Origin of the sequence: Bacillus sp. HSf4 (assembly GCF_029537375.1) — a bacterium.
GTDB lineage: Bacteria > Bacillota > Bacilli > Bacillales > Bacillaceae > Bacillus > Bacillus sonorensis_A.
Genome location: NZ_CP120679.1, coordinates 282,844 through 513,529, shown reverse-complemented (window position 1 = coordinate 513,529; position 230,686 = coordinate 282,844). Strand labels below are relative to the sequence as shown.

193 protein-coding genes, 6 pseudogenes, 1 riboswitch and 1 other annotated feature (2 of these 201 running past the window's edge) are annotated in these 230,686 nt (G+C 46.5%); of the genes and pseudogenes, 67 read left to right on the top strand and 132 right to left on the bottom strand.

The window, feature by feature from the left end:
- Both P3X63_RS02550 and P3X63_RS02545 read left to right on the top strand, forming a co-directional pair.
- A protein-coding gene (locus P3X63_RS02550; protein ID WP_026585893.1) for a phytase crosses the window boundary here: on the top strand, positions 1–417 show its final stretch. It extends 729 nt beyond the left edge of the window; 417 of the gene's 1,146 nt are visible here — the last part of the coding sequence; its start codon lies off the left edge, out of view; the stop codon is at positions 415–417.
- Between the two features lie 87 nt (positions 418–504).
- Positions 505–672, top strand: coding sequence for a hypothetical protein (locus P3X63_RS02545; protein ID WP_179115664.1), 168 nt, complete (start codon positions 505–507; stop codon positions 670–672).
- A 17-nt stretch (positions 673–689) separates the two neighbouring features.
- Here P3X63_RS02545 and P3X63_RS02540 read toward each other — a convergent pair whose 3' ends face one another.
- The gene (locus P3X63_RS02540) at positions 690–2,762 is read right to left on the bottom strand and encodes a beta-galactosidase (RefSeq protein ID WP_277692880.1); all 2,073 of its coding nucleotides are present in this window, start codon (positions 2,760–2,762) and stop codon (positions 690–692) included.
- 288 nt (positions 2,763–3,050) lie between these two features.
- On the opposite strand from P3X63_RS02540, the gene P3X63_RS02535 reads away from it, so the two are divergent.
- Both P3X63_RS02535 and P3X63_RS02530 read left to right on the top strand, forming a co-directional pair.
- Entirely contained in the window at positions 3,051–3,968 is a 918-nt protein-coding gene (locus tag P3X63_RS02535; protein ID WP_277692425.1) for a bifunctional helix-turn-helix transcriptional regulator/GNAT family N-acetyltransferase, read from the top strand.
- A gap of 15 nt (positions 3,969–3,983) precedes the next feature.
- On the top strand, positions 3,984–5,255 hold the full coding sequence (locus P3X63_RS02530) for an MFS transporter (RefSeq protein ID WP_026585890.1): 1,272 nt from the start codon (positions 3,984–3,986) through the stop codon (positions 5,253–5,255).
- A gap of 42 nt (positions 5,256–5,297) precedes the next feature.
- On the opposite strand, the gene P3X63_RS02525 is transcribed toward P3X63_RS02530, so the two are convergent.
- The 7 genes from P3X63_RS02525 to P3X63_RS02495 form a co-directional block, all read right to left on the bottom strand.
- A complete protein-coding gene (locus P3X63_RS02525; RefSeq protein WP_277692424.1) occupies positions 5,298–5,726 on the bottom strand; it encodes a YwqH-like family protein in 429 nt (142 codons plus the stop codon).
- 168 nt (positions 5,727–5,894) lie between these two features.
- On the bottom strand, positions 5,895–7,106 hold the full coding sequence (gene mmsB, locus P3X63_RS02520; protein WP_277692423.1) for a multiple monosaccharide ABC transporter permease: 1,212 nt from the start codon (positions 7,104–7,106) through the stop codon (positions 5,895–5,897).
- Entirely contained in the window at positions 7,081–8,649 is a 1,569-nt protein-coding gene (mmsA, locus tag P3X63_RS02515; protein WP_077735724.1) for a multiple monosaccharide ABC transporter ATP-binding protein, read from the bottom strand. The genes mmsB and mmsA overlap by 26 nt, the downstream gene beginning before the upstream one ends.
- A gap of 4 nt (positions 8,650–8,653) precedes the next feature.
- Positions 8,654–9,730, bottom strand: coding sequence for a multiple monosaccharide ABC transporter substrate-binding protein (chvE, locus tag P3X63_RS02510; protein WP_026585887.1), 1,077 nt, complete (start codon positions 9,728–9,730; stop codon positions 8,654–8,656).
- Positions 9,731–9,857: 127 nt separating this feature from the next.
- On the bottom strand, positions 9,858–11,054 hold the full coding sequence (locus P3X63_RS02505; RefSeq protein ID WP_277692422.1) for a response regulator: 1,197 nt from the start codon (positions 11,052–11,054) through the stop codon (positions 9,858–9,860).
- Positions 11,047–12,810 (bottom strand): cache domain-containing sensor histidine kinase, encoded by a 1,764-nt coding sequence (locus P3X63_RS02500; RefSeq protein WP_347176595.1) that lies wholly within the window; start codon positions 12,808–12,810, stop codon positions 11,047–11,049. The genes P3X63_RS02505 and P3X63_RS02500 overlap by 8 nt, the downstream gene beginning before the upstream one ends.
- Complete coding sequence (locus P3X63_RS02495) at positions 12,803–13,792, bottom strand: substrate-binding domain-containing protein (RefSeq protein WP_277692420.1); 990 nt, start codon at positions 13,790–13,792, stop codon at positions 12,803–12,805. Before P3X63_RS02495 ends, P3X63_RS02500 begins: the two co-directional genes overlap by 8 nt.
- A gap of 501 nt (positions 13,793–14,293) precedes the next feature.
- Between P3X63_RS02495 and P3X63_RS02490 the strand changes: the two genes are divergently transcribed.
- From P3X63_RS02490 to P3X63_RS02440, 11 genes are all read left to right on the top strand, one after another.
- Positions 14,294–14,680 (top strand): YwqH-like family protein, encoded by a 387-nt coding sequence (locus P3X63_RS02490; protein ID WP_277692419.1) that lies wholly within the window; start codon positions 14,294–14,296, stop codon positions 14,678–14,680.
- Positions 14,681–14,694: 14 nt separating this feature from the next.
- On the top strand, positions 14,695–14,973 hold the full coding sequence (locus tag P3X63_RS02485; protein WP_277692418.1) for a YwqI/YxiC family protein: 279 nt from the start codon (positions 14,695–14,697) through the stop codon (positions 14,971–14,973).
- Positions 14,974–14,989: 16 nt separating this feature from the next.
- Positions 14,990–16,417 carry a ribonuclease YeeF family protein gene (locus P3X63_RS02480; protein WP_236251167.1) on the top strand — a complete coding sequence of 476 codons (1,428 nt, stop codon included), beginning with the start codon at positions 14,990–14,992 and terminating at the stop codon, positions 16,415–16,417.
- Between the two features lie 22 nt (positions 16,418–16,439).
- Positions 16,440–17,144 carry a hypothetical protein gene (locus tag P3X63_RS02475; RefSeq protein WP_026585882.1) on the top strand — a complete coding sequence of 235 codons (705 nt, stop codon included), beginning with the start codon at positions 16,440–16,442 and terminating at the stop codon, positions 17,142–17,144.
- Positions 17,131–17,403, top strand: coding sequence for a DUF4176 domain-containing protein (locus P3X63_RS02470; protein WP_026585881.1), 273 nt, complete (start codon positions 17,131–17,133; stop codon positions 17,401–17,403). Before P3X63_RS02475 ends, P3X63_RS02470 begins: the two co-directional genes overlap by 14 nt.
- A 149-nt stretch (positions 17,404–17,552) precedes the next feature.
- Positions 17,553–18,317: a hypothetical protein gene (locus P3X63_RS02465; RefSeq protein ID WP_277692417.1), complete on the top strand. Its 765-nt coding sequence runs from the start codon at positions 17,553–17,555 to the stop codon at positions 18,315–18,317.
- Between the two features lie 66 nt (positions 18,318–18,383).
- Entirely contained in the window at positions 18,384–18,635 is a 252-nt protein-coding gene (locus P3X63_RS02460; protein WP_026585879.1) for a hypothetical protein, read from the top strand.
- Between the two features lie 4 nt (positions 18,636–18,639).
- Complete coding sequence (locus tag P3X63_RS02455) at positions 18,640–19,389, top strand: hypothetical protein (protein ID WP_277692416.1); 750 nt, start codon at positions 18,640–18,642, stop codon at positions 19,387–19,389.
- Positions 19,373–19,810 (top strand): hypothetical protein, encoded by a 438-nt coding sequence (locus P3X63_RS02450; RefSeq protein WP_277692415.1) that lies wholly within the window; start codon positions 19,373–19,375, stop codon positions 19,808–19,810. Before P3X63_RS02455 ends, P3X63_RS02450 begins: the two co-directional genes overlap by 17 nt.
- Before the next feature lie 17 nt (positions 19,811–19,827).
- Positions 19,828–20,031, top strand: a complete 204-nt coding sequence (locus P3X63_RS02445) for a hypothetical protein (protein WP_277692414.1) — start codon at positions 19,828–19,830, stop codon at positions 20,029–20,031.
- 396 nt (positions 20,032–20,427) lie between these two features.
- On the top strand, positions 20,428–20,874 hold the full coding sequence (locus tag P3X63_RS02440; protein ID WP_077735725.1) for a hypothetical protein: 447 nt from the start codon (positions 20,428–20,430) through the stop codon (positions 20,872–20,874).
- A gap of 34 nt (positions 20,875–20,908) precedes the next feature.
- Here P3X63_RS02440 and P3X63_RS02435 read toward each other — a convergent pair whose 3' ends face one another.
- The 4 genes from P3X63_RS02435 to P3X63_RS02420 are packed head-to-tail and all read right to left on the bottom strand — an operon-like array spanning position 20,909 to position 23,635.
- The gene (locus P3X63_RS02435; RefSeq protein WP_026585876.1) at positions 20,909–21,364 is read right to left on the bottom strand and encodes a pyridoxamine 5'-phosphate oxidase family protein; all 456 of its coding nucleotides are present in this window, start codon (positions 21,362–21,364) and stop codon (positions 20,909–20,911) included.
- A 17-nt stretch (positions 21,365–21,381) separates the two neighbouring features.
- Positions 21,382–21,609, bottom strand: coding sequence for a non-oxidative hydroxyarylic acid decarboxylases subunit D (locus P3X63_RS02430; protein WP_026585875.1), 228 nt, complete (start codon positions 21,607–21,609; stop codon positions 21,382–21,384).
- 19 nt (positions 21,610–21,628) lie between these two features.
- Positions 21,629–23,050, bottom strand: a complete 1,422-nt coding sequence (locus tag P3X63_RS02425; protein ID WP_026585874.1) for a non-oxidative hydroxyarylic acid decarboxylases subunit C — start codon at positions 23,048–23,050, stop codon at positions 21,629–21,631.
- A gap of 15 nt (positions 23,051–23,065) precedes the next feature.
- Positions 23,066–23,635: a non-oxidative hydroxyarylic acid decarboxylases subunit B gene (locus P3X63_RS02420; RefSeq protein WP_026585873.1), complete on the bottom strand. Its 570-nt coding sequence runs from the start codon at positions 23,633–23,635 to the stop codon at positions 23,066–23,068.
- Positions 23,636–23,759: 124 nt separating this feature from the next.
- Here P3X63_RS02420 and P3X63_RS02415 point away from each other — a divergent pair, with 124 nt between their 5' ends.
- Positions 23,760–24,632 carry a LysR family transcriptional regulator gene (locus P3X63_RS02415; RefSeq protein ID WP_026585872.1) on the top strand — a complete coding sequence of 291 codons (873 nt, stop codon included), beginning with the start codon at positions 23,760–23,762 and terminating at the stop codon, positions 24,630–24,632.
- Positions 24,633–24,701: 69 nt separating this feature from the next.
- Here P3X63_RS02415 and rocF read toward each other — a convergent pair whose 3' ends face one another.
- The 3 genes from rocF to P3X63_RS02400 form a co-directional block, all read right to left on the bottom strand.
- Entirely contained in the window at positions 24,702–25,595 is an 894-nt protein-coding gene (gene rocF / locus P3X63_RS02410) for an arginase (RefSeq protein WP_026585871.1), read from the bottom strand.
- On the bottom strand, positions 25,588–26,994 hold the full coding sequence (locus tag P3X63_RS02405; protein ID WP_236251294.1) for an amino acid permease: 1,407 nt from the start codon (positions 26,992–26,994) through the stop codon (positions 25,588–25,590). The genes rocF and P3X63_RS02405 overlap by 8 nt, the downstream gene beginning before the upstream one ends.
- Positions 26,995–27,210: 216 nt before the next feature.
- Positions 27,211–28,413 (bottom strand): ornithine--oxo-acid transaminase, encoded by a 1,203-nt coding sequence (locus P3X63_RS02400; protein ID WP_026585869.1) that lies wholly within the window; start codon positions 28,411–28,413, stop codon positions 27,211–27,213.
- Positions 28,414–28,656: 243 nt separating this feature from the next.
- On the opposite strand from P3X63_RS02400, the gene P3X63_RS02395 reads away from it, so the two are divergent.
- The 4 genes from P3X63_RS02395 (at position 28,657) to P3X63_RS02380 (ending at position 32,438) form a co-directional block, all read left to right on the top strand.
- A complete protein-coding gene (locus P3X63_RS02395) occupies positions 28,657–30,066 on the top strand; it encodes a sigma-54 interaction domain-containing protein (protein WP_026585868.1) in 1,410 nt (469 codons plus the stop codon).
- Between the two features lie 113 nt (positions 30,067–30,179).
- A complete protein-coding gene (gene tcyA, locus P3X63_RS02390; RefSeq protein ID WP_026585867.1) occupies positions 30,180–30,989 on the top strand; it encodes a cystine ABC transporter substrate-binding lipoprotein TcyA in 810 nt (269 codons plus the stop codon).
- Positions 30,976–31,680 (top strand): amino acid ABC transporter permease, encoded by a 705-nt coding sequence (locus tag P3X63_RS02385; RefSeq protein WP_026585866.1) that lies wholly within the window; start codon positions 30,976–30,978, stop codon positions 31,678–31,680. Before tcyA ends, P3X63_RS02385 begins: the two co-directional genes overlap by 14 nt.
- A 14-nt stretch (positions 31,681–31,694) precedes the next feature.
- Positions 31,695–32,438, top strand: coding sequence for an amino acid ABC transporter ATP-binding protein (locus tag P3X63_RS02380; RefSeq protein WP_026585865.1), 744 nt, complete (start codon positions 31,695–31,697; stop codon positions 32,436–32,438).
- A gap of 79 nt (positions 32,439–32,517) precedes the next feature.
- Here the strand turns inward: P3X63_RS02380 and P3X63_RS02375 are convergent, their stop codons facing one another.
- The 9 genes from P3X63_RS02375 to P3X63_RS02335 all read right to left on the bottom strand — a co-directional run bounded on the left by P3X63_RS02375 (position 32,518) and on the right by P3X63_RS02335 (position 41,895).
- The gene (locus tag P3X63_RS02375) at positions 32,518–32,871 is read right to left on the bottom strand and encodes a hypothetical protein (RefSeq protein ID WP_152520949.1); all 354 of its coding nucleotides are present in this window, start codon (positions 32,869–32,871) and stop codon (positions 32,518–32,520) included.
- 215 nt (positions 32,872–33,086) lie between these two features.
- On the bottom strand, positions 33,087–33,728 hold the full coding sequence (locus tag P3X63_RS02370) for a TetR/AcrR family transcriptional regulator (RefSeq protein ID WP_026585863.1): 642 nt from the start codon (positions 33,726–33,728) through the stop codon (positions 33,087–33,089).
- Positions 33,729–33,992: 264 nt separating this feature from the next.
- On the bottom strand, positions 33,993–34,388 hold the full coding sequence (locus P3X63_RS02365; protein ID WP_026585862.1) for a hypothetical protein: 396 nt from the start codon (positions 34,386–34,388) through the stop codon (positions 33,993–33,995).
- Between the two features lie 16 nt (positions 34,389–34,404).
- Positions 34,405–35,931 carry a T7SS effector LXG polymorphic toxin gene (locus tag P3X63_RS02360; RefSeq protein ID WP_277692413.1) on the bottom strand — a complete coding sequence of 509 codons (1,527 nt, stop codon included), beginning with the start codon at positions 35,929–35,931 and terminating at the stop codon, positions 34,405–34,407.
- A 215-nt stretch (positions 35,932–36,146) separates the two neighbouring features.
- On the bottom strand, positions 36,147–36,956 hold the full coding sequence (locus P3X63_RS02355; RefSeq protein ID WP_277692412.1) for a hypothetical protein: 810 nt from the start codon (positions 36,954–36,956) through the stop codon (positions 36,147–36,149).
- A 257-nt stretch (positions 36,957–37,213) separates the two neighbouring features.
- Positions 37,214–38,923 carry a methyl-accepting chemotaxis protein gene (locus P3X63_RS02350; protein WP_277692411.1) on the bottom strand — a complete coding sequence of 570 codons (1,710 nt, stop codon included), beginning with the start codon at positions 38,921–38,923 and terminating at the stop codon, positions 37,214–37,216.
- A gap of 17 nt (positions 38,924–38,940) precedes the next feature.
- Positions 38,941–40,602 carry a pyridoxal phosphate-dependent decarboxylase family protein gene (locus P3X63_RS02345; protein WP_277692410.1) on the bottom strand — a complete coding sequence of 554 codons (1,662 nt, stop codon included), beginning with the start codon at positions 40,600–40,602 and terminating at the stop codon, positions 38,941–38,943.
- A 209-nt stretch (positions 40,603–40,811) separates the two neighbouring features.
- Positions 40,812–41,000, bottom strand: coding sequence for a hypothetical protein (locus tag P3X63_RS02340; RefSeq protein WP_026585859.1), 189 nt, complete (start codon positions 40,998–41,000; stop codon positions 40,812–40,814).
- A 55-nt stretch (positions 41,001–41,055) separates the two neighbouring features.
- Positions 41,056–41,895 (bottom strand): LysR family transcriptional regulator, encoded by an 840-nt coding sequence (locus P3X63_RS02335; protein WP_347176587.1) that lies wholly within the window; start codon positions 41,893–41,895, stop codon positions 41,056–41,058.
- Positions 41,896–42,038: 143 nt separating this feature from the next.
- On the opposite strand from P3X63_RS02335, the gene P3X63_RS02330 reads away from it, so the two are divergent.
- The 5 genes from P3X63_RS02330 to P3X63_RS02310 all read left to right on the top strand — a co-directional run bounded on the left by P3X63_RS02330 (position 42,039) and on the right by P3X63_RS02310 (position 47,055).
- Positions 42,039–43,139: a Gfo/Idh/MocA family protein gene (locus P3X63_RS02330; protein WP_277692409.1), complete on the top strand. Its 1,101-nt coding sequence runs from the start codon at positions 42,039–42,041 to the stop codon at positions 43,137–43,139.
- 192 nt (positions 43,140–43,331) lie between these two features.
- Positions 43,332–43,994, top strand: a complete 663-nt coding sequence (locus tag P3X63_RS02325; RefSeq protein ID WP_026585856.1) for a YczE/YyaS/YitT family protein — start codon at positions 43,332–43,334, stop codon at positions 43,992–43,994.
- A gap of 412 nt (positions 43,995–44,406) precedes the next feature.
- Positions 44,407–45,345 (top strand): hypothetical protein, encoded by a 939-nt coding sequence (locus P3X63_RS02320; RefSeq protein ID WP_277692408.1) that lies wholly within the window; start codon positions 44,407–44,409, stop codon positions 45,343–45,345.
- Positions 45,346–45,447: 102 nt separating this feature from the next.
- A complete protein-coding gene (locus P3X63_RS02315; protein ID WP_277692407.1) occupies positions 45,448–46,638 on the top strand; it encodes an MFS transporter in 1,191 nt (396 codons plus the stop codon).
- A 15-nt stretch (positions 46,639–46,653) separates the two neighbouring features.
- Entirely contained in the window at positions 46,654–47,055 is a 402-nt protein-coding gene (locus tag P3X63_RS02310; RefSeq protein WP_277692406.1) for a hypothetical protein, read from the top strand.
- Positions 47,056–47,131: 76 nt separating this feature from the next.
- Here the strand turns inward: P3X63_RS02310 and P3X63_RS02305 are convergent, their stop codons facing one another.
- Entirely contained in the window at positions 47,132–47,995 is an 864-nt protein-coding gene (locus tag P3X63_RS02305) for an AraC family transcriptional regulator (protein WP_277692405.1), read from the bottom strand.
- Positions 47,970–48,821: an alpha/beta hydrolase gene (locus P3X63_RS02300; RefSeq protein WP_077735733.1), complete on the bottom strand. Its 852-nt coding sequence runs from the start codon at positions 48,819–48,821 to the stop codon at positions 47,970–47,972. Before P3X63_RS02300 ends, P3X63_RS02305 begins: the two co-directional genes overlap by 26 nt.
- Before the next feature lie 90 nt (positions 48,822–48,911).
- On the opposite strand from P3X63_RS02300, the gene P3X63_RS02295 reads away from it, so the two are divergent.
- Positions 48,912–49,592, top strand: a complete 681-nt coding sequence (locus tag P3X63_RS02295) for a 4'-phosphopantetheinyl transferase family protein (protein WP_026585854.1) — start codon at positions 48,912–48,914, stop codon at positions 49,590–49,592.
- A gap of 18 nt (positions 49,593–49,610) precedes the next feature.
- Here P3X63_RS02295 and P3X63_RS02290 read toward each other — a convergent pair whose 3' ends face one another.
- On the bottom strand, positions 49,611–50,960 hold the full coding sequence (locus tag P3X63_RS02290) for an aminotransferase-like domain-containing protein (protein WP_026585853.1): 1,350 nt from the start codon (positions 50,958–50,960) through the stop codon (positions 49,611–49,613).
- A 135-nt stretch (positions 50,961–51,095) separates the two neighbouring features.
- Between P3X63_RS02290 and P3X63_RS02285 the strand changes: the two genes are divergently transcribed.
- The gene (locus P3X63_RS02285; RefSeq protein WP_026585852.1) at positions 51,096–52,007 is read left to right on the top strand and encodes a DMT family transporter; all 912 of its coding nucleotides are present in this window, start codon (positions 51,096–51,098) and stop codon (positions 52,005–52,007) included.
- 54 nt (positions 52,008–52,061) lie between these two features.
- On the opposite strand, the gene P3X63_RS02280 is transcribed toward P3X63_RS02285, so the two are convergent.
- The 12 genes from P3X63_RS02280 to P3X63_RS02225 all read right to left on the bottom strand — a co-directional run bounded on the left by P3X63_RS02280 (position 52,062) and on the right by P3X63_RS02225 (position 88,900).
- A complete protein-coding gene (locus tag P3X63_RS02280; RefSeq protein WP_277692404.1) occupies positions 52,062–52,793 on the bottom strand; it encodes a thioesterase II family protein in 732 nt (243 codons plus the stop codon).
- Positions 52,794–56,645: a non-ribosomal peptide synthetase gene (locus P3X63_RS02275; RefSeq protein ID WP_277692403.1), complete on the bottom strand. Its 3,852-nt coding sequence runs from the start codon at positions 56,643–56,645 to the stop codon at positions 52,794–52,796.
- A gap of 58 nt (positions 56,646–56,703) precedes the next feature.
- Positions 56,704–67,455, bottom strand: a complete 10,752-nt coding sequence (locus P3X63_RS02270) for a non-ribosomal peptide synthetase (protein WP_277692402.1) — start codon at positions 67,453–67,455, stop codon at positions 56,704–56,706.
- A gap of 20 nt (positions 67,456–67,475) precedes the next feature.
- Positions 67,476–78,218, bottom strand: coding sequence for a non-ribosomal peptide synthetase (locus tag P3X63_RS02265; protein WP_277692401.1), 10,743 nt, complete (start codon positions 78,216–78,218; stop codon positions 67,476–67,478).
- Positions 78,219–78,404: 186 nt separating this feature from the next.
- Positions 78,405–78,491: riboswitch (cyclic di-GMP riboswitch) on the bottom strand.
- Between the two features lie 353 nt (positions 78,492–78,844).
- A complete protein-coding gene (locus P3X63_RS02260) occupies positions 78,845–80,032 on the bottom strand; it encodes an MFS transporter (RefSeq protein ID WP_026585847.1) in 1,188 nt (395 codons plus the stop codon).
- Positions 80,033–80,050: 18 nt separating this feature from the next.
- Positions 80,051–80,851, bottom strand: a complete 801-nt coding sequence (locus P3X63_RS02255; protein WP_026585846.1) for a TrmB family transcriptional regulator — start codon at positions 80,849–80,851, stop codon at positions 80,051–80,053.
- Between the two features lie 124 nt (positions 80,852–80,975).
- Positions 80,976–81,788: an ABC transporter permease gene (locus tag P3X63_RS02250; RefSeq protein WP_277692400.1), complete on the bottom strand. Its 813-nt coding sequence runs from the start codon at positions 81,786–81,788 to the stop codon at positions 80,976–80,978.
- Positions 81,781–82,647 carry an ABC transporter permease gene (locus tag P3X63_RS02245; RefSeq protein ID WP_077735741.1) on the bottom strand — a complete coding sequence of 289 codons (867 nt, stop codon included), beginning with the start codon at positions 82,645–82,647 and terminating at the stop codon, positions 81,781–81,783. The genes P3X63_RS02250 and P3X63_RS02245 overlap by 8 nt, the downstream gene beginning before the upstream one ends.
- Positions 82,634–83,758, bottom strand: a complete 1,125-nt coding sequence (locus P3X63_RS02240) for an ABC transporter ATP-binding protein (protein WP_026585843.1) — start codon at positions 83,756–83,758, stop codon at positions 82,634–82,636. The genes P3X63_RS02245 and P3X63_RS02240 overlap by 14 nt, the downstream gene beginning before the upstream one ends.
- A 9-nt stretch (positions 83,759–83,767) precedes the next feature.
- Positions 83,768–84,850: an ABC transporter substrate-binding protein gene (locus tag P3X63_RS02235; protein WP_277692878.1), complete on the bottom strand. Its 1,083-nt coding sequence runs from the start codon at positions 84,848–84,850 to the stop codon at positions 83,768–83,770.
- A 22-nt stretch (positions 84,851–84,872) separates the two neighbouring features.
- A complete protein-coding gene (locus P3X63_RS02230) occupies positions 84,873–86,843 on the bottom strand; it encodes a hydantoinase B/oxoprolinase family protein (protein ID WP_277692399.1) in 1,971 nt (656 codons plus the stop codon).
- Entirely contained in the window at positions 86,840–88,900 is a 2,061-nt protein-coding gene (locus tag P3X63_RS02225; RefSeq protein ID WP_026585840.1) for a hydantoinase/oxoprolinase family protein, read from the bottom strand. The genes P3X63_RS02230 and P3X63_RS02225 overlap by 4 nt, the downstream gene beginning before the upstream one ends.
- Positions 88,901–89,256: 356 nt before the next feature.
- On the opposite strand from P3X63_RS02225, the gene P3X63_RS02220 reads away from it, so the two are divergent.
- The 3 genes and pseudogenes from P3X63_RS02220 to P3X63_RS02210 all read left to right on the top strand — a co-directional run bounded on the left by P3X63_RS02220 (position 89,257) and on the right by P3X63_RS02210 (position 92,361).
- Positions 89,257–90,081 (top strand): ribonuclease YeeF family protein, encoded by an 825-nt coding sequence (locus P3X63_RS02220; RefSeq protein ID WP_236251171.1) that lies wholly within the window; start codon positions 89,257–89,259, stop codon positions 90,079–90,081.
- An 84-nt stretch (positions 90,082–90,165) separates the two neighbouring features.
- Positions 90,166–90,580 (top strand): annotated as a pseudogene (locus P3X63_RS02215) (endonuclease V); the annotation flags it as partial.
- A gap of 92 nt (positions 90,581–90,672) precedes the next feature.
- A complete protein-coding gene (locus P3X63_RS02210; protein WP_026585838.1) occupies positions 90,673–92,361 on the top strand; it encodes a methyl-accepting chemotaxis protein in 1,689 nt (562 codons plus the stop codon).
- Positions 92,362–92,405: 44 nt separating this feature from the next.
- On the opposite strand, the gene P3X63_RS02205 is transcribed toward P3X63_RS02210, so the two are convergent.
- From P3X63_RS02205 to P3X63_RS02180, 6 genes are all read right to left on the bottom strand, one after another.
- Entirely contained in the window at positions 92,406–93,914 is a 1,509-nt protein-coding gene (locus tag P3X63_RS02205) for an FAD-dependent monooxygenase (RefSeq protein ID WP_277692398.1), read from the bottom strand.
- 28 nt (positions 93,915–93,942) lie between these two features.
- A complete protein-coding gene (locus P3X63_RS02200; protein ID WP_236251172.1) occupies positions 93,943–94,737 on the bottom strand; it encodes a serine/threonine protein kinase in 795 nt (264 codons plus the stop codon).
- Between the two features lie 14 nt (positions 94,738–94,751).
- On the bottom strand, positions 94,752–94,922 hold the full coding sequence (locus P3X63_RS02195; RefSeq protein WP_201278482.1) for a hypothetical protein: 171 nt from the start codon (positions 94,920–94,922) through the stop codon (positions 94,752–94,754).
- A gap of 382 nt (positions 94,923–95,304) precedes the next feature.
- Positions 95,305–96,741 (bottom strand): glycoside hydrolase family 1 protein, encoded by a 1,437-nt coding sequence (locus P3X63_RS02190; RefSeq protein ID WP_026585835.1) that lies wholly within the window; start codon positions 96,739–96,741, stop codon positions 95,305–95,307.
- A gap of 71 nt (positions 96,742–96,812) precedes the next feature.
- Positions 96,813–97,538, bottom strand: coding sequence for an AAA family ATPase (locus P3X63_RS02185; RefSeq protein WP_026585834.1), 726 nt, complete (start codon positions 97,536–97,538; stop codon positions 96,813–96,815).
- Between the two features lie 145 nt (positions 97,539–97,683).
- Positions 97,684–98,235 carry an NAD(P)H-dependent oxidoreductase gene (locus P3X63_RS02180; RefSeq protein WP_026585833.1) on the bottom strand — a complete coding sequence of 184 codons (552 nt, stop codon included), beginning with the start codon at positions 98,233–98,235 and terminating at the stop codon, positions 97,684–97,686.
- A 248-nt stretch (positions 98,236–98,483) separates the two neighbouring features.
- Here P3X63_RS02180 and P3X63_RS02175 point away from each other — a divergent pair, with 248 nt between their 5' ends.
- Both P3X63_RS02175 and P3X63_RS02170 read left to right on the top strand, forming a co-directional pair.
- Positions 98,484–99,311 carry a transporter substrate-binding domain-containing protein gene (locus P3X63_RS02175; protein WP_277692877.1) on the top strand — a complete coding sequence of 276 codons (828 nt, stop codon included), beginning with the start codon at positions 98,484–98,486 and terminating at the stop codon, positions 99,309–99,311.
- Positions 99,312–99,322: 11 nt separating this feature from the next.
- On the top strand, positions 99,323–100,006 hold the full coding sequence (locus P3X63_RS02170) for an amino acid ABC transporter permease (RefSeq protein ID WP_026585831.1): 684 nt from the start codon (positions 99,323–99,325) through the stop codon (positions 100,004–100,006).
- A 243-nt stretch (positions 100,007–100,249) separates the two neighbouring features.
- Here P3X63_RS02170 and P3X63_RS02165 read toward each other — a convergent pair whose 3' ends face one another.
- The 3 genes from P3X63_RS02165 to P3X63_RS02155 form a co-directional block, all read right to left on the bottom strand.
- Complete coding sequence (locus tag P3X63_RS02165; protein WP_026585830.1) at positions 100,250–100,591, bottom strand: DUF3147 family protein; 342 nt, start codon at positions 100,589–100,591, stop codon at positions 100,250–100,252.
- The gene (locus P3X63_RS02160) at positions 100,582–101,004 is read right to left on the bottom strand and encodes a MarR family winged helix-turn-helix transcriptional regulator (RefSeq protein WP_026585829.1); all 423 of its coding nucleotides are present in this window, start codon (positions 101,002–101,004) and stop codon (positions 100,582–100,584) included. The genes P3X63_RS02165 and P3X63_RS02160 overlap by 10 nt, the downstream gene beginning before the upstream one ends.
- A gap of 98 nt (positions 101,005–101,102) precedes the next feature.
- Positions 101,103–102,059, bottom strand: coding sequence for an acetylxylan esterase (locus P3X63_RS02155; RefSeq protein ID WP_026585828.1), 957 nt, complete (start codon positions 102,057–102,059; stop codon positions 101,103–101,105).
- Positions 102,060–102,248: 189 nt separating this feature from the next.
- Between P3X63_RS02155 and P3X63_RS02150 the strand changes: the two genes are divergently transcribed.
- A complete protein-coding gene (locus P3X63_RS02150) occupies positions 102,249–103,136 on the top strand; it encodes a permease (protein WP_026585827.1) in 888 nt (295 codons plus the stop codon).
- A gap of 4 nt (positions 103,137–103,140) precedes the next feature.
- Positions 103,141–103,983: a TIGR03943 family putative permease subunit gene (locus P3X63_RS02145; protein ID WP_077735748.1), complete on the top strand. Its 843-nt coding sequence runs from the start codon at positions 103,141–103,143 to the stop codon at positions 103,981–103,983.
- Between the two features lie 43 nt (positions 103,984–104,026).
- Here the strand turns inward: P3X63_RS02145 and P3X63_RS02140 are convergent, their stop codons facing one another.
- From P3X63_RS02140 to nadE, 8 genes are all read right to left on the bottom strand, one after another.
- The gene (locus tag P3X63_RS02140) at positions 104,027–105,271 is read right to left on the bottom strand and encodes a PucR family transcriptional regulator (protein WP_026585825.1); all 1,245 of its coding nucleotides are present in this window, start codon (positions 105,269–105,271) and stop codon (positions 104,027–104,029) included.
- A 166-nt stretch (positions 105,272–105,437) separates the two neighbouring features.
- Positions 105,438–106,886, bottom strand: a complete 1,449-nt coding sequence (gene putP, locus P3X63_RS02135; RefSeq protein ID WP_277692876.1) for a sodium/proline symporter PutP — start codon at positions 106,884–106,886, stop codon at positions 105,438–105,440.
- A gap of 114 nt (positions 106,887–107,000) precedes the next feature.
- Complete coding sequence (pruA, locus tag P3X63_RS02130; RefSeq protein ID WP_026585823.1) at positions 107,001–108,551, bottom strand: L-glutamate gamma-semialdehyde dehydrogenase; 1,551 nt, start codon at positions 108,549–108,551, stop codon at positions 107,001–107,003.
- 23 nt (positions 108,552–108,574) lie between these two features.
- Positions 108,575–109,486 (bottom strand): proline dehydrogenase family protein, encoded by a 912-nt coding sequence (locus tag P3X63_RS02125; protein ID WP_179115672.1) that lies wholly within the window; start codon positions 109,484–109,486, stop codon positions 108,575–108,577.
- Positions 109,487–109,867: 381 nt separating this feature from the next.
- Positions 109,868–110,638, bottom strand: a complete 771-nt coding sequence (locus tag P3X63_RS02120) for a nucleotidyltransferase domain-containing protein (protein WP_277692875.1) — start codon at positions 110,636–110,638, stop codon at positions 109,868–109,870.
- A 250-nt stretch (positions 110,639–110,888) separates the two neighbouring features.
- Entirely contained in the window at positions 110,889–111,518 is a 630-nt protein-coding gene (locus P3X63_RS02115) for a Vat family streptogramin A O-acetyltransferase (protein WP_026585820.1), read from the bottom strand.
- A 34-nt stretch (positions 111,519–111,552) separates the two neighbouring features.
- Positions 111,553–112,110, bottom strand: a complete 558-nt coding sequence (locus tag P3X63_RS02110) for a shikimate kinase (protein WP_026585819.1) — start codon at positions 112,108–112,110, stop codon at positions 111,553–111,555.
- 270 nt (positions 112,111–112,380) lie between these two features.
- The gene (nadE, locus tag P3X63_RS02105) at positions 112,381–113,199 is read right to left on the bottom strand and encodes an ammonia-dependent NAD(+) synthetase (protein ID WP_026585818.1); all 819 of its coding nucleotides are present in this window, start codon (positions 113,197–113,199) and stop codon (positions 112,381–112,383) included.
- 163 nt (positions 113,200–113,362) lie between these two features.
- Between nadE and P3X63_RS02100 the strand changes: the two genes are divergently transcribed.
- The gene (locus P3X63_RS02100; RefSeq protein ID WP_026585817.1) at positions 113,363–114,694 is read left to right on the top strand and encodes an amino acid permease; all 1,332 of its coding nucleotides are present in this window, start codon (positions 113,363–113,365) and stop codon (positions 114,692–114,694) included.
- Between the two features lie 6 nt (positions 114,695–114,700).
- Here the strand turns inward: P3X63_RS02100 and P3X63_RS02095 are convergent, their stop codons facing one another.
- The 3 genes from P3X63_RS02095 to P3X63_RS02085 all read right to left on the bottom strand — a co-directional run bounded on the left by P3X63_RS02095 (position 114,701) and on the right by P3X63_RS02085 (position 118,066).
- Entirely contained in the window at positions 114,701–115,339 is a 639-nt protein-coding gene (locus tag P3X63_RS02095) for a LysE family translocator (RefSeq protein WP_277692874.1), read from the bottom strand.
- Between the two features lie 111 nt (positions 115,340–115,450).
- Positions 115,451–117,073, bottom strand: a complete 1,623-nt coding sequence (locus P3X63_RS02090; RefSeq protein WP_277692397.1) for an L-lactate permease — start codon at positions 117,071–117,073, stop codon at positions 115,451–115,453.
- A 30-nt stretch (positions 117,074–117,103) separates the two neighbouring features.
- Positions 117,104–118,066 carry an L-lactate dehydrogenase gene (locus tag P3X63_RS02085; protein WP_026585814.1) on the bottom strand — a complete coding sequence of 321 codons (963 nt, stop codon included), beginning with the start codon at positions 118,064–118,066 and terminating at the stop codon, positions 117,104–117,106.
- Positions 118,067–118,319: 253 nt separating this feature from the next.
- Here P3X63_RS02085 and P3X63_RS02080 point away from each other — a divergent pair, with 253 nt between their 5' ends.
- Both P3X63_RS02080 and P3X63_RS02075 read left to right on the top strand, forming a co-directional pair.
- Positions 118,320–119,567: an MFS transporter gene (locus P3X63_RS02080; RefSeq protein WP_277692396.1), complete on the top strand. Its 1,248-nt coding sequence runs from the start codon at positions 118,320–118,322 to the stop codon at positions 119,565–119,567.
- Between the two features lie 119 nt (positions 119,568–119,686).
- Positions 119,687–120,892: a nitrate/nitrite transporter gene (locus P3X63_RS02075; protein ID WP_026585813.1), complete on the top strand. Its 1,206-nt coding sequence runs from the start codon at positions 119,687–119,689 to the stop codon at positions 120,890–120,892.
- Between the two features lie 238 nt (positions 120,893–121,130).
- Here P3X63_RS02075 and P3X63_RS02070 read toward each other — a convergent pair whose 3' ends face one another.
- From P3X63_RS02070 to P3X63_RS02015, 12 genes are all read right to left on the bottom strand, one after another.
- Positions 121,131–121,832, bottom strand: a complete 702-nt coding sequence (locus P3X63_RS02070; RefSeq protein WP_077735752.1) for a cytochrome c biogenesis CcdA family protein — start codon at positions 121,830–121,832, stop codon at positions 121,131–121,133.
- Positions 121,833–121,975: 143 nt separating this feature from the next.
- The gene (locus tag P3X63_RS02065) at positions 121,976–123,064 is read right to left on the bottom strand and encodes a toxic anion resistance protein (RefSeq protein ID WP_077735753.1); all 1,089 of its coding nucleotides are present in this window, start codon (positions 123,062–123,064) and stop codon (positions 121,976–121,978) included.
- Positions 123,065–123,080: 16 nt separating this feature from the next.
- A complete protein-coding gene (locus tag P3X63_RS02060; RefSeq protein WP_077735754.1) occupies positions 123,081–124,685 on the bottom strand; it encodes a YceG family protein in 1,605 nt (534 codons plus the stop codon).
- Positions 124,675–124,911, bottom strand: coding sequence for a helix-turn-helix domain-containing protein (locus tag P3X63_RS02055; RefSeq protein WP_026585809.1), 237 nt, complete (start codon positions 124,909–124,911; stop codon positions 124,675–124,677). Before P3X63_RS02055 ends, P3X63_RS02060 begins: the two co-directional genes overlap by 11 nt.
- Before the next feature lie 11 nt (positions 124,912–124,922).
- Positions 124,923–125,732: an HAD family hydrolase gene (locus tag P3X63_RS02050; RefSeq protein WP_277692395.1), complete on the bottom strand. Its 810-nt coding sequence runs from the start codon at positions 125,730–125,732 to the stop codon at positions 124,923–124,925.
- Positions 125,729–126,838 (bottom strand): cysteine protease StiP family protein, encoded by a 1,110-nt coding sequence (locus P3X63_RS02045; protein ID WP_277692394.1) that lies wholly within the window; start codon positions 126,836–126,838, stop codon positions 125,729–125,731. Before P3X63_RS02045 ends, P3X63_RS02050 begins: the two co-directional genes overlap by 4 nt.
- The gene (locus P3X63_RS02040; protein WP_277692873.1) at positions 126,828–128,150 is read right to left on the bottom strand and encodes a phosphoribosyltransferase family protein; all 1,323 of its coding nucleotides are present in this window, start codon (positions 128,148–128,150) and stop codon (positions 126,828–126,830) included. Before P3X63_RS02040 ends, P3X63_RS02045 begins: the two co-directional genes overlap by 11 nt.
- The gene (locus tag P3X63_RS02035) at positions 128,140–129,333 is read right to left on the bottom strand and encodes an HpcH/HpaI aldolase/citrate lyase family protein (RefSeq protein ID WP_026585806.1); all 1,194 of its coding nucleotides are present in this window, start codon (positions 129,331–129,333) and stop codon (positions 128,140–128,142) included. The genes P3X63_RS02040 and P3X63_RS02035 overlap by 11 nt, the downstream gene beginning before the upstream one ends.
- 85 nt (positions 129,334–129,418) lie before the next feature.
- Positions 129,419–130,192 (bottom strand): TerC family protein, encoded by a 774-nt coding sequence (locus P3X63_RS02030; RefSeq protein ID WP_026585805.1) that lies wholly within the window; start codon positions 130,190–130,192, stop codon positions 129,419–129,421.
- A 70-nt stretch (positions 130,193–130,262) separates the two neighbouring features.
- Complete coding sequence (locus P3X63_RS02025) at positions 130,263–130,841, bottom strand: TerD family protein (protein WP_026585804.1); 579 nt, start codon at positions 130,839–130,841, stop codon at positions 130,263–130,265.
- A gap of 57 nt (positions 130,842–130,898) precedes the next feature.
- Positions 130,899–131,480: a TerD family protein gene (locus tag P3X63_RS02020; protein WP_026585803.1), complete on the bottom strand. Its 582-nt coding sequence runs from the start codon at positions 131,478–131,480 to the stop codon at positions 130,899–130,901.
- Positions 131,481–131,507: 27 nt separating this feature from the next.
- Positions 131,508–132,110: a TerD family protein gene (locus tag P3X63_RS02015; RefSeq protein WP_026585802.1), complete on the bottom strand. Its 603-nt coding sequence runs from the start codon at positions 132,108–132,110 to the stop codon at positions 131,508–131,510.
- 299 nt (positions 132,111–132,409) lie between these two features.
- Here P3X63_RS02015 and P3X63_RS02010 point away from each other — a divergent pair, with 299 nt between their 5' ends.
- Both P3X63_RS02010 and P3X63_RS02005 read left to right on the top strand, forming a co-directional pair.
- Positions 132,410–132,976 carry a PadR family transcriptional regulator gene (locus tag P3X63_RS02010; RefSeq protein WP_077735756.1) on the top strand — a complete coding sequence of 189 codons (567 nt, stop codon included), beginning with the start codon at positions 132,410–132,412 and terminating at the stop codon, positions 132,974–132,976.
- The gene (locus P3X63_RS02005) at positions 132,969–133,439 is read left to right on the top strand and encodes a DUF4188 domain-containing protein (RefSeq protein WP_077735757.1); all 471 of its coding nucleotides are present in this window, start codon (positions 132,969–132,971) and stop codon (positions 133,437–133,439) included. The genes P3X63_RS02010 and P3X63_RS02005 overlap by 8 nt, the downstream gene beginning before the upstream one ends.
- 37 nt (positions 133,440–133,476) lie before the next feature.
- Here P3X63_RS02005 and P3X63_RS02000 read toward each other — a convergent pair whose 3' ends face one another.
- Together P3X63_RS02000 and P3X63_RS01995 are read right to left on the bottom strand one after the other, a co-directional pair.
- Positions 133,477–135,369 (bottom strand): DUF2207 domain-containing protein, encoded by a 1,893-nt coding sequence (locus P3X63_RS02000; RefSeq protein ID WP_277692393.1) that lies wholly within the window; start codon positions 135,367–135,369, stop codon positions 133,477–133,479.
- Between the two features lie 131 nt (positions 135,370–135,500).
- Positions 135,501–136,088, bottom strand: coding sequence for a TetR/AcrR family transcriptional regulator (locus P3X63_RS01995; protein WP_026585798.1), 588 nt, complete (start codon positions 136,086–136,088; stop codon positions 135,501–135,503).
- A gap of 151 nt (positions 136,089–136,239) precedes the next feature.
- Between P3X63_RS01995 and P3X63_RS01990 the strand changes: the two genes are divergently transcribed.
- Both P3X63_RS01990 and P3X63_RS01985 read left to right on the top strand, forming a co-directional pair.
- Positions 136,240–137,127: an ABC transporter ATP-binding protein gene (locus P3X63_RS01990; protein WP_077735758.1), complete on the top strand. Its 888-nt coding sequence runs from the start codon at positions 136,240–136,242 to the stop codon at positions 137,125–137,127.
- Positions 137,124–137,936, top strand: coding sequence for an ABC transporter permease subunit (locus P3X63_RS01985; protein WP_077735759.1), 813 nt, complete (start codon positions 137,124–137,126; stop codon positions 137,934–137,936). The genes P3X63_RS01990 and P3X63_RS01985 overlap by 4 nt, the downstream gene beginning before the upstream one ends.
- A gap of 256 nt (positions 137,937–138,192) precedes the next feature.
- On the opposite strand, the gene P3X63_RS01980 is transcribed toward P3X63_RS01985, so the two are convergent.
- Positions 138,193–139,521 carry a C40 family peptidase gene (locus P3X63_RS01980; protein ID WP_026585795.1) on the bottom strand — a complete coding sequence of 443 codons (1,329 nt, stop codon included), beginning with the start codon at positions 139,519–139,521 and terminating at the stop codon, positions 138,193–138,195.
- A gap of 320 nt (positions 139,522–139,841) precedes the next feature.
- Between P3X63_RS01980 and P3X63_RS01975 the strand changes: the two genes are divergently transcribed.
- Positions 139,842–140,834: an LLM class flavin-dependent oxidoreductase gene (locus tag P3X63_RS01975; RefSeq protein WP_077735760.1), complete on the top strand. Its 993-nt coding sequence runs from the start codon at positions 139,842–139,844 to the stop codon at positions 140,832–140,834.
- A gap of 69 nt (positions 140,835–140,903) precedes the next feature.
- On the opposite strand, the gene P3X63_RS01970 is transcribed toward P3X63_RS01975, so the two are convergent.
- Complete coding sequence (locus P3X63_RS01970) at positions 140,904–141,332, bottom strand: cell wall hydrolase (protein ID WP_026585793.1); 429 nt, start codon at positions 141,330–141,332, stop codon at positions 140,904–140,906.
- Positions 141,333–141,491: 159 nt separating this feature from the next.
- On the opposite strand from P3X63_RS01970, the gene P3X63_RS01965 reads away from it, so the two are divergent.
- The gene (locus P3X63_RS01965) at positions 141,492–142,334 is read left to right on the top strand and encodes a sulfurtransferase (RefSeq protein WP_256860230.1); all 843 of its coding nucleotides are present in this window, start codon (positions 141,492–141,494) and stop codon (positions 142,332–142,334) included.
- A 67-nt stretch (positions 142,335–142,401) separates the two neighbouring features.
- Here the strand turns inward: P3X63_RS01965 and P3X63_RS01960 are convergent, their stop codons facing one another.
- Positions 142,402–143,766, bottom strand: coding sequence for a YcdB/YcdC domain-containing protein (locus P3X63_RS01960; RefSeq protein WP_481748568.1), 1,365 nt, complete (start codon positions 143,764–143,766; stop codon positions 142,402–142,404).
- A gap of 369 nt (positions 143,767–144,135) precedes the next feature.
- Here P3X63_RS01960 and P3X63_RS01955 point away from each other — a divergent pair, with 369 nt between their 5' ends.
- Entirely contained in the window at positions 144,136–145,089 is a 954-nt protein-coding gene (locus P3X63_RS01955; RefSeq protein ID WP_051290328.1) for a trypsin-like serine peptidase, read from the top strand.
- 49 nt (positions 145,090–145,138) lie between these two features.
- Here P3X63_RS01955 and P3X63_RS01950 read toward each other — a convergent pair whose 3' ends face one another.
- The 4 genes from P3X63_RS01950 to P3X63_RS01935 form a co-directional block, all read right to left on the bottom strand.
- Positions 145,139–147,223: a glycosyl hydrolase family 18 protein gene (locus P3X63_RS01950; RefSeq protein ID WP_347176594.1), complete on the bottom strand. Its 2,085-nt coding sequence runs from the start codon at positions 147,221–147,223 to the stop codon at positions 145,139–145,141.
- 64 nt (positions 147,224–147,287) lie between these two features.
- Positions 147,288–149,024 carry a glycosyl hydrolase family 18 protein gene (locus tag P3X63_RS01945; protein ID WP_051290342.1) on the bottom strand — a complete coding sequence of 579 codons (1,737 nt, stop codon included), beginning with the start codon at positions 149,022–149,024 and terminating at the stop codon, positions 147,288–147,290.
- 469 nt (positions 149,025–149,493) lie between these two features.
- Complete coding sequence (gene chbG / locus P3X63_RS01940) at positions 149,494–150,228, bottom strand: chitin disaccharide deacetylase (RefSeq protein WP_026585787.1); 735 nt, start codon at positions 150,226–150,228, stop codon at positions 149,494–149,496.
- A 14-nt stretch (positions 150,229–150,242) separates the two neighbouring features.
- A complete protein-coding gene (locus P3X63_RS01935) occupies positions 150,243–150,959 on the bottom strand; it encodes a GntR family transcriptional regulator (RefSeq protein WP_026585786.1) in 717 nt (238 codons plus the stop codon).
- A gap of 163 nt (positions 150,960–151,122) precedes the next feature.
- On the opposite strand from P3X63_RS01935, the gene P3X63_RS01930 reads away from it, so the two are divergent.
- The 6 genes and pseudogenes from P3X63_RS01930 (at position 151,123) to P3X63_RS01905 (ending at position 157,253) form a co-directional block, all read left to right on the top strand.
- Complete coding sequence (locus tag P3X63_RS01930) at positions 151,123–152,448, top strand: 6-phospho-beta-glucosidase (RefSeq protein ID WP_077735763.1); 1,326 nt, start codon at positions 151,123–151,125, stop codon at positions 152,446–152,448.
- Positions 152,445–153,728 (top strand): PTS cellobiose transporter subunit IIC, encoded by a 1,284-nt coding sequence (celB, locus tag P3X63_RS01925; protein WP_026585784.1) that lies wholly within the window; start codon positions 152,445–152,447, stop codon positions 153,726–153,728. Before P3X63_RS01930 ends, celB begins: the two co-directional genes overlap by 4 nt.
- A 30-nt stretch (positions 153,729–153,758) precedes the next feature.
- Positions 153,759–154,080: pseudogene (locus P3X63_RS01920) on the top strand (PTS sugar transporter subunit IIA).
- Positions 154,077–154,379, top strand: coding sequence for a PTS sugar transporter subunit IIB (locus P3X63_RS01915; protein WP_026585782.1), 303 nt, complete (start codon positions 154,077–154,079; stop codon positions 154,377–154,379). Before P3X63_RS01920 ends, P3X63_RS01915 begins: the two are co-directional and overlap by 4 nt.
- 133 nt (positions 154,380–154,512) lie before the next feature.
- Positions 154,513–155,925: a glycolate oxidase subunit GlcD gene (gene glcD, locus P3X63_RS01910; RefSeq protein WP_026585781.1), complete on the top strand. Its 1,413-nt coding sequence runs from the start codon at positions 154,513–154,515 to the stop codon at positions 155,923–155,925.
- Entirely contained in the window at positions 155,922–157,253 is a 1,332-nt protein-coding gene (locus tag P3X63_RS01905; protein WP_277692391.1) for a (Fe-S)-binding protein, read from the top strand. The genes glcD and P3X63_RS01905 overlap by 4 nt, the downstream gene beginning before the upstream one ends.
- 60 nt (positions 157,254–157,313) lie before the next feature.
- On the opposite strand, the gene P3X63_RS01900 is transcribed toward P3X63_RS01905, so the two are convergent.
- Positions 157,314–159,032: a serine hydrolase gene (locus P3X63_RS01900; protein ID WP_277692390.1), complete on the bottom strand. Its 1,719-nt coding sequence runs from the start codon at positions 159,030–159,032 to the stop codon at positions 157,314–157,316.
- A 166-nt stretch (positions 159,033–159,198) separates the two neighbouring features.
- Here P3X63_RS01900 and P3X63_RS01895 point away from each other — a divergent pair, with 166 nt between their 5' ends.
- Positions 159,199–159,456: a GlsB/YeaQ/YmgE family stress response membrane protein gene (locus P3X63_RS01895; protein ID WP_026585778.1), complete on the top strand. Its 258-nt coding sequence runs from the start codon at positions 159,199–159,201 to the stop codon at positions 159,454–159,456.
- A 114-nt stretch (positions 159,457–159,570) separates the two neighbouring features.
- Entirely contained in the window at positions 159,571–161,385 is a 1,815-nt protein-coding gene (pepF, locus tag P3X63_RS01890) for an oligoendopeptidase F (protein ID WP_277692389.1), read from the top strand.
- Between the two features lie 56 nt (positions 161,386–161,441).
- Here the strand turns inward: pepF and P3X63_RS01885 are convergent, their stop codons facing one another.
- A complete protein-coding gene (locus P3X63_RS01885; protein ID WP_277692388.1) occupies positions 161,442–162,932 on the bottom strand; it encodes an amidase in 1,491 nt (496 codons plus the stop codon).
- An 87-nt stretch (positions 162,933–163,019) separates the two neighbouring features.
- Here P3X63_RS01885 and P3X63_RS01880 point away from each other — a divergent pair, with 87 nt between their 5' ends.
- On the top strand, positions 163,020–163,472 hold the full coding sequence (locus P3X63_RS01880; protein ID WP_077735768.1) for a GNAT family N-acetyltransferase: 453 nt from the start codon (positions 163,020–163,022) through the stop codon (positions 163,470–163,472).
- A 25-nt stretch (positions 163,473–163,497) separates the two neighbouring features.
- Here P3X63_RS01880 and P3X63_RS01875 read toward each other — a convergent pair whose 3' ends face one another.
- Positions 163,498–164,625, bottom strand: coding sequence for a type II asparaginase (locus P3X63_RS01875; protein WP_077735865.1), 1,128 nt, complete (start codon positions 164,623–164,625; stop codon positions 163,498–163,500).
- A gap of 178 nt (positions 164,626–164,803) precedes the next feature.
- Positions 164,804–165,970, bottom strand: a complete 1,167-nt coding sequence (locus P3X63_RS01870; RefSeq protein ID WP_277692387.1) for a M20 family metallopeptidase — start codon at positions 165,968–165,970, stop codon at positions 164,804–164,806.
- 120 nt (positions 165,971–166,090) lie between these two features.
- On the opposite strand from P3X63_RS01870, the gene P3X63_RS01865 reads away from it, so the two are divergent.
- Together P3X63_RS01865 and P3X63_RS01860 are read left to right on the top strand one after the other, a co-directional pair.
- Positions 166,091–167,491: a YfcC family protein gene (locus P3X63_RS01865; protein WP_026585770.1), complete on the top strand. Its 1,401-nt coding sequence runs from the start codon at positions 166,091–166,093 to the stop codon at positions 167,489–167,491.
- A gap of 602 nt (positions 167,492–168,093) precedes the next feature.
- Complete coding sequence (locus P3X63_RS01860; RefSeq protein WP_026585769.1) at positions 168,094–169,161, top strand: DUF4352 domain-containing protein; 1,068 nt, start codon at positions 168,094–168,096, stop codon at positions 169,159–169,161.
- Positions 169,162–169,199: 38 nt separating this feature from the next.
- On the opposite strand, the gene P3X63_RS01855 is transcribed toward P3X63_RS01860, so the two are convergent.
- The 5 genes and pseudogenes from P3X63_RS01855 to P3X63_RS01835 all read right to left on the bottom strand — a co-directional run bounded on the left by P3X63_RS01855 (position 169,200) and on the right by P3X63_RS01835 (position 173,215).
- Positions 169,200–171,278 (bottom strand): class I SAM-dependent methyltransferase, encoded by a 2,079-nt coding sequence (locus P3X63_RS01855; RefSeq protein ID WP_026585768.1) that lies wholly within the window; start codon positions 171,276–171,278, stop codon positions 169,200–169,202.
- A 35-nt stretch (positions 171,279–171,313) separates the two neighbouring features.
- Positions 171,314–171,642 (bottom strand): annotated as a pseudogene (locus P3X63_RS01850) (SDR family NAD(P)-dependent oxidoreductase); the annotation flags it as partial.
- A 40-nt stretch (positions 171,643–171,682) separates the two neighbouring features.
- A complete protein-coding gene (locus tag P3X63_RS01845; protein WP_026585766.1) occupies positions 171,683–172,411 on the bottom strand; it encodes an SDR family NAD(P)-dependent oxidoreductase in 729 nt (242 codons plus the stop codon).
- 76 nt (positions 172,412–172,487) lie between these two features.
- On the bottom strand, positions 172,488–172,802 hold the full coding sequence (locus tag P3X63_RS01840; protein ID WP_026585765.1) for a carboxymuconolactone decarboxylase family protein: 315 nt from the start codon (positions 172,800–172,802) through the stop codon (positions 172,488–172,490).
- Positions 172,802–173,215 carry a tautomerase family protein gene (locus P3X63_RS01835; protein ID WP_277692386.1) on the bottom strand — a complete coding sequence of 138 codons (414 nt, stop codon included), beginning with the start codon at positions 173,213–173,215 and terminating at the stop codon, positions 172,802–172,804. The genes P3X63_RS01840 and P3X63_RS01835 overlap by 1 nt, the downstream gene beginning before the upstream one ends.
- 108 nt (positions 173,216–173,323) lie before the next feature.
- Between P3X63_RS01835 and P3X63_RS01830 the strand changes: the two are divergent.
- Positions 173,324–174,209: pseudogene (locus P3X63_RS01830) on the top strand (LysR family transcriptional regulator).
- 59 nt (positions 174,210–174,268) lie between these two features.
- Here the strand turns inward: P3X63_RS01830 and P3X63_RS01825 are convergent.
- From P3X63_RS01825 to P3X63_RS01805, 5 genes are read right to left on the bottom strand one after another with little or no spacing between them, the layout of a single operon-like run.
- Positions 174,269–175,648, bottom strand: coding sequence for a sensor histidine kinase (locus P3X63_RS01825; RefSeq protein WP_277692385.1), 1,380 nt, complete (start codon positions 175,646–175,648; stop codon positions 174,269–174,271).
- On the bottom strand, positions 175,639–176,301 hold the full coding sequence (locus P3X63_RS01820; protein ID WP_277692384.1) for a response regulator transcription factor: 663 nt from the start codon (positions 176,299–176,301) through the stop codon (positions 175,639–175,641). Before P3X63_RS01820 ends, P3X63_RS01825 begins: the two co-directional genes overlap by 10 nt.
- 21 nt (positions 176,302–176,322) lie before the next feature.
- Positions 176,323–177,093 (bottom strand): lantibiotic immunity ABC transporter MutG family permease subunit, encoded by a 771-nt coding sequence (locus P3X63_RS01815; protein ID WP_277692383.1) that lies wholly within the window; start codon positions 177,091–177,093, stop codon positions 176,323–176,325.
- A 1-nt stretch (position 177,094) separates the two neighbouring features.
- On the bottom strand, positions 177,095–177,853 hold the full coding sequence (locus P3X63_RS01810) for a lantibiotic immunity ABC transporter MutE/EpiE family permease subunit (protein ID WP_035427835.1): 759 nt from the start codon (positions 177,851–177,853) through the stop codon (positions 177,095–177,097).
- Positions 177,850–178,566: a lantibiotic protection ABC transporter ATP-binding protein gene (locus P3X63_RS01805; protein WP_026585758.1), complete on the bottom strand. Its 717-nt coding sequence runs from the start codon at positions 178,564–178,566 to the stop codon at positions 177,850–177,852. The genes P3X63_RS01810 and P3X63_RS01805 overlap by 4 nt, the downstream gene beginning before the upstream one ends.
- Positions 178,567–179,489: 923 nt before the next feature.
- Here P3X63_RS01805 and P3X63_RS01800 point away from each other — a divergent pair.
- A complete protein-coding gene (locus tag P3X63_RS01800) occupies positions 179,490–180,629 on the top strand; it encodes a flagellin N-terminal helical domain-containing protein (RefSeq protein WP_277692382.1) in 1,140 nt (379 codons plus the stop codon).
- Positions 180,630–180,731: 102 nt separating this feature from the next.
- Here P3X63_RS01800 and P3X63_RS01795 read toward each other — a convergent pair whose 3' ends face one another.
- Positions 180,732–181,796 carry a YecA family protein gene (locus tag P3X63_RS01795; RefSeq protein ID WP_277692381.1) on the bottom strand — a complete coding sequence of 355 codons (1,065 nt, stop codon included), beginning with the start codon at positions 181,794–181,796 and terminating at the stop codon, positions 180,732–180,734.
- 211 nt (positions 181,797–182,007) lie between these two features.
- On the opposite strand from P3X63_RS01795, the gene P3X63_RS01790 reads away from it, so the two are divergent.
- Complete coding sequence (locus tag P3X63_RS01790) at positions 182,008–182,385, top strand: RDD family protein (RefSeq protein ID WP_277692380.1); 378 nt, start codon at positions 182,008–182,010, stop codon at positions 182,383–182,385.
- 1 nt (position 182,386) lies between these two features.
- On the opposite strand, the gene P3X63_RS01785 is transcribed toward P3X63_RS01790, so the two are convergent.
- From P3X63_RS01785 to P3X63_RS01745, 9 genes are all read right to left on the bottom strand, one after another.
- Entirely contained in the window at positions 182,387–183,340 is a 954-nt protein-coding gene (locus tag P3X63_RS01785) for a DMT family transporter (protein WP_026585753.1), read from the bottom strand.
- A gap of 16 nt (positions 183,341–183,356) precedes the next feature.
- Positions 183,357–183,518 (bottom strand): tryptophan RNA-binding attenuator protein inhibitory protein, encoded by a 162-nt coding sequence (locus P3X63_RS01780; protein ID WP_026585752.1) that lies wholly within the window; start codon positions 183,516–183,518, stop codon positions 183,357–183,359.
- 97 nt (positions 183,519–183,615) lie between these two features.
- Positions 183,616–183,868: a binding site (T-box leader), on the bottom strand.
- 470 nt (positions 183,869–184,338) lie between these two features.
- Positions 184,339–184,416 carry a putative holin-like toxin gene (locus P3X63_RS01775; RefSeq protein WP_003180750.1) on the bottom strand — a complete coding sequence of 26 codons (78 nt, stop codon included), beginning with the start codon at positions 184,414–184,416 and terminating at the stop codon, positions 184,339–184,341.
- A 228-nt stretch (positions 184,417–184,644) separates the two neighbouring features.
- Positions 184,645–185,397, bottom strand: a complete 753-nt coding sequence (locus P3X63_RS01770) for a MerR family transcriptional regulator (RefSeq protein WP_277692379.1) — start codon at positions 185,395–185,397, stop codon at positions 184,645–184,647.
- Positions 185,398–185,503: 106 nt separating this feature from the next.
- Positions 185,504–185,830 carry a hypothetical protein gene (locus P3X63_RS01765; protein ID WP_026585750.1) on the bottom strand — a complete coding sequence of 109 codons (327 nt, stop codon included), beginning with the start codon at positions 185,828–185,830 and terminating at the stop codon, positions 185,504–185,506.
- Complete coding sequence (locus P3X63_RS01760; protein WP_277692378.1) at positions 185,823–186,644, bottom strand: DUF4885 domain-containing protein; 822 nt, start codon at positions 186,642–186,644, stop codon at positions 185,823–185,825. The genes P3X63_RS01765 and P3X63_RS01760 overlap by 8 nt, the downstream gene beginning before the upstream one ends.
- 22 nt (positions 186,645–186,666) lie before the next feature.
- Positions 186,667–187,494 (bottom strand): PPC domain-containing protein, encoded by an 828-nt coding sequence (locus tag P3X63_RS01755; protein WP_277692377.1) that lies wholly within the window; start codon positions 187,492–187,494, stop codon positions 186,667–186,669.
- A gap of 111 nt (positions 187,495–187,605) precedes the next feature.
- Positions 187,606–188,835 (bottom strand): serpin family protein, encoded by a 1,230-nt coding sequence (locus P3X63_RS01750; RefSeq protein WP_277692376.1) that lies wholly within the window; start codon positions 188,833–188,835, stop codon positions 187,606–187,608.
- 91 nt (positions 188,836–188,926) lie between these two features.
- The gene (locus P3X63_RS01745; RefSeq protein ID WP_277692871.1) at positions 188,927–190,438 is read right to left on the bottom strand and encodes a class I adenylate-forming enzyme family protein; all 1,512 of its coding nucleotides are present in this window, start codon (positions 190,436–190,438) and stop codon (positions 188,927–188,929) included.
- Positions 190,439–190,696: 258 nt separating this feature from the next.
- Here P3X63_RS01745 and P3X63_RS01740 point away from each other — a divergent pair, with 258 nt between their 5' ends.
- Positions 190,697–191,116, top strand: a complete 420-nt coding sequence (locus P3X63_RS01740) for a MarR family winged helix-turn-helix transcriptional regulator (protein ID WP_026585745.1) — start codon at positions 190,697–190,699, stop codon at positions 191,114–191,116.
- A gap of 228 nt (positions 191,117–191,344) precedes the next feature.
- Here the strand turns inward: P3X63_RS01740 and P3X63_RS01735 are convergent, their stop codons facing one another.
- From P3X63_RS01735 to P3X63_RS01725, 3 genes are all read right to left on the bottom strand, one after another.
- Entirely contained in the window at positions 191,345–192,253 is a 909-nt protein-coding gene (locus tag P3X63_RS01735) for a macrolide 2'-phosphotransferase (RefSeq protein ID WP_077735780.1), read from the bottom strand.
- A gap of 548 nt (positions 192,254–192,801) precedes the next feature.
- A complete protein-coding gene (locus P3X63_RS01730) occupies positions 192,802–193,128 on the bottom strand; it encodes an Imm8 family immunity protein (protein ID WP_026585743.1) in 327 nt (108 codons plus the stop codon).
- 12 nt (positions 193,129–193,140) lie between these two features.
- Positions 193,141–194,448, bottom strand: a complete 1,308-nt coding sequence (locus P3X63_RS01725) for a T7SS effector LXG polymorphic toxin (RefSeq protein WP_277692375.1) — start codon at positions 194,446–194,448, stop codon at positions 193,141–193,143.
- A gap of 6 nt (positions 194,449–194,454) precedes the next feature.
- Here P3X63_RS01725 and P3X63_RS01720 point away from each other — a divergent pair.
- Positions 194,455–195,382 (top strand): annotated as a pseudogene (locus P3X63_RS01720) (restriction endonuclease subunit S); the annotation flags it as partial.
- 59 nt (positions 195,383–195,441) lie between these two features.
- On the opposite strand, the gene P3X63_RS01715 reads toward P3X63_RS01720, so the two are convergent.
- From P3X63_RS01715 to bla, 18 genes are all read right to left on the bottom strand, one after another.
- Positions 195,442–196,518 carry a DUF3900 domain-containing protein gene (locus P3X63_RS01715; RefSeq protein ID WP_277692374.1) on the bottom strand — a complete coding sequence of 359 codons (1,077 nt, stop codon included), beginning with the start codon at positions 196,516–196,518 and terminating at the stop codon, positions 195,442–195,444.
- Between the two features lie 140 nt (positions 196,519–196,658).
- Positions 196,659–197,009, bottom strand: coding sequence for a hypothetical protein (locus tag P3X63_RS01710; RefSeq protein WP_077735782.1), 351 nt, complete (start codon positions 197,007–197,009; stop codon positions 196,659–196,661).
- 15 nt (positions 197,010–197,024) lie between these two features.
- Positions 197,025–198,953: a DUF6792 domain-containing protein gene (locus P3X63_RS01705; protein ID WP_277692373.1), complete on the bottom strand. Its 1,929-nt coding sequence runs from the start codon at positions 198,951–198,953 to the stop codon at positions 197,025–197,027.
- Between the two features lies 1 nt (position 198,954).
- The gene (locus P3X63_RS01700) at positions 198,955–199,671 is read right to left on the bottom strand and encodes a lipoprotein YvcA (RefSeq protein WP_277692372.1); all 717 of its coding nucleotides are present in this window, start codon (positions 199,669–199,671) and stop codon (positions 198,955–198,957) included.
- Between the two features lie 970 nt (positions 199,672–200,641).
- Complete coding sequence (locus P3X63_RS01695) at positions 200,642–201,340, bottom strand: ABC transporter permease (protein ID WP_026585734.1); 699 nt, start codon at positions 201,338–201,340, stop codon at positions 200,642–200,644.
- Positions 201,341–201,354: 14 nt separating this feature from the next.
- The gene (locus tag P3X63_RS01690) at positions 201,355–202,278 is read right to left on the bottom strand and encodes an ABC transporter ATP-binding protein (protein ID WP_026585733.1); all 924 of its coding nucleotides are present in this window, start codon (positions 202,276–202,278) and stop codon (positions 201,355–201,357) included.
- 95 nt (positions 202,279–202,373) lie between these two features.
- Positions 202,374–203,309 (bottom strand): HAMP domain-containing histidine kinase, encoded by a 936-nt coding sequence (locus P3X63_RS01685; RefSeq protein ID WP_277692371.1) that lies wholly within the window; start codon positions 203,307–203,309, stop codon positions 202,374–202,376.
- A gap of 1 nt (position 203,310) precedes the next feature.
- Positions 203,311–203,991 (bottom strand): response regulator transcription factor, encoded by a 681-nt coding sequence (locus P3X63_RS01680; RefSeq protein ID WP_152520952.1) that lies wholly within the window; start codon positions 203,989–203,991, stop codon positions 203,311–203,313.
- A 172-nt stretch (positions 203,992–204,163) separates the two neighbouring features.
- A complete protein-coding gene (gene garD, locus P3X63_RS01675) occupies positions 204,164–205,696 on the bottom strand; it encodes a galactarate dehydratase (protein WP_277692370.1) in 1,533 nt (510 codons plus the stop codon).
- A gap of 104 nt (positions 205,697–205,800) precedes the next feature.
- Positions 205,801–206,502: a FadR/GntR family transcriptional regulator gene (locus P3X63_RS01670; RefSeq protein ID WP_372708732.1), complete on the bottom strand. Its 702-nt coding sequence runs from the start codon at positions 206,500–206,502 to the stop codon at positions 205,801–205,803.
- Positions 206,503–206,610: 108 nt separating this feature from the next.
- Positions 206,611–207,978 carry a glucarate dehydratase gene (gene gudD / locus P3X63_RS01665; protein ID WP_077735790.1) on the bottom strand — a complete coding sequence of 456 codons (1,368 nt, stop codon included), beginning with the start codon at positions 207,976–207,978 and terminating at the stop codon, positions 206,611–206,613.
- A 37-nt stretch (positions 207,979–208,015) separates the two neighbouring features.
- Positions 208,016–209,392, bottom strand: coding sequence for an MFS transporter (locus P3X63_RS01660; RefSeq protein WP_077735791.1), 1,377 nt, complete (start codon positions 209,390–209,392; stop codon positions 208,016–208,018).
- A gap of 84 nt (positions 209,393–209,476) precedes the next feature.
- Entirely contained in the window at positions 209,477–210,949 is a 1,473-nt protein-coding gene (gucD, locus tag P3X63_RS01655; RefSeq protein WP_026585726.1) for an alpha-ketoglutaric semialdehyde dehydrogenase GucD, read from the bottom strand.
- Positions 210,950–210,951: 2 nt separating this feature from the next.
- Positions 210,952–211,893: a 5-dehydro-4-deoxyglucarate dehydratase gene (kdgD, locus tag P3X63_RS01650; RefSeq protein WP_026585725.1), complete on the bottom strand. Its 942-nt coding sequence runs from the start codon at positions 211,891–211,893 to the stop codon at positions 210,952–210,954.
- Between the two features lie 191 nt (positions 211,894–212,084).
- Entirely contained in the window at positions 212,085–212,819 is a 735-nt protein-coding gene (tatC, locus tag P3X63_RS01645) for a twin-arginine translocase subunit TatC (protein WP_026585724.1), read from the bottom strand.
- A gap of 72 nt (positions 212,820–212,891) precedes the next feature.
- The gene (locus tag P3X63_RS01640; RefSeq protein ID WP_026585723.1) at positions 212,892–213,104 is read right to left on the bottom strand and encodes a twin-arginine translocase TatA/TatE family subunit; all 213 of its coding nucleotides are present in this window, start codon (positions 213,102–213,104) and stop codon (positions 212,892–212,894) included.
- A gap of 21 nt (positions 213,105–213,125) precedes the next feature.
- The gene (locus P3X63_RS01635; RefSeq protein WP_026585722.1) at positions 213,126–214,877 is read right to left on the bottom strand and encodes an alkaline phosphatase D family protein; all 1,752 of its coding nucleotides are present in this window, start codon (positions 214,875–214,877) and stop codon (positions 213,126–213,128) included.
- A 369-nt stretch (positions 214,878–215,246) separates the two neighbouring features.
- Complete coding sequence (bla, locus tag P3X63_RS01630; protein ID WP_026585721.1) at positions 215,247–216,179, bottom strand: class A beta-lactamase; 933 nt, start codon at positions 216,177–216,179, stop codon at positions 215,247–215,249.
- 434 nt (positions 216,180–216,613) lie between these two features.
- On the opposite strand from bla, the gene P3X63_RS01625 reads away from it, so the two are divergent.
- Genes P3X63_RS01625 through P3X63_RS01615 form a run of 3 tightly spaced genes read left to right on the top strand, consistent with a single transcriptional unit; the run spans position 216,614 to position 219,373 of the window.
- Positions 216,614–217,000, top strand: coding sequence for a BlaI/MecI/CopY family transcriptional regulator (locus P3X63_RS01625; protein WP_026585720.1), 387 nt, complete (start codon positions 216,614–216,616; stop codon positions 216,998–217,000).
- A 1-nt stretch (position 217,001) separates the two neighbouring features.
- On the top strand, positions 217,002–218,801 hold the full coding sequence (locus P3X63_RS01620; protein WP_026585719.1) for a BlaR1 family beta-lactam sensor/signal transducer: 1,800 nt from the start codon (positions 217,002–217,004) through the stop codon (positions 218,799–218,801).
- A gap of 35 nt (positions 218,802–218,836) precedes the next feature.
- The gene (locus tag P3X63_RS01615) at positions 218,837–219,373 is read left to right on the top strand and encodes a GNAT family N-acetyltransferase (protein ID WP_026585718.1); all 537 of its coding nucleotides are present in this window, start codon (positions 218,837–218,839) and stop codon (positions 219,371–219,373) included.
- A gap of 44 nt (positions 219,374–219,417) precedes the next feature.
- On the opposite strand, the gene P3X63_RS01610 is transcribed toward P3X63_RS01615, so the two are convergent.
- Positions 219,418–220,353, bottom strand: coding sequence for a response regulator (locus tag P3X63_RS01610; protein ID WP_026585717.1), 936 nt, complete (start codon positions 220,351–220,353; stop codon positions 219,418–219,420).
- 8 nt (positions 220,354–220,361) lie between these two features.
- On the bottom strand, positions 220,362–221,690 hold the full coding sequence (locus P3X63_RS01605; protein ID WP_077735795.1) for a sensor histidine kinase: 1,329 nt from the start codon (positions 221,688–221,690) through the stop codon (positions 220,362–220,364).
- A gap of 383 nt (positions 221,691–222,073) precedes the next feature.
- On the opposite strand from P3X63_RS01605, the gene P3X63_RS01600 reads away from it, so the two are divergent.
- The gene (locus P3X63_RS01600; RefSeq protein ID WP_026585715.1) at positions 222,074–223,057 is read left to right on the top strand and encodes a glutaminase; all 984 of its coding nucleotides are present in this window, start codon (positions 222,074–222,076) and stop codon (positions 223,055–223,057) included.
- A 26-nt stretch (positions 223,058–223,083) separates the two neighbouring features.
- Positions 223,084–224,514 carry an alanine/glycine:cation symporter family protein gene (locus P3X63_RS01595; protein ID WP_026585714.1) on the top strand — a complete coding sequence of 477 codons (1,431 nt, stop codon included), beginning with the start codon at positions 223,084–223,086 and terminating at the stop codon, positions 224,512–224,514.
- Positions 224,515–224,538: 24 nt separating this feature from the next.
- Here P3X63_RS01595 and P3X63_RS01590 read toward each other — a convergent pair whose 3' ends face one another.
- Complete coding sequence (locus P3X63_RS01590) at positions 224,539–225,264, bottom strand: vWA domain-containing protein (RefSeq protein WP_277692369.1); 726 nt, start codon at positions 225,262–225,264, stop codon at positions 224,539–224,541.
- A gap of 128 nt (positions 225,265–225,392) precedes the next feature.
- Between P3X63_RS01590 and P3X63_RS01585 the strand changes: the two genes are divergently transcribed.
- The gene (locus P3X63_RS01585) at positions 225,393–225,785 is read left to right on the top strand and encodes a ribosomal maturation YjgA family protein (RefSeq protein WP_026585712.1); all 393 of its coding nucleotides are present in this window, start codon (positions 225,393–225,395) and stop codon (positions 225,783–225,785) included.
- 21 nt (positions 225,786–225,806) lie between these two features.
- Here the strand turns inward: P3X63_RS01585 and P3X63_RS01580 are convergent, their stop codons facing one another.
- Positions 225,807–227,948 carry a SpaA isopeptide-forming pilin-related protein gene (locus tag P3X63_RS01580; RefSeq protein ID WP_277692368.1) on the bottom strand — a complete coding sequence of 714 codons (2,142 nt, stop codon included), beginning with the start codon at positions 227,946–227,948 and terminating at the stop codon, positions 225,807–225,809.
- 324 nt (positions 227,949–228,272) lie between these two features.
- Between P3X63_RS01580 and P3X63_RS01575 the strand changes: the two genes are divergently transcribed.
- Positions 228,273–228,995 (top strand): DUF421 domain-containing protein, encoded by a 723-nt coding sequence (locus P3X63_RS01575; protein ID WP_077735799.1) that lies wholly within the window; start codon positions 228,273–228,275, stop codon positions 228,993–228,995.
- 30 nt (positions 228,996–229,025) lie between these two features.
- Here the strand turns inward: P3X63_RS01575 and P3X63_RS01570 are convergent, their stop codons facing one another.
- The 3 genes and pseudogenes from P3X63_RS01570 to P3X63_RS01560 all read right to left on the bottom strand — a co-directional run.
- A complete protein-coding gene (locus tag P3X63_RS01570) occupies positions 229,026–229,178 on the bottom strand; it encodes a hypothetical protein (RefSeq protein ID WP_277692367.1) in 153 nt (50 codons plus the stop codon).
- Positions 229,179–229,222: 44 nt separating this feature from the next.
- Positions 229,223–229,345 (bottom strand): annotated as a pseudogene (locus tag P3X63_RS01565) (MerR family DNA-binding transcriptional regulator); the annotation flags it as partial.
- Between the two features lie 406 nt (positions 229,346–229,751).
- Positions 229,752–230,686 carry the 3' portion of a PTS transporter subunit EIIC gene (locus P3X63_RS01560; RefSeq protein WP_277692366.1) on the bottom strand. It continues 445 nt past the right edge of the window, so only the last 935 of its 1,380 coding nucleotides appear in the window; its start codon lies beyond the right edge, outside the window — the gene reads right to left on this strand; its stop codon occupies positions 229,752–229,754.

Genomic DNA, 230,686 nt, shown 5'->3' with positions numbered 1-230,686 from the left:
AAAGTGGTCGATCGCGCCGACGGAAACCATTTAACCGCAGATATTGAAGGGCTGACCATTTATTACGGCGCGGACGGAAAAGGCTATTTGATCGCTTCAAGCCAGGGTGATAACCGGTACGCCATCTATGACCGTGCGGGGCATAACAAGTATGTCGGGGCCTTTTCGATTGGCGACGGCAAAAAAATTGACGGGACAAGCGATACAGATGGAATCGATGTCCTCGGCTTCGGCCTCGGCAAAAAATACCCTTATGGCATCTTTATCGCACAGGACGGAGAAAATATCGAAAATGGAGAAGCTGTCAATCAAAACTTCAAAATCGTCTCTTGGGAAAAAATCGCTGCACCATTAGACGCGGTCCCCCACAAAGAAAATCAGGTCGATCCGCGCAACCTGAAAAACCGCGCCAAATAAAGACTAAGTCCCGCGTGTGGGAGGTTCCTGCTTAGAACCCTTCCCCCCATTTCCCCTCACATGTTAACATGAGGGGGAAATGGGGGGATGACTTTGCGTTTACCTTTCTGCGCTGTTCTTTTTATTCTATTGGCCGTGTTATCAAATTTGCTGTTCTTGTATGTCTTTCATCAAGGCGTGCCGGCTTTCGCGCTGGCCATCGTCTTCTTGCTGCTTGCCGCATACTGCACAACGCGGAGCCGGGTGCAGAAATGAGCATGAAGAAGCCGGCGTCAATCCTGCCGGCTTCGTTTTAAAATAGCGGTGCCGTATGAAGGCAGTTTGAGGACTCCTTTCTTTCTCGTTCCTTTCAATACATCTGTAAATGTTTCTTCCGGGAGAGCGACACTTTGCTGCTGTGCCGTGAAATTCAGAAGGAAAATGTAGTCATGCCCGCCGTCTGTGCGCAGCTGGGCTGTCACGCCTTTTGGCAGCTCTGTATCGAGCACTTTGGCAACTTTTGTATCTTCGATCAGCTTTGACAAAAAAGCCTCTTGGAAAGCTGTTTCATTCCGTGAAGCGATATAATAAGCTTTTCCCGCTCCGAACAAGTTGACGGTCAGCGCCGGACGGTCCGCATAAAAATCCTCTGCATAATGAGCGAGCGCTTCAGCTCCTTCCAAATGGATCAAATCGCAAAGCTCAGCGGCTTCATAACACCCGCTAAGACCGAGCCGGTTGTCTTCCGCCATAACCATTTGATTCGTCTGTCCATCGTAAAGCGCATCGATTTCTTCAGACCTGATGCCGAGCGTTTTTCTCAAGCCCCCCGGAAAACCCCCGAGAAACGCGAGATCATGCTCATCTACAATGCCTGACCAATATGTCACGACAATCGTACCGCCGTTTTCCACAAACCGTTCGATTTTTTCAGCCACGCCTTCTTTCAGCATGTAAAGCATCGGCGCGATCACCAGCTTATAGCGGGATAAGTCCGCCTCCATATGAATCACATCGACCGGAACACCCTTCTGCCAAAACGGTTCATAAAATGCTTTAACCGTCCGTTCATAATGAAGACCGATATTGCGCGGCCCTTGTGCATCCTCCAATGCCCAGCGGTTTTCCCAATCGAAAATGATTGCGGTCTCCGGTTCCACTGTCGTTCCTGAGATTTCATCGAGTTTGGCGAGCTTGTCGCCGAGTTTTTTCACATCCTGAAAAACGCGCGTATGCTCAGTTCCTTCATGATCGACGACGGCGCCATGGAGCTTTTCGCTTGATCCGCGGCTTTTCCTCCATTGAAAGTATTGAACGGTGTCCGATCCGTGCGCGACCGCCTGCAATGACGACAACTCATGCATTCCGGGACGCTTCAATTTGCTGACATCCTGCCAGTTCGTCATACTCGGCGTGCTTTCCATCAGCATGAACGGCCGACCGCCCTTTAAAGACCTGTTGATATCATGCACAAAGCCGATATCGGCGCCAAGCTTCGCGTCTTCCTGCCAATTGTTGTGCCACGCCGGATAGGAATCCCATGAGATGACATCGAGCAAGTCGGCGAATTTCCAATAATTCAAGCCTGCATACGTCCCCATAAAATTCGTCGTGACAGGCAGCTCAGGGTTAAAGGAGCGGACATGGGCGATTTCATGCCGGCAAAAATCAACCGTCCGGTCTGTCACAAAGCGCTTCCAATCCAGGTTCAGGCCATGTACGGCATCCTCGCCGTGCGGAGCCGGTGATTCAATCTGCCCCCAGTCTGTGTAAGTATGGCTCCAAAACGCCGTCCACCATGCGTGATTCAGCTGATCAAGCGTTTTGTATTTCGCCAAAAGCCATTCTCTGAAACTTTCCTGACATAACTCGCAATGGCACTCTCCTCCGTACTCATTGGAGATGTGCCAGCCGATCACAGCAGGATGATTTGCGTACCGTTCGGCAAGCTTGCCATTGATGATCGCCGTTTTTCGCCGGTAGACAGGAGACGTATAGCAATGATTGTGCCGTTTTCCGTGAAGGTTGCGGACTCTGTTTTTCTCCGTTCTCAGCACTTCCGGATACTTCTTTGACATCCAGGCCGGCCTGGCGCCTGTCGGCGTAGCCAAAAATGCATAAATGCCATTGTCTTTGAAAACATCCAGCACTTGATCCAGCCAGTCAAATGTAAACCGGCCTTCTTCAGGCTCAAGGGAAACCCAGGAAAAAATGCCGACTGACATCACATTGCAGCGGGCCAGCTTCATTAAGCGGATATCCTCTTTTAAAACGTCCGGATATCGGAGCCACTGATCGGGATTGTAATCGGCTCCGTGCAATAATCGGGGAACTTTCGGGCTGATCGGGGGAAATGATTGAACCATCTCATGTTTCATCCTTTCTTCCTCGTTTTTAAATGACGCGGAAACAGACAAGGGCGCACGAAGTGAAACACTTTGAAGAGATTGCTATTTTTAGATTATATACTCCCCCTTCATTCGCCTTTCCTGCTTACTGGATGAATTTTCCGGGATGATTGAATTTGTTTTTCTTTATTTGTAAAATATAATCAATCATTAACATTTTTCACTTTCTTTTCATACACTTGACTTAAGCAACTATTTTATTATAAATTGATTAAAGCAACGATTTACAGGGAGAGAGGTTCTTAGATGACGGAAATCAATCATTCTATCACTTTAAAATTCAGAAAGTTCAATCGATTTTACACGAACGTGCTCGGTTTTCTTGATGAGCACATTTATGACAGTCCGTTTTCCTTAACGGAAACCCGGATCCTGTTTGAAATCAAAAACACCACTCATTGCACGGCAAAGCTGCTTCAGGATACGCTCAGCCTGGACCGCGGCTATGTGAGCAGAATCCTCAAACGCTTCGAAAAAGAAAATATGGTGTACAAACAGAAAAGCGAGGAAGACAGCCGCAACCATTATATTTATTTAACAGAGTTCGGCGAGACGATTTACAAAAAGCTGGAGGCGAAAGCGAATCAGCAGATTGAATATATGCTGAAACATGTGGACGGCCATTATCAAAACAAGCTGGCCGATGCGATGCAGACGGTCGAATCCATATTGTCGGATCACCTGTCTCCGGAAAAAGCGGCGATTTCGATCAGAGACTACTATCTGTCGGACGACATCGAGCTGATGATTGAAAAGCAGCGGGCGTTTTATGCCGAGACACACGGCTGGGACGAGACATTTTTAGACTACCTTCATGAAACATTTGACGCTGAGATTGAAAAGATTTGGATTGCAGAAAGCGCCGGAAGATTCGCAGGATCTGTCGGGCTTGTCAAGCATCCCGGCAACACGGTGCAGCTCAGATGGTTTCTTGTCGACTCCGCGTTTCGCCAGCAAGGCGTCGGCACGCGTCTGCTGCAGGAGCTGACCGATTATTGCGAGCGAAAAAAATTTGCGCGGATCTATCTTTGGACGGTCAGCACAATGGCCGAAGCCAGACCTTTATATGAGAAATTCGGCTTCAGACTGACGGAAATCAAAGATGAAGCTGTATTATGGGGGCAAAAGCTCCAGGAAGAACGCTGGGATCGAGAGCTGGCCTAATAAATGGGAGGATTTATGAAACGGAAACTACACTACGCTTGGATTATCGTTTTTGTGACATTTTTGACGCTTTTGGCCGTCCAAGGGGTTCGTCTTTCTTTCGGCGCCTTTATTGAACCGTGGGAAAGAGATTTTTCTCTGGACAGAGGAACGACTTCACTGATTTCCACATTAAGCTTTATTGTCTACGGGATTTCCCAGCCGGTGATCGGCAAGCTAGTCGACCGGTTCGGCCCCAGAATCATTCTGTCTTTGAGCACGCTCCTTGTCGGCTTAAGCATCTTCTTTACATACCTTGTGACTTCGCCGTGGCAGCTGTTTATTCTGTACGGGGTCATCGCTTCCCTCGGAGTCGGCGGGGCGTCGAATGTCGCCTCAACCGTCATCGTCACCAATTGGTTTAATGAAAGGCGCGGACTCGCTTTCGGCATCATGGAGGCCGGGTTCGGCGCGGGCCAGATGCTGCTGGTGCCGGGATCGCTCATGCTGATTCACTGGTTCAATTGGAAAATCACCGTTATTGTCCTAGGGATATTTTTAATTTTAATCGTGTTTCCGATCGTCTTATTGTTTTTAAGAAACCATCCTACAGAAAAAAACGCGGAGCCGATCGGCGGATTTCCTGCGGAAGAAAAAAAGGATGATGCACCTGATCAGCCCGGCAAAATTCCGTACCGAGCCGTATTTCTCAGCAGAAAATTTTGGTTTCTCATCTTGCCGTTTCTGATCTGCGGGTTTACGACGACCGGTTTAATGGATACCCACCTGATTCCTTATTCACATGACCACGGATTTTCAACCCATGTCACCAGCGCCGCCGTAAGCCTGCTCGCCGGATTTAACATCATCGGCATTTTGATCTCGGGGGTTGTCGCCGACCGCTGGAGCAGCAGAAAAATTTTATGTTTTTTATATGCCGTGCGCGCATTGTCCCTTGTCATCCTATTGTCAAGCCATCAGCCGCTGCTTCTGCTCGGCTTCGCGATCTTGTTCGGTTTGGTTGACTTTGCGACCGTCGCGCCGACACAAATGCTCGCAACCCAGTATTTTAAGCAGTATTCGGTCGGATTCATTCTCGGCTGGCTGTTTCTCAGCCACCAGATCGGTTCTGCGCTTGGATCTTATTTGCCCGGTGTTTGGTACAGCCAGACAGGCAGCTACAACGTGGCTTTCTACCTTTCGATTATCATTTTGGCGGGCGCCAGCATATTGAACATCCTGCTGCCTGAACCGAAAAAAAGCAATCATCCGCTGGATGCCGATGCTCATTCCGTCCAGCAAAGCTGAAAAAAAGCCTGTTTTTGTTCAGTCAAAAACAGGCTTTCATTATTAAAATATCCACTTTTTAAATTGCTCCACTTTATGTTCGATCAGGTGGACGGTTGCCCCTCCTTTTTCGAACAGCTCCTGTGTGCCTACGACATCCGCTTGTTCGACCAGCAACCCCGCTTTTTCCGCCTTTAACCGACTAATCTGCAATTGAATCGAATCAATATAATTCTCATAATCGTCATGGACGACATGGTACATCGCGGTGTGGGCGCTGTCCCGCTCATCAAAAAATGCTTCTGCACGACGGCCTGTCCAATGTGCGCCAAGCTCCGGCTTCAGGATTTGTTTGATGTCCGAAGCGCTGATCCGTTGTTCTTTCTCAATGTTCTGCCGCGCTCGTTCCAGCTTGGAGATTTTCTCTTCAACGTTTTGCAGTTGCTGGGAAATGCCGCTGTGGGCCTGCTTGATCATTTGGCCAACATCCAATGAATAGTCACCTCTTCACACTTTCAGCCAAGGTTTGCCGAAAAGATTTTTTGCCATGATTGATATTATAAAGCGGAAAGTATGACTAAAAAATAGTTCTAAACGATCTTTTTCCAAAAAGAAAAGCTTTTTCCCGAATGGAAAAAGCTTCGAAACGATCCGTTAAGATTATGATGCTTTGTTTTTATTATAAATGTCGAACGCGACGGCAATCAGCAGGACAAGCCCTTTAATGGCCTGCTGCCAGTCAATGCCGAGGCCGAGAAGGGACATGCCGTTGTTCATGACTCCCATGACGAGGCCGCCGATAATCGCCCCGCCGATCGTGCCGATTCCGCCGTAGGCCGATGCGCCGCCAATGAAGCACGCCGCGATCGCGTCAAGCTCAAACAGGTTGCCCGCTTTCGGCGTGGCAGCGTTCAATCGGGCGGCAAATATCAGCCCGGAAAGCGCGGCGAGGACACCCATATTGACGAACACCATGAAGGTCAGCCGCTTTGTTTTGATCCCTGAAAGCTCAGCCGCTTTTTCGTTTCCGCCGATCGCATAGATTCTGCGGCCGATGACGGTTCTTTTCATCAAAAACGTGTAGGCGGCAATTAAGATAAACATGGTGATCAAAATGATCGGTATCCCTTCATAAGTGGCGAGAATATAGGTAAAAAGGTTAATAATTGCGATGATAAAAAATATTTTGACCGCAAACATTCCTTTTCCCTGCACATCAAATTGGAATTTCTTCTGCATGTTTCTTTGCTGCACCTGATAGATTAGATAAAGAATCGAAATACCGGCTCCGGCGACTATCGTCGTCATGTGGAGCATGCCTCCGTTCAGCCAGTCTGGGATAAATCCTGAAGCCATTCTTTGAAAGGGTACAGGAAACGGGGCGATCGACTTTCCTTCAAGCACGATCATCGTCAATCCTCTGAAAAGCAGCATTCCCGCCAATGTAACGATGAAAGCCGGAATCTTTACATACGCGACCCAAAACCCCTGCCAGGCGCCGATCGCCGCTCCCAACAAGAGCGACAGCACAACCGCTGCAAACATCGGCATATCGTTTTCGACGATCATCATCGCCGATACCGCTCCGACAAAGGCGGCCACCGATCCGACGGATAAATCAATATGTCCTGTTACGATGACGAGCATCATGCCAATCGCCAAAATGAGGATATAGCTGTTTTGCAAGATCAGATTTGTAATGTTTAACGGCCTGAGCAAAATCCCGTCCGTCAGGATTTGAAAAAGCAGCATGATAAACACGAGCGCAATGACCATGCTGTATTTGCGGATGTTTTGCTTGTACATGTCGCGAAAGATCTGCGCATACCCTTTCTCCGTCTGGCCTTTATCCGTTTGCACCGGTGTCTGCATACGCTTCTCCCCCTTTCTTGATCCGGTTTGTCATATATTTCATCAGCGTCTCCTGACTGGCGTCTTCCTTTGAAAACTCGGCGGTCAGTTCGCCTTCGCACATCGTATAAATTCTGTCACACATTCCCAGCAGTTCAGGAAGCTCCGATGATATGATGATCACCGCTTTTCCTTCCTCAGCGAGCTGATTGATGATCCCGTAGATTTCGTATTTGGCGCCGACATCAATGCCGCGCGTCGGTTCATCAAGGATTAAAATATCGGGCTCTGCAAAAATCCACTTGCTCAGCATCACCTTTTGCTGGTTCCCCCCGCTTAAATTGCCGGTTGTCTGATAAATGTCCGGCGTCTTGATGTTTAATTTCCGGCGGAAGCGTTCTGCTTCATGTTTCTCGCGCCGTTCATCCATCACCAATCCGCTCGCCACCTTGTTCAACTTGGACAGCGTGATGTTTCCTTTAATGTTGTCCATCAAAATCAAGCCGTTGCCTTTCCGGTCCTCTGTGACATAGACGATGCCGTTTTGAATCGCATCCCCGGCATGGCGGATGTTTAGTTGTCGTCCATCTTTAATAAGTGTGCCGGATATGTTTTTTCCGTACGACTTGCCGAAAATGCTCATCGCAAGCTCTGTTCTGCCTGACCCCATCAATCCCGCGATTCCTGCGATCTCCCCTTTTCTGACAGACAGATTGGCATCGCTGACCACTTTCCGGTCAGGCCTCAGGGGATGGTGAACATTCCATTCTTTTACTTCAAATATGACTTCGCCGATCTCAGCGTGTCTTTCAGGATAGCGGTTCTGCAGCTCGCGGCCGACCATGCCTTTGATGATTCTGTTTTCGGTCAGTTCTCCGCCTTGGACATCAAGCGTTTCGATCGTCTGCCCGTCGCGCAGCACAGTGATTGAATCCGCGATCTTTGTAATTTCATTTAACTTATGAGAAATCATAATTGAAGTAATCCCTTGTTTTTTCAGCTCCAATAAAAGGTTGAGCAGATTTTCGCTGTCATCCTCATTTAACGCGGCCGTCGGCTCATCCAATATGAGCAGCCGCACCTTTTTCGCCAGCGCTTTGGCAATTTCGACGAGCTGCTGTTTTCCGACCCCTATTTGTGAAACGAGTGTATCGGCCGGCTCTGCCAAACCGACCTTTTTCATCAGTTCAAGTGTTTCAAGCTTTGTCTTTCGCCAATCGATGACGCCTTTTTGCGCCTGTTCATTTCCCAAAAAGAGATTCTCGGCAATGGAAAGCTGGGGGACGAGCGCCAGCTCCTGATGGATAATGACGATCCCCGCTTCCTCGCTTTGTTTAATATTTTTAAACCGACAGACGTTCCCTTGGTACAAAATATCCCCCGCATACGTGCCATGCGGGTAGACGCCGCTCAACACCTTCATCAGCGTCGATTTGCCCGCACCGTTCTCTCCGCAAAGCGCATGGATTTCCCCCGCTTTGACACGGAGATGGACGTTGTTCAGCGCTTTGACGCCGGGAAATTCCTTTGTGATCCCTCTCATCTCCAATATGCAATCGGACATGACATCACTTCCCTAATTCCGATTCTTTATAGTAACCGCTTTCAACCAGCACCTCTTTGTAGTTCTCTTTATCGACGACGACAGGGTCAAGCAAGTAAGATGGGACGACTTTTTCTCCGTTGTCATAAGTCTTGGTGTCATTGACTTCCGCTTTTTCACCTTTTAAGACCGATGTCGCCATCTCAACGGCTTTTTTCGCCAGCTCTCTCGTATCCTTAAAGATGGTCGATGTCTGCTGTCCTTTGATAATCGATTTGACGGAAGCAAGCTCGGCATCCTGTCCAGTGATGATCGGCAGCGGTTTTTCATCGGTTCCGTAGCCGGCTCCTTTTAATGAAGAAATGATTCCGATGCTGATCCCGTCATAAGGTGAAAGCACCGCATCCAGCTTCGCTTTTGTGTAATGGGCGCTCAGCAGATTGTCCATGCGCGCTTGCGCGGTCGCTCCGTCCCAGCGCAGTGTTGCTCCTTGCTCAAATGAGGTTTGGCCGCTCAATACCTTCAGCTTCCCTGAATCGATATAAGGCTTCAAGACGGACATCGCGCCTTCAAAGAAGAAATGCGCGTTGTTGTCGTCCGGCGAGCCGGCGAACAGTTCAATGTTAAACGGCCCTTTTCCGTCCTTTAAGCCGAGCTTTTCTTCAATATATTTCCCTTGAAGCTCGCCGACCTTGCGATTATCGAATGTCGCATAGTAGTCGACATGCTTGCTGTTCATCAGAAGCCTGTCATAAGAAATGACTTTGATATCCTGTTTATTCGCTTTTTCAAGGACGTCTGTCAGCGCTTCGCCGTCAATTGAAGCGATCACAAGGACATTGACGCCTTTTGTAATCATGTTTTCAATTTGCGATACCTGGTTCTCAACAACGTCTTCAGCGTATTGCAGATCTGTTTTATACCCGAGCTTTTCAAATTCCTTCACCATGTACTTCCCATCATAAACCCAGCGTTCCGATGACTTTGTCGGCATCGAAATTCCGACAAAGCCCTTCTCTCCTCCTCCGCTTGCCTGATTGCCGGAGCAGGCCGACAACATAAAACAAAAGATCACCGCCATGATCACAAGCCACTTTTTCATGTCTGAAATCCCCCTTTTTGATTTCTCCCATCATGAATCAAGCCAACTGTATCATGACTTTCTGCCCTTCGTCTTTTGAATTAATTAACTATTTTTATAAAAAACAGACTTTTTTAAAGCGCTTACATTACAAATTTCCCCTTGTTTGTTCCATTCCCGACATCCGCCGGTACTGATTCGGCGACTGTCCCATTGTTTTTTTAAACACGGTGCTGAAATAGTGCTGTGTATCATAGCCTGTCTGTTCGGCAATGTCATGGATCGCCAGAGAGGTTGTCCGCAAAAGGTAAGCCGCTTTTTGCATGCGCATCTCCGTCAAAAGCTGGACAAATGTCATGCCCAGCTCCCGCTTCATCGTCCGGCTCAGGTAAACGGAGGAAACTTGCAAGGCTTTAGCTGTCTCCATTAAAGAAAACTCCCTTTCCGCGAAGTGCTTCTGCATATATTCTTTCGCCCGCGCCACGACCGGGGAGAGATTGAAAGATTGGGAAACCTTTTGTCTGCAAGCCTTGTAGGCTTGCGGCAGCGAATGCCAGGCTTGTGCAAGACTGATAAAACAGGCGGCTGCACTGACCTCAAGCTCAGATTGAATGAACGCTTCAAGCGTCCGCCGTTCTTCTTCTGTGATCAGGCGCCAAACACAAATGGCGACAAGGCGGTCATCACTGGAAAAAACGGCCTTCACCGCTTCTTCTTTAAAAAATTGCTCGACTTTTTCTTTCACAAGAGCTGCTGGAGTGATCTGTAAATGTCCGGTGCCGACAACACCGAGCATCTCCGGTAAACGGGCTGGAAGCTTGAGACATTCGAGCTGCCGGGATATCTCTTCTTCTTCAACTTGATCCTGAACCCAGTCGTTGAAAAAATGCTCCTTAAGCAGATCAAGGTTTTTTTGAATATGCTCCTCAGCGAGCTTTTGCTCATGCCGTCTCTTTTTTTCTGCTGCAAGCGAGCTCATGATCGTTTCCAACACCTTTTCCAAATGCCCGGGATGGACAGGCTTCAACAGATAATCATCGACATTCAGCCTGATCGCTTCCTGGGCATATGCGAATTGGTCATAGCCCGTTACAATGACAAACCGGCACAGCGGCAGCTCCCGGCGCAGCTTTTTCATCAGCGTCAATCCGTTTATGATCGGCATGTTCAAATCGACAATCAATAGATCAATTTTGTACTGCAGGGCAAGCTCAAACGCCTCCTCCCCGTTTTCCGCTTCGGCCGACACATTCATATCATATCGCTCCCATTGCACAGCATCCCGTATACCCTCCCGAATCCACGGTTCATCATCGGCAATCAGCACCCGCCATTGTTCACTCAAGTCCTTTCCCTCCTTTAATCAAAATCGGCAGCCGAATCAAAACAGAGGTGCCCGCCCCTTTCCGGCTTTCAACCGTTAAACCGAAAGGCTCTCCAAAGGTGAGGGCGATCCGTTCATGGACATTGATCATGCCGTAGCCGGTCGCATTTTCCCGCTTTTTAAATTGTTCATTGATTTTGTTTAATGTGTGTTCATCCATTCCGGCTCCGTCATCTTCGACCTTTATCGTCAGACAGCCGTCTTCTTCCTTTCCAATGATCCGGATATGCCCAGGTCCGCGCTTTTCTTTGATCCCATGGTAAATCGCGTTTTCAACGATGGGCTGAAGCACCAGCTTCAAAATCAGCCGATCGCCTGCAAACTCAAGTCTTTCAATCGAATAATTCAGTTTATCGCGGTATCTCGCTTTTTGAATTTTTAAATAGTTTTCGACGTGTTCGAATTCATCCGCTAAAGGAATGATGTCCCGGCCCTTGCTCAGCGATATCCGAAACAGCTTTGATAGGGCCTGCACCAAATCGGTAACCTCCTCCGCCCCTTTTTTCCTCGCCATCCAATTGATCGTATCCAACGTATTGTACAGAAAATGCGGATTGATTTGCGCCTGCAAAACCCTGAGCTCCGCTTCCCTTTTTTGCCGCTCCTGCTTTTCCGTCACAAACATCAGCTCTTTGATCCTGAGCATCAAACGGTTGAAGCTCTTACCTAAAAGGCCGATTTCATCCTGCCGGTTCTCTTGATAAAGCGTCGAAAAGTCTCCGCCTTCGGCTTTCTGCATAAAAGAAGTCAGCTTTAAAATCGGCCGGGACATCGAATAGGATAAATAATAGGAAGCCGTCAGTCCCAAAAATCCGGCAGCCAACAAGAACAAGAGCACATACAAGTGGATTTCTTTCACTTCAAATACCGGTTCGCTCTTTTTGAAGACCCCGACTGTCGTCCAATTGGTAAAAGCGGATGTTTCATAAATAAGCTGGTAATCCTCCCCTTTAATCCGCTTTGAAAAATGGCCTGAGCTTTGGTGCTGAAACCATTGTTTCGGCAAAAACAGCTTTGAAGCCTCAGGCGAATAAATGTTACCGCCGTTTTCATCCATGATCAGCAAATAGCCCGTTTTCCCCAAACGGATGTTTTTCGTCGCTTCCGCCAGAACGCGCAGCTTCAAGTCGATTAACACGACGCCTTTGACATGCTGCGTCTCAGGATCAATTACAGCTCTGACGGCTGAGACGACTTCATCTTCTCTGTAGTTGACATGGCTTCTGACATTCCGGTTCACAGGCTTTCCAATCATCTTAAAAATGCCTTCATTTTTCACAGCCGCCTGATACCAGGACTCCTTTGTCAAATCCGTCTCTGTCCGTTTATACATCTCATTTGTGATCATCTCACCCTCGTCATTGACGACGAGAATTCCCGCGGCTTCAGAATATAAGGAGGTCAGCCCCTGCAAAAACTTTCGCCGTTTATAATCCGCTTCCCCGTCGCCTTTTTGATGGTCAAAAAACGCTTCCATTTCTTCGTTCGTCGAAATTAAATATGTAAGATTCTGCATGTGGCTGACATACACTTCAGTCGTTTTATTCACTTCACCGATCAGCTGCAATGTATGATCGATCATCTGCTTTTCAAAAATACTTTCCACCGCCCAGGCCGACAAAATGCCGAGGCCGATCGTCGGCAGCATGCTGATTAACAAGAGAAGACTGATCAGTTTATAGCGGATCGGCATATTGTTGATCGCGTTTTTAATCATTCGCATAGTAATCTTCCACATTTTTTTTCGTAATGATGGTGATCCCGGTGTCGATCGATGCCGGGAGTGAATCCGCCCTTTTTAAATGGCGGCTTAAGAAAAACAGCATATGAAGCGACCAGTAGCCCATCTGCCATGTATCCTGCCCGAGGGTGGCGGCAATCGTTCCGTCTTTAATGCCGTCCAGCGTTTTTTTATCTTTATCAAAGCCTATGACCTGGACTTTTCCTTCGAGGCCCGCCGCTTTTACGGCCTGCGCCACCCCGCTCGCTCCATTCGCTTCGGTCGTGAAAATCCCTTTGATGTTCGGATTTTTTTGCAAAATCTTTTCCGCCTCTTTTTTCGATGTCAATTCATCCCCTTTTCCGTCCAAAACAGCGGACACTTTCATGTGCGGATATCGTTGTTCGATCGTTTTGTTAAAACCTTTCGTCCGCTCCTGCTGATTATATTGGCGCGGCTGGGTGATGACGGCGGTTTCGCCTTTTTCGTTCAAGAGCCCGGCCATTTGTTCAGCCGCGGCAGCGCCCGCTTCCCTGTTATTCGTGCCGATATATGTCGGCGCTTTGCTGAAAGGAGCGTCCGAATCAAACAAAACGATCGGAATGCCCTGCTCACAGGCTTTATTAATAACGGGGTTCAAAGCCTCGGGATCGATCGCGGAAACGGCGATCCCCGCCGGCTTCTTCGCGATCACCTGTTCGAGCACAGTTGTCTGCTCATGAACATCGTAACGGGCCGCCCCCCGGTATTCGACAGAGACGTTGAAAAGCTGTGCAGCATCCTCAAAGCCTTTCAAACCGCTTTTCCAATATTCAATGCCTGACTGAAACGTCACCATCACATACTTTTCCGAGAGACTTCCTGTTAAAGGACCGCTTTCCCGCGCGGTGGAACCGGCTTGGTCGCTCTTGGAATAATCGTATACGTAAAGAAAAAACAAACAAAGCATGACCGCATAAACAACCAGCAGCTTTTTCATCTTCATCCCCCTGTTGTCCGGAGAACTAGACAGTTTCAAATCCGTTGAGCATGTATATGACAGCGAATTGGTTAGGAATCCAACTGAGACTTTTGACAGAATCCCGCCTGTCCCCTTTTTTCATCACAAACAGACAAATATCCCCCCTTGTTCATACGAAATATCTAATCTATTTGACATTTTCCGCGAAAAACCTTGTTGAGCCTCTTGAAAGATCACCTTTTTCTTAAAATAACCTTAAAATTTGCGAAACGGAAAATAAATATGATAAAAAACAAGGTCTCAGGAACTAAGTCTTTTAACCTTATTCAAAAATGGGAAAAAGTCCAAAATCGCAGTCAGGATAAGGAATAGACCCATATTTCCAGCGGGTTTCATCCCTTGTTCACGGTACATTTTTCCTATTCAACTCATTTATACCATGTTGTAACATTAATAAGGTCCTTTATCGGACGATTTCCAACAGGCCATTTGAATCAAATCGCCGGGAGGTGGCAGACCATGATCATCTGGGAAAAAACGGTCCTGTATGGTATGCAGGGTACACTTGTCATCAAAAAAGAACAGCTGAAAGAGCTGAAACATTGCAAATCTGAATTAACAAATATAAAAGAAGAATTCTCCGATTCGAAAAGCAGCATCAAAAAGCCCGGTCTGTCTTCGACGACATGGCAGGGCAGCCTTGCCGATTCTTTTAAAAGCGTCAGAAGCGATATGAAAACAGCCTACAATGATATTTACGGCAAACAATTGAATGAGGTGTTTAAAAAATTAAACGAGCGCATCAACTCTTTAAACGATGAAATACATTCACTCGGTCAAGATATCAGCTCATTAAAAAAGAAAATTGAGAAGCTGGAAAAAGAAGAAAAACAATCGCGACATTAAAAGGAGTTGGAAGCATGAGCCAAGAAATCAAAGTCAATTCCGGTGAAGTCAAGCACACACTCTCACAGCTGAAGCATTCCGCACAGGGAATCAAGTCGAGCGTACCGACAGACATCAGCGGCAAAAACCATCTCGATGTCGTCAAAAAAATCGAAGGCATGAACAAAGATTTACAAAAGCTGACAAAAGCCTACGCTTCGGCTCTCTCCAAACAAATCATCCAAACCGAATCAGCGGTAGAGACGATGAAAGATACAGACAAAAAGCTGGCATCATCCATTAAAACGAAGTAGAAGGAAGGGATACGGATTGAAAACACTAGATGTTCAGGCATTTCAAAACGGCCTTGACAAGACGCTGACTGAATTAAAAAACCAGGAAAGCGACATTGCCAAAGTCAAACAAAGCGTCAAAGGCATCACATCCCTTGACGACGCCTTAAAAGGCGCGGGAGGCGAAGCGATCCGTTCCTTCTATGAAGAGTGCCACACCACTTTTCTTCTTTTTTATGAATCTTTTATCTCCGACTATAAAGGAATTTTAGAAAAGACGAAAAGCGCCCTCCAATCCTTGGAGCCAACCGAAAACGGCTTTATCTCGCAAAGCTTTCTCGAACACGAACTCCATGACGGTGTCAGCCAAGCCGAATCGCTGACAGCCAGACTCACGGCAAAAGCCAATATGACAATGCTAACCGTCAAAAACATCGTCGACCTGCCCGATCTCGACGACTCCGCCGTCAACGAAAACGCCAAAAAAGCCCAACGACAAATCAGCGAGACGATCGAAAAGCTCCACACCTTCGACCGCGAACAGACAAACGCGCTGAAAAACGCGCGAGAAGACCTGGACACGATGAAGCAGTACATCGAGCAACTGGAGAAGATGTATACGGGGCCGAAGATTGAAATCTCTCAATATAAAAGCGGATCGATCCTCGAAGCGCCAAACGACTCAACAATCAATCAGGCTTCCGGCGGCTTGCAAGGCGGAGTGCAAGACACCGGCGAAACACCGATGGAAAAGATGCTTGGGCGCTTTAGAGAAAAAGACGAAGAAGGCAAAATTGATGACGCGGCAAAAGAAGAATTTCCGTTTGAAGTCGATTTGACGTATCCTGTAGCTAGTGCAGGAAGTTTGTATGGGACGACTACTGCTGCGACGGATTTTGGGAAGAGTGTGAAGCATGTTAAGAAAGATGGAGTAAAGATTGAGAGAAAAGTAAAATTCAAAAAAGATGGAACAGAATTAAGACGTTATAAAGTGAAAAACGGAGAAGCCATAGGACTAAAAGGGAAAAGTTATGATGAATCATGGATAAAATCCCAGGTGAAGGCTGGTAACAACCCTGAAATTGCAAAATTAACTCGTCCCTCATCTGCTTTCAAAAGCGCTATGAAAAGCAAGCTCGGCTGGGCAGGCGTTGCCATTACAACTGGCGAAGACCTTATTCATAATATCAATGATGATGCTCCTATTGAAAAAACGGTTGGCGATGCTACTGTTGACGTGGGAATAGGTGCCGCGACACTAGGGGTAGGTGCTGTAGCCAGTGCGTTATTAATTGCGGGTGGAGCCCCTGTTATAGCGGCTGCTGGTGTATCACTTATGGCTACAATCGGTATATCTGAACTTCTAGGCGGAGTTAAATGGGGTAAGGACAAAAAAAGCATAACCGATATGGCAAAAGATTCTGTAGAATCTGGTTTAAAAACAGTAGCAGGGTGGTTTAAATAAGAAAAAGGCTGGTGAAGAAACCTTGCTCAAATTAAAGGAGAATACTAAATACGGTAAATTACCTTCTGACATTCAAACCCATCTTACGGCTTCCAGCTCAAAAGACGATAAACTGACGATGCTTGGATTCGTTATTTTGTTTTTAGATATCATATGCGGTGGACCATTAATAGCAAATGGTGAAAAAATGTTCATGATGATAGCACTGCCTTTTATGCTAGGTATTAACATATGGACAGTCATTGTCATGTTTTTGAAGCCAAGTTATCGTAATAATTTGCACTTCACTCTGTATAAAGGTGGAACTGGTGCCGTACTATCATTTTGTTATTTTGTACTTTCACAGAAATATGCCTTTTCAGCATTAGGCTTTAACCTTTTATTTTTCATGATTTCTTTATTAGCCTGTATCATGATCATTCTAGGATTTATTCGATACTACCTTATTGTTTTTCCAAATTTCCAAAAAAAACGGACAGGCAGTCCAGCTTGGGGAACCTACTTGCTAACCATAGGACCAGGATTAGGTTATATTATCGCCCAGTTCATCTTTCGCTTTTCTGATTCTATCGTTACCCTGTTTATGAGTTATATTTACTTGTTCCTTGCTTGTTTTTTTATTTATTTTGGAGTCAAATTCTTTCATCAATACTTTTTTATTAGAGCCAACCAAGACATCATCGACAAACATTTAAGAAAGGGGAAATACAGCCATGGCCGAAAATAACTTACTGCCCTCCGGCTCAATCGTCTTACTTCAAGGTGGATCAAAAAAATTAATGATCTACGGAAGAAAACAGATCGTTGTCAGCGAGGATCCAAAAATGTTTGACTATATCGGCGTTTTCTACCCTGAAGGCTACATTAATCCCGACTACACCTTTGCTTTTAACCATTCAGACATTGAGAAAGTAATTTTCGAAGGCTACCAAGACGAAGAAGAAATCGAGTTTCAGCAAGTTCTGGCTGAAGCGATTAATGATTGAATACACGAAGCATCTCACTCGGGATGCTTTCTCTTATGCTAATTTTCAAATTCAGAGCAGAAATTACCTGACGTTATTTTATAGCTTTCATCAGCCGAAATGGTATTCTCTGTTCTTTCACATCAATTGATAAAAGGCAGGTGAACACCTTGCTGAAATTAAAGGGAAATCCGAAATACAGGAATTTACCTTCCCGCATCATAACCCATTTAGCATCTGAAAGCTGTGATAAAGATGCTAAGTTAAACATGCTGTGGATGATTTTATTTACTGATTTAATGTGCGGCGTGCTGATCATAGCGATTGGGGAAACATTTTTCACGGCTATATCATTACCTTTTATGATCGGTATTAACATATGGACAGTCATTGTCCTGTTTTTAAAACAGAGCGATCGGAATGATTTGCATTTCACCATATATATAGGGGCAGCTGGCGCTGTATGTTCTTTTTGTTATTTTGTATTATCACAAGAACTCGTTTACGTTTTGCTCGGTTATGACCTGATATTTATCATCACGTCTTCATTCGTTTATATGATTGTGATTTTAAGTATGGTTCTACATTACCTTATCGTTTTCCCAAACGATAAAAAAAAGACAGACAGTACGACTTTGGTAAACTGCTTGTGTTTATTTGGAATAGTCGCTTACATTGCGGCGTTTTTCTTCCTGCATTTTTTTGAAGGCGGAGCTACCTATTTTATGAGTTATACCTTTTTGGCATTTACTTTCTTTTTTTCTTTTATGGGAGTTAAATTCATTCATAAATTCTTTTTTATCAAAGCCAACCAAGACTTGATCGATAGACGTTTCAAAAAGGGAACATACAGCCCTCGACCGAAAGTCTTGAAACGGAGCAATCGCCGGAACACAAACATGATTGATTTACGAAAAAAAACAGATCGAAGCTAGCCACAATTGTTTTCCTTTGCTTTTTCAGAGATAAGTATCGTTTGACCAAGAAAAAGGAGCTTTTTGATGAAACACGAAAAAAATGTTCTGTACAAAAAAATAAATGAAGCGATGATCATCTTCATGATTTTATTCCCTGTAGTTGGTATCTTTTTTGTCATCATGACAATATGGGCGTTAGGAGAACAAGCTCCTTCAGAAATTCCCTTGGTTATTACCGTTGTCAGCATATTTTTTTTCGCTCTTCCACTCCTACTATATATTTACAGAAAAAAAGTCTGGCTGAAAAAATGCACGCGGAATCGTTCAGAGGGATAAAACGATGAAACATAACAGCGGAGGAACAACAGTTTTACCTAGATTAAAAGAAACGCCTACATACAAAGATTTACCTTATCATATTCAATCTCATTTGACGGCTTCCATCAGCCTGGAAACAAAATGGGGAATGGCCTGTTTTATCGTGTTGATGCTGGATGTGTTATGCATATTCCCTTTACTGGCGGACGAAGTCCAGTTTTTCACTCTCGCCGCCATACCTGTCGTCATCCTGATCAATATATGGCTGATCATCATGAATGCCAAAAGCATGACCGGATATCATCATCACCTTCGGTATGTTCTCTTTATGGGCGTTTCTTTCAGCGGCATATCATATTGCCAGTTAATCGTCTCGCAAAAGATGATGTTTGCTGCCATCGGTTTTCATTTGCCGCTGGTCATTTTGTCTCTGTTCATATATGCCGCCGTCATCTTCCTTGTCATCCGCTACTACTTGGTTGTATTCTCTGATCGTAAACGATGCAACAGACAGGCGGCAGCTTGGACGGGGATGTTCCTGGCGTCCGTTCCGGCATCCGGTTTTATGATCAGTCATGCCGTTTGGCGTGTTTCCGAGTCTGCCGTCTATTTGTTGATGAGTACCGTCTATCTGCTTATGGCTTGTTTATTTTCGATGATGGGGGTCAAATTCATCCACAAATACTTCTTTATCAAAGCGAATCAAGACATCAGACGGCACATCAGGCTTTTGACGAAAAAAGGAGCGGTCATTTTTGCAAGGCAGAAATAAAATCATTCTCTCAATCTATTCTCTTCATGCAACAATCATTCTTTTGACCGGCCTTGTCAGACCTTCAATGAACTGGAAAGAAAAGATTGCTGTCACCGGCTTTATGTTCGTTTCAGTATCTTTTGTCGCATTTATCCTTTATGTGTTGTTACATAAGAAAAATCAACGCGAGCCTAGATGCAACATCGTCGCGAAAATCTTTTGGAAGAAATACAGAAAGCCGTTCACGCTCTCTTACTATTTCGCCGTCCTGATTGCGGGAACATCCGTATTTTCCATGACCGGACTCTCTTTTGCATGGAAATCCGGCGTGTTCGCGATTTTGGTTGCGGTAATATCGGCCGGCTTTTTTGCGGCTTATCAAGCGGCGAATCAAATGCTGGACGAGTCTTGTGTGGACAGAATTCCTGCGGAAGAATGAACAGGAGGGTTTTTTAGATGGTAAAAGAAGTTGCAAATAAAAGTATGTTAGTGGCTATTATACTCTTTCCGTCTTTCGGGATCTTCTTAACAATCATGACGTTATGGCTTTTAATAACGAAAGAAGCATTTTCGGAAATACCCGCTGCCATTGCAGCAATTTCTGTTGTTTTTTTCATTCCGCCATTCATTCTTTATTTTATCAGAAAAAAATTTTGTTAAAAAAATCCGGAGTCCGCAATTCATAAAGGAGTTATGATGTCACCTGAAACTTTTGTTGAATATACCGAATATTTCATCGCCGGTATGTTGACCGCTCATTTCGCTTATAGTTTGTGTTTTTTAATCATAGCGAGTCACATGATCATTGAATATGAAAAAATGATCTTTTTAAAACCTGATTCCCATAAAATCACAATTCATTCGTCATCCTTCTTGTCGGCACCGGTTACTTTGTTTACAAACGCCTATTAAGATACAACTGGTTCCTGAGAAAACTGGATTTCGCCCTTTATCTTGCGGGCAGAGGCATTTTAAGCATCATCATCTTTTGAATGTTTTCTTTTCTGCTGCATGTCATTTTCAGCGTTTAAATCATTCACGATTGGAGAAATCTAAATGTCCAAGTTTTTACAAAAACCAAGAAACAAAGCCATCTTGATCGTCTACTTGTTTTTCGTATGCGGCTCCGTCCTCAGCATGGCTGTGAATCCGGAGATGGGCTTGGGGGAAAAGCTGTTTATGCTCTGCTTTAATATTTTCTCGGCCACTTTACTCGCATTTCTCATTTATGTGCTGCTAAATAAGCTGATGAAAGATGAGGATCGCAAACATCCGGCAGATCCCGAAAGAAATGGGATCAACCAAGTCATTTGGAAAAAGTACAAAAAGCCGCTGATCCTGTTTATTTATTTCGGCAGCCTGTTTGCCGTCTGTGCGGCTGTCCTTCCCATGCCGTTGTACACCGTTACTGAAAAGCTCGTGATCGTTTTGATCGCAATCGCATTCATCACCATTTCCTGTATCTTGGCTTACAAAGTGACGAATAAAATGCTGCAAAAATAATTGAAAGGACCATGGCGAACCATGGTCCTTTTCTTCATTTCCTTAATTCCTCTATTGTCTCTTCCCATCGCCGTAAAACCGCCTCTTCATCCTTAAGCTTTATCTGGACGCCGGAGATGATATCAGCATATTTAGCAATGTCTTCCCGGGCCGCTTCGACGGTGCCGGCAAAGCGTGTTCTCGGGTGCTTGGCGTCTTTTAATTCGGGCAGTTTTGTTAAAGACAGCCGCATATAATGGGCTTTTCCTTGCCAGCATGCGACGAAGAGCGCCCGGCCCGTGCGGATGATGTTGGCCGTTGTGGTTGTCCCTTGCCAGAGGGCAAGGCGGATTTCGGTATCGTTCAGGGCGAGGATTTCCCCGGCGCTGATCATTGCCGTATGCGGCCAGCCGTCTTCTGTGACAGTCTGAAGCATCATCGCCTCGTGCCGCTTTCCGGCGAGTTTCTCTCCGTTTAAGAGCTGAAAGAGTTCCTGTGATATTTGAGCCATGCCGCGGGTGTCCCCCTTTAGATTTTCCGGTCTGGAATCGCCGGCACGTGTACGGCTGTTTCGACTTCAGAAGGGTCGATTTTAAAGGCCGGATTGTATTTTTCAGGATTGGTGATCGTTTCGGGTTCTGACGATCTCCATGTGAAAAAACAATGCTGGCATTGATAAACTTCCCATGCTCCTTCGACGGGAGACTTGCTGACGGTTTCCGCTTTTTTTAAATTGCAGCGCGGACATGTATGCATATAGAAACACTCTCCTATCTTATCGATTTAATAAATCCATTAATTTCTTTTCCCATTCCTGCGTGTTAACAGGGGAATCGAGCGGCTGCGAATAATGCCCTCTTGTTTCCGGTGCAACAGGTGTTGTGGCGTCCAAGATCATTTTGTGGGTGATACCCGCTGGTTCAGAACCTGGATCAAGCGCCAGAACAGATAAATCCGGGATGATGACTGCATCGTGTTTTGGATGCATTTTCGTTGATATTGCCCACATCACTTGCGGGAGGTTAAACGGATCGACGTCTTCGTCAACAACGATCACCATTTTGCAGTAGCCAAGGCCGTGGGGGGTCGTCAGCGCGCGCATGCCGACCGCTTTAGCGAAACCGCCGTAGCGGCTTTTCGTTGATACAATGGCGATCAAGCCGTGCGTATACATCGCGTTTACCGCGACAATTTCATTCGGATATGCCTCTTTTAGCTGCTGGTAAAGCGGCACACATGTATTAATGCCGACCATGTAGTCGACTTCTGTCCAAGGCATGCCTAAATAAAGGTGTTCAAAAATCGGGTTGTTGCGATGGCAGACGCGTTTGATTTTGATGATCGGCATGCTGCGGCCGCCGGAATAGTGTCCCGTAAATTCGCCGAACGGACCTTCATACTCGCGTTCACCCGCCAGGATTTCACCTTCGAGAACCACTTCCGCTCCCCATGGAATATCGAGGTCGGACAGTTTTGATTGAACGATTTTATAAGGTTCACCTTGCAAGGCTCCTGCCATTTCGTATTCTGATTGATCGTATAAGAGCGGTGTGGACGCCGCCGTCGCAATGACTGGTTCACAGCCGAGCGCGATCGTGACCGGCAGGTTTTCGCCGCGTTCTTCCGCCTGACGCAGGTGGATCGCAATGTCATGCTGCGGGACGGGCTGAATGCCGAGACGGTCTTTTCCTTTTACTTGCAGTCTGTACATGCCGACATTTTGCTTGCCGAAGTGTTCCGGATCCTCGACATCTCTGGAAATGACGCAAGCTTTGTCCAAATAAAAACCGCCGTCGCCCTGATTGATGCGGAAAAGCGGCAGGATCTCAAACAGGTTGATATCCTCCGTGATTTCATTCTCATGAAACGGCGCCGTTTCTTCGCGTTGAACCTTCACAGGAAACTGGTCATAGCGGCGGGCAAATTCGAAAAATTGTTCTTTGACAGGTGTGTCTTTCGGAAGGCCGAGCATTAACGCGTGGTTCGGCCAGGAGCCGATGACATTCAGCGCGATTTGCGCGTTGTTATAGCCGTAAATGTTGTTGAATAAAAGAGCGGGTGATTTGTCTCCGAGGTTGTTGGCGGCGCGTGCAGCGGCTCCCAAATCGGGTTCCGGCTTCACCTCTTCCTGAACTTCAAGAAGCTGCCCTTCTTTTTTCAATGTGTTTAAAAAGTCCCTAAAGTCTTGAAATGCCATTTTGATGTCCTCCTTTTATTTTGCCTGTTTCATCCCTTCCCAGCGCTTCGCATCGGACAGATGGATGCCAAATTGGTCCAGCGTCCGGAATACGATATGGTCGACCATTTCGGTCAAGTTTTGGGGATGGTTATAAAAAGCCGGCATGGGCGGAAGAATGACCGCGCCGATTCGCGATAGTTCAAGCATGTTTTCAAGGTGAATTTGATTCAGCGGGGTTTCCCTCGTTAAAAGGATGAGCTTTTTCCGTTCCTTCAGCATCACGTCCGCCGAACGGGTCAGAAGATTATCCGCCAGACCGGTGCGGATCGCCGCCAATGTTTTCATGCTGCACGGCGCTACTATCATACCGTCTGTTTGAAAGGAACCGCTTGAAATACGGGCTGCCTGGTCTTTATGCGAGTATGTAAAAGACGCAAGCATTTCCAAATCTTTTATGGTGTATCCTGTTTCATGCTGGATTGTGGCCCCTGCCCATGGTGAGATGACAAGATGTGTCTCGATGTCGGCTTTTTTCAGCCACTCCAGCATCCGCACGCCAAAAATGGCGCCGGTCGCGCCCGTGATACCGACGATGATCTTCATATGCATCCTCCTTTCTTCCTCTGTGGTGCCTTCATTTAAAATGATACGCCTCTATTTTCCATATTGAAAATATCTATAAAATCTACATATAATACTTTTAAGGTATATAAAGGGGAGGACCGTCATGGATATCCGTCAATTAAAATACTTTGTCACGATTGCCAAGGAAGGAAAAATCACAACGGCTGCAAAGAAGCTTCATATTGCACAGCCGCCTTTAAGCAGACAGCTCAAGCAAATGGAAGAGGAGTTGGGGGTTGTGTTGTTTGACCGCAACAAAAAGAAGAGCTTGACGCTGACGTATGAAGGAGAGGTGTTTCTAAAGCGGGCGAAGGAGATTTTGCATAAACTTGAGGATTCCATCCTGGAGGTGCGGGAGTTGCACGAAGAAGTCAATGGAACGCTTTCCGTCGGCTCAACAATTTACTGTGCGGCACTCCTTTTGTCCAAAGTCTCAGAGATCAGAGAGATGTATCCGCATTTAATGTTTAACATTTGGGAGGGCGAACCGATGCGCCTGAGAGAACTGCTGGAAAGCCGGCAGATTGATGCGGCGATTACGACAACGCCTTTTCACAGCAAAAATATCGAAACAAAAAGCCTCCCCGATATTCCCTGCAAGCTGGTTCTCCCCGTCAATCAATCGTACGGACTAACGAGGGAAGCCGAGCTGAACGACATTTCCGGCCTGCCGCTCATTTTACTCAGACCGACGCACGGCAAAGGGATTTATGATGAGGTCGTACAAACCTTTCAAAGATCCGGTGTAGAGCCGACTGTCGTCTGCGAATGCCATGATTCAACGACACTGCTCAGCCTTGTCACGTCGGGATTCGGAGCGACGATTTTGCCTTTATCCATGCTTCCCGAGCATTTTGCCAAACACGTTCAGACGCTGGAGATTAAAGACAACCCGTTTATTTTGACGCCGTCCGTTGTCTGGCGGGCCGACAGCTTTCTGCCGAAGCCTGTAAAGGAATTTTTGGCTTTGTTTTGATATTACGGGGCGGGTTAAGCAGTTAAAAAAAGAAGCGCATCCGAATAGATGCCCTCCCTTTTGCATTTTTTACAACAGCTTTTTTCCCAGCAGCGATTCGATCAATTCGACGGCCGCTTCACCGGTTTGATTTTTATAATCCAAGATCGGATTGACTTCGACAAACTCAGCCGACGTGATGATGTCCGCATCATGAAGCATTTCCATCGCCAAATGGCTTTCCCTGTAGCTGATGCCTCCGACAACAGGTGTGCCCACTCCCGGAGCATCGCTTGGGTCAAGGCCGTCCAAGTCAAGGCTTAAATGGATGCCGTCACAGTTTGCCGTCAGGTACTCGATCGTTTCTTCAATGACCTTCGTCATCCCCATGCGGTCAATTTCATGCATCGTGTAGACTTTCATCCCCGTTTCCCGGATATATTTCCGCTCTCCTTCATCAAGTGAGCGTGCGCCGATGATGACGACATGTTCCGGCTTGATTTTCGGCGCATACCCGTGCAGATTGACAAGCTTTTCATCTCCCACACCAAGGCTCACCGCCAGCGGCATCCCGTGGATATTGCCTGACGGCGACGTTTCCAGCGTGTTTAAATCTCCGTGTGCGTCATACCAGATCACACCGAGCTGTTTATAATGCTTGGCGACGCCGGCGAGCGTTCCGATGGCGATGCTGTGGTCTCCGCCGAGAACGAGGGGAAAGCGGCCCTGTTCGACGACATTGTCGACGATGCCGGCCAATTGCTGATTGCCTTCCAACACAGAAATTAAATTTTTCAGCCCTTTGTCACCCTTAGGCTGATCGCGGTTGATCGGCACATCGCCGAGATCCTTGATATCATACCCTAAATCAGACACGCGCTCAACGAGATGGGCGTAGCGGATCGCGCTCGGCCCCATATCGACGCCGCGCCTTGCCTGTCCCAAATCCATCGGCATTCCAATCAGAGAAACATGTTTATTCATCAACAACCACCTCATCATTCATTCGATTTTGCTGCGCCGTTCTTTCTAACGGCTGTTGTTTTGTCTGTCGTTTTTTCACAAAGAAATGATACACAACATAGCAGGCCGCCATAAACAATGCACCGCAATACAAGGCCATTCGCTGCTCTGAATCAAAGGCCAGGCTCACAAGTACCGCGCTGTTTAAAATAAAGCCGGCCAACGGCAAAAAGGGATAGAAAGGCGTTTTAAATTTCAAATCCTCCACCCTTCCGCCTTCTTTTATATATTGTCTTCGAAACAGCAGCTGTGAAATGGTAATCGTGATCCAGCCGACTTGCGCGCTTAATCCGGCGAGCGACAGCAGCCAAATATACAGCGTTTCAGCGGCGACGACACTTGAAATAAGCGACAGCCCGGCGAAGCCGAGGGTGATCAACAGCGCGTTCATCGGAATGCCCCGTTTATTGACCTTCCTTAAAGCTGAAGCCGCCATTCCTTCGTTCGCCAAGGAGTACAGCATCCGTGTCGAAGCGTACAAACCCGAATTCGCCACTGATAATAAAGCGATCAAAATGACAAAGTTCATCAAATCGGCTGCATACGGAATGCCAATCTGTTCAAACACAACGACAAAAGGACTTTCAACAACACCGGCTTTTTCCCACGGTATCAAACCCGCAAGCACAAAGACAGACAAACCGAAAAAGACCAGTGTCCGCCATACCGTCTGTTTGATCGAGCGGGGCACCGTCTTTTCCGGGTCTTCGCTTTCACCCGCCGCGATTCCGATCAGCTCTGTACCCTGGAAAGCAAAGTTGACCGTAATCATCGTGATAAATAGGGCGCCGAAACCGTTCGGAAATATGCCATCCCCAATCAAATTGGAGAAAAACGGCGCAGGCTGTCCGCCTTCCATGTCGATCAGGCCAAACATGGCGCCGCCGCCGAGAATGATGAAAAGAAGGATAACGATGATCTTGATCCCGGACAGCCAAAATTCGGATTCTCCAAAAGCCTTTGCAGAGAGCGCATTGAGCGAAAAAAGCAGCGCTCCGAAAATCAAACACCAGACCCAGACGTCGACATCAGGAAACCACCTTTTCATGAGCTGTCCCGCCGAAAGAAACTCCAATGCGCAGGTGACCGACCAGCCGAGCCAGTAGATCCAGCCAACGGCAAATCCTGTGGCGGGTCCGATAAACTTCGTCGCATATGTTTGAAACGAGCCTGAGACCGGCATGGCCACTGCCAGTTCACCAAGGCAGAGCATTGTGAAATACATGATCATTCCGCCGGCCAGGTAGGAAAGGATTGCTCCGATCGGCCCCGCTTCATTGATGGTATAGCCCGTTCCCAGGAAAAACCCCGTCCCGATCACGCCTCCAAGCGAGATCATAAACAGGTGCCGTGACTTCATCGTCCTTTTCAGTGTATATTGTTCTCTGTTTTCATGATTCAAACCGCCTACACCCCTTCCGTGTGATTTTCCCCCTGTTATCCTACAATCCCCTTGTGATGAAATGACTATTTTTTAAATCTTCTGAATAATTTCCTTATATTTCAATTTACGACAAACTTCGCACCCCATGGCTAAAAACAGGCTGAACAATCCCTTATTGTTCAGCCGTTTTGATTATTTCGACAAAACACGGGTAATCTTTTCAATGGCCCAATCGAGGTCCTCTTTGGAGATGACCAAAGGAGGCGCAAACCGAATGACGGTCTCATGCGTTTCTTTGCACAGCAGCCCTTCTTCTTTTAAGTGTTCGCAATATGGGCGCGCAGCTTCCGTCAGCTCCACTCCGATGAAAAGTCCTCTGCCGCGCACTTCTTTAATGCTTGGATTATCGATTTGCAGCAGCTTTTCTTTAAAATATTCGCCAAGCTCTAAAGAGCGTTCAGCAAGACATTCATCTTCCAGGACGTCAAGCGCGGCGATGGAGACGGCGCATGCCAGCGGGTTTCCGCCGAAGGTCGAGCCGTGGGAGCCAGGGTTAAAGACGCCGAGTACATCGCGGTTCGCCGCGATACATGAGATCGGAAACACTCCGCCGCCGAGCGCTTTTCCTAAAATGTACATGTCCGGAACAATGCCTTCCCAATCGCAGGCGAACATCTTACCTGTGCGCCCAAGTCCGGACTGGATTTCATCAGCGATAAACAGCACATTGTTTTCTTTACAGATCTCCGCCGCCTGTTGTAAAAAGCCTTCCGGCGGAATGACGATGCCCGCCTCGCCTTGAATCGGCTCGAATAAGAAAGCGGCTGTATTCGCTGTAATCGCGTTTTTCAACGCTTCTGCATCTCCGTAAGGAATCAGCTTAATACCGGGAAGCATCGGGCCGAAGCCGCGCTTATATTCCGCTTCAGATGAAAGGGATACAGCCAGCATCGTACGGCCGTGAAAATTGCCTGCACACGCGATGATTTCCGCTTGATTGTCGGCCACGCCTTTTACATCATAAGCCCAGCGCCGCGCCGCTTTGACCGCTGACTCAACCGCTTCTGCGCCTGTATTCATCGGCAGAACCATGTCTTTTTTCGTCAATGATGCCACTTTTTCATAGAAAGGACCGAGTTGATCATTGTGAAAAGCCCTTGATGTCAACGTAATCTTATCGGCTTGATTTTTCAGCGCCTGAATAATTTTCGGATGCCTGTGCCCCTGGTTGACAGCGGAATAGGCGCTAAGCATATCCATGTACCGGTTTCCTTCAGGATCTTTCACCCATGCACCTTCCGCTTCGGAAATCACGATCGGCAGCGGATGATAGTTGTTTGCGCCGTAATGTGCCGTTTTCTTCATAATTTCTTCGGACTTTGATAAAACCGCCATTCTGATTCCTCCTTCTTGTTTGTTAGGACATACATGCCAGATGTCGTTTTTTTCTTACACCCTTTCTAACATGCAAATTTCATGCCAACATAAAAAACCGCAGTCCGCACGAATTTTCTGTTTTTCATCCGCAAATTTTTATGCACCTTTTCTCCCAAAGTGCAAAAGATGATGCAAAACCATTTTGCACCTCTCTAGTTTTCGCTTACAATTAATAAGAGACAGACAAAGGGGGAAATTGACTTGCTGACAGACAGCCAATTCATGGAGCACATTTTCAAAAAAATTAGTGATGAAATTGATATCGGCCTGCATGTTGTCGATGAAAACGGCACTTCGGTCGTGTACAACACTAAAATGACGCAAATCGAAGGCATGGATGCTCAAGATGTGCTCGGCAAAAACCTGCTGGATGTATTTACGTTTGCCAGCCATCATGACAGCACACTCGTACAGGCGCTTCAATACGGAAAAACGATCAAAAACGTCAAGCAGACATACTTCAATAACAAAGGACAGGAGATTACAACCGTCAATCATACGTTTCCGGTTATGGAAAACGGTCATATCATAGGAGCCGTCGAGATTGCTAAAGATGTGACAAAGCTTGAACGCTTGATCAGGGAAAACATGAATAAAACCGAAAATACAAAATATACGTTTGACAGCCTGATCGGCGTCAGCCCGGAGATCCTGGAAGTTGCCGAACACGCGAAACGGGCGACACGAACCTCCTCTTCCATTCTCATTGTAGGGGATACCGGAACCGGAAAAGAGCTGTTTGCTCAAAGCATCCATAACGGCAGCCAGCGTTCGACAGGTCCGTTTATCTCGCAAAACTGCGCGGCCCTTCCTGAAAGTCTTGTCGAAGGTCTTTTATTTGGAACGGCAAAAGGCGCGTTTACGGGAGCTGTCGACCGCCCCGGCCTATTTGAACAAGCCGATGGCGGGACACTCCTTCTTGATGAAATCAATTCATTGGACTTGAATTTGCAGGCGAAGCTTTTGCGGGCCATCCAGGAGAAAACCATCAGACGAATCGGTGCTGCAAAAGACACGCCGATCGATGTCAGAATTATCGCGACGATGAACGAAGATCCGATCGACGCCGTCAGCGAAAAGCGCCTGAGAAAAGACCTTTACTACAGGCTGAGCGTCGTCACGCTGTTCATCCCTCCGCTCAAAGATCGGAAGGACGATATCCTGCCGCTTGCAAAGCATTTTATTGATAAATACAATGCCTTATTTCAAATGGAAGTCAAAGGGCTTGAAGATGAAGTGCGCCAGTTTTTACTTTCCTACGATTGGCCGGGGAACGTCAGGGAGCTTGAACATTTGATAGAAGGTGCGATGAACTTGATGGCTTATGAGGAAAACATCGACCTCACGCATCTTCCCTTGCAATACAGGACAAAAACGGCGGCAAAAGAGCAGCTCCCCCACACATCTGGATTCGACGTTTTCCCGCAGCCGCCTTCCGCCTCGTCAGCTCCTTTAAAGGAACAAATCGAGAACACCGAAAAATATTATATTCAGAAAACGCTCAAAAAATGCAACTACAATGTGTCACAGGCGGCACGGACATTGGGGATCAGCAGACAAAGCCTTCAATACCGCTTAAAAAAATGGAATATCAGCCATTCCCAAGCTTGATCACTAAAAACGAATCGCTTGACTCATAATAAAAAAGCTTTATGCTTTACTTTTGGAAGGTCCTTAAGTAAAATCAAATCAATTAAATCCAATCAGAAAAGTGGGGATTAACAATGAAAAAAGCAATATTCGCTGCACTCATGACGCTGTTGATCGCCGTGGCAGCCGCTTGCGGGCAGTCGGGCGACAAGTCCGAGGATCAGAAGACAGGCGAAAATCAAAACCTTTGGTCCTCGATCAAAGATAAAGGTGTATTGACCGTTGGTACAGAAGGAACATATGAGCCTTTTACCTTCCATGATAAAAAAACGGACAAATTAACGGGTTATGACGTCGAGGTTATAAAAGAAGTCGCCAAGCGTCTCAATCTGAAAGTCGATTTTAAAGAAACGCAATGGGACAGCATGTTCGCCGGCCTCAATTCAAAGCGGTTTGACGTGGTGGCCAACCAGGTCGGCAAAAAAGGGCGTGAAGACCAATACGATTTTTCCGATTCATATACAACATCCCAAGCGGTTGTTGTCACGAAAGCGGACAATAACGAAATCAAATCTGAACAAGATGTAAAAGGAAAAACGGCGGCACAGTCGTTAACAAGCAACTACAACGATCTGGCGAAAAAGGCCGGGGCGAATATCGAAGGTGTTGAAGGAATGGCGCAATCCTTCCAGCTTATCCAGCAGGGCCGCGTCGACCTGACTTACAATGATAAACTTGCCGTACTGAACTACTTGAAGTCGTCAGGAAACAAAAACTTGAAAATCGCTTTTGAAACCGGTGATCCGCAAAAGACGTATTTCGCTTTCCGCAAAGGAAGCGGCGAACTGGCGGAGAAAGTCAACTCCGCGCTGAACGATATGAAAGAGGATGGCACACTGGGTAAAATCGCGAAGAAATGGTTTGGCGAAGATGTTTCTCAATAATATACAGGCTTTGGCCATCGGCGCAGCCATCCCGTGGGATCTTGTGCGCGAGTCATTTTGGCCGATTTTTCTAAGGGGAATCTATTATTCGATTCCCCTTGCCATTCTCTCTTTTCTTTTCGGCATGATCATCGCGCTGATCACGGCTCTGGCGAGAATGTCAAAATCGCGTATCTTAAAGGCGGTTTTCGGCATATACGTCTCAGCGATCCGGGGAACACCGCTGCTCGTTCAGCTGTTTATCATCTTTTACTTATTTCCGGCTTTCAATGTGACGATTGCTCCGTTTCCGAGCGCTGTTATCGCCTTTTCATTGAATGTCGGCGCCTATGCGTCGGAAATTATCCGCGCTTCCATCCTTTCCGTCCCAAAAGGGCAATGGGAAGCCGCCTACTCGATCGGAATGACGCAAAAAACGGCGCTTTCCAGAATCATTCTGCCGCAGGCCGTGCGGGTGTCGATTCCGCCATTATCCAATACATTTATCAGCTTAATTAAGGACACATCTCTCGCGTCGCAGATTTTGGTCGCCGAATTATTCCGCAAAGCCCAGGAAATCGGAGCGACACACCTTGACCAGATTTTAATCATTTATATCGAAGCCGCATTCATTTATTGGATTATCTGTTTTGTTCTTGCGATTGCTCAGCAGCAGATTGAACGGCGTTTAGACCGGTATGTGGCGAAATAAGGAGGGAATAGACAATGCTTGCGATTAAAGGGCTGAATAAATCCTTCGGCGAAAATGAAGTGTTAAAAAGGATCGACTTGAATATCGAAAAAGGAAAAGTGATCGCCATTTTAGGGCCTTCCGGGTCCGGAAAAACAACGCTGCTTCGCTGCCTGAATGCGCTTGAAATTCCAAACCGCGGCATCCTTTCCTTTGAAGACTTTACCATCGACTTTTCAAAGAAGCATAAGCCTGGCGATTTGCTTCGCCTCCGCAGAAAATCGGGAATGGTGTTTCAGGCCTATCACCTGTTTCCGCACCGCACCGTGCTTGAAAATGTGATGGAAGGCCCCGTAAAGGTGCAAAAACGCGCTAAAGAGGAAGTCAAAAAAGAAGCGGTACAGCTTTTGAAAAAAGTCGGCCTAGAGGACAAAATGGATCTCTATCCGTTTCAGCTGTCAGGCGGACAGCAGCAGCGCGTCGGTATCGCCCGGGCGCTGGCCATCAAGCCTGAGCTGATGCTTTTTGATGAGCCCACATCGGCCCTTGACCCGGAGCTGGTCGGCGAAGTGCTGAAGGTCATGAAAGACCTGGCGAATGAAGGCTGGACAATGGTCGTTGTCACTCACGAAATCAAATTCGCCCAGGATGTCGCAGATGAAGTCGTCTTTATCGACGGCGGCGTCATCGTCGAGCAGGGACCGCCGGAACAAATCTTTTCGGCACCGAAAGAAGAACGGACCAAACAATTTTTAAATCGAATTTTAAATCCGGTATAAACATGGCAGCCTGATCTGATCAGATCAGGCTGTCTGTTATTTTGTACGTTCAATCAAATCCGGTTCCATTTGATTCGAATTATTTTGCCAAAATAACAAAGTCCTGTGGATGGGACCGGATGAAATCACCAATTTTTATCAGACTGTCGGCAACGATCTCTTGAAATCGTTCGTATAATCGATTGATGATATGTAACAGTTCCTGATCTCTCTGTCGTTCTTTGAAGGCGTCACCTTCTGCGTGGGCATTATGCCCATTAATCTCAATGGTCTGCTTTGTATCTTCGAGCAGTTTCAGCAGATTTTGATCATTGAAATAGTTCAGGGCCCCAGTCACACCTGTCCAGTATCCCGGTGTCTGCAACAAATAAGACACCCAAGAGTAAAACTCGTTCGCGGAGTCCTTTGCATGATCATAAAAAACCCTAAACATGCACAGTGCCTGCTGACTCCTATTCAAACTAGTAATCGCTGCTGATTTTGCCGCAGCATCCTTCCCACGAATACTTAAAAGAGTAGACTCAACACATACCCACCCGAGCCTCTCGTCACTTAATGCATCAAACTCCGCTTGTGTCATCGTTACGAATGTAATAATCCACACCTCTTTTTTGATTTGCATGAATGTCAATATAAAATCAAAAAAATTTATTCCGGCTTCACGATCGCTAGAGCTGTTTCTGTAACTTCCTCTACCACAGTCATTAACCGATCCTTTACGGGTTGCTCGGTTGTTCCTTCTTTCTGAAGTTGTCCCAAGTAGTTCATACCTTGTGATATAGCCCCCCAGAATTGCATAGCCATAAGGCTCGGATTCCCTTGACGAACCGTCCCCTGTTGAATACCTTGTTTGATTACAGAAATAATGGGTTCAATAAAAGCCCTTACCCATTCAAAAGAAGAAAGCTGTTCTTCAGTATAAAATAAATGGATGTCCAGACTAATCCTCATATAAAATTGCGAAACGGCTGGTTCATTCAAAACCTGCCTGCATACTAATCGTGCATACTCACTTAACAATTCCAACGGTGGCCGATCCTGCTGAAAGTGTGACACCGTTGTCTGCTGGGTCTTGGCCATTATATCCTCATACAATTCACGGAACAAGGCTTGCTTGTTCTTAAAATAGTGATACACCAATCCACGCGCCAGGCCAGCCTGTGCCGCAATATCACCCATTTCGGTAGCTGAGTATCCTTTTTCGGCGTAAACCAAGATGGCTGCCCGTAAAATGTCCTGTTTCCGCTGTCTTCGAATTTCTTCATTCTGTTCCTTTGTACGTGGTGACAAAAAAAAACCTCTTTTCATTGACATTCATGTTAATCAAAATTATAAAAGAAAATCAACTACCTGTAAACAAAGGAAAAAGTTGTTGCAACTATCGCGGGCTCCGAAGCACAAATTTGAAATTAAAGGATCATATCCCATTGATATCCCCCTCATTTATGATTTTAAAAGTTCTGAAGGTACTATATGAGCTCCGTTTTTGCTGGGTTGCCGTGGTGTCGGAGTAAAAAAGAAAGACGCCTGTTTAGCGTCTTTTAACTTAATTAATTAGCAAAAATCTTCGTCTATTTCTTTTTTTCGTTCTAAAAATACTTTTAACGCATCGTTTTCTCGCTCCATTAAACCATCGAAATGGCTTTCATCCATCACCAACTCTTTATAACCCCACACTGCGGAAATATCATTATCCCTATCGAAATTAAAATACCATTCTAGTGGCAACTGTTTCTCCGTAACTTCAAATAATTCCGAGGGATACCAAGATGGAAAGTTGTCTTCTTCACCTTTGATTAAAAAGTGTAAAGAAGAATTCCATTCACAAATACCATAAACGCTATATTGTTCGTCTTTTTTTAAATCGAAGATGGTTTCAGGGCTGTAACCAATTTCGTAAGTTTTTTCTGATAATTCTAAGCCTGTATTCATCTTGCATTTAACTTTCATTTATTGTCACCTTCATTTATTTGAATTTAAAATCATCGAACTGGCCTGTTTTAGTGTTTTTTAAATAATGAACTTCGACGCCATTCACATTCTTAGACATTTTAACCCAGCCTTCATCTTTAGGCCAACGAGAGTCTGTCATCCCTTTTCTTAACGGTATAGGTTTGCCGGTATTAGGGTTTGAGAGCACTTCCTTCATAGCTAATTGTTCATTTAAATTATTTGGTTTTGTTCTGCCTGTAGTTCCTTTTCCTAAAGACACACTCTTATAAAGTTTATCAAGGTCTCCAGTCCCTTTAAACTTGCTCTCGATAGGGTTTTTAAGAACATCATTCGTAGTTTTAGAAGTTTTCTTCTCAACTTTTCCAACATCCTTAGCTGCTTTCGCACCTTTCTCAACCTTTGCAATTTTCTTTGCTGATTCCTCACCTTTGAATAATTTGTAACCGCGTTTTCCGTATTTAAATGCTTTTCCAAAAGGTGTGACATAAAATCCAGCTAAAAAACGATCTTTGACTGAAACGATTTCACCTGTTGCAAGGTCGTACCCAAATCCGGCTCTTACTGCATCATAAACTCCTGCAAATTCCAAACCAGTCTCTAGATATTTTTCCCATTCGCTTTTTTCAACATTTTCAGGAAGGGTGTATGCAGGTTCTAACTTGACGATTATATTACCATCTATATAAGCTCGGTACACTGTGTCATTATAAACAGTATATTTCTTTTCTAGCTTTTCTAACTCCTCTTCACTATACACTTTCTTAGAAACTTTTTGTGCCGCCAATTTCTTTGTTCGATCAGGGTCGGCGAGAGTATTCATTTCAGTGTCTTCTTTGTCTCCGACTTTTTTCAACATAACACCCATCGCTGTTTCTTGATTTCCACTCAGGGTATCCATCTCATCCGGTTTTAAAATCGATCCTTTTTGATAGCCGGTGATTTCAATTTTAGGCCCGGTATACATTTTCTCGAGCCTTGAGATGTATTTTTGCATCGTTTCAAGGTCGTTTTCAGCGGTTTTGAGGGCGTTTGTCTGCTCCCTGTCAAAGGTGTGCAGCTTTTCAATCGTCTGATTGATTTCTTTCATTGCTTTTCGATTTTGTTCATGAAAATCGTTGTCGTTCAAATCCGGCAGATCGACAATATGGCTGACTTTTGCCATCGTGGCATTTGCTTTGGATACCAAGTGTTTCGTTGTTCGATCGGCCGCGTTCAAGCCTTGTTCCAGTTCGTGTTCGAGAAAGGCTTGCGAAATAAATCCGTTGTGGTTCGGTTCCAGGGAATTCAGCGCATTTTTCATTTTCTTTAGCGTGGAACTGTATTCCTCTATGAAAGTGTCATAGAACTGCAAAAAAGGGGTGTGGCATTCCTCGTAAAAGGCACGGATCGCGTCGCCGCCTTTTCCCTTTAAAGCATCATCAAGTGATGTGATGTCCTTAACGGCTTTTTTGACTTTGGCGATTTCGTCTGATTGTTGTTTTAATTGTTCCAGCGTTTTGTCAATTGCATGGTGCAACGCCTGAACATCCAGAGTCTTCATGGCATTCTCCTCTAATACTAATGGTTACAATCAGTATAGAGTTTACCACTTTACGGAAATGATTAGTGAATAAATCCTGTCCATCCATGAAAATGAATCTTATTGATTAGGCCTATAAACCTAAATGTTTTTGTTTTTAAGGATAAAACGATCTTGATTTTTTATAAGTTAATAGCTTAAAAGATCTAACCTATCCTTTCGAATGGGGTCATAATTTAATTTAAGAGTTGAGAATAATTTCTTTCACTGGTCACCATTTTTTCACCAGATCTTTTATAAGAGAATTTGGCTAAAGTTTCGTCTTCATCTATATAGGGTGCTTTCCAAAATACAGAAAGTTCACTAATACTTCTGTCTTCCTCAGCAAGGCGAGCAGCCAAATCTTCACTATACAGTTCAATCATCTTTTTTTTTGTTGTTGATGAATTTTTAAGATCAAATGATAAGTGAACTAATGCAATGTATTGATCTTTTTTATCATTTCCCAAGTCTTGATTGACTTCAACGTCTTCAATAGAAACGTTCTTTAAATGTTCATTGACCAAACCTTCAATTTTATTTCTGATATCGCTTGTCTCATTCTCAGAAGATGAGGCATTTAATTCTGATTGATCACTTTTAGTAATTAACCCATATTCACTTTTGACACTTAATTTATCAGCAACAAAATGAAGGAATACAGCTGCATGACTTTCTAAGCCATCCTCTCCGTCGAAATCATAATCTGTTGATGAGTCACCAATTTTTTCTTCAGATTTTGCTTTGCCCCCAACAATTTTTTTGACTTCATCATAAGTCATGCCTTCTTTTATTTTTTTATATTCTTCTGGAGTAATGGTGGCAACTGGTTCATTTTCGTACTTTAGAAAAAATTTATTAATTAGTGCTATTGAAAGTAAAGTAATAATACAAAAAAGAGCCAGTCGAAGTCCAGCTTTTCTTGTTTTACTTGGGATTAGCATTAATACACCTATTAGTGTTCCTATAATCATAAAAGCAGCAAATAATGAAATAAATAAAGCCATAATAACCCCCCATTTGTTTTAAAACGAACATTTACATTTTAAAACAAATAAGGGGGATTTTCTATTAAACTAAGGAATGTCGGTGATACCAAATTTGATACCAAAAAATCGATTTAATTCTAAAAACCCTTCGAAAACCCCTTGCATAATACAGTGAAATCACTGATATCTTGCGGTTTTGTGTTTTCCTTTCGTCTTTATATAGTCGAATACCAAGGTTAGAACAGCCTGACCTCCGTTGATCAGGCTGTCTTTTTTTATTCCTCTAATTTAAACTTGGACGCCTCTTGACGCAATTCTTCGGACAAAGATGACAGCTGCTGAATCGCCGAGGCGATTTCCTGCATGCCGGCGCTCTGTTGTTCAGCTGCGGCCGCCACTTCTTCCGAGCCTGCCGCCTGCTCTTCCGTTACGGCTGATATCTGCTCCATGGCGGAAGAAATGCTTTGATAAGATTCTTCCACTTTTAATAAGGATTTCAGCAATTGATCCGTTCGTTCAGCAAATTGCGATATCCCTTTAAAAATGCCGGAAAAATTCTCATATGTGCCATTCATTAAAATCTGCCCTCTATCGACCGCTTCACCGCCCTCTTGAATGCGTTCCATTACAAGACGGCTGCTTTCCTGGGTGCCCGCAACAAGCTGGGAAACGGATAAAGCGGCTTCCGCCGAGCGTTCGGACAGCTTTCTGACTTCCCCGGCGACAACGGCAAAACCTTGACCTTCCTCACCGACGCGGGCAGCTTCGATTGAAGCGTTCAGCGCCAGCAAATTCGTCTGTTCGGCAATTGAAGAAATCATTCCGATCACTTTTTCGATTTCCTCTGTATGACTCTGCATATCCTTCGCCGCATTTTTGGACTCTTCCATCACGTTTTTAATCGTTTGGGTCTGATGCAATGTTTCTTCCACAAGCTCCTGCCCCGTCTTGGAATCCTTGCTGACGCCTTCTGCAACCTCCTTCATCTCGTTGACCTTTTCCGTGACGTTTGCGATCTGCCGGTCGATTTCAGCGGCCGATGTATGGCAATCTGTCACAGATGAGACGACCTCGTTGATCCCTTCGCTCATGCTGTTCATCGACTCAGCCACCTGCTGGGCGCTTTCGCTTGATTCGGACGATACGTTTTTCAGCTGAAGGCTGGTGTTGGACACTTCTTGCGATGAGGCGGAAATCTGGCCGATCAATTGTTTCAGATTTTCATTCATCCGCTGAAATGATTCGGCCAATTTGCCTGCTTCATCACGGCTTTTGACAGAGATTTGCGCTGATAGATCACCGTCGGCGATCTTTTCTGAAGCCTTCATCAGCTGCCTGATCGGTTTTGCGATATAAGTGCCGAGGAAATAAGCCATGAGCATGCCGATCAGCATGACAAATGCCGCGATTCCGAGCGTGTACCATTTAGCTTTTGCTGCTGTAGCCGGAATGACCGAGGCGTCCAAATCAATGCCCAAAATCCCCGTCTGTTCCCCTGAGCTGTCTGTCAGCGGCAGAAAAATCGACTGATGAATGCCGTATTGATCCTCATAAACATCGCTGATCATCTCTTTATTGTTTGCCAAAGCGTCCTTCATTTCATCTGAAAAGGCGTATGAGGTCCCGAAATCATCTGCTGTATCTGATAAAACGACAATCCGCTCCTTGCCTCCTTGATTGGAGAGGATATAAAGATTTTCCAGCTTGTTTTTCTTTTTCAGCTGATTCACCGCATGTTTCGTCTCCTTGTAAAGCGGGCTGTCAGTTGAATCGATATCAAGCACATTTCCATCGATACGGCTGATTTGGTTTTCGGCAAGGTGAATATCGGTATACAGACGGTTTTGAAACTGCTCTTTTAGCTGTTCTGACAAATCGTTGCTAATGACCGTAAAAACTGCGGAAAAACTTGCAATCGTAATAATCAGCACCAGCGCGACGCCGATCATGATTTTGGCTGAAATGTGTTCCATTAGTTTTTTCATCGTTATATCCCCTTTTGTTAATACGCCGCGAGGGAGCCATACTCCCGGCAGACTTCCGCAACATTTTCTTTTAAGTAATCAATAATTTCCGGAACATGCTCAAGTTTTGTATAAGGAGAAATGACGAAAAACTTGCTGACTGAAAGGGGAACCTCAAGCCCTTCCCGGGTTCCCACCAGCAAATGTTTTTTCGTGTCGCCAAAAAACATTTTCTCCCGCTTTGCTCCGAGCTTTTCAAATAGTTTTTCATTCAGTGCATTGTTTCTTTTCAGCTCTTCTACGGTGCACTCTCCAGCAATCTCTTCGGCACGTCTCGGGGCGCCTTCCGGATAAATCCGGAACAGCGTCGACATGCCGCAGTTGTCCGGATTCATGATCTCCGCCTCCGGAATGCGGCGTGCGAGCTGTTCGCGAAAATGGAGGTTGACCTCAAGAAACTGGCCGATCAGTTTTTGATAGCCTTCAATTCCAAACGCCATCAGCGCGCTGTACATGCTGATCGAGCTCGCCATCCGCGAACATTCCAGCGTATATCCCGTATGATAGTCACCGTAGCCGCGGTGGCCGACATACGGCGTCTCATCCGGGTCAAGATCGACCCGCTTCAAATCAGCGGCGTCCTTCACGAGAAACAGACTGGTCACATAAGGCGTCTGTCCGAGCTTCTGAAAGTCAAAGCACAGTGAGTCGGCTGCATGCAAATGCCGCATTTTCCTTTGAATCGCTTTGATCATCCTGATGACGCCGGGGCTGAAAGATAAAGCGTTCTCACCAAGATCGTACTCGTTAAAAAACGCAAAAAATCCGCCCAAAGCTGAATCTGCGTGAATATGGGGAACCTGCATTCCGAATTCCCCGGCCGTTTCCTCAGCGGCAAGCCGGACCGCGCTGACATCATCAATCCCGATCGCATCCGTCGTCCCCGTTGTGGCCACGATATAAACAGGAACACCTCCGTTTTCATAAACCTGCCTCAGTTTTTGCCGCAAATCTTCCGTATCTATCGAATGATCGGGATGGGTTTTGACTTTGATGAGATGATCGCTGCCAAGCCCGGCTGCTTCCATTGATTTGTACAAGCTGTAATGGGCCGCTTCAGAACAGAAAGCATAGAAGTTTGCGGGCACGCCCTCTTTAAGGGAAGAAGGTGCCATTTTGGCAATCGCGATCCGCAGGCCGCTGTAGACAGCCCCCTGTCCTCCCCAGGTTGTGTAGCCCCCGCTTTTTTCGGCATCATAACCGGCAAGCTTTGACATCATCGCGGTGACCTTCACTTCCGCCTCGGCTCCGGCAGGGCCGTACACATCCCACAGATTGTTGCCGTTGACCATAAAGGCCGCAAGCATGCCTAAAATCCCCGGAATGCTCGCCATCGGCAAAATGTTTGTAAAAAAGTATTTTGAGTGGTAAGGATGTCCATGCAAAAGCTTTAACAGGTCTTCGTTGACTTCTTTCATCGGCATGCCCGAATCCGGAATCCGACTTTCAGAAACAAGTGTTTCATAAAACAGGCCATCGCGGTTCTTTTCACCTTTAAGGTTGACTTGTTCGGGGTTTTTCAGCTTGTCCACCCCATGAATGAGCTGTTCGATCAAATTGAGGAATTCATGTCTTTTCGCTTCATTTCCGTCTTCGCTCGGAAACCATTTCTGTATATCCGCTGTACTCGGTTGCTGCATGTTTCTCTCTCTCCTGCCTTGTCTTTTTATATTTCAAAAAAACATCACACACGCGATATCGGTCAATATATCCCAATTCTTTAGAAATTTACGCCAATGTTCATGAAATTGTTTTATCTTTTACTTTTCTTTTCAATAAAAAAACTTCTTAACATCATTTTGTTAAGAAGTTTACAACGAGATACAGGACCATTGATCCATCATTAAATTCAATTCTTTTTCGTTCCCTTTTTTAAGGCTTTTATTTCAATTTTCAGGACAAGATACAGACAAACAACAAGAGCGATGATGAAAGCGATCCAAAGAGGGACAAGCAGAAAAGGCGCATATGCTGACACCACCATCAACAGGATGGCGGCTAATAAAAACAGACTGATGAACCTTAATATGATCAGCAACTGAATCATCCTTTTTTTACTCATTATATCACAACATTTTACATTTATGGTGTTCTCATTCCTCTGCAAGGGTATGACTCAGCTCTGTGAACTGTTTTTCTATCGGTGTCAGCTTATGATTTAATCGGGTGATCATATACATATCGATATACCGGTGCATCGGGGGCACCTCTAAAAACCGTGTGATCTTGAAGCGTTTGGCGACTCGTTTGGAGACGAGGGAAATCCCCATGCCGATAGAGGCAAGCTGTACAAGCGTCTGCATATCGCCGAGCTCGATCAATTCTCCATGCCTGATATTTCTTTCTGCAAAAAGGCTTTCCAGGATGGAGAGATATAGACACTTATCTGAAAGCACAAGCAGGTTTTTCCCCTCTAAATAGTCTTCCAAGCATGTGCTGTCATCGATGCCTCCTCCGATCACAATCATTTCTTCAACACCGGATTTTTGATAGTGGATATTCTTGTTTTCCATCGATCCGATGGTGTAAGCCACATCAATATGTCCAAGCAGAAGCTGCTCCTCAATATATTCTGTATTGCCCGTTTTTAATGTCACCGATAAGTTCGGATACATGTGATAAAGACGGCTTAAAGAGCTTGCCAGCCGCGTTCCGCCGACAGACATCATCGTGCCGATTCGGAGTTTTTGTTCCTGCGTTTTCATCTTGCTTTCGGTTTCTTCCCACAGGAGGAGCATTTTTTTAAACTGATCGTAGAGCACTTTTCCCTCTTTTGTCAGCTGAACCCCTTTTGAGCTTCTGATAAACAATTCCTGCTGGTAATGGGCTTCTATTTTTTTAATTTTTGCCGTCATATTTGATTGGAGATGATTCAGCTTTGCGGCGGCGGCCGAAATGCTTTGCAGCTCAGCGGCCGACACGAATGCCTTCATATTTTCAATGTCCAGCGGTTTACGCCTCCTTATCAGAAAAAATGATAGCAGCATCATTTATTAACATTTTTCATGATGACCATCTCTCATTATACTTGAATTAGCTCAAAACTTGCCACATATCGGCGTAGGAGGGATCATTCATGAAACATCGCACAATCAACACGGGCATCATCGGAGGCTCGATGAATAACCAATGGGCCAGCCGCACCCACATTCCGGTTCTAAAGGACAGCCCGCATTTTCGCATCACCGCAATCGGAACGTCCAACATCGACACCGCAAACAAGAGCGCGGCCGCCATCAACGCACCACTTGCCTTTACAGTTCACCGGGCATTGGCGGCTGCAAAAGAGGTCGATCTAGTCGTCGTCAGTGTCAAGGTTCCTTTTCATTATGAAGCTGCAATCGCAGCCATCGCGGCGCATAAACACATCTACTGCGAATGGCCGCTCGGTGTCAGCACCCAACAAGCCAAAGAATTGGCGGATTCGGCTGAACAAGCAAACATCCATCATGCCGTCGGATTGCAGGCGAGACAATCTCCGGAAATCAAGTACATGAAGCAGGCGATCAATAAGGGCGAAATCGGCAGGGTGCTGTCCTGCACAATGCATGTCGCCACACAAGGAAAAGGCGGAACAGCCGACCTGAAAAACAGCTACCTTCTAGAAAAAGAAAATGGCGCAGACCTTTTAGCGATCAACGGCGGACATTCACTTGATGCGCTTTGCTACATCCTGGGTGACTTTAAGGAACTGTCATCCATCATGAATATGAATTATGCAGAAGCCGTTCTCCAGGAAACCGGTGAAAAAACCCGAAAAAACACCGCTGACCAAATCGTGATAAACGGGACACTCACAAATGGCGCATCAGCTTCCATTCATATTGAAGGCGGGGTTTTACCGGCATTTCGTTTAGAAATCCAAGGAGAAAAAGGCGCTTTTCGCCTGACACAGGAGCGTTCCTTAGGACACGTCCAGTTCGGCCGTCTCAAACTTGAAAAAGCGGAGCACATCGGCGGCGCTGAGGATATCCATTGGAAAGAAATCAGCCGCTCATCGGACAAAGACATGAATCCCGCAGGCTATGTTGACAGGGCGTATCATGTTTTGGCAAAAGATATTTTGGCCAATACATGGGACATTCCCGACTTTCACGATGCTGTGAAGCTGCATGAGCTGTTGGATGCAGTACGCAAGTCGGCCGAGACGGGCAAAAAGGTGATACTCCACCATTAGGGACAGACCGCAGGGCTGTTCCTCCCCTTCTGAAAGGAAATGATTGGATCCATCCCAAATCCGCTCTCATCAATGTGTTCAAGCATCTAAGAATGCTTGCCTGCCGGCAGCGAGGGCATAATTCCTATTCTGCTGACGAGCGGTTTGTGTTACAATGACATTCGATTGTTTTTTTGGAAAGAGGGGAATCCATTGAAGCGGGAACTTGTTCTGCGCTGGCTTTTTTATTTTGTCGGATTGCTTGTTTTGTCTTTTGGGGTTTCTCTTACGATTGAAGGAAAGGTGCTCGGCATCGGTCCGTGGGATGCATTCCATTACGGCCTGTTCATGCTGCTCGGGCTTTCTGTCGGCCAGTGGGCGATCATTGTCGGAGCCGTCATCGTAGGCTTAACATCATTGTTTACGAAGGCATGGCCGAAAATCGGCGCCGTATTAAACATGTTGTTAATCGGTATTTTTATAGATTTTTTTAATTATATTCTGCCCGATCCGGAGACGCTCTTGTCTGCCACTGTCGTATTCTTTCTGGGCGTCATTTTTATCGGGTACGGGGTTGGCATTTATGTATCGGCAGATCTCGGGGCCGGCCCCCGCGACTCCCTGATGCTTTTGATCTCGGAGAAAACGGGCTGGAATGTTCAATGGGTCCGCAACGGAATGGAACTGACGATTTTGTTCATCGGCTGGCTGCTCGGCGGACCGATCGGAATCGGAACCGTCCTGACCGCCATCATGACAGGCTTGATTTTGCGCTTTTCCCTGCCGCAGTCCAAACAGCTGCTTTCCTTTACAATGGCTGGACGGCGGCCGAAAACAGCCCGGCCTGTACATGTGTCATTGAAGAAAAACGGATGATAGGCTTCATCCGTTTTTTTTATACCATTTTATAATTTTCCAAAAAGTCAAAAAATATTATTGACTCATTTATTGGAATTATTGTATTATTTATACATCATTTGACTAGGACTAGTTCTTTTTATAGCGATACATACCAAGCCAATCGAAATGTATCTTTCCATATCCATTGTTCTCTATATGCATTAAGTCATCCCTTAATGTATTGAGAAATAAAAGTTTTGTTGGAGAGGAGGATGGAAGTGAGTGTAAAAAACAAAGTGAAAAAGCTTACACAGCGTCTGGATCACATGGTTCCTGATAATGCACCAGTTAAAAAACCTTCTAAATAGGGCTGCTGCAACTATCACAGGGAGAATCCGGGACTTTATGTTAAGGGTTCTCTCTACAATTAAGAAAGGAGAAGTTAGCGGTGTCTATATCTGGTTTAATTCATGATAGTATTCCTAAAAACTCGTTCTTCGATGAACAAAGTTATAAGTTTGAGAAAGATAAAAAACACCTTTCCCATTTATACTTAATGGCTGAACTGACCGGAATCCCCGATATTCACCAGCATGCAAAAGCCATTGATGGAAATCAGCTTGCAGTTGGAAATGATTCCTTTTTTATGATCACAAAACTGCCTGAGACCATATGGTCCAAGCTTCCTATTCCATCTCATGAGATACTTCAAGCAAATCATCAGCAAAAAGAATTGCTCTCTAAGGCGCTACATCATTTAAGCAAACAGCACCCTTCCGCTTATGAGCTTATCAAGGAATTTGTAAGATCCATAGTATGGGTTACCATCCAAAGGGATTTCATTGAAAAGGATACTCAAATTACTTCAGCTTCATTTCCGATTATGCCTCTTTGTATATTCATCTCTGATAAAGCTGCGTTCCATATACCGCCTAATAGTCTGTGTACTAAAAACTCCTACCGGTTTTTAGCAGAAAACCTGTATCATGAAGCTGTCCATCAAGTGATTAATATGAACCTGCTGCTTTCTGATATTTTCAATGAAAGTTATGATAGCGCAACATCGGCTAAAATAGAAATTCCTTGGAGACATACTCAATCGATACGCAATCAGTATTGGGAGCTGGACCGTGTTTTTCATGCAGCCATCGTTTATAGTAAAATGATGGAATTTCGACTCTCTGAATTAAAAGACGGCAGCCTTTATCCGGAAGAGCGCAAAATATTTGAAGAAGCTGCTGCTTCGGGAATAAGGTCGGCACAGCATTTGAGCCAGGCGCTGTTGAATCATAAAAATTCTTTTACATCTGATGGCGTAAGGCTGATCGAAGAGTTGGCGAATTTTATTCACGATACGGCCAAAGCGTTAGAAACACATTCAGTTTGATAATTCTTTTTAGGAGGGAGAGTCAAAATTAAAACAAATTCAGGGCTCGATACCCAGCCGCCTGTCAGCAGAAAAGAACATTCATTAAACCGCTACTTTTATTTGTTATGGTCAAGCCAAACGATAGAATCTTTCGGAAGGCAGATTACGATTATTGCCCTGCCTTTAATCGCAATAAATCAGCTAAATGCAAGCAACTTTGCCGTTAGCCTGATCAGCTTTCTATCTTTTCTTCCAAATCTGCTGCTTGGATTTCATGCGGGTGCATTAGTCGATCGAATGAATAGGAAACGGGTGATGCTGTTTTGCCAATTGATCAATGCCTGTCTTCTATTTGTTGTCCCGCTAAGCTTTCTAGGCGGTTTTTTATCTCTTGAAGTGATTCTGGGCGTTGCTTTTTTAACTGGTTGCGGATCTATTTTTTATCAAATTTCTTATTCATCTTATCTGCCGGAGATCATTCCATCCAAATCTTTGCTGAATGGAAATGCAAAACTGGAGGTTAGCAATGGAGCGGCGCAAGTCGCCGGACCTGGAATAGGCGGTTTTATGATTCAATTGTTAACAGCTCCCATCGCTGTTCTTTTAGATGCTTTCAGCTTTGTGACTTCCTTTATATTAACGCTTTTTTTACCAGACAGCAGAATAAAAGACAGAAGCGCGGAAAAGGAGCAAAGTGTGTGGAAAGACATCGGAGAAGGCATAACCTTTACATTTAAACATAGAATACTGCGGCCTATATTAATTAGCTATAGTTTAAGCGTTCTATTTATCGGATTATATCAATCAATTTCCGTTATTTATATGACCCGTTCATTAAACTTTTCCGCAAGCGATATCGGCATTATATTAGGTCTTGGCAATGCCGGATTTCTTGTAGGCGCACTGGTCAGCAGAAAATTGTCTGACAAGATCGGTATCGGCCGAGTGATTGTAGGTTCATTAGGTTTGTTGGCCATAGGTTTTTTGATCATCGGCAGCGCGCCAGATCATCAATACTCGCTATATTCGCTTTTGTTTGGACAGTTTGTCTTGAGTATGGGTGTTCCCATTTATAATGTGAATCTCGTAAGTCTGCGCCAAGCCATTACACCCAGACATCTGTTGGGGCGCGTCAATTCAGTTTCGAAAGTATTCGGCAGAGGCATGGTGCCCGTCGGAGCGGTTTTAGGAGGGCTCCTTGCTTCCGCATTCGAGGTTCGCTTTGCGGTGATCACGGCAGGTATAGGGGGTTTGCTTTCCATTCTGCCTGCACTATGTTCTGAAGTCGTCCAAATGAAGACAATCGATTAGAAAAGGAGAATGTCTATGGAAAAAGAATACATGGTCAAAACATTCAGCAAAGAAGATTACATTCCCCACTTTGATGAGGATTTTGAAGAAGTTTGCCGTCATTTAAAGGCCCATAGTCAAAGGCTTTTTGATTTGCTGCCAGATGTTTCCCTTTCACCGGACGAAAGGCTTGAAAGACTGGCCCGTGTCGTTCCAACCAGTATTTTAAAAAGCGCCAATCATAAAACTGCCCGAGAAAAGCTTAACGGCTTGCGACGCAGACTTGATGAACTGGTTCCTGATCAACATATGAGCTACTACGACAAAATAGAATATCTTGTGAACATAGCTGACAAAATGGTTCCCGGAAATTTGAAAATGTATCAAAAACTAGAAAAAATAGGCGATCACCGCTGGTCAGATATTGGCAGATCATAATGATGAATCAAAAAGGAGAAGACTGTCACATTTGAAAAAACGGATGACTTGGATGCATCCGTTTTTTTAAATGCTGCTATTTTTTCACAACCGGTATCCAAATCTCAGTCACATGATCAGCCGATGTGACATCGCCGTCTTCAGGATATGATTCAAACTGCGGAGCATGGGCCAGCTCATAGCCTGTCGCCGGGAACCATTCCGAGAAAATCCGCTCCCACGTTTGGTTTACGGCTTCATCGACGGGGCCTGCGGCCTCAAACACAGCCCAGGTCGCGGCGGGAATGTCTTTGACGATACAGCCTTTGGGAAGGTCATCGGTTGTTTTTTCGACCCCTATAACATAGTTGAACGTTTCAGCTTGGTCGTTGAAATCCATGCAGACGCCGAGAAAGCCGAGTGGTCCGGCGTATGGCTGTAAAGAATCGGTGAACCCGTTTTGATTTAATTCATCCCAAAAAGCCGGAATCAGCGTTTGGTTTTGACCATCCTTCACCGTGACTTCCAACACTTTGCCGATCACTTGAAACGATTCTTTATCAACAATTTTGTAATTCATGTCCTCTGCTCCTTTGATTTGGATTTGAAAGGAAAGACGGGGAAACGCCCGAAGCGTCCGGCCTTCTTCACGCGCCTGGGACGGGCTCATTCCGTGCAGCCTGCTGAATGCTTTTGAAAATGATTCCGGTGTATTGTAGCCATACTTGAGGGCCGCATCAATGACTTTTACATCTGAGGCGGCCAGTTCCTGGGCGGCGACCGTCAGTCTGCGGTTGCGAATGTATTCGGCAAGGGTGACGCCTGTCAGCATGTAAAACATGCGTTGAAAATGAAATTTTGAGCAGTAGGCGATCTTGGCGATATCCTCATGCCGCAGCTCTTGATCGAGGTGCTCCTCAATATAGTCAATGCTTTCAGCCAAACGATTCAGGATTTCCATTGTTTTTCTCCTTCCGTTTTTTCATCATAACAGCCCTGTTTGAGAGGCTCCTGTCATTCTGTGCGTTGTTCTGACAGGAGCCAAACAGCCATTTGACCGCTTCCGGGAACCGATCAGCAAACCTTTCAAGCCGGTGAGCCCCGCCTTCATCGAGAACAAATGTAAGGTCTTTCCGAAAAGCCGCGCTTTCTTGCAAAATGCGGTAAGCCTCCTTAGTTCTCGGTATCATTTCTTTCTGGAGATTGCTGCGGTCTGTCCCTTCCGTGCTCCCGACATCCATATAGATGCGCAGATTCGCATTTTTGAAGTATTGACTCCTCATCCATTCAATCATTCCCGGAAACCAGAAGGAACCTGACAAAGAACCGATCTTCCCGAAGGTTTCCGATGCGCGGTATCCGGTGTAGATCGAGATCAGTCCGCCGAATGACTTTCCGATGATCCCCGTGCTTTCACGGCTTGGGTCTGTCTGATAGTGCCGATCGATATACGGCTTTAACTCATTTGCCAAAAAATCGGCATACAAAGCGCCCTGTCCGCCGTACATGTGGTCAGGCTTGATCAAATGCGGTGCGGAAAACGGCGTGTATTCGCTTTCTCTGTCTTCTGAAGCAACACCGATCAGCAGCAATTCCGGAATGTCGCGATTTGAAAACAGCTTTTCGATGGCTGACAGGCTGCTCGTGTATGCCGGATCGAAAACATCTCCCCGGTCCTGCACATATAGGGCGGGATACCGTTTGGTTCCATTTCGGTATGAAGGAGGCAGATAGATGAAAAGATCCCTGCCGGAAAAGGTATCTTTTATCAAAGTTCCGTTGATCATATGTATTTCGCTCCATTCTTTTCTGTCTTTCCAGCCGCCTGTTTGCTAAAATCAAAGATAAGAAAAAATCACGTGAAGAGGTTCAATTTGATGAAGATTTACGCTGTTTATATCGATCAGCTGCCCGGGCCCGACCAATTTGAACGGATGATGGCTATGGTGTCTGACGATAAAAGAAAAAAAGTCAACAGATACAGATTTCCTGAGGATGCAAATCGGACGCTGATCGGAGAAGTCGTGATCAGGCATATCATCAAAAAAACATTCGATTTGCCGAATGAGCAGATCACATTCACCGAGGGACGTTACGGAAAACCGTCAGCCGAAGACCTGCCTGACTTTCATTTTAATACCTCCCACTCGGGAAAATGGATCATATGCGGGGTCGGAAGGAGACCGATCGGGGTGGATGTCGAGAAAATCAAACCGATCAATTTCGATATTGCACAGCGGTTTTTCTCCCCCGCTGAACATCGCGATCTGCTGGAGAAACGTGAGTCCGAACGCCTATCTTATTTTTATCATCTTTGGACAATGAAGGAAAGCTTTATTAAGCTGGCGGGAAAAGGTCTGTCACTGCCGCTCGATTCTTTTTCCGTCAAACTTGGAGAAGGAGGGCGCGCCTCAATTGAAACGCCGCCTGATTACCCTCCCTGCCATCTTCAAGTGTATGAGATTGATCCCGGTTATAAAATGGCGGTTTGCTCTGAGTCACAAGACTTTCCCAAAGATGTTGTCTTGTTAACATATGAAGATCTGTTAAACGGATGATACCGGGCCCGCTTCCGTTTAATAGCGGGCCGTGTCGACCGCCTGCTTCAATTGTTCGATCCCGCGCCGAATGTCTGCTTCCTTGACATTGGATGTATTGATTTTTAATAGATTCCGTTTTTCGAAGGATGATAAATAATGAGGCGTAATCGGCTCCAGCAGGACATTGCGCTTTTTCATGCTTTTGATCAGGCGGGAAGCCGAAAGATTTCGGTCTAATGCAAGGTGTGTGTGAATGCAGGGCTGGAGAGCGGGTTGAAAATCAACCCCAGTCCCTGCCGACGCGAAATGGTCTTGTAATCGGGCATGCAGCAGGCGTGATCTTTTTTCGTACGAAGAACGGATTTTTTGCTTATGCTTTTCAAACATCCCGCTTTTCAAATAGATTTCCAGAGCGGCCTGGGACAGCATCGAACTGTCGATGTCAAGCAGCTGTTTATACTGATTGAAGACCGCTGTCAGCGAATCAGGCAGAACGGCCACCCCGACGCGCAGACCCGGAAACATCACTTTGGAAAAGCTTTTTAAATAGATGACGTGTGAAGAGACGTCATAAGCAAACAGCGGGTCCGCCTTTTTATTCCCTTCCAGATCGCCGAGAAAATCATCCTCGACGATAAATACGTCATACTTTTCCGCAAGTCTGACGATGCTCTTTTTCTCCTGTTCCGTATAGGAGGTTCCGAGCGGATTGTGAAATCGCGGCATCGTGTAAAAGAATTTGATGTCCTCCGTTTGAAAGAGGCGTTCCAATTGTCCGATATCGATCCCTTGCGCCGTCCGTTCGATGCCGATTGCCGGGAGGCCGTGGACTTCAATGTATTTGATCAATAAATGATAGCTCGGCTGTTCAATGAGGATGTTCCGCTTCCCGTTCGGAAACGGCATCGAGGCGAGCAATGCCAACGCCTGCTGAACGCCCGATGTAATGAAAATATTGTCCTCGTTTGTAAACACTTGAGTGTTTGTCAGCTCTTTTCGGATGACTTTTATTAATGACGGAAGCCCTTTTGGCGTTCCATAGATGAACAAATCGTTTTTGTATGTATCAATCGCCTGATTGATGCAATGCTGAAAATCAATGTATGGAAACACATCCGGATCAGGAGCCGACGCGGCGAAGTCTATCACGTCCCCTCCTCTATCCAGCTGCTGTTTCGTTTTTTTGACGACGTAATAGCCGCTTTTCGGCACAGAAAAGATAAGATGCCGCTTCTCCAGTTCCCCAAGCGCCCGAATCGCCGTGCTTTTGCTCACACCAAACTGTGCGGCAAGCGTCCGGATCGACGGCAGCCTGTCCCCTTCCTGATACGATCTTCCTTCGATGAGAGCCTCCAGTTCATTCATCAGCTCGACGTATTTTTGCATGTTTTTCTCCCTTTGTCTGAAATTTGTACCGGTACAGATCAGTATTTTTTGTATTGTGCCGGTGTTCGCTTCCGTATAAGATGACAGAGCCGGTTAAATTACAGTATTGCATGCATACACACGGAGTTGAAAACCATGAACAAATCTGCTTATCTTGCAGCTTTATTATACGCTTTTATCATCGGATTTTCTTTTTTCTTTATTAAATTGGCGCTCACGGCGGCAGAACCGGTGGACATCCTCGCTCACCGTTTTACCGCAGCCTTTTTGGCCGCGCTTTTTCCCGTGATCTGCGGCTGGGTCAAGATCAGGCTCAGCTTGAAAGACGTGCTGGTGATCTTGCCGCTGGCGCTGTTTTATCCCGTCATGTTTTTTGCCTTTCAAGTGTTTGGACTCGTCTACACGTCTTCATCTGAAGCGGGCATCATTCAAGCGGCGATTCCGATTATCACGATGATATTGGCTTCTTATGTGTTAAAGGAACGGTTCACGAAACGCCAGTTTTTTTTCACCGTCCTGTCAGCGGCGGGGGTGGCCGCCATTTTTTTCATGAAAAGCGCTGGCGCCGGGGGCGCTGACGTAAGGGGAACCGCGCTTATTTTGCTTTCGGCTCTTTCCTCGGCGGCTTACAGCGTGCTTGCGAGAAAGATGACCCGCTCCTTCAGCTCTCTTGAATTAACATATGTAACAACCGGGGCGGGCTTTCTTTTTTTCAATGGCATGGCCGGTGTCACACATTTGTCATCAGGCACGATTTCCGGCTTCTTTGCCCCCTACACAGATCCGGTATTTTTGCTGTCCATTCTGTATTTAGGCATATTATCATCGTTTGCGACATCGTTTTTGTCAAATTACGCACTGTCCAAAATCGAAGCCGCGAAAATCAGCATGTTTAATCATTTGGCTACATTGGTAACGATTTTAGCGGGGATACTATGGCTTGGAGAGAGTCTGGAATGGTTTCATTTGCTTGGAAGCGTGATGATCATCACCGGGATCGTCGGCGCCACTGTCATTCAATCTAAAAAGAAATATGCCAACACATGAAAAAAGCGGAAAATCGGCCATGTATCCACCGATTTTCCGCTTTTTCTACATGGTTTATACAGGGGTTTTGCCGGTCGACGCAATGATCGACCTGATGCGCGCGGCAACCTGCTCTGTTTCTGAGAGAAGAAACATATGGCCGCCTGCAAAATAATGAAAATCAATGTTCTTCACCCATTGCCTCCAGCCAAATGCATCTTTTACACACTTGTCATCCTTTTCCCCGTTCAGCATATGGACAGGCGAGCTAACCACTGTATGGTCACTATGGCTGAACGTCTCGAGCGCTCTGTAGTCGGCTCTGAATGAAGGCAGGAAGAAGTTGATCATCTCCCTGTTCTTCACCAGTTCTTCAGGTATTCCGCCCAGCTGGACGAGGTGATCGAGAAAGGCGTCATCATCATAGTCGGAAACCTTTTTCTGTTTGATATGAGGCGGCTGGATCGCTGAAATGACGACAGCTTGCGGATGGATCCCCTCTTTTTCAAGCTTTTGCGTCAGTCTGTATACGACCATTCCTCCCATGCTGTGGCCAAACAGCACAAATGGCCGGAGCAGCTTCGGCTTGAGCGCCGTAAAATACATGTCGACGAGCTTTTCCAAATCATCGACAGGCTCCATGCGATTCGTCCCGTGCCCTGGCGGTTCTGCCGCCCACACCTCGCAATCGGTTTGCAAATGTTCGTAAAGCGGCCGGAATGATGCCGAATAGCCCCCGGCAAACGGGAAGCAGATCAATTGAATGCCGCCCGGAGCCGATCCGAACTGTTTGAATAAATCATTCACCTATCGTACACCTCCTGCTCTTGCAGGACGGCCTTCCAAAATCGGCTTGATGAGCTCTGCGTTTCGTTCGGCAAATTCTGCCGCAAGCATTTCATCATGTTTCCCGCATCCTTGATAGCTGCGGCAGGAAGCGCTCGTGCCTTCTTCCCAAGCGGAAAGCCATGCCGGAAGCGGACTCGTCTCTTCCGATTTGATCAAGTGAATATCAGCGCCGACTTTTCCCCGGTGGATCACGTTCACAAAGTATGAATAATACGCGCTCATCTTTTTGAAAATGCCTTGCTGAACCGCCTTGATTTGCAGATATTCATTATCTTGGTTGGCTTCCATCAGTCGAGCCACGTCATCTTCAATCGTACGTCCTTTTAAATCGCTGACATCGTTTTTCATATAGGAATCAATCATCAGCAGTTTTTCAACCTGCCGTCCGTTTTTTTCAAGCTCTTGCGCCACTTCAAACGCGAGGGCGCATCCGGCCGAATATCCCATCAATGTCAATGGACCCTCAGGCTGAAGATTGATGATGGCTTCAGCGAAGCGCTCGATCCGATCATCGCTTTCAATAAAATCAAAGGCGCAAAGCTTGTATTCGGGCAATTGTTCGGCAAGTTTGCCGTACATCACGCCATACCCGAGGACAGGCGGGAATGCAAACACCTGCCGGCTGCTTTCCGGATTGAAGACGGTTTTCCCCGCTTCGCCCGATTCCCCTCCGTTTTCGATATAAGCCGCGAGATGCGCAATGGTCGGCTTGTCAAACATGACATGCACCGGAACGTCGATGCCAAGCTCCTTTAAAATACGGGAAGTGACAGCCATTGCTTTCAATGAATGACCGCCGATTTCAAAAAAGTTCTCATCAACGCCGATCTTTGGCCTCCCCAATACGTCCGACCAAATGGCCGCAAGCTTGTTCTCCGTCTCATTGCGCGGCTCCCGATCATCAGCTTTTTCGGAAGGTGCCGTCGCTTCCGGCAGAAACCGACGATTGACTTTGCCGTTTGCCGTCAGCGGAAGCTCTTCAAGGATGACAAATCCCGCTGGTACCATATACGCCGGAAGCTGGCGGGCCAGTCCGCGGCGAAGCGCCTCTTCTGACACATCTTCTTCAGGGGTTGGAACGACATATGCGGCAAGAACCGCATCCCCGCTCTCACTTCGTCTTGTGAGAACAACGGCTTCTTTTACGCTTTGTAAGCGGAGAAGCTGTTCTTCAATTTCGCCGATCTCGATCCGATGTCCGCGGATTTTCACCTGATCATCCACCCGCCCGATGAAATCGATGTTGCCATCCGGCAGCCAGCGGGCAAGGTCGCCCGTCCGATACACGATGTCACCGCTCTGAAACGGATGCGGAACAAATTTTGCCGCCGTCAAATCTGCCCTGTTTAAGTAGCCCCGCGATACACCGGCGCCGCTGATGCACAGTTCCCCGACCGCTCCCAGCGGCTGCAGCCGGCCGTTTTCCGTCAGAATGTATGCCCCTGTTTCGTTCAACGGTTTGCCGATCGGGATGGAAACGGCGGTATCAGGCACACTGTTGACCGGATAAAATGTCGCAAATACGGTCGTTTCCGTGGGGCCGTATACATGAATGATCCGATCATGCCCCATCGCGGCAAGCGCTTTTTTCACATGTCTGACAGATGAACGCTCGCCTCCAAACAGCACTTTGCGAAGGCCTTTCATCCAATCCGTTCCCTCATCGACAAGCAGGTTGAACAGTGCCGTCGTCGCAAACATAACCGTGATGTTTTCGTTTTGAATCGTTTCCGACAGCTTGTTGATATGAAGAATGGTCTTTTGATCAGCAATCACCAATTTTCCTCCGTTGAGCAGTGCGCCGTACAGATCAAATGTAAAACCGTCAAATGCATAGTTTGACAGAGACAGCACTGTGTCGTGCTGTGTGATGTCTATATAATTCGTCTCTTTGACGACCCGAGCGATATTGGCGTGCGTCGTCAAATTTCCTTTCGGTTTGCCCGTGGTTCCCGATGTGTACATGATATAAGCTAATGTCTCCGGCCGCCCGTCCAATTCAAGGTTGTCTCCGCTTTCTGCGGATGCGGCCGGACCGTCGATGGCAATCGTTTCTCCTGTGAAGGAAAGCTGTGCCGCTTGATCCTGAAGCTCTTCCTGAGTGAGCAGGCATACCGCTCCGCTGTCTTCAAGCATGTATTGAATGCGCTCTCTCGGATACTCCGGATCGATCGGCAAATAGGCACCTCCCGCTTTTAACACCGCAAGTATCGCGATGACCATTTCCGGTGAACGCCGGAAAAAGAGGGCGACGGCTTTGTCCCTGCTGATGTTCTTCTTGCGGAGCAGACGGGCGAGTCTGTTCGCCTGTTCGTTCAGCTCGGCATATGTAAGTGTTCGTCCGGCTGCCGAAACGGCAGGGTGTTCAGGGATGGCTTCCGCATAATGTTCAAACCATTGCGGCAGTGTCAGTCTGGCTTTTTCTTCGTCCGCCGGAGGATTCAACTCAGACAGCAGATGCGTTTTCTCCTCTTCCGGCACCACATCGATATCATCCAGCGGCTGATGCGGATTGCTGACGACCTCCCGGATTGCGGTTAGCAGCTGTTCTTTGAGACGGACGGCGAATGCAGAGTCATAGACGTTCCTGTTGTAAGCCAGCTTCAGCAGCATTTCCTCGCCTGGAGATGCAAGGAGATTCAGATCGTAATTTGATTTTTCAAAGACGCTGACATCGCCCATTGTAAAGCCGAGATTTTTTTCTTCCTGCTGTTTGTTGGCTTCTTGGAGCGGATAGTTTTCAAACACGATGATGTGGTCGATTAAATCCGGCGCCCCGATATGGCTTTGGATGTCATAAAGCGGCACATATTGATGAGGCTCAGATTCGAGCGACTGCTTCTGCAAATCGGTGATCAGCTCCGTAAAAGTCGTCTGCCCGCCGAATGTCACCCGTTTCGGCACGACATTGATAAAGAGGCCGACCATGTGCTCCACACCATTGATTTCCGCGGGGCGTCCCGATACCACTGTACCGAAGATCAGGTCGCGCGATCGCTGATAACGGCTCAAAAGCACGGACCATACCGCCTGGAGAGCTGTGCTCAATGTCGTGTTGTGAGCCTTTGCAAGCCGTGTGAACGCTTCCGTGTCCTCCTTTGGCAGAGTAAACAGCAGCTCTTCGGGCTGACTGACGGGTTGTTCTGTTTTATTCCGCTGTTCTCTAAAGGTTGTCTGTCCTTCAAAACCGTCTAAATAGGTCTGCCAATAGGCCAGCGATGTTTGCTTATCCTGCTGTTCAAGCCATTTGATATATTCTTTGTACGGTTTGACTGGGGGCAGACTGTAAGGCTTGTTGTCGCGGAGCGCATTGTACACTTTGAAAAGCTCCTGAACAACAACGCCGAAGCACCAGCCGTCCAGCAAAATATGATGGTAGCTCCAAACCCATTCGTAATGATCCGTTCCTTTTTTGAAAATGGCGGTTCTCATCGGAATGTCTTTTGCGAGTTGAAAGCCTTTTTCTTTGTCTTTTTGTTTATATTCTTCGATTTTTTCGTTCTGTTCTTTTTCAGAAAGCCCGCTTAAATCGATTTCTTGCACTGCAAAGGTTCTTTGTTTTAAGACGACCTGAACCGGTCTTTTCATTTTTTCATGTACAAATACGGACCGGAAAATATCATATCTATCAATGATCACATTCATGCTTTTTTCTAGAACCTCTTTTTGGAAGGACCCCTTCACCTGCATGCTGATCTGTTCAATGTAGAAACCTTGTCCAGGGTGAAGCAGCGTGTGAAACAGCATCCCTTCCTGCATCGGCGATAAGTAATAAATGTCCTGTACATGCTCTTTTTTGAACTGGCTCATGATCGTTCCCCCTTTCATGGATACACCCGCTTATTGTGAAGCGGGTGTTCCCTGTTGTTTAGTTCAGATTTTCTTCAAGGACGTCAAATAGATCGCCCATTTCTTCCATTTCAAGGTCTCCGGCGGTAAAGTCGCTCGGCGTGAATTCGCGCCCTTCTTTGGCCGTACAATGATCGATCAATTGCTGCAGATGATGTTTGAAGCGGTCCATGATCTCCTGAACAGTTTGCCTGTCAAATTCCTTTGTAGAAAAGGAGCAGGACATGATGAGCTTTTCACCTTTGATGATGCCGCTGAAGCTCAAAGCATAGAGCGCTTCTGATTCCTCTGAAACTTGATTCCCCATATCATAAGAGGACGGTCCGAAGAATTCGGTCTGTACTTCATTGTCGATCTGGCCTAAATAGTTAAAACTGATCTCCGGTTTGAGTGAAAAATCGGCGCCATCCGTTAAATAGCGAAGGATGCCATATCCGATTCCCTTATCCGGAATCTGGCGTAATTGTTCTTTTACGCTTTTGATCATCTCAGGCAAGCCGCCGTCTTCAGCCCCTTTTAAAACGACTGGATATTGCGCGGTGAACCAGCCCACCGTTCTTGAGATGTTCATGCCCGGGATGATGTCTTCCCTGCCGTGCCCTTCCATGTTGATACACACTTTTGAATCGTTCGTCCATTCCATGATCGTCAGCTTTAGAGCGGAAAGCAGAATGTCATTGATATCCGTACCATACGGCTCATGGACTTTCGTCAAAAGCAAACGTGTTTCCGCTTCAGTTAATTCGAACATTACAGCGGCTGAATCTTTCACTTTCCTTTCAGCGGCTGTATGGTCCTTCGGCAATGCCGGAATTCGTTCTTCTTCAAGACTGCGCCAATAGTCTGCTGTTTTGCGGAAGCGTTCGGATTGCGCATAGGCCTCAAGCTCTTCAGCCCAATCTTTGAACGAATTTGTTTTGTCAGGGAAGACAATATCCTGCCGCTGAGCGGCCTGCAGGTAGCCTGATGCAAAGTCTTCCAGCAGGATTCTCCATGATACACCGTCCACGACTAAATGATGGATGACAATCAACAAATGGTCGCCTTCTGCAGTCTGATACTGTTCGGCCTTTACGAGCGGCCCTGTTTCAATATGAAGGCTTGCCTGCAGCCGCTTCGCTTGAGCGGCGATTTCCGCTGCACTATCAGTGACATACCGGAGATCAACCACTCTAAAGGCAAATCCGTGCTGACCGGGTCCGCGGTTATGTTGGCTGATACGGCCGTTTTCCTTTTTGTACACCATGCGCAGTGCATCGTGATGCTCAGTCAGTTTCTCCAGTGTCTGCTCGACGAGCTCAGGATCAAAACCTGCCGGGGCGTGAAGCATGACCGACTGGTTCCAGTGGTGCTCGTTTGTGAATTCACGTTCAAAGAACCAGCGCTGAATCGGCGTCAATGCGGCTTCCCCTTCAACAGGTCCCTGGTCGATCGGTTTGCCGTCCGTCCATTCGATATACGAACTGATCTCGCCGATCGTCGGGTGCTGAAACAAATCTTTCATTTCAAGTTTCCAGCCGTACTGCTGAAGCCGGCTCGCCATTTGAATGCCTTTGATCGAATCTCCGCCGAGCGTGAAGAAATTGTCGGTGAGCCCGATTCGCTCAATCCCGAGAACCTCCTGCCAAATGTCGGCAAGCAGCTGCTCTGTCTCCGTCCTTGGTGCTTTGTAGTCGGCTGTCTGCGCTTCGACGTCAGGCTGAGGCAGCGCCCTTCGGTCGACTTTTCCGTTCGCTGTCACCGGAAGTTCATCAAGCTGCATCCAATACGCCGGTACCATGTAGTCCGGAAGCGTCTGTGCCAGCTTACGGGCGAGGCTTTCTGTATCAAGCTGTTCGTCCGCAACGACATAGCCGCACAGCGCTTTGTTTCCGTAGGCGTCTTCGATGTCTTGGACAACCGCTTCCCGGACTTCCGGGAAGCGTGCGAGCTGGACTTCGATTTCCGAAAGCTCGATCCGGAAGCCGCGGATTTTCACCTGCTGATCGATCCGGCCGATATATTCAAGCCGCCCGTCGGAAAGCCACTTGACCAGATCACCCGTCCGGTACATGCGCTCGCCCGGTACGAACGGATCTTCCGTGAAGCGCTGCGCCGTTTCCTCCGGCTTGTTGAGATAGCCGCGCGCAAGCCCGCGGCCGGCGACACACAGCTCACCGGCGACACCGACAGGCTGGACTTCGTTGTTTTCTCCAAGCACATAAGCCCGTGTGTTGGCGATCGGCTTTCCGATTGAAAGCATCCCTTCATCAGGGTCGATCGGTCCGCTCGTTGCAACGACCGTGTTTTCCGTCGGCCCGTAGTTGTTGACGAGCGTGTAGGAGCGTTTTTCGATCTGTTTCAGCTTGTCTCCGCCTGTCAGAAGCACGCGCAGCGACCGGTTGTCCAGCTCCATGAACTGTTCGCACAGCTGTGTCGGCAGGAACGTGATCGTGATGCCGTGTTCTTCAAAATATTGATTCAGCCGGACGATGTCCATCCGGATCGCTTCATCGATGATATGAAGCTCACTTCCGGCAAGCCAATACGGGAACATCTCCCAGACCGATGCGTCAAAACCGAAGCCGGCGTATTTTGCGCTTTTGTCCTCTTCTGTGACTTTGAAGGCGTCGTTATGCCAATAGCACAGATTCACAAGTGAGTGATGTTCGACCATGACGCCCTTCGGCTGTCCGGTCGTGCCTGATGTATAGATCAAGTATGCGAGATTGTCAGGCTTGACAGCGGATTGCGGGTTCATCTCATCTTCTTTTACGACCTCTTCGCTCATCATCGTATCGAGAAGGAGCACTTCCCCGTTGAACTCTTCAGGTACAGTTACATCGGTTTGCGTGAGAAGCAGCTCAGCACCGCAGTCTTGCAGCACATATCCGATCCGCTGCGCCGGATAGTCAGGATCAATCGGCACGTAAGCCGCACCCGCTTTTAAAATCGCCAGCACACCGGCCGCCATCTCCAACGAAGGCTTGACCATGATGCCGATCCGTTGTTCCGGCTGCGCCCCTTTTTCCATCAGCAGGCGGGCGAGGCGATTCGCGCGGGCGTTAAGCTCCCTGTACGTCCACTTGCGGCCGTTGTACACGACAGCCCCGCGGTCAGGAGTGCGGCGGACTTGGGCTTCAAACAGTTCATTGATCGTTTTGTCTGTCGGCGCTTCAAGTGCAGTCGCATTCCATTCTTCGACGATTTTCCGTTGTTCTGTTTCATCTATGAGCGATAAATCCGACAGACGGACATGCGGATTGGCCGCAACTGTTTCGAGAAGATAGAGCAAATATCCGCTCCAGCGCTTGATCGTTTCTTTCTTAAACAAGTCTGTCGCATACTCGAATTGCAGACTGAGTCCATCCTCTTTCGCAAAAGCGCCCAATGTCAGGTCAAATTTGGCGGCGGCATGCGAAATGTCATACGGCTTGATTGTTACACCATCTAAATCAAGTGTTTCCTTATCAGGGTCTTCTACTGTCAGCATGACATTGAAAAGCGGATTCCGGCTCATATCGCGCGGCAAATCAAGCTTAGCGATCAGCTCTTCAAACGGGTAGTCCTGATGATCAAGGGCAGCGATGCTGTTATTTTTGACGGCTTCTAAAAATCCGCTGAATGTTGCGGCAAACGGCACATGGTTTTTCAGCGCCAATGAGTTGACGAACATGCCCGGCATGTCTTTCAAATCGGCGTTTGTTCTGCCGGCTGTCGCCGATCCGATGACAATATCCTTTTGCCCTGAGAGACGGCTTAAGAAAATGTTAAAGACGGCCAGCATCACGGTATTCAGCGTCGTTTTCGAATCTGTTATCAATCTTCTGATGTTAAGCGCTGTATCTTTCGATGTTTGAAAGCGAATCTGGTCTCCGGCAAAGCTTTGCAGCGGAGAGCGCGGGTAGTCGAGCGGAAGGCTGAGTTCCGGCACGGCTTCCTTAAACTGATTCAGCCAGAAAGCTTCCTGCTCCTGAATGCTCTCCTGCTGATCCGGTTCATGCTGCCAGACCGCATAATCTTTGTAATGCAGCTCACGTTCAGGAAGAGATTCCCCTCTGTAAAGCTGTGCGATTTCTTTCACAAAAAGGCTTCTTGACACACCGTCGGCAATAATATGATGGGTGTCGATCAAAAGCAGATGCCGCTTCTCACTGATGGTGAGCAGCTCCGCCCGGATGAGCGGGGCGCTGTTTAAATCAAACGGTCTGATAAAGCGGCTGATTTCTTTTTCCGCATCCTCCTCTTGAATTGGCGTCACTTTGACATCGATGTCCGCATGTTCGTGCACTTTTTGCACCGGATGGCCGCCGATTTCCGCAAATGATGTGCGCAGCGGTTCATGGCGCTTCACCAAAGCAGCAAATGCCCGTCTGAGGCGCTCGACATCAAGAGGCCCTTCTACCGTGAAAACAGACGGCATATTATATCCGGTTCCGTCCTTTTCAAGATGATGGAGGACGTACATCCTTTTTTGAGCGGAAGAAACAGGATACCAGCCGCGTTTTTCGGCAGGCCGGATGCCGTTTTGCCAAGATCGCTCTTCATCTGACTCGATATAGCGTGCGAGCCGGCTGATTGTCGGGCACTCAAAGAGCGCTTTTAACGGCACTTTTTTCCCCAGTTTCGAGTGAATGTCGGCTGTCAGCATCATTCCTTTCAATGAATGACCGCCAAGATCGAAGAAGTGGTCTTCGATTCCGATCGGCCGGGTGCCGAGAACATCTTCCCAAATGAGGGTCAGCTCTTTCTCTAGCTCTGTTGACGGCGGCAAGTAAGAACCGCTGCGTTCGTTTAGCGTTTGAGGCTTGGGCAGTGCGCTGCGGTCGATTTTTCCGTTTGCCGTAAGCGGGATCTCATCAACACTGATGAAGTATGACGGCACCATATACGAAGGCAGCCGTTCGGAAAGCCGCTGCCTCAGCTCAGCAGATGCCGGCTGTCGTTCCGATTGAATATAGGCGCACAGCTCCTCCATTCCGGAATCGGATGTAATCGCGAGAACGACCGCTCTTTCTATAGCTTCCTGGTCTTTTAGAGCGTCTTCGATCTCCTTCAGTTCAATCCTGTATCCGCGGATTTTCACTTGATCATCCGTTCGTCCGACAAATTCAAGCTCCCCATCCGGGTGCCGGCGGACGAGATCTCCCGTCTGATACATGAACGTGCCTGGAGCATAAGGATTTTCGATAAACCGTTCAGCTGTCAGCTCATGTTTGTTCACATATCCTCGCGCCAGCCCTTTTCCGGTGATATATAATTCGCCTGCCGCGCCGGGAGGAACAAGATGATGTGAATCATCAAGCACCAAAACGCCTGCGCCCGGAATCGGCTGTCCGATCGTTGGACGTTTGGCAAATTCGGCGATTCTGTCCTGCTCGATCACTTTTGCAATCGTCCCGATCGTCGTTTCCGTCGGACCGTAATGATTGATGAATCGTGCCTTTGGATAACAGGAATGGAACCGTTCCACATCGGCCGGATTGATTTTTTCTCCCCCAAGCACAATCAGTCTGAGCGACTGAAGCCCCTTTGCCGAAGCAAAGCTTTGCGGCTGAACGACCGTATGGAACAAGGACGGCGTCAGCTTGATATATGTAATCCCTTGTTTGCCAATATAGCGGCTTAACCGCTCCGGTTCCGTATAGGTTTCCTTCGGTACGAGATGCAGCTCCCCTCCGGCAAGAAGAATCGGGAAAAGGCTCGTGTAGCCGAGATCGAACGCATAGGAAGACAGGAGCATCGTTTTATCCGACTCTGAAAGGCCGGCCTCACTGCTGAACCAAGAAACATAATTGACAAGACTGCGATGTTCGAGCTGAACACCTTTTGGATTGCCCGTCGTCCCGGATGTGTAGATGATATACGCGAGACTTGTTCCGTCATTGATGACATGAGGACATGCGGCGCTTGCCCCCAGCGTGTCCTTGGCAATATCTATGAACATCCCTTTATATTGGCCTGAAAGAGCGGTTTGATAGGCAGGCTCAGTTATAAGCCAGCGGGCTCCGCTATCTTCAAGCATGTAACAGACCCTTGACACCGGCATTTCCGGATCAATCGGCAAATACGCGCCTCCGGCTTTCATGACGCCGAGAATGGAGACGATGACATCTGTGGAACGATCCATCATGATCCCGACGATATCTTCTTTTCCGACTCCTTTTTCCCGCAGCACATTCGCCACCTGATTTGCTTTCTCATCAAGTCTGCGGTATGTGAGCTTTGTATCCCCGCAGACGACCGCCGTCAAATCAGGCGTTTTCGCCGCCCGTTCTGCAAACAGTTCATAGAACGGCCGCCTCTTTACATCCGCTGCCTCTCCGCCTTTCGCTTCATCCAGCAGCGTCTCCCGCTCTTTCGCTGAAAGGAGCTCGATCTCTTGGAGCCTGATCTCCGGATTCGCGCAGATCGTTTTGATCACATTCAGCAAATGTCCGCTCCAGCGCCTGATCGTCTCTTCTTTAAATAATGAGACGGCATAGTCAAAGCTCAAACCGATTTCCCCGCCATGTTCAACCGCCTCAAGGGACAGATCGAACTTCGCCGTTCTGTGCCGGACAGCATAGGATGAAATCTGCAAATCCCCTAATGCCAGAGTTGGAACGTCCATATTCTGCATGTTGAAAAAGACGCTGAACAAAGGGTTCCGGCTTGTGTCTCTGGCTAACGGTAATTTTTCAATCAGCTCTTCAAGCGGATAGCTTTGTCTGGAAAATGCTTGAAGACTTGTTTCCTTTACTTCCTGCAAAAACTGCTTGAATGTTTTTTGCCCTTCCGGACGATTGCGGATGGCCAGCGTGTTGACAAACATCCCCGGGATATCATGCAGATCAGGATGGGTTCTTCCGGCCACAGGCGATCCGACGATCACATCATCCTGTGATGCATACTTCGAAATGAGAATGTTGAATGCGGCCAGCAGGAACATGTAAAGCGTTGTGTCGGCTTCAGAGAGCAGCTTCTGAATCTCTTTTGTGAGCTCTTGATCAATCCCAAACACAATCCGCTCGCCTTGAAAGCTCCGTTTCGCAGGACGAGGGAAGTCGTACGGCAGATCAAGCACAGGCAGTTCGCCTTTGAAAACATCAAGCCAGTATTGCTCCTCCTCTTTCAATTGTCCCTGCCGCTTTTGGTCGTTTTGCCAGACGGCAAAATCTTTATAATGCAGTTTAGGAGCAGGGGCTTCCCCGCCTTGGTAGATCCGCGCAAGATCGCGGATGAATATGCCTGTTGAGCTTCCATCTGTAATAATATGGTGCATATCGATCAGAAGCAGGTGTCGCCGCTCTTCCAAACGAACGAGTTCAGCCCGCACAAGCGGCGCCTGATCCAATTGAAACGGTCTGATGAACGTGCTGATTTTTGTTTCGGCTTCCGCTTCTTCGGCTTGAGAAACCGCCAGCCTAAACGGCGAGTGTTGGTGAATGCGCTGAACGATTTCTCCATCGATTAATTCAAACGATGTCCGAAGTGTTTCATGGCGGTCGATCAATGCTTGAAACGCCGATTCAAGGCGATCCTTATCCAAGTCCCCTTCCAAGAGCAGAACAGCAGGTACATTGTAGCTCGTGCTTGCTTCTTCAAGCTGATTGACAATGTACATGCGCCTTTGCGCAGATGACACGGGGTAATAAGGCTTCGAAGCTGCCGGTTCAATCGGCGGCGCTTCTTCCTTCGATTCTCCTTCCAAAAATTCGGCCAACCCTCTGATCGTCGGTTTTTCAAACAATACCTTAATCGGAACATCTTTTTGCAGCCGTTCTTGTATTTTGGCGGTCAGCATCATCGCTTTCAGCGAATGGCCGCCACAGGAAAAAAAGTTGTCGTCGATTCCCGGATGCTGGATGCCGAGAAGTTCTTCCCAAATGTCCGCCAGAGTTTGCTCTGTTTCGCTTTCCGGTGCTTTGTATTCGGAATTTGTTTCCTCTGCTGCCGGAGCCGGAAGCTTGGGTTTGTCAACCTTTCCGTTGGCCGTCAGCGGCATGTTCTCAAGCTTGACGAAATGTGACGGCATCATGTATTCCGGAAGCGATTGAGAAAGCTCGGTCCGAAGTTCGGACGTTGAGCCCGTCCGGCTCCCGGTATAGTAAGCGCAAATGTCGTTTTCTCCCGCACGGTTTTCTTTGACGACAACAGCCGCTTCTAAAATTCCGTCAAGCCGGGCTATGCTCGCTTCAATCTCTCCCAATTCAATCCGGAAGCCGCGTACCTTGACCTGATGATCCATCCGGCCGAGAAATTCGATATTTCCATCAGGAAGCCACCTGGCCAAATCGCCCGTGCGGTACATCCGTTTCCCTTTAGCAAACGGATCGCCGACGAATTTTTCATCGGTCAGTTCAGGCTGGTTCAAATAGCCCCGTGCCACTCCGTCTCCGCCGACACAAAGCTCCCCCGGCACCCCGACCGGCTGAAGCCGGTTTTGTTCATCAAGAATATACGCCGTCGAATTTCCGATCGGCTTCCCAATCGGAATGGTGCGCTCATATTCTTGATCGATGAAGAAGCAGGTTGAAAATGTCGTATTTTCTGTCGGACCGTATCCGTTCCAAAGCGAGAGTCCGGGGCATGCGCGCCTGACCTTGTTGACAACGGACGGAACAAGCGCATCCCCGCCAATAATCAGATCGCTTACGTTTTGAAACATTGCGTCATCCTGCCGGGCCAGCTGATTGAATAGCGGTGATGTCAGCCACATCGTCGTGATTCGGTTTTCCTGCAAAAACACCCGGAAACGCCTTGCATCAAGAAGCGTTTCTTTCGGAACCGGATAAAGGGTTCCCCCGTTTAGCAGCGCGCCAAATACTTCAAATGTGCTGGCATCAAAGCTGACCGCCCCCGTCTGCGCCATCCTCACGTCCGCATGGAGCGGAATATAACCGGCGTTTTTGACAAGCCGGACAATATTGCGGTGCTCCACCATGACGCCTTTCGGCTTGCCCGTTGAACCGGAGGTGTAGATGTAATAAGCGAGATCAGCAGGCTTTGTGATATGGTCAAGATTGACGGCATCTTCTTTTTCAACGCCCTCTCCATCCACGGTGAGCGCTTCATAGCCTGCCAACGAAATTGCCGGGTTCTCTTTGATGATGACGATTCGCGCTCCGCTGTCTTCAAGCAGAAAACGAACTCGTTCTTCAGGATAGGCAGGATCAACAGGCACGTAGACGCCGCCTGCTTTCAGAACCGCGAGCATGCCGACTGCCGCCTCAAGCGAGCGCTCCATCATAATCGCCACTGCATCGCCGCGCTTCAGCCCTTTTGCTTTCAATCTTCTTGCCAGCTGGTTCGCTCTTTCGTTCAGTTGTCGGTAGGTGAGGCTGCTGTTGCCGGCGACAATGGCCGTCTTTTCCGGCGCGAGCTCCGCTTGTTCTTCAAAAAGCTCCGGGATCGTCTTCTCCCGTGGATAGTCAGCGGCAGTGTGATTGATAGCCAGCAGCGCTTTTTGCTCCCGTTCTGATAAAAGCTCGGCTCGGCCAACCTCTGTTTCGGGGCTGGAAACCGCGGCGCGGGCAAGTCTTGTCAGATGCTCTGCCGCCTGTTCAATGAAGGATTTCTCATAAACCGCGCTGTTGTATTTCACTTTGATCGTCCATTCTGCCCCAGGATAAACGATCAGATTCACATCGTAGTTCGTTTGTTCAAAAGCTCCGGCTGCCTTGATCGAGAAGCCGAGGCGTTCTGTCATCGCCCCGTTTTCAAGCTCTTGATCAAGCGGATAATTCTCAAACGCGACAAGGTGGCTGATCAGCCGTCCGTCCAGCGCAGATTTCTTTTGGATGTCATAGAGCGGCAAATAATCGTACCGTTCCGCTTCAATCGCATGCTGCTGCGCCTGTTTGAAAAGCTCGGCGAATGACTGATGCTTGGCGATCTTCAAACGAACGGGAATCGTGTTGATAAACAGCCCGGCCATGTGCTCGATCCCGTTGATTTCCGCTGGGCGTCCGGACACAACCGTGCCGAACACCACATCTTCTGCCGCATTATATTTGGCAAGAACCGCTCCCCAGATCGCCTGAAACAGATTGGGAGCCGTCACGTTATAGCGGCTGGCCGCCTTTTGAATGGCATCCACCATTTCTTTGTCCCAAACGAAAGCAAACTCTTCGTTCTGGTAAGAGTCGCGGGCTGAAGATTCCTTGCGTCCGGGAATGACGCTCGGGCTTTCCAAACCGGCAAGACGTTTCTCCCAATAGGAGCCCGCTTCATCATGATCCTGGCGGCCGAGCCATTTGATATAGTCCGCATACGGCTTTCCCTGATCAATCGGAGCCGGGCGGTTTGAACGAAATGCTTCATAATTTTGAAACAGACGTTTCATCAATATCCCCATACTCCAGCCGTCCATTACGATATGATGGTTGCTCCAGACCAGGTGGTATTTTTGCTGTTCGAGGCGAAAGACCGCCACTTTAAACAGCAGATCTTTCGCAAGGTTGAATCCCGCTCTCTGCACTTCTTTTTTATATTGTGTGATGCGCGTCATTTGCCGTTTTTGATCCTGATCGGCGATATCCTCAAATTCAACCTTTGCCTGGCGCTCAGCCAGGACGACCTGGCGCGGTTTTTGCAATTGCTGATGGACAAAAACCGTTCTGAGGATATCGTAAGTACGAACAAGCTGATTGACGCTCTTTTCGAAAACCGGCAAATCAAAATCGCCGTCTATGATCAGCTCAAGCTGTGTGAAGTAAGAGGAAGACTCCGGATCAAGCATGGCATGATACAGCATCCCCTCCTGCATCGCTGTCAAAGGATACACCTTTTGAATCTTTTGTTTCCCCATAAGGCACCTCGTCTTTTTTATTAGAAAATTTCCATCAATTTATCAAGTTCTTCAAGTGTCAGATCATCATCTCCAAGATCGCTTGGTGTGATCTCGCCTTCATCTTGACTTAAGCAATGATTCATGACTTTCAGCAAATGCGCCTTAAAGCTGTCAGCGACAGACGCGATTGTGCTTTCCTCAAATTCCAGAGAGCTGTAGGCGATCGACATCGTCAATACGCCGTCTTCAATATATCCGACGATGTCAAGCACATTCGGCTTTTCCGTGTCAGGGCTCAGCGGCTCGCCTGACGGCATGGATGATCTCGAAAACAGACCGGATTCCGACATCTCTGTAAACTGGCCTAAATAGTTAAAGCTGATTTCCGGCTTGAACGGCTTTGCCTGTTGACCGGCTTCCGTCAAGTAGCGGTAAATCCCATAGCCGATCCCCTTATTCGGAATGTGGCGCAAATCCTCTTTGATCCGTTTCATTTGATAGCCGATATCATCGGCATCGTTCATCTGTATCAGGGCCGGGAACTGGCTTGTAAACCAGCCGACGGTCCGGGAGATGTTCAAGCCCGCGATGATGTCCTCGCGACCGTGTCCTTCAAGATTGATGAGGAATTCATTCCCACCGGTCCACTCTTTCATTGCAAAGCCCAGCGCCGCTAGCAGTATGTCGTTCATTTCTGTGTTGTACGCTTCATGAACTTTTGTCAGCAGCTGCTCTGTTTCTTCTTTACAGAGAGTGAATTCCGCCGTTTTCGTATGGCACATCCGCCGGTCATTTGATTCATGATCTTTAGGAAGCGGTATTGCCGCTTTCCCCTCGATTTCCTGCCAATAGCCGATTTCCTTGGCAAACGCTTTGGAGGCGGCATATTCTTTTAAGCGAACTGCGTATTCAGCAAAAGAATGTGATTTCTCGGGAAGAACAATCGCTTCGCCTTTTGCGGCCTGCAAATAACCGGAAGCGAAATCCTCGAGTAAAATCCTCCAGGAAATCCCGTCAACAACGAGATGGTGAATGACGATCAAGAGGTGATCTCCTTGATCGGTTTTAAAGATCGCCGCTTTTAAGAGCGGTCCTTCAGATAAATTGATACTGCTTTGGATTCGATTAGATTCCCGCAAAATGGCAGCTTCCAGTTCGGCCCCTGATTCATTCAAATGCAACACCTCAGGGTGAATCACGGATTCTTCAAGACCCCTGTTGTACTGAACGATCGCTTCGCCTTGCTGATAGACGATGCGAAGGGCATCGTGATGTTCCATCAGTTTGCTTAACACCCGTCCGGCAATCCCCGGGTCAAACCCTGACCGCGCATGAAGCATAACCGACTGGTTCCAGTGATGTGCGTTTGTGAATTCACGTTCAAAGAACCAGCGCTGAATCGGTGTCAATATGATCTCGCCTTCGACAGGACCCTGATCAATCGGCTGATCATCAGCCGATTGTACATAGGTGCTGATCTCGCCGATCGTTGGGTGCTGAAACAAATCTTTCATTTCAAGCTTTAAGCCGTGCTGCTGGAGCCGGCTCGCCATTTGAATGCCTTTGATCGAATCTCCGCCGAGCGTGAAGAAATTGTCGGTGAGCCCGATTCGCTCAATCCCGAGAACCTCCTGCCAAATGTCGGCAAGCAGCTGCTCTGTCTCCGTCCTTGGTGCTTTGTAGTCGGCTGTCTGCGCTTCGACGTCAGGCTGAGGCAGCGCCCTTCGGTCGACTTTTCCGTTCGCTGTCACCGGAAGTTCATCAAGCTGCATCCAATACGCCGGTACCATGTAGTCCGGAAGCGTCTGTGCCAGCTTACGGGCGAGGCTTTCTGTATCAAGCTGTTCGTCCGCAACGACATAGCCGCACAGCGCTTTGTTTCCGTAGGCGTCTTCGATGTCTTGGACAACCGCTTCCCGGACTTCCGGGAAGCGTGCGAGCTGGACTTCGATTTCCGAAAGCTCGATCCGGAAGCCGCGGATTTTCACCTGCTGATCGATCCGGCCGATATATTCAAGCCGCCCGTCGGAAAGCCACTTGACCAGATCACCCGTCCGGTACATGCGCTCGCCCGGTACGAACGGATCTTCCGTGAAGCGCTGCGCCGTTTCCTCCGGCTTGTTGAGATAGCCGCGCGCAAGCCCGCGGCCGGCGACACACAGCTCACCGGCGACACCGACAGGCTGGACTTCGTTGTTTTCTCCAAGCACATAAGCCCGTGTGTTGGCGATCGGCTTTCCGATTGAAAGCATCCCTTCATCAGGGTCGATCGGTCCGCTCGTTGCAACGACCGTGTTTTCCGTCGGCCCGTAGTTGTTGACGAGCGTGTAGGAGCGTTTTTCGATCTGTTTCAGCTTGTCTCCGCCTGTCAGAAGCACGCGCAGCGACCGGTTGTCCAGCTCCATGAACTGTTCGCACAGCTGTGTCGGCAGGAACGTGATCGTGATGCCGTGTTCTTCAAAATATTGATTCAGCCGGACGATGTCCATCCGGATCGCTTCATCGATGATATGAAGCTCACTTCCGGCAAGCCAATACGGGAACATCTCCCAGACCGATGCGTCAAAGCCGAAGCCGGCGTATTTTGCGCTTTTGTCCTCTTCTGTGACTTTGAAGGCGTCGTTATGCCAATAGCACAAGTTCACAAGTGAGTGATGTTCGACCATGACGCCCTTCGGCTGTCCGGTCGTGCCTGATGTATAAATTAAATATGCGAGATTGCCGGGTTTCACCGCCGACTGCAGATTTCGCTCATCTTCTTTTGTCAATTCTCCCTTCAGCATCAAATCAAGCTGAATGGATTCACCGCTGAATCCTTCCGGCGCGGCTAAGTCTGTCTGTGTTAAAAGCAGCTCAGCACCGCTGTCTTCCAATACATATCCGATCCGCTGCACCGGATAATCAGGATCAATCGGCACGTAGGCCGCGCCCGCTTTTAAAATTGCGAGCACACCAACCGCCATTTCCAACGAAGGCTTGACCATGATACCGATCCGTTGTTCCGGCTGCGCCCCTTTTTCAATCAGCAGGCGGGCGAGGCGATTCGCGCGCGCATTAAGCTCCCTGTACGTCCACTTGCGGCCGTTGTACACGACAGCCCCGCGGTCAGGAGTGCGGCGGACTTGGGCTTCAAACAGCTCATCGATTGTTTTGTCTGTCGGAACATCAAGTGCCGTGTCATTCCAGGCGGCCACGAGCCTCCGTTTTTCCGTTTCATCCAAGAGTGACAGCTCGGAGAGCCGGACATCCGAATGATGAGCGGCCGCTTCAAGGAGGTGAAGCCAGTATTCGCACCAGCGCTTGACGGATTCATGCTGAAAGAGCGCCGTATTATATACCATTTCAAGCCGTACAATGTCTTCTTCTTCGGCTGCGGTCAAGGTCAGATCAAATTTTGCCGCCTGCTGATCAAGCTCATACGGCTGCAGTGTGATCCCTTCCATCGACAAGTCTTTTACATCCGCGTTTTGCATTGAAAAAACAGCATCGAATAATGGATTTCGGCTCATATCGCGCTGAATGTTCAATTTCTCAATCAGTTCTTCAAACGGATAATCTTGGTGCTCATATGCTTCAAGCGCCGTTTCTTTGACTTCCTTGAGGAATGCGGCAAAGGTTTTCTCTCCTTTTGGATGCGTCCTCATCGCCAATGTATTGACAAACATCCCGATCACATTGTCGACATCGGCGTACGGTCTTCCGGCGACCGGAGAACCGACCACAATCTCGCTTTGACCGCTCAGCTTGGCTAAAAATACGCTGTATGAGGCAAGAAGCACCGTGTTTAGGGTCGTTTCTGTTTGTTGAGCCAGATCCTTTAGCGCTCGGACAAGCTCAGGCTTGAGCTCAAAGGTGAGACGCTCGCCTTCAAACGTCTGCACCGCCGGTCGCGAAAAGTCTGTCGGCAGTGTGAGGACGGGCAGTTCTCCGCCCAGTTTTTTCAGCCAATACGCCTCTTGCTTGTTGTGTTCCGTTTGCAGGCGCTTTTGCTGCCAGACTGTATAGTCTTTGTACTGAATCTTTAGTGGTTCAAGCGTCTCTCCAGCGTAAAGCTTTGTCATTTCATCGATCAGAATGCCGACGGATGCGCCGTCTGAAATGATGTGATGCATATCTGTCAGTAAAAGATGCTTTTCCTCAGCCAGGCGAAGGATGCTCATTCTGAAAAGCGGCGCCTTAGTGAGATCAAACGGCTGGATAAACGCTTCAATTAGCTGATCTGTTTCTCGTTCATCCGCATCGATAACATCAATCGCAAATTCGGCGTCCTTCCATATCCGCTGAACTGGCTCACCGTCTCTGATTTCAAACGATGTTCGAAACGCTTCATGGCGCTTGATCAGATTCTTTACAGCAGCTTCCAGCCGGGCAAGGTCGAGCTTTCCTTCAAGCTTTAAAACGGACGGCATGTTATAGGTTTTCTCCGCGCCTTCAAGCTGCTGCAGGACATAAAGCCGTTTTTGCGCCGATGATACAGGATAGGCCTCCTGCTCTTGCGCGGCTTCGATATAGATCACCGCTTTTTCCTTTGCGTCCGCGGCCGCTTTTGCCAAGCTTTCGATTGTCGGCGACTTGAACAAGTCTTTCAGCTGGAGATCGACATCCAGCTCTCGCTGAACGCGGGCCATTAGCTTCATTCCCGCTAAAGAATGACCGCCAAGCTCAAAGAAATTGTCATGCACTCCAACTGGAGAGATGCCGAGCGCTTCCTGCCAAAGCTCGGCAAGACGGGCTTCTGTGTCATTCCGCGGAGCCGTATATTCCCTCTGCACACTTTGAGCGGCGTCAGGTGCAGGCAGCGCTCTTCTGTCCACTTTTCCATTCCCTGTGAGCGGAAGCTCTTCTAACTGGATAAAAACAGACGGGATCATATAACCGGGCAGTCCCGCAGCTGCATGTTCGCGCAGCTCGCGACTTGAAAGCTGCCGATCGGCGACAATGTATGCGCAGATCATCTGATCGCCCGAATCGGCAGCAACAGCCAGGACTGCAGCTTCCTGGATCATGTCATGGGTCAGCAGCTGATGCTCGATCTCGCCCAGTTCGATTCTTTGGCCGCGGATTTTCACCTGGTGATCCATCCGGCCGATAAATTCAAGACTTCCGTCGGCAAGCCATCTTGCCATGTCACCTGTCCGATAGATGTTCCGATCTTTTTGAAACGGATGTGCTGTGAATTTCTCCGCCGTCAGTTCCGGACGGTTGAAATAGCCGCGGACAAGCCCGTCTCCTCCGACGCACAGTTCACCGGCAACACCTGCAGGCTGAACCTTTCCAGCAGGATCAAGGATCAGCACCTCTGTATTGCTGACCGGCTTTCCGATCGGAATCGACTGCGCATCAGCGCCGACATCATTGACGGGATGATAAGTGGTAAAAACAGAACTCTCTGATGGCCCGTACATATGAAGAAGCCGGCCCTTTCCAACAGTCTTGAGCGCTCTTCTGACATGATCGACGGATGCGCGCTCACCGCCGAACAGCACCCTGCGCAATGTCTTCATACTGTCCGGCCGCATATCGACAAGCATGTTGAACAATGCCGTTGTGATCATCAAAACGGAGACTTTTTCGTTTTCAAGCATGGCGGCAAGCCGGCCCATATCAAGGATTGTCTCCTTCGGGGCAACCACCAGTTTGGCGCCGTTCAGCAGGGAACCGAACATATCAAACATGAAGGCGTCAAAAACATAATTGGAAATGGAAAGTACAATGTCTGTATCAACGATTTCCAAATAGTTCGGGTTTTTCACAGTCCGCAAAATATTTCGGTGTGTCACCATGTTGCCTTTCGGCATTCCGGTCGTTCCTGATGTGTATGTCAGATTGGCTAAAGCTTCCGGAGAAATCGGAACATTCAAGTTGGCCGATTCTCCTTGATATAGATGGGCTTCATCAAGGAAGAACATCTCGCCCGCAAAGTCCGCCGCTTCAGCAAGCGGTCTCAACGCCGTTTGCGTTAACAAAACCGCTGCTCCGCTGTCGCGGAAGAAGTGGTGGATGCGCTGCTCTGGATGATCGGGATCAACCGGCACATAAGCGGCCCCGGCTTTTAACACGGCAAGGATTCCGACGACCATTTCCGACGACCTGGCGGTAAGAATGGCGGCTGTCGTTCCTGTTTGCACCCCTCTTTCGCGAAGACGTCTTGCCAACTGATTCGCTTTCTCATTGAGTTCACGGTACGTCAATACCGCACCTTCAAATTGAAGGGCAGGGCGCTCACCTGATTCGGCTGCTTGTTCCTCAAATTGTTGCACGATCGTTTGCCCATGCGGATAAGCGCTTTGACCTGGATTGAAGGCGACGAGCTGCCGCTTCGCTTCTTCCTCTGTCAACAAGCTGTATTCCCCTATTTTCCGATGCGGATCTGCCGTCATTTCTTCAAGCAGGTTCAAGTAAGCTTTCAGTATTCTCTCGGCCGTATCTTTTTTAAACAGTTTTGTACTGTAATCCAAATCGAGAATCAATTCACCGTGTTCTTTCTTTGCCTGCAGGGTCAAATCAAATTTGGCGATGTTGAAATTCGTTTCCTGAATGGACAGACGCAAATCGCCGAGCAGCGGAATGTCCTCCATTGCATTTTGCAAAATAAACATCGTATCAAAGAGAGGATGACGGCTTAAATCACGCGGAACATTGAGCTTTTCGACGAGCCATTCAAACGGATAATCCTGATGTTGAAACGCGTTCAAGACCGTGTGCCGCACATCATGTAGAAATTCAGCAAACGTTTTTTCACGATCGACTTTCGAGCGGATCGCCAGCGTATTGACAAACATTCCGACGATCCCTTCCAAGTCGGAGTGGCTGCGGCCGGCAGCCGGCGTCCCGACAATCACATCTTCCTGTCCGGCGTATTTCGCAAGAAGCGTATTGTAAGCGGCCAGCATGACCATATACAGTGTCGCGCCGTTTTCATCAGCAAGTCCGACCATTTTTTCCTCGATCTCTTTTGGCACGGCAGCGGAAACCCTGTCTCCTGCAAAGCTTTGCACAGGCGGACGAGGCTGATCCGTCAACAGCTGCAGGACAGGGAGCTCCCCGGAGAAGACGTTTTGCCAATATTCTTCTTCTTTTTGATAGCCGCCATCGGTCTGATTGTTTTGCCAGACGGCATAATCTTTGTAGTGCAGGCGCATCTCCGGCAGTTCTTCCCCTTTATACAACTTGGCCAGCTCATGTAAAATAATCGAAATCGAAACCCCGTCGGAAATCAGGTGGTGCATATCAAACAGCAGCATGTGTCTGCTTTCTTCCAGGCGGACGAGGCCGATTCTCAAAAGCGGCGCTTTCCCGAGATCAAAACGGCGTACAAACGATTTTATCGTTTGTTCTAAAGGCTTGTCCCCGCTCTGGATCACCTCGATGTGCAGCTCAGCTTTTGCATGAATACGCTGCCTCGGTTCTCCATTGACAGATACAAATGAAGTACGGAGCGCTTCATGTCTTTCAATCAGCTTTTGAAAAGCATGTTCCAGACGCTCTCGATCAAGCGGCCCTTCAAGCATAGCCGCCGCCGGCATATTGTAGCCGATGCCCGCTCCTTCCAGCTGACTGACGATATAAATCCGCTGCTGCGCCAGCGACAGAGGATAGTCGCTGCATTCTGCCGCCGGTTCAATGGCTGTAAACCCTTTTTGCTCCGCTTTAGAAACAAATTGACTAAGAGCGGCGACAGTCGGTTTTTCAAACAGGACCTCAAGCGGCACTTCAACTCCGAATGTTTTGCGGAGCCTTGAAAGCATCACCATCGCTTTCAGCGAATGGCCGCCAAGTTCAAAGAACTGATCATAGATGCCGACTCGTTCCGCTCCGAGCACATCCTGCCAAATGTGCGCGATTTTTTCTTCCCTGTCATTTCTCGGCGCCGTATACTCAGCACCCCCTGTAATCGTCGCTTGATGCAGAAGCAATGCTTTGCGATCAACCTTGCCGCTTGGCGTCAGCGGCATTTCTTCAAGCTCGGTGAAATAGGAAGGCAGCATATAATCAGGCAGCCTTTTCGCCAAATGCTCCCTTAACTCAGACACCGAAGCGGCGCGGTCATCTTTCGGAACGATATATGCGCAAACCTCTTGATCGCCGGCTGTTCCCGGCCGCGTAAGCACAGTTGCTTTTTCGACACCGGGCGCACCTTGTAAGACGGACTCAATCTCCCCGAGTTCGATCCTGTAGCCGCGGACTTTCACCTGATCATCCTTTCGGCCGATAAAATCGACGGTACCGTCAGGAAGCCATCTGACAATATCACCGGTCCGATACATGACACCTCCCGGATTGAAAGGATCGGCCGAGAATTTTTCCTCCGTCATGTCCGGGAGGTTCAAATACCCCCGTCCGGCTCCATCTCCCGCAATATACAATTCACCCTCGGCACCATCCGGCAGAAGCGCTCCGTGATCATCCAAAATGTAAAATCGGTTGTTCCCAAGCGGCCTGCCGATTGGTACATAGGCGTTTTCGTACTGAAGTTGTCCATCCCGCGGAATTGTGAAGGCCGAGGCATCAACACAGGTTTCTGTCGGTCCGTAGACGTTCGTGATCAAGGGAATCGATTCGGCTGATTCCGCAAATAAACGGAGCAGCTTTTCGGTCGCCACCCTTGATAATGCCTCACCTCCGACGAGGATATGTTTCAGGCTTGTTCCGCGGAGATCGTCGGCAGCAATCAAAAGCTGCAAATGAGACGGTGTACAGTCCGTGACATCAATCTGGTGGCGGCGGAAATAAGCGGCTAAGGCACGCCCGTCGGAAACGGTCTTTTTCGGTACGATATAGAGAGACTTGCCAAGCAGAAGAGACGTGAATATCTGCTGAACGGAAGCATCAAAATGAAACGGAGCCAAAAGCGCAACATTCAAATCGGCCTGTGCATATGTATGTACAGCTTGCTGAAGCCCCTTAACAAGATGATGAACCTGTCTGTGCTCAATCATGACGCCTTTTGGACGGCCCGTTGTTCCAGACGTATAAATGATGTATGCGAGATGATCAGCACCGGATGATGAAGGCAGATTGCCGAAGTCTTCCGTTTCGGCGATCGCTTCGGAAAAGAGCAGTGTTTCAGCTGATTCAGCCGCAAATGCCTGATCGGTGATCACAACTTTTGCAGCGGAATCCTTGAGCATAAACTGAATCCGCTCATTTGGAAAACCGGGATCAATCGGCACATAAGCGCCTCCGGCCTTGAGAATCCCCAATATCGCCGCTACCGTCCGCTCTGACCGCTTCATCAAAACGGCTGCCGGCACATCGGAACCGACACCTCTTTTGCGAAGCGCCCTTGCCAGCCGGTTGGCGATCTCATTCAACTCCTGATACGAAAGCTGTTTCCCCTCAAAAACAAGCGCCGTCTTCTTAGGAGTCTCAGCTGCTGTTTGCTCGAATAAGCGATGAAGGGTCAGCTCTTTGTCATACGTGATCAAAGAACCTGAAGCACGCTGCAGCAGCTGCTGTTTTTCCTGCGCAGGAATGATTTCCAGATCGCTAATTTTCTTGTCTGGTGCAGCGAGGGCTTCATTAAGAAGCGTCATGAGCCGCTCGTATAACATGACCATTTCTTCGCGGCTGAACAGTTCCTCTCTGTAATCAAAGTCGACCGCAAGCGTCCCCGTGTCCCATCTTTCTTTCACATGAATGGAGACATCGTTAACTTCACTGCCGCTGAAAATCGGCTCAGATAAGAACGATACCGTTTCTTTCTGCTGCCATTGCATGACCTGATACTCCAAAGAGACGGAAAACAGCTTATTTAAATGGGGCTGCCTTTCCCGCAGGTCATTGATCAGGAGATTGTACGGATACTTTTGATGTCTGATGATTTTCAGCTGATCTTTCATCCTTTCCTGCACAAATGCAGTAAAGTCCTGTTGCACATCAAGCCGGGCTTTCATCGGAATGGTCGATACGAACATGCCAAGCATCTGTTTTTCTTTTGCATTTGTCCGGTTTCCCATAAAAGTGCCGAGAACGACATCTTTTTGTCCGGTCACCCGATGCATATAAATGTGTAAGGTTGATAGAAACAAGGAGAGCACACTAACGTTGTTGTTTTGACAATACGTTTGAATTTTTTGATACAGGTCTGGGGAAATCTCTTTAGAAAGACGAGCCGCGTCCAAACGGACTTGATAAGAATCGCTTTGCTTTAAAGATACGGGCTCCGGAATGACTTCGTATTGAGCGTTCCAATACGCTTTATCTTTTTGGAACCGTTTCGATTCTTCGTATTCCAATTCGCTTTGAATGTGTTCTGTAAATGACGGCTGTACAGCTTCGAGGTCGGTTTCCCCTCCCGCAAGCTTCAAATAGATGTCGGTGATGCGGTTGCCTAGGAGTGTCATAGAAATGCCGTCGGAAATCAGATGGTGAACCTTTACAAAAAACCAGCTTTCAACAGGGCTGATGCGCACGACGGCAAACTTGAACAACGGACTGTCATATAGGGGCAGGGGCCGGCGCGCTTCAGCTTGTCCCCATTTTAAAATGTCGGCCATGTTTGTTTTGGCGGCATCAAGGTACTCCAATTCAAATGGTTCATATTCGGTGATATATTGTTTCGGTTCATCCTCTTCATCATCATGCAGCCTGAAGCGCATCGTTTCATTGGTGCGGACAAACTGCCGAATGGCTTCAGCCAATAAACCGGTATCTATTCCCGACTCAGATTTCAGCTTTCCAAAACCGCTCAGATTGGAAACGCTTGTACCTGGGTAAAACTTCTCTGTGTACCAAATACGCCTTTGGGCATGTGTCAGGGGGTAGTATGTGTTTTCCATCTTTCCTATTCCTCCTTTATCAAGTGTCATTTATGGCGGTCTCCGTGATGAACCGCAATACTGATTTGCGGCGTTTGGCGAGACGGCAAATGTGCTGTCACAGAATTGTCAATACCAATATAAAACTATATTGGGAATAAAAAGAAAAGAGCCTACCCGAATTAAAACGGGGAAGCTCCCTGTTCATTCGGCAACCTGTCAACCTTAGCATCGTCCGCACCTTAGGCCATGGCTTTGCGTCCCTGCGTTTCCGCAGGTTTGCCTTTATCTGCTTTTACTGAAATAAATTCATTTTCTGCACACAGTTCACTTTAAATGAAAATATTGTTTTTTTCACCGAAAAATAGGTTAAAAGATTCATGCGGGATACCGAACGGTAGGCGAAAAGATTGATGCGGTTTTCCGAAATTTCCAAAAAAATATGCGGGAAAACGAAAAATCATCGTTTTAATCCGCAAATTCACAGTCATGATTTAAGATTTCATTAATATTTGCTAAACCTAGCGTAAAATTGTTTTTTTAATATATTTTATCAAAAATTTATTTTACAAAATTTTAACCATCATAAAAGCTTTCATACCTTCATTCCTTACAGAAAAAGATTCTGAAACTATACTAAACAACTTTCAGTTTTTAGCCAGCCGTTTGCCCGCTTGAACTGGACTTGGCTTCCTGCTAATTAAAAAGGACAGAACGACACTGATGAAAAGCACAAGACTTAAGACAAGAAACGGGTCGGATTTCAGGAAAAATGCCGTAAAGATCGGCCCCAGACTCGCGCCGATAAATAAAATAAACGTATAAAGCGAGACGGCAAGGCCCCTCATCTCTCCGCCAAGCTGGCCGATCAAAGAAATCAGGGACGGCACGGCAATTGCAATGCCAAGCACAAACACCACGCTCATCACGACGAGAACCGTCAATCCGCCGCTGACACTCATCAAAAGCAAACCCGCCGCAGCAATGATTAAACCGGTCCGCAAAACCGACAGACTCCCATGCTTGCTGATCAATCGCCCGGCGATCGGTGAACAGGCCATGCCAAGGATACCCGCTGAACGGACAAATAAAATCTGTCCGCTGGAAAGGGCATATGGCGAATGGGTCAAAACAAATCCAAGTGCTGAATACATGCCGACAAATGTAAAGAGAACGGTGATTGTGACCACATAGCCAATCAGCAAAGACCGGCTGTGAAGCACATCCCCCATGCGGCTGAAGGAAGAAAACATATGCCCGCTCTTTTGCTTCACATCTCCTTTCGGCAAAAGCAACATGTTGAACCACATTGTCAGCAGATAAACGGCAGACATCAGCCAAAACACGGCGTTCCAATTCCAAACCTCGCTAATAAAGCTTGCGATAACTTGGCCGCCAATCCCCGCCAGCAAAAAACCCGTACTAATAAAACCAATCGCCGTTCCCCGCTTTTCTTGAGGAAACATTTCTCCAGCATATGCGAGGGCCACCGGTGAAAAAGACGCGGCAGCAGCTCCCTGTAAAGCGCGAAACAATATAATGGCGGGCAAGCTGTCCGCAAAGCCGATCAACACTGTAAAAACCGTTAAAAAAACAAGGCCTGCCACAATCACTTGTTTGCGGCCGAAGCGATCGGAAACAGGTCCGTACACTAAGCAGCCGAGCGCAAAAAAGATGGAAAAGATACTGCCGGTCCAAGCCGCATCATCCGCTGATAAACCAAATTCCCTCATGAATACAGGTGTTAACGGAATTGTCACATATAAGCTGCACATCACCGCAAACCCGGTCCAAAAGAGCACAAAGGTCATCATTCCGTAGTTTCGTTTGTTCATTCATTTCACCTCTCTAAATTAGATATCCCAGCCTTTTTCTTTTGCATAATAATCGATTAATGATTGAAAATCTTTGCCGTATTTCCCGGTTATTTCAGCACCGAAGTCATTTTCAATGTGCATCATCACCAGATCATCAAAGAAGGCATTCTTCAACAGCTCAATCACAGAAGGGTGATTCGTCTCTATGGCAGACGGCTTCATCTGGCCGTCGAGGCTGCCGACAATTGCTTCCTTGCTGTCGGCCAGCACGGAGACCTTTTTGGCGCCGTACCGCGGCCATGACCGCTCAATATCTTTGCGTTTATGGATAAAAACGTTTTGAAGTTCGGTTTCACATTCGCCCAAACTGATCAAAATAACCGTGACCCCGCGCTGTTCCGCGGCTAACAACTCATCTTCAATCCGGTGCAGGTTCTCCGCCCAAATATCGACGACAAGCGTTTTTTTCGCATTGGCAATCAGCCTTTTAATCGCTGTATTCAATCGTTTATCCCCCTCCCAGTGATAAAACGAAGGGGCTGGTTCCGGCGGCGTATTCAATTGCTTGATCAGAATGCTCGATGTTTTTGCAAACTCCGCCTGCAAATATGTAACAACCTGCTGAATCGGGACAGCATCGTAACGGTCCGTTTCTCCTTTGGTGACACGGCATATCCCTTTATCCACAAGCCCCCTCAATGCAGCATATACATTTGATCTTGAGGTTGATACCCTTTTGGCGACTTCATACCCCGTCATGCCCGATTGTTCATGCAATGTGATGTAACAGCGCGCCTCTAATTCGGAAAGCCCGAGCTGCTTTAATTCTTCAATCATGTCCGCTCCTCCTAAAGTGGTGTTTTTTAATACTACTAGTATTTATAAATACTACTCCGTTGAAAACGGTTTGTCAATCCTTTCAAAACAACAAAAGACAAGCAGTCTGCTTGTCTTCATGTCCTTATATGGTTTTGGAAAGACCGATCGTCCGCTCGATGATGATCAGCGCAACAACGGAGATCACGATAAAGATGACAGAGATGGCATTCACGCTCGGATCGAAGGTCTGATCAATATAGCTGAACGTTCTGACCGGCACAGGCGTAACCGTCGGCGAGGAAACAAAAAGACTGATTGAGATTTCCCCAAACGAGGTCACTGCGGAAAAAACAGCGCCCGCCATGATACCCGGCTTCATCAGCGGCAGAGATACTTTTAAAAAGGTTTGCAATGGACTTACACCAAGACTCATGGAAGCCAGTTCAAGCTTCGGATCCAGGTTCGCCACACTGACACCGACCGTCCGGACGACATAGGGAAGGCTGATCAGCATATGTCCGATCACAAGGCCTGTCACACTTCCATTGATCCCCATCATCGTGAACAAATAAAGAAGCGCCACCCCCAAAACAATCTGGGGAATCATCAGCGGTGATAAAATGAAAGCTTGAAGGGCATGCTTCCCTGGAAACTCCAGCCTTGCCAGTGCATACGATGCCGCGGTTCCAAACATGACCGTAAGCGGCGTCACAATCGCCAGAAGCAGGCAGCTGATCCATATGGAGTCCATCCATTCATCGTTCGCAAAAATCCCGGCAAACCAACGCAATGAAAAACCGGCAGGCGGGAACTGCGGATATTCGGAAGGGCTGAACGCCGACAGTGCAATGACAAACACAGGAAGCGACAAAAAAAGGTACACGAAAAGCCCGGCGGACCACACACTCAAATCAATCCACTTCCCCGAAGACTTGCGTCGGAATCTCTTAACCATTCATTCTCGCCTCCCATCTCTTAAGAATAAATGCAAGGATAGCGACAATCACACATACAGCGGCCAATAAAGTAAAAGACATGGCAGCCGCAAGCGGCAAATGAAACACCTGCATCACCTGCTGATAGATCGACAGGGGAAGCAGCGGCTGCATCCGCCCTCCGACTAAAAGCGGGGTAATATAACTCCCGGCAGCAAGCGAAAAAACAATCATAGCGCCTGTGATCAGGCCGGGAATCGTCAGAGGCAGTGTAACGCAAAAAAACGTCCGCAGCCTCCCCGCCCCTAGACTCATGGAAGCATACTTGAGATTCGGTTTCATGTCGCTTAATGAGCCGGCAATCGGCAATACAGCAAACGGAAGCATGACCTGGACATAAGCAATGATGACCGCATTCATATTCCATAAAAGCGGGAGAGGCTTGTCAATCAGCTTCATATGAAGCAGCGCTTCATTGATCATGCCGTTTTGCGAAAGCAGCACAATCCACGAGAATGTCCGAATCACGACGCTGGTGAGCAGCGGTGAGACAAGCAAAATATAAAACAGCGCCCGCCATTTTCGCGTAGGCGCCTTAACGAGCAAGTATGCCGCCGGATAAGCCATAACGAGGCACAAAACGGTTGTTTCCAGCGCCGTCCACAGCGTCGTTCCAACCGTTTTGAGATAAACATCTGAAGTAAACACTTCGATGTAATGGGAAAAACTGAATGTAGCCAGTGTATTCATCATGTCGTCGACATCTCTGAAACTTAAAATGAGCAGAAGAATAAACGGAAGCACGAGAAAAACGCCGAGAAACAACAGCGCAGGCACCAGCAGCAGCCAATAGAAGCGTTTTTGATTATCTAAAGCCATCTGCTTCCTCCTTTATATCAAGAGGGACAAGGTCTTCCGAATCCCACGCAAGATAAACTTGATCACCCGGTTTCGGCAATTCGGGAAACTGCGGATCCGGCGCCTGAATGATCATCTCCCCATTGATGAAGGACGCCTTTAGACGAAGGGCATTTCCAATATAGCCGACCTCCGTTAATGTTGCCGGCAGACCTTTGGCCTGAACGTCCTGCTGCTTCGGAAAAACGGAAACTCTTTCCGGACGCAGCATAAACAACACGGAAGGATGATATTTTTTTAAGGTATCGCTGCTGATCTCAAAAGACAGCGGTACACCTTCATACACTTCAATATCCGGAACCTCATAACGATATCCCGTTTGATTGTGTCCAATTCCTGTCGAACGCGCCTCAAACAGATTGACCTGTCCGATAAATTCGGCGGCAAACCGGTTGGCGGGCGTTCGATACACCTCAAGCGGGGTTCCAAGCTGCTGAAGCCTTCCCTTGCCAAGGATACCGATTCTGTCTGATAAGCTTAACGCTTCCTCCTGATCGTGGGTCACAAGAATCGTTGTAATCCCGACCCGCCTTTGGATGCTTCGCAGTTCAAATTGCATATCTTTGCGCAATTTTGCATCAAGATTGCTTAACGGTTCATCAAGCAGCAGGACCGATGGCTGAACGGCCAATGCCCGCGCAATCGCCACCCGCTGCTTCTGGCCGCCGCTCAGCTGATGCGGCATCCGCCCGGCAAATGCTTCAAGCCTGACGAATCCAAGGCTCTCCATTACGCGTTCTTTGAGCTCTTTCCGCGGCATTTTTCTCACCCTTAAGCCATATGCGACATTGTCGAAGACATTCAAATGAGGGAATAAGGCATAGTCTTGAAAAACCAGGCCGATCTGCCGGTGATAGGGCGGCACATCAGTAATGTCCCGCCCTCCTATATATACAGAACCAGAGGTCGGCTGAAGAAATCCGGCGATGATATGAAGAAGAGTAGACTTTCCGCACCCGCTCGGACCAAGCAGTGAGAAAAACTCCCCTTCCTTGACCTCAAGCTGTACATCTTCCAATGCGATGGTGTCCCCAAAATGCCGGCTGACATGCTGAATCTGAATTCCGCTCATGATCGTCACCTATTTTCCGCCGAGAACTTGATTCCAGCGATTTGTCCAGTCTCCTAATTCTTTCGTCGCTGTTTCATAGTCGACCCATTTCAAATTGCTGTAATACCTTTCACCGACCTTGATTTTCCCTTTTAATTTTTCGCTGTATTTCACTTTTTGATTGGTCATGCCGTAAAACGTCCGATCTGCAAAATCTTTTTGCACCTCAGGACTGATCAAATGATTCAGCAGCTGATAAGCGTTATCCTCATTAGGGCTTCCTTTCATTACAGCCCAGCTGGCGACAGCTGCCACCGCCCCTTCTTCAGGGTAGGCAAACCCTACATTAAGTCCTGAATGCTCAAGGGAAAAAGCACGACCGTCCCAGAACGGTACAACCCATGCATCCCCCCGCTCAAGAAGCGTTTGAATCGATCCCGGATTATCAGGATAAGCCGTTACATTTTTTTTCAAATCAGCCAAACTGTTGAACGCTTTGTCCACATCTTTTGAATTTGATTCCATACCGCCTTGCGCATTTATTAAACCGGACAAAAACTGAAGGCCGGCCGAATAAGCGGGAGAGGAGATAGCCACATGACCTTGATAGCTTTTATTCCAAAGATCGGTCCACCGCTTCGGTTCTTGCGGTACGAGATCTTTGCGGTATGCAATCCCGAGCTGTCCCATGCTGAAGCCTGCTGCATACTGCTTTCCATCAACAGTGAAGCGTTTCTGCACGGAATGATACAAATCTTTTAGATTCGGAACCTTTTGTTGGTCGATCGGTTCAAGCAGCCCAGCAACTTGAGCCCGTTTAATCGTATCAGGCTGCAAAATGAGGAGGTCATATGGCGCATGACGGCCATTGGAGGCTTTTAGTTTCGTGAACCATTCAGAGTCTGTCCCTGAGACGATCTTGACTTTCAGACCTGTATCCTTTTCAAATGCCTGAATGCTCGGCTTTATATGTTTTTCCCAATCACCGCCGTATACACCGATCACAACGGTATCGGATTTTTTGCTTTCCCGGCCGCCGGCCCCGCCGCAAGCAGAAAGCAGAAGAATCAATCCAAGCGATAGAACAAACAAAACAGATATTTTTCTTTTCATTGTTTTCTCACCATTTTTCATATTATTTTTCGCCTGCCCATTTCGTAAAAACATCTGTAACCGCCTGTTTGCTGATCGGTTCATGATCTTCTTTTGAAAAGTAATGGTGCACAAGATGTTTCACACTTGACCTTTGATGCGCCGGAAGTGTTCGAAGCAGCCGGGCAAGAGCGCTGCTGGCTTCCTCTGTCCAGCGTCGTTCATACGCTTCCCTTTCCTTGCCGAAATCCCAGTGTGTCAACTCACCCGCTCTGTTTTTTCTCATGATGCTTGTTTTCTCTTGATCGACAACCAAGCGGCCACCATTTTTCACAAACGCCACACCGTATTGCCGGAATGCTGCTTCCTCACTCAGCAGCCCTGACTCAACTTCTTTTAATATCAGTTTGGGATCCCTTTGAAAAGGGTCTCCCCATCCGCCTCCGCCCGGAGAATGAATGCTGATGACATCCCCTTGCGTCAAATGCAGCACATCGATCTTCGGAATGATTTTTTCCGAAGGTCCATCGGGATGAAGACGGACCCGGCCGGGCGCTCCGGCTGTTCCGCCGGCAAGACCCCATGGCTGAAAGCGCAGCCGCTCCATTCCCCTCGCTGTGACAATGGATTCAGATGCAGTCGTTTCAAAATCGAGCCCGATGGCATGACCGCCCCGGTATAAGCCCGATCCCGCAGTATCTTTGATCAACTCATAACGGAGGACATGAATGTCAATGTGCTGTTCCAGACTTTCGATCGGCGTATTTTTTAAAAAGCCCGAGGCATGGTCAATCCCGTCTGCGCCGTCCATGTTATGCTGACCGCCGCCTCCTCCGCCCATCGGTTCGACGACAGACGTTTTCCTGCCGCCTCCCGATTCATCGGGAACGGAAAGAACAACAATAGCCGACTGTCCCGCGCCTGCGGCGGGAATGTCCTTCGCCAGCGCCTTTGCCAATGCGCCGAGGACGACATTATAAAGTCGCATCGTTATCGAATGCCGGATCCCGACAGAGGCCGGATATTCCGGATTGATCAATGTTCCTTTCGGAGCGATGATGGCGATCGGCCTCGTCAGTCCTCCGTTGACGGGAATAAACGGATCTTCGCTAATGATATAATGGATTAAACCTTGATATAAAAATGAGTGCTTGCTTCCGTTTGTCACAAGATTAAAGGCGGTTTGCACCTGGGGATCGCAGTCGGAAAAGTCCAATGTGATGTTTCCCCCGGAAACCTTTGCCGAAACCGCAAGACGAATCGGAACATCGGAAATCATGTCATCATCAAGGTAATCAGAAAAACTGTACGTTCCTTCAGGAATGCGGGCAAAGACCCGTTCCGCCCTGATGGACGCCTGTTCAAGCAAATCCTCCATCCCCCGGCGGATTTCTTCCGTCCCAAACTTCCCGGCCATCGCCTTCAAACGAATTTCCGCCGTATTGACCGCCGCAATCATCGCATTGATGTCTCCTTCGTTTAATTCAGGCGCCCTGCTGTTTGCCCGAAGGACTTTCAATATCTCGAGGTTCTCTTTTCCCGCTTTGTAAATCTTGACCGGCGGTATTCTCAAGCCTTCCTGGTGGATATCGACTGCCGTCGGCGATATGCTGGCAGGAACCATTCCCCCTACATCGCTGCAATGGACAAAGGACCAGGCGTAGCTGACAATCTCCTCGTCAATGAAAATCGGCTTAAACACGTGGATATCAGGCAAATGAGTCGCCAGGCCGTCCGTTGAATAAGGATCATTCGTGATGACAATGTCTCCGGGTTCAAACGGCCCGCTTTCTTCAATTGCCCGCTTTAACGACAGCCCAAGAAAAATGGTCACGCCGACTGTTTTCGGATAAACGTAAAATTCCCCATCAGGGGTGGCCAGTGCAGCCGCAAAATCCGCCGATTCTTTCACAAATGTCGTAAAGGATGTCCGTTCGATGACGTGTCCCATCCCCGCTGCGATCGCATTAAAATAGCTTCTCATCATTTCCAGCCTTGCAGGGTCTGTCCTCATGCCCTTCCCTCCTTCCGCTCAATGATCAAGTTGCCCGCATGATCTATAGCACCCGACCAATTTGGCAAAATCAGCGTAGTTGTATCATCCTGCTCAATAATGGCCGGTCCTTCAATGCGCTGCCCGCATGACAGATCACTGCGGTTATAAACAGCGGCTTGATATGCGCCGCCCTTCAGCATGACCTGCCTCCGGCTTGCCGGCGCGGCTTCCGGTTGCGCAGTTTGGCCGCTTTCTTTTATTGGAGGTTTTGGCGTTTTTCCTATCAATCTGACGCGGATATTCATCAGTTCAATGCTTGCTTTTTTGTCGCTATGTCCATATTTGCGCTGATAAACCTGATGGAATGAGTCTGCGATTTCCCTCATGTTTTTTTCTTCAATACATGTCCGTGACACCGGCACTTCAATTTCAAAAGCCTGCCCTTTATAACGGGCATCCAGCAAGTAAAGAAAACATTTTTCCGTCAGCACCTTGACACGCTGTGTATCAAGCCATTTTTCTGCTTGTTCGGCAAGCTTTTCAAACTCCTCTTTTAATTCATCTCCGTCCAGTTCTTCAAGAAGCATCCGTCTTGAACTTACCGCATCATATACAAAATCGGCGGTCAAAGCACCCAGGGCGGACAGAGTGCCGGGGCTCGGCGGAATCAGCGCGTTTTTCGCTTGAATCTCTTCCGCAAGAAAATTTGCGGTGACAGGGCCGGCTCCACCATAAGCCACCAAGCTAAATTCACGGGGATCAATTCCATGCTGCTCCATTACATTGCTCAGCTCCGTGTACATATTGGCAACAGCCACTTGAATCATCTGATCGGCAGCCTGCTCAACATCGGTATTTAAATAGGCGGCAAACGGCTGAAGCGCCTGCTCGGATTTCTCCTCGTAAAGCTTCATGCGGCCGGAGGCAAACCGGTCGGGATTTAAGTAGCCGCAAACAAGAAACGCATCGGTCAGCGCAGCCTTCTCTCCTTTTCCGTAACAGGCGGGGCCGGGGTCTGAGCCCGCTGACTCCGGTCCGACTTTTAAGAGTCCGCCGTTGTCTACCCATGCAAGAGAGCCTCCGCCCGCCCCAATCGAATACATCGCAACAGACGGAACGGTAATCGGAAATCCGGAAATTTGGTTGGACTGGGTCAGTGTGGCTTCTCCTTCTTCTACAATGGAAATATCAGCGCTTGTTCCGCCGACATCAAGCGTGATGAGATTTTTAACACCGGCGGCCTCAGCTGCGCGGATTGCCCCGATGACTCCTGCCGCAGGTCCTGAAAAAAGCGTTTTGACGGGGGCTTCGGCGGCAGACTCTATATCCATCAGCCCCCCGTTTGATTGCGTGATAAACGGCGGCGCCGATATACCGGAAGCGGCGAGCCTCTTTTTGAGCGTATCGAAGTAGTGCTGCACATTCGGTTTTATGTATAAATTGGCGACTGACATGACAGTTCGCTCGTATTCCCTCATTTGCGGCCACAGCTCGGAAGACGCCACCACTTCCAACTCCGGAGCTCTCAGTTTGATTCGCTCCGCAGCCTGATGTTCATGCAATGGATTGCGATAGCTGTGAAGGAAAGAAACAACGATACCGGTTATCCCTTCTTCCAACACTTTATCGACCGCATCATCAATGTCTTTTACATGAAGCGGCGCCTTTTCAGCCCCGTTGTGAAGCATTCTTTCTTTAATCGGAAACACATATTTGCGGGGAATCAGCGGCTCCGGCATTCGCGATTTAAAGTCATAGGGAACCGGAAGGCGCAGACGCTGAAGTGACAAAATATCGCGGAAACCTTCTGTTACAAACAGGGCAATTTTCGCTCCCTTTCGCTGCAGTAATGTATTTAAACCAATGGTCATGCCATGCATAAAATAATGAATCTGCGACGGCTGAATATCCATTTCCTTCAAAATCGCTAAACCGTTCACAATCCCTTGTGCATGGTCATCCGGAACCGTCGGGGTTTTGACGGCTGTCACACCCCCGTCTTTCGGGTTTAGCAAAAAAAGATCGGTAAATGTCCCCCCAATGTCTATTCCAAGCCGATACCCATCTTCATTCAATGCTCGCTCCACCCTTCTAGAACATGTTATATGAAAATATTACCCTATTTTAAAATTAATTTACTATAATCCTAATAAAATGAAATGGCGGAGTCAATTTTATATATCCGCGTTTTTGAAATCCTTTTTCTTTCATTTTTTTATTTTAAGATACCATAGAATCACATTTTTAGAAGTTTTGTTCACATTATTTCACAATTCCCATGAAGTCGACTTATACCTGTTTCTCCTGACACACCTATTCATCGGCACATTCCTTCATTTAAAATTAGGTCTAATGGACTTCATAACCGCTGTGATTACACAAATAAAAACGGTCGGTAGGTTCATGTGCCTAATCAAAAGGATTCATTTTCATGGATGTTCAGGATTTATTCACCAACTCCTTTTGGCAAAGTGGTACACTCTGTACTATTAAGAATCAGGAAGGGCAGAATACAATGAAAGTCTATGAAGCGGAAACCCTAAAATCAGCTATGATACAGCGGTCTAACGAATACAAGAGTTTAAGAGAGCAGTTTGTCAGTTTAAAAAATGCTTTTAAAGGTGTGGCCGATTTGGATGATGACTTTCAGGGAGAAGGAGCTGACGCCATAAAGGCATTCTACCGAGACCTATCAGGTACAGTAGACGGTTGGCTGGATCTGACCGATATGCAAATTCAGTTTCTTGAATGGGTATCAGCTGCACTCGAAACTGCCGGACTTTCCGGTGACACAATCGTCGATACCCAGTTTCTCGGTCAAGAGCTTATGAATGTCTACACCCGCTCCAAAAACATGGTATCGGCACAAAAAGAAGAGCTGCAAAGCATTTTAGTCAATATCGATGATTTAATTTCCTTAGAACCTTTTTCAAGCGATGAGTTTGACCAGCAGCTGAATGCTGCCGAACAGAAGCGAAAAGATGCCATTAAAGCAGTAGAGGATCTTGATAAACTGCTCAAAAACGAGTATGCGGCCTCTGAAATGGTTCAGCAAATGATTAAGGCCGACTACTCAGCCTTAATCGACGCAACCGGCCAAGGAACAAGCTCTTCTCCCATCCGTTACAATGCAAATGCTTATCAAAGCAGTAAAGCCTATCAACTGAAAAAGGAAGTACATCTCCGGGCCAAAAGCTATGTGACAAATAAAAAAGCCGAAGCTCCAGCCAAACCGGATAGTGAAGATGAAGAATGACGGGGCGCGGAAGAAGGTTCAAGTTGGTGTTTTCACAAAATTAAAAGACGCGAAAGAACAATTTATAAACATTCAAAATAACCTGCAGGCTTCCTCGCATTTCGGGAATTGCCTTTAGTCATAAAAGCGGTCGAAACATTAACAACATCTCCTGATTTGTACATGTTTGACGGGAATGTGGCTATTTGCATTACCGTCATAAGGGGATCGCGAACCATGCATCGTTATATTTAAACAAACCGACAATCGGAGTCGCCAAAAGCTATCTTAAAATAAAGAATCCCGATTTCCTGATGCCGGGAAATGAAGCAGGCGCATATACTGGGAGAAATTTATGGGCGGGCAGTAAGAACCATAAGACATGTGAAACGACCGGATTGATATCGATACAAGCGTTGACATCGTCATGCGTTTCATTAACCAAGAAAGCTTCTTGCCCATCCCTGTTAGATTTGCAGATATTGAGAAAGCACTTATCAGAAAAACACTCTCCCCTTAAAAACTCCGCAATTTTATCGTTTCCCCCTGTCAAACCGTTCCGTTTGATCCGATATTGTATATACAGCGGAAACAAAAGGGGGATTCACATATATGAAACTGAAATTGGGAACGAAGATCAACCTTCTCGTTCTTGCCATCATTTTAATGTTCTCGGCTGCATTGGGGATTTTTATCGTAAAAGAGCTGTCCAAAAACCTCGAGCAGATGGCCACAGAAAAAGCCAAAAGCGATTTAAACCTGAGCTACCGCTATGTAAACGAGTCTCTCGAAGGCGATTGGGAGATCAAAGATGACAAGCTGTACAAAGGCTCGACCCTTATGAATGATAATGAGGAAATCGTCGATCAAATCGGACAAGATACCGGGGACACCATTACCATCTTTCAAAATGACACACGCGTCTCAACGAATGTAATGAAAGATGGCAAACGTGCCGTCGGAACGAAGGTGTCTTCGGAAGTGGCGAATGTCGTGTTGAAAGAAGGAAAAAACTACTACGGAAAAGCAAATGTCGCAGGCAAAATGTATCAAACCGCTTATATGCCGATCAAAGATCGCACGGGCAAAGTGATCGGTATCTTTTATGCCGGGGCCAATCAAGATTTAATTACAGGCACGCTTCATTCGTTTTTGAAAATCTTCGCTATCGTTCTTGCCGCTTCGATCGTCATTTCAATATCGTTTGTCATTTTGTTCACCAAAAGAATCAACAGACGGCTGAACATGCTGACCCAAGCCTTCGAGCGGGCGGGCAACGGTGATTTAACAACCGAAATAACCGACGAATCATCTGATGAAATCGGTGCATTATCGCGTCATTTTAACCACATGAACACCAATCTCAACCAGCTGATGCAAAATATATCGAAATCGTCCGAGCAGGTTGCTGCCGCTTCTGATCAATTGACAACAGGCGCTGAGGAAACAAGCCTCGCATCGGAAAAAATCACTGAAGCGATCCAGCAGGTCGCAAGCTCTTCCGAACAGCAAACCTCAAGTGTTGCCGGCAGCAAACAGGCGGTTGAAGAAGTATCGGCTGATATTCAAAAAATCTCGGAAAACGCCGCTGTTCTCTCGGAAAAAAGCCATTACGCCCAGGAAAAAGCGAAACAGGGGGCAGAGGACATATCGGAGACAATGCAGCAGATCCACACCATGCATCAATCGGTGCATGAAAGTGGTGAAATCATCGCGCTTCTCAATACGAGGTCAAATGAAATCGGCAGCATTTCAGAGGCGATTACGGAAATCGCCAATCAAACCAATCTGCTCGCTTTAAACGCCTCAATCGAAGCGGCGAGAGCGGGAGAGCATGGGAAAGGATTCGCCGTTGTAGCCGATGAAGTCCGGAAACTGGCCGAACAATCCCAGCAATCGGCAAGTCAGATTTCCCACCTTATTTCCGGGATACAGTCGGAAATCATGACAACAACCGATTCAATGATGACTGTTAAAGAAGAAGCGGTCAACGGTGTGAAAATGATCGAGAGAAACAAAAACACGTTTGAAATGATCGTCAGCCTGATGGAAGAATTCAGCAGCAGAATCGGCGACCTGTCATCTGCCAGCCGGCATATCACCGGGAGCATTCAAAACATCACAACAGCTTTTGCCGACATTTCCAAAGAAGTCAGGGAAACATCAGAGCATTCACAGCAAGTCGCAGGCCTGACCGAAGAGCAGTTTGCGGCAATGGAAGAAGTGTCCGCATCCGCAAACGAACTGGCCAAGCTGGCTGAAGACCTCCATAAGCTGATTGGCAAAGTCAAAATGAAATAGTCGGAACAAGGCTGCCTTTAAGAGCACGGGCAGCCTTGTTTTGCTTATCCTGATCGAATATGAAATAGAGACAGATAATCCCTCAGCTTCTTGACATCCTGTTTACTCTCCACGAACGCTATATACCCGTCGGGACGCACCAGATAGAGAGCATTTCGCTCTAAACCGCACTTGCCGCAGGCACGGCTCCATTCAAACTCATATAACGGGAGGCGATGCTGTGTCGCCGTCTCCTTCAGCTCCCGGCTCGCGGTTCCATATATGTGAAGCTGCCAAGAGACGGATTTTAACGCTGCAAAATTTCTCCCGCCGCTGATCCAGGGCAGGCGGTCTCCGCCTTGCAGTTTTCCTGCTTTTCCCGCGCTTAAGGCGCTGTCTCGATAGTGAATACGGATTTGCGACACGTTGTAAAAAGCCGCCTTTTTGATGGACGGGAAACGAAGAAAAAATGGGGCGACATAGGGAATAAGCAAAGTCCGAACAAGCCTTCCCCCGGCATTTTGCCCGATGACCGCCTGAAATGCCCTGTCGGTAGTCGCCACAAGAGACCGGGCAAAAGCGATCCGCTCCGTCTCATAAGTATCCAAAATCGCTTCATCCGCACGTCCGTTAAGCACTTCCGCCAGCTTCCACGCCAAATTGACGGCGTCACCGATACCGGTATTCATCCCCTGACCGCCGACAGGGCTGTGAATATGTCCCGCATCACCCAGAATAAAGACGCGCCCTTTTCTGAATTTGTCAGCCACCCGGTGATGCACACGGTAGGTAGAAAACCAGTTGACTCCATGCACTTTGACACGAAAAAGCTTTTCAACCATCGGGGCGATATCCTCAAATGTCAGCGCCTTTTTGTTTTCCAGAGATTTGGGCACGATACCGATAAACCGGTTCATACCGGTGCTTCTCACCGGAAAAACAATGCAAAAACCGCTTTCCGCAAGACACAGATTCATATCATGTGCCGAAGCGGCTTCGCCTGATGCTTCAGCATCCGCCACAAAAAAAGTGTGCTCATACGTTCCGCCCGGAAAACCTAAATCCATACCGCGCCGCACTGTACTGTGGGCTCCGTCACATCCGCAGAGATAGGGAGTTTTGATGATTTCCTCCCGCTCTCCTTTCCGAAGCTTCGCCTCGACATCGTTTCCCTGATCCGAATAGGAAACCAGCTCTGTGTTCCATTCAACATTTACCCCTGCGGCTTTAAGCTTTTCAATCAGCAGCCGCTCATGTTCATCCTGTGCAAAGCTGAGGACAAATGGATACGGACTTAATCCCTCTCCCATGTCCCCAAGGCGGAAACATCCTTTCTCCCTATGGCCTTCGCGTATATGAACGGCATTGACCTTAATGCCTCTTTGAACCGCTTCTTCTGCCATACCGAGCTGCTCATAAAATTCAAGCGTTCGTGCATGTACCGCCATTGCCCGCGAAGTCTGCCCCGGACCCGAATTCTTATCAATTAAGCGAAACGCGACTCCTTTCCGGGCGAGAAAAAGGGCCAGCACCAATCCGGTTGGTCCCGCTCCGGTAATCAAAACTGGTTCCACCTGAAGACACATCCCTTTTGTTTAATATTTATCGCGCCGCCATCCGGCAGGACATTTTGAAAGATGCCAGATCAGCGATGATCGCCCGCGCACATTCATAAGGAGAATCAATCTGCAGCATCTTTCGCAAAACAGATCTCAATTCGGCCGATATTTCAAGCTCTTCCTCCCAACTCTTTTCCTCACTTGCTGTCGGGTTATACCCGGAATAAAGAAGAAAAAGCGCAAAATGCCCCAGCGCATAAAAATCGCTTTTCACTGAAACAGAGCGCATCAGCCTTTTTTCCGGGTGCCGGTAAAGAACGTTTTCGCTCTCGGTCAAGCGGCATGCCAAGCCGTAATCGATAATGCGGATACCTTCTTTCGTCAGAAAAATATTGGGCAGCCGTAAATCGCGGTGTATCAGTCCTTTGTCATGAAGCGAAGCGGTGATGTGAAGCACCTCCAGCAGTATCCGAACGGTCTCCTTTTCATCGAAAATACATCCGTCGCCAAAAATCAGGTCTTCAAAATTTTTCCCGTCGACATACTCCATGACGATAAATCTGCTTCGCCCGCTATTCATCGTTTCGTACAGCCGGGGTGATGCCGGCTCATTCAATTGGCGCAAAATATCGGCTTCACGGTCAAATGATCGCCGTCCTCCGGATGTCCATGCCTTTGTCTGCCGAAGCTGTTTGATAACATACACATCACTTCCTCCAAGCGGTTTGGCAAGATAAGTGATGCCATAGCTTCCCATCCCAAGTACGCGCTGAATTTGATATCGCCCGCCCAGGATTGTCCCCTCTTTAAGCGGGCGGTCAAACAGCCATCTCAACATGCTTTTGGCGACCATCAGCTGCTGCTGAAAAACTTTTTGCGTTTTCTTTTGTAATGATGGTGGCCATAGCCTTTTTTCCGATAATCGCTGCTGCTGTACTTTTTGTAAGACCGCCGTCCGTAATCACTGCTGCTGTATCGTCGGTAGCCGCTGCTTTTAAAGTGTTTAAACAATTTGCGAAGCAACTCGATCCTCTCCTTGTCCGGAAATCTGTATTTTTTATATCATTCGCCCGGTACATCGTTATAAGGGGGCCTGATCTGAATGACATTTTTCTTTGCTATGAGAAAATTAGCTCTTTATACTTCAAAACCTCTTTTTTATCAAAAGAAATTGAAAAATCATCGGATTCACACGGTAAATGTTGTATTTCCAAAAAGAAAAACCTCATGATACGCCCTTTATTCACCATAACATTTGTGTGATAATAAGCGGAAAGCTCGGCAAATCACAATATCGTACGATCATAGCGCTTGAACATGAGTTTTTTGCCGGCTTTGGATATGCTATTCTGCATTCTTGATTTTAAGCACGACTAAAGGCGCTGATCAGCACAGCGCCTTCATGTTAAAGCTCTTCACCATTCGTTTTTATCACATGTTGATACCAATGAAAGCTTTTCTTTTTGATCCGCTTTAGATCTTTCACATTGTCTTCATCCCGATCGACATAAACGAATCCGTATCTTTTTTGATAGCCGTTTAACCAACTCAGTAAATCCGTAAAGGACCAGCTGCAGTAGCCGATTAGATCAACCCCGTCGCTTAAGGCTTGTTTGCATTGTTCAAGATGCGCCCGCAAATAATTGATTCTGTAATCATCCTGAATGGTGCCGTCTTTTTCAATTTGATCAAATTCTCCCAAGCCGTTTTCCGTTATAAAGACGGGAAGATGATAGCGGCTGGCAATTCTGCGGAGCCCGATTCTCAACCCGATCGGATCAATGGCCCAGTCCCAATTTGATGTTTCCAGATGAGGATTCCGCTTTGTTTTAAACAACCCCGGCATTCCGGTTTCCTGATTGCTGCCTTTTTGGCCGGTCGTGTTCATTTTTCCTTCTGTTACACCATCAAGTGGATTCATTTCATAGGTGATCGTCTGATAATAGTTGACCCCGACGAAATCGGGCTTTCCTTTTGCCAAAAGCTCCATGTCACCGTCGCAGATTGTCGGGGCCCATCCTTTTTCCCGCAAATATTGCAGAGGGATTTGAGGATATGTTCCCCAGCAGTACATATCAAGCCACCAATGATTCATAAATTCCTCGGCATTTTCAAAAGCAAGGATATCATCCGGACTGCTTGACAGCGGATAAGCGGGGGAATAAGCAAAGCTTGGCCCGATTTTCCCGTCCGGCACGTATTGGCGAAACGAATCGATCGCCTTGGCATTGGCGAGAAATGCGATATGGTTGGCTTCATAAAAACGTTTTCTGTCCTTCACTCCCGGAGGATGCATGGCTGTGATGAATCCGTGGTTGAAGTTGTAGTTTTGTTCGTTAAGGGATACCCAATGTTTCACCCTGTCTCCAAAGCGCTTGTAAAGAGTGACGCAATAGTTGTTGAAATCTTCTATGATCCTTCTGGACTCAAAGCCGCCGTACTCCTCCGCCAAAGCTTGGGGAAGATCCCAATGATAAAGGGTTAAAACAGGTTCGATCTCATGGGCCAGCAGCTCATTGATCAAATCGTCATAAAACCGCAAGCCTGCTTCATTGACCTCTCCTCTGCCTTTCGGAAAAATTCGCGGCCAGCTTACCGAAAAACGGTACGCTTTCAATCCCATCTCAGCCATTAGCGCCACATCTTCTTTGTAACGGTGGTAATGGTCAACTGCTATATCCCCGTTTGTGCCCTTGAACGTTTTCCCGGGGATTTTTGTGAATACATCCCAGACTGAAGGGCCCTTTCCGTCTTCATTCCAGGCTCCTTCTACTTGATAGGCCGCTGATGCGGACCCCCATAAGAAATGATCCGGAAATGACTGCAGCTGTTGATGAATCATATTGTTTCCACTCCTATAAGCTATTTTGATCCGGTTTGCTCCCTATGATATCGTATGAAACGCGTTTCACATCAATCATCTTCTTCAAACAGTTCGGTCAAAAGCTTTTTTCGATGCTGAAGGAAATATTTTGTGAGACTATAATGATCGGTATCTTCATAGCTGACTTCCTGAATATGTTCGCCATCAAAGCTGAAGATTTGTGCTTCAGGATACCCCAACAAAATCGGAGAATGGGAGGCGATGATGAACTGGGCTTGTTTATCCCGTGTCAGATCATGGAGAATTCTTAAAAAAGCAAGCTGTCTTGCCGGAGATAAAGCGGCTTCCGGCTCATCAAGAAGATAGATGCCTTTTCCTTTAAAACGGTGCTTGAAAAGCGATAAAAATGATTCGCCGTGTGACTGCTCGTGAAGAGACCGGCCTCCGTAATCAATAAAACCGTTGCTGTCCACTTCATCAATATGTGAAGCAAAATGATAGAAGGACTCGGCCCTGAGAAAAAAGCCGTTTGTCACTTTGGGAAGCCAGGACAGTCTGATATAGTCCCCAAGAGCAGATCCGGACGCATGAACTTCATATGTATTATTCCTTCCCCCGCCGGCCGTGTTAAATTCGCATTTATCCGCAATCGCTTCCAGCAGGGTCGATTTCCCGGAGCCGTTTTCACCGACAAAGAAAGTGACATCTTTCTGAAATGCAAGTTCTTTAAGCGATTGAAGCGCAGGAATTGAAAAAGGATATGTTGAATAGGAAGGGATTTTTTCGTGAAGGACAGTCAGTTTTTTTAAAAACAAATGATATCACCTGCCTGTTTTTATTTCACTGTAACACGTCTCATTCCAAAACAAAAAAGGGTTGGATAGGCGGTTCAAACCTTCATGTCCCGTTTCAGCCAGCCCTATGATCATAAAAAAGGGCCGCCCGAAGCAGCCGCTTTCATCATATTGCAAATACCTCTTTCAAATGTGCATCAAGATCTTTAAGATACTGATCGATATTCGGATGGCTGATGACATCATGTACAGAAAATGTTTTTAATGGCTTCATGCCGACAAATTCCTGCATCTTGTGAAGATGGAACAAAGCTTCATCAAGACTTTTCCCCTCAAAGAAGGTCCCCTCTTTCGAGAATACTTCTTGAGGTGCATTCCATGTTGTGGAAAACATGTACTGTTTATCCGTAAATAAGCCGCCTCGTCCGTAATCTTCCGTTCCTTTGTAGAAAAGCCCGTATTCGTAGATCTCATCAATGTACTTTTTAAATAATGCCGGCAGGCTGAACCAGTAAATCGGCGTCTGATAAATCACGACATCGGCCCATTTAAATTTTTCATGCTCTTCCGGGATGTCATATCCATCGGCAACAACTGTTTTTTTAATATCATATTTTTCGCCCAGTTTGTCAGCCATTGCTGTGAAGATCGTATGATTCAGCTGGCCTCTCGCATGCGGGTAAGCTTCATGTCCGTTGATGATTAAAATGTTTTTCATTTTTTCATCCTCCTCATTTTTTATATTGTCCAATATCATTATGATTTCATCTTTTACATTCAAAAGTAAAGCAGAATGCACCTTTTACCATTTTTGCCTTTAAGAATTTTCTTTTTCTCCCAATACAAAATAACTTATTGCCTCTTGCCGGCTTCAATGCTATCGTTTTCTTGACTAAAGGAATAGGAGGATTGTTTCAGGTGAAAAAATTACGTTTGTACAAGCCGTTCACTTTGCTGGTCACAGTGATGGCGTTTGCTATTATAACCGCTGCTTGCAGCACAGCTCAACATGAGGCTGAACAGGAAAAGACAGCCTGGGATGGAATCAAAGAAAAGGGAAAAATCGTTGTTGCGACTTCCGGAACCCTTTATCCCACTTCATATCATGACACGGATTCCGGCAAGGATAAACTGACGGGGTATGAAGTGGAAGTCGTGCGCGAAGCTGCGAAACGGCTCGATTTGGATGTCGAGTTTAAAGAGATGGGCTTTGACGGCATGCTGGCGGCGGTTGGCAGCGGCCAAGTCGACGCGGCAGCCAACGATATCACGATGACGGAAGACCGCAAGAAAAAATTCTTGTTCACAGCACCTTATAAATACTCTTATGGTACGGCAATCGTCCGCAAAAAAGATTTATCAGGCATTCATAGATTGGAAGACTTAAAAGGGAAAAAAGCCGCCGGCGCTGCCACGACCGTTTACATGGATATCGCCCGCCAATACGGGGCTGAAGAAGTGATCTATGATAATGCAACAAACGAACAATACTTAAAAGACGTGGCCAACGGCAGGACTGACGTCATTTTAAACGACTATTACTTACAGAAATTGGCGCTTGCCGCAATGCCTGACTTGGATTTGACGATTCATCCCGATCTTAAATATTATCCGCATCAGCAAGGGATGATCATCAAAAAAGGCAACAAAGAGCTTAAAAAACAATTCGACAAAGTCATCAAGGACATGCTGAAAGACGGTACAATCAAAAAGATTTCAAAACAATTCTTTGGTGATGCCGATGTTTCAAAAAAACCCGATCTCGACTATACTGACGTCGATGTAAACAAATAGAGGGATTCAAAGTGGGCACGATTCAATGGGAGTATATTTTCAACGCAGAATTGGCTGCTAAATCATTCCCTTATGTGATCCAGGGCATATGGAATACGCTCTTGATTTCCTTTGTGAGCATGTTTGCCGGACTGGTTCTCGGCTTTTTCGTCGCGCTGGGCCGGATGTCTGGGCTCGCGCTGCTGCGGTGGCCGGCAAGGATCTACATTTCATTTATGAGAGGCGTTCCGATATTGGTCATTCTGTTTATGTTGTATTTCGGCTTTCCTTATGTAGGCATTCAATTCACTGCGCTGACCGCTGCCATCCTCGGCTTCAGCATCAACAGCGCCGCTTACATCGCCGAAATTATCCGTTCAGCCTTATCTTCGGTGGACAGAGGCCAGTGGGACGCTGCAAAATCGATCGGCTATTCCTACCCGCAGACGTTGCGGCACATCATTGTCCCCCAATCCGTCAGAATCGCTCTGCCGCCTCTGACGAACGTCATGCTTGACCTTATTAAAGCATCTTCTCTCGCCGCCATGATCACGGTGCCCGAATTATTTCAGCAGGCGAAAATCGTCGGCGGCCGGGAGTTCGACTATATGACGATGTATATATTGGCAGCCTTGATTTATTGGGGCATTTGCTCAGCCGTCGGTTTGCTTCAGGATTACTTGGAAAAACGCCATGCCGTATATGTAAGAAAATAGAAATAACAAACAAGGCCCTTAAAAGACCGATAACAACCTTTTAAGGGCTTTCACCTAAAATTAAACCTTAATACCGATCGCAATACATATCCTCAAGCTTGATAGAGCAACGGCCTTTTAAGCCGTCGGTCGGAAGTTCGAATCTCTGCCGGAACGTTCAGCATAAAAAAACTCAATTATTTATAGACCGCCAGCCGATCTGCCTGAACACATATTTACAGACGATCAAATCCCCCGCAACCCTCACCCGAAAACCGCACGAACCACAGCTTTTTGCAGCAGTAAGCAGACTCCCCATCCGCATATTCCAAACAGAAAAGACAGCACCATCGGAAATGACGCTTTTAAGCTGACAGCGACGATGAGAATGAGTACAGCTGTAGCGGGAAAGCCCCATAACACGCCTGCGGCAAATTGGCTTAACTGCTTGGCAGACTCCCCTTGGATGCTCAGCCAAAATAAGCTTAACAGACTGACAAGCGGAAGCGCGGCGATAATGCCTCCAAATTCGGGCGATTTTCTGGCAATTTCGGTTACAATTCCAATCAAAACGGCAGAAACGGCAATTTTGGCGATCAGAAACATGACTTGGCCTCCCGGCTTAACATAGAAAATGCTGTTTTCACCAATCCGATTTCCTCCTCATTCAAGTGCTGAAGGACCATTTGCAGTTTTTGCGGATCAAGGCGGGTGTGCCGCTTTACCGCGGCTTCGCCTTCTGCGGACAATGTGACATAAACTTTTCGTTCATCTTTATTGTCCCTCTTTTTAAGAACAAGCTTTTTTTGAATCAGCCGTTTCACATGCTCTGACGCGGTATTATGGGACACATCCAACAGTCTGGCCAATTCGCCGATTGTGACATATTGCTTTTTTTCGATATGTTGAAGCAATCGAACAGCCTGATGGGACAAGCTGTCGTCATGTGTATGGTGCAAATTGTAGTATATGTCTGTCCAATCTTGATTCATCGCTTCAATGAGTTCTTCCATATTCATCAAAACATCCCCTCTCTATTTTATATCTTATAATACGATATAATCTTTAATCAAGACATAAAAAAACATCCGGCTTTCTTGCCGGATGTTTTGTTCACTTATTTCAAATGCTCTTTCAAAAAGGCCAGCTTCTCCATGTGAAAAGCGGGGATGTATTCATGTCCAAAGTAACGGTACACTTTCAAGTCCTTATCCGTGTTTAAATGATTGTATGCCGCAAAGACGGTTGACGGCGGTGTGATCGTATCGACCAAACCGATCGACATCAGCACGGGGGCTTTTACCGATTCCGCAAGATTCATAATATCGAAATATGTCAGGGTGTTCATCGCTGTCTGTTCAACCTCAGGGCTGCTGTTTCTTCTGAAAAAGGAATTGATTTCAAGATATGGCTGGTCGATTGCTGTATCGATGGCTCTCTGAAAGTTGCTTAAATACGGATATTCAGAAACGGCTGCTTTTGGAATATCGGACAGTGCGGAAACCGCGATGGCCAGTCCGCCGCCCTGGCTTGCGCCGATCACGCCGATTCGCTTTTCATCGACTTCGGCAAATCCGCTGACGACCTCGACCGCTCTTACGGCGTCAAGGTAAACACCTCTATAATAATATGTTTTCGGATCAAGAATCCCTTTTGTCATCCAGCCCGGCACATGTCCGTGAGGGGATACGCTTGTATCTTCACTCATGTTCTGGCCGCGGACAAGCATGCCAAACGCCGCGTAGCCATGAAGGGCCCAATTGACAATGTCATGGACATTCCCGTCATAGCTGGCATTATAGCCGTGGTATTTGATGATGGCAGGATGAGGCCCCTTGCTGTCCGGAACGGCGTACCACCCTTTTATTCGCGCTCCCCCGATGCTCCGGTATGTAAGCCAATAGACTTTTACGCCATCAGCCGGATAATCGTGCGGTTCAAGCTGTGGTTCTGCTTTCTCCGAACCTAGTTCTGCGAGGGCATCCTTCCAGAAATCTTTAAAATCCTCCAAAGCCGTCCGTTCCGGTTTATATGTATATAGCTGCTCAAGCGGTAAATCGTATGGCTGCTGCATGCTCTCATCCCCTTTTGATTTCATTGTTAGAATATTTTTATCATACCATTCGCCATTAGAAATGTGGATTTTTTTCTGACCCGATATGGCGAGGTTTTGCTGTACGTGTCATCCGCTCTTTTCCCAAACCGATCCTCTTATGATATAATGCTAGTTTGACAAACTAAAATTGATTGCGGAGGTTTTTTTGTGGCTTCACAATCCTTTCTGCAGCTCAACTCTATCTTTATCAGTATCTTAATAGAGGCAATTCCATTCGTTTTAATCGGCGTTTTTATATCAGGATTGATTCAAATGTTTGTGACGGAGGAAATGATGGCGAAGATCATCCCGAAGAACCGGTTTCTCGCTGTGCTGTCCGGAACATTTGCCGGTGTCTTGTTTCCGGCTTGTGAATGCGGGATCGTGCCGATCGCCCGGCGTCTGCTTTTAAAAGGCGTTCCGTTGCATGCCGCTGTCGCCTTTATGCTGACGGCTCCGATCATTAACCCGATTGTCTTATTCTCAACGTTTATCGCCTTCGGAAACAAATGGGATGTCGTCTTCTACCGCGGCGGGCTTGCGATTGCGGTTTCTGTTATCGTCGGCGTGATCATCTCTTTTCAATTTAAAGGGACGCAACTGCTTGAAGGAGACCCGCACGGACATCACCACCATGGACATGCCCGGCCATCCTTTTGGAAAAAGCTTGGCGGGACGCTTCGCCATGCGGTCGATGAGTTTTTCTCAGTGGGGAAATACTTGATCATCGGCGCGTTCGTGGCAGCGGCCATGCAGACATATATTAAAACATCGACTCTGTTGGCCATCGGCCAAAATGATGTCTCATCTTCACTCGTCATGATGGGTCTATCGTTTGTTTTATCACTTTGTTCAGAGGTTGATGCCTTTATCGCGTCTTCTTTCAGCAGCACGTTTTCGCTCGGCTCCCTGATCGCTTTTCTCGTCTTCGGCGCAATGGTGGATATCAAAAACCTGCTGATGATGCTCGGCATCTTCAGAAAACGGTTCGTCTTTGTTTTAATCGCCTATATCGCTGTCATCGTCTTGGCCGGATCACTTTTGGTAAAGGGGTGAGATCATGTTTCGCACATTCATTTTAATGTTTTTTACGTTTTTCTTTTTTCATCTGCATGCGTCAGGGAATTTAACGAAGTATATCAATATGAAATACGCTTACCTTTCATATATAGCGATTTTTCTGCTGGCCATTCTGACAGTGGTTCAATTCTATATCTATGTGAAAGGAACGGATGAGAAAGAGTGCCATGACTGCGGGTGCGGACATGATCACGATCATGAGAAAGATAAACCTTTCCTGAAAAGAATGCTGATTTATTTCGTGTTTCTTTTCCCATTATGCACCGGGCTTTTTCTTCCGGCGGCAACACTCGATTCGAATATCGTCAAATCGAAAGGCTTTTCATTCAAAGCGATTGAACAGCCTGACAATTACGCCCAGACTCAGTATCTGCGCCCGGATACAAGCATCTATTACGGCCGGGACGGCTACGATGAGCTGATGGAAAAAGCGCTGAAGAAATATAAGGGAAAAAAACAGATTTCCTTAAAAGATGAAGATTATTTGAAGGGTATGGAAACCATCTATAACTATCCCGGAGAATTTCTTGATAAAACGATCGAGTTCAACGGTTTTGCTTTTAAAGGCGAATCGATCAACGACAAACAGCTCTTTGTCCTCCGCTTTGGTATCATTCATTGCATCGCGGATTCGGGCGTCTACGGTATGCTGGTCGAGTTTCCTAAGGAAATGAATATCAAAGACGACCAATGGCTTCATGTGAAAGGGACGCTGTCATCGGAATATTATCAGCCGTTCAAATCTGTGATTCCGGTTTTGAAAGTGACAGATTGGTCAAAAATCAAACAGCCAAAAGATCCGTATGTGTATAGAACCTATTAAAAAGCCGGTGCGTGGTGCACCGGCTTTTTTGCGGATTGCGGCTTTACGATTTATAGCCGGCTTTTTTCATGAGCATCAAATCGATGAACAATTGACACCTCGTGTTAAAATCATTCAAATCGATCGACGTCATATCCAGTATTTGTTTAATGCGGTAATTCAGCGTGTTTTGGTGGATAAACAGCTGTTCTGCGGACGGTTTGACTTTGCAGTTATTGACAAGGTAAATTTCAAGGGTTCGCAAAAATTCAGTGTGGCTTTCTTTATCCTTTTCTTTCAACAGCATCAGGTCGGAATTCACATATTGCAGATGATCGTTTTTGGCGGCGATTTGGTCAAGGTATCTGAAAAGCCCAAGCTTTTGGTATTCGTAAGGAATGTGTTCCTGGCTTCCCGTGATTTCCGCCGCTTTTGTGACCTGCAGGGCCTCCCGGTAGCTTTTTCCAAGCGACAGCATGCTGCTGTATTCATTGCCGACCCCGATGAAAATGAGGGGAAGCATTTGCGAGCGCAGGTGCGTCAAAAGCCGGTTGATCAGCTCAGAAGCCGCAGCTAGGGCTGAACGCTTACGCGAGACGCTGCCGACAATGATGGCGATGTTGGAATGATCCTCTATAACATGGCTGATGTTGTCTTTTAAGTTTAAATACGATCTGATCGTCTCCTTCAAATCATCAAGCAGCTCATCCTCGCCGTCAACGACTTGCAGAACCATGACGGTAAACACGGAAGGCAAAACAACACCGGCTTTATCAGCCGCAGCTTTCAGTTCTTTCTCCGTTTGAAACTGGTCGTTTATCGCTCTTTTATAAAGCTCTTCCGCTTCTTCTTCCTTCTCTTGCTTGAGCCGCTTTTTCTTGTAAATGATTTTTCCGACGTGAAAGGAAGCCTGATATAAGAAATCAAGCTCTTCATCAGAGAGATCGTTTTCAATTTCCTGAATCCAAATATAACCCATGATTTCATCTTTATGCTTGGCGCTGACGACGACCCTCTGATTAAGGCCGATTTCCTCAATCTGTTTCACCCGAAAAGGAGTCGGAATGGTTTTCAATTGATCTATGATACCTTCTTCGACAAATTTTTCAAATATCGGAAGCGGACATTTTTTGGAGAAAATCGTTTGCTGGTTTGCTGCATCAAAATGGTTTATATAATAGGAGTTGTAGGCTAATAGGAAAAAATCCGCGCTTTCCAAAATGACCGGTTTTTTCAACTCATCGCTGATAAAATCAATGATCTCATTAATATTTGAAAGAGAAACAACTTGTTCTAATAGCTCTTCCATATCCTTTCTCCTACCCGTTTTTAACTTAATCATACTGCTCCTTTACAGTCTTGTATAGACTTATATCAGACTTTTTAAAAAATGGGCACGGCCCTTTCCAAATCGGGATAAAACCCCCTAAAAAGAGAGACGGAGAATGGCCTCAAGCCACCTCCATCATCATCCGTCAAATCGCTTTTTTATATTCATCAAACTCCTCAACCACCTGCTGATCCGGTTTAGCAGTCAGAAGGCTGACAACATAGACAAACAATAAGCTTGCGGCAAAGCCCGGAATGATTTCATATAGAAATCCGGAAAGTCCGGCTCTTGCCCAAATAATAACGGTCAGCGCACCTGCAACCATACCTGCAAGCGCTCCCCATTTCGTCATCCTCTTCCAGAATAGGCTCAGGAGAATCACAGGACCGAAAGAAGCGCCGAATCCCGCCCAAGCGTAGCTGACAAGCCCCAATATTGTATTGTTTTTTGTCCATGCCAGACACAGTCCGACAACCGATACGGCTAGCACAGAGAGGCGGCCGATAAAGACAAGTTCTTTGTCAGTGGCGGATCGTTTGAATAACGTCTTATACAAATCTTCTGTTAAAGAGCTTGAAGTGACAAGCAGCTGAGAGGATATCGTACTCATAACAGCGGCTAAAATAGCTGAAATCAAAAAGCCTGTGATCAGCGGATGAAACAGAATGTTGCCCAATTGAATAAAGATCGTTTCCGGGTCGTCCAAGTGAAGCCCTTTCTTCGAATAATACGCAAGTCCGATTAATCCGGTCAGCAATGCGCCGACACTGGAGAAAATCATCCATCCCATACCGATTCGACGCGCTTTTTTTGTTTCTTTTACAGAGGATATCGCCATAAATCGCACGATAATATGAGGCTGTCCAAAGTATCCGAGACCCCATGCAAATAAAGAAATAATGCCGAGGAAGCTCGTTCCTTTAAAAATATTGAGAAGGTTCGGGTCGATTGTACGGATTTCTGTAAAGGCTTCAGACGGTCCTCCTGTCTGAATAATCGTCACGATTGGTACAAGGATTAAGGCGATAAACATGATGATGCCTTGGACAAAGTCGGTCCAGCTGACCGCCAAAAACCCGCCAAAAAGCGTGTAAGCGACAACAACACCGGAAATAATCCAAAGGCCAGTATGGTATTCGAGATTGAACATGCTGTTAAACAGCACGCCGCCGGAGACCATGCCTGATGATACATAGAACGTAAAGAAGATAATAATAATGAACCCTGAAAAAATTCGGAGAATCTTTGATTTGTCATGAAAGCGGTTTTCTAAAAATGCAGGAATTGTAATGGAATTACCCGCTACTTCAGTGTAGGACCTTAAACGAGGCGCCACAAAAATCCAGTTTGCCCATGCGCCGAGAACAAGCCCGATTACGATCCATGAACCGCTGAGGCCCGTGGCAAACATCGCTCCCGGAAGACCCATCAAGAGCCAGCCGCTCATGTCTGATGCGCCAGCGCTGAGCGCTGTAACAGCGGGGCCGAGCGTCCGTCCGCCAAGCATATAATCGGAAAGGTTTGATGTCCTTTTATACGCGTAATAACCAATATAAAGCATACCCACCATATAAATGACGATTGAAATAATCAATTGTGCGTTTTGAATAAGAATCCCCCCAAGATGCCGTTTTTTGTCTAAATTTTCAGATATTTCTATTTTGAAGGCAGCCTTAACGACTGCCTTCACCCCTTATTTTACCCCTTTTTAGAACATTTCGCTGATTGTTTTTGCCTGCATGTGGAGAGCCAGATAATCCGGTCCGCCCGCTTTTGAATCCGTACCTGACATTTTAAATCCGCCAAACGGATGGTAGCCGACAATCGCACCTGTACAGTTGCGGTTGAAATACAGATTTCCTACATGGAATTCTTGTTTTGCCCGGTTGATATGATCGCGGTTTTTCGTGATGACCGCTCCCGTCAATCCATATTCTGTATTGTTGGCCACTTCCAGCGCTTCATCAAAGCTGCTTACTTTTGAGAAGGCAACGACAGGACCGAAGATTTCTTCCTGCATCAAGCGCGCTTTTGGATCCAAGTCGGCAAAGATCGTCGGATCGATGAAATATCCTTTTGAATCATCACCTTTTCCTCCGCTGACCAGGCGGCCTTCCTGTTTGCCGATTTCGATATAATCCATGATCTTGTTGTAGGAAGCCTGATCGATGACAGGTCCCATATAAACGTCCGCGCTGTCAGGCTCTCCGACTTTCTTGGATTCTGTAATTTCGATAACACGCTTCAGCACTTCGTCATATACTTTTTCATGAACGACAGCGCGCGAACCCGCTGAACATTTTTGACCGGCAAATCCGAATGCGGATTGGAAAATGGATTGTGCAGCTAATTCAACATCACAGTCTTCATCAACGACAACCGTATCTTTTCCGCCCATTTCCGCGATGACTTGTTTTAAATGCGTCTGACCAGGCTGAACCTTCGCTGCACGCTCAAAAATGCGCGTTCCGACTTCTCTTGAGCCGGTGAACGTGATGATGCTTGTTTTCGGATGATCAACAAGGTAATCTCCGACTTCAGCGCCGCTTCCCGGAACAAAGTTGACGACACCTTTTGGCAGGCCGCTTTCTTCAAGCACTTCAACGAATCTTGCGGCAATAACTGGCGCTGCGCTCGCCGGCTTCAGAACAACCGTGTTTCCAGTTACGATCGGCGCCACTGTCGTTCCCGCCATAATGGCAAAAAGGAAGTTCCAAGGCGGAATCACAACCGTTACCCCAGTCGGTGTATATACATATTGATTTCGCTCGCCTTCACGGCTGTTGACAGGTTTTCCTTTCGCCAGCTCAATCATTTGACGTGCGTAATATTCCATAAAGTCAATCGCTTCCGCCGTATCCGCATCCGCTTCATTCCATGGTTTTCCCGCTTCTTTGACTAACAGCGCTGAAAATTCATGTTTCAGGCGGCGCACTTTTGCAGCCGCTCGGAATAAAACAGCCGCTCTTTCTTCAGGATCTGTATATCTCCATGTCTCAAACGCCGTTGCAGCCGCTTGGATGGCCTTTTCAGCATGATCCTGAGTCGCTTTTGATACGCTTCCCACAACTTCTTCTTTGTTTGCCGGGTTGATCGAAATGATTTTGTCTTCTGTTTCAAATCTTTCTCCATCGATAACAAGAGGATAGGACTGACCCAGCCATTCATTTTTTACCGTTTCCAGCGCTTTTTCAAATGCCGTCCGGTTTTCTTCGATCCCGAAATTTGTAAATGGTTCATGTTTGTAAGGTGTTGTCATTCTAATCTCCCCTTCTTATCGTTTTATTTCTTGGTCATGCCTTTAAATGCAAATGCAATATTTGCAGGCCGCTCGGCAAGCCGTCTCATGAAGTATCCGTACCAGTCGTCTCCGTAAGGAAGATACACGCGCATATTGTAGCCCTCTTTCACTAATTCGAGCTGTGTTTTGTTGCGCATGCCGTACAGCATTTGAAACTCGAAGCGGTCCTTGCCGATTTGATGCTCATTCGCGAGTTCTTTGGTGTAGTCAATCATCTTGTCATCATGAGTTGCGATGGCTGTGTAATGGCCGCTCAGAAGCTGCTTTTTGATAAGCTTTTTATAATTCTCATCCACGTCTTTTTTATCAGGAAACGCCACTTGCGGTGATTCCTTATAAGCTCCCTTCACAAGACGGAAAAACGGATCGTATTGATTTAATTCCTCCAAATCCTGTTCAGTCCGGTATAAATAAGCTTGGAGAACGGTGCTGACATACTCATACCGCTGTCTGAACTCCTTAAACAAGTCGAGCGTCTTTTGACAGCGGACTTCATCCTCCATGTCAATCGTTACCATTACCTGATGCTGCTCAGCACAGTCCAAAATGCTCGTCATATTGTCTCTGACAAGATCGAGATCAATATCGAGTCCCAGCGAAGTCATCTTTAAGGAAACGTGTGACTTCAGCTTTTCCTGTGCGATCAACTGTATGGCCCGAATACATTCCTGTGTGCGTTCTCTTGCGACTTCTCTGCTGTCGACAAACTCGCCTAAATGATCAACTGTAACAGTCAACCCTTGCTCATTAAGCTTTCTGATAATCGGAATCGAAGCTTCAAAATCCTTTCCTCCGATAATTTTTCCGGTCGCTACAGAACTCCCCCAATTTCTCGCCAGGCGATTCAGGATGCTGCTTTTAGATAAGAATAGAAAAAAGTCTCTTGTTATCACTTCCATTATCACACCCCGCCATCTCATGAAATTATCTTTATATTCTTCATTTTATAGGAGCTGAGGGTCGATTCACAATATTTCGAAAAAACAAAAAAGCTGACGATTTTTGTGTTTTTCCCACAATGTTTTACATGTGCTGGGATTTAATCAGAAACTTTATACCTAAAATTTTAAAAGGTATACGACAATAGAATCAGGAGAAAACTTTGGTAAAGAACAGGATGCTTATTCAGCTGTGCCGGTGATGATCTCCTCTTATACGGCTGTGCTTTCCTATTGAAGAAAAATAATTTTGAAAGCGTTTTCTGTTATATTGAACGATTTCCCCAAAAAGGCAAAGAAAAAACCCCTTTAAGAATACTTAAAGGGAATATCATGTTATGCCCACACCTCGTCTAGCGTTTCTCTGAACAGTCTGTCAAGCTCTGGCGTCAAATCTTCCCGGCCAGTTTTAAAGGCCTTCGCCGCCGGCTGCAGCCGCTCAAGTTCTTTTTCGATAAACTCGTGAAGCATGGGATTTTGAGGCTCAAGAGAAAACTCCTCCCCCTTCCTTTTCCTGTCAAGCAAATGATGGATTTCCGCTTTAAGCGGTCCGTCTTCAACAAGTTCCTCGAGCAACGTCTGAAATTCAATCGGAGGCACCGTCTGACGGCTTTCAATCCACTGGCAGGCCAGGATCGGGCGGAGAACATAGAAATATTTTTTGATTTTCACCTCTTCCCGCTGCAGGTAGTGGCGGAAATTCCCCGATGCCATGTTGAGATAATGATACATACATGAAGCTGGAGAAAAGGCGCGGTTCTTCAACTTTCTCATGTTTTCCGCCCAAGAATAGGCTTCATAATAGACGGTTCCTGAAGAAAGCCATTCGAGCAGCGGAGGGTTGGATTTCCGAAACAGCCTTAAAGCTTTCGTGACCTCCCAGCCGCTGATATCGAGCAGATCATCGATCGGCGGTTCAATCACATCACGCTTTGCATCAATCGATAGATACCAGTCTTTTTGGTGGACATAAATAAATCTGACATCGTAATCGCTGTCCTGTGAAGGAAAGCCCCATGCTCTGCTGCCTGATTCGACCGCATAGAGGATTTTGACGCCATATGTTGTTTCAATGTTTTTCAGCTCTTCTTGAATCTGTTGTTTCATCATCAATACACCGCCAGTCTACTGTTTCTATCATTAAGGATTTTACATATTTTTGTAATGATTGGAATAAAAGAGATTGCTGCTGCTTTTCTTGTTGACACGTCCTTTATCAAAAACAGCGGCGGCGGGGCGGAAAACGTGATACTCATCCCGGGCACATATACTGTATCAAAAGGACAAACAGTCAAACAAGCACACTAGGCAAATAACGAAAAAAGACAATCATCTGTCTGATCATTGTCTCTATGTTTCATCTGATGTGTTTTTTTAACGCTTCGATATTGCCATTGACAATGTCATCGATCCGTCTGTTGATCTGCTCGATGTCCCAATTCCACCACTGGATGTCCAGCCAGGCAGCGATGACATCATCGGAAAACCGTTTTTTAATTTGTTTAGCCGGGTTTCCGCCGATGATTGTATATGGAGGCACATCCTTTGTCACAACCGATTGAGCCGCAACGATCGCACCGTCGCCGATTGTCACGCCGGGCATGATGACCGCATCCATGCCGATCCATACATCATGGCCGATGACAGTATCCCCTTTAAACGGAAGTTCCTCCAATGCAGGCGTGTGCTTTTCCCACCCATGGCCGAAAATGTTAAAAGGATATGTCGAACCGTCCATACGGTGATTGGCTCCGTTCATGATGAATTGAACGCCTGGCGCAATTGAACAGAACTTTCCGATGATTAAACGGTCGCCAAGGATTTCATAATGGTACAGCACTTGTTCTTCAAACGACTCTCCGTGTTTTGCATCGTAATATGTATAATCTCCGACGATGATATTCGGCCTTGTGACCGTATTGTTAATAAACTGCACATGTTGATTGCCCGCTATCGGGCGGGCTTCTCTTGGATTCGGTCCATTCATCAAGTACACCCCTTCAGCTTAATTAAACGTTTGTTTAAGGCTGAGAAAGCTCCCCGCCCTGCTTCAGCGCATCTGCAATGGAGTCGGCGACCTCTTCGGCGGAACGATTGTCGGTTTCAACTCTAAAGTGGTGATGGGCATAAATGCTTTTTCTTTCATTGAACAGCTGTTCCACCTGTTCAATTGAGCGGTTGTGAAGAATCGGCCTGTTTTCAAGCAGCAAATCGATCCGCTTCTTCCAGTTCTCCCATGTTAAATCAAGGAAAATGACGAAGCAGTGTTCAAGACACTTCTCCCTGATCTCCTCCTGCTGAAAAGAGCCGCCTCCAAGAGAAACGATTTTACCTTCTGTATGTTCACACATATGAACAATATATTCTTTTTCTGTCTTCCGAAAAAAGGCTTCCCCTTTTTGTGTGAACATTTCGGGAATGCTCATCTGAAAATCTCGTTCAATTTCTTGATCAATATCAACAAACTCGCGGGACAGTTTGTTGGCGACCAACTTGCCGATCGTCGTTTTGCCGACGCCCATAAATCCGATCAGTACGATGTTTTTTTCTCCCACATGGATGGATCTTTTGGTATTCATCTCTAGGCTTTACTCCCCCTTGTCTAAAGGAATCAACAATATCATTAGTATATGACAAATCCCGTTTTAATGATATAGAAGAAAAGGCTGTCGCACTCCATTCTTCTCCTTACAACGCTGATAACGAATCGACCACCGGAATAAATGCGGAGCAGCATCACTCATTTTAGCCACGGTGATGCTGAACTTAAAAAAGCTGGCGAATTGAACCTGCAAAGGCCCTCATCACCAGCTTTCTCATCATTAGGACACAGATATTTTCGTGCTTCTTTATTTCCACCAATCATCAAACATTGACGCAGGCACCTGGCGCTTATGCTCTGACGCGATGTAGCGTTTTTCAATCGCCTCGGCCACATCGCCGGAAACCGGTTTTCCTTCCAGGTAATCGTCAATATTCTGATATGTGAGGCCGAGCTCTGTTTCGTCGGCTTGCTGAGGTTTTTCATCCAGCAAATCGGCTGTCGGCGATTTCGTATAAAGACGTTCAGGCGCGCCGAGCTCCTCAAGCAGGCTGCTGCCCTGGCGTTTCGTCAGCCCTGTCAGCGGCAAAAGATCCGCGCCTCCGTCTCCATACTTTGTGAAAAAGCCGGTAACAGCTTCCGCCGCATGGTCTGTTCCGATCACCAGCAATTGATGCTGGCCGCCGATCGCATACTGTGTAATCATCCGTACCCGCGCTTTGACATTGCCTTTATGAAAATCGGCAAGCGCTTCACCGGTAACAGCTTTAAACTGGGAAACAAAGGATTCGACCGTTGACGCAATATCAAACGCCAGCGACTTGTCCGGCTGAATAAACTTCAAGGCCAGCTGGGCGTCATCTTCGTCCTGTTGAACACCGTAAGGCAGGCGGACCGCAATAAATTCAGCCTGCACTCCTTCAGACCTCAGCTCTTCGACAGCCAGCTGGGCGAGTCGTCCTGCAAGCGATGAATCCTGCCCTCCGCTTATTCCGAGAACAAAGCCTTTAGCTCCGGTTTTTTTCAAATAGCTCTTTAAAAAGCCCACCCGTTTCTCAATCTCCTGTTTTGGATCAATAGAAGGCTTTACATTCAGTTCATTGATGATTTTTTCTTGCAAAGACATCCGTCATTCCTCCTTATGCGTGAATGAACCGATTTATTCTACTTTAACTATAGCACATGTTTCGTTTTGAAGTGAATATCCACGCGGGGCGCCATGGACAATTAGGTGCATAAAAAAAGGCGCACAAGGCAAAATAACGATGACATCAGAGGGGTTGAAACTAGTGAAACAACAAGTGTCAAAAGGTGATTTGAAATGGTGGCAGCTGTCATTGATCGGAGTCGGCTGCACGATCGGAACGGGTTTTTTTCTGGGGTCAAGCATTGCCATAAAGAAAAGCGGCTTTTCCGTCCTAGCCGCTTTTCTTCTTGCAGCGCTCGGAACCTTTCTCGTGTTTCAGCAGCTCGCTAAACTGACAGCAGATCATCCGGTTGAAGGGTCTTTTTGTTCCTATGCAAGAGAAGCATTTGGCAGATGGGCCGGTTTCAGCAACGGCTGGGTCTACTGGTCTTCTGAAATGCTGATCATCGGAAGCCAGCTGACAGCGATTTCTTTGTTTACGCGCCATTGGTTTGAGCAAATTCCTCTGTGGGTGTTTGCATCCATTTATGCTGTTCTCGGCTTGATCGTGATTTTCACGGGACGCAGCAGCTTCGAAAAAACGGAAAACCTTCTGGCTGTCCTGAAAACGGCGGCTATTTTGATGTTTATCATTATCGCTGTCCTGGCCTTATGCGGTGTTCTTCCCGGAAAAACACCTGATGCACAGCTCCCCGACCGGATGGATGAACTGTTTCCTTTCGGCTTCATGGGGTTGTGGACAGGGCTGATATACACATTTTACGCTTATGGCGGAATTGAGGTCATGGGACTGATGGCGATTCATTTAAAGGATCCGAAAGACTCGCCGAAGTCTGGCAGTCTGATGCTCATCACACTGGCCTCCATTTACGTCGTCTCGATCGGCCTGGCCATGCTGCTCGTTCCGCATCATGCTTTTACTGAACAGAACAGTCCGTTTATCACCTCATTAAAAGATTTCCATTTGAATTTGGTGATGGACATTTTCAACGGCATCTTCATCATTGCCGGATTTTCTACGCTGACCGCATCGTTGTTTGCCGTCACAACACTGATGGGGACAATGGCGAAAAACGGTGATGCACCATCCTGTTTTGCAAAAAAGGAACAAGCAAAAGTATCATGGCCGGCACTGGGGCTGACGGTGCTTGTGCTCGCCGCTTCGATCATTTTGTCGCTCTTGCTTCCAAAAGCGCTGTACGAGCATATGACTACGGCCGCCAGTTTGATGCTGCTGTACAATTGGATGTTCATCCTTTTTTCAAGTAAAAAACTGACGAAGCCGAAGCTAAAAGGACATGTTCAAATTGCGGCAGCGCTTATACTGATTTTATTCGCGATTTCCGGTACGTTATTTGAAAAAAACAGCCGTCCGGGCTTTTTTGTCAGTCTTTTGTTTCTTGCGATCATCGCATGTGTAACGCTTTTGATGAAAAGGAAATGGGATCACGGACAAGGGCAAAACAAGCCCTGACCTTCTTTAGTGCGCCGGCTGGATCAGTTGTTGAAATCCTTGATACCCGAAGTAGCAGCCGAACACGATTAATGTGATGCCGGCGATCCATGTCGTCGCCTGTATCATCCCCGGGCTTAAAAATGTTCTGAGCGTCCCGGCCAGAAAGGACATCGCCAAATCCCACAAAAAAAGGCCGATTAAAATGCCTGAACTGCATATCAACAGCTGATAGGATGCATAAGCCTCAATCGTTTTCGCCAGAATTCTTCCGTAAATGCCAAGCCAAAACATGATGCTGAGAGGGTTTGAAAGAGAAATCACCAATCCGGACAAAAAGGATTTGCGATAGGTCCCTTGCTCTTTGACGCCTCTCATCAACGAAACTTCCTTGGCCTTGATCAGGCTTTCGATTCCCGTATAGGTTAAAACAAAAAAACCAAACAGCCATAAAAACGTTTTTAAAAATGGCACAGTCAGAAATTGAGCAACACCGAAATAAATCAGCACCATGTATAAGACATCAGCCGAAACCGCGCCGAGTCCAAACAGCCAAGCATGCAAAAACCCCCCTTTCATCCCTCTGTCAATCTGTGCCGCATTGACCGGACCGACCGGCGCAGCCAATGACAAGCCCAAAAATACATAGCTTAGGAAGATGTTCAACACATCGCGTCCCCCCCTTCCGCGGATAACTTGTACAATGTATTCAAAAAGAGGACATGATAGAACAGGCAGCATAAAGAGCCTTTTCCCATTACGGGAAAAGGCTCTTCTTTATATGGCAAGCTTTGAAAGCACAAATGTCCAAATGCAAATGATGAGAAGCAGGATCAAGCTGTATTTAACGGTTTGGCTGAAAAGCTTTGATTCCTCCCCTGTCTTTTGAACGGCAGCTGTTGCAATCGCAATCGACTGCGGTGAAATCAGCTTGGCCATCACACCGCCCGCGGTATTGGCGGCAAGCAATAGCGCCGAACTTGTCCCGATTTGCGCTCCGGTGACAGCTTGCAAGTGGCCGAATAATGCATTGTTGCTGACGACTGAACCTGTGATAAAGACACCGATCCAGCCCAATACGGGACTGACGAACGGAAAGATGTCCCCCGCTTTGGCTAGCGCCAGTCCAATGGTTGAACTCAATCCGGCATAATTGGCCAGGTTTGCAAAACCCATCACAAAGCAAATGGTGAGAACGGGAAGCCACAATTCCCTGACCGTTTCTTTCAAACAGGAGAGTCCTCCGCGGAAACTGATGTTTCGGCTCAGCACAATCGTGATGATCACAGCGATCAGAATGGCCGTCCCCGTCGCTGAAATGAAGTCAAGCTTCATCACGGCATCAAGCGGTGCCGCTTCCGGGGATATCGGCGGCGTTTTCAGCACTTCCCGGTGAAGAAAAGGCATGTTGAATAAGATCGTCGTCTGCTTCAGCACCCCGCCTTCCTGAAAGAGCCCCTTGAAACCGGGGAGGCTCCATACCGCAATGACGGCGGTCAAAATATAAAACGGAGACCAGGCTTTTATAATGTCTGCTGCATGATATTTCTCAGCGGGTTCATGTTCATTCCCGGCTTCCCTGTATATGTGACGCGGCTGCCATTTTTTCAAGAACAGCGCCAGCGCTCCCATGCTGATTAAAGCGGCCAAAATGTCGGCCAGCTCCGGTCCCAATCCAATCATCGTCAGAGTCTGCACCGCCGTATAGCTTCCGCTTAATACGAGAAGGGCCGGCAGCGTTTCTCTTATTCCTTTAAACCCATCCAATATGAAAACGAGCAGGAACGGGACAAAGAAGGCGATGACCGGAAGCATCAAGGCGAGCGTTCTGGAAAGCTCAACCGGTGTCAAGCCTCCCATCTGCGCTCCTGTGATCACCGGAATTCCGATCGCTCCAAAAGCGCCGGATGCCGCATTCGCAATCAAACATAGGGATGCCGCTTTCAAAGGTTTAAAACCAAGCTCGACTAGAAGAACGGCACTGATCGCAATCGGCACGCCGAAACCTGCCGCGCCTTCCAAAAAGGCGTTAAAACTGAACCCGATCAGCAATAGCTGAAGCCGCTGGTCAGACGAAATTCCGGCAATGCTCGCTCTGATCACTTTAAACTTTCCGGTTTTGACGGAAAGTTTGTAAAGCCATACAGCCATCAGGACAATATATCCGATCGGCCAGAGGCCGTTAGCAATTCCAAGAAAAACGGCGGAGACAGCTTTTGCAGCCGGCATGTGAAAAAAGAACACCGCTACAATAAAGCTGACCGCCAGCGTCACAAATGACGCGATGATTCCTTTCATCTTCAACACGGTCAGTGCAAGGAGAAAGAAAAGAATCGGCAGAATGGCGGCAAAAGCGCTGAGAAACAGATTCCCAAACGGATCGTATACCTGCTGCCACATTGTTCATCATCTCACAATCTTCATGATGTTTTATTGCGCCTGCATTTCAAAATGCGGTTTTAAAATGGCTTTTAACACACCAGCACTATGCTTAAATTGCTCTTTTTCTTTTTCATTCAGTTCAAGTTCAACAATTTCCCTCGCTCCGCCTCGGCCGACAACCGCCGGAACTCCGATATAAACATCATTTTCGCCAAATTCACCGTCAAGATGAGCGCTCACGGTCAAGATCGCTTCTTCATTGCGGTAAATGGCTCTCGTGATGCGCGCCAGACTCATGGCAACTCCGTAATATGTCGCACCTTTTTTCTCGATAATGTGGTAGGCGGCGTTTTTCACATTGTCAAACAGTTCATCAAGATCTTCCGCTTTGTAGTTCTCATTTCTTTTCAGCAAATCGCTGACGGGAACGCCGCCGATATTGGCATGGCTCCAGACAGGCAGCTCCGTATCTCCGTGCTCACCGATGATATAGCCGTGCGCATTGTGAGCGGCGACACCGAAATATTCGCTGAGCAGGTAGCGGAAACGGGCGGTGTCCAGAGTCGTGCCGCTTCCGATGACCCGTTCCTTCGGCAGGCCGCTGAATTTCCAAGTCGCATATGTGAGAATGTCAACCGGGTTTGTCGCGACTAAGAAAATGCCGTCAAATCCGCTGGCCATGACTTCCCCGATGATGCCTTTGAAAATCTTGAGGTTCTTCTCTACCAAATCCAGCCGGGTTTCCCCGGGCTTTTGGTTTGCTCCTGCACAAACGCAGACAATATCGGCGTCTTTGCAGTCTTCATACGTGCCGTACCATGTTTTCACAGGATGCGGCGCAAATGCCTTCCCGTGGTTTAAGTCCATCACATCGCCCATTGCTTTATCTTTATTTAAATCAATGATCACAAGTTCGTCTGTGATTCCTTGGTTGATTAACGTATATGCATAACTGCTTCCAACAAATCCGGCACCGATTAATACAGTACGATTCACATTTTGATTTGTCATTTTACATCATCCTTTACCGATTGTTTTCAATCTAAGTTGTTTGTGAAGTATTTCACATTTAAATTGTGCAATATTTCACATACTTTTTCAATACTTATGCATTTATATTTTTGTCTTTTTTGTGTCACTAATCATTTATTCCTTATTTTTCTACATTTTTGGGTAAAATTATTCCTTTTCCTTGAATATAAACACCGAAAATTATACAATTCAACCATTAACGACCACCGTTTCAAAAGAAGGAGAAATAGAAATGCCAAAGACGGTGACTTTTATTCAGAATCAATCGTTTCTCTCCCTATGGCTGGGACAGGCTGTATCAGAGCTCGGCGGCGCCATCGGAGCCCTTTCCAATGCTTTGCTTGTCTTTGAATTGACGGGTTCCAAGCTTGTCATGAGCGGGTTTTGGCTGGTCTATTTCATCCCTTCACTTGCCTTGCAGCTTGTGATCGGCCCTTTTATTGACCTGTGGAGCAGAAAGAAAACGATGCTGTTCTCCCAGCTGACACGCGCATTCGCATTCCTTTTCCCAATCGCGATGATGTCGCTCGGGAAGCTTGAAGTCTGGAACCTCTTACTCCTGCAGGCGGTGATCGGGCTCATTCAGCCTCTCTACGCTCCTGCAGGAACGGCGCTGATTCCCGCCCTCGTGAAAGAGGAACAGCTCATCAAAGCCAATGCTTATATCGACGGAACATTGCGGCTGATGGGATTTATCGCACCGCCGATCGGAGGGCTTTTGGCCGCCTGGCTCGGTCCGGAAAACACGCTTGCTGCGGCTTCATTTTTCTTTTTGTTAAGCGCATTTCTCCTTTTGAAACTGAAAGAGGAACGAATCGAACAAACCGGCGGAGGACAGAGCTGGCTGACACAGTTATCAGGCGGAATCCGCTATTTCTTTACGCGTCGTTTGCTCGTCTGGCTCGGCTTTTTTCTCGCCTTTGTCCAGTTCGGCGTAGGCGTCACGATGGTTCTCAACGTTCCGTATGTACTGGAGGAACTCGGCGGGAGTGAACTGGAATACGGCTGCTTTATGGCTGCATTTCCGCTCGGTTATTTCTGCGGCTCGATAGCGGCGGGAAGGCTTGGCGGATTGAAAAACCGCCGCTTGATGATGCTTGGCGCACTCGCCGCAGGAGGTCTTTCCTACATTGCCCTCGGTTTTGTGACGGAGATATGGGCCGCCGTCATGATTGAAGCTGCCGCAGGGGTTACAATTCCCTTTTTCAGCGTCCACAACACCTCACTGTACCAAAAACAGGTCCCTCAACACTTTTTAGGAAAAGTTCTCTCCGTTCGCCTCTTTATCATTCGCGGAACGATGATGATCGGTGTCTTATTTGCGGGGAGGTTCAGCGAAATGCTTGGGATACGGCCGCTGTTTTTCATGATCGGCGCCATCATTTTTGTGACGGGAAGCCTCGGGATACTGCTGCCCTGCTTTCGATTTTTGGACGATCATTCTTCACCTGCTCCAAACACAACCGATAAAGCTGTTTAAAATTAGTATTTTAAATATTCAATCTTTTAGTTTGTAAGTAAAGCTGACAAGAATACTGCCAGCCTCATTTGATTTTGTCATGATTACAATTAGAATCTATCGAATGGGGAGTGTTGCAATTGAAATTGGCGGATTTGCGGAAGAGCGGGCATGCTCCTTCCTTGTTGTCATCTTTTTTATATTTTGATGTCAGCTTTATGATTTGGGTATTGCTCGGGGCGCTCGGCGTTTATATAACGGCGGATTTTGACTTGTCGCCTTCACAAGTTGGATTGATTGTGGCCATCCCGACATTGGCCGGTTCTGTTTTCCGGATTGTTTTAGGCATTTTAACCGATCGCTACGGTCCGAAGAAGACGGCCATCGGCGGCATGTTTGTAACGATGATTCCGCTGATTTGGGGGTGGCAGTTCGGATCAACGATCGGCGAGCTGTATGTCATCGGCATTTTGCTGGGGGTGGCGGGAGCAAGCTTTTCTGCTTCCCTTCCAATGGCGAGCCGCTGGTATCCTCCCCACTTGCAGGGTCTTGCCATGGGGATAGCCGGGGCGGGAAACAGCGGCACACTGCTTGCCACACTGTTCGGTCCGCGCATTGCAGAGCATGTGGGCTGGAACGGTGTGATGGGGTTGGCGCTGATTCCGTTGACAATCGTGTTGTTTACCTACTTTTTGCTGGCGAAAGAGCCGCCAAATCAGCCAAAGCCAAAGCCGATCAAAGAATACTTTGCTGTCTTTAAAGAAAGGGATACATGGTATTTTTGCCTTTTGTACAGTGTGACATTCGGGGGATTTGTCGGCCTGTCAAACTTTTTAAGCTATTTCTTCGCGTCCCAGTATTCCGTCCCTGCGGTCAGGGCCGGCGAATTTGTAACGCTTGTGGTGGCCTCGGGAAGCTGCCTTCGCCCTGTCGGCGGCTGGATTGCCGACAAAATAGGCGGCGTGCGGCTGCTCCAGTTTCTGTTTGTCGGTGTGGCGCTTTGCATGTTCTCCGTCAGTATGCTGCCTTCGCTCGGGGTTGTCACGGCTGCCTTGTTTATCGGAATGGGCTGTCTCGGAATGGGAAACGGCGCGATATTCCAGCTTGTTCCCCAACGCTTCCATAAAGAAATCGGGATGGTGACAGGCATCGTCGGCGCTGCCGGAGGAATCGGCGGATTCGTTCTGCCGAATATTCTCGGAACGCTAAAACAACTAACCGGCACCTATTCAAGCGGCTTCCTCACCTTCACCATCATCGCTTTTTTAGCGCTTGGACTGCTATTACTCGCTCAAGCCGGCTGGAGAAAACAATGGAAAGCCGAAGAGAAATCGATACGGATTTAAAACAACCCTCAACACTAAAGCTGGCAAACCGTCCAGAGCGGAGCTCCAGCTTTTGTGTTGTGCCTTTATAGCGGTGCTCCATTGTGCGTGCTGCATTTGTGACAATCTAAAGACCTGCTGTTTGATAGTATGATATTATTCCCACCAGCATAAGGAAAATGGCAACGCCAAGAACAGACCATAATACGATGTTGAGTTTCCTCATTTAAACTCTCCTCCCATGACCGATTAAGGCATTCTAAAACAGGTTCGTCAAATCCGAAAACCAAATATTCAACCAGATCATCTTGTCTGTATATAGAAGGACCCCGATGAAGACCATGATGGCGCCGCCGATTTTCATCAGCAGCTTCGAGTATTTCATGAACGGTTTGATTTTTCCGATGAAAAATGCCATCAGCAAAAAAGGAATAGCAAAGCCCAATGAATAAGCGGTAACTGTGATCAATGTCTGTACCGGATCGGGATGTTGAAAATTGGCATATGCGATCGTGCCGAAAATCGGGCCGATACAGGGCGTCCACCCTGCGGCAAAGATCACTCCCACCAGCATTGAATTCAATATGCCGATTTTCCCTTTTCTAAACGAAAACCGCCTTTCCTTCATCATGAATTGCGGCTGAAAGACTCCGAGCAAAAACAGCCCCATGACAGCCACGAAAATTCCGCCCAGCATGCGGATCAAGCTCTGATATTTGACAAACAGCAGGCCGAGTGAGCTCGCGGAGAAACCCAGCGTGTAAAAAATGACGGAAAACCCCGCCAAAAAGGCAGCTGCATGAATCATGACAGAACGAGTCATCTGTTTGGAGTTTTGGTCTTTTAAATCGCTGACAGAAATTCCGGTAATGTAAGAAATAAAAGAAGGATAGAGCGGCAGGCAGCATGGGGAAATAAACGACAAAACGCCGCCGCCGAACGCCAACCACCAAGTAACCATCAATTTTCCACCCGCTTCATTTTTATGCATCTTATTCCATAACAGTATAACATAACCTGAATGCTTGTCAGGTCCGGATTTTTTTCATTTTCATGACATATTTGCACACAAAAAAAGCCGCCTGCAGCAGACGGCTTTCCGCATCAACCATTCAATGCGGTTTTTTTCATATTGTCCTGAAGCTCCAAAATCCGTTTTGCTCCTTCTTCACGCAGGCGTTTGTTTTCATCTTCGATCTGTTTCGTTTCCTGCATCCCTTTGACAATCGTGTTCCACGATTGTTCGATCGTTTCAATATCGATGCTTGGTCTGCCTGACATTCTCGCAATCTCGACGGACTGGTTGGAAATGTTCTCCGCATTGCGCTTCAGCATTTCATTTGTGCGGCGGTCGAGTTCGCTCATTGAATCAGCGACAAGCTTCTGGCGCTTGGCGGTGACAGCCTGGATGATGCCGTTTTTGAAGATCGGAATCGTGATGATGAAAGCGGAGTTGATTTTTCCGATCAGCTTTGTGTTTCCGCGCTGCAACAGGCGGATCTGCGGTGCTGTTTGAATCGCGACCATCCGCGCCATGTCCAGATCATACACCCGTTCTTCGAGGGCCTGAATGCCGTTTCTCAAGGTGTCGAGCTCCATCTGCGCCATTTGGTTCCCGCTGGCCGCTTTCGCTTCATATTCTGGAAGCAGCTGTTTCAGCTCCTCGATTTTCATTTGGCCGGCGACAACATATTTTTCCAGTTCGACATAGTATTGGAGGTTGTTTTCATACATTTCATCCAGCGTGACCGTCGATTTCGTCATTTCATCTTTATATTTGTTAATTTCAACGTTGATTTTTTCAATTTCGCCGCCAAGTGTTTGATACTTTTTAAAGATTTTCTCGATGATGCTGTTTCCGCGTTTGAAGATTTTAGAGAGAAAGCCTTTCTGTTCTTCAAAATCATTCTTGTCAAAGCGGTCCATGATTTTGCCGAGCTGGGTCAGCATGGCGCCCGAGTCTGTGACACTGTTCGATCTCATCATCGACAGAATGCGGTCGGAGAACTTGGAAATTTCAAGTGCAGGCTCCTTCCCGAATTCTAACAGCGCCACCTGGTTTTTCACATCGATCTGATGGGCCAGGGCTTGAACTTCTGGCTCCTGGCGCAGCTTGGCGCGGATATCCTCCGCTTTTTCAACCGAGATCTCTTCCTCTTTATTGATATTGACGATGCTTGTTTCATTTGCCATTTGGATGGCCTCCTTATTAAAAGATTTTATTGATGAACTTTCGCACGATCGATGGCTCCCTGAACTCCTGATTGAATGACATCTCATCAAGCCAGTGTGTGTCAAACAGCTGATCATCAATATAATGATCGATGCATTTGTGGCCCGGAGGATTATAAACGATGATATCGATTCCGATTTCATTCAAAAGAAGCAGAGCCACAGCGTCCGATCTGGATAATGCGCCGGACTGTTCGGTATGATACAAAATCAGCTTTGGCACGGTCTGCGAATAGTCAAAGGTCTGAATGAGGTTGACAAGCTCTTGCGGAAGGCGGACTGCCTGTGTAAACAAATACAGCTGCACCTCCGCCGTTTTTTCCCCGTTTAAAGGCAAAAGCTTCGGTTTTTTGCACATTCTCGACACGGCTTCGGCGATGCCGAGCTGTACGCCCTCAGGCAAATGCTTGTAACGCCATATATGGCTTTCCATCAACCGGCCGGGATCGATTCCGCCTGTTTGGTCAAGGGTATCGCTGTAATGGAATTGATAGTTGGCCTTCTCTTCTTCTGTAAACGGAAAGCGCCTGATCGTATGGGATTCCTTGTACTCCGTCAATGTCTGCAAACGGTCCCAGTATTCCTTTTCATTGGCGGAGACCCCCATGACCATCGCAAATAAATGAGGAATCTCTACCGTTGTTTTGGACGCCTTAAAATTAGGCCGGATAAAAGCGCGTTCTTTCGCAATTAAAAACAGTTCATCATAGGTGGTCTTCAATGTGACGGAAACCGGCGTGTGCTCCCTGAATTGCCACGGCTTATACATCAGGGAGTCTTCATTGTGCAGCACGGTGTCCAATTCCTTCGTTGACCGGTACGCCACCGTTGATTTGCGCTGCGGTTTTTCTGTCGGAAACGGCTCAACGGCAGAGACTCCCGGATACGTATAGACGAAAGAAAGCCGTTGATCACGGTCCAGCTCCTGAAATTGATCCTTTCCCTCCGGGTGAAAAATCAGCACATCACACCCGATGAGCATCAAGTAGTATAAAAAATACCTTTGGCTTTTTGTTGCATCTCCGTACCACACCACCTTCGGCATTTCTTTTTCAATATCGGCCTCTTTCAGCCATTTCTCAAGATGATTGCCCATCCATTTGACAAGATCAAGAAGCACCCGGCGGAAATCAGGGTCATGAAAACCCTTTTCATGTGAAGACTGAAACGTCTGCAGCACTTCGATCAGCGCCTTCCTTAAATGCCGGTGCATGACTGGATCGGAATGATCGGCGATGAGCCGCTCACCGTCGAGAAAGGCGACAAACCGATTGACGGAAAGCCCTTTTTCTTTCTGATTGATCATATGGATCTGCTGAATGGCCTGAAACCTTTCCGGAGCAATCGTTTTATCAAGCGTTTCACTCAATATATGAAAACGCCCTGACACATACAGCTCATGCAGTTCAATAAAATAGTCTGTTTCATCATGGGGCGTTCCGAGAATCCGCCCCGCCACACGGCTGATCGTCAGCTGGCTGCCTTTTTCGTACGGGGTTCTTTCTGTAAGCGGCTTATGGATGACCTGCTTCCATTCCTCATCTTTGAACTGTGCAGTTTGAACATTCACATCATGACTCATAGCGCTCACCCGTCCCCCCTTTCTTCATTTGTGCGTCATTTTTCCTTCCAAAGACGGCACACATGCCGGCTCTTGTCACAGCATAGCTCGTCCCGAACTTCCTGATGGTTCCCACGGGAAAATCATGTACTCTTTTGCGGAGCGTTGACGAGTCAATCCCCCACTCTTCACAGGCTTGCTGGGAACTGAGAATGTCGCGGCTGGTGAGATCGATTATTTTAATCATGACTGATCATCCTAAAATATGTTTTCTTTGGCCGAAGGACTGGAGAGGTTCACAATATGCTTCGTTATTTCATCCGCTGCTTTCATGCCCGGACGCATTGTCCTGTTGAGATCGGGATCATGATGGAGCACTTCTCCGTGGGCGGGTGAAACACCGTAGTCCGCTTGTGCGATCAAATCAAAATCCAGCAGCGAATCTCCCGCCGCATACACTTTTTCAAGCTTGAGCTCGCGCTTCAAATAGTCAACCGCACTCCATTTATTGAGCGGCTCCGGAATAAAATAAAGCTTTCTTCCCTGCGATGATACCTGCCACCCTTTATCCGCCGCCCATGCTTTGGCGGCGGAAGCGTTGATTTTGCACACATTTTCCTCAGCAAAGATCAAATATACAAAATAGTGGTGCGCTGTTCTGACTCTTTCTGCTGCATGAGAAACCGGGAGCTTTGCGATTTCCTCCAGCATATCACTGATCGGCATGCAGGATTGAAGCTTTTTTTCTATGTACCCGGACCATTCCCTGATCGGCATGCCGTTTTTTAAAATGCAGCCGCCATTGGTTGTAATCGCGTATTCAGGAACGATCGTCTCCTGAAATAAAGTGATTCTCTTGTATTGCTCAGTCGTTCTGGTCGTGACCGGAATAAACAGCATGTTTTCACAGATCTTGCGAAGATTCTCCTTCGTCTTCTCCGAAATATAGGAAATTTCTTTTCCTTCAAGGGTTTCGATGAGCTGATAGTCAGTTTCTGCCCCATATGCTTCAATCATCTTTTTCGAATAAATCAATGTTCTGTCCAAATCACTCGCGAAAGCTTTCATATGTCCCTCCTGACCGGACGGATCAATCCGCAGCAGCTGTAGGACATATCCTTGTATTCTTCCACCGGAACGCCCCTGTCTTCGGCCAGAAGCAAGATGTGTTTCAGCCGTTTCTGTGATCCGGGCTTGATCAAGATTTTCCAAGGCACTCTGCGCAGCAGCACTCTCGTCGTCTCACCGACACCCGGCTTGATCAAATGCGTGTTGTCAATGCCAAACGCTTTTTGTATGGTTGCGATGGATGCCAGCCCGCGCCAATCCGGCTTTTCGCTATGATTCATCAGCAGTGCCGCCGTTTCCGCGGCTGTTTTGAATAAGGCGGGAAATTCGGCGGCGATGGTATCGACATAGAGGTTTGACACGTCTTCCTCCAATAGCTCTTCATAAAATTTCGCTCCGTGAAAATCGTCTTTTCCAATCCACTTTTGATTGAAAACGGTTCGGCTGACAAGACCGGATACAGTGGAATTCAAGCAGGCGCTTGGAATGAGAAAATCTTCCCTCGTTCCGTATAGAGACGAACAATACCCCGGGTCTGCCAAAACCGCCAGTTCAGAAGAAAGCGCTGTTCCGTACGCTTTGTTAAAATCGCTAACAGCCCGCGTCAATTCTTTTGTAATCGCGCCTTTCCCAGTCCAGCCGTCAATAAACGCGACAGAAGCGCCGGGATGATGTTCGAGAATGTAATGAAGCGCATTTTCGTCGATTCCCCTGTCACGGATGATTGAGACGCTGTAATGAGGAAGCGCTGCATCGTATTTCACTTCGATATACCGTTTAATCAAGACACCGATCGGCGTCCCGGCCCGTGCCAAGCTGCACAGTACTGTATGCAGTCCCCGTTTTTGAACGATTTGTTCAGCGACAATCGCGACGGCTTCGGCCACCTTTTGCTTGCTGTCTTCAAGCGAAGCATAAAAGAGCCTCATATATTCATCCGTCGGTTTATATTCAACAGGCAGCATTTCTGAATAATGTGTGCCGCTTTGAATCAAGTTTTCCCGTTCACGGGTGCTTTTTTCGATCGAAAGGCCTGAAAGATCCTTTAACAAAAATGTCACATCAGATGCGGGATAACTCCCCATTGTCAGAACTCTATTGGTCATGAAGATCACTTCCTTTAGAAAAAGCCACAATGGTGACATTCTCTATTTTTCTATCACTGAAAACCTCTAGGAGCGGCTGCAGCGACGTTTTCGTGACAGGCTTTTCAACAAAAATAAACACTTCATCATAGCCCCGTTTTGGAAGGTTGTAGACATAATGTCTGATGTCCTCATCCTCCGGGCTTGGAAAGCAAAAGCCGTTTTTTACGGCATATTGATCTCTGTCAGATGGATGGATCGGGCTTCTCGTCGTTGATTGATAGGAAACACCTTCACCCATGAAAGCTGCGATTTTCATAGGAAGATACATAAACTCTCCCGTTCCTAAACAAAGCGCACGCTTCCCTTTTCGAAGCGCTTGAAGGCGGCTGCCCGCTTTTCGGCAGGCCTCCTCGACCGCTTGTTGATCATGATCGGAGATGCCAAACCGGCCGGTCTCTTTCACAAATGAAGCCCTGCCTGTTTTTTCTGCCGCAAAGGGGAGCGCTGTGAACTCTTCGCCAACATCGATGTGCCGGATGGAGAGGTCTCCGCCATCGCTATGCGGATGATAATCATAGTGTGACCGATCAAGCGTTTCGCCTTTAAATACAACAGATCCTGACAGCAATGAGGTTGTCGTTATGGTGACGCCGAGCTCTGCTTCCGCTTTGCGGAACGCTTCTTTATGCTCGCTAGACCGCCAGTCTAATAGTGAAAGAACGGCATATTCCCTGCGCGGATGCTTTTTCTGAATATCCCTGATGATGTTCAGCGCCGTTTTGCCGGTGGTGATTTCGTCATCCACTAAAATCACGGGTCTGTCGCTTTCGAACACGGGCCCGTCTGTATAGCAGCGCTGATCAACGGCGTGTGAATGCTCTTCTTCAAACACAAGGGCGGATTCGATATCCTTTAATGCCTCCCTTGTCGTATGAATAAACGACGCGCCTTCTAAACAGTCGAACACACCATGTCCAAGCGCTGTCGCCGTTTCGGCAAACCCGATGACAAGCGGAGGTGCAGCAGGCTTGATGCGCTGCTTTTTTAGAAGATCGTAAGCCATTTTCACAAGCTCATGATCCTCTTCCAACAGCCCTGATACGAGTGCGGCTTTCCCATCAATCAGCGAACCGGAAGTCCGCTCGGCGTGTTCCATCGCTAAAAGCCCTGATGCAATGAGCGGCTTTAATGGATGGACCGGTATGTGTTTGCCGAGGATTTTGCTGACAAACAAAAACCCCCGTTTTTTATTGACCCTCGCCGCCATTTCAAATAATGCCCGCGGGGGAATGGAGAGCGGATTGTCAGTAATCGTCAACTCAACTTCCATATGATTCAATATTTGAAAGCTGCTTTTCTGCGGTAAGTATGTCCATGTAGCTGCGGTTTTCATGATACACCCCATATATCTCTGACTTTAACAGTATTTTTCTCGCCCATGTTAAGTGCGGCTTGATTTCATTCATTTTGTTGGAAAAAGAGCTTTTCACAATACCGCGTGTGCCGTCCGCACTTTCGAGAATGCTGACGGCGTCCAAGTACTCTTCAATTGAAATGACATGCATGCTCTGCACCGGTTTGAGATGTGTCGGGTGAATCACAGTTTTGCCATGGATGCCGTTGGCGAGATCAAGGCGTGTTTCATTGATCAGCCCGTCCATATACGGATTGAGCAAGTGCAGATCTCCGCCCGCTGCTGTCTTCCAATACGAAGTCCGTCCCGAAAGAGATGCGGCGGTATGTGAACGATCTTCAAAATACTCCCATACAGGACCGGAGATCACAAACTGCAATCCAAAATAATTGATCATGTCTTTGATAAAATCGGCGATGACCATAATGTCATAAATCGAGGTCTGCGGCTTTCTCCTTAATCCGTAAAGACCGCACAGATCGGTGGCGCCGATCCGTATGTTCAAAATGACGTCCTGATAAAAAACAAGCGTCTCTTTTAATTCGTGCAAAGCTTTGATCCTTGTTTCCATTACAAGCAAATCAGGCGTCTCAAAGATCGGCATCCCGTATAAGGCAATGCCCGACTCTTTTGATAATGTAGACAGTGTATCGAGATAGTGTTCAGCATTAAATGTGGAGAACTTAGGGAATACAAACCCGGTAAACAAGTGAAGCGCACGTCCGAGCTTATTGCCCAATTCAAGCATTTGTTCAGGTTCGCGGACGCGGATGAACATCAACGGCAGGACCTCGCTCGTGATGGTCCCGAGTTTTTGCGCCTGATAAATGATATCAGCCTGACTGACAAGATTGTTTTCCGCCTGAAGAACTTCGCAGTCGCCGATCGAATCTTCAAGGCAAAACACAACGGAACAAAGTTCGGGATATTTTTGCTTTGTGATCATATCGGCAATATCTTTACGGTTTCCCGGAACATAGAGCGTTGCTCCGAGCGCATGCTCAAGTATGTGTTTCGGAGAGTCTTTCGTCACCGACCCCGGCTGTTTGAAAAAGATATCTTCTTTTTGAGAGGGGGATAAAAAATGAAAGTATTGCACATGGGTCACCTTCTTTTGAATAGGAACGATATCTCCTATTGATTAAAAGGGGCGGAGCAGATGCACTCCCCCCCTTTTCTGAGTTTTATTCTTCTTTTGAAGCGGCCGTTTGCTCTTTGACGGCTTTTTGTTTGTTCATATAGTGAATGACAAATGTAGCCGCAAAGGCAACAATCAGAATGATGAAGAACACGCTGTGCGGCATTTCAATGTGCCATACACTGGCCGCCATTTTCAATGCGATGATTCCGATTAAAACAAATGCGGTTGCTTCCAATTCAGGCACCTTATCAATCAGCGTGAGGAAGAATTTCGCGACAGTACGCATCATCAAGATCCCGAGCATTCCGCCGATCAAAAGCACCCAGACTTTTTCAGACACCGCAAATGCGGCAAGAATGCTGTCAACTGAAAACGCCAGGTCCATGAGTTCAACTGAGATGACTGTAGCCCAGAAAACGCCGAACACGCGAACCATCCAGCCGTCTTTTTTGATGGCGCCGGATTCGTCATCACCTTCGCCGATAAAGAAATGCTTGATCACGAGCCACGCCAAATAGGCGGCACCGATCAGCTTAATCCACCAGAATTTGATCAGGATCATACCGAGCCCGATAAAGAGGAATCTGAAGAAATATGCTCCGATCAATCCATAAGTCAACGCTTTTTTGCGCTGTTTTTCCGGAAGGTGTTTGACCATAACGGCGAGAACAAGGGCGTTGTCCGCTGATAAAAGTCCTTCCAGCACGACGAGAGAGCCGATCAGCCCCCAGGAAACAGGGTCGGTCAGCACCTCGACCCACATGCCCCAATCAAAGAATGAAGCATAAACTGATATAACATGATGAAATAAATCCACTATTGGTTACCTCCTAATTTTAAAAAGAGAAGACTGAACCGCGAGAACACAGGCGGTTCAGTCGGCAAAACTAAACTTGTAAGCCGTAATTGCGGCAAAGGGATGCCAATCCCCCGGAAAAACCGCTGCCGATGGCGTTAAATTTCCAATCTGATCCGTTGCGGTACAGCTCACAAACCACTACCGCTGTCTCAATCGAAAAATCCTCGCCTAAATCAAAACGAAGCAGCTCTTCATTTGTAGAGTCGTCGACGAGCCGGACGAATGCGTTTGATACTTGTCCAAAGTTTTGACGGCGGCTTTCCGCGTCATGAATCGTGACCGTGATCCCGATTTTCTCGACGTGTGCGGGAATTTTGGAAAATTCGACAAGGATCTGCTCATCATCGCCTTCCCCTTCGCCTGTCCGGTTGTCACCCGTATGGATGACAGCGCCGCTCGGATGCTCGAGATTGTTGTAAAAAACAAAATCGTGGTCATTCACACATTTGTCATTCCCGTCGACAAGAAATGCCGAAGCATCCAAGTCAAAGTCCGCTCCGCCTGTGTATTTGTTTGTATCCCAGCCTAAGCCGATCAATGCCTTTGTTAAGCCCGGATTCGTCTTCGTTAAATCGATTCTCTGTCCTTTAGATAACTGAATAGCCATGTATGGAACCTCCTTCGCGAATTATCAGGCTACTTGGAAACCGGTGCGGTCTGTCAGCTAGCCGATCTGCAGGCCGAAATCAGTGGCGATCCGCGCCAATCCGCCCTGATAGCCTGAACCGATCGCTGAAAATTTCCACTCTCCGGCATGGCGGTAAAGTTCACCGGTGATCAGCGCCGTTTCAATTGAGAAATCCTCGGCAAGATCATAACGGATCAACTCTTCGTTGGAGTCTTCATTGATCACGCGGACATAAGCGTTAGACACCTGACCGAAATTTTGGCGGCGGGCTTCAGCATCATGAATGGTAATGACAAAAGAGATTTTTTGAATATTGTCAGGCACAGCGTTCAAGTCGATTGATACCTGTTCATCATCTCCTTCCCCTTGACCTGTCCGATTGTCGCCTGTATGTACAACAGACCCGTTTCCGCCTTGTGTTTGATTATAGAAAATAAAATCTTTCTCTGAAGCGCACTTGCCTTCGGCATCCAGCAGGAACACGCTGGCATCAAGGTCAAAATCGAATCCTCCGTCATATTTGTTGACGTCCCAGCCCAAACCGACAACTACCTTTGAGAGCCCCGGATTTGTTTTCGTTAAATCAACCTTCTGACCTTTCGCTAATGAAATTGCCATCTAAATCGCTCCTTTTGCTCAATTATTTTAGGCGTAGCGTTTGACGATGTCCGTAATGCTTGTATCGTTTGTACCTTCTCCGACAGCCGTGAACTTCCATTCGTTTCCGTGCCGGTATATCTCTCCCGTAATCAGGCTTGTCCGGCCCGAATAGTCCTCCTTCAGATTGTACTTTACCATCTCTTGGCGATTGTTCATATCAACCACGCGGATGAAGGCATTTTCAATCATTCCGAAATGCTGGCTGCGTTTGACGCAATCGTATATATTGACGACAAACACCAGCTTGTCAATGTTTGCGGGAACCTTTTGAAGGTCTACGATAATCTGCTCATCATCGCCGCTGCCTTCCCCTGTCAAATTGTCACCTGTATGCTCAACACTGCCGCATCTGCTTTTTAAATTTCCGAAGTAAATGACATTCTTCTTTTCTGTCATTCTGTTATTCTCCAGCATCAGCACAGAAGCATCACAATCAATATTCGGGGCGCCTCCTCCAAACAGTTTACCAAAAAATCCGCCGCTGCCAGAAGATACAGGGTCCCAGCCGAGGCCGACCATAATTTTCGAAAGCCCCGCATTTCCTTTTGTTAAATCGATTCGCTGACCTTTCTCTAAAGAAATAGCCAAATGATTCACTCCCTCATTATTTTAACTTTCGGATCATATTCTGCTGCATGAGATCAAGAGTTTTAAAGACCTTATTATCACGCCAGCGTGATTCATGTCTGCATAAATACAAGACTAATGAATCATTATTTAACTTGCTTAACTATATATACGGACTGATCCGCCTAAAGGTTTCGTATCATTTCATATTTTTTTATAATCTTCCTGAGAAAAATGCTCCGCTGTGTTGCAATGATCATCACACCTTTGCTATTATGTATCTAAAAGATATATATCAAAGAGATATATGGAGGCAGCCCATGACGAAAAGAAATCAGACGACCTACGCTTTGCTCGGATTGATTACTGCCGGATACCGAACCGGATATGAAATGAAGCAAATGATCGACCAAAGCCTGAACCACTTTTGGAAAATCAGCTACGGCCAAATCTACCCCGCCCTCAAGCATTTAGCGGATACCGGATGGGTGACCGCTGCGCCTGCCGCGCAGGATAAGAAACCGGATAGAAAGGAGTACCGCATAACCGCAGAAGGACAAAAAGCGCTGCAAAGCTGGCTTGAAGAACCGATTAAAGAAATCGCTGCGGAAAAAAACGAGTTTCTGCTGAAGATTTTTTTCTCCAGACAGCAGGAGCGCCCGGCGACTGCTGAGAAAGTCAGGGAATATCAGCGCAAGCTTCAAGAACGGTACGTGATGTATGAAACGATCGAACAATCCATTCTGTCATGCGGTGATCACTCGACAGATGCTGAATATTGGCTGTTCACACTTGATTTCGGTAAGCGCAGCACAATGGCCGGGATCGAGTGGTGTGAAGCGACAATCGGACGCTTAGTAAACGGAGAGGATGAGAAAGATGGGTAAAACGATCATCACCAAGCCTTTTACGGCAGATCCTGAGGACGAAGTGGTCGTGTTTGTGATCGGCATGAGAATCAACAAATGGCATGCGGTTCACCAATGGTGGCCGGTTTTCACCGCCATGCCGCCTATGATTCGCGAGCTTTACCAAAACAAAGATCTCGGCTTTCTTTCTATGGAATCGGCCATCAATTTCCGGACGATCCTGCTGGTTCAATACTGGCGCTCTTTCGAAGCTTTGACCGCCTATGCGAAAGGCGGAAAACATATGGCTGCCTGGCGCCGCTTTTATCAAAAAACAGCGGCATCAGGCGCTGTCGGCATTTATCATGAAACATATACGGTTCCGAAGGGCCGTTATGAAACCTTCTATCACAATATGCCGGCATTCGGCCTTGCGAAAGCATACGGCCATCAACCCGTCACCCACCGTACAAAAACAGCGGAACAGCGGCTGCGGGGATAAGCCGCGCTGAAAAAGGCTATCTGGATTCAGATAGCCTTCAAAAAGCCCCCGGCCCACTTCCCCCGTCCGATCCTGAACCGCCTGCATGATGGGCTGCCGTATGACCATGAACAGCCAAGGTCTGCTGCCAGCTCAAGAACGGGTAATGAAAATCGCCGCAGGCGGCCATGCCAAGGATTGGGAAGGCTTGGTCAAGTCCGTTTTTTGATCCTTTGACAAACGCCATTGACTCATCCTCGATTTCAAGGACAATGGCATATACGAAGATTTTTTCATTTTCAGACAGGCTTCTCTCTGAAAGGCCTGCTCCTTGTCTCAGCTGGTTTCTCCATGAGAGAACCGACCTTCTGTAGATGAAGGCAGACCTGCTTTCCTTGATGGACGGAATGAGCGCAATCAATACGATGGAAAGCGCGAGGCTTATACCGTAAAACAGAATGGTCGAAATGCTGTCCGTAAAGAGAGATGCGATAAACAGCCCGAGAAAAAACATGATCGAATACAGTTTATACTTGGCCAAAACGATGCCTGCCGATAAGGCAAAGCCGAAAATCATACATACGATCATAAAACCGGCCTGAGGCACAACATCCGCAGCCATGATATAAAGCAGGAACCCCGTTTGGAAGAAGAGCAGTGTAAGCGACAGCATGCGCAGCCAGCGGTTCTCTTGAAATAACTCTTTATATACGGCGTCCTGCCTGATGTTCTCCGTCCATTTTTGAACAACATTCTGAAGAATGATTCGTTTCCGCTCGTATTTCTCCAACCCTTCCTTTTCCTCAATTTCCTCTTCAGTCGGTCCGCTGAGCGAGTCCAGCCTGAACAGGTAAACTCCGTTTTCCTTTTGCTCAAAAAGCTTTTCAATGAACAGCCGGTCCGGTTTTGTCAGCGACATGAGATCATCGGAGAATTCGAATTGATATGTCTCATCAGGCGCTTTGCGGTCGCGGAGAAATCGTTCTTCCGCCCTCACCTTTTTCATTGTGACAAGCCCGCGCTGATAAAGCGACAGCAGCCCCGCCAGCAAATCGCGCTCTGTGAGGCTGCCTTTTCTGTACAAATAGGCAACCAGAACAGGATCAAAGGCTTCCAGCTTTTCAAGCGGGAGCAGTTTTTGCCGCCTTTTCTTCACCAATGAAAGAATCAGGACCGCGACAATCATCAAACCGATGATGCCGGAAAAAACCGATGCCGTCCTGTCGGCGTTTTCCAGCCGTCCACCCCGCTTGGCATAGCGCTCCGCCTCGTTTTTTTCCTCCGCTAACAAATCGTCCACCGTTTGGTAGGAAGGATGGCGAACCGCCTTAGGCAGGGCGTTTTGCGGGAAATAGATTCTCAGCTCGGAGCTTGTCCCCGCCGGGATCATCCCGCTGTGATATATAACGGTATGGTAGCTGATCCCTGTTATTTCACCATCGCCTTTTTCACGGAGAAACGCATGGATATCCGCCGGCTGAACCGAATCAGGAAGCCTGACCCGAATGTTTACATGATGCATCACTGTATTCGTTTTTTGGAAAAAAGAATGGCGCAAAACAGAGGTGTCCTCAAATTTCTTCGCAGCATCTTCGACAGCATAGTGAAACAGCACTTTCTTTGCTTCATCTTTTACCGCGGTATGAGCAAAGTAGGTTCCATCTTCCTGCGTTGTTTTTAACGGACGGGCTTCGCCGGTTTTTGCAAGCAGGTACGCTTTAAAGCCTTTTATCCGCCCTGTTTCATCCTTGCTGAACGACCTTGACGCCCCGTTGAAGGAACCCTTGAAGCGGTATGTGTAAACCTCCTCCACATCCAAGTCGCCGTTTTCTTTGACATTGGCTTGAATATCGACACGATCAATTGAAAAAGATTGATCGGCTATAGAAGAAAACCCCGCGAGAAGAAAAAAAGCAAAAAGCATGAAAAAGAAAAAGGAGTGCTTCATCATTGGTAAATCCTTTCTTTTTTTGTATCCGTCTTATATACGGAAAGCTTCAGGAAATTGTTTCATCTATTCACATAAATGACAGATATGTCACGTTTGTGAAAATAAAGGAAACCCCTTTTTCATGCCCTTGGCTAAGGCCTTCCGCAAAGCCCGTAGAAAAAAATGTGCTGCATCTCTTCAGCAAACTGCCTGTTCTTTTCATATTCTTCACCCAATGTTTTGGAATGTTCAATGATCATGTTCATAAAAACGAGAAAGCCCTGTGCGGTTACTTTCGGAGAGACCTCGCCCGAGCGGTGGCCGTCTTCAATCATTTGCAGCATCAGCGGAATAATTTTTTCGTCATATTGTTTTTTCACGTAATTCATCATTTCGTTTTCCTCGATCATCAGTTCCTTAACCATTGTCAACGCAAACTTCTGATTGGTCGCTTCCTTTTTTTGCGAAATGATCAATTCGATTTTTTTCTTTACCGGTATATCTTTTTTCATATATTCTTCAAACTCGGCGATCGCTTGGTCAATGTAATCCTTAAAGACTTCATTCAACAGCGCTTCTTTGCTGCCAAAATAATTATAGATTGTGACTTGGGACACGTTTGCCTCTTTTGCAATATCGGTAATGCGGATTCGCTTTACGTCCCGCGTATTCAGCAATTTCAGCGTTGTTTTCTTGATCTTTTCTTTGATCAGCAACGCTCTTTTTTCAAATCCGTTCATACAACCATCCTTATCAATATTTCTTAATGAAATTATAACATAAAAATATTTCATCAAATTCCATTGACAAAAAAGTTCTTATGAACGTAAAATGAATTATGAAATTTTTTAATATAAATATTTCATATTTTTCATTACCGGAGGTGTCACGATGCTGACAGTACAAGGGCTGACAAAACAATTTTCAAATGGAAAAGGCATATTTGATGTCTCATTTTCCATAAACAAAGGAGAAGTTTTTGGATTTTTAGGTCCGAACGGGGCCGGAAAATCGACTACTATCCGCCACATTATGGGGTTTATGAGACCTGATCGAGGCGACATCAAAGTGAACGGGATGGACATGATGAAAAATCAAGGCGAGGTTCAGCGGCACATAGGCTACCTTCCCGGGGAAATCGCCTTTATCGAGGGAATGACAGGAAAAACGTTTCTCGATTTCATGGCAGATATGCAGGGGGTTAAAGATGAGGCTAAGCGCAATGAGCTGATCGAACGGCTGCAATTCGACGTTCACACATCGATTAGAAAGATGTCAAAAGGCATGAAACAGAAGGTCGGGATTGTCGCCGCCTTCATGCACAGCCCGGAAGTGATCATCCTTGATGAGCCTACATCAGGCCTTGATCCGCTGATGCAAAAAGTATTTATTGATATCGTGCTCGAAGAAAAAGCCAAAGGGACGACTTTTTTAATGTCCTCTCACAGCTTTCCGGAAATCGAAAAAACATGTGACAGAGCCGCCATTATAAAAGACGGCGTCATCATTGCCATTAAAGATATTCACGAACTGCAGTCCATGCAGCGGAAGGTGTTTGAAGTCACATTTGAAAACCCTGCCGATATCCCGGCATTTATGGACTCAGGCCTGCACATTGAGTCACGGCAGGACAATCGCGTCAAAGTCGCCGTTTTGGGAAACCACGACCAATTTATTAAGGAAACGGCCAAATACCAAATTCGGCACATTGATGTATCATCACAAAGCTTGGAAGAAGTGTTTATGAACTACTATGACAGAAAGGGGACAGTGCAATGAATCTTTCCCTGTATAAACAAATGTTAAAAACCAATCTGAAAGGGATCATGAGCTATGCGGCGGGCTCCGCGTTCTACATTCTTTTCATATTGGGAATCTACCCGAGCATCGCAGAGAGCGCGAAGGATATTGAAAAATTGATCACTTCGATGCCTGAAGGCTTTCTGAACGCGTTCGGATTTGAAAACGGGCTCGGGAGTCTTGAGGATTTTATGTCCGGAGAATATTACGGCCTTATTTTTATCGTGATTCTTTCGATCTTTTCTGTCATGCTGTCGACAAAGCTTGTAGCGAGGTTGGTTGATCAAGGCTCTATGGCGTATATTTTGTCAACGCCGACGACAAGGGGAAAGGTCGCCTTCACACAGGCCGTTGTCCTCATGACAGGGTTGCTTGTCATCATGGCCGTGACAACAGCAGCCGGGCTGGCGGGGTATCATTTTATGCTTGGCGATGACTATGATTTTAATGTATCCAGATTTCTGCTTTTGAACCTGCTCGGGTTTCTGCTGTTTTTTGCGATAAGCGGCATTTCCTTTTTCATATCCGCCATGTCGAATGATGAGAAAAAAGCGCTCGGCTTCTCCGGCGGCATTACATTCCTGTTCTTCAGCCTCGATTTGATCGGCAAATTAAGCGAAGAAACGGAATGGCTAAGAAACGTGTCGATCTTCTCTTTGTTCAGGCCGAGCGATATTGTAAACGGCAGTGCCGATATCGCGGCCGCGTCCATTATTCTTTCAGCGGTCGGTTTGGCTGCCTTTCTGCTCGGCATCCTCTCCTTTAAAAAGCGTGATTTGCCGCTGTAATGAAAAAAGCACCATTCCTTTCGGAATGGTGCTCACAGCGTGTCGACAAACCCTCGCATTCGTTGTCAGGCCTGCGCGTCGGTGCTCACGAATTGCAACATTCGCTGTGCTCCGATGCTCGGCCTTCCTAGACTGCAAAAGTTTTCAATCACGCTGAAAGAAGGATGACAAAATCCTAAAACATAAAACCGTTTTAGGATTTTGTCAACAATTTGAAAGCACCATTCCTTTCGGAATGGTGCTTTTTCGTATGATTTTATTCAACGACCCGTCTGACAACTCCGCTGAAATGTGCACTCCAATACGGGTTGCTCATTGAATCGATCGATACGCCGCGTGAGCTGTTATCGTTTAAGAATGTTCCGTTGCCCAGATAAATTCCCACGTGGCCGTTTGTTTTGTATGTGTCAAAGAAGACCAAGTCTCCGCGTTTCATATCAGATGCGCTGACAGCGCGGCCTTTGCCGACAAGCGTGCTTGTTGTCGCTCCGAAGCCCAATTCTACGCCCGCTGATGCATAAGCCCAGCGTACGAAAGATGAACAGTCAAAACGACGGTTGTTGATATCGGCTTGCGAGCGTCCGCCTCCCCATTTGTACGGAGATCTGCCGACGATGCTTGATCCGGTGCTGATTGCCGTTTCAATCGCGCCTGAATTGCTGCTTACAGCAGAGCCTGAAGAATAGTTTCTTGATGAACTGCTGCTTTTGCTGCTTGATGAACCGCTGTTGGAAGATCCGCTTGATTTGCCGACAGAAGCTGAATCAGACTTTGCTGATGCTGACTCCTCTTTGGCTTTTTCGGCCGCAGCGGCAGCAGCTTTCTCTTCTTTAATTTTTTGTTCAAGAGCGGCTTCTTCTTTTGTTAGTGAGCCTGATTCTTTTTTCAGGTCGTTCAGCTCAGATTCCGCTTTCGACTGCTTCGCGTTCAGCTGTTCAGAAAGGCTCGCCTGATCTTTCAGCTGCTTGTCCAAGTCAGCTTTGAGAGTTTTCAGGTCAGCCAGCGTTTTTTGGATTTCATCCAGCTTTTTATTTAAGTCAGACATTGCTTTTTCAAGCTTGTTTTTATCTTTCTCCTGCTCGTTCAGCAGATCTTTGTCCGCATCGACAATCGTTGAAACGGCTGTCGCGCGTGTGATGAAGTCCCCAAAGCTCTGCGCGCCGAGAAGAACGTCGATGTAGTTTTGCGAACCGCCGTTTTCCTGAAGGCTGCGCACGCGTTTTTTAATCACTTTTGAACGCTCTTCAATCCGTTTTTCCGTTTCTTTGATTTCTTTTTTCAGAGAATCCACTTCTTTTTTTGTTTTTTTGTTTTCCTCTTGCTTCTTTTCGATTTTGTTGCTTGTTTCAAGCGCTTTTTTATCGAGATCTTTTATTTTGTCTTCAAGTTTTTTCTGCTCTTCCTGAAGCTTTGCAATCTCTTTTCTTTTGCTTTCGATGCTTGAATCAACTTCCGAACGCTTTTTCTGAATTTCCTGCTTCTGCTGAGATGTTTCCGCAGATGCCGTGTTGTTCATAAAGGGGGTAAATAGACCAGCTGCTCCAAGAACCGACGCTAAACCAACAGCATAAACTTTTTTCTTCACTTTCTACTCCTCTTTCCTTTATGTATTCTTTTTGTTTCATTATGTAAATTCGCAAAATATTAATATGTTAAAAATGAACATTCAAGACTTACGACCTATGAATTATATATCCGAAACTGATGTACAGACGTTATTATAACATCTATTTTCGACAATAGGTGCCAAGTTATATTACATTTATATTTCGTTTTTGTTTCAGCGCTGTCATGTTTTGACTGATTCTGTTTAAATCCGCCCGAATCGGTTCATTTGACCCTGGCAGCCATTTTTCATATGCTTGATTTACACTTATTAGGAAACGGAAAGGATGGCGGGACACGATGATACAACTCAGCATACTCGACCAGGTTCCTGTATCCAAAGGATCAGATGCCTACACCGCATTAAAGCAGACGGCTGAACTGGCCAAGTTAGCCGATGAATGGGGCTACAAAAGATACTGGTTTGCCGAGCATCACAGTACACGCGGGCTTGCAAGCACTGCGCCGGAAATTTTGATCGCCCATATTGCGGCAAAAACCGCAAATATCCGCATCGGTTCCGGCGGTGTGCTGCTTCCGCAGTACAGTCCTTTTAAAGTGGCCGAAAGCTTTCGGCAGCTTGAAGCGCTTTACCCCGGACGAATCGACCTCGGACTCGGCCGCTCGCCAGGCGGCACCGCCAAAACCCGGCTCGCCCTGACGGATGGAGTCAATAAGAGTTTGCGGGATTTTCCGAGACAGCTTCAAGATTTGCTTTACTATTTGACGGACGCCATCCCTTCCGGACATGACTATGCCGGCATTAAAGCCGCTCCGCTGACAGCTGCGCCGCCCGCCCCCTGGCTTTTAGGTCTTGGAGAAAACAGCGCCAAACAGGCGGCGGACATGGGAATCGGATATGTATTCGGCCACTTCATTCACCCTGAAAGAGGGCGAAATGCTTTCAAAACGTATAATGAAAGCTATCGGCCTTCGGCTTTTTTTGATCGGCCTCATGCTATGGCCGCCGTATTCGTCATCTGTGCAGCCACCGATGAACAAGCGAAAGAACTCTGCCTGAGCCAGGACCTTTGGCTTCTTCGGGTTGAAAAAGGTCTCGACAGCCGCGTGCCAAGCATTGAGGAAGCGAAATCGGCGGCATACAGCACCGCCGATAAAAAGAAGATCCTCAAAAACCGCGAACGGATGGTCATCGGCTCGCCCCAGACAGTGAAAACAAAGCTTGATGAGCTCTCGGAACACTATCAAACAGAGGAGATCATGGTATTGACAAATGTATACCGGTTTGAAGATAAAAAGCGGTCTTTCGAAATGCTTGCCGAGCTTTTTTAAGAATGCCCGCTTAAAAACAAAGATCCCTTTTGAGACGGTGCTGCTCCATCTGAAAAGGGACCTGTCATGTTAAAACGTATTATAGACATTTTGACACTCTTCGGCTGTCGGTTCATAAAAACAGTGTGCTTTGAAGCGCCCGACATGGGGCTGATCATACCACTGCGCCGGGCATGCACCCGCCGGTCTGAAATACCACAGGCTGAACTTTGCCGGCCAGAACCTTTCTCCGTTGATCGCTCTCCGCGCCAAACGCTTTTCGCTTTCCCTCGCCCTTTGGTAAAAATAGCCGTGTGTCACAGCCTCAAAGGCATGCGGCTGATGAATCATCTGCGGAATGGTGCGCAGCCCCACAAAGTCGGAACAATTTGCCCTGATCCGGTTGATTCCGACATTTCCGACAAGCAGCATCCCCTGTACACCTTCACCTTCAGCTTCCGCCCGCAAAAGCCTTGCCAAAAGGGCGACGTCTTTAGATGTAGCCTTAACCACTCCCATTTGTTTCACCCCCAATGTGTCATCACCTCTATCATATTCTGTTTTATTTGCGTGATGACCACCAAAATCACCTTCAGGTTTGTCTTTGACATATTTGCCGAAATCAGGCTATTCTTCTATTATCAGAATTGTTTTCATAAAGAAGCGGAGGGGTGCAAATTGGCAGCAGTCAAAAGTCCGGAATGGGTGTGGAAACGGTTGAAGGAAAAACCGGGCCAAACGGTCATTGTCGATGTCAGGTTTCATCTGACAAACCCGGAAGAAGGGCGGAAAGCGTATAGACAAGGACATCTGCCCGGAGCCGTTTATGTTGATTTGAAAAAGGATTTATCCGCCAAAGTTGAAAAACACGGAGGAAGACACCCTCTTCCGCCTCACGAGAAAATCGCAAAAACACTTGGTGAAATCGGCATTGACCGCTATACAGCCGTTATCGCCTATGATGACAGCGGCGGCATGTTTGCGGCGCGTTTTTGGTGGCAGCTCCGCTATCTCGGCCATACAAGCGTTTATGTATTGGATGGCGGCTTCTCCCATTGGGTCAAAGCCGGATACGACATCACAACCGAGATTCCGCGGCCCGTCCCCCGGGAATTTTCGCCGGAACTTGCAAAAGAAGAACTGCTAGATGCCGGACAGGTCAAAGACCGGATCGGCCGAAAAGATACGATCCTGATCGATGCCCGTGAGCGGGCCAGATACACTGGAGAAACCGAACCGCTTGATCATCAGGCAGGTCATATTCCCGGCGCTAAAAACTATTTTTGGAAAGGCAATTTGACGGAAGACGGCAGCTGGAAAAGCCAAGAACAGTTAAGACAGCATTACGCCTCTTTAGACCGCAACAGTGAAATCGTCGTCTATTGCGGATCGGGAGTATCTGCCTGCCCAAATGTCCTTGGTTTAAAGGAAGCCGGATTTCAAGATGTAAAGCTCTATGCCGGCAGCTGGAGCGATTGGATCAGTTATAAGGAGAACCCGGTGGTGTCCGGGGAGGAATAACGGCAGAAAGACCGCGGCTTTGAAGCGGGCTTTTTATTGAGCGGCGGGAGGCCCGCCGCCATTTTTTTCAAACCATGTTCCGCTTGTAGGCTTTCCCGTCATGGGCATCGATAAACACGGGATATACCGGGCGGTAGACGAGAGTGTAGTGATCATCTTCTTCCCACTCGAGCTCCACATCAAAAACCGAAGCAAAAATGTCTTTTGCCTCTTCGCGTGTAATAGCGGGTGACGGATTCAGATCTTTCAATGTTTCCGGTTCGATTTCAGGGGCGAAAAACCCGACGACCAGGCCGTTGATGCGATTGATGATGATATTGGCAAACCCCAGCCTGAGCGGCACTCCTTCATATGTGAGGTCAAACTGAAAAGCAGCGGTATTCTGCTCCTCCTCGTCTTTTTCCAAGGGATGCATCCGGAAATACTGCCGGGCATCCGGGTATAGCAAATAGAGAAACTGCAAGGCCCGTTTGCGGCAGGCTTCTTCCGTCCAAACAGGAGACCCTTCTGCTTCGATAAAAGAGAAAAGCCCTTTTAGCTTTCCCTTCTTTTTATCTTTCTTGATTTTCAAGGTATTATGATTCCGGATTTTAAAATAGCTTTCGATGCCAAAGTCTTCCTGATCAGGATCGCTCCCTTCGCGCCAAACGGTTCCGATTGAATCGCCTAAATCCGCTTCGCGGATCTTTCGAAAAGAAGGACTGAAACCGATCAACTCGTGCAAATCAACGTCCCGGTCTGCTTCAGACAATACAGGAAGCGGCAGGGTTTCCTCCTCTTCTTCATCATCAACGGGTGTAGTTTTCTCACATATCGCCGACGAATCGGCTGGATAACTGATAAACGGCAGTCTCGTTTCATAAATGAGGTGCGGCTGGTCATCTCCGCTTTCATACAGTTCACGGCGAATATGTTCCACCGTCAGTTCAAAATCGACTTGATCAAGATACTCGGAGATCACCTGCTGTCGATCGGCCAGCTGTTTTGGAATGGAAACCGAATCCGCACCGCCGTGGTAGCGAAACCTCAACACCTCTCCATCTTTCGCGATGTCCACGAAAAAGCCCGTCTGCGGCAGAGGCAGATCAAGAGCCATCTGTGCGTATGTATATCGAACGGCTTGTTCTGTTACCTTCTTTTCTTGAAAAACAAAACTGGCAGCGGCGCTCGGATAATGGCGCTCGACAAATTGAAGGGCGATTTGCTGCAATTCGCCTTCCGGAAGCTCGTTCTCTGCAACTGGAGCATATTCTTTCGTAAGACTGATGAAGCGCCCCTCGCAATCCAGTTCCACAGCGATGTCGTTGTCCGGATGCTCAGGGTCTTGCCAAACAAAAAAAGCTCGTTCTCTATCGAGATCTTCGATGATGAGCTGATAGTTTTCGGGAATTGCACCGATATGACGCGCTTTTTGTTTTAGTTTTGGGGCCAAATGGGTCACTTCCTCTCTTTTTCGATATAAGATATGCACCTGAATCAAAAAGCACCAGACTCTTACAGAAAAATCCTATGAACCATAGTAAAACTAGGATGAAGCAGGAAACGCCATAGGTATCAACCGTTTCAACTTTCCCGCCCTCCTTGCATATGTTTCTTAAATAACTAATTAAACCATAAAATTATTAATTTACCATAAAATATCATATCATATAAAATCTAAAAATGGCAGCGAATTTACTGTCGCCTTTCTATCATTCATTCTCTATATCCTTAGCATGATATTTTTTGATTATATGGAAAATTCAGAATTATTTTGTTAATATCTAACTTGTTAATACAACAAAATAAGGAAGTGATAGAGTTGGTTATGAAAAAAAGCGTGAAGCGAACGTTGATCACCGGTCTTATGGGTATTTCTCTTTATTCTATGGGGATGCACTCCGCTCAAGCTGCACCATCACCGCATACCCCTGTTTCAAACGATCCTTCTTACCAGCCTGAGTCAAAGGTTGTCTACGATCCGAACATTAAAAGCGACAAAAATGGAACATATTCCAAAGCGTTTCAAGGAACAGGGAAAGGAAGCGGGTCAGCCCAGCACGAAAAAGCGAAATCATCGCCTGCCAAAGCCCCTTACAATCTTAAATCTGTCATCGGTACAGATAATCGGACAAGAGTCTCCAATACAACGGCATACCCTTACAGGGCCATCGTTCATATTTCAAGCAGCATCGGCTCCTGCACCGGCTGGCTGATCGGCCCGAAAACGGTTGCAACGGCGGGGCACTGCGTCTATGACACAGCTAGCGGTTCATTTGCGGGGACGGCCACTGTATCGCCGGGGCGCAATGGCTCAAGCTACCCTTACGGATCGGTGAAATCGACGCGTTATTTCATTCCGTCAGGCTGGAGAAGCGGAAACACCAATTATGACTACGCGGCCATCGAACTGAGCGAACCGATCGGCAACACCGTCGGCTATTTCGGATACTCCTACACCACTTCCTCCCTCACAGGGACAAATGTGACGATCAGCGGCTATCCCGGGGACAAGCCGTCAGGCACCCAATGGCAGCATTCAGGGCCGATCACAGTCTCAGAAACTTATAAACTGCAATATTCGATCGACACATACGGCGGACAAAGCGGTTCACCTGTATTTGAACAAAGCAGTTCAAGAACAAACTGCAGCGGTCCTTGCTCACTGGCTGTTCATACGAATGGGGTGTACGGAGGCTCTTCATACAATCGGGGGACACGCATCACAAAAGAAGTATTTGATAATTTGACCAACTGGAAAAACAGCGCGCAATAAATTGCAGATAAAGACAGCCCGCTTCCTCTTGGACGAGCTGTCTTCGATTTTATGAACGCCTCTTGAGGCTGTACTTTTTTCCTTCTATCGTGATGGTGAAGTTCGCAGGGCCGCTGATCGGCAAGTAATAAACAAGCTGAAATTCCTCTGATTCACCCGGTTTAATCGCCTTCCAATTTGACAGCGTCACCCGAACGCGGTGGAAATCTCCCGTCAGCCCTCCAATGTTCGGTCCTGTATGCCCTGCAGAAATCACTTCAACCCGATCACCGCTCCAGCTTCCGAACCGGGGCGAAGTGGACGTCGGCACAGCAAATTCGATGACAGACCCTCCTGTAATCGTCACATCACTGTTGTTTGTCAACCTCATGTTCGGATGGATCGGATAGTTTTGATCTCCTAACGGAAAATCGGAAAACTCTATATTGATATCAAGTGATTCTGAAGGCAAAGGCGACTTGCTGAATCGATGATCGTATGGCGTCGCGTCCACAAATTTACGGTATAAAGTTCTCGTTAACGCGCTGCCGATATAGTATTCTCCCCTGTTGTCATTTCTGTCGGGATACCAGTCATAATCACCGCTCAAATCCCAAAACATCACACCGCCGATTCCTTTTGCAACGACATAGTCCGCCTTTTTTTCTATTGATTCCTCATCTTCCGCAGAAAGAAACACCTTCTTTTCTTCATTCCATAGCCAGGGCGCCGCCAGCGTTTTATCATATTGTCTCGTGTAGGCGCCTGTTAAATCAGCTTCGCTCAGTCCGTACCTCTCCAAATATGATCCGGCAATGCCATTTTCAAGATTTTTGGCATGCCACATCGGATTCGCCCCTGCTCCGATTTCTTTTCCTTCTTCGTCTTGATCATGCCAAATATTATCGATGCCGACCGCACCATCACCGCATGTTGTCAAACCTTGAGGACAGTCAGTGCTTCCGGCGCTCCCCCACAGACCGTTTGATCCGCCGGATACGTTTTTCCAGCCTCTTGTATAATAAGGAACACCGATATTGATTCGGCCCGACGCCATCGCCCCCCTAAAGTAATGGTACGCCCAGTCCGCATTTAAATACCCGATCCCGCCGTATTCCGGCGTGCTATAGATGTTGGACCGCTTTAATTCGGCATCCTCGCCGCTATCGTACAATGGCGCGTTCGGCCCGACAAACTCGTTCCAGGCTCCATGGAGATCGTAGGACATGATGTTTACATAATCGACATACCGAAGCGGCTGAAATGTTTCCATGCCCCGCAGCAAATAGGCTGATGACGGTGCCGCCATGGTCAGCATGTAGTACTTTTGATCTTCGGCAGACGCTTGATCAAGCTTTTGCCTTAATGTTTTCATCAAGACGTCAAAGCTTTTGTTTAACCCCTTTCGTCTCGGGTTGGATATGTTCCAATCCAACGGATTCCCGGCATCTTTCATCGTCGTGGGATATTCGTAGTCAATATCAATGCCATCCAATTCATATGTTCTGAGAAAATCAACGACAGATTCGGCAAAGGTGTTGATTCCGTTTTCGTTTACAGACCCGTCACTATTCGTTGTCATCGAGTAAAAACCGCCGCTTGGAATCCGCTCTCCATCCTTGCCAAAATAACCGCCGGTTTCGGCCCAGCCGCCAACAGCCGCCAGCACTTTGACATCCGGGTATTTCTCCTTAAACTGGTGAAGCAGATTAAAATGACCTTTGTACGGCAGGGATTGATCCATCTTCACATCCGGATATTCCGGCCAGTCCATGCCAATGGACGGGTTGTTTTCATCATTTCCGCTGCCGATTGAAATGCGATGATCCTCTCTGATATGAGCAAATGCGTAATTGATGTGGCTTAAATATTGCCAAGGTATATCGTTGACTAAATAACGGTCTTGATTACCCTTTCCCGTACGCCAGCTTGTGAAATAGCCGATGATTCTGCGGTCTAAATCATTGGCCAGCTTTTCGCGTCCCTCTTGATCATAGACGTCGCAATAAGGAACATTTTCAACGCCGGAGTCCCAGAGCCCTTCAGGACGGCATGCCTGCTTTTTACTTCGGGTGTCTGCGGAAATGGTCTGAGCCGGGATCAAAAACGAGAGAAACAGCATCCCTAATAATAGAAATAAAGCGGCTCTTTTCACTTCATTCACACTCCTTTCTTATAAAGAGAGACGGGAATCCCAATCTCTCTTTATCGTTTTCTATTTATTTGCAATCACCGACTAACCGCCATACTCCCCACTCGCCGGTCTGATCCGGCTGATCTCCTTTTGTCCACCACTGCGCTTCGTATACTTTGCCGTTAAAAACGACACGATCTCCGCCTGTGTAGACGGCGGTATCTTTCCATTCGTTATATGCACATGATTGGTCTGAGCTTGTCGATGCCTCTATCGTTGGTCCGGTATGGAGCTTTCCGTCCGCATCCTTTGCTGACACTGTAAATGAATAGGTCGTATTCGGCTTTAAATCGCTTATTGTCACCATTGTTTCCTTGACCGACACGGACTTGTTTCCATATGTCACGACATACTCTGTCATATCGGCTCCGGCATTCGGCGCCTCCCATGCCAGGCTGATACTGGTTGCGGTTTTTTCTGTTACATGCACATTTTTCGGGGCGGATGTCGGGGGCTCCGGATTGCCGCCGTCAGGCACAAAGTCTAAATCGGCTGCTAATTTGTTGAGCAAAGTCTGATTTGAATCACCGCTGAAATCCCAAAACATAGCCCCGCTTAGTCCGTTTGCTTGAATGAAATCGGTTTTGTATCCATAGGATTCTTCATCATCGTAGGTAATGAAGTTTCCATTCTCCGCATTGTACAAGAACGGCACTTTTGCTCGATCATTCCAATATCTTTTATAACCGTTTTTATTGATGTAGTTCTTTTCAAGATCTGAAAAATCAAATACTCCCTTTTCCCAGGTCCCTTCTTTAGCCGGTCCGCATTTCTGATATTCTCCGTTGTCTTGAGATTCACAACCGCTCCAGCCTCTGCCGTAAAACGGTGTTCCAAGCACTAATTTATCCGCTTTGACACCGGCTTCCTTGTAACGCTTGACGGTGTTTTCAATGTTATAGCTTTCAGCGTTTGGAACGCCGGCTTCTTTCGCTTTTGGATCATAGAATAACGGAGCGTTGTGGGCGCTTATCCCTTGCCATCCGCCATTAAAGTCATAGGTCATGATGTTAATCCAATCAACCGTTTCAGCAATTTTATCTAATTCAGTGTTGCTCACATATTCGGGGCTGGCACCGGATGCGATCGTCAGCAAATATTCCTTGCCATCCTTCGCTTCTGCGGCGTCAAGCTTTTCGCGTACATCCTGCAAAAGCAACGTGTAGTTTCTTTTGTCCTCCGGACGGGTGCTGTTTCCCGGCAGTCCTCCGCTAACCGGGTATTCCCAGTCAAGGTCAACGCCATCAAACCCATATTTTCTTAAAAAATCGACCGCTGAAGCAGCAAAATTTTCTCTTGCACGAGGATCTGCCGCAACATCTGAAAAGCGGTTTGACCAAGTCCATCCGCCGACTGATATGAATGTTTTCAAATGAGGATGGCTCTTTTTCAGCTTCAACAGTTGTTTAAAGTTGCCCCGAATCGGCTCGTCCCAAGCATCGCCGGGATTGGACTTTTGTGCATCGATCCACGGATCCCCCATAACGATCGATCCATTTGGAACATCAATCACTCCGCTTTCATCCTGGCAGGACCACGTCTGCGGGTTGGGACCTGTCGGGTCAGGGTTTCCATGTCTTCCCTCCCAGCAAATATCGGCAAATGCATAATTGATATGACTGACCTTAGAGACATCCATATCCCACACTTGAAAGTCCCTTCCATACGCACCCCAGGATGGATAATAGCCAATGATTTTATAGTTTTTGTCAGAGCTTGCTTTCGCACTTTCCCCATTAAAAAACGACAGACTTAGAATCATCGTAAAAATGAACGAAAAAACAAGAAACTTTTTGTTTGAAAACACTTATTCCCATCCCCTTTTCATCAAATTTTTGCTGTCAATCAATGAAACTTTATTTTGTTCACCACCTTTTCAATAGGTTTATATTCACCTTGTAAGACATAGCAGTGGTGACAAAGAAGATCACAAGGAGAAAACGCTTACATTAATCGATATGTGGATTTAAACTGTAAGTCTTGATGCGGTCACACATTGCAAATGGCGATTGATCCTGGATGGAAAAAATAGCGGGTTTACGAAAATACGTATAGTTGTCTATACCTTATATGGCAAGAACAGTTTTAAGCAAACGTTTGATTGACCGCAAAATTTGTTATGACAAATTAATAATAATTAGAATATTCTGAATTGTCAACGTCATTATTTATTTGATCCCGGAAATGTCCATGGCATTTCCGGGGTACATGCTTTTACAAGAATTGCAGTTTTACAGACTGGCATAAGATATAAGGCGAATATCCGAACATTGTATGAAAGCTGTTTTCAACGAAGGATCTGTCAATAATGAAAGCTCATAGACCCGCGGATAATGGTATGAAGATTTCTCGAGCAGCCGTTTATCGACATAAGCCGGGTGGCACATGACTTCAATGACCGACGCCTCTTGATGAAGATCGAGGAAGGATGATAAGTCTTTCAGTCTGTCCACTTTCAGCTCAAAGGCATCATTCGATTTCACATTTTTCCACAAGGAAGGATGGTCATCGTTCACCTTTCTGCAGGGCAGATGATACTCTGTCGCCAGCTTTACAAACACCTCGGAAAGATTTCCGTATGTATGGATATGATGGTGGCTGTCGATATGTGTCGGATGTAAGCCGCAGGTGAGGGCTTTTTCTATCTGTGCTTTCCATTCCTTATACACTTCATCAAGATCGATGTCGAAAAAACCTTGATAGTATGAAAGCTTGCGAAAATTCCCATCCTCATCCGCAACCGTTTGCAGATCGCTGAGAAGCGGACGGCCTGCTGTCAATGTCAAATGAACACCGACCCCAAGTGCGGGATTTTCCCGTGCAAGAGAGACAGCATGCTCCATTTCTAACATATTGGTCATGATCGTCGTCGATGTGAGAACTCCGCGCTGGAACGCCTCAATGATGCCGAGGTTCACTCCTCTTGAAAGTCCAAAATCATCGGCGTTTATGATTAAAGCTTTCATCCTTCAATCCCCCTCTATTCATAGTCGCGTTCTATGAAGAATTCAACGCGGTCTCCGCGGAAATAGGCCAGAGAAAACTCCACGACTTCTTCAGACGCCAAAAATGTTTGCGTTGCAATCTGGAAACAAGGCGTGCCTTGTGTGATATTCAAATGCTGTGCAATTTCTTCATCGGAAATCAAGATTTTGATTTGCTCTTCGGTTCTTTTTATCGTATTGCCTTGGCTGCTAATGCACTGGTACAGTGAAATATTGGCCATTTCTTCCGTTATCTCGGGGACGAGGTCGGCTCTGACAAAGGCCGTTTCGAACTGGATTTCTTCCTCATCCGCATAGCGAATCCGCTTCACCTGATAGACCAATTGTTCACCATCAATCCCAAGACGGTCTTGGATTTTTTTTGATGGTTTTATTTTTTGCAAATCCACAACTTTGATTTTCGGTTTCATGCCTTGCGCTTTTAATTGATCTGCATAACGGAGATGGCTGGAGCTTAAGATCTGCTTCACTTTTCCTTTGGCGACAAATGTCCCTTTCCCCTGTTTGCGGTAAATGGCCCCTTCCATAAGCAAATGATTCAAGGCGGTCCGCAGTGTTGTTCGACTGACATCATAGATTTTGCAAAATTCCGACTCCGTCGGAAGCAGACTGCCAGGCGGGTAATAGCCGCTCTCTATTTTATCTACAATATCTTGTTTAATTCGGCTGTGGAGTTGTGGTTGTTTTGCCATTCATTTTCTCCTTTGGAGTGAAATTAGTAACTATAGAATAACACAAAACGTTCGCCAAAAAAATAATTTGTTATAACAAATATGTGTGGACAAATTTGTTACTACATGTTAAGTTTCAATTGTGTTAAGCGTTTTCAAAAAAAGAGATTGGAGGAGGGGGACTATGGGGTTGAAATTAGTCGTGATAGGCGGGGGATCAAGCTACACACCAGAAATCATCGAAGGTGTCATCAAGCGGCATCATCATTTTCCAGTGAAGGAGATTGTTCTCGTCGACATTGAGGAAGGAGCAGAAAAAGTACGCATCACTTCAGAACTTGCGAAGCGAATGATCAAACGTGCGGATGTTCCGATTGAATTGAGCTATACAACAGATCGTGCGCAAGCGCTTAAGCATGCCGATTTTGTCACGGTTCAAATAAGAGTCGGAGGATTAAAGGCCAGAGCGCTGGATGAAAAAATTCCGCTCAGCCATGGTCTGATCGGCCAAGAAACAAATGGAGCCGGCGGTATTTTTAAAGCTTTGCGGACGATTCCCGCCATGCTGGATATCGCTCGCGATATAAAAGAGATTTGTCCAGAAGCGTGGCTGATCAATTTTACAAATCCGGCCGGCATCGTGACTGAAGCATTATTGAAGCATGGCCCCCATCAAAAAGTCATCGGGGTTTGCAATATTCCTTATAACATGAAAAACAGCATCGCAGAAATTTTCCGCGTGGATGCGGATCGTGTCATGATTGAATTCGCGGGGCTCAACCATTTCGTCTTCGGGCAAAGGGTATGGATAGACGGAGTGGACCGGACAGAGGAGACAATCGATCATTTATTGAATGACACCCTCGACTATTCTCCTTCCAATATTGCGATGCTGCCTTGGAATCGCCAATTTTTACGCTCTTTGCGCATGCTTCCGAACCCGTATCATCAGTACTATTACCAGTATGAAGATGTGCTTGCAAAAGATATCGAAGCATACCAAAACAACGGGACACGCGCAGATGCCGTCATGGAAATAGAAAAACAGCTATTTGAAACATACAAAAACACAGACATCCATGAAAAGCCCAAAGAATTAGAAAGCCGCGGAGGAGCTTATTACAGTGAATCAGCCTGCTCATTAATGACCTCGCTTTATCAACATTCGCTGGATATTCAGACCGTCAATACATTGAATAAAGGAAGCATACCAGATCTTCCGCATGATGCGGTGATTGAAGTCAACAGTGTCATCACAAAAAGCGGACCTATGCCGCTGACAGTCGGAAAACTGCCGGATTCCATCAGCGGGGCGGTGATTTCTATGAAAAAATTCGAGCAATTGGTCATCAAAGCAGCGGTCACAGGTGATGAAAACACGTTGTACTCCGCAATGATCATGAATCCGCTGATTCCATCTGATCATAAAGCCCAGACGGTGATGAATGAAATGCTTGAGGCTCATAAACATGATCTTCCGCAGTTCTTTGAGGAGGCAAAAGTACGATGAAACAAAATAAGATCATGACGTTCATCGAATCTAAAATCATGCCGATCGCTGGTAGAATCGGCTCTCAAAGGCACTTAATTGCCATACGTGATGGGTTCATTGCCATTATGCCTTTAATCATCATCGGCTCTCTTGCCATTCTGGTCAATCAATTCCCAATACCGGCATTTCAGGATTTCATGACCGGCCTTTTTGGCGAAGGATGGACGGCAGCCGGCGGAGCTGTGTGGAATGGTTCATTTGCCATTTTAAGTTTGCTGGCCGTTGCGGCTGTCAGCTTCAAGCTAGCAGAATCTTATCGGACTGATGGTCTTTCTGCCGCATTAATCGGGGTCGGGGCATTCGCCGTCCTTACACCGACGACGGAAGACTTTGGCTTTTCCATGACTTGGCTGGGGGCTCAAGGCCTTTTCGTCGGATTGATCACGGCTTTGCTGTCAACAGAAGCATTCAGGCTCTTCTCTCAAAATGAGAAACTTAAAATTAAAATGCCTGACGGCGTGCCTGATGGCGTGACAAAATCCTTGAATGCTTTATTGCCGGCTGCTGTGATTTTGGCGGCAGCAGGATTATTGAACACTCTGATCGTTTATTTTTCCGGACAAAGCTTACACGAGCTGGTCTTCAGCACGATCCAGGAACCGCTTCAAGGCCTTTCCAACACGGTTGGATCAGCATTGGTTTTTACTTTCTTGAATCACTTGCTTTGGTTTTTCGGATTGCACGGAACAAATATCCTCGGACCGATTATGGAATCCATCTACCTTCCGCTCATTCAGGAAAACCAGCATTTATTCTCGCAAGGAATGAGCGCTTTTGAAGTGCCTTATATCGTGACCAAGCCCTTCTTTGATTCTTATGTGTTTATGGGAGGATCGGGGACGACATTGGCTTTGCTCGCTGCTATTTTTATCGGCGTGAAATCGAAGCACTACAAAACGATCGGAAAGGTATCCGCCGCACCAGGCTTTTTTAACATTAATGAACCTGTCCTGTTCGGCCTTCCCATCGTATTAAATCCGATTATGTTCATTCCTTTTATATTGATTCCATTAGTTTTAACGGTTACATCATACATCGCTTTAGCCTCCGGGCTCGTTCCGAAAACGGTAGCCATCCTTCCATGGACGACACCGCCGATTGTCAGCGGTTATCTTGTAACCGGAGGATCAATCCGGGGAGTTTTTTTGCAAATCTTCAATCTGGCGCTGGCTGTCTTGCTCTACCTGCCATTCATTAAAGCGGCAGAGAGAGCCGCCCTGTTAACAAACCGAAAGTGAATAAAGGAGTGAAGGCTTTTGACACATCCATTGAATCTGGAACAGGTGTCATTTGAAATCATCTTGCATGCTGGAAATGCGCGTTCATCTGCAATGGAAGCATTGCAGTGTGTGAAAAAAAGCGAGTACGAGTCAGCAAATCAAAAGATCCAAGAAAGCAGATGCGGAACTGCTTCAAGCGCATCAGGCGCAAACCCGCTTATTGCAAAAAGAGGCGCAAGGCGAACGCCTTTCACCCAATCTATTATTAATCCATGCACAAGACCATTTGATGACGTCCATGACTTTAAAAGATTTAGCGAACGAAATGATTCATTTATATCAAGCCCTGAGGAGAGGAAGTGAAGCATGAAGATAGCACTTGTATGTTCCGCCGGAATGTCGACTAGCATGCTGGTAAAAAAAATGAGGGAAGAAGCGGGAAGCCGTGACATCAATGCAGAAATCAACGCTTATGCTGAAGCAGATTTACAAAGCCATCTGGAGGATATTGATGTCATACTGATCGGACCGCAAGTCCGTTATTTAAAAAAACAAATGACAGAACGAGCCGCACAGTACAAGACGCCCGTGGATATCATTGACCAAATCGCATATGGAATGATGAACGGAGCAAAAGTTCTGGATCAAGCGATCGAACTGACGCAATAATGCCGTCTCTCCACACTAAAAACAACCCATTTTCTTTCCGGAAGCGGGTTGTTTTTATTTTATAAGTTTAAAAGAATGATTTTTTGAAATCGTTTCAATTTTGTATAATGATTGGTAAAGGATGTGATCACAAATGATTTCCACCAAAATCAAATCCCAACTGATGGATATCGTCGGGCATGAGAATTATGATGATTCCAATGCCGGACGGCTCGTCTACTCGTATGATGCCACACCGCAGTTCCAATCAATGCCTGACGCCGTCATTGCGCCGCGCAGCAAGGACGAAGTATCGGACATATTGAAAATTGCAAGCGCCCACCGCATCCCGATTGTGCCGCGGGGTTCCGGCACCAACCTCTGTGCAGGCACTTGCCCGACAGAAGGCGGGATCGTGCTCCTGTTTAAACATATGAATCAGATATTGGAAATCGATGAAGAAAATTTGACTATGACCGTTCAGCCCGGAGTCATCACACTGGACTTGATTCGTGCAGCAGAGGAAAAAGGGCTGTTTTATCCTCCCGACCCCAGTTCAATGAAAATTTCCACAATCGGCGGAAATATCAATGAAAATTCGGGCGGTTTACGGGGGCTGAAGTATGGTGTGACCCGTGATTATGTCATGGCTTTAGAAATCGTTTTGGCCAACGGGGATATCATCCGCACCGGGGGAAAGCTTGCCAAAGACGTCGCCGGCTACGATCTGACGCGTTTATTTGTCGGCTCTGAAGGGACGCTCGGCATCATCACTGAAGCTACGTTAAAATTAATCCCTGCTCCCGAAACAAAGAAAACCGTCCTCGCTCTCTATCAAGACATCGACGCTGCAGCCAAATCTGTATCAGACATCATCGCTCACAAAATCATTCCGACAACCCTTGAATTTCTTGATCAGCCGACGCTTCAAGTCATCGAAGACTTTGCAAAAATCGGCCTCCCCGTCCATGCCAAAGCTGTTCTTTTGATTGAACAGGACGGATCGGCTGAAACGGTCAGCCGGGACATCGGCATCATTGAAGACATCTGCAAAAAAGGAAATGCCGTGTCCGTGCAAACAGCACAGACGGAAGCCGAAGCGGAAAATTTGCGCAACGCGCGCCGTGCGGCACTATCTGCTTTGGCCCGTTTAAAGCCGACGACCATTCTGGAGGACGCCACAGTCCCCCGCTCAAAAGTCGCTGAAATGGTTAAAGCGATCAACAACATCGCCAAAAAACACAACATCACCATTTGCACATTCGGTCATGCCGGAGACGGAAATCTGCATCCGACTTGCACGACTGACATACGAAACAGCGAAGAAATGGAACGAGTCGAAAAAGCTTTTGAAGACATCTTCAAAAAAGCCGTTGAACTCGGAGGAACCATCACTGGCGAACACGGAGTCGGCGAAATGAAAGCCCCCTATTTGGAGCTTAAAATCGGTGAGGCTGGAATCGCTGCGATGAAAGCCTTGAAACAAGCATTTGATCCATACAACATTTTGAATCCAGGGAAAATATTTGCGAAAGACTCCCGCAAACGGGTGGTGGTAGCAAAATGACGACAGCAAAAGAACAAAAAGTCATCCAGCAGCAGTTTAAAGAGCGGATGGATGAAGAAGAACTGCTCAATTGCATGCGCTGCGGCTTCTGCCTTCCATCGTGCCCGACCTACATAGAATCGGGCTTTCAGGAAAGCCATTCTCCGCGGGGGCGGATCGCCTTAATGAAAGCGGTCGCAGACGGGGGGATTGAGCCTGATAAAGATGTCGAACGCTCTCTTGACCTTTGCCTCGGCTGCCGCGCCTGTGAACCGGTATGTCCGTCAGGAGTTCAGTACGGGCGTTTATTGGAGGAGGCAAGAGACATTATTCAGCAGCATAAAAAACACTCCCTTCCTAAAAAGGTGCTGCGCAGTGCTGTATTTAAAGGGCTGTTCCCTCATCAACAGAGAATCCGGGCGCTGACCGGAATGCTTGGCTTCTATCAGCGCTCCGGCATGCAAACCATCATCAGAAAATCAGGCATGCTGCGGATGTTGCCGGAACACCTGGCAAAAATGGAAAGCATCCTGCCCAAAGTCCCGGATATGAAGCAGCTGAAAAGCCGCCCGGACCATCTGCCGCCGCTCGGCGGTCACAAGAAGCGCGCCGCTTTCTTCTCAGGCTGTTTAATGGATACCTTGTTCCTGGACACAAATATGGCCACGATCAAACTGCTGCAAATGGCGGGGTGCGAAGTCGTCATCCCCGACCGGCAGGCCTGCTGCGGCGCTCTGCACGGCCACAGCGGCGAGAAGGATCTGGCCGTTCAACTGGCAAAACGGAATATTCAGGCATTCGAGGAATTGGACGCCGATTATATCGTGACAAACGCCGGCGGATGCGGAGCATTTTTAAGCGAATATGATCATCTTCTCAAAAGCGATCCCGACTGGTGGGAACGGGCGGCATCCTTCACAGGCAAGCTGAGAGATTTTTCCTCCGTTCTATTGGAGTTGGACTTTGCTGAAAAATCCCTTGAACTGCCTGTTCAGACTGTCACCTATCAGGACTCATGCCACCTGCGCAATGTGATGAAAACGTCTGCCGAGCCCCGCCGGCTCCTCCGCAGCATCAAAGGAATTGAATTCAAAGAAATGAAAAACGCTGACAGCTGCTGCGGCTCGGCCGGCATTTATAATATCGTGGAAGCGAACATGTCGATGACAATACTCGATTCCAAGATGGAAGCAGCACAAGCGGTTCAAGCGGAAACGATTGTCACCGCTAATCCCGGCTGCCTCCTGCAAATGAAACTCGGCATTGAACGGGCTGGACTGTCGGATCATGTCAGAGCCGTCCATCTCGCTGATTTACTATGGGAAGCCAGCGCCGGAAAGATGACTTAAATGGACTCGACATTCTTATCTATTTCTCGGGAAATAAAGTCGAATCGTTTCTATGAGAGGTTATTTCCGGACAGCAGGAAACTCGCCGTTCGGCTGGATAAACCGAAGGCCTTTCACCTGTTCGGAATCATCCGTCTCAAACCGAATGCTGTATCCAGGCAGATGTTTGATTTGAAAAGTCAGCTCACGGTAAGGCACAAGCTCGTATACCGGCTGACCAGGCAATGTTACCCTTAGTGTCCGCTCCCCTCCGAGGGAAACAGCGACTTCTGTTCCGTCTTCAAGCACATACACTCCAGTCAGCAAAGCGAGAAATTCAGGATCGGACAATCGCTCATCAGGCTTTTTCACAAACTCGATTTCTTTTGCACCGGGCGCCATTTCAAACGGTACGGAGAAACGGCTGATATGTCCGTTCACATCAATGGTAAAGGATGCCAGAAGCTTGGTCGTCTCAGAAAGCTTCAGCTCCATTTCGAACGTATCATAATGATAATGAGTCAAAGGCATGACAAACGAATGAAACAGCGCCTGCAATGTTCCGTCGGTAAGCTCTATTTTTAATTCTCCGTAGCCCGGATGCTCATAGATCCCCGTATAATCCTCAAGAGCATGGGACGGCTGCGTTCCTTCGATCTTGCTTAAATGTGCGGTGCGATCCTGTCTAATGAGAGCCGCTTTCATTTTTTCCGCTTCACCTTTCAAGCGGCTGCTCCAATCGATGTCACAGAGACCAAGCATACGATCAAAAATATGGTATGCCAGCACATTTGGGAGCAGGCTGGCGTTCATATTGGTCAAAATGACGACGCCGATTTTTTCGTCAGGCATGAAAGAGACAAGCGATGAAAAGCCGTCGATATTTCCTCCGTGGTGAATCATGCGGTATCCCCTGTACGGCTCGATGATCCAGCCAAGCCCATAGCTTGAAATTGGGATCTCTTTCGCTTTCATGAACGGGTCGCATGGAATATAAGGAGTATGCATTTCATTCAGGCTCCCGGCCGATAAAATGCCGCTGAACTCTCCGCTGCCAAGCTGGAACCTCACCCAGTTGGCCATATCCAGCACATTCGAATTGATGGAACCTGCCGGCCCGATCGCATCGATATTGCGAAATGGAATTTGTTCTGCTGATCCGGCTTTTTCTTGATATGGCAAGGAATGATCCGGCTGCTTTTTCATATCCTCAACCGAAAAATTGCTTGATGTCATTTTTAAAGGCTCAAACAGCCGCTCTTGCACAAGCCCTTCCCAGGTCGTGCCGGCCACTCTTCCCGCCAGAAGACCGGCTGTCATATACATGAGATTTTGATACTGCCAAATCGAACGAAAATCCTTGTTCGGCTCCAAATAGCGAATGCGCCTGAGGAGCTCCTCCCTTGAAAAAGGGGAGTTGTACCACATCATATCATGCCGGGGAAGTCCGGAACGGTGGCATGTCAAATCCCTTGGGGTCATCCGTTCAGTCGCTACAGGATCATGCATGTGAAACTCCGGCAGGTATTCCCTGACAGGCTTATCCCATTCCAGCTTTCCTTCATCAGCCAGAATCGCCATCGCTGCTGTTGTAAAAGCCTTAGTCCCCGAACCGATGGCAAACACGGTCTCCGGATTCACTTTTAAATTCCTTTCTTTGTCTTTATAGCCGAACCCTTCCGCCATGATGATCTCATCGTCTTTAATGATGCCAACCGCAGCGCCGGGCACTTTCCACCGCTTCATTTCTTCTTCTGCAAACTCGCGAAAACCTTTCAACTCTTTCAGGGGGTGTCTCATGCCAAACTCCTCTCTCTTCTTTTATGAGTTGTATGCCTTTTCTTGGTGTTGGTATGTCATACGTTTGATTTCTGAGAATGGTTTCATTGAGAAAAAACAGTGGTATAGTTCCTCATGAATGTCAAAAGCTAAGGGAAAGACGGAAAATATCAAGGAGGCAATATCTGTGTTTGGACTGATTTGGTCTTTAATCATCGGAGGGATTCTCGGCTGGCTTGCGGGCCTTATTATCAGACGGGATGTACCTGGAGGAATCATCGGCAACATCATCGCCGGATTTGTCGGTTCATGGCTGGGATCACTGATCTTAGGAAACTGGGGGCCGATGATTGGCGGATTTAATATCATCCCCGCTCTGGTTGGGGCGATCATCCTGATCTTTATCGTGAGCCTTGTGATGCGAAGCATGAGTGAACGCAAGTGAAGCAATAAAACGGCGGTTTCATCAGAAATCGTCGTTTTTATTTTGTTTCATTCAGCCTCTGTCTTTTATATAATTAATTAGAAACACGAAATAATCGGAATTGGGGGAGATCGATTGAAAAAAGCGGCTGAAAAGAGACTGAACCGTTCAGAAGTTGCGAAAGAGATGACATGGAAACTGACAGATTTGTTTTCTTCAGACGCAGCTTGGAAAGACGAGCTGGCCAACATTGAGGATGACTTATCGGCGATCACATCTTTTAAAGGAAGACTTCATGAAGGCGCACAAGTCCTGCTCGATTGTTTGCTGATGGAAGAACAGATCATGAAGCGTTTAAGCAAGGCTATCGCCTATATCTACCTCAAAAAGTCAGAAGATTTGACAAACCCCATCAATCAAGCGAATGCTTCAAAAATGGCCGCGCTGAAGGCGAAAATCAATGCGGGCCTTTCATTTATCGAATCAGAGATTTTACAACTTCCCGAGGCTGTCATTGAGTCGTACATAAAAAGTGAAGAAGAATTCGAACCTTTCCGAAACATGCTGACGGACATGTTAGAGCGCAAGCCGTACAAGCTTTTGCCGGAAACGGAAGAAGCGCTGGCCATGTTGGGCGAAGTGTATGAAGCGCCCTACAAAATCTTCGGAATGGCGAAACTGGCAGATATGCGATTTGAACCGATTACCGATTCAAATGGCCGTGAACTCGCCAATTCGTTTGCGCTATATGAAGGCAGATATATGTTTTCCCCTGATACGGACATTCGCAGAAAAGCCTTTGACTCATTTGTCGATACCTTAAAGCAATATCAAAACACAATTGCCGCCGCATATGAAACAGAAGTCAAAAAACAAGTGGCGATGTCCTCCTTGCGCGGATATGAATCAGTCACCCACATGCTCCTGCAGCCGCAAAGCGTGACACTTGAGATGTACCACAACCAGCTGGATGTCATCAAACAGGAGCTTGCGCCACATATGCGAAGGTATGCCGGCCTAAAAAAACGTGTACTCGGTCTGGACGAGATGCGCTTCTGCGATTTGCAGGCCCCGCTCGACCATGGCTTCAACCCTCAAACTACTTTTGCAGATGCAAAAAACATGATTCTCGATGCTTTACAAGTGATGGGCCCTGAGTATGCACAAGTGATGAAAACCGCTTTAACTGAAAGGTGGGTCGATTTGGCTGACAATGTCGGCAAATCAACAGGCGCCTTTTGCTCAAGCCCGTACGGCGCTCATCCTTACATTTTAATGACCTGGACGGATACGATGCGGGATGTCTTTACCCTTGCCCATGAACTGGGCCATGCCGGCCATTTTTATTTCGCAGCCCGCGATCAGCGGATCATGAACATCAGCCCTTCTTTATTTTTCGTGGAGGCTCCTTCGACGATGAATGAAATGCTGCTCGCACAGCACCTGTTCTCACAAACAAATGATTCAAAGATGAAGCGCTGGGTCATCAATCAGCTGCTGGGCACGTATTACCACAACTTTGTCACCCACCTGCTCGAAGGGGAGTATCAGCGCAGGGTGTATCAGCTTGCAGAACAGGGGCGCGCTCTTACCGCCTCTGCGCTGTCTGAACAAACAAGCAAAGTGCTTTCCGAATTCTGGGGCGCAGAAGTCGTGATTGATGAAGGCGCCAGCCTGACATGGATGCGCCAGCCCCATTATTACATGGGCTTGTACCCCTACACTTATTCAGCAGGATTGACTGCTTCAACATTGGTTTCACAGATGATCAAGCATGAAGGGCAGCCGGCGGTGGACAGATGGCTGTCTGTCTTAAAAGCAGGAGGAACAATGAAACCTCTTGACCTGTTAAAGCATGCCGGCGTCGATATGTCGACTGACGAACCGATCCGCCGGGCCGTCCGCTATGTCGAGTCATTGGTGGATGAGCTGGAAATGCTGTATGGTTAAAACAAAAGAACGGCGCCTGTTCAGGCGTCCGTTCTTTTGTTGCGGTGATGTGCCGGCTAAAACATCGGGTTTCCTTTCATTCCAACCCATAAATCGGACTGCTCTAATGTATAGGCTATCCGAAGCAGCCAATGCTCTTTTCCTTTCGGAGCCGTAAACTGAACCCCCAGCGGAAGCCCATCGCTTGTCATATGGACCGGCACGCTCATCGCCGGCTGGCCGGTTAAGTTTGCAAGCTGTGTGAATGGGGTAAATGTCAGGCTTTTCAAAAACATTTGATAGATAAGCGCCTGCTGTTCGTCTTTTTCCATGCCGCTTACCTTCTTGAGCTCTTCCGCTTCTTTTTGCGTGTGGGTCAGCTCGCCGACCTTTGGCGCGGGATAGGCCGAGGCAGGGGTCACGTATACATCATAGGTTTCATGAAACGCCGCCATTTGTGCGGCGGCTTTATCCCAAGAAGCTAAGCTCGCGGTAAACTCCGCCGCCGTCACTTTTTTGCCGGCTTCATTCAGAACCCATGTGACGATTTCCACATCCTGTGCCGTGATCGGCCGTCCGAGCGTTTTTTCCATTCCTAAAACCATTGCCGAGATTTCACCGCTGTTCATCAAATAGTAGTTTTCTATTAAGCGGAGCCCGTCGACTCCGTTCGTCTGTTCCTCAACATGATGCCCTTCAGCTTCAAGCCATTTCACGGTGTGATAAACAGCGCGCTTGGCCTCATCGCTGACAGGCGTTCCTACGGGACTTTCCACAGAAAAAGCGATTTTCAAAGGGCGCTGTGTCCCTATTTGCAGATCATCGGCATATCGTCCGGGAAATAAAGGCGTTTGAAAAGCAGCTTCCGGCTGGATCGTTTGCAGAATGTCCAGCAGTGCCGCGCTGTCTCTGACAGTCCGTGACAGAACAAAATCAATCGACGCACCCTGCCACTGACGACCGGCTCCAGGGCCGACAGGCGTTCTGCCGCGGGTCGGTTTCAGACCGAACAGCCCCGTAAAAGAAGCCGGAATCCGAATGGAGCCTCCCCCATCACTCGCTCCAGCCACGGGCACGATTCCCGCCGCCACCGCCGCTGCCGAGCCGCCGCTTGATCCTCCCGGCGAATAAGCGGTATTCCACGGATTCCGCGTCGGCCCGTACAGCTCAGGTTCAGAAATATTTTTCAACCCGTATTCAGGTGTATTCGTGTGCCCGAGAAATAAAAACCCTGCCTCGCGCAAGGTTGCGACAAAATTCGAATCGCGCTTTGCGGTATAGGACTTGAGCAGCTTCGCCCCGGCTGTCAGCGGCTCTCCTTTTATCGCTTGGGAAATATCTTTTAAGAGAATGGGCACACCGGCGAACGGCTGCCTGGAAACATCAAGCTGTTCGCTTTCATGCATGACCCGGTCTTTTCTCGTCCGCACGACCGCATTGATTCCCGGATTGACTTGCTCCAGGCGGGCAAAGGCGATGTCGGTTAATTCGGCTGCTGTGACTTCCTTTTTTTTGATAAGCTTAGATAAGCCTACGGCGTCATACGCCATATATTCAGATATATTCATATCTGCACCTCTCCTTTGGGTTCGCTAATGTTTATTTTGCACGAGACCCTGAAGGATTTCAATTGTTTCAGATAGGGGGAAAGAGAAATGATCATTCAAAAGCTTTCACGTGAAAACACGCTGCCGATGGATTTGCTGCTGTCGGCAGATCCGTCGGAAAAACTGGTCAAAGACTATGCCGAAAGAGGGCAATGTTTCACTGCTGAAATCAACCGGGAAATAGCCGGGGTTTATATCCTGCTGGCGACAAGGCCGGAAACGGCCGAATTGGTCAATATTGCAGTCAAAGAGGAGATGCAGGGAAAGGGAATCGGAAAACAGCTGATCATGCATGCGCTAAAAACGGCAAAATCAGAAGGGTTTAAAACGATGGAAATCGGCACCGGAAATTCAAGCATCGGACAGCTGGCTCTCTATCAAAAATGCGGGTTCAGAATCACAGGGATAGACCGGGATTTTTTTATCAGGCATTATTCAGAACCCATTTATGAAAATGGCATTCAATGCATCGATATGATCCGGTTATCGCAGGATTTATAAAAGCCGCCGAATCACCGGCAGCTTTCTAATACTCATTAAAATAGTTCTGGATTTTTTCAGGGTCATCTGTTTTGGTCAGAGCAAGCATCAGTAAAATCCGGGATTTTTCCGGGTTCAACGAATTGGAGGACAACAGCTGTTTCTTTTCCAGATCCGGATTCGGTGTTACGACTCCGCTCCCGGTGCGGCTCGAGCGGACGACGGCCGCTCCTTTTTTCACAGCCGCTGTCGCGCCTTTTTTCGCTTCATCGGAAATCGAGCCGTTTCCGCTTCCCGCATAGACGATGCCTTTCGCCCCCGCTTTGACAGCGGCATCGAACAAAAAGCGCCCGTCGTTTTGATAGCCGTAAATAATGTCGACTTGAGGAAGCTTATCGATTTTTGAAATATCAAAGTCTGTTTCCGTCGTATGCTTTTTCGTCACTTCATTATGAAAATAGATGTCGTCGGCAATGTTGCCGAGAAAGCCCATTTCCTCCGACTTAAATGTATCAGGAGCCGTTGTGTTTGTTTTTGTTACATACCTCGCGGCTCCGATGCGGTCATTCATGACGATCAGCGTTCCTTTCCCGTTCGCCTTCTCGCTCGCCGCTACTTTTACGGCGTTGTAAAGATTCGCAGGTCCATCCGCTCCGATCGCTGTTGATGGCCTCATAGATCCGACAACGACGACCGGTTTATCGCTTTTGATGACAAGGTTTAAAAAATAGGCCGTTTCTTCAAGTGTATCTGTGCCGTGCGTGATGACAATCCCGTCGATATCGTCAGAAGCCAGCAGCTTCCCGACACGCTTGCTCAACTTCAGCAAAATGTCATTGGTCATATTTTGACTGCCGATATTGGCGATCTGTTCGCCGCTGATATTGGCGAGATCCTGCATCTCCGGAACGGCTTCGATCAACGTATCAATCCCGAGTGCCCCCGCTTTATAATTGGTTGTCGATGTTTTTGACTTATCCGCGCCCGCAATCGTTCCACCTGTAGCCAGGATTTTGATATTGGGCAAATCTTTATTTTTTTGACCTGTGCTGACTGTCTTTGTTCCCGTTTTCGCTTCAGCTTTTGTTTCATTTAAAGACTCATTTGCACCGGAGCACCCGGTCATCATCAGCAATAAGCCTATAACAATAAACAACATTCGCCGTTTCATCATGATTTTAGATCTCCCCCTGCTTCTTCGTATGTAGCTTATGTATTTGTATTTTCTCTGACTCCATCCCTTTCATACCAGTTTAAATTTTCATCATTTTCTGTCTATTTATTCGTTAGATTTTCTTCACTGACTTTCAGTCCAAAAAAAGAGAGGAAAACATCGTTTTCCTCTTCCATCCTTATTTTAACAGCTTGAATTCTTCATTCACTTTGTTCAAAAGCTCTGCATTGGTCAAAAGATCATAGGCGGTTAACGCCAATGACTTTGCGCCGAGCATCAATCCTTCAAATCCTTTGCTGCTCATCGCTGCTTCGCGAAACTCCGGTGTATGGCAGGCAAATGGTTCATCGCAAATTTGCACATATGGATGAATCGATGGTGTGATCTGGCTGACATTCCCCATGTCAATCGATCCCCCTCCATCCGCTTTTTCATAAATGGAATCGGGCTCAACGCCTAACTCGATCATGTTTTTTGTAAAAATGTCTGATAACGTTTCATTTGTTTTCATATCGTCATAAGACAATTCGTAAAAAGAGGTTTCAAGCCGGGCCCCTGTCGCGAGCGCAGCGGCTTTCGCACAGTTTTTCACTTTTTCCAGCAGTTCATTGACATAGGAGCGTTCGGCTCCCCTGACGTAAAATTGTGCGACTGCATAATCCGGCACGACATTCGCCGCTTTTCCTCCCTCGGGAATGATGCCGTGAATCCGCGCGTCAGGCAGGATATGCTGTCTGAGCGCATTTATACCGTTGAATGTCTGAATCACGGCATCCAGGGCATTGATACCTTCATGCGGAGCTCCTGCTGCATGTGATGCCTTTCCGAAAAACTCAAATTGAATGGCATCCATCGCCAGCGATGTCCCGCTTTTTTCATGTCTGCAATACGGGTGCACCATCATGGCGGCATCCAGGTGGTCGAAAATCCCTTGTTCCGCCATGGTGACTTTTCCGCCTTTTGTTTCTTCTGCAGGCGTTCCGTATACATACACTTTGCCGCCGCACGAATTCATCACTTTGCTGACGCCGATGGCGGCGCCAACAGCCATTGTCCCGATCAAATTGTGGCCGCAGGCATGGCCCAGGCCGGGAAGCGCATCATATTCTGCCATAAACCCGATGGAAGGGCCGGGCCGGCCGCTGTCATATTCGGCTGTAAATGCGGTGGCAAGACCTGCTGTTCCTAATTGCACTTTAAAATCGTGCTTTTTGAGCTCCTCGGTCAAGAGCTTTGCAGCTTTGAATTCCTCATGACCCAGTTCGGGGTTGTTGCCAATATACTGGCTGATATGCAGCAGCTCTTCACGGATATGTTCGATTTCTTTCTCAATTTGTTTTTTCACGCGCTGTTCTCCCTTCTCCATATAAAATTCCAGGGGATTGACAAATCGATTCTCATATATTAAAAATGTTTAAATATATAAAACTTTGTATATTAATACATTATAAAGGAGATTTGCCGAATGAGCAATGACGCCCCGAAGAAAACAACATGTCGCTTTCCACACACATATGCGTTGATTTTTCTGATCATGATTCTGGCCGCTGTCGCTTCTTACCTGATTCCTGCCGGTCAATTTGAACGGGTTGAAGAAGACGGCCGAACGGTGATCGTTCAGGGAAGTTACGAGCAGAAAGACGCCGACCCCGTCGGTATGTTTGATTTGTTTAAAGCCGTTCCCGAAGGCATGATGCAATCGGCGGACATCATTTTTTACATCTTTTTGATCGGTGGCGCTTTCGGCATCATTCACCAGACAGGGATGATCAACGCCGGAGTCAATTGTTTGGTGCAGCGCCTGAAGAAGCGGGGCGCCCTGCTAATCCCGGCGATCATGTTCGCCTTTTCGCTTGGCGGCGCTACCATCGGTTTATCTGAAGAGACGATCATCTTTGTTCCGATCGGCATCGCGGTTGCACGAGCGCTCGGCTATGATTCAATGACAGGCCTGGCGATGATCTCCCTCGGGGCTGCAGCCGGATTTACCGGCGGCATGCTCAACCCTTTCACTGTCGGAATCGCGCAGACGATTGCCGAAGTACCCATTTTCAGCGCCGTCGGCTACAGACTCGTTGTTTATACGGCCATGCTTGGATACGCCATTTATTACGTCATGACATATGCGCAAAAAGTCAAAGCAAATCCGCAACACGGACTGATGTATGGAACCGCTGCCGAGATGCGTGAAGAAGCGGCGGCGGCGCATTCTCATATTTCCTTCACACCGCGGCACGGCCTCGTTTTTCTCATCGTTGCATTCGGCTTTGCGATCAATATATTCGGTGTGTTTCAATGGGGCTGGTTTTTAAGTGAGCTGTCGGCCGGGTTTCTAATTATCGGACTCGCTTCCGGTCTTGCCGGCGGACTCACCATCAACAAGACCTTCGATTCGTTTGTTGACGGGATGAAACAGGTTGTTTACGGAGCGTTGATCGTCGGATTTGCCCGAGCCATCGTCGTTGTATTGGAAGATGGCCGCATCATTGATACGATGATCAACAGCCTCGCTTCTGCCATCAGCACACTTCCAAATGAAATCAGCGCCGTCGGTATGTTTATCGTCCAAGTCGCCATCAATACATTTATTCCGTCCGGAAGCGGCCAAGCTGCCACAACAATGCCTCTTATGGCGCCCCTGGCAGATCTTTTGGGATTTGAACGGCAAATCGCCGTGCTTGCTTATCAATATGGAGACGGCATAACCAATTCCATCATTCCGACATCGGGTGTATTGATGGCTTCGCTTGCGATTGCCGGCATTCCTTATGAACGCTGGGTCAAATTTGTCTGGAAACTGATCGCTGGCTGGTTTATCATCGGCGCTGCAGCCATTATTATCGCCATGATGATCGGCATTAAGTGAAGAGCGTTTTTCGTTTTAAGCTGGCCGCCGGCGATGCGGCCTTTCCCCCTATTCATCACTGTTAAAAAACCGTGCCAACCCCATCCACACCGATTGATCCACTAAATTTTAAGCTTCCGTTAAGGAAACCCGAAAACGGGACTATCGACTCACTTGCAGCAAATTGGAGTTCACCTTCTGTTTTCCGGCTTCCCAATCCCATAATTTCTTATGTTTTCCGCTTAAGAAGACACATTCCTGTTTTTTTAAAAAATGGTTTGATTTCAATTAAATGTACTTCAAGGTAATCCTTAAGTTTTAGTCTCTTTATACCATCAGGAGATTGAAATCATGTCTAATCTTGCAAAACATTGGCCGAAATTAGGATTTACAACCTATTTATCAATGATTCTTTAAACCTTAAAATGAGTGATGTTGTTTCTGTTTTTTTTAAGAAACTAAGGAAAAAGAAAGATTTATAATCAAATTTTCACTGTTAGATAAATGAAAGGATCGGGACTTTAATCAAATTCATCCCGAAAAAAGGGCTTTATCCCTAATCCGCCATTTTCTTTTCATTTACATAACACTTGAAAAAATTAATAAAAAAAAGGAGACAGACCATGCGAAGCAAAAAGTTTTTTCTGATGATGCTTTTGATGATCGTAGCCGTCGTGTCAGCAGCTTGCGGAGGCAATAAAAGCGCAAGCGGTGAAAAAGAAGATACAAAAAAAGCGGACAATGCAGAGGTTAAAGTCGTCAGCTCAGAATATACACTGCCTGAGGACTCAACAACAAAACTAGGTGAAGGCGAACTTATTTTAAAAGTAAAAGTATCCGTAAAAAATACAAGTGATAAACCATTGAACGTCAACAAGAGGTCGTTCAGTCTTTACCAGAACGACTCTAAAGTGTCCGATGTGTCAATGTATACTGATAATGAAAGGCTTTCATCCGCCTCGCTAAACCCGGATAAATCAACCGAAGGGTACCTTTACTACCAGGTTGATAAAGGCGAAAAATACCAGCTTGAATACACACCTGAAGTCTATGGCGACGAAAAAGTCGAGCCGATTGAATTCACAATCGACGGCGGCAGCAGCGACATTTTAGATACGGCCAAAAAGCTTGACGATCCGGCCAAAGCCTTGCTCGCTTATACAGATATCACACTTTTCGGCAAGGATAACGAGAACTTCGAAAAATTGACGGGTGAAAACAAACGCGAAATCGTTACTGATTATCTTGAAGGCGGGCAAAAATCGCTTATCGAGAATATGGGCATCTATGATGAAGATCAAGTCGATAAAAAGAAATTGAACAAACTGATCAGCGCCATTCAAAACGCCTATCAGGACAAAGCAAAAGTCAAAGCGGTTACAAAAACGATTTCAAGTGACGAGGCGACAGTTGAAGCAACAATCACACCGATCGACAGCTCAGACCTCGAAAAAAGGGTTCAAAAGAGAATGGAAGAATACGTCAAAAACAGCGGGAAGGATTATATCTCCCGCGATGAACTGATCAGCCCTACCATCGACGCCATGGTGGAAGAACTTAAAAAATTAGAAACTGCTTCAAGCGAAAAAACCGTTGAAGTCAAAATGAACAAAACAAAAGACGGCAAATGGCAGCTTGACCTTAATGATTACACGGCTGAAGACTACTTCGGCAGCTTCTTTAAAAACTAACGCAAAAAAGCACCTTTCAAAAAGGTGCTTTTTTTCTGCTATCTTTTCTCAACGACAATAAAACAGGTGCTGTCAGGCAAAGAAACAGGAGCGCCATGCCTGTCGGTCAATTCAATTTTAGGAGAAAGATGCTCTTCATACCCTTCCTGCACATAATGCTCGAACACGAGGATATTGGCGCGATCGCCAAGCTCTTTCTCAATACACGCTTGAAACTCTGAAGGGGTAAAATAGCCGAATTGCTCCTGCACTTCATGGGGGTATGCTTCTTCCCCCCAGGTATATGTATAGAGAAATTCCATCGCATCGTTGACATACAGCGTCGCCGCGTCGTTCTCCAACTTGAGAATCTGCACGCTGCGTCCCTTAAAATCACGGACATACCTTTTTAAAAAATCGATTCCGCGCGGGTCTTTAAAGCGAATCCGGCGCGTATCATCCTTGGCTTCCGTCATGATGCCGTCTCTGATAATGATTCTGCCGCCAGGCTTCAGCACGTCAAAGGAGCTTCTTAAAGCTTTAGCAATGACCCGCTGATTAAATTTTCTGCCTTCATAAGGGATATATGAAAACATTTCATGCAAAATCGATGAAAAAACGATCGTGTCGACACTTTCTTTTTCGATGTACTCCGGCAAATCCAATGCATCTGCTTGTTTGACCTGCCACGGTTTATGCTCCCGCACTTTTCTTTTTTGCAGCTCTTCTATCACATTGACCGACAGATCGATTCCGATGACTTCAGCTTCCGGGTGGTGCTCGGTCAGCAAGTCAAGCATCACGCCTCCGCCGGCCCCGATATCAAGCATCTTCTCCCCTACGGCATAATCGGCAATCTTCTTTTTATAATCTTCCGCACGATTCATATCAGACAAATAAGTCTGTTCATTTTGGAGGCGGTCAAATGAATCCCGGCGAAACTCGAAGAAGTCATACAGCAGCACGATCGCACGTTCATACAATGGTGACTTCTCCGCTTCCTGGCAAAATTCGATCAGCTTAGTGCCCGCTTTTGAAAAAGAAAAAAACACGCCGACAATTTCAGAAGCATGATCAAAGGTCTTGACGGTTAAGGAAACATGTTCGTTGGCGGGCAGCTTCCCATTCAGCAAACCCTTGATGGACAGCTCCTTCAAATACGCTTCAATCATGCGTTTCTTATAAATATTTGGATGCCGTACACCCTGATAATCCCTGTAGATATCTTTCATCAACGGTTCAAAGCTGATGTGCTTGACGGATAAAGGATTTGCCGAACGAAGGGTGAGCAGAAAGATTTTGACAAACTCTTCGAAACTGAATGAGGAAAGCGCAGATTCCACATACCACAAGTCCGTTTTTTCTAAGAAACGCCGCAGCGCGTCTTCGGCCGAGTGCTCCTTCAGAAACGGCTGATAAAGGCTGCTGTCTTCTCCCGCATTGATCGCCTGCCGTCGCAGTTTTTTCAGCCTTTCCGCAAACGGCAGATCCTTGTCCCGCTCTCCTCCGGCAATACGAGCGATGACATCGTTCACATCATGCTCAATCGATTCCCAGAGCTCAAAGGACACACCCGCAATAATACATTTGTTCAGGACGGACAGAACCCGTCTGATATCGATGTCCAACGGTTTAGCTGCAGCAATCCAGTCGATCAAAGGCGCGAATTGCCGGTATCTTGTTTCCCCGCGAATGTACTGTCCGACAAGGCCGTGCGTCAAAATCAACACGTATACGAGCTCCTCAACATCTTCCCGGTCAGGCGCAAATGGACGATTCCGCTCAGCGTAAATTTGCGCCGAGCCTATATTGTGAATCTCCAGCTGAAACCCTTTCTCGCGCCATTCCTTTCGTTTATGCGGCTGCCCGCATTTAGCGGCCTCACTCCAAATAAGAACCTCTTCGATGATGTCTTTCTCCCGCTTCGGGATATCGGTTTGCTCTAGAATGCGAAGCGTCTTTTCAACATAAAGAAGAACGGGGCGGGGCGGCATCTTTTCCAAGGACGAGACCCGTTCCAAATTCACATTCTGCTCCTCGGTCAAAAACAGATATTTCAACCATTCTGCCTCCCGCAAAACACGCAAATCTCCGTTTTTCACCTGCTCAATTGCTTCTAAAGATTGAATACGTCTCATAAAGTCTTCCCTCTTTTTCTCATCTATATGATTCATCATAAGGTAAATCGTCTCATATAGGAATAGAAAAAAAGAATGATGATGTCTGTCTGGCCTGTGAGCGCTTCTTGTTCCAAAATGTCGCAGATCAGCCCGATATCTTCCGGCACTGCTATCTGAGCGGGAGTTGTTGGCTTGAGCTGCTTCATTTTTTCTTCTCGGCCTTCCCGCCATCTTGTCGCAACCGCACCGGGCGCCACGCTGCACACTCTGATTTCCGGAGCGAGCGCATGTGCCAACGATTTCGTCAGCCCGTGGAGCGCCACTTTAGACACAGCATACGGAAGCGAAGAACCGCGCCTGTCTGCCCGGCGATACTGCCGAGAATTTGAATCCTCAATTATCAATAAAAAGAAAATCGATTTCTACATCGTTTGACCATTGTCTACCGTTATGATTTGTCCTGTTAGTGACTTTTGAAGAAGTGTATAACAAATGGTTTCAGCAATGTCCTCAGGTGTGGAAATTCTTTTCAATAGAATATTTCCAGCCAGGGCGTTCATTTTTTCTTCATTTCCTTTCCACCATCTTGTATCAACAGCACCGGGAGCAATACTATTAATTCTTATGTCTGGTGCTAGTGAAAACGCAAGCGATTTTGTCAATCCATGAACAGCTGATTTTGTCACTGCATATGGGACGGAGGAACCTAACCCGGTTATGCCTGCTACACTTCCAACATTAACAATTGCTGAATCTTCTCCTTTTTTTAAATAAGGCGCTGCTGCCTTAATACAGTAAAATGTTCCTTTCACATTTACATTCCAAAGTTTATCCCAGATTTCATCAGTGGCTCCATCAAAATCATCCATCGCCAATTGATGCGTAATCCCAACATTGTTAACGAGGTAATCTAACTTTCCAAACTTTTGAATACAAGTCAGAATCATTTCGTTTACTTGACGCTCATCACTAATATCTGCCTGATACAACAGCCCGGAATTTGACAATTGATCGTACGTATTCTGTGCTTCTTGAAGTGACTTTGAATAGTTTACAACCACATTAGCTCCTAGAGAAGACAGCTTTATACAGGTTGCACTCCCGATTCCTGTTGCACCACCGGTTACCAATACCACTTTATTTTTAAACATAGGTTCTGCACCTCTTTTTTCTATCAATATGATTACTTTTATTAGCGTGAGATGGCTTTAAAAAGAGATCATATCGTCATTTTTTACTCATGATTACATTTAGCGCTGCGGCCGCTTTAGGCCATCCAGCGTAGAAGGCCATATGTGTAATCAAAGCAGTCATTTCCTTTTCGTTGATTCCATTCTTTTCAGCTAATTGTAAATGAAATGGCAGTTGTTCAGTATTGCCCATACTAATCAGAGCAGATAGAGTACATAAACTTCTTTCTTTTGATGTTAAAGCAGGATCTCTCCATACTTTTTCGAACAATATGTTTTCTCCGTAATCAACAAAATCGGGAGCAATATCTCTCATTTTCTTTGGTATATTGGATTCGATGCGGTCATTCACTAATCTTTTTCCTCCTCCGTATTCACCATTTGTGCTATTCCTTGACCAAATGACCAGTTTTCAGCAAATGACTCGTTTAATGTAATAAAAATATCAGTTGTAGAGATGTTTAAATGATGATAAAAAGCTTCCGAGATGGATTGATACAAATTCCTTTTCTGATTGATTGTTCTTCCTGGCGCACATGTAATGGAAACATGGATCATTTTATCTGATCTCTTTTTCTCCCCTTCTAAAAGATAATTCGGATCGAAAAAAAATTGATTAGATGGGTAGGGTAAACACATGTGAAAATAATCATCTTCCGGAATTTTAAAATGCTCCATTAATGAATGATGAATACTATTGCTCACCTTTTTTAATTCCTCATTATTCAATAGACCTTCTCGATAATAAACATGGACGAACGGCATATATTCACTTCCTTTCTTCATAACTTTATTGTACTTTCGCGACTTTGATTTGTATAATTGAATCATCTGAATGATAAATTCAATTTTATTGAATCGAGAGTGATCATGATGGATCTGAAAACGTTAAAAACATTTCATAAAATCGTGGCCTGCGGGAGTTTTAACCGGGCGGCCGAAGAATTGAACTACGCCCAGTCCACCGTTACGATGCAGATCAAAAAACTTGAAGCAGATCTTGGCATACGTTTGCTTGAGCGGGGAAAAACATTCCGGCTGACTGAAGCCGGCAGGCTCTTTTTTGAAGAAAGCAGACACATTGTCAAAGATATGGATCATCTTCAAAACAACATGGCGGATTTACTGATTGGAGAAGCGGGGAATATTCGGTTAGGAGCGGTGGAACCGATTGCGAGCTGCCAATTGCCGGAGATGTTGGGGAGGTTTTTTGACAGATTATCCAAAAGTACGGGTTTCCGTCGATATTGCAAACTCGCAAGTCTTGGCGGAACGGCTTATTCAAGGAGAGCTCGACCTTGCCGTCTGTTCAACGCCGGCCATGGGGACAGACCTCTACTTTGAGCCGCTTTATAGCGAAGAACTGGCGGTGCTGATTCCTGAAGGATATCCCGCCGGAACAAATGAGTTCATCAATCTGCAGGATATCAGGGATCATCGCCTGCTGATCACGGCCAACAACTGCACATACCGTAAAAAAATCGAAATCGCTTTTCAGGAGCTGCCGGGAAGCCAAATGAATACAATGGAAATCGGCAGTATGACCGCTTTAAAAAACTATGTAGCGGCAGGGCTCGGTATCGCCCTTATTCCCAAAAGCATCATCTCTCCTCCTCCCCCTAAAACAGCCGTCCGCCTGATTCAGGACAACCCGATCAGCGTGACGTTCGGCATCCTTTGCAAATCGTCCGCCTATCCGCTGAAACAGGCGGGTGCAAGACTTTATCAATGGCTCAAGCAGGAACTTCAGAAAGCGTAGAAAAACCTTCCGAGCATCCGGAAGGTTTAACAACTGAACAGCGTTTTCAAAAAAAGCGCTTAATCTTGAACCAATGGCATGGTTATGCTGACTTGGCCGCCCCCTGTTTCCGCATTTTGAATCGTTAAATCGCCCTGGTGAAGCTTGGCAACGCTGAGTGCAAAGGTTAGGCCCATGCCGTAATGTCCATTGGAAGTCCGGCCTTTATCCTCCATGTAGAAAAGCTGGGCTGCTTTTTTTAGCCCTTCCGGAGAAAAGCCTTTTCCGCTGTCTGTTATCGTAAATATGAGCGTATCGTTTGTACAGGCGGCTTCGAAATCAATCTTCCCGCCTTCAGGCGTGCAGTCTACGGCGTTCGAAAGAATATTCATCAGCGCCCGGTGAAGAAGGCTGCGGTCGATTGCCGCTTTTTTCCCTTCCAGATTCCGTGCTTTTAATTCGATTTCAATGTTTTTGCCCCCTATGTACGCCTCCGCATCATTCAGCACGCTTTCAACCAGGTCTTTCACCTTTGCTTTTTTGAGCTTGATATGCAATGTCTCCTCTGCTTTAGACAGATGAATTAATTGGTCAATGTACTGGTCGATTTTATCTCCCGCAGCAAGAATATATTTTATATAATCGGACTGATCTTGATTGTGCGGCGACAGACTCAGCAATTCGGCATTTCCTTTAATAATGGTCATGGGAATTTTAATATCGTGGGCCAGGGCCCCGATTTGTTCCTTCTTTGTTTTCTCTAAGTGCCATTGCGCCTGTAGAGACGCTTGCAGGGCATCCCTCATATCGATGAGCGATTCAATCACATGATCAAATTCTTTGATATTTGAAAACTCCGGTGTGAAATGTAGGTTCTGCTGCTTGATTTGTTTTGCCATTGTGTTCAATGTTTCAAAATGTTTTTTTAAGCGATTGGCAAAGAGAGTCGTCACGATAAAAATAACGGCAATAAGAAGGATCACCATGATGCATAAACTTGTCATCTCATAATTCGGAAAATGCTTCCTCAGAAAAGAAGAACGGAATTCAGCCCGAACGGAGTACTCCAATACACAATATTCGTCTTTTCTATCAATGATCATGTATCCTTTTTGCTTATAATTGACATACGGCTTGTTGTCTATTTTTTTCTGCACGAGAGACAGCTCGGTTTCCTTTATGTTCCCCGCCTTTTTTTGCTTTGATTTTTTATCAAGAACGGCATATTTCATCGCATCCGGGATCATGTCTTCCTCAATTCGTTCCGCTGATTGAAGCATGGGCTTCAGCTTTTCAGCTTCGTGTTCATAGTAGTTGGCCGGGTAAAATAAGCCGGCATTCATTCCCAGCGTATTGACGGCAACATACAGCGCTGTGACGGCGGCTAAGCTGAAGGACAAAGTCATCATATATTTGATCAGTTCTTTGCGAAGCGTCTTTTTCTTTTTGTCTATTCCCATTTGTATCCAACACCCCATACGGTTTTAATGGGGTCTGCATCATATTCTTTGCATTTTTTTCGAATCGTTCTGATAAATTCGGTTATCGTGGAATGCATGGCATCTCCATCCAGCCCATACACCTGATCATAAATTTCTTCTCTTGTAAAAATGCGCCCTTTATGTACAGCCAATAGCTCACATATTTTATATTCATTTTTTGTTAAATGTAATTTTTGTCCGTTAATCCAGACTTCCTTGCTGTCAAAGTGAAATAAAAAGCCGGAAATCAGCCGTTTTGTCTGGTGTTTTTCTCTCTGTTCTCTTCTTAAATGGGCGTTTACTCTGGCGCTCAGTTCAAGAACGCCAAACGGCTTGGTAATATAATCGTCTCCTCCTGTCATAAGGCCTTTCACAATGGCTTCTTCCTCCGTCTTAGCTGTGAGAAACAGAATCGGACAGTCTACAATCGGGCGGATTTTCCCGCACAGATCAAAACCGTCCGCTTCCGGCATCATGACATCAAGCAAAATCAAATCATAGCCTTCAAAAACGCTGTGATTGTCCATCGGCACCTGATCGAGCGTATGAACTTGGTGCTCATCTCGGCGCAAAATATTTTGTATGAGGATCAATATATCTTTTTCATCATCTACTGCCAAAATCTTTGCCACTTGGCGACCACCTTTTTCACATTATTCATAAGCCTTTTTTCCCTCCCAGCGGCTAAACCAGATGATGCTCACAATGAATAAAGCTATTATAGCAAATGCCATAATCAACGCTCCACTGTTTATTTCTTGATGCAGGAGAGTGATGAAGGAAGCTTCGACTTGGCTGAATTGCTCGATTCCTTTATATTCCGCCAGCCTAATCCCCCATGCCCAAGGATTATATTTCCAAATCGCATCACCCAGCCCGGTATTCATGAGAGCGGTCAGCAAAAGTCCCGCTCCTCCCAATAGAACGGAAGCTCCCATTCCGATTGTACAACTGATCAAAAAATAGATAAAATAGAGCGCAACGCTTCCAGCGACCAGCCAGGCCCCGCCCTCTAAAAAAAGAAAATACGGGAGATTCGGCACATGAAAAAGAAATCTCAACCCCAACAGATACAGCCCGATAGCCAGGTAAATGGCGCAGATGTTCATGAAAAGCAGCAGCGTCATTTTACTGACATAAGCCACAAATTTGGGTGATGTACGCCCTAACAGCACTTGAAATTTGCCTGCCTGCTCTTCCAAAGAAGCCGTCATTCCGCAGACAATCCCAATAAGCAGCGGCAGAGCAACCGCAATCGCTTCAATATATGCCCGATATAATTGATACGGCTGATGCTCCCTGTGGCAGAAATAAAGCAGAAAGAAACCGGCGCATATAAAAGGAATCGTGACATGCATCCATATAAAGGAAGTGCGTTTTTTCTTTCTAATATCAGCAAGGAGACATCTAAAAAATGACAACACCTTAAACCGCCTCCCGTTTTATTGCTCCACGATCGCCAGCAGGCGAAAAAGACCGCCTGGTCAACATCAACAAAACAGCACATAAAAGAACAGAAAGCACCACCGCCAATGGAACAACCGACCAGCTTTTCAAAGGATCACCGGTTTCAAGCGGCAAACCGTTTGGGTGAATGCCAATCGCAGGGCACATCACCCTGATCGACCAGCTCCACGGGTTCAGCCACCACAAAGCGCTTGCTGCCGACATCATGACGGACATGACGCTAGCCAGCAGATTCAAAATGACAGCAGCTATAAACCCGAACTTTCGAGCGATGAATAAACAGAGCGGTATCTCCCATAACGTCGTGATCCAAAGCAGCAGACTCGCAGTCATAACCGTTAAATTGACAGTTGCAAATTGAGGAATGATCAGCTGCATGACAAACATGAAGCCTAAGAAAACCATTTGAGACGCCAATGAATAGATAGCGATAACCCCTGTTTTTGCATACCACATCATATGCAACTGAATCGGCAGCGAAAAAATCCCGTTGTAATTTGCCGCTTTCTTTTCCTTTTGATGTGACAATGCACACAGCAATGCAATCAGGACCGGCATCAAAATGATAGACCACCAATTATATGTACCTGATACAAAGTATCCGAGGTTCATGAAAAAGGCGCAGCACATATTGATAAAAGGGACAAGAAAAATCATTTTTCTCGAAAAGGTTCTTTTAAACTTCAAATTCTCCGCTTTTACATATTGCCTGATCATCTTTCTCCGCCTTCTTCCCCGCGTGTTGATTTGACAACATCCATAAAGAGGCGCTCAAGATCGTCCCCCTTATTGATCTTCCCTTGATATCCGAGGCAGCCGCTGCTGATAATTCCTATATGGTCTGCGATCTGCTCTACTTCCGACAAAATGTGGCTTGACAATATAACGGTCATCCCCTGCTCGGGAAATGACCTGATCAGTTCTCTCAACTCTTGGATGCCGATCGGATCAAGTCCGTTTGTCGGCTCATCAAGTATTAATAATGTCGGATGATTCAAAAGAGCAATGGCGATTCCCAGCCTTTGCTTCATTCCCATCGAAAACTGACCCGCTCTTTTTTTCCCGGTATGCTCAAGATCAACGATTTTGAGCACCTCCTTTATTCGCGCATCCGGAATACCCAATAATGTCGCATGGACCTTAACATTTTCAAAGGCTGTCAGATTGCTGTAAAGCGGCGGGGATTCTATTAAAGAGCCGATTTCTTTTAAAAAAGACCTCTTCCATTTCCGTCCCTCAAAAAGAATCTCCCCGGAGGTCGGATTCAAAATTCCGGTTAATAGTTTTAAGGTCGTCGACTTTCCGGCTCCATTAGGTCCTAAAAGCCCGTAAATGCTGTTTTTATGGACTTTCAGTGAGACATCTGAGAGAGCCTTAGCTCTTCCAAACTTTTTCTGAAGTTGCTTTGTTTCCAGCAGAATCGTATCCATCGTATAACCCTCTCCCTGTTTTTGTTTGGCTACGATATCTTAAAATATCTTTCTCAAGATTTAATCAAAATGAAAACCTTTCCGGACTCCAGAATCGTCCATTCCTTTGCTGGAACCGGGAAAAACATGCAAATGGCCTGAAGCTGGACGGCTTTGTCTTGATCAAAGAAAGACTCGAAGCATCTTCAAAAACAACATAGAAGACTTACTGAAGAAGAAGCGGGATACATCCGTCTGGGGTGCAGCAGAACCGAAGTTAACAATTGTCAATGATTTTGGAGCGCTTGGCGGGGACATTTGATTGGTGAAACTCGTTTAAGGAGGCCGACAATAATGAAGGATTCCTTGAGGAACGTTGAAACAGTCAGAAAAAATTCCCACTGCTTCTGTCCGCATCTGGAAATCGAATTAAAACAAACATCTATCAAATTTTATTTTTATATAATGTTGATTCATTCCACCTCGATTTTTCAGTCACTCACCCTTTAAATATCCTTAATAAATTCACATTTTTCAGACACGATGGGAATAATGGTTATTTTTTGACATATATAGGTCATGGCGATATAATTTTAATGATGCAAAAGTCATATGATCCCCCTTTTTTGATTTCCAATTTATTTGTCAATTCAATTAACCTCCTACTAAACTCCTAAATTTTATCTTTTCATCAAAAAATTTGTTTTTATGTTAAAAATTCTAATTTCATGCCGATATATGGAATGTCAGAGGTGAACAACGAGCTCACCCAGGAGCAAAAACTGATGTACAACGGATCCGCAATTGAAACGGCCTCAACAACTTAAAGGGCTTATATAACATGAATGCTCCTAGGAGTTTCTCGTTCACCGGACGGAAATCTCACAAGGCAAGGATGCCGAAGAGATTTTTGACAAAACAGAACTCACACGGAGGTAAGAAAAATGAGAATCAACCACAACATTGCAGCGCTGAACACGCACCGCCAACTGACTTCTGGCACAAACGCTGCCAGCAAAAACATGGAGAAATTGTCTTCAGGACTTCGCATCAACCGCGCCGGAGACGACGCTGCCGGACTTGCGATTTCCGAAAAAATGCGCGCGCAAATCCGCGGCTTAGACATGGCTTCTAGAAACGCCCAAGACGGCATTTCTTTAATCCAAACAGCTGAAGGCGCATTGAACGAAACACACAGCATCCTTCAACGGATGAACGAGCTTGCAACACAAGCGGTCAACGACACAAACACGGACACTGACCGTGCCGAGCTGCAAAAAGAAATGGATCAGCTTGCTTCTGAAATCACAAGAATTTCAACCGACACCGAATTCAACACGAAAAAACTGATCGACGGATCAGCTAAAGATCTGACTTTCCAAATCGGGGCTAACGAAGGCCAAACGATCAGCCTTTCCGTTAATAAAATGGATGCCGAAACATTAAAGGTTGGTACGCTTTACGAAGCTACGGACGCAGATACATTGACAGCCGTTAGCGACAACACCAAAACGCTGACTTGGAAAGACGAAAAAACTTATACGGTGTCAGCTGACGGAACAAAACTGCAAACAGGCGGCACTGATGCGGCAACTTGGAAAGACGCTGATGGTACGAACCCGGCAGGATACTACGATACTAGCGATAAACTCGTTGTACAAGCCGATTCCGCACTTGAAGGCGGCAGCACAGTCGAACAAAAATCAGGATATTCTGATGCTAGCGGAAAACTCGTTTTACAAGCTGATGAAAAGCTGTCTGCCGGAGACAGAGTGACAAAAGGAATCGATATTTCTTCCAAAGATTCAGCATCTGCAGCATTAACGACGATTAAAAGTTCAGTTGATACCGTATCCGCTGAACGCGCCAAACTTGGTGCGGTGCAAAACCGTCTTGAGCACACAATCAACAACCTTGATACATCTTCTGAAAACTTGACGGCTGCCGAGTCCCGCATCCGCGACGTAGACATGGCGAAGGAAATGATGGAGTATACAAAAAACAACATCTTGACTCAAGCTTCTCAAGCGATGCTTGCACAGGCTAACCAACAGCCGCAGGGCGTGCTGCAGCTTCTGAGATAACACCTTAAGACAAAACCGGCCATCCGGCCGGTTTTATTTTGTTCATGTATGAACACTATTAAAAAAACCTTCCGGAATCAATCAGAAGGTTTTTTTGTCATGTTAAGAAGGCATCAGCTCAAGATGCTGATCAAGCTCTTCTTCCAAGACAGATTCAATATCTTTAAAACGATTCGATACGGTTGATGCGCTGACACCGTATTTTTTCGCAAGCTTTGCTTGGGAGACGGATTTTTCCGATTTGGACACTGTATTGACAAAGTACTCCAATGCCGCCGCAAATGCTTCGGTTTTTTTGATGATCGGCGCCTTTTTGTCGCAATACGATTTCCAAACACCGACCGCCCAGCAAACAAAGGATTCCGAATGGCCTTCTTCAAGCATTCCCTTTCTGATGACGCCCGCTGTCTCTTTTTCCATATCATTGGCCCATTCCATCTCTTGAGAAGCGGATTGAGACGTATTGTCGTCTTGTCGGCAAAGCTTCATTAACACATGAGGGAAATCTTCTCTCATCAATTGTTCTTTCGCACCGCCTTCTCCTGTAAAGCGGTCCAAAGCTTCCTTCAGCCTGCTTTGCAGAACATCCGCCATTTTTGCCGGATAAATCGTGAATTGCAGGAAAAATTCTGTATGGCTCGCGACCTTGATTGGAAAACCGAGCACATACTCGCCTACAAAAGGCCCTTCCCGCTTCACATTCATCTTCACGGTGACCTCTTCATGTGTAACAGCATCCTCAAAACGAACCCCTGCTTCAGTAAAATGCTTCACCCGCATGAAAGCCGGGGACATCTTTTTCCATGATTGAACAGCTTCTTTTGTCTGCGATCTGAGAATGGACGCCCCTTTCCGCTGCAAGTAATCTTCGAAAATCGTCAATCCGCCTTCTGCAAGCGGCTGGGAAAATACACCCCACACCCCTAAATTGAAGACGCAGATTTTTTGGGCAGACTGTTCCAAATCTGATAGAAAAGTATATTCATTTAAAAATTGATCGATCGTTTCTTTATGTTCAGTAAAAGCAAATTCCATGACATCTTTCTGAACTTGTTTCAGTTCCTGCACAGCAACAGAAGGAAATCCCGCCTCTTTGCTGCCGCAGCATTTTTTATATTTCAGCCCGCTTCCGCATGGACAAGGCCCGTTTCTCTTAACTTTTCCCACGTTTAAACCTCCGTATCATATACTACAACTTATTTATTTTATCAAATCTTTGGAGAAGGGGAAATCGGTTAATAAAAATGAGCATGATTTAGCGAAATAGTAAATTTTTATCAAAAACAAGCGAATCACCCATTCAAAACGAGAAGAAATAAAATAGCTCATGCCCTTTGTTACTCATTTATAACTTCATTCAGAAAGGACGTTATACATTTTGCAATATGCAGACGTTTGGGTCCGGGCAGGGGCGCTAGTGACCGATTGTGTGATTGCGGTTGGTTTGGATTTGATATTCGGAGGCGGCTCTCCCGGCGTTTTGGCAACAGCCGTTCTCGTCTATGTGTTCTGCCCGCTGTTCATGCCGTTAACTAAGCTTCAAGGCACGATTGGAAAAGCCGTTTTCCGGCTTCCCATCGTATCCGCCGATAGCGGCGGACGGCTAAAGTTGTGGCAGGCTATCGTCCGCTATTGCGCCGCATGGGTGCATTTCATTTCGGTTCTGTTTTACCTTGCAGTCCTGTTTTCGGAAAAGAAACAGGCCGACTTAGCGGCAAAAACATATGTGATCAAAGCAGACGTTTTGAAAGACTAAATTAACTCCTTTGTTTTCGGTATTCCAATAAACTAATGACCAACAGCACAAGAAAGCAGCCCAACCACTGGATCAAGCTTAAATGTTCGTGCAAAAACAAGACGCCGAAAAAAATGGTCAGGACGGGGCCGGCCATTGATATGAAGGCTCCCCGTTCCGCTCCGATCCGCTTGATGCCTTCAAGCATGAAGACAAACGGTATGACCGTCGTTACAACCGCAATCATGATAAATAAGCCGTACATTGCAGGGGGATAAGCAACCAGGTTGACCGGCTCACCTTCAGCTGCCCGAATCCCCGCATATCCGGCCATCGCCAGGCTTGCCGCCGACATACCGTAAGCATTCATTCGCACAGCCCCTATTTTGTGGACAAGCTGTCCTGATACAACCAAATAAACGGCATAAAAAATAGCCGACAGGATAATCAAAACCGCTCCCGTCATGTTCGCTTCAACCAATTGTGCATCCCAGCCGCCCACGGCTAAAAACAGCCCGCCAATCACCAGTAAGACCGCGGCAAAGTCGCGGATCGGCATCATCTGTTTGTTCAATAAAGCCGACAGGATCAACACAAAGATCGGGTAGCTCATCACCAGCATCCGTTCAACAATTGCAGACACATCATGAAGACCGATGAAATCAAACAGCGGTGACAGAAAAAAACAGAGCAGGCCTACAGTGCAGGCCTTTATGACCTCTGTTTTTTTCGGTCTGGCCGCAAACCTTGCCCGATAGACTATAAATATCAGCCAAAACATGGGTGCGGCGATCAGTTGCCTATACAATAAAACGGCATCCGGTGTTGCGCCTTGTTCATAAGCCCATTTGACAAAGATCGATTTGGACGCAAAACACATCGTCCCAAATACCATAAAACATATACCGAAAGCGGACTGAATGCCGCCTTGCACATCGTTTTTCTTCTCAGCTATGCTTATCTCAGCTCTTCTCAACGACTTACAACCACCCTTACTCATCGATATGCTTTTTAATAAAATGAAGCAATGTATTACCCTGCGCGGTCAGAATAACGCCTTTACCCGAGCATTTCGGGCACGGGAGCCGGTCTTCCTCGCCGCTCCCTTCGCAATGCGGGCAAGGGGTTTCCAGGTCGTCTGCTGCAATCACCATTTGGTCCACCTCCATTCCGACTGAAAATTGACATGGCCACACCGGCCAGCCTTCCTCCATGGCCACCACCTCCTTAACATGCAAAAAACCCCCGTCACAAAAGGACGAGGGTCTCGCGGTACCACCTTTATGAATCGCATTAACGATTCGCTCACAAAAATACGGAAAGGATTTACCCTTTCGATATTCTTCTCTTGATAACGGGGAGAACATCCCGGCAGCGCCTACTGGCATTTCAGCGAAGCGATTCAGAAGCCCATTCGGCATCAGGGGGGTATCGGCTCTCACCAGCCGCCGACTCTCTAAAACCCCGGAACTGACACGTACTTACTCTTCTTCAATATCGTTTGACCGTTCATGAATTATAAAAATATATTACTTTGAAAATGGGCTTGTGTCAATCAGCGTTACCATAAAAATGATCAATAAACAGTGCACATTATTTGACGTGAATACTGACTCCGTCAAAATGACGAGCTCAAACATGGGAAGAGAAGCTGCCGTTCACTATTTTTGTCAGGCATTTCATTAATTGAATGAACCCATCATGCATTATGAGTTGCTTTCACAGGCACGAATTAGTAATATAAATATATGGAATAACATATTTTCATTAAGCCCCATTCTTCTTTCTTAGGAACAAACACAGTATGATTGCTGCATGTAAAATGTATTTCTTCTTTAAGAAATGCATAAAATAAAAAAGACCCGACTGCGCCAACAGTCGAGTCGTTGCACACAAGCGGCCCATCAAGGGGCTTGCTCAGATAGCTCTAACACAGACACTATCCCTTTCACTTGCCAAGGCTTAAGGGAGTGTCTATTTTTCTTTCTTAGACAACACGGCAATTAACATGCCGAAAGCAATCATTAAAGAGATTGTTTCGAATGTTGTCATATGCATCACCCCCTTTCAAATGGGGATGAGCAAGAACTCCCTCAAGTGAGCACTTAGCTTTTGTGTACAAAGAATATTTTACCATAACGCTCTCAAATGCCGAGAGCATTTTCTTACTCCAAAACCAATATATACGCGAAAAAGCATCTCCCCGTCTTAAAGTTCTGTAAAATTAAAAAGCCTGCCCCAAGAGGTCATGGTCATGACCTTTTGGGACAGCCCCATTTATCATTGCTTATTCCGGTCCGCAAAAACCGCCATGGCGTCGCACATAAACTTCGCCAAACCGGTTCCGTACTGATCGATATTTTTTGTGAAGCGTTCATCATCGACATACATTTGCCCGATGCATTTGAAAGTCTCAAGCGAAAAGTGATGACCGGAATTTTGGTTTAAAAAATCATACCATTCTTGAATGGCCGCCTGCGCCTCTTCTGAATCAGGCGCACCATTTCGAAGGGCGGCGATTTTTCTGTAAATGGCATCATATTGCTGCTCCATTGCTTTTCGTTCGTCTTCGGACATAGCCTCAATATGGGCCTTCGTTTTGTCGATGGCTTCATCTCCCCAGCGTTCACTCGCTTCCTCTTCATATGGGTTTTGGCTGAAATCGAAGCCTGCAAACCTTTCTTCATTCGTCATTTCAATTTCTCCTTTCGCAAATTTTATCGTTTTGTCGATGGTGTCAATCATTTGATCCAGCCGTCTGCGTTTCTCCAAAAGCATTTTGCGGTGCATCTGGAGCGCTTCATTGCGGTCAAAAGAAGGACTTTCGAGAATGTTTTTAATCTTTTTTAAAGGGAAGTCGAGCTCTCTAAAAAACAAAATCTGCTGCAGCTTTTCCAGATCGTCATCTGAATACAGCCGATAGCCCGATTCAGTTGTCTCCGACGGATTCAAAAGTCCGATTTCATCATAATGATGCAGTGTGCGCACACTGATGCCGACTAAGTCAGCAACTTCTTTCACTTTCATTTTCATGAATTTGACCTCCCTTTGTTATTGACTATAAAGTATCACGCAACGTGAGAGTCAATGCGAAAATTTAAATTTTTTCGCCTTAAAAAAAGCAAGCCCTTCGGCCTGCTTAATATCTTATATCTATAACATGAAACTTTTTTTTAATTTTCTCTATCACTTGACGTTCATTGTCCTTAAGGCTGCCGTTCGGACGGGAAAGGAAGTGCATCTCATCCTCATCGCAATATGTTCTGGCGGTAAATAGCTCGGTCCCTTTTTCATCAAAACAAGAAAGAGTCATAAAATCGTAATCATACTCAAAGAACCCTTCATGGTCTTCTTCACTATATTCACAGTCAATTTGCCGGTGTTTTTTCAGCAAATATGTGTCACCGCCAATTTTCCAAGCCCATTCTTCAGGCTCAAAAGGCTCGTTATATATCAGATCAGCCATTCAGGATGGCCTTTCTTAACAGCGGATCATCCAGCCATTCTTCAAGCTCTCCGGTGGAAAATCCTTTTGAAACATTCAGATCCATGAGCGTTCCGCCGGAATAGCCAAAAGTAGCGGATCTGTCGGGGATGGTGTCCGGACCTTTTGCCAATACATTCTTCAGTTTTTTCAGCATGCTTCGGCAGCTTCTGTCCAAATCGCTTTTCGGGTTTGCGGCCGCTTGCATGACTTTTTCAAGCTTCTCATTTCCGCCGATGATGTCACCCGCTTCATTCAAGCTGACATCCGACAGCGTCAGCCCGGCCATCGTTTTTAAAAACTCATTGACATGCCATTTTTCGTAAGCGGCTTTGTCTACCGGCTTTCCATTCTGTTCACCGACATAATCCGAATGGCTTAACAGCCGCGCTCCCAGCTGTTCTACGCCATTCAGCGCCTTTTCGATTTGCACTCTTTTCTGATCGTCAAGAGTCCCTTCAACTGTAATGTTATTTTTTTCATCAATATGAATTTGGATGCTTTCATTTTCCGCAAGGGTGATACCGTTTTCGCTGAGAGTTTCTTCGATCGTGCTGCTGAGGCGCTGTCTGTCTACATAGAGAGAATAAATGGAAAACTGTGCACCATTCATTCGCGGTTTTCCCGATTGTCCGTTTTTTTGCGCTTCTTCAGCCTGTTTGCTGATGGTCAGCGTATCCTTTTTTGCAACGGCTTCGGACTCAGACCTTTTTGTGTTTGACTGCTGTTTATATGAAAGTGAATCCTTCAGCTTTTCTGTAAAGAGCGTAAGTTTTACCGTATCTCGAATATTCATGGGAGCTCCTTTCAATTATTTTTTACCAGCCGTATGTTTGGTCATATTGGTAGTTGATCTTTAGCTCCGGCGATCTCCAAGTAGAACTGCTCCATGCAAGCGAATAATATCTGGCATTCCATGTCGTTTTGACAGGCAGTCCGTTTTCCAATTTAATGTCCGGGAACAATGTTCCACCAGAGACGGTCGTATGCCAGATGCCTTCTTCCTTGTTCATCACTTCTCTAAAGGTGTTGCCAAGACTCGGGGAAATCGTTCCTTCTGCCGATACGCTCTTGACGACCGCTCCGTCAGGGATGGCTGAGACATTTGCCAAGTTTACGACAGCCGTTGGCGAAACGGTCCCTTTTCCCGGGCTGGATATTGCGGATGGAGATAGTCTGGCCGTATATGTGCCGCTTTTCATTCTGTCTATAAATTCAAGCCTGTAAAATCCCCATCCATCATATGTGCCGTTTTTCGATTTGACGGCGGCGATATACTTTCCCGTTTCAGGAACATCAAAACGAACGATTTCATTTTGGGTTCCCGTTCTTTCAGAAGCGTCAATTTCAGGATAGCCGTAGGTGTCTTTAAATAAAGCAAGGTCGTAGTCTGTACCTGCAGGGATGTTCTTAAGGTGAATGGCAAGCTGTTCCCCTTTTGTTGCATAAAACTTATAAAAATCTTGATCTTCGGGACTATGAATCGTAGCGGAAATCGTCTTATATTTCCACAGTCCGATATCATGCGCGGAAGCTGCTGAATTATTCGGTTCGTACTCATCTTCGTATACGCTCGCTGAGGCTGAAAACGTCGGCACCGCTAACAACAAAAGACCGAACATCAAAAAACATAAACATTTTTTCATTTGTCTTGCCTCCCTTTCATTCATCACCAAAAAGGAACTCCCTTTCCTTATATCGGCAATTAAATGTCATTTTAAAGAAAATAATAGAAGCGATACTCAATTTTAACAATTTCACTTTTCCGTCGGCTTGGCGATGCTGCCTAAAAAGTGAAGCATCCCGGTTTTCTCATCCGTTACCGCAAAATAAAACGGACGGTCGACCGTCATTGCCACATCCGGAACCGCGGCCGATTCAACAATCTCGACTTTCGTGGCCGCCCCGGCTTCAGTGCCCTTCTCATCCACTTGAATAAACGTGTTGTGCTTGACTTCACTGATGAAACCTCCCGTTTTTTCCGCAAACAGATTTGAAAAGTCGGCATGATGAAACACCGTTTGCATTCCCATATTTTTGAGAGGCTTGTTTAAAACATATTCTGTAGCAAAAGAGAACCTCGGCAGTTTGAGCTCAACCTGCTTCAATTCCCACTCCTTTTGCCAGTCCCGCCAATGCTCATACGTCATCACAGGAAGCAGTGACTGAAGAGTTTTCGTTTTCTTCGGAAGGATCACGACAAAAGCCAAGTGTTCGTCTTGATAGGGAAGCTTAACGGCTTGGAAATCCTTGTTTTCCAGATATGGAAGACGGTTTGTCTGCATCATCATAGGATGTTTTGTTGAAGAGCCGTCCGATGAATAAAACTTCTGAGGAACCGTCAGATTGCTGTCAAATGGCTGTTTCCAGCTTTCTTTAAAATAAACGGCATTGATAATCAAGGCGAGTGTGTCAGGAGAGACGCGGTCGACGATTTTTTCAATCCGTCCTTTCGTCTCCTTTGCCGTCCAGTCGTTGATGTTGTCCGCCGCCTTCTGTAAATCCCGGTCAAGCTGGTAAGCATGTCCGAGCCCTTTAATGGTATCTGCAAAACTTTTCTTCACATCAGGCCTGGACCATATCGAGTTTGCTACGGAAAGCTCGCCGTGCTCCAGCGTATGGAAGGATTGTTTCACAGAACGGGACGCTTTGTTGATCGATGTCATCCCCATCCGCTTAAGATGCAAAGCATCCAGCAGCTCTTTTCGGCTGTCTTCCGCGGCGCCGTTGGCGGTTATGACCAACGCCTGCTGCACACTGTACGGAGAGAGGAAGATGTTATGTGACAACCCTTCTTGCTTCACCAATTCGCGAAACAGCTCGAAAGCAAATTGCTGTTCAGCTGCGGCAAATGATGGTTCTGCACCCGGCGCTGACTGCTGTTTGGGAACAGGCGCCGGCCCGGTATTCTTCGCACCTCCGCAGCCGGCTATTAAAAAAAGCGCGATCCACACAGCTGCCGTTTTCCATTTTAAATTCATTTCCATTTTCACCCCCTAATGTTGTAGTGTGTTTGGCGCTGGAAAACGTTACAAAAAAAAAGCGCATCCAGCGTGTCTGGATGCACTTTTGAATGGCTCACTGCCCTTTAACAGCCTTTTTCCGCAATTCTGTTTTGACAATTTTGCCGAGTCTGTTTTTCGGAAGGCTATCCGTAAAGACGACTTCAGGAATTTTATAGTCTGAGAGACGTTCTTTGCAATAGGCGATAATGTCTTCCTCCCTCAGGTCAGAGTTGTCGTTTTTGACGACATATGCCCGCGGAACCTCTCCGTACATCTCATCGGGAACACCGATCACAGCCGACTCGATGACACCCGGCACCTGGTCGATGATCTCTTCGACTTGATCCGGGTATATATTGTCACCGCCGTAAACAATGACATCTTTATAGCGACCGGTAATAAATAAAAACCCGTCTTCATCAAGAAAACCTGAATCTCCCATGTAAAACCATCCATCTTTCAGCACTCTTTGGGTAGCGGCCGCGTTTTGGTAATACCCTTCAAACACATAAGGGCTCTTGATGACGACCTCTCCGACTTCACCTGTTGGAAGATCTTCCTGTGTGTCCGGATCTTTGATTTTCACTGTGACATTTGGAATCGGCTGGCCGGCTGAATTGGCTTTATCCCAGCCCATCTCCGGCCTCCACACACTGACCGTCCATGCCTCTGTACTTCCATAGCCTTGCACCATTTGAATTCCAAAATCTTTGTATTCCTTAATCAAGCGCACAGGCACTTTTGTACCGCCGGAAGCAAGCATCATGATGGATGACAGATCAAACCGGTGCCGTTTCATTTCCTCGAGCATGTACGTATAAACGGAAGGAAACGCCATCATCATATGGATGCGTTTTTTCTCGATCTCCTGCAGGATTTCAAACGGTTCAGGGTCCCATAAGAAATACAGCGCCGCACCGTCAAACGCGGCCTGCAAAACATGATTCAGCGAACTCATATGATATAGCGGATGGCTTGCCAAAAAGCGGGTTCCTTTCAGCCGCTTTCCTTTCGCACTGATATCGTTCAAATAAGCAGCCAGACTGCCGTGGTTGACCATGCAGCCTTTCGGATTCCCTGTCGTGCCTGATGTAAACAGCATTAAAGCCAAATCATGTTCAGTCACCTGCGCCGCCTCTACCCGTGACGGCCGGTCTTTAAAAAGACGTTCAAACTGTTCGGTCGTGTTCATTCCCGCCCCTGCTTCGATCATCAGGCAGAACTGAAGCTCCTTCTGAAGAGGTGACAATGTATCGGCGAACTCCATGTCATAAAACATGGCCCTAGGCCGGCAGCTATCCAGGATTCCCTTTAATTCATAAGGTGTCAATTGCCAGCTTAAAGGAACGGCAGTCGCACCGATTTTTAATGCCGCCAGCAAAATAACCGGGAAGTGGTGATTATTTTTACATAAAATCGCGATATGATCTCCTTTTTGAACACCCTCCTCCAGCAGATAGTGTGCCAGTTGGTTAACGCGTTGATGATATTCCTGAAACGTAAACGTTCGTCCTCCCCCTGACAATGCCTCCAACTCATCAGAAGATTCCATATGATGATTGATTAATTGCTGAAGTGTACCCAACATTTTCATCTCCAAATTTTCATTGTTTCTCACAAATCTTGGTGAGATTTTGTGACGCACAAATTCATTCTAAAACAAAAAATATCCATTGTAAAACTATTTCATATTGGAATTGTTATGTTTATGAATTGATAATGAAGATAATTAATTTTTAAAGCTGCAAAAGTTTTTTGCCGGCCGTCCTTATGATAAAATTGACCTATGTATGATTAGTTCAGAAATCTCCTTTCACATGATGCCGGAAAAGAGGAAACCTTTATGAAGCACCATAGGATAGAAGCCAATCTATTGGACCATGCATTGACGAAGTATTTGCGTTATTCAAAGAAAATAGACGAAGAAACGATCCCCAAAAACATCACCAGTGTTAAAGGGTTTATTTTGCGCATCATCTACAGACGCCAAACATGTACGGTAAAGGACATTTTGCAGGACGTTTCACTGTCTCCCTCGGCGACTACGACCGCTCTGAATCATTTGGAAAAAGACGGACTTGTCATCAGGTCGAGAAATAACGAAGACCGCCGCACCGTCTGGCTCGAGCTGTCACAAGAGGGAAAACGGATCGCCGCGCAAATGGTGGAAAACCGCCAGGCGCTGATAGACAAGATGTTTGACAAGCTGCCAAAAGAAGAGAAAACCGCTTTTTTTGATTTGATTGAAAAGGTGTTTTTATAATATCCATGAACATGAAAAGGCTATCGATTAGATCGATAGCCTTTTTTGCGTTTGGCTGGTTTACAGCAAGCACAAATTGAGCATATTACGACTATACTATGTATATACATTGTGAGATGAAGGTACCACTGGGATTGATCACTCCAAATTCCATTTTGACCGTTTCTTCATCAATCGACATTAAAAGCTCCCCCTTAAGAAAATCTTAAGGGGAGCTTTTGACTTTAATTACTTTATCCCTAACGCCTCCATCGCCATATCCATGTGCTCTTTTTCCTTTGTCACAAGTGCGAACAGGCCGATGTCGATTCCGCAGGCGGCCTGCATTTCCGTAATGTGCTCTTTCATCCGCGGCCAGACGCGGCCGCCTTCTTCCTCATAATACGCGATAAGCCGGTCCGTTTCCGTTTCTCCCAAAATCGTCTGATAGAGAAGGAAATCTTTAGCCGGATCAGCTGCTTTAGCCTCCGTCCAATCCAAAAGGCCCGTGACTTGGTCATGATCGTCAATCAATACATGAGGCGGATGCAGGTCGCCGTGGATCATCGCGGTATGACTGGGCCAATACGAATCATCGGAAAGCCACCTTTGCCATCGCTCCCAAAGCTCGCGGCTGACACCCAGCTCTTTTTTGATCCGCTCCATCTGTTCGCCTTTTGTTTGCCTTACGTCATCCGGGCTTAACACTTGTATGCCCCGTGCCGCTGCGGTCTGATGATCGATGCCATGCAGGATAGAGAGCGTTTTCGCCAATGACCTCACAAACGCTTCAGACGGCGGCTGGTGATTCATATTCCATGCATAATTCTTGATCTCCATATCAATGACCGCCGCCGGAATACCGGCAAGCTTCGGATACGCGATCAACTCCGCTGTATGAATCCGCCAATCCGGAACATCGACAGGGAGATGGCTCTTTAACAGCTGCAAAACCTTGCCTTCATCGGCTGCCCTTTTGATGACATCTTCACGCCTCGGTCTTCTCAGCACCCACCTGACACCATCTTCATCATTGGCAAAAGCGACTTGAAAATCCATGCCCGACTCATTCAGTTCGGCATGTTGCCGTTTCAGGCGGAGTCCATGTTTCTCCGCCAAGCTCAACATGTGTTCAATTTTTCTGTTAACATTTGTCATCTATAATTTCCCCTTTATTTTTTCATAAAAAAACACAGGTCGTCTGCCTGTGTTGATAAGAAACGGAAAAAGAGATGACAAAGTGTTTTCCATTCACAGAAAAAAGAGGCGCCGAATCGCGCCTCTTCCCTTGTATATGTTGATGAGGGTTCCCTAAAAAGGCAGACCAATTCCGATTTTCCCCGCACACAGGCAGAGACTTTGTTCACTATTTAGTTAGCGAAAATCGGAATCGAATGTATGCCATAAGGAAGTCCCTCCGTTCCTTAAAGAAATTCTTATTTTAACGGTTTTTTGTTGCACCACAACGAAAAAAACCAAGAATCATGTAAATGATCCTGATAAAGGAAGTGTTCCCACCCTCAGCTAGTATGACCACAAACAGACAAGCGAAAGCGTTCAAGTTTGGACAGACCGAACCAAGATTTTACCTATTAACGTATTTAATTCAAAGTACATCCACAAAGGAAAAGTGCTTTCAAACTCGTATATGTACTTGTGACATTGTAAAGTTATCGTTTTCAAAAACATCTTATTTTTAATTATACTTATCCTTGCCATTTAAAGTATTGAGATAAATTATTGATGTACTTATCATAATCCTCATCTTTACACTTATTCATGATATTTTCTACAGTAGTACTAATCGTTTTCATATTAAAATCATTCATTATTAAATATCCATGACCTAATTCAATTTCTGTACTTTCAAGAATCTTATTTAATCTCTTTGGACTAATAAGATGAAAAATAAATAAATCAGAGGCTCCTGGAATATCTTGTTCCCCTACATCAAGTTCAAATGAAACATAGAAATCATCTGGATCATGACCCCAGTTTTCATAATCCTTTGTTAAAGCTTTAAGTTCCAACATAGTTTCCACCTCTTAATCTAATATATCTACATGTACATTTCTTAATTCCGTTTTCGACCCAACAACCGTAATTTCATTTTCAGTGAAGTTTGCTCTCCACATTTTCTCTTTTGGCTTATATTGCAGCCTAAAAGCTCTCATTCCATCTGCACTTTTATATCCTATAAAATTCCCCGATTTATCAAGTATTTTCTTTGCTCCATTACCAACCCAACCTTTTCCCGCATCTACTGCATTTTGACGTGTAGAACTACCAAGCGTCGATAAACCTTTAGGTGATTTTTTAACCCCGAGAATAGTTTTGGCAGGACTTAAGTTATCTACATATCCCGGATGCCACCACTTACTATGTTTCTTTCCTCGAGGACCTTCCTTAACCTTTGAAACTTTCTTTGCTGCTTCTTCACCTTTGAATAACTTGAATCCTTTTTTGCCGTATTTCAGTAATCTTCCAACAGGTGTTAAAAAAATTCCGTCTGTAACACGCTCGATTCCAGAGACTTTTTCATCTGTATCAGGATCTTTACCAGTTATGACTCGAAGCGCATCATTACCGCCTGTTAGTTCTTTTCCGGCAAAGTCAGCTATATCATTTACTGGTTCTAAAGAAGTTCCTTCAAAATCGCGCTTAATACTACCTTGACTCCTGCTATCTGGTATATGCTCGACGACTTCCATCTTCACTTTGCCGTTTACAATGTACTCTCTTACGATTTGGTTATTTTCATACACATGGTAGCGACCGCCGATATATTTAATGTCTGCTGGATTTTGAACCACTTCATCGGCAACATCAACTGTTTTGACCTTTTTCCATCCTTTATGATTATATAGTTTACCACCAATTACACGGATATCTCCATAAACCTCCGGATGTTTTGCTAATTCTTTTTGCAGGTCAGTCAAAACAGTATTTTTTGCATGAATTTCTTGATTGATTTTTTCATCATTCTCTTTTCCAGCCACCGTATCAACATTGGATCCTTCATTTTTGTTGAGTTTTTCAAGCATTATCTCCATCGGAGACGACTCGGCATTCTCCAGCTTGCCCTGAAGTCCGCTCGCTATCCCGTTGATTTCATTTTCATCCGGTTTTAAAATCGATCCTTTTTGATAGCCGGTGATTTCAATTTTAGGCCCGGTATACATTTTCTCGAGCCTTGTAATGTATTTTTGCATCGTTTCAAGGTCTTGTTCAGCAGTTTTCAGGGCGTTTGTTTGCTCCCTGTCAAAAGCATGGAGCTTTTCAAGAGTGCTGCTGATTTCCTTTTTGGCTTTCTGATTCTGTTCATGAAAATCACTGTCATCCAACTGAGGCAACTAGTACCTCTCCCTCCTTTTTGTGAACAAAAACGAATTGGGCGAAAAAGTCGAACGCCTTCTCGGTAAAATCGAAGAAGCAAAGCGATTGATTGAGGAAGCAAAGGAAACGTTTGAACTTCGCTGAGCGGCTATTTTGGATAAGGCGTTTCGTGGTATTTTAATAAAAAAATGGAGAGGGCAACATCCCAATATTGAAAGTGTAGAAACGCTATATAGAAAAATAATTAATCTCGTTAAACCCAAAAATATTGAAAATATTGAATGAAGAGCAAAAAAACGAACAGATCCCAGAGAAGTGGAAAATGGTGAGTTTGGGAGAGGTTATACAAGTTAATCCTCCAAAGAAAAAGCTCGATAATGTATCTGAAGATCAAATGTGCACATTCATACCAATGCCTGCAGTTAGTGATAAGACAGGAAAAATAGAAGAGCCAGAAAAAAGGGTATACTCTAAAGTTAAGAAAGACTATACATTCTTTCTAGAAAATGATCGAAAATAACTCCTTGTATGGAAAACGGAAAAATCAGTATAGCTAGAAATTTAAAAAACGGGTATGGATTTGGTTCAACAGAATTCCATGTTTTACGGACTTCAGAATATATCAATGAACAGTATATTCACTATCTGGTTCGATCACAGCGATTTAGAACTGAAGCCAAGCGAGAAATGACAGAAGCTGTTGGACAACAAAGGGGCCCGAAAAGTTTCTTAATAAACTACCAGTTGCCTTAAGAAGAACAAGATGCTATTGTTAAAATTCTAAATGAAATTTTCTCAAAAGATGATTACTCAAAATTAATTATTCAACTTGAATCTAGTTTAGAAACTCTAAAACAATCCATCCTCTCCAAAGCCTTCCGAGGCGAACTCGGAACAAACGATCCGAGTGAAGAAAACGCAATCGAATTGCTAAAAGAAGTGCTTCAGTAACAAGTTAAATAGGCAAATGGTATCCGTTCTAGGATGCCATTTTTTATTGGAAAAAGGTTCTAATCCTCCTCACTGCCGCTCTTATTCCTTATCCGTTCAATCACCTCGTGCAGCCCTTCAGGCTTATAAAACTCCACCGGCGAGCTCCCCTTTTCAAAGGAAATCGTCTCCGCTTCAATCAGCGCCACATAGCGGCCGTTTACTTTGGCGAGATGGATCGAGTCTCCGAATTCGGCCAGCAATCCTTTAATCTCGGTTTCTCCCAATTTCATTTTCAGTTCTGCTTCAGGCATGTGCTCAACGATTTGAGCGGAAGCTTCGATCACCTGATGGGTGTCAAGGCGTTCCTGAATCTCCCGCTTCTCGCTCGCTTCCCAGATTTCGAGGTCGTGTTCAAACTGCTGGAGCTCTTCACTTTTGTCTTCAAACACTTCATACACGTGCTCCTGCACCATGTTCATCACTTGCGATTTCATGATTTCCGGCATCGACTCACCGTACTCAACGAACTTTAGGAAATCCTCAAAGTAGCGGGCGTGTGAGGCCTGGTGAATTTTCACTTCGCTTTCCTCTGTCATCCCCTCTTCAGGCATGTGCGGATACTGAATCGATTTCATGTTTTTCGTCGTGATCGCCATTTCGACTTTGCGAATCAACGAGGATTCATCGGCGATCGAAGCGACCTTCGGCTCAAAATCGCACTTCATGACAAAGACGAATGTATCATCGAAGTATTTGCGCGGTACGGCTGTTGCTACTAAAAAAACGCCGCCCCTGACTGCGCTCGTGTCAAGGTATGTGCGGACGAACTGTTCACTCAGTTCGTTGAAGTCTTCCTTCGTCTCGGCCAGCTTTGTCTTGTGAAACAGATTATAGTTTGGATTGGAGTCAAGCTCATGCCCTGGCTCTGTGATGAAGCGGCCGATTTTCGTCGGCACCTGCTCTGACTTCGGATGGCGCTCCGCTTTCCGCTTGACGATTTTCTTCAATTCTCCGTCTAAGAAATCCTTCAGCTCACTGTTTTCAAATTCTTCCGTATCCAGCGTCTGAAACTGTTTAAACTGCTTGTTGGCCTGCTCGTCCTTGCCGTCGACCTGGATGACGTAAAAAGAGATGTAGCGAATTTCAAAATCCATGACTTGTTCACCCGTTTTCCTTGTTGTTTCAGTTCTTCAAGTATAGGTAAATCCGGAACGTCCGTCAATTTTAGTCGGATGAGAGGAAATGGCCGTTTTCGTTGAAAAAAGATGACCTCTGATTGCAGGGGCCATCTTTTTTAATCCAGGGGCTTATTCTTTTTATAGTGGAGTGTCACGCTTTGTTTCCGCAGATTTTCAATGATGTCATGATAGCTGCCGGCAAACTGCTCATTATCTTGTTTCATGCGGGTGATGACCGTTTTGCGGTTTTCGCTTTTGTGATCCAGTTCTTCTTTGATTTTCGTAATGATCATGCCTTTTTGCCCTTCAATCTCACTTTTTAGCTTCTTGTCAAACTCGTTCAGCTCTTTCAAAATCCCTTTCAGCGGAGCGTTCAGACGGGCCGCTTTTTCCTTTGCCGAAATGCTGCTTAAAAACATATATGTTGCCGAAACCGTTTTAGTTTCCTCGAACAACGGTTTTACCATCTCTATTGAATCCTCCTATGCCTTAAAATCAAATAACGCCGAGATTTGCTTGTCCTCATCACAAAGTGTCTCAATACTTGAGCGGATGTCTTTCACAAATCGTTTTTTGTCTGAGGTTTGTTTTTTTAATTCGCTGACGACTCCGTCACACTCTGGAAGCGCAGCTGTGTGAAACGACTCGTTGACACTGATTTTTTCCAGCTTGCTGCCGAATCCGGCGATGTCTGAGGCAAGTTTGAACTGAAGGTCATATTGATATTGGGAGGGGTTGGCTTCCATGTCATGAATCGCTTTCGTAAGCGCGGCTTTTTGATTTGCGAAGTGATCGTGAATTTCGTGGTGAAAAACGCGCTGATAACGGTCGATTTCATCCTCAATCTTGGAAATGGCGGCCATCCCGACCTGATAAACCCTGACGGCCGACGACAGATTGACTTTAATCTCTTTTCCGTCCTTGCCTTTCTTGGAAAAATAAAGATCCCCGCCTTGGTAGCTGATGCCTTTCTTTTTGGATAAAGCGTTTAACATCGGTGTCAATCCATGGCCTTCGCCGATGAGGCTGAGAAGGTCTTTTGTATCTTGGTCCAGTTTGCCCAGGGCTTTTCCCAACTCTGTACAAACAGCATAAAATGCGATTAAATCGTTTATTAGTGATTGAGAAAGTTGACGATCACTAAGAGTGAATATAACGGTCTTCCAGTCGACAAGGAATTTGATCTTTTCATATAAAACATCCAGTTTCCCAGTCAGCCGATCTACTTCGTCTATGTCTTTTTGGATGGTCTTTTTTTTCGTTTCATCAATATAACCGTTTTCTTCAAGCTGATCGAGAATAGGGCCGCTGTAATCCTTGACTTTTTTCAAAAATTCTTTGAATTTAGGCAGCTTTTGATCCAGTGCACTAATCATATTTGATAAACGGATCGGGTTTTGTACGCAGTATGCGATTTGTTGAGCTGTACCCTCTTCATTCATTAAATCGTTTAAAAAGTCCATATCAGCGCCTATTGCACTCATAGCAAAACCTTGAATACCACCCTTTTGATAATCAGCCGCATATTTCTGAAAATATCTTTTCAATTTCCGCACATCTTCATCAGGAATATGATCAATGACGCTTCGCAGTCCTTTGATATTCGGATTTGTATCCGTCATCCTCACATCGCCGAACGTGATGAAATCCCCTCTGCTACTGACCCCGTAAAGCGGGTCGTCTTTGGAGACGCGCTGGGTGATGTTGGCGGTGACGCCTTTGTCGTTGTAGTATTTGAGGATGGCTTTTTTGAGTTTTTCTTTTGGGATGGTACTTATTTCTTTACGACTGACTTCAAATTTGTTACTCAAATAAGCCACTAAGGCACGATCGGCAAATAATAAATGGTCTACACTAACCTGCGCCCCATTGACACCATAAACTTCATCAAACTCTCCATCAATCAGCTGAACTATCACTTGGTTATTATTAGCGAGAGAATGTCCCATTCCATACGTTTTTAAGTCCTTAGAGTTCCCCGCTTTTTTCTTGGTGTCTCTTACAAACTCCCTCGTTGCCCTGAACTGATTATCATCTATCCCCAAAAACAAACCAAAGAAATTATATTTCCAGTCTTCATTATCTGCACTGCCTTCGGAAATAATGTGAAGCTGATCAATATGTTGTTTTTTATCCTTGATATGAATAGCTGTTCCATTATAGCCTGATTCTTTCACCGATTTTTCCTTAGTTTGCTGGAGAACTTCTTTTGAAGTATAAATCTCTATATCTTCTGTCAGTTCATGATTTGTTTCCTCCTTATAAATTCTGCGAACATCAGCCTCAAAATCCTCTTTAGCCTTTTTCACTTCATTTGGATTGTTTGAATCAAATCTGTTTTTATAACTGTATTCTAAATTTATCAAACGAAGTTTCACATTTTCATTTTCAAATATATTTTTAGTCCCCATATTATTTCTCCTTTTTATCTGTCAAAAAGGTGATCGAATCGATCATTTTTTCTGCCAGTGCCCCAGCTTTCTTTTCATCTAAAGAACATGCTTGATCATCAATTTTGCAACTAATGATAAATGAATAAACTATACCTAAGTTAGACATTTTTTTCGATTTAATAAATCCAAAATACATAAAAGAGGAGTTATACTTACGATCATTTTTCTTAAACTCATTTTTCTTGAAGGCAGAATAAACATCTTTCTCATTTTCTTTCTTTAATGAATAATTTCCTTTATAACCGTTCTCTTTACTTACTTGATCAAGCATCGTATCTGGATCATCAATAAAAGTCGTTTCACGGTAATAACTTACTTGCCCATCCAATAGGATGTTTGTTTTTTTATTGTAACTTTGAAATCCTATAGACTCGCTATTTTCCCCGTCAGTTGTTGAATAATCCGATAAGTATTCCCCATCCTCCGGAAACAACATCGTAAACCCCTTCAACTTAGACTCAAGCAGATAATATCCGGGCTCCATTTCCTTCGTTGATGCCATGTATTCTCTTGTTTTCTCGTCTTGAAACGCCGGAACTTGCGGCAGGTCTTTCGGGTCCATGTCTTTCGGGTTGACGGCTTCTTCTTGATTGCCGTTCTTTTGGCTGTCGCTCATACTGCATCCCCCTGTAAAAGCTAGTATTATAGCAAAACACATCATCATCATTTTTTTCATTTTTGAAAACCTCCAAGGGTCTTTATGGTAACTGCCTTTCAAATATTTCGTTTTGATGCGATTGACCCACTTGAAAACGATCCTTTCTTATGTTACAACATGGAATAAATTAGATGAATAGGAAAAATGTCTCGAACATTCTGCCAATGAGAGGATAATTCATCTAGAAAATAGGCTAAATGGTGATTGTGACGGGAAATAAGAAAGGTCTTTGGTTTGTTCTTCAAACCGAACAAATCATACAAAAGTCTTATCTGACGATAAACATTTCCACTAAGCAGTTCCTTACTTAAAAGTGAATATTTGATGTATTTTCAATCCCAATCACTCTTCGCTTAATATGTATACGAAATGAATGACACGAAGTTTCGCTTCAATTAGTCTTGATTGAGAGGTTCATCAGATTTGCTGCAAAACAGGCTGTATGTTTGATACACGGGAAAAGTAGAGGAATTATGGAAACGATTTAAAAGGGTGAGGCGAAGATTGCTGGACCGATTATTTAGTGGGGAGGTTCTTTTGGACATACACTTTCCATTTCTCAATTCTGCAAATTTTCATTTAAAGTTTCTTTTTAAGCCATACCATCGGTTCGAGATTTTATGTGAACGGGCTGACAGATGAAAATGAGCTCATGATTTCTCGGATCAAAGGCTGGCAATGCCAAATGAATCCGTATCGTCACACCCAAAAAAACGAAGTAAAATCAGAATTTCTTTATTTTGAGAAATTCAAAACATTGAACATGTCAAGCATAATACATGGATCATAAGCGGATTAAAAAAGGCATGAGCCCCGAACAATATCGGATTCATGCCTATCAGTTGACCTGTTCATCCTTTCCATCGACTTGAATGACGCAAAAAGAGATGCCGCGAATTTCAAAACTCACCATGTTCACCCGATTTCCTTGTTGTTTTCTATAAATGGCGAACTAACCCTAGCTTCATTAGTAGTCAAATCGCCGGTCTCATAAGACATCTTCGCGATCAATTTTTCGAACAGACCAATAGGCAATAAAAACCCCTATTACCGCCAATGTAAGAGGAATATAAATAATCGATGCGAGTGAAAATCCAGGACTTTGCTGACTAGTCAGCGTAATCAAGATGCATGATGCCACAATAGTTGCAGGAACTGATTTTTTGCGCATTCCAAAGTATAAGGGGATAAAGCTCAATCCCGCGGAGGCAACCGCATAGATGAGAATATTGGCGACCTCGTTCCCTATTTCGTGCAGGGTCAGCTTAGCCGAGCTGAATGAAAAAGATTCATTAAGATATGAAAAGGCAACTGCAATCATCATTTCCGATACAACAATTGTAAAAAACGTAAGTCCTCCTATTAGTAGAAGTTTGGCGGCCATCAGCTTTTTGCGGCTGACTGGGTATGTAAACATGACCGTGATCGTTCTGTTTTTGTACTCGCCGATAATGAGTTTTGCAATCAGCACGCTTGCAAAAACAATAAATACTGATCTCACAAAAGCTCCCAAAACCAACAGTGTTGAAGCTGTATCTGCCATCGACATTTCTGCTTGCGGAAGGTTTTTCTCCTCTGATCCGATCAGGCACATAAAACCGAGAATACATAGATTTGCGATTACTGCACCTTTGTAATACCACGCCAATCTTGTTTTTTTCATCTCTAATTTTATCAAGTTCAACAAGGTGTTCTCCCCCTTTACGTGGTAATCGTATTGTCGTTGATTGAGCTAACAAAGTATTCTTCAAGTGATGTATACTTTTTATTCATCGCTTCAATTTCTACATCATTCAAAACCAGCGCTTTAGAAATGGCTGTTTGAGAAGCTTCGGCATCATAAATTCGGATCGTTTTATCATTTAGTATTTTAAAATTAGCAATCTGAAGCTCATGTTCAAGCACAAAGCAAGCCTGCAATTGATTCGGCGTCACGAGTTCAATGTACTCTGTGTTCTGGCCCCTTACGCTTTCCATAGACACTTCTTCAATAAGCCTGCCGTCCCGAATGACTCCGATTGTATCGGCAATTTGCTCTATCTCGCTCAGGATGTGGCTTGAGATCAGCAATGTCATGCCATACTCTTTGCTCAGCACATGAAATAAATTTCTGATTTCTTTAATTCCGACAGGATCAAGGCCATTGATCGGCTCATCTAGGATGAGCAAGTCGGGTTTAGTGAGAATGGCTCGCGCTATTCCAAGACGTTGTTTCATCCCAAGCGAAAATGTTTTGACGGGTTTGCTGTCAATATTTTTTAAGTTCACCATGTCTAGCACTTCTTGAATCTTGGTTTTATTGTGATACCCCATATACTCACAATGCAGATTTAAATTTTCTATAGCTGTCAGATTTTCATAAAAAATCGGATATTCGATCATGCTGCCTATTTTGCCGAGAATCTCGTATGATCGATTTGTCTGCTTATGCCCAAGGATATTGATTTCGCCGCTTGTCGGTTTTACAAGGCTCGTCAGCATCTTCATGATGGTCGTTTTCCCGGCTCCGTTTGGGCCGAGAAAACCGTATATTTCTCCTTTTCGTATATGCATGCTTACATTTGAAACAACTTCTTGACCTTCGAATGTTTTGGTGAGCCCGCTTGTTTGTACGATGTAAGTCAACTTTGTTTCTCCTTTCCTGTCTCTGCTCATGTGTCTATTGTAGCGATGGACACTGTCTTTTTTATTTCTTGTTTCTTAAGAAATTCTTACGTTTGTTAATAGGTCATTCGTTTTAACGTGATGGAAAACGCTGTCCGTTCATACGGCTTGCTTTGGAGCGAGATTTCCCCTCCCATTTTCTCAATAAGTCTTTTTGTAATTGTTAAGCCGAGTCCGCTTCCTTGGAACGCTTTATTTCTTGATTCCTCAAGAGTGTAAAGTCTTTCAAATACCCGCTGCTGATCAATCTCATTGATCCCCTTTCCACGATCCCAGACGGTAATGACAATCCGCGTTTCATCATATGTAAGGGACAATCCGATCAGCTTTCCGTCCGCACCATATTGAATTGCATTTGACAAAAGGTTTTGCAGAATCCGGTCAAGCGCTTCTTCATTTCCATGTACATAAACCGGGGTATCCGGGATGTCGATGACTGCTTTAAAACCTTTTGCCTGAACAGCATCATAGTGTTGGAGAATGTTTTTTCTGCATATTTCGTTGATATGTATTTTAGTGAGCAGTATTTGCTTATCTTCTGATTCTAGCTTGGCCAAGTCAAAGAAAGAATTCATCAGCCGAATAATTTCACCTGTTTTTTGAGAAAGCTTTTCCAGCAGCCTTTCACGCTCTTCTTCCGCCATGTCCGAATCGTTTTGGATCGCTTCGATATATCCGAGCACGACGGTCATCGGAGTTTTCAGATCATGGGACATATTGGTCAGCATTCGTTTCATTGACTGCTCCGTTTTTGCAAAACGGGCTGTTATGTGCTGATGCTCCTCAACAAACTGGTTAATATGCACGAGCAGAGCACGCAGTATTTTGTCATCCGTTCCTAATAAAATTTGATCAGCCGCATGCTTATTTAGCATCACACTGAGCTTTTCCGTGATGTATTCCAAGTTTCGATCCCGATGCTTTTTCATTTTATATTGAACGATATTGAGAAATGCCAACATCATAAGAATGCCAATCCATAACATCGTCATGCTAAAACTCTCCTAATTTATATCCGATGCCCCAAAGCGTTTTAATATATTGCGGGGAGGAAGGGTCATCCTCTATCTTTTCTCTCAGGCGCCTCATATGGACGTTAATAATATTTTGATCGCCAAAATAATCCTCATTCCAAACCGAACGATAGATTTGTTCTTTTGTAAATACTTTTTTAGGGTTTGTCACAAACAAAGTCAGCATGTTCCATTCCGTCGATGTCAGCTGAAGCGGTTCACCATTTTTTTGTACGGATACATTTTCTATATCAATCGTAAGCTCGTGAACATATACTATATTTTGATTTGTGTGCTCACTGACGGAATATTGCGTTGCCCGCCGAATGGCGGCTTTTATTCTTGCGGTCAGTTCGATCATCGAAAACGGTTTGGCGATATAATCATCCGCACCAAAGCCCAGCCCAAGCGCTTTATCCACATCCCCGTCTTTTGCAGAAATCATTAAAACCGGGACTTTGCTCTGTTCACGGATCATTTTCAGAAAATCCATCCCGTTCAGCTTAGGAAGCATGATGTCGAGCAGGATCACATCATAATTGTCCTGCTGAAACAAGCGAATGCCCTCTTCTCCGTCAAAAGCAAGTACGACCTGAAATCCTTCTTTTGTTAAATAATGATTGACCATTTCACTGATTGAATGGTCGTCTTCAACAAGCAATATACGCTGCATCTCTCATCATCCTTTTTAAAAATAAAAACACACGTGCAATTACACTCATTGTAATTGAAAAACGTGTGTTTTTTACAAATTTATTTATATTTCTAGTTGAAGCCTCTTGAATCTCCGGATCTTTTGACCGATATCAACCTGCCTTTCCTGCTAACTCGGATCAAGTCACAGGCGCCGGGTTGAACAAGCACAAGGCGTTGGAGAGTCCCCAATGTTCAGCCCATGTTTTTCTGCCGCTTGCGACATCCAAAATCGTGTGGAAGATTTCCCAGCCGACTTCCTCGATTGAGGCTTGACCGGTTGCGATTCTTCCGGCGTTGATGTCGATCAAATCGCGCCAATCTTCTGACAATGATTGCCGGGTTGCCACTTTGATGACCGGGGCCATCTCCAGGCCGTACGGTGTGCCCCTGCCGGTGGTGAAGACCTGCAGATGCATCCCTGACGCCAATTGCAAGGTGCCGCATATAAAATCGCTTGCCGGTGTCGCGGCAAAAATGAGGCCTTTCTGCTCCGCTTTTTCTCCTGGGGCCAATACGGCATTGATCGGGCTTGTTCCCGACTTGGCGATCGACCCGAGCGATTTTTCGACCACGTTTGCCAGCCCGCCTTTTTTGTTTCCGGGGGACGGGTTGGCGCTCCGGTCAGCTTTGCCTCTTGCCAGGTAGCGGTCATACCAGTCCATCTCCCGAATCAAGGCGCGCCCGACTTCTTCATTGGCGGCGCGCGGTGTCAATAAATGAACGGCATCGCGAACTTCTGTGACTTCAGAAAACAACACAGCGGCTCCTGCGCGCACCAGTAAATCTGCCGCATACCCGGCGGCCGGATTGGCGGTAACCCCTGAGAAAGCGTCGCTGCCTCCGCACTGCAAACCGATGACCAAATCCGAGACCGGGCATGTCACCCGTTTTCGCTCATTCAGCTTTTTCAGCCGCTCTTCAGCCATCTCCATGATCGATTGAATCATGTTGGAAAACCCTTGGTGCTCCTGCAATGACAAGATGCTTCCCCCGTTCCCTTCGGGCGCTATCCTCGTCGGAAGCAGTTTTTCGCAGCCCAGTCCGACCACCATCGCTTCACCGCCAAAATTGGGGTGCCTGGTGATATTTTGAATCGTACGGATCGGAATCTCCGCTTCGGGCGCATGAATGGCCACTCCGCATCCGTATTGATGATCCAGCGCCGCCACCCCGTCGACGTTTGGATACTTGGGAAGGAGTTCTTCTTTAATCCGTTTCACCGCATGTGCAAGAACGCCTGTGACACATTGCACGCTTGTCATGATGCCGAGAACGTTTCTCGTGCCGACGCTTCCGTCTTCGTTTCGATATCCTTCAAATGTATACCCTTCAAGAAGCGGCATTGGCTTTGGTATTTTGTTTGCAATGGGAAGCTCATCAAGCGGCGGCGCTTTCGGCAGTGTAATGTGCGATTCGGAAATCCAGCCGCCTTTTTGAATAGGCTTGGCGGCATAGCCGATCACTTCGCCATAGCGGACGATCGCGCCGCCTTTGTTGATCTCTTCCAAAGCGACTTTATGTCCCTGAGGAATACGCTCTTGCAGTTTGAGCCCGCAAGGAAAAACCGTTCCTTTTGTAAGGCCTCCTGTATTGACGATCATCGCTGTATTGTCATTTTCATTCACCTTAATGTATAGCGGGGTTTCATTATCGTTTACATGTGCATCCATAGGATCAACTCCCCATTTTGATCATGTACCATTGGGAAGGGACAGCAATACGCCACACTGTCCTCCCAAGAAAGCGCTGTCAAATGAGACAATATTCTTTTTGGTTAATGAACGGTGTTTTCGTCATTTAGTCCGTTCAAAATTTTATCGCGCACAAATTTCAAATGCTCATACATATGATGGTAGGCTTGATTAGGGTCCCTTTGTTCAAGGGCCTTTAAAATATTCGTATGAAATTCGACAGTCCGGTCCCTTTCTCTGTATGGGATCTGGCTGTCTATTTTGGCATGTGTGATCAGGAGTGATTGAATCATTCCCTCCAATACCGGGTTATTCGCGCTTAACGCGATGATCCGGTGGAATTCTTTATCCGCTTCGCCGTAGTCATTATCGGTGCTGTTTGCGATGATATCAATCGTTTCCTTGAGTTTTTCCAGCTGACTGTCGTTGATCTTCTCCGCAGCGATCGTAACGAGTCCGAGTTCAAGCGCCATCCGCGCTTCGATAATCGCCGGCAAATTATCCACCGCCAAAGCCAGCATGACCGAAAACGGCTGGATGCCGATTTTATCGTTAAAATACGTGCCTTCACGCGTTTTTCTTTTGATAATCCCAAGCGTTTCAAGTGATATTAAAGCTTCCCGGAGAACCGGTCTGCTGACATTCAATTTCTCCATGAGTTCGATTTCTGTCGGGAGTTTGTCCCCCGGCCTCATCTGGCCGCTCGATAATAAATGGACGATCCTTTCCACAACCTGCTTTGCCAATGTTTTGCGATTGACTGACTCTACCTGTAATGTTTCCATCTCTTCTTCCACGACTGTGGGCCCCCTTTCAGTTGTTCATATTGTAAGACAAAATACAGCATATGGCAATGTCGTCTTTGGGGCCGCTTTAGAGCGATTGGAAACGTTTTAACGGACAAGGCACGGGCGCTTAGGGTCAAAGCGCCAATTTTCAATTAAAAACTGCATCGCGCTGGCGTCATCTCTTGCGCCCAAATTCATTTTCTCATACAGCGCATGCGCCTTTTCGACCTGCTCCATATCAATCTCAATGCCGAGCCCCGGCCGATCAGGCACGTGAACATATCCGTCAGCAATCGAAAATGGCTGTTTCGTCAGACGCTGCCCATCCTGCCAAATCCAGTGCGTGTCGATCGCTGTTATCCGGCCCGGGGCGGCGGCTGCCACATGGGTGAACATCGCCAGTGAGATGTCGAAATGATTGTTTGAGTGGGAACCCCATGTCAATCCCCATTCATGGCACATTTGAGCAACGCGGACAGAGCCTTGCATCGTCCAAAAATGCGGATCTGCCAGCGGAATGTCCACAGCGTGCAATTGTATCGCGTGGCCCATTTGCCTCCAGTCTGTCGCGATCATATTGGTCGCCGTCGGCACGCCTGTCGCGCGACGGAATTCGGCCATGATTTCCCGTGCTGAGTATCCCGCTTCCGCTCCACAAGGGTCTTCCGCATATGCCAGCACATCGCGCTTGTCTTTGCAAAGCTCAATCGCCTCGGCCAATGACCAGGCGCCATTCGGATCAAGGGTGATTCGCGCATCAGGAAACCGTTTCGCCAAAGCGGTGACCGCCTCGATTTCGTCCTGTCCTTCCAAGACGCCGCCTTTTAATTTAAAATCGTGAAAACCATAGCGCTCATGGGCTGCTTCAGCCAGGCGGACAATCGCTTCGGGGATAAGCGCCTCTTCCCGCCGCAGCCGGAACCATTCATCTTCCGCGTCTTGTTCACTGATATACGGCAATGTCGTCCGCTTCCGGTCGCCGATGTAAAACAAATAGCCGAGCATCTTCACCTTAACCCGCTGCTGCCCCTCCCCCAACAGCGCCGCCACAGGAACGCCGAGAAACTTTCCCAACAAATCCAGGAGAGCCGCTTCCAATGCCGTCACAGCGTGAATGGTCGTGCGCTGGTCAAAGGTCTGCATCCCGCGGCCGCCCGCATCCTGATCTGCAAACCGGCGTTTGACCGACTGCAAAATGGAGTGAAATGTGCCGATTGATCGGCCGATGACAAGCGGCTTTGCCTGCTCCAAAGTGTGCCGTATCCGTTCGCCGCCAGGGACCTCGCCAACGCCTGCGGCGCCCGACGAATCTTTTAAGATGACGATGTTCCGTGTGAAAAACGGCCCGTGGGCCCCGCTTAAATTCAAAAGCATGCTGTCATGTCCCGCCACAGGAATGACTTTCATATCGATAATAGCCGGGGTGTTTGCTGTTTTCTCCTCTTTCACCTGCTCGCTGATGTGTGAAGTCATCTCAAATGATCCTCCTTTTTATAAAAGCGCTTACATTTTAAATGGACAATGACGTATCCGCTTCTGTTTCTTCTTTCACAAGTTTCACGCGCTTGATCGGTCCTACGAGAAAAAGGTAGCTCAGTACGGCGGCAATCGCGTTGGCGCCGACGAATACAAGCGCTCCGTTAAATGAACCTGTCGCACTGACAATATAGCCGATGATAATGGGGGTTGTGATGGACGCGATATTGCCGAAGGTGTTGAAGATGCCGCCGCTCAGTCCCGCGCATTCTTTCGGAGAAGTATCGGAAACAACGGCCCAGCCCAATGCGCCGAAGCCTTTTCCAAAGAAAGCGAGCGACATGATCAAGACGACTAGCCAGGCCGATTCAGCATAATTGCAAATGATCATGGTGCATGACATGAGCATGCCGAGGATGATCGGCGTTTTTCTTGCAACCGTTAAAGAAAAGCCTTTTTTCAAAAGAAAATCGGAGACAAATCCGCCTAACAAGCCGCCCAGAAACCCGCATATTGCAGGCAGTGAAGCGACGAATCCGGCTTCAAGAATCGACATGCCGCGGGCCTGCACCAAATAGACCGGAAACCATGTCAAAAAGAAATACGTCAAGGTTGTGATACAGTATTGGGCGATATAAACCCCAATCAGCATTCTGCTCTTTAAAAGCTGCTTCATATATGGCCACTGCGATTCCCTTTCCTTTCGTTTCGCATGTTTGCCCTCATCCATTGAAACAAGCCCGCCGCCTTTTTCAATGTAGGCCAATTCCGCTTCATTGATTTTCGGATGTTGTTTAGGATCATAAACGGTTTTCAGCCAGACAAAAGACATCAGCATGCCTAAAACGCCCATGACAACGAAGACCGTATGCCAGCTGAAAGAATGCGTGAGCCACCCCATTAAAGGCGAGAAGATCACCAGGGCGAAATATTGCGCCGAATTAAAGATCGCCGACGCCGTTCCGCGTTCAGCGCTGGGAAACCAGGCGGCCACCACCCTGCTGTTTCCCGGAAATGACGGCGCTTCTGACAAACCGACGAGAAAACGGAGCGCAAATAAGAGGATGATCGCCGTGCCGGCGGCAAAAAATCCGAGCGTTCCCTGCAAAAAAGTAAATAATGACCAAAAGAAGATGCTGGCGGCAATGATGATTTTCGATCCAAAGCGGTCGAGCAGCCAGCCTCCGGGAATTTGTCCGATCACATAAGCCCAGCCAAACGCGGAAAAAACATATCCCATCGCAACCGAACTCAATCCAAGCTCATGCTGAACAGAATCACCGGCGATCGACAGCGTCGCGCGGTCGGCATAGTTAATGGATGTGACGAAAAACAGCATAAACACGATCAACCAGCGGACAGAGCTTTTTTTCCCAGCGGTGTCGGACAAGGCAGCACGATTTTTCTTCATAGCATCTTCTCCTTTATTCATTTGTTATTGAAGGAGTATCGATTTCGGAGCCTCTCGGAAAGAGGGAGCCTCTTTCTGGCAAGATCAGGACGGCGGTTTGATAAAAACGGTTTTGACAGATGTGAAAAACTCTTTTGCTGCCTCACCTTGTTCCCGCGAATGTGAACTGGATTGTTTGACACCGCCGAATGGCGCCTGAAGTTCGACACCTGCGCTTTCTGCGTTGACACGGATGAGCCCGGCTTCAATTTCATGAATGAACGGCATCATATGGCCGATGTTTTGCGTAAAAATGGCGGCGCTCAAACCAAATGTCGTATCATTGGCCATCTCCAGCGCTTCCTCCAACGTATCGGCCTTGATTAAGGCGATGACAGGGCCGAAAATTTCCTCCCGGGCGATGGTCATGTCTGTTGTGACCCGCTCAAAAATGGCGGGACGAATGTAGTAGCCTTTTTCATATTTTCCTGCGGTCAGCCTCTCTCCGCCAAAAATGAGGTCCGCCCCCTCCTGTTTTCCCTTTTCAATATAGGACAGGCAGTTGTCAAGCTGCTGTTTGCTGGCGAGCGGTCCCATCCAGACATCCTCTCTCAAACCGTCGCCGATCGTGATCTCTTTTGTTTGCTGAAGCAGCTTCTCTTTAAAGCGGTTATAAATATCGCTTAATACAATGACGCGGCTTGTTGCCGTACATTTTTGCCCTGTTGAACGAAACGCGCCGCTGATCACGGCGTCAACCGCGAGGTCAAGCTCGGCGTCATTCGCTATAATCACCGGGTTCTTCCCGCCCATTTCAAGCTGGTACTTCGCCCCGCGTTCAAAAGCCGTCCGGCCGATGATTTTTCCCGTTTGATTGGAGCCTGTAAATGTAATACCGTTTACATCGGGATGCCCGGCGAGGCGCATTCCGGCTACAGACCCCGGCCCTGTCACCGCATTGACGACTCCTTTTGGAATGCCGGCTTCTTCAAAACATGAGATGATTTTAAGGCAAGTGACCGCCGTTTCCGTCGCCGGCTTGATGACGACTGTATTTCCATAGATGAGCGCAGGCGCCATTTTCCAAATCGGAATCGCCACCGGAAAATTCCACGGGGAGATCACACCGACGACGCCGAGCGGAACCCTGTCTGTATACATGAAAGCACGCCGGTCTGTCGACGGAATGACATCCCCTGTTTTTCTCATCCCTTCCCCGGCGTAATATCTGAGAATCGCGATCCCCCGGGCCGTTTCTCCTTTTGCTTCAGGAAGCGTCTTTCCCATTTCCCTTGTCGCACATTCAGCAATTTCATCAAGGCGCTGCTCCATGATATCAGCCGTTGTGTATAAGTACTGTCCGCGCTCTGCACCGGACAGCTTTCTCCATGCGGCTTGCGCCTGCTTCGCCGCCTCGACCGCCCGGTCCACATCTTCTTGTGAAGATTTTTGCACAAATCCGATGACATCTTCTGTATCAGCGGGATTTACGCTTTGTAGTAAATCATTTGCTTCAGTCTTCACCCAGCGGCCGTTGATAAAGTTAAAGTACGTTTCGTTTTCTGTTGTCACAGACATCTTCATACCTCCTTTGTTTTTAAGGCAGCGGTTTTTTTCGGATAGCGCGCCAATGCGTTTTCCAACACGTTTTCAAGCTCCCTGTAATGCTCCTTCTCAACCGGGACGATCGGCGGTCTCGCCGTGTTTTTTACATGAAGCCCCATGATCTCCATGCCGGCTTTAATCAAAGAGACGGCATAGCCATTTCGCTGTTTGCGGATCTCATTGATCGGCATGATGACATGTTCATAAATCTCCTTCACAAGCTGGTCTTCCCTGTTTAACAAGGCCTCGTAAAACATCCTTGAAATGTGGGGAATATAGTTGGAAATCGCGGAAGAATAGGATGTAAAGCCGATCGGCGCGTATGCCGGCATCGTCACTTCAGCCATCGGCATGCCGTTAAGCAATCCCAGTTGGTCTCCCACCGTATAGGCCAAACTGATATTCAAAGCCATATCTCCGATACCGTCTTTAAGACCGACAAGCTGCTTCAAATTGGTCAACCGCTGTATCTGTTCCAGCGTCAGCACGGCATTATCGCGTTGATAAACAATTGCATTTAAGCCCGTGCTCTCAATGATCGTCTTCGTATACTGATACAAACCTTCTTGTTCGCCGCGAATCAAGTATGGCGGCAGGATCAGATAGCCATCGGCCCCTTTCTCCTCAGAGATTTGCGCCCATTCCAAAGCGGTGCTTAAATTCCCTCCGACCCCGGTGTAAACCGGTACCTTCCCGCCTGCCGCCGAAACAGCGATTTCGACCATCTGTTCGTATTCCTTCCCGCTGAGGGATTGGAATTCTCCCGAACCGCAAGCGATAAAAATCGCCTCAAGCCCTTCATCAAGCAAAAACTGGATGTTTTGAAACAGCGCTTCTTCCTCAAGGTTTCCCTGCCGATTGAAAGGTGCTACAGGAAAACCCAGTATCCCTTCCGGCGCTTTTCGTATTTGACTCATTACCGCAACCCCCTGTCACTCAATTTTCAACCATTAAGAAAGCGCTGTCATTCAAAAGAAAACAGCATCTCATCGATTCACTCCCCTCTTCATTTATCTTTTTGTATAATTGTAAGACAAATAAACAAATTGTCAATATCTTTATTTTCTGATTTTTTGAAATAAAAAAAGACTGAAGAGCATCATGTCCTTCAGCCTTGGGCTTCCATCCCGGTTTCAGCCGTTATTCTTTTTTTGTAAATCAATGCGGACAACGAAACGCTTAATTCATACAAAACAAGCAGCGGCACGATCACCAAGACATCTGAAATAAAATCAGGCGGGGTGATCAAGACCGAGACCACGATCAGCGCAAAATACGACACCTTTCTCATTTTGGCCAGCCGCGTCGGATTTAAGATTCCCAAACTCGTTAAAAACATGACGATGAGGGGCATTTCGAATAAAAAGCCGAACGGCACGGTCAGGTTCATCATAAAACGAAAATAGTGCTCCGCCGTAAACATCGTTTGGAAATGGCCGGCGGACAGACTGATTAAAAACTGAAGAACGAGCGGAAACAGCACGAAATAGCCGAACAAGATTCCCAGTATAAAAAAGATAAACAGCCCGGGGATATAAAATAAAGCCACCCTCCGTTCATGTTCGGTAAGCGCCGGCGCAACAAAGCGCCATGTTTGGAAAGCGGCCACTGGAATTGTCGCCGCAATCGCCAAAACCCCGGCAATCATCATATATACCCATAAAATATCTCCCGGCCCCAAGACGGCAAGCTTGGCGTCAAGGTCGCGGACCAGCCATTCATAAATATCCTGAACAAACATAAAGCCTGTAATGAGAAACAGAATAAACGCGAGCAGCGTTTTAATGATCCGCTGCCGCAGCTCTTCGAGATGGGCAATCAAATGTGTTTCCCTGCTTTTCATCTTTGGATGCCTCCAGCTTCATCTTACGTATCTGTCAAAAAAGAAACGGGCGGGATCACCCGCCCGCCTGATTCATCCTGCCGATTGATCCCGTTTCTTGTTTGCTTCAGAATCGCGGACGGGTTCAGTTTCATCAGATCCAACCAGCGATTTCGTCGCACTTTTGAATTCGGTCAGCGTTTTGCCGAATGCCCTGCCGATCTCGGGAAGCTTCGAAGGTCCGAATATGATCAGCGCAATCACGAGCACTAAAATCAGTCCCGGAATACCGATATTAGACAGCATCTTTTGTCATCCTTTCTTATGTTACTGGGTTACTTTTTTCTGCTGATGCTTCATTTGCTTTTGATGGGCTCTTGTATGTGCAGTAAAGCGGTCTTCTTCGACTTCATTCGATTTTTTCACGCCTCCCGGAACGACATTGGAAGCCGTGCGTTTTAATCCGGTATGATCTTTATGGTAAACATATGACGCCCTTGTCGAAATCGCTGCACCCGGTTCTGATACAAATGGTACAACCCTGTAGTCGGCCCGCCATTCCTCAGGTGTGACCGTACAGCGCACATAGCCGCGGTAATCATTGAAAAATTGAATATGAGGGTTGTTTGATAAAATTTTATCCGTATCCGCCCTTTTATCTGCGCCGTTTCCTCCCGATGTGATCGATGTGCCGACGAATTCCGCTCCAAAGATGGCTGATTTCGGATCGTCAAAATCGACGAGCAGGTTGTTCGCCCAGCTTGCATGGACATCACCGGTCAAAACAACGATGTTATTCAGGTCCCGAGCTTTGATAAAGTCGATGATTCGTTTCCGCTGAGCGGGATATCCGTCCCATGAATCCATGCTGTAAATCGGTGCCGACGGAGTCCCAAAATTCCATTTCGCAAAGAAAATTTGCTGCGCTAAAATGTTCCAGTGCGCCTCGGAACGGCTCAGATTGTCAAACAGCCACGCCTCCTGCTCTGTACCGAGAAGCGTCCGTTTCGGATCATTTGATTCATCAGAAGGCGGTTTGTTTCCATCGCCGTTCGCCTGGTCATCGCGATATTGACGGGTATCGAGAACATTGATCTCGGCCAGGTTGCCGTAGGAAAAATTCCGGTACAGCTGCATATCAGGGCCGTTCGGCAACGATTTGCGGCGGAGCGGCATATGCTCGTAATACGCTTGATATGCGGCAGCGCGGCGCTTGATAAACGCTTCAACAGACTGGCCTTTTTCCGGAATCGTATTCGCGTAGTTGTTTTCCACTTCATGGTCATCCCATGTCACGACCCATGGAAATGCGGCGTGAGCGGCTCTCAGATTGGCATCTGAACGGTATTGGGCATAGCGGTTGCGGTAATCGGTAAGCGAGATGATTTCCGGACCGCTGTGTGTTCTGACATTGCCTGTTTTTGATAGATACTCATTCGGACCGTACTCATAAATATAGTCGCCGAGATGAAAGACGAGATCGAGCTTTTCTTTTGCCATGTGATGATAGGCGGTATAGTAGCCGTGTTCATACTGCTGGCATGATGCGAAAGCGAATGTCAGCTTTGAGACGTCAGCCCCCGGCGCCGGGAGTGTTTTTGTTTTTCCGACAGGGCTCAGCTGGCTGCCGCATTTAAAGCGGTAATAGTAAACTTGGTTGGGCTCCAGCCCGGTCACTTCGGCGTGCACGGAATGGGCCAGATGAGGTGTTGCCTTTTCCTTCCCTTTTTTTACGATATGGCGGAAGCGTTCATCTTTGGCAACCTCCCATTTCACAGACACGGCTTCATTCGGCATGCCGCCTCCGTTCAGCGGATCAGGCGCCAATCTTGTCCATAACACGACGCTGTCTGACAGCGGGTCTCCAGACGCAACACCAAGCGTGAAAGGATACTCGGAAAATGTCGGCGCCGCATTGACTTCCATTGCCCCCATGGACTGCGCGATCGCAAGCCCGAGTGAAAGGCCCGCAATCTTTCCGGCTCCCTGAATAAAACGGCGGCGGTCAAACGTATTGTCCTTCAGACTTTCTTCATTCAGCTTCTTTATCCATTCCTCCATCGGCCCTTCATGTGTCATTCGTATTACCCCTCTCTATACAAATGATTGATCGGGTTCTATTATAGGGAGTGTTTGTTAACAAGCCGTAAAGTATTGTTAATGAATGAAGACAGGCGATACATGGATCTTCGAGTCACACTGCCAAGACCTGTGTCGAATTTTGTCTAAAATCAATCGATCAGCCTATGATTTCGACAAAAACCCGGTCATTTCCCGCAGACCGATTCTCCTGTTTTTCTTCACATTTTCTTTAAAGAGAGAAAACAAAACATATGAAGAAGCAACCGATCGATGTATTCAGCTATTCTGAAAAGATGTGTTGTTTACCCAATACGGAAAAAGCTCACACCATTGTGAAAACAATGATATGAGCTTTATGTAAGGTGTCTACTTTGAAGTCGCGTTAAAGGCTTTGATTACCTCCTTTGCCGCCTCCGCAATAAGCTTATCGTCATACTTCGCATCCTTTTGATCGCGACTGGAAAGGATGGCAAGAACGATCGGGTCTCCTTTTGGGGGCCAAATGATTGCAATGTCATTCCGAGTTCCATATGATGCCGATCCGGTTTTATCAGCCACTTCCCAACCTTCCGGCACTCCGGCGCGAATTAATGCATCCCCGGTGGTATTTCGTTTCATCCAATCGATTAAAAGCTCTCGTTTTTCTTTTGGAAGTGTATCTTCAAGAGCAAAAGCTTGAAGACTTTTGGCAAGCGCTTTTGCCGTACTGGTATCATGGGTCTCACCCGGATTTACTTCATTTAACTCCGGTTCGTATCGTTCAGGGTTTGTAACATCATCACCAATCTCCCTCAGCGCCTTTTTTAGGCTGTCAGGTCCGCCAATTTGTTTGAGAATCAGGTTCTGTGCGGTATTGTCACTATATCGAAGTGAGGCATCTGAAAGCTCTTTAAGCGTCATTCCTGTATCAACATGCTTTTCCGTAATAGGATTATAGTTGACAAGATCATCACGCGTATATGTTATTCTCTGGTTCAGATCTTCTATTGATTTTTGTTGTAAAAGCACGCCTACGGTTAAAGCCTTAATAGTTGATGCAAAAGCAAAACGCTCATCCGGCCGATACGTTACGGTTTGATTTGTACCCGTATCTACTGCATAGACACCGAGTTTTGCATCAAATTGATCCTCAAGTTTTGCAAAATCAGCCTTAATCTCCGTCTTTTCCTTTTTTTGGTCAGATTGTGAGGCATCCAAGTTATTGTCATTGCATCCGACAAGGGCTGCACATGAGACAAGCAGCAAGGGTGCAACTTTTTCCAATTTTAAATTACTGAAAATTGTTTTCCATAATTTCATCAAAACCGTCTCCTTTGTATGAATATCTTATTTATAGAAACCACTCGTGCAGTTCAGCATTTCAAGCAACAGTTGACATACATTTATCCGTTGAAGCCCCATTTCTGCTTACTTTTCAACACCAGCTTCTACAACCTCGTGCTATCTCGATATCCCCCCTTCTTTTCAATTGGAGCGTGTTCAACTTCGAATTTTGATGATGAAAGATCAAATCTTACAAATGTAGTCTTTGAAAGTATTACACATGTAAGTTTTAATTGCAACAGTTTTTTATGAACGTGCTCGCCTTTAAAATGGAAGACAGGTACATGAAGAACAGCAGAGGTTTTTTCAAATGCTTTTGTGAGGTTGTGGTCAATATGCACTTGATTGACTTCTTAAAATGGCAACCATATAATGAGAGTATTACAATTGTAAGTATAGGATGATTGAAAATGAAAAATATACCTCAAATCTCTGATGCGGAATTAGAAGTGATGAAAGTCATCTGGAAACATTCTTCTATCAATACCAATGAAGTGATTAAAGAGCTATCGAAAACGAGTAAATGGAGCCCTAAAACAATCCAAACCATGCTGTTGCGCCTCATCAAAAAAGGTGCATTAAACCATCATAAAGAAGGACGGGTATTTGTTTATACACCAAATATTGACGAAAGCGATTATATAGAAGTGAAGAGCCATCGTTTTTTAAACCGGTTTTACAATGGCGCGCTTCATTCGATGGTATTAAACTTTTTGGAGAATGATCAGCTGTCAGGAGAAGAAATTAATGAGTTATATCAAATATTAGAAGAACATAAGAACAGGAAGAAGGAATGAGATGAGCGACTCTTTCTTTATTCTCTTTTTGCTGAGCAATATTCTATTGTCCGTGATTTTTTCTATCATCATACTCATTAAAAGAACCTTGAAGATTCAAATCACTGTAAGCACCCAATATCATATCAGTGTGATTTCTCTTTTGGCATTGATCGCTCCTTTTATCCCCTTTCATTTTCCAAAAACAAATGATTTTTTTGGCTGGATCGTAAACTTAGGAGGAACACATTCAGGATTATCTCATCGCGATTCTGCAGGTAAGATGGCAGAAGCAATTGGTCCAAACGCAAATTGGGTGCAAGACTTTGCCATGTCGTTTGAACAATCGTCTTTTAAAATGATAGATTCCGCCTTTTTCGCTGTTTGGATATTAGGCATAGCGCTTATGCTCATGACTGCTGTTTATAGCAATCTAAGAATCGGCAAACTAAAAAAGAGCCTGCAAATTGTGAAAAACAAAGAGCTGTTAACCCTTTTTGATACATGCAAAGAGGAAATCGCTTGTCGTCGAAAAGTGATTTTAGGATATTCTCCATTGATCAAATCCCCGATTACATTTGGAGTCATCCGTCCATACATTATTTTACCAAAAGATATTTCAATGTTTTCTGCTGACGAAATGAAATGTGTTTTGCTTCATGAGTTGTACCATTGTAAACGGAAAGATATGCTCATAAACTATTTTCTTTGCCTGTCTACAATTGTGTATTGGTTTAATCCTCTTGTGTGGTATTTATCAAGGGAAATCAAAACAGAGATGGAGATTTCTTGCGACTTCGCAGTATTAAAAAAGATTGATCAAACATTACATCTCAAATATGGTGAGGTTATTTTAAAATTCGCTTCACTTAAGCAAAGAACATCACCTTTGTTAGCCGCTTCTGAATTCAGCAGCTCATACAAACACGTCAAAAGACGTATTGTGACAATCACCAAATTCCAGGCGGAATCCCCTTTGCTAAAAGTGAAAAGCGCCCTGGTGTTCGCCATTGTTGCTGCAGTCATTTTAGCCGGTATTCCTTCTGTATCCATATTGGCCATGCACAAAGAAACATACTCTTTCTCTAATACCAATGTAGACTACAAAGATTACAGTACTTTTTTTGATAAATTTTCAGGGAGTTTTGTATTGTTTGATTCTGACAGGAAAAAGTATACAATATATAATAAGAAAGAAAGCACCACTAGATTCGCACCCGCTTCAACTTACAAGGTGTTTAGCGCACTGCTTGCGCTTGAATCCGGGATAATTACGAAGAACGATTCTGAAATGGCATGGGACGGAATCCGGTATCCGTATCAAGAATGGAATCAAGACCATGATTTATTTTCAGCGATGAGCAGCTCCGCCACATGGTATTTTCAAAAACTTGATCAACAAATTGGGGAAGCGCGTGTACGTGATTATCTCAAATCCATACATTATGGAAATGAGGAGTTTTCGGATCCAGCTCATTATTGGATGGATGGCTCTCTTAAAATTTCCCCTTTTGAACAGGTCAATATGTTGAAAAAGTTTTATTATAATGAATTTGATTTTAAACAATCTAGTATTCAAACTGTGAAAGATTCCATCCGCTTAGAAGAATCCAATGGCAGTGTTTTATCTGGCAAAACCGGAACATTAGTGATCAACGGGGAGCATCATGGTTGGTTTATCGGATATGTAGAAACTGTCGATCATACCTTTTTCTTTTCTGTTCATATTCAAGATGGAAAGCTGGCTGCCGGAAGCTCTGCCGCCGAGATTGCACTTTCCATTTTAGAAGAGAAAGGAATTTATCAATCAGGTTCTCAATAATCAAACAAACAAAATTGCACTAGGAGGCCCAGACCATGGAAACGCTTTATACAGACAGATTGACTTTGAGAAAAATGGAATTGGAAGACGCGGATATCCTCTGTGAATACTGGTCAGATCCGGAAGTTACAAAACATATGAACATCACGCCTTTCACAAGCGTTTCACAAGCGCGTGACATGATTCAAATGATCAATGATCTAAGCCTTGAAGGACAGGCAAACCGCTTTTCCATCATTGTAAAAGAAACGAATGCAGTCATCGGGACATGCGGCTTTAATATGATCGACCAAGAAAACGGCAGGGCTGAAATCGGCTATGACTTAGGAAGAAATCATTGGGGAAAAGGCTTTGCTTCAGAGGCGGTTAAAAAGCTGGTCGACTACGGCTTCACAAGCATGAACCTCAACCGCATCGAAGCGAAGGTGGAGCCCGAAAACACACCTTCAATCAAACTTCTGCAATCTCTATCCTTTCAAAAGGAAGGGCTGTTAAGAGAGTACGAGAAAGCAAAAGGCAGACTGATTGATGTGTACATGTTTTCACTGCTGAAAAGAGAATACGCTGGATAACCGGTTATGCAGAAGAGCTTCCTCAAAGGTAGAGGAAGCTCTTTTTAACCCCTTTTTCCGGCGCTCTCATTTAAGCGCTTGGCTTCCAAAAAGAAAACCTGGATGAACTTTTTCGTGTTGACGCGGGCTGATGTCATCGAGGCTGCAGAGTCTTTCTGGAGCTCTTTCATTTTTTTGCTGATGACCGTAAAGTCGAAAAATCTTGAAGCATAGCTTTCAAACTTCGGATTTGAAAAGTCTGTTAACCCGAGTGAGGCAAAATGGTTCAACGAATGGCTGACAGCCCTTCGTATCCGCTGTTCCGACGCCTTGACCTCCCGGTTGATGTCAACGGGCGATGCGGACGGTCCAAGCTTTTCTTCTGCGATGTTCATAAAAATGTCTTTAAGCGGGGGAAAATTCTTTTCATATAATGATGTCTGTTCATCGTCAAATAAATATTGAAGGATGGCGATCAAGTCCTTCGATCCGCTTTCCCCGACGATGCCAAGCTCAGAAAGGAGAAATTCGCCCGTTTCTTGAATGCTTTTTTCCCGGATCGCGTTCCTCCGTCCCCCATTTGTATCCACCAGCCGGCTGATGGAGGACTGGATATCCTGAATCGACCTTTCAAGCTCAATCCGTTCCTTCACTTTTTGAATGACACTTAAGATTTCAATTTTGTTAATCGGTTTTTGAATATAATATTCGATCCCGAGGGAATAAGCCTCGCCGATCATTTCCTTTGACTCCACCTGGGAGATCATGATGATTTTCCCAGAAAAAGATCCGTGCAAATGGCGGATCGTCTCAATCCCATCGCGAATCGGCATCAAAAGATCGACAAATAAAATATCAATCTGCTGTAAATTTAAAACATGCCCTTCCAATTCACAGCCGTCCTCCGCTTCTCCGGCTGCCTCCCCCAAATCTTCGTCTTCAATGATCTGCTTTAAAATCGATCGCACAGCGCGGTCATCATCGGCGATAAAAAAACGCATCAGGCGGTTCACCCTTTCTGAATCAATTGTTGAACGGGAAGTCTGATCGCAAACACGACACCGTTTCGATGGTTGCAAAACGTAATCCCTCCTCCGAGCCCTTCGACGGCTTCCTTCACATAGGAAAGGCCGATCCCCGTGGATGGGGTGCCAAACTCATCATACTTTGACGTATAGCCAGGCTCAAACACCACATCCCCGATCTTCTCGGGAATCCCGGGGCCATCGTCTTCGATCCGGCATTCCAGCATCCCCTCTTCGTTCCGAAACAGGCTGAGGCGGATGCGGCCGTTTTTCTCTATCGCTTCCACCGCATTGGCCATAATATTATTGATCATTGATAAAATCGTATAGACATGATATTTCGGATGCTCTCCAGAGACGGTGTATTGAAACTCGATGTCCTTGCCGAGGGATTCAGCGTACTTCCGGTTGATTCCGATCACAAGACGGACTAAGTCTTCGGCTCCCATATAGTCCCGGAAGCTCTCATTGGAAATGAGTTTTGAAAGGCCGGCAAAAATACGCTGATTATCCTTTTTGACTTCGTGGATTTCGCCGGCGAGCCGCAAAACCTTCTGGCTGAGCGGCTTTTCTGAAGGATGTTCCCGGCTGCGCTGATTGAGAATCCGGTACAGCTGATATGACTCATTCGTGATCTGTTCTGTATTCTTCAGCGTTTTTTTCAAATGAATCGTTTCTTCATATAAGTTTGAAATGATCATCAGCATATGCTCATTTTGCTCGCGGATTTGCTTCTCCCTTGATTGTGATTCATACAGCTTCATGACATTAAAAAAGCTCAGGACGATGAAGCTGTGTGAAAAGGCAATCGCCATCACATCGCGTATTTTTCCCGGTGTGACAGTGGATGAAAACGCCGCATATTGAACAGCCAGCTCCGCTCCGTCGGCAATGATTTCAATCGCAAAACCGAGAAATCCAATCAAAAGCGGCTGATATTGAAACCTCTTCACCTTAGCCAAATCAAACAGAAAGGCATACGTGAAGTAAAAGAAAAAGGTCGGATAATGGTCATAAAAAGCCGACTGCCAATCGAGCTGATTTCGACCGAAAACATCGAGCATCACCCGGAAGGCGACAACCGCCGCCCCTGTTGAAAGACCGGGAAGAACTGCCGGCACATTTCTTAACAGCAGCAGAAAAAAGAAGAATGTCGGTACGCCAAAACTGATCCGAAAGGTCTCATTCAGAGGATAAAACTTCAATTCCCCCGCCAAAGGAACCGTTAAAAGCATCAACATCAAAATATAGCCGTCTTTTTTGATAAGCCGCCCGGCCTTTCCGATCAAATTCCTCCATTTTTCATCTATCATGCTGATCCTCCATTAAAAACCGTGATGCTTTATTTTGGCGTCAATCACACTTGTACGCAACACCCATTTGACCCATGAACAATTTCATTTTTAAATCAATCGGCTTATTTTTATCATATCTTTGTCGGTTTTTGTATGATGTTGTAGGTTCTATTATAAATTGAATTTATATTTTCTCAATTTGTAAACGCTAACTTTTTCCGCACATCATTCCCTTGTGTTATATCCAAACCCCTTTTATCAGGCAAGCTGCGACAGTGTACAGGCCCCCCTTTAGCTTTTACGCCTGTTCTGCCGCCATGCCTGAAAAGCCGCAGCCGTAGTCTTCGCATTTTTCTAGAAAGCCGTAAGCTTTGTCAAAACGTCAGATTGGAGGAATTTTGATGAATGAAGCCGTGAAAGAACGTTATGACGCCAATGTCTGGCAATCCCGCCTGAAGAATCTGGCCGAATATTACCGGCCTTTTTCCGCGAGCGGGCGCACCGCCGAATATATCCCCGCTTTAGGAACAATCGATTCAAATCAGCTCGGCATTTGCCTCATTGGCACGGATCAAATGAAGATCACCTCCGGGGATTGGAATGTGCCCTTTACACTGCAAAGCATCTCAAAGGTGATCAGCTTTATCGCCGCCTGTGTGACGAGAGGGATTTCTTATGTATTGGACCGCGTCGATGTCGAACCGACAGGCGATGCGTTTAATTCGATCATCCGCCTTGAAATGCACAAACCGGGAAAACCGTTTAATCCGATGATCAACGCCGGTGCCCTGACGATCGCTTCGATTCTGCCCGGTGAATCGGCTCGGGAAAAAACAGAAGCGCTTTATGCGCTCATGGACAAAATGGTCGGAAAACGCCCGAATATCAATGAGAAAGTCTTTCGGTCCGAATGGCAGACCGCCCATCGGAACAGAGCTTTAGCTCATTATTTAAAAGAAACCGGCTTTTTGGAAGCCGATGTCGAACAGACGCTTGAAGTCTACCTCAAACAATGCGCCATGGAAGGAACCACAGAAGACATCGCTCTGATCGGCATGATTCTTGCCAACGACGGATATCACCCTTTCCGAAGAGAGCAGGTCATTCCAAAGGATGTCGCCAGGCTGACAAAAGCGTTAATGCTGACATGCGGCATGTACAATGCATCCGGGAAATTTGCCGCCTTTGTCGGCATCCCTGCCAAAAGCGGCGTTTCCGGCGGCATCATGTGTGCGGTCCCTGCCAGTCTCAAAAGAAAGCAGCCTTTTCAGCAAGGCTGCGGAATCGGCATCTATGGACCGGCCATTGACGAGTACGGCAACAGCCTGACAGGCGGGATGCTTTTAAAACATATCGCCCGGGAATGGGATCTTAGCATTTTCTAAAACACAATCAAAAAAGAGGTGAAAGCATGCAGCAATTCCTTCAAGACATCATCGGAATAACAAATGATTTTCTCTGGTCAAAACTATTGATGATTATGCTCCTTTCTTCCGGTCTATTTTTCACGTTCAAATCGAAGTTCTTTCAAGTTCGTTTGCTGAAAGAAATGTTCCGGGTTTTAAGAGAAAAAGCGCCTGACAAACATGCGATCTCGCCGTTTCAGGCTTTTTGCATCAGCATGGCCGCGAGAGTCGGCACGGGTAATATTACGGGGATTGCTATCGCGATCGCCTTGGGCGGACCGGGCGCCATCTTTTGGATGTGGGTCATCGCCATTATCGGTTCGGCTTCAAGCCTTGTCGAAAGCACACTCGCACAAATTTATAAAGTGCGGGACAAAAACGGCTTCCGCGGAGGCCCTGCTTATTATATGGAAAAAGGGCTGAAAAAACGCTGGATGGGCGCCCTTTTTGCCGTGCTTATCACCTTGTCGTTCGGCATCGTCTTTAACGCCGTCCAGTCAAACACGATAACGGTTGCTTTTGAAAACTCATTCGGGACGGACCGGCTGACATTGGGGCTCATCATTACGATCGCATTCGGCATCATTACCTTCGGCGGAATCAAACGGATCGCCAAATTATCGGAATATATCGTCGTTTTTCTCGCCGTTTTATATATCGGTGTTGCCGTTTTCGTGATGCTGATGAACATGACAAAACTGCCGGAAGTGCTCTCTCTGATTGTAAGACATGCGTTCGGCCTCGAACAGGCCGCCGGGGGAGCTGTCGGCGCGGCGCTGATGAACGGGATTAAGCGCGGACTCTTCTCAAATGAAGCCGGGATGGGAAGCGCGCCGAACGCGGCCGCCGCAGCTGCGACGAGCCACCCCGTCAAACAAGGTCTTGTCCAGGCTTTAGGGGTCTTTACAAGCACATTGGTGATTTGCTCAAGTACAGCGTTTATCATTTTATTTTCCGATGCCTACAAACAGCCGGGACTGAGCGGTATCGAATTGACGCAAGCCTCGCTCAGCACCCACATCGGCTCATGGGCGTCCGGCTTTCTCGCCATCATGGTGTTTTTGTTCTCATTCAGCACCTTGATCGGCAATTACTACTACGGGGAAACGAATATTGAATTTCTGCACACGAATAAAGCATGGCTGATGGTTTACAGAATCAGCGTGCTTGCCATGGTCATCTTCGGCTCCGTGTCAAAGGTTCAGCTTGTCTGGGATCTGGCCGACTTGTTCATGGGCTTGATGGTCATCGTCAACTTGATTGCGATTTTCCTCTTATCCAAGGTAGCGTTCGCCGCTTTGAACGACTATGTGAGACAACGAAAAGCCGGAAAAGACCCGGTCTTTTACAAGGATGTCGTCGAACACCATGAAAGCATAGAGTGCTGGGAGCATTCAGACACTGTACGAGATGCTGAAAGCAAAAATGCGATATAAAAAGCCGCCGGTAAGGCGGCTTTTTCATCTTCCAAACAACCTGCTGAAAATCCCTTTTTTCTTCGGCTTTTCAGTCTGAAGCTCTTCTTTGACAATACCTTTTTGCTTTGCTTCTCTTAACCATTTGGGAAATTCATTGAGAAGCGAGTCATATAATTCATCATCTGTCAGCCGGTCAATATCTTCAATGTGAAAAAAATTGGCGTTGTCGACAAAACGCCCTTCCAGCTCATCGATTTTTTTAAGAAAGTCGAAATTCCCCCCGCCGATTCCGACAAACTGCCAGAAAAGCGATTTATCTGAGGATGCTTCAATAATCGGTTTGATCGATTTTTTGCAGCCGCCATCATTGATAAAAACGATAAAAGCAGGATATTCACTGCGTTCTTCAACGGTGTATTTCTGCAGGACATCTTTCATGACCGGCGGTTCATTATTCCTTCCAAATTTATGCACCTCGGCATTGTTAATGATTTCCCTGTTGACATACCCGCTAAAATCCTTTTCTGTTATCGGTGCCAGCCGGGAAAATTCATTGTCATACACCCAAACATCGAGCATTCCGTCGTCATCAAACCGATCGGCGACAGCCAGCACTCTTTCGACAGTCTTTTGTACGGTTCCTTGTTTGTAAAGCCCCCTCATCGAACCGGTGATATCCAGCACTAAACCGACCTTTGCCTTCACATCGGTTAATTGTTTTTTCTCGAGGACGATATTGAGACTTTTCTTTTGCAGGTCTATTGACATTGCCCAATCTCCTTTTTGTGAAATGCTGATTTACCTTACTTTTTACGAACACGGCAAATGAAAGTTTCAATGTGAAACTTGATCAGTGCTAAAATGTTCTTCGAACATATAGAGAAATGGGGTTTATCATGACAAAAAAACGCAGCCGCACCCGACAGGCAGGATTGACGTTTGCGGCCATGGCGGCGGGGTTAGGCGTAAGGAAAATGGCCGGCATGCTGCCGGATATTGTGAATTCTTATGCAGGAGATGCGCTTTGGGCGCTGATGATTTTCTTTGGGTTTGGATTTCTGTTCAACAAAGCCGGCACACGAGCGGTAGCGCTCGGAGCGCTGTTGTTTTGCTTTTTAATAGAGTTCAGCCAGCTTTACCACGCTCCGTGGATCGACCGTTTGCGAACTATTCCGCTCGGCGGCCTCATCCTTGGATACGGATTTTTATGGAGCGATTTGTTTGCTTATTTGCTCGGCGTGGGTGCAGGGTCTGTCCTCGAGCTCTTTTCGCGAAAAAGACAGCCGTAAAGCTGTCCTTTTCGTGAAGATTTACACCCTTTGATTTTGAGTCTTTTTGCGGTTTAAAACATATGTGACACATCCGATAATAAGAAGGATGGGTCCAATGAGTAAAGCACGATACAGGCCGTCATTTCCTGTATTCGGCAGCAGGTGTCCTCCTGTTTTTTCGACATGTCCAGTGTCTCTATCCTTTTTGGCAGGAGGAGCTGCGGTATTTGTCTCTTCCTTATGATTTTCTACCGTATGCTTTACGATTTGCCCATCTTTTTTGATTTCAAATGCGAATGTTTCTTCATTTAAAACATATCCTTTCGGGGCGATTGTTTCCGTATAAGTGTATTTCCCGTAAGGAAGCCTGTCGAATCGGGCGATTCCGTTTTCACCGGTTTTTCCTCTGGCGACTTCCTCTCCCTTTTCATTGCGAATAACAAATTCCGCGCCTTTTAAACGGGTGTTCCCATCTGCTGCATCGGTTTTGGTCAGCTCAAGCGAGCCTGTCATCTTGTGATTGGATGCCTTAAGCTTTACTGTCTGACCGTTTTCTGAAATCGAAAATCGAAGCGGTTCAGGATCTAGTACATATCCGCGCGGCGCTTTTTTCTCTGTAAAAATATAAGAACCGGATGGCAGGTTGTCAACAGAGATGTTTCCGTCTTCATTTGTACGATATTCACCGATGACCGCGCCGTCCTCATGTTTCAGCTCATACACGGCACCCTCTAATGTTTTCTGCGGCTGCTTTTCATCCACCTTGATCAATTCTGCGCTGCCCTTGATCGCTTTGTTCTCAATATGAAACTTAACGACATGCCCGTCTCCTCTGATGTTCAGCAGATGTTTCGTTGGATCAAGCACAAATCCTTGCGGTGCCTTTGTTTCTTGGACTGTATATTGTCCGTACTCGACATGATCGAAAAAGGCTTCTCCTTGACCATTTGTAAGCGCTGTTTTCAGCTTTTCTCCGTTCTTGTCAAACAGTGTGAATGCAGCGCCTTGCAGAGCGCGTCCATTTTCATCCGTCTTCTTGATTTTGACGCCGCCTGTCACCTTTTGATTGACAAAAGTCAGTACAGAGGTTTCTTCGGTTTTGACAACCACGGTTTGAGGATCAGGATTCAGCACGAACCCTTCCTTTGTTTTTGTTTCAACAACTGTGTATGTTCCAAGCGGCAGGTTTTCGGCTGTGGCTTGTCCGGAATCATCGGTCACAAGCGATGCGACTTTCCGGCCGCTTTCATCCTTCAAATCGAATGCTACACCTGACAGAGGCTTGTCTTCGTCATCGGTTTTTACAATTTGGATGGCGCCTTTTGTCTCCCATGAAGCCGCTGCAGCCGCCTGAATATGCTTCTTGGCGTTCGTTAATGTCACAACGTCTTGATATGTGCCGTCAGATCGATATTTCATCGTCATCAATTGCTTCAGTTCTGCATCGATGTGCACGTCCATCGTTGATGTCGGGGTGTTTTTCGGCAACATGATTTGAAATGATTCATTTGTTTTAAACCGTTTCTTCACGTTTCCTTCGATATCCGTTACCACCGCCTGTTTCGGCGCATGTTTTAAAGATACCGTGTATGTACCGGCCGCACTGCTTTTGACTGTATAAGGCGGTGTCTGCAAATCATGACCGCGAATTGACGCTTTGGCGTCCTTTGGCGTCACGGTAAGCGTTATGTCCTGTGTATCATCCGCACGGTCCGCTTTTTCCAAAAGGAAATGGACTGCTTCTTCAATCCTCTCATCACGATATGTAAGGTTTTTTTCTGTCACTTCGCCGACAGCAATCCAGACGGCCACTTGCGTCGCATAGTGGGCTTTCGCTTTGCTTGTCACACCCAATTCAGAGGGGGATGCGCTGGGGTAGCCGTATGTTAAAATCCGGTACACCTTATCATTCATTCGGCCGCTTGACGGCATATCGGCATTGTCAGGCGAGCTTTTCCCCGGCTGCAAACAGTATGCGAGCCTTGATGGATCATCGGCTGCTTTAATTTGCTCAGTCGGCAGATAGCCGCCAATGCTTTCGTCATAAGCCCAGCCGGACACCTTTGTACTCGGATCACCGGCAAATGTGTCAGCGAATGCCTGACGGGGCATGAAAGACAACATCGAGCTGAAGATCATCAAAAAAACCGCAATCAGCAGAAATGGCTTCTTTACATTCATGGTCTCACTTCCCTTTCTTTTAAAAAGCGTTTTACAGTCGTTTCTAAAAGGAAGTGATGAACCTATCCAGAATCGTAAAAGAAGACCGGGCAATGGAGTGTTGAAGAAGATGCCGGAATATCAAACACCTCCCTCCTGCCGCTTCATCATACCATAATTACCAGAAAATTCTGAGAGAACTTCGGATTATTTCCTCCTTTTCGTTTTAGCGCTTTTTTCTCACGGGTCAGCCTTTTCCTTCCGGCTAATTTCTTAAATAAGATCCTTTATTTCAGCCAAAATATAAATGGTCGAAGCAGAAAAAGCGAAAAAGGAAGTAAAACAATGGAAACTGTGAAAGAAATTTTACTCGTTTATGGTCGGATTATTACGATTTTACCGTTTTTGTTAATGGTCACATTGTATATGGGTAAGCGTTCGATCGGGGAAATGCCGGTCTTTGATTTTTTAATCATTATTACGCTCGGAGCCGTTGTGGGGGCGGATATCGCCGATCCAAAAATCGAACATTTGCATACCGCTTTTGCGGTTTTGGGGATCGCACTTTTGCAAAGGCTCACATCAAAAATCATGATTAAAAGCAGAACACTAGGGCGTCTGATCACATTTGAACCGACCATTGTCATTAAAGATGGAACATTCATCGTCGGCAATTTAAAGCGGATCCGTTATTCGATCGATAATATTTTGCAGATGCTTCGGGAAAAAGACGTTTTTAATGTCGGTGACGTTGAAATGGCGTTTATAGAGGCAAACGGAAATTTAACGGTCTACAAAAAACCGGATAAGATGGAGGTTACCGCAGAAGATTTGGGGATCCAAAAAAGCCGCGGCGGATTTTCCTACCCTGTCATCGTCGACGGAAAAATATACGCTTCCGTCCTTCGCCAATTACATATATCGGAAAGCTGGCTCATCGATCAGTTGAAAGAGAGGGGAATCGAACAAATCAGCGCGGTTTTTTTCGCTTCAGTCAATCAACAACATGAACTTCATGTTTCACTTCAAAATGATATGACGAAAGTCGAGCCGGACATTTTGCATTAAAAAGTTCCGGCCGAGCAGCCGGAACCGTTTTCATTCCTCTTTTTCAACATCCATATCATTGTGCATGATATAATATCCGATCACTTTCTGCAGCCACTCTTCCTCCTCTTTTGTAAATGGCGATGGCAGCTTATTTGCATACGGCTGCGATTCGATCGCCTCGATTTTGCTTAAGCCCGCCAAAACATCCTCTCCGACAAATGGGGAGGCTCGCCTTCATATAGCGATCCGGAACCGGGCGCTTTTTGAGGCTTCAGCAGGCCGATTTCATCATCATCATGCAACGTCCGAATCGATGTACCTGTCATTTCTGAGAAAACGCCAATTGAATAATAAGGTTCTTGTTTCATGTAAGACACCTCCAACGAACGGTTCATACCAATCATACCGCCTCACGCTGCTGGAGGTGCAAGCTTTATCCGCTCAAAAATTCCACATATTCGAATACCGAGGAGTCGGGATGCTTCAGTGTCATGTTTTTACCGGTCGGAACTTCTTTGATATCGCGAATGACAGAAGGCCTTTGCCTATGAGGTATTCTTTCCATTCTTCCACAGAATCGACGATCAAGGTCGCTTTTGTCTCGGTGAATGGTTTTAACCGCCGACAGCCGCGATTTCCCAGCTTCATTTCGGGATATTGACATCTCAGTTCCAACATCTGTTCATAAAACGGCAGAGCGGTTTCCAGATTGTCAACATAAAGCCTCGTGTACGTTTTCAATACGTTCTTTTCGTCCGACATTATAGCATGTGATTATTTCTCATCTGGCGGGAGCTGCTCTATAATTGTCTCCATTTCTTTTTTGACATTCCCCGCTTTTGTGCCGATCACGATCTGGATATGATGCTGATCAATTTTGACGACGCCGTGCGCCCCCAAGTCCTTCAACATGGCTTCATCCGCCAATGACGCGTCTCTTAACTTCAATCGCAAACGCGTCATACAGTTGTCGCATGATAGGACATTCTCCGGGCCGCCAATATGGTGGAGAATACCGTGAGCCATCGATGGATGGGATGTGTTTGCTTCAAGTGCATCTTGTTCTCTTCCGATCAACGGTATGTTGCGCTTTGTAATGATGAAGTAAAACGTCACATAGTAAAGAGCAAAAAAGAGAAGTCCGACCGGTATGATCCATAATCCGCGATCTGATAAATTGAGGTTCAGCAAATAGTCGATGGCGCCCGCTCCCCATGAAAAGCCGTGGCGGATGCCCAGCATACAGAGCACCGCTCCGGCGAGCCCCGTGTAGACAGAATGAAGAAAATATAATAAAGGTGAAGTAAATAAAAACGTGAATTCAATCGGCTCCGTGATTCCGGTGATCATTGATGTCGCCGCTCCGGACGACATCAGGGCTTTCGTTTCTTTTTTTCGTTTTTTGGCGGCGCGTGAAATCGCCAAGGCAATCGCCGGGATGCCGAAGATCATCGTGATAAAAAAGCCGCCGAGGAAATACCCGGCTGTCGGATCTCCGTTTAAAAACCGCGTAATTTCTCCTGTGACCGTCTCACCGGAAACCGTTTGATACCGACCAAGACCAAAATATACATACGTGTTCATCACATGGTGAAGGCCGAACGGAAGCAAAAACCGGTTCAAAAAACCGAAAACGAACACCCCGAAAGCGCCGAGCCCCACAAGCGTCTGGCTAAAAGTATCGATAGCTGCCTGTGCATAAGGCCAGA

Coding starts and splice junctions, on each gene's coding strand:
- P3X63_RS02345 (WP_277692410.1), bottom strand. CDS start 40,602: ATGCAGCAACCGAGTACAGCGGATATACAGAAATGGTTTCCGAGCGAA.
- P3X63_RS01580 (WP_277692368.1), bottom strand. CDS start 227,948: ATGAATGTAAAGAAGCCATTTCTGCTGATTGCGGTTTTTTTGATGATC.
- P3X63_RS02430 (WP_026585875.1), bottom strand. CDS start 21,609: ATGCATACATGTCCGCGCTGCAATTTAAAAAAAGCGGAAACCGTCAGC.
- P3X63_RS02440 (WP_077735725.1), top strand. CDS start 20,428: ATGTCCAAGTTTTTACAAAAACCAAGAAACAAAGCCATCTTGATCGTC.
- P3X63_RS02490 (WP_277692419.1), top strand. CDS start 14,294: ATGATCATCTGGGAAAAAACGGTCCTGTATGGTATGCAGGGTACACTT.
- P3X63_RS01740 (WP_026585745.1), top strand. CDS start 190,697: ATGAAGCACCATAGGATAGAAGCCAATCTATTGGACCATGCATTGACG.
- mmsB (WP_277692423.1), bottom strand. CDS start 7,106: ATGCAGACACCGGTGCAAACGGATAAAGGCCAGACGGAGAAAGGGTAT.
- P3X63_RS01635 (WP_026585722.1), bottom strand. CDS start 214,877: ATGACACATGAAGGGCCGATGGAGGAATGGATAAAGAAGCTGAATGAA.
- P3X63_RS02425 (WP_026585874.1), bottom strand. CDS start 23,050: ATGGCATTTCAAGACTTTAGGGACTTTTTAAACACATTGAAAAAAGAA.
- P3X63_RS02455 (WP_277692416.1), top strand. CDS start 18,640: ATGAAACATAACAGCGGAGGAACAACAGTTTTACCTAGATTAAAAGAA.
- kdgD (WP_026585725.1), bottom strand. CDS start 211,893: ATGAGTCAAATACGAAAAGCGCCGGAAGGGATACTGGGTTTTCCTGTA.
- P3X63_RS01805 (WP_026585758.1), bottom strand. CDS start 178,566: ATGGATACGATTCTGCTGGAAACAAAGCAACTTCAGAAAAAGTTTGGA.
- P3X63_RS02400 (WP_026585869.1), bottom strand. CDS start 28,413: ATGGCGGTTTTATCAAAGTCCGAAGAAATTATGAAGAAAACGGCACAT.
- P3X63_RS01975 (WP_077735760.1), top strand. CDS start 139,842: ATGATACAACTCAGCATACTCGACCAGGTTCCTGTATCCAAAGGATCA.
- P3X63_RS02210 (WP_026585838.1), top strand. CDS start 90,673: ATGAAACTGAAATTGGGAACGAAGATCAACCTTCTCGTTCTTGCCATC.
- tcyA (WP_026585867.1), top strand. CDS start 30,180: ATGAAAAAAGCAATATTCGCTGCACTCATGACGCTGTTGATCGCCGTG.
- P3X63_RS02010 (WP_077735756.1), top strand. CDS start 132,410: ATGACGAAAAGAAATCAGACGACCTACGCTTTGCTCGGATTGATTACT.
- P3X63_RS01715 (WP_277692374.1), bottom strand. CDS start 196,518: ATGGATTTTGAAATTCGCTACATCTCTTTTTACGTCATCCAGGTCGAC.
- P3X63_RS02180 (WP_026585833.1), bottom strand. CDS start 98,235: ATGAAAAACATTTTAATCATCAACGGACATGAAGCTTACCCGCATGCG.
- P3X63_RS01755 (WP_277692377.1), bottom strand. CDS start 187,494: ATGAAAAAATGTTTATGTTTTTTGATGTTCGGTCTTTTGTTGTTAGCG.
- P3X63_RS02530 (WP_026585890.1), top strand. CDS start 3,984: ATGAAACGGAAACTACACTACGCTTGGATTATCGTTTTTGTGACATTT.
- P3X63_RS01765 (WP_026585750.1), bottom strand. CDS start 185,830: ATGGCTGATCTGATATATAACGAGCCTTTTGAGCCTGAAGAATGGGCT.
- P3X63_RS02405 (WP_236251294.1), bottom strand. CDS start 26,994: ATGAAGTCACGGCACCTGTTTATGATCTCGCTTGGAGGCGTGATCGGG.
- P3X63_RS01705 (WP_277692373.1), bottom strand. CDS start 198,953: ATGGGGACTAAAAATATATTTGAAAATGAAAATGTGAAACTTCGTTTG.
- P3X63_RS01620 (WP_026585719.1), top strand. CDS start 217,002: ATGAGCGACTCTTTCTTTATTCTCTTTTTGCTGAGCAATATTCTATTG.
- P3X63_RS02110 (WP_026585819.1), bottom strand. CDS start 112,110: ATGAATACCAAAAGATCCATCCATGTGGGAGAAAAAAACATCGTACTG.
- P3X63_RS02040 (WP_277692873.1), bottom strand. CDS start 128,150: ATGGAAGTTGAGTTGACGATTACTGACAATCCGCTCTCCATTCCCCCG.
- P3X63_RS02285 (WP_026585852.1), top strand. CDS start 51,096: ATGAACAAATCTGCTTATCTTGCAGCTTTATTATACGCTTTTATCATC.
- P3X63_RS01585 (WP_026585712.1), top strand. CDS start 225,393: ATGACAAAAAAACGCAGCCGCACCCGACAGGCAGGATTGACGTTTGCG.
- P3X63_RS02060 (WP_077735754.1), bottom strand. CDS start 124,685: ATGAGTCATGATGTGAATGTTCAAACTGCACAGTTCAAAGATGAGGAA.
- P3X63_RS01995 (WP_026585798.1), bottom strand. CDS start 136,088: ATGAACGGATTTGAAAAAAGAGCGTTGCTGATCAAAGAAAAGATCAAG.
- P3X63_RS02085 (WP_026585814.1), bottom strand. CDS start 118,066: ATGACAAATCAAAATGTGAATCGTACTGTATTAATCGGTGCCGGATTT.
- P3X63_RS01615 (WP_026585718.1), top strand. CDS start 218,837: ATGGAAACGCTTTATACAGACAGATTGACTTTGAGAAAAATGGAATTG.
- P3X63_RS01730 (WP_026585743.1), bottom strand. CDS start 193,128: ATGTTGGAACTTAAAGCTTTAACAAAGGATTATGAAAACTGGGGTCAT.
- P3X63_RS02120 (WP_277692875.1), bottom strand. CDS start 110,638: ATGAAACAACAGATTCAAGAAGAGCTGAAAAACATTGAAACAACATAT.
- P3X63_RS02545 (WP_179115664.1), top strand. CDS start 505: ATGACTTTGCGTTTACCTTTCTGCGCTGTTCTTTTTATTCTATTGGCC.
- P3X63_RS02355 (WP_277692412.1), bottom strand. CDS start 36,956: ATGGCTTTATTTATTTCATTATTTGCTGCTTTTATGATTATAGGAACA.
- P3X63_RS02445 (WP_277692414.1), top strand. CDS start 19,828: ATGGTAAAAGAAGTTGCAAATAAAAGTATGTTAGTGGCTATTATACTC.
- P3X63_RS02255 (WP_026585846.1), bottom strand. CDS start 80,851: ATGATTGAAGAATTAAAGCAGCTCGGGCTTTCCGAATTAGAGGCGCGC.
- P3X63_RS01930 (WP_077735763.1), top strand. CDS start 151,123: ATGGGGTTGAAATTAGTCGTGATAGGCGGGGGATCAAGCTACACACCA.
- P3X63_RS01825 (WP_277692385.1), bottom strand. CDS start 175,648: ATGGGAATAGACAAAAAGAAAAAGACGCTTCGCAAAGAACTGATCAAA.
- P3X63_RS02025 (WP_026585804.1), bottom strand. CDS start 130,841: ATGGCTATTCAGTTATCTAAAGGACAGAGAATCGATTTAACGAAGACG.
- P3X63_RS01775 (WP_003180750.1), bottom strand. CDS start 184,416: ATGACAACATTCGAAACAATCTCTTTAATGATTGCTTTCGGCATGTTA.
- P3X63_RS01945 (WP_051290342.1), bottom strand. CDS start 149,024: ATGATTCTAAGTCTGTCGTTTTTTAATGGGGAAAGTGCGAAAGCAAGC.
- P3X63_RS02055 (WP_026585809.1), bottom strand. CDS start 124,911: ATGATTAAAATAATCGATCTCACCAGCCGCGACATTCTCAGTTCCCAG.
- P3X63_RS02065 (WP_077735753.1), bottom strand. CDS start 123,064: ATGGCAAATGAAACAAGCATCGTCAATATCAATAAAGAGGAAGAGATC.
- P3X63_RS01590 (WP_277692369.1), bottom strand. CDS start 225,264: ATGTCAATAGACCTGCAAAAGAAAAGTCTCAATATCGTCCTCGAGAAA.
- glcD (WP_026585781.1), top strand. CDS start 154,513: ATGATTTCCACCAAAATCAAATCCCAACTGATGGATATCGTCGGGCAT.
- P3X63_RS02270 (WP_277692402.1), bottom strand. CDS start 67,455: ATGGGGAAACAAAAGATTCAAAAGGTGTATCCTTTGACAGCGATGCAG.
- P3X63_RS01760 (WP_277692378.1), bottom strand. CDS start 186,644: ATGAATATTCGAGATACGGTAAAACTTACGCTCTTTACAGAAAAGCTG.
- P3X63_RS01885 (WP_277692388.1), bottom strand. CDS start 162,932: ATGAATATATCTGAATATATGGCGTATGACGCCGTAGGCTTATCTAAG.
- chvE (WP_026585887.1), bottom strand. CDS start 9,730: ATGAAAAAGTGGCTTGTGATCATGGCGGTGATCTTTTGTTTTATGTTG.
- nadE (WP_026585818.1), bottom strand. CDS start 113,199: ATGTCTTTGCAAGAAAAAATCATCAATGAACTGAATGTAAAGCCTTCT.
- P3X63_RS02005 (WP_077735757.1), top strand. CDS start 132,969: ATGGGTAAAACGATCATCACCAAGCCTTTTACGGCAGATCCTGAGGAC.
- P3X63_RS02245 (WP_077735741.1), bottom strand. CDS start 82,647: ATGGCTTTAGATAATCAAAAACGCTTCTATTGGCTGCTGCTGGTGCCT.
- P3X63_RS02310 (WP_277692406.1), top strand. CDS start 46,654: ATGGAAAAAGAATACATGGTCAAAACATTCAGCAAAGAAGATTACATT.
- P3X63_RS02165 (WP_026585830.1), bottom strand. CDS start 100,591: ATGTTTCTGATCGCCAAAATTGCCGTTTCTGCCGTTTTGATTGGAATT.
- P3X63_RS02460 (WP_026585879.1), top strand. CDS start 18,384: ATGAAACACGAAAAAAATGTTCTGTACAAAAAAATAAATGAAGCGATG.
- P3X63_RS02145 (WP_077735748.1), top strand. CDS start 103,141: ATGTTTCGCACATTCATTTTAATGTTTTTTACGTTTTTCTTTTTTCAT.
- P3X63_RS02050 (WP_277692395.1), bottom strand. CDS start 125,732: ATGAAAGCTTTCGCGAGTGATTTGGACAGAACATTGATTTATTCGAAA.
- P3X63_RS02540 (WP_277692880.1), bottom strand. CDS start 2,762: ATGGTTCAATCATTTCCCCCGATCAGCCCGAAAGTTCCCCGATTATTG.
- P3X63_RS01610 (WP_026585717.1), bottom strand. CDS start 220,353: ATGCGTTTTTTTATCGCCGATGATGACCGCGCTGTGCGATCGATTTTA.
- P3X63_RS02265 (WP_277692401.1), bottom strand. CDS start 78,218: ATGGAAAACACATACTACCCCCTGACACATGCCCAAAGGCGTATTTGG.
- P3X63_RS01600 (WP_026585715.1), top strand. CDS start 222,074: ATGAATGAAGCCGTGAAAGAACGTTATGACGCCAATGTCTGGCAATCC.
- P3X63_RS02115 (WP_026585820.1), bottom strand. CDS start 111,518: ATGAATGGACCGAATCCAAGAGAAGCCCGCCCGATAGCGGGCAATCAA.
- P3X63_RS02500 (WP_347176595.1), bottom strand. CDS start 12,810: ATGATTAAAAACGCGATCAACAATATGCCGATCCGCTATAAACTGATC.
- P3X63_RS01865 (WP_026585770.1), top strand. CDS start 166,091: ATGAGCAATGACGCCCCGAAGAAAACAACATGTCGCTTTCCACACACA.
- P3X63_RS01935 (WP_026585786.1), bottom strand. CDS start 150,959: ATGGCAAAACAACCACAACTCCACAGCCGAATTAAACAAGATATTGTA.
- P3X63_RS01970 (WP_026585793.1), bottom strand. CDS start 141,332: ATGGGAGTGGTTAAGGCTACATCTAAAGACGTCGCCCTTTTGGCAAGG.
- P3X63_RS01595 (WP_026585714.1), top strand. CDS start 223,084: ATGCAGCAATTCCTTCAAGACATCATCGGAATAACAAATGATTTTCTC.
- P3X63_RS02220 (WP_236251171.1), top strand. CDS start 89,257: ATGGATGTTCAGGATTTATTCACCAACTCCTTTTGGCAAAGTGGTACA.
- P3X63_RS02230 (WP_277692399.1), bottom strand. CDS start 86,843: ATGAGGACAGACCCTGCAAGGCTGGAAATGATGAGAAGCTATTTTAAT.
- P3X63_RS01780 (WP_026585752.1), bottom strand. CDS start 183,518: ATGGTGATTGCAGCAGACGACCTGGAAACCCCTTGCCCGCATTGCGAA.
- P3X63_RS02330 (WP_277692409.1), top strand. CDS start 42,039: ATGAAACATCGCACAATCAACACGGGCATCATCGGAGGCTCGATGAAT.
- bla (WP_026585721.1), bottom strand. CDS start 216,179: ATGAAATTATGGAAAACAATTTTCAGTAATTTAAAATTGGAAAAAGTT.
- P3X63_RS01605 (WP_077735795.1), bottom strand. CDS start 221,690: ATGATAGATGAAAAATGGAGGAATTTGATCGGAAAGGCCGGGCGGCTT.
- P3X63_RS01660 (WP_077735791.1), bottom strand. CDS start 209,392: ATGAAGAAAAATCGTGCTGCCTTGTCCGACACCGCTGGGAAAAAAAGC.
- P3X63_RS01900 (WP_277692390.1), bottom strand. CDS start 159,032: ATGAGACACCCCCTGAAAGAGTTGAAAGGTTTTCGCGAGTTTGCAGAA.
- P3X63_RS02190 (WP_026585835.1), bottom strand. CDS start 96,741: ATGATTCATCAACAGCTGCAGTCATTTCCGGATCATTTCTTATGGGGG.
- P3X63_RS02305 (WP_277692405.1), bottom strand. CDS start 47,995: ATGGAAATCCTGAATCGTTTGGCTGAAAGCATTGACTATATTGAGGAG.
- P3X63_RS02250 (WP_277692400.1), bottom strand. CDS start 81,788: ATGGTTAAGAGATTCCGACGCAAGTCTTCGGGGAAGTGGATTGATTTG.
- P3X63_RS01875 (WP_077735865.1), bottom strand. CDS start 164,625: ATGATGAAACGGCGAATGTTGTTTATTGTTATAGGCTTATTGCTGATG.
- P3X63_RS02175 (WP_277692877.1), top strand. CDS start 98,484: ATGGCGTTTGCTATTATAACCGCTGCTTGCAGCACAGCTCAACATGAG.
- P3X63_RS02365 (WP_026585862.1), bottom strand. CDS start 34,388: ATGAAAGTTAAATGCAAGATGAATACAGGCTTAGAATTATCAGAAAAA.
- P3X63_RS02415 (WP_026585872.1), top strand. CDS start 23,760: ATGGATATCCGTCAATTAAAATACTTTGTCACGATTGCCAAGGAAGGA.
- P3X63_RS01770 (WP_277692379.1), bottom strand. CDS start 185,397: ATGAAAATGAAAGTGAAAGAAGTTGCTGACTTAGTCGGCATCAGTGTG.
- P3X63_RS02020 (WP_026585803.1), bottom strand. CDS start 131,480: ATGGCAATTTCATTAGCGAAAGGTCAGAAGGTTGATTTAACGAAAACA.
- tatC (WP_026585724.1), bottom strand. CDS start 212,819: ATGAAAAGCAGGGAAACACATTTGATTGCCCATCTCGAAGAGCTGCGG.
- P3X63_RS02140 (WP_026585825.1), bottom strand. CDS start 105,271: ATGGAAGAGCTATTAGAACAAGTTGTTTCTCTTTCAAATATTAATGAG.
- P3X63_RS02070 (WP_077735752.1), bottom strand. CDS start 121,832: ATGGTTACTTGGTGGTTGGCGTTCGGCGGCGGCGTTTTGTCGTTTATT.
- P3X63_RS02260 (WP_026585847.1), bottom strand. CDS start 80,032: ATGAACAAACGAAACTACGGAATGATGACCTTTGTGCTCTTTTGGACC.
- P3X63_RS01835 (WP_277692386.1), bottom strand. CDS start 173,215: ATGCCGTTCGTCCATGTTTATTATCGAGAAGGTCTATTGAATAATGAG.
- P3X63_RS02350 (WP_277692411.1), bottom strand. CDS start 38,923: ATGAAAAAACTAATGGAACACATTTCAGCCAAAATCATGATCGGCGTC.
- P3X63_RS02090 (WP_277692397.1), bottom strand. CDS start 117,073: ATGTGGCAGCAGGTATACGATCCGTTTGGGAATCTGTTTCTCAGCGCT.
- P3X63_RS02290 (WP_026585853.1), bottom strand. CDS start 50,960: ATGCAAAAATACGTCGAGCTGATGAATGAACTGGAGGCTCTCATCGAA.
- gucD (WP_026585726.1), bottom strand. CDS start 210,949: ATGTCTGTGACAACAGAAAACGAAACGTACTTTAACTTTATCAACGGC.
- P3X63_RS01845 (WP_026585766.1), bottom strand. CDS start 172,411: ATGTTTAAAAATAAAGTGGTATTGGTAACCGGTGGTGCAACAGGAATC.
- P3X63_RS02200 (WP_236251172.1), bottom strand. CDS start 94,737: ATGTTGAGATGGCTGTTTGACCGCCCGCTTAAAGAGGGGACAATCCTG.
- P3X63_RS02470 (WP_026585881.1), top strand. CDS start 17,131: ATGGCCGAAAATAACTTACTGCCCTCCGGCTCAATCGTCTTACTTCAA.
- P3X63_RS02495 (WP_277692420.1), bottom strand. CDS start 13,792: ATGAAAAAGCTGCTGGTTGTTTATGCGGTCATGCTTTGTTTGTTTTTT.
- P3X63_RS01915 (WP_026585782.1), top strand. CDS start 154,077: ATGAAGATAGCACTTGTATGTTCCGCCGGAATGTCGACTAGCATGCTG.
- P3X63_RS02275 (WP_277692403.1), bottom strand. CDS start 56,645: ATGAGCCAGTTCAAAAAAGAGCATGTACAGGACATTTATTACTTATCG.
- chbG (WP_026585787.1), bottom strand. CDS start 150,228: ATGAAAGCTTTAATCATAAACGCCGATGATTTTGGACTTTCAAGAGGA.
- P3X63_RS01685 (WP_277692371.1), bottom strand. CDS start 203,309: ATGACGATGTTATGGATTGGCATTCTTATGATGTTGGCATTTCTCAAT.
- P3X63_RS02335 (WP_347176587.1), bottom strand. CDS start 41,895: ATGAAGGCATTCGTGTCGGCCGCTGAGCTGCAAAGCATTTCGGCCGCC.
- P3X63_RS01710 (WP_077735782.1), bottom strand. CDS start 197,009: ATGGTAAAACCGTTGTTCGAGGAAACTAAAACGGTTTCGGCAACATAT.
- P3X63_RS01905 (WP_277692391.1), top strand. CDS start 155,922: ATGACGACAGCAAAAGAACAAAAAGTCATCCAGCAGCAGTTTAAAGAG.
- P3X63_RS02385 (WP_026585866.1), top strand. CDS start 30,976: ATGTTTCTCAATAATATACAGGCTTTGGCCATCGGCGCAGCCATCCCG.
- P3X63_RS02080 (WP_277692396.1), top strand. CDS start 118,320: ATGCCAAAGACGGTGACTTTTATTCAGAATCAATCGTTTCTCTCCCTA.
- gudD (WP_077735790.1), bottom strand. CDS start 207,978: ATGACTTCACACATCAGCGAGCAGGTGAAAGAGGAGAAAACAGCAAAC.
- garD (WP_277692370.1), bottom strand. CDS start 205,696: ATGGATGCACATGTAAACGATAATGAAACCCCGCTATACATTAAGGTG.
- pruA (WP_026585823.1), bottom strand. CDS start 108,551: ATGACAACACCTTACAAACATGAACCATTTACAAATTTCGGGATCGAA.
- P3X63_RS02240 (WP_026585843.1), bottom strand. CDS start 83,758: ATGAGCGGAATTCAGATTCAGCATGTCAGCCGGCATTTTGGGGACACC.
- P3X63_RS01800 (WP_277692382.1), top strand. CDS start 179,490: ATGAGAATCAACCACAACATTGCAGCGCTGAACACGCACCGCCAACTG.
- P3X63_RS01860 (WP_026585769.1), top strand. CDS start 168,094: ATGCGAAGCAAAAAGTTTTTTCTGATGATGCTTTTGATGATCGTAGCC.
- P3X63_RS01855 (WP_026585768.1), bottom strand. CDS start 171,278: ATGAGACGTATTCAATCTTTAGAAGCAATTGAGCAGGTGAAAAACGGA.
- P3X63_RS02435 (WP_026585876.1), bottom strand. CDS start 21,364: ATGGCTCAAATATCACAGGAACTCTTTCAGCTCTTAAACGGAGAGAAA.
- P3X63_RS01640 (WP_026585723.1), bottom strand. CDS start 213,104: ATGCTGTCTAATATCGGTATTCCGGGACTGATTTTAGTGCTCGTGATT.
- P3X63_RS02235 (WP_277692878.1), bottom strand. CDS start 84,850: ATGAAAAGAAAAATATCTGTTTTGTTTGTTCTATCGCTTGGATTGATT.
- P3X63_RS01575 (WP_077735799.1), top strand. CDS start 228,273: ATGGAAACTGTGAAAGAAATTTTACTCGTTTATGGTCGGATTATTACG.
- P3X63_RS02295 (WP_026585854.1), top strand. CDS start 48,912: ATGAAGATTTACGCTGTTTATATCGATCAGCTGCCCGGGCCCGACCAA.
- P3X63_RS02000 (WP_277692393.1), bottom strand. CDS start 135,369: ATGATGAAGCACTCCTTTTTCTTTTTCATGCTTTTTGCTTTTTTTCTT.
- P3X63_RS01880 (WP_077735768.1), top strand. CDS start 163,020: ATGATCATTCAAAAGCTTTCACGTGAAAACACGCTGCCGATGGATTTG.
- rocF (WP_026585871.1), bottom strand. CDS start 25,595: ATGAATAAACATGTTTCTCTGATTGGAATGCCGATGGATTTGGGACAG.
- P3X63_RS01810 (WP_035427835.1), bottom strand. CDS start 177,853: ATGATCAGGCAATATGTAAAAGCGGAGAATTTGAAGTTTAAAAGAACC.
- P3X63_RS02300 (WP_077735733.1), bottom strand. CDS start 48,821: ATGATCAACGGAACTTTGATAAAAGATACCTTTTCCGGCAGGGATCTT.
- celB (WP_026585784.1), top strand. CDS start 152,445: ATGAAACAAAATAAGATCATGACGTTCATCGAATCTAAAATCATGCCG.
- P3X63_RS02360 (WP_277692413.1), bottom strand. CDS start 35,931: ATGAAGACTCTGGATGTTCAGGCGTTGCACCATGCAATTGACAAAACG.
- P3X63_RS01735 (WP_077735780.1), bottom strand. CDS start 192,253: ATGACAAATGTTAACAGAAAAATTGAACACATGTTGAGCTTGGCGGAG.
- P3X63_RS01750 (WP_277692376.1), bottom strand. CDS start 188,835: ATGGAAATGAATTTAAAATGGAAAACGGCAGCTGTGTGGATCGCGCTT.
- mmsA (WP_077735724.1), bottom strand. CDS start 8,649: ATGTCCGATTGCATATTGGAGATGAGAGGGATCACAAAGGAATTTCCC.
- P3X63_RS02535 (WP_277692425.1), top strand. CDS start 3,051: ATGACGGAAATCAATCATTCTATCACTTTAAAATTCAGAAAGTTCAAT.
- P3X63_RS01700 (WP_277692372.1), bottom strand. CDS start 199,671: ATGAAAAAAATGATGATGATGTGTTTTGCTATAATACTAGCTTTTACA.
- P3X63_RS02375 (WP_152520949.1), bottom strand. CDS start 32,871: ATGTTTAGGGTTTTTTATGATCATGCAAAGGACTCCGCGAACGAGTTT.
- P3X63_RS01990 (WP_077735758.1), top strand. CDS start 136,240: ATGCTGACAGTACAAGGGCTGACAAAACAATTTTCAAATGGAAAAGGC.
- P3X63_RS01670 (WP_372708732.1), bottom strand. CDS start 206,502: ATGGAAACATTACAGGTAGAGTCAGTCAATCGCAAAACATTGGCAAAG.
- P3X63_RS02380 (WP_026585865.1), top strand. CDS start 31,695: ATGCTTGCGATTAAAGGGCTGAATAAATCCTTCGGCGAAAATGAAGTG.
- P3X63_RS02155 (WP_026585828.1), bottom strand. CDS start 102,059: ATGCAGCAGCCATACGATTTACCGCTTGAGCAGCTATATACATATAAA.
- P3X63_RS02045 (WP_277692394.1), bottom strand. CDS start 126,838: ATGACCAATAGAGTTCTGACAATGGGGAGTTATCCCGCATCTGATGTG.
- P3X63_RS01985 (WP_077735759.1), top strand. CDS start 137,124: ATGAATCTTTCCCTGTATAAACAAATGTTAAAAACCAATCTGAAAGGG.
- P3X63_RS02160 (WP_026585829.1), bottom strand. CDS start 101,004: ATGAATATGGAAGAACTCATTGAAGCGATGAATCAAGATTGGACAGAC.
- P3X63_RS01625 (WP_026585720.1), top strand. CDS start 216,614: ATGAAAAATATACCTCAAATCTCTGATGCGGAATTAGAAGTGATGAAA.
- P3X63_RS02485 (WP_277692418.1), top strand. CDS start 14,695: ATGAGCCAAGAAATCAAAGTCAATTCCGGTGAAGTCAAGCACACACTC.
- P3X63_RS02420 (WP_026585873.1), bottom strand. CDS start 23,635: ATGAAGATCATCGTCGGTATCACGGGCGCGACCGGCGCCATTTTTGGC.